The organism is Streptomyces sp. RK9 (genome assembly GCF_045070545.1).
GTDB classification, from domain to species: Bacteria; Actinomycetota; Actinomycetes; order Streptomycetales; family Streptomycetaceae; genus Streptomyces; species Streptomyces alboflavus.
The window spans coordinates 2,882,866-3,109,223 of the sequence record NZ_CP173703.1 but is presented as its reverse complement, the minus strand read 5'-3'; the positions used below and the strand labels follow the sequence as shown (position 1 = coordinate 3,109,223).

The window sequence follows — 226,358 nt, the reverse complement described above, 5'->3', positions numbered from 1 at the left end:
CCTCCTCGCCGAGGGCCTGCACCGGCCCACCGGCACCGGCGACGTCCGTGTCTGGCCGTCCCGCAGCCACGGTCAGGGCGTCGTCTGTATCGCCCTGAGCTCCCCCGAGGGTGAGGCTCTGCTCGAGGCCCCGGCGCGGGCCCTGGAATCGTTTCTGAAGCGTACCGACGCGGCCGTGCCGCCCGGCACCGAACATCGTCACTTCGATCTCGACACGGAGCTCTCGCACATTTTGGCCGAAAGCTAGTCCGGCCACGGTCCGGGAGCGCAGGGCGCCGTCCGACTCGGGGCGACGGCGCGGGTACGACAACGACATATCGGCAGGCAGCAGGCACCGGCGCCGGTGTCGCGGATTTCCGCGGCGCCGGCGCCGTGGCGTGCGCGGCGCGAGCCGCTAGCATCGGCCAGCATCGGGCGGGCCCCAGCCCGACCCCCAGGCCAGGGAGCGAATCGTGCTGATCACCCACGACACCCGGTGCGCGCTCGACGCCGTGGTCGATCTGGTGAATTCCGCGCCAGACGAGGAGGGCGCCGAGGGCGCCGGGAGCGGCGCCGCGGCCGACGGGCTCGCGGACGTCGCGGCGCTGAACGAGTTCGTGAAGCGCAACGCGATCAGCGACGTCGGTGTGCTCACGGAGCGGGACCTCGCGGGCGTGCACCGCATCCGCGGCCGCTTCGCCGAGGTCTTCGCGGCCACCGAGCCGCATGTGGCGGCGACCCTCATCAACGAGCTGATCGCGGCCGCGGGCACCACGCCGCGCCTGACCGACCACGACGGCTACGACTGGCACGTGCACTACTTCGCGCCGGGCGCCTCCGTCGCCGATCACCTGGCGGCCGACTGCGGGATGGCCCTCGCCTTCTTCGTCGTCGCGGGCGAGCAGGAGCGGCTTCGCCGGTGCGAGGCGCCGGACTGCCGCCGCGCCTTCATCGACCTCTCCCGCAACCGTTCGCGCCGCTACTGCGACAGCCGCACCTGCGGGAACCGGCTGCACGTGGCCGCGTACCGGGCCCGCCGCAGGGAGGCCGCGGGCCTCGAACAGGACGGGCAGGCGCCCCCAGCGTCCGCGGCGTCCGCGGCGTCGTCGCGGCTAGAGGAGCAGCAGGTCGTGCAGTGAGGCCATGAGCAGCAGGCCGCCGATCACCGCCAGGAAGATCATCAGCGGTGGCTGGGAGAGCGCGAAGAGGCAGCCTCGCGGTTCGTCGGCGGCCTCGCGCCGCTCGGCGGCGGTGTCCCGCTCGTCGGGCGGGGCGGGATCGCTCTGTGTGGTGGTGTCCAGCATCTCGCGGTGATGATGACGCAGCGCGGGGGGTGCCGCTGACCAACACGCGCGGATCGCTGGGGAGTTCGCCGCATTCCGTGACCTTCGCGGGCCCGGCGTGGCGCACCTGCGAACGGTGTCCGTCGATACGCTCGAACGAGGTCCCGGAATGTGGAACGCGGCGCGGAGAGCGCGCCGCGAGCCGTGCTGGTTCCGTGCTGGTTCCGTGCTCCCCCGCGCCTCTCCGGCGCCTCAGATGCCGTGCTTCTTCAAGATGGCCTCGATGTCGCTGAAGTCCTCGCCACCCGCGGCCTTCTTCTGCTTCTGCTTGGCGGCGGGGGCGACCTGCGGGCGTCCGGCCGCCCCGGACGGGCCCAGGGAGGGCGCGGACGCGGCGGGGGCGACGGCCTCGCGCTGGGCGGCCTTCGCCGCCGCCCGGCGCTCCTTGCGGGTGCCGCCGGAGCGGCGCTCCGCGGCGCGGGTCGCCAGGAACAGCAGCCAGGCCGCCCCGAGGACGCCGAAGCCCGTCCAGGCGACCGGGCTGAAGGCCGTCTCGGCGGCCCACTCCACGGCTCCGGTCATGACCAGGCCGAGGGGGACCAGGGAGTACGCGGCGAGGCGGGCGGCGGCGAGGAATCGCTTGCGGTAGGCCGTGACGGCCGCGATGCCGAGGCCGGCCGCGGCTACGGCGGAGCAGATGGTCTCGGCAATCATCGCGGTCCTCCAGGCGTGCGGGCGCGGTGCTGTGTCGCTGGTGTCCCCTCCATCCTGCACCTGGTGGGGCGCCGGAAGCCATGGTCACCGAGGACATCAGGGAGATATCCGGGTCACGGCTCCTCCCCAGGTGCCGGTGGGCGGCGCCCCGGGTCCCGGTTGGGGCCCGTTCCCCGGGGCTGGGACACTGGGCGCATGAGCGACTCCTCCCCCGCGGCCCCCGCGGGCCCCCTCGTCATCGACATCTGGTGCGAGCTCCAGTGCCCCGACTGCCGCACCGCCCTGGACGACGTGAGCACCCTGCGCGCCCGCTACGGCGACCGAGCCGAGCTGCGGCTTCGCCATTTCCCCCTGGAGAAGCACAAGCACTCCTTCGCCGCCGCGCAGGCCGCCGAGGAGGCCCTGGCGCAGGGCAAGGGCTGGGAGTACGTCAAGGCGGTCCTGGACCGCGTCGAGGACCTGGACCGCAAGGGTGAACCCCTCCTGGTCGAGGTGGCGCGGGAACTCGGTCTCGACGCCGAGGAGTTCGACACCGCGCTGGTCGACGGCCGGCACATCCTGATCGTCGACGCCGACCAGGCCGAGGGCAAGGCGATCGGGGTCACGGGGACGCCGACGTACGTCGTGGGCGGGGAGCGTCTGGACGGCGGCAAGAGCCAGGACGGCCTGCGCGAGCGCGTCGAGGAGATCGCCGACCGCCTCCTCGCCGGCTAGCGGCCGCCCGGCCTGGAGCAGCGGCCTGTACGGCCTAGAGCAGCGGCTTGTACAGGGAGTACGCCGTCGTCTCGTAGCCCAGCGACTCGTACAGGCGCAGGGCCGGGGTGTTCCCCGCGAAGACGTTCAAGGCGACGCGTTCCCTGCCCGCCTCCAGGCACTGCCGCTCGGCGAGGAGCATCAGGGCACGGCCGTACCCGCGGCCGCGGTGCTCGCCGCGGACCTCGACGTCGTGGACGGAGATCTCGCTGCCGCGCTCCACGACCCACAGGGTGCCGACGACCTCGTCCGCGTGGATCAGGACGCTGAGCCGGGCGCCGGGGGTCGCTAGGCCGTCGGCCAGGGAACTGTCCATGTCCGCATCGGCCTTGGCGCGCGCCTGCGCCTCGGGGACGCCCCGGTCGATCCAGTCCTGCGCGTAGGCGTCCTTGGAGTGCGCGATCCACGCTGCGTACTCCTCCTCCGTCATCGCGCGTGCCGTCGTGTCCCCCGGCAGCTCGGGCGGACTCAGGGGCAGCGGCTTGCTCATCTGGCGGTTGCGCTCCACATAACCCAGCGCCGTCGCCAGGGCGAGCGCGCCGGGGGCGCCCGCGGGCACGGACGCCTCGATCCGGGTGCAGCCCCAGCCCCGCACGACCTCCTCGGCGGCGAGCGCCGCCACCGTGGCGCGGCCCCGCCCGCGGTCGGGGGCGTCGATGCGCAGGTCCAGGATCTCGGCGACGTCCGCCCCGAAGGCGGCGCTCGTGGCCAGCTTGATCCGGCCGACGGGGCGGCTGTTCACGCAGACGTCGTAGTCGCGCGACTTGGCGCCCTCGGAGCTCTCGTGGAGCGGCCCGGACGGCCGCAGGGTCGTGGTCATCACGGGAGTTGTACCCACTGAGCGCCCCCGCGTCATCCGGATTTACGCCCCGCGCGCGCTCCGCGCCGTCCGCCCCCGCCCGGGACCGCTCGTCCCCTACGGGTCGAGGTCGTCGCCCGCGCGCTCGTCGAAGACCCGCATCGCCTTGGCCGTCACCGGGCCCGGCGCGCCCGGCAGTTGACGGTCGTCGACGCGGTGCACACCCTGCACGTCGCGCAGCGTCGAGGTCAGGAAGACCTCGTCGGCGCGGTCGAGGACGTCGAGCGGAAGGTCGGTCTCGTGGGCGCCGGTCCACTCCACGGTCAGCGCGCGCGTGATCCCGGCGAGGCACCCGGAGGACACCGGCGGCGTGTGGATCTCGCCGTCGAGCACGACGAAGACGTTCGACCCGGTGCCCTCGCACAGCTGCCCCACCGTGTTGGCGAACAGCGCCTCGGTGGCGCCCTGTTCGGTGGCGCGGGCGAGGGCGACGACGTTCTCCGCGTACGAGGTGGTCTTCAGGCCGGTCAGGGCACCGCGTTCGTTGCGGGTCCAGGGGACGGTGATCACGGCGGTGGAGTCGGGGCGGCGGGCGGCCTCGCCGAGGGCGACGACGAGCGTGGGGCCCTGGTCGCCGCGGTCGGAGCCGAGCGGCGAGAGGCCTCCGGTGTAGGTGATCCGCATCCGCCCGAGGGCCATCGGGTTGGCGTCGAGGACGGCGGCACAGGCGCGGCGCACCTCGTCCAGGTCCGGCTCGGGCAGACCGAGGCCGCGCGCGGAGCGGGCGAGCCGGTCCAGATGGCGGGTCAGCGCGAACGGCCGCCCGGCGACCGCCTTCACGGTCTCGAAGACGCCGTCGCCGACGGTCAGGCCGTGGTCGAGCACGGAGACCCGCGCGGAGTCGAGGTCCTGCAGGCCGCCGTTGAGCCAAATCTTCACTGTGTCTCACCTTGCGATGTCGTTCCGTGTGCCCCGTCCTGCCCGCTTGCTCGGCCGGGGGTCCGGGGGTTGTCCCCCGGAGAAGCACAGCACGAGGGGGATCCTTCGCTGGGTGCGTACGTGCCCGAGGCTACCTTCAGGAGCCGTTCGGCCTTCAGCTCCGTCTCGCGCCACTCGCCCTCGGGGTCCGAGCCCCAGGTGATCCCCGCCCCCGTGCCGAACCGCAGCACGCCTTCGCCCCGGTCGATCCAGAACGTCCGGATGCCGACGGCCAGCTCGCCGGTGCCCCGGTCCGCGTCGACCCAGCCGATGCCGCCGCAGTAGGGGCCGCGCGGCGCCGTCTCCAGGGCGTCGATGACGCGCAGGGCGCTGGACTTCGGGGCGCCGGTGACGGAGCCGGGCGGGAACGTGGCGGCGAGCAGCTCGGGCCAGCCCGCGCCGGGGCCGAGCTCGCCGCGGACGGTGGAGACGAGGTGGACCAGGCCCGGGTGCTTCTCGACGACGCACAGGTCGGGGACGGTCACCGTGCCGGTCCCGCAGACGCGGCCCAGGTCGTTGCGGACCAGGTCGACGATCATGACGTTCTCGGCGTAGTCCTTCTCCAGGAGGTCCGCCTCGGTGCGCCCGGTGCCCTTGATGGGCCCCGACTCGACGACGCGGCCCGCGCGGCGCAGGAACAGCTCCGGGGAGGCCGTGGCTGTCTCCACGCCGTGGCCGGGCAGGCGGATCGTTCCGGCGTACGGAGCGGGGTTCCCGCGGGCGAGGAGCGCCGTGAGGGCGTCCACGTCGGCGCCCTCGGCGACCGGCGCGGAAAGGACGCGGCAGAGGTTGGCCTGGTACACGTCCCCGGCCGCGATGTGCTCGCGGACTCGGCGCACGCCTTCCGTGTACGCGGCGCGGTCGAGCGACGACGTCCAGTCACCGGCGGCCGGGCCGCGCCAGGCGCCCGGCACCGGCGCGGGGACGGGTTCTTCGCGCACCCGCCCGAAGCGCGCGCACACCAGACGGCCCTCGAAGTCCGCGGACACCGCCCAGAAGCCCGCGGAGTCCAGGGCGGAAGGGTCGCTGGTCACGTCCCGGAGATCGGTCGCGACGAGGCCGCCGAAGCGCGCCAGAGGAGACAGGTCGTGCACGGCTGCGAGTCTATGGCCGGTGTCCCGAGCGCGCCCCGGGCCCCGGCGAGGAGGTGACCAGCGCAGCACGCTGCGCAAACGCGTTTTTGTACTGGCCCAGGAATCCGCTAGAGTTCAACACGTCGCCGGGACGCGGAAGCGGACCGGGAAAGACAAGCGGACGTAGCTCAGTTGGTAGAGCGCAACCTTGCCAAGGTTGAGGTCGCCAGTTCGAACCTGGTCGTCCGCTCGCAGGAACCGCGGGGGATCTTCCCGAACCCCCCGTAACTCCTGGTGGAGTGGCCGAGAGGCGAGGCAACGGCCTGCAAAGCCGTCTACACGGGTTCAAATCCCGTCTCCACCTCCAAGGACGATTAGCTCAGCGGGAGAGCGCTTCCCTGACACGGAAGAGGTCACTGGTTCAATCCCAGTATCGTCCACTGGAATCTCTGATCATGGACTTTTGATCATGCAGAGGTTTCCCCGCGCGATTAGCTCAGCGGGAGAGCGCTTCCCTGACACGGAAGAGGTCACTGGTTCAATCCCAGTATCGCGCACGCAGTACGCCCCACCAGCTTCTGCATCTGCAGGTTGACCTGCGCGATTAGCTCAGCGGGAGAGCGCTTCCCTGACACGGAAGAGGTCACTGGTTCAATCCCAGTATCGCGCACCAGCTCCACGAAGCCCCCGGCCGTCTCCACGGCCGGGGGCTTCGTCGTGTGCGCTCCCAAGGAGCAGTCCTCAGGAGGAGAAGAGCATGTGCCCGAAGCTCTTGTGCCGCTTGTGACCGTGGTGGCCGTGGCCGTGGTGGCTGCCGTGCGGGGCGCCCCACGCGGGCGCGGGCGCCGCCGGGTACGCCGGTGCCGCCGGTGGGGCCTGCGGGGGCTGGTGACCGCTCCACTGGCTCTCGAGCCGGGTCAGCGCCTCCAGCTCGCCGTAGTCGAGGAATATCCCGCGGCAACCACTGCACTGCTCGATCTGGACGCCATTGCGGTTGTACGTGTGCATCGGTGCGTGGCACTTGGGACACTGCATGGTCGGCTCAACTCCTCGCCGGTCGTTACTGCTTCGCCGGATGTCTGCCCGGCGGTGGTGCAGTGCACCCTACTTCGCGCAGGTCGGCGCCAAGTCGGGCGGGACGGCGGCCATCCGGCGGCAGGCGTCCACGAGGGTCTCCTCGACCTCGTCGAGGGCCCGCTCCCCCGCCACCGCCTTGGCGATCGCCAGCCCCGCCGTCTGCACGGTCAGCGCCCGCGCCGGTACGTCGAGGGCGGGCCAGGGGTCCGCGCCGTCGGCGGGCACGGCGGGGCCGCCCGCCGCGCGGTAGGCGTTCAGGAACGACGTCCACTCCTCGGGGAGCAGCAGCCCGCAGGCGTACCAGGCCGCGGGGCGGGCCAGGTCCCAGGCCGGGTTGCCGGTGCCCAGGTCGTCGATGTCGATGAGCAGCCACCGGCCCTCGGGCGCCCGGACGAGCTGGCCCAGGTGCAGATCGCCGTGGCACAGGTGCGGCGGGCCCGGGTAGGGGGCCTCGTCGCGGGCCCAGGGCGGCAGGACCGCCCACGCCCGCTCCACCGGGGACGCGGCCGGGTGCGGGGCGGCGGCGCGCATCCGGGCCACGGCACGGGCCGCCTTCTCGGGGCCGCGCATCGGCGGGAGCGCGGCCTGGAACCGGGTGGGCGGGGTGCGGTGCAGGCGGGCCAGGAGGGCGGCCACCGCCTCCCAGGGGGCCGCGTCCGGGTCGTCGCGGTCCACCGGGGTGCCGTGCGGCCAGAGGGTGACCAGGCGGTCGTGGAGGCGGTCGGGCCGGGGCGACAGCGGGGCGAGGAGGGTGTCGGCGAGGTCGGGGTGAGCGGCCGCGGCGAGGCGGGCCGTCAGGGTGGGTTCGGGGGTGCCGGGGGCGTGCGCCTTCGCCACGACCTGGGCGTGCCGGACGACGGTGGCGTCCGGGCGGTCGGCGAGGACGCCGTGCGGGTCGCTGCAGGCGCAGTCGTCGCTGTGGCGGGCCCTGAGTCTGGCCTGGGCGGTCAGGGCGGGCAGCAGGGCGGTCACGGGTCCCCCGGGGTGTGTCTGTACGTCTCGCGTGAGAGTACGGGACTCCGGCGGGGTGAACGGCCCGGCGAGGAGCAGGAAAAGAAACAGCCCGCGCAGCTCCCCAGCTGCGCGGGCTGTCGTGCCGTCCGCCGCACCCCCGTCCCCACGGGGTTTCATGGCCGGATGTCCCCGCCCGGACCGCTCTTCCGGGCCTGGGGCGCCGCTCAGCGCCCCAGCATCACGCCCACGGACGACGCTTGTGTGACCACTGCCTCCCAGCCGCCGAAGGCGACCGTGAGCAGGGCTGCCAGGGGGAGGACCATGAGCGTGGCCACCAGCGGGTGGCGCGTTCCTGAAGGCCGCACGCCCAAGCTGGAGAGCTTCCGCCCCTGGGTGCGGATCATCGTCCGCGGCGCGGTGTCAGCCATGGTTCTCTCCCTTCCTGACCTGTTGGTGAAGCTGGCAGCGGCGGGTGTCTGACCTCGGGGGACGAGTGCTGCACCCGCCGCTTGACCTCAAATCTAGGTCCAGCGGGAGCGTCGGGCGTCATGCCCTCGTACCGATTGGCTGGCCTCCCCGAGGATGACCGGTCGTCACACAAGTACTCCCGTGGGTGGAGACGAGGTCCTAGGACTCAGGGTCTTCCCCGAGGGGACGTCCGGGCCGCTCGGAGCTGTCCTCCCTCGGGACGGGCTGCTCCACCAGGGCCAGGACGCGGGTCGCCATGAACCGCGCCGTGCGGACCACGGAGCCTCCCCCACGGCCTAAACGGCGTGGGGGCACCCCCGCCGGGTGACTTCGCTCACTTCCACCACTCCCCTGCGGACGGCCGTCTCGACCCGGCGGCCCGCCCGGCTCGCCACCACTTCGTACGTACGCGTCGTGTCGCCGGCGTCCACCACTATCTCCACGCGGTCACCCTTCACGCGATCAATCCCCCTTCAGCGACGGCTGGTTGGGCGGTCGGGCGGCGGCGGGCGCCCGGTGCGCCGCGTCACCTGACCACTTTTCAAGTTTCCCACCCGGCACTGACAATCGGTCGGCCCGCGAGGGCGCGGCCTCTGCACGTGCCCGGCCGCGGAAACGTAAGCTGTGGCTCGTCAGACGGACCGGGCAGCGGGGATGAACATGGCGATGATGCGCCTGAGGCGCGAGGACCCGCGTGTCGTCGGCTCGTTCAGGCTGCACAGGCGGCTGGGTGCCGGCGGGATGGGCGTGGTCTACCTGGGCTCCGACCGCCGTGGCCAGCGCGTCGCCCTGAAGGTCATCCGGCCGGATCTGGCGGAGGATCAGGAGTTCCGGTCCCGCTTCGCCCGCGAGGTCTCGGCCGCCCGGCGCATCCGCGGCGGCTGCACCGCCCGGCTCGTCGCCGCCGATCTGGAGGCCGACCGCCCCTGGTTCGCGACGCAGTACGTCCCCGGGCCCTCGCTCCACGACAAGGTCGCCGCCGAGGGTCCGCTGGCCGCGGCCGAGGTCGCCGTCGTCGGCTCCGCGCTCTCCGAGGGGCTCGTCGCCGTGCACGAGGCCGGTGTCGTGCACCGGGACCTCAAGCCGTCCAACATCCTGCTGTCCCCGAAGGGGCCGCGGATCATCGACTTCGGGATCGCCTGGGCGACGGGTGCCTCGACCCTGACCCACGTCGGCACGGCCGTCGGCTCGCCCGGCTTCCTCGCCCCCGAGCAGGTGCGCGGCGCCGCCGTCACGCCCGCCACCGACGTGTTCGCGCTCGGCGCCACGCTGGCGTACGCCGCGATGGCCGACTCGCCCTTCGGGCACGGCAGTTCCGAAGTGATGCTGTACCGGGTCGTGCACGAGGAGGCGCAGCTCCAGGGGGTGCCGGACGCGCTCGCTCCGCTGCTGCGGGCCTGTCTCGCCAAGGACCCGGAGGAACGTCCCAGCACGCTCCAACTGTCGCTGCGACTCAAGGAGATCGCGGCGCGCGAGGCGCAGGGCCTCAGCGATGTGCGGCCGCCCGCGCCGCGTCAGGACCAGGACCGCCCGACGCTCACCGACACGTACGGCGGTGTCGACACGGAGCACGGGGAGTTCGGGACCGGCTCCTCACGCCCCGGCGCCCCGCGCACCGGGGGCTCACGGACCGGCGGGTCCCGCACGGGTGGGCCCCGCACGGGCGACCCGCGCACCGGCGACCCGCGCACCGGCGGCTCGCGGACCGGGGGCTCACGGACCGGCGGGTCCCGTACGGGCGGCTCCCGCACCGGCGGTCCGCAGTCCGGCTCGCGGCCCTCGGCCCCGCGTGACACCTCGCGTCCTGGTGGTCGGCCCGGGCCTCGCAGCGGCACCGGGCGGAAGGGGCCCAACGGCACGGGCACGCGGCTTCGGCCCGCCAATCCCCGACTGCTTCGGCAGCGGCTCTTCGTCTTCGTCGTCGTGACGCTGCTGGTCGCCCTGGGGATCGCCGCGGCGCAGGGGTGCCAGGGGCCCGCGCGTGGGCTCGGCGCCGAGCGTGACGGGCACGGCGGCGTGAGCGCCGTGGTCGTACCGGAGCGAGGGCAGCACCCCGAGCGGCTGGACGGAGCCGCGCGGGACCGGACCGCGGACGGGCCGCGGGGCTGACCCGGCCGGGAGGACCGCGAGGCGGCCTCCCTGACTCAAGCCTCTGACTCAAGCCTCTGGCTCAGGCCCCCGGGCGCCCCGTCGCCACCGCGTAGAAGGCGACCGCGGCCGCCGCGCCCACGTTGAGCGAGTCCACGCCGTGCGCCATCGGGATGCGGACCCATTCGTCGGCGGCGACCAGGGCCTGCCTGGACAGGCCGTCGCCCTCCGCGCCGAGCATCAGCGCGACCCGGTCCATGCGGTGGGGCGCCGCCTCGTCAAGGGTCTTCGCCTTCTCGTCCGGGGTGAGGGCGAGCAGGTTGAAGCCCGCCTCGCGGACGCCTTCGAGGCCCTTGGGCCAGGCGTCGAGGCGGGCGTACGGCACGGAGAAGACCGCGCCCATGGAGACCTTCACCGAGCGGCGGTAGAGCGGGTCGGCGCAGTCCGGTGAGAGCAGGACCGCGTCCATGCCGAGGGCGGCGGCGGAGCGGAAGATCGCGCCGATGTTCGTGTGGTCGTTGACCGCCTCCATCACGACCACGCGGCGGTGCGACCGGAGGAGTTCCTCGGCCGTGGGCAGCGGCTTGCGCTGCATGGACGCGAGGGCGCCGCGGTGCACGTGGTAGCCGGTGACCCGCTCGGCAAGGTCGGGGCTCACCGCGTACACGGGCGCCGGGACCTCGTCGATGACGTCCCGCATGACGTCGACCCACTTGGCGGAGAGCAGCATCGAGCGCATCTCGTAGCCCGCGAGCTTGGCGCGCCGGATCACCTTCTCGCCCTCGGCGATGAACAGGCCCTCGGCGGGCTCGCGCTTGCGGCGCAGCTCGACGTCGGTCAGGCCCGTGTAGTCGCTGAGGCGGGGGTCGTCGGGATCTTCGATGGTGAGGAGATCGGCCACAGGGTGATACTGCCTTGTCCTGGGTGAGGTGCCAACGGCTGGGAACCAGTTCCGTTACCGGTGGTTACGTTGGTGTGGGCGGGGTGGTCGGTGTGATCGGGGGGCCGGTCCTCGGCCTCGGTCAGGCGGGCGGGGCGGAGGTCAGCGCGGCCACCTCGCCGATCACGATGACCGCGGGCGGCCGTACCTCGTGGGTGCGCACGGCGTCGGCGACCGTCGCGAGGGTGGCGTCGACGCGGCGCTGGGCGGCCGTGGTGCCCTCCTGGATCAGGGCGACCGGGGTGTCCTGCGGCTTGCCGTGGGCGGTCAGGGTCTCGGCGATGCGGCCGATCTTGTCGACGCCCATGAGGATCACCAGGGTGCCGCGGAGCTTCGCGAGCGCCGCCCAGTCCACGAGGGACCGCTCGTCGTCGGGGGCCACATGGCCGCTGACCACGGTGAACTCGTGGGCCACGCCCCGGTGGGTCACGGGGATGCCCGCGGCGCCCGGCACCGAGATCGAGCTGGAGATGCCCGGTACGACCGTGCAGGGGATGCCTGCCTCGGCGAGCGCGTGGGCCTCCTCCATGCCGCGGCCGAAGACGAAGGGGTCGCCGCCCTTGAGGCGCACCACCGCCTTGCCCTGCTTGGCGTGCTCGATCAGGGCGTTGTTGATGGCCTCCTGCGCCATGAAGCGGCCGTACGGGATCTTCGCCGCGTCGATCACCTCGACGTGCGGAGGAAGTTCGTCGAGGAGGTCGCGCGGGCCGAGCCGGTCGGCGATGACGACGTCGGCCTCGGCGAGCAGGCGGCGGCCGCGGACCGTGATCAGGTCCGGGTCGCCGGGGCCGCCGCCGACGAGGGCCACGCCGGGGGTGCGGGTGCGGTGGTGCGGGGCGACGAGGGTGCCGTCGCGCAGGCCCTCCACCACGGCGTCGCGGATGGCGGCCGTGTGGCGCGGGTCGCGGCCCTTGGCCTCGGTGGTGAGGACGGCCACGGTGACGCCCTCGCTGTGGCCGGTCGCCGGGGTCCAGGCGGTCGCCGCGTCGGCGTCGTCGGAGCGGACGCACCAGACGCGGTGGCGTTCGGCCTCGGCGGAGGCGGCGGCGTTGGCCGCGGGGTCGCTGGTGGCGATCAGGGCGTACCAGGCGTCGGCGAGGTCGCCGTCCGCGTACGCCCTGCGCTCCCAGGTGATCTCGCCCATGTCGGCCATCGCCTCGACCGAGGGGGTTGCCTCCGGCGATACGAGGAGGAGGTCGGCGCCGGCCGCGATCAGGGCCGGGAGGCGGCGCTGGGCCACCTGGCCGCCGCCCAGGACGACTACGCGGCGGCCGGTGAGGCGGAGGCCTACGGGGTAGGCGGGGTGAGCGGTGGCCATGGGGTGCGCCTTTCCTTGGTGCGGGGTGGGTGGCTCGGGTGGTGGGGGGGGGTGGGCCCTGCCGGGGGCTCCCCAATCCCACCCCTTCCCGAAACCAAGGGGCTCCGCCCCCTGGCACCCCCGTTTGTCGCGCTTCGCGCTCGTCCTCAAACGCCGGACGGGCTGAATGGTTGGAGGAGCGGAGCCCGGAGGGCTACTTCTCCGTCACGCCCGCCGAGTCGAACGTCGCCACCTCGTGCATCGCCCTGGCCGCGCTCTGCACCACCGGCAGGGCGAGCAGGGCGCCGGTGCCTTCGCCGAGGCGGAGGTCCAGGTCGACCAGGGGGCGCAGGCCGAGCTTGTTGAGGGCGGCCACGTGGCCCGGTTCGGCGCTGCGGTGGCCCGCGATGCAGGCCGCGAGGACCTCGGGGGCGATGGCGCGGGCGACCAGGGCCGCCGCGCCCGCGCTGACGCCGTCGAGGATGACGGGGGTGCGCAGGGAGGCGCCGCCGAGGAGGAGGCCCACCATCGCCGCGTGTTCGAGGCCGCCGATGGCCGCGAGGACGCCGATGGGGTCGGCCGGGTCCGGCTGGTGCAGGTCGAGGGCGCGGCGGACGACCTCCACCTTGCGGGCGTGCATCTCGTCGTTGATGCCCGTGCCGCGGCCGGTGACCTCGGCGGGGTCGGTGTCGGTGTAGACGGAGATCAGGGCGGCGGACGCGGTGGTGTTCGCGATGCCCATCTCGCCGGTGAGCAGGGCCTTGTTGCCGGCCGCGACCAGGTCGCGGGCCGTCTCGATGCCCACCTCGATGGCGGCCTTGACCTCTTCGCGGGAGAGCGCGGGCCCGGTGGTCATGTCGGCCGTACCGGCGCGGATCTTGCGGGGCAGCAGCCCGGGCGTCGCGGGCAGTTCGCTGGCGACGCCCACGTCGATGACGCAGACCTCGGCGCCGACCTGGTTGGCGAAGGCGTTGCAGACGGCGCCGCCGCCGAGGAAGTTGGCGACCATCTGGGCGGTCACCTCCTGGGGCCAGGACGTGACGCCCTGGGCGTGCACGCCGTGGTCGCCGGCGAAGATCGCGACGGCCGCGGGCTCCGGGATCGGCGGCGGGCACATCCGGGACAGGCCGCTGAGCTGCGCGGAGATGATCTCCAGCATGCCCAGGGCGCCCGCGGGCTTCGTCATGCGTTTCTGGCGTTCCCACGCCTCGCCGAGCGCCTTGGCGTCCAGCGGGCGGATGTTGCCGACGGTCTCGGCGAGCAGGTCGTGCGGGTCCTCGCCGGGCAGCGCGCGGCGGCCGTACGTCTCCTCGTGCACGACCCAGGACAGCGGGCGCCGCTTGGACCAGCCCGCCTGCATCAGCTCCGGCTCCTCCGGGAACTCGTCGACGTACCCGACACACAGGTACGCGACGACCTCCAGGTGCTCGGGCAGGCCGAGGGCGCGCACCATCTCGCGCTCGTCGAAGAAGCTGACCCAGCCGACGCCGAGGCCTTCGGCGCGGGCGGCGAGCCACAGGTTCTCGACGGCGAGCGCCGAGGAGTACGGGGCCATCTGCGGCTGGGTGTGCCGGCCGAGGGTGTGGCGGCCGCCGCGGGTGGGGTCGGCGGTGACGACGATGTTCACCGGGGTGTCGAGGATGGCCTCGATCTTCAGTTCCTTGAACTGCTTGGCGCGGCCCTTGGGCAGGGACTTCGCGTACGCCTCGCGCTGGCGCTGGGCCAGTTCGTGCATGGTGCGCCGGGTCTCGGCGGACTTGATGACGACGAAGTCCCAGGGCTGGGAGTGGCCGACCGAGGGGGCCGTGTGCGCGGCCTCCAGGACGCGGAGCAGCACCTCGTGCGGGATGGGGTCGCCGCGGAAGCCGTTGCGGATGTCGCGGCGCTCGCGCATCACGCGCAGCACGGCCTCGCGTTCGGCGTCGGCGTAGCCCGGGGCGGGCGGCTCCACCGCGGTGTCGGCGGCGGGGGCGAGGGGTTCGGCGAGGCCGGAGTCGAGGTCGGCGGCGTCGGCGGCGTCGTCGTCCACGAGCAGCAGCGGCTGCGGGGTGCCGTCCTGGTCCGCCTGCTCGGCGGGCGTGGACAGGTCCTCGGGCGCGTCGGCGTCGACGGGGACGGCCGGGGCGGGCTGCTCGGGGTGGCTTGCGGGGTCGGTCGGTCCGGCCGGGTGAGGTGCGTGCATCGGCTCGTCGGGGTCGGTCGTCTCCGGGGCGGACGGGAAGGGGGTGCCGTCCTCCGCCGCGTCGACGGGTGCGGGTGCCGCCGTCCCGGCGGGCTCGGCGGTGGGCCGGGCTCCGTCGCGGGGTGCGGGCACGGTGGCTGCGGGCTGCTGCCCGGTTTCGGAGGGCGTGCCGGGTACGGGTTCCGCTTCCGGCTCGGTGCCCGGGGTGGTGTCGGCCTGCTCCGGGGTGACGTCCGCGGGGGCGGGCCCGGCCGCGGGGGCCTCGTGGCCGCCGGTCTCGTCCGGCTGCTGCGGCGCGAAGTACTCCGGCGGTACGGAGAGGGGGCGCGGCGGGGTCGGGGCGAGGTGCGGCGTGGTCGGCACCTGGCCGTCGACCGGGACGAACTGCCCGATCGGCGCGGCCTCCTGGACCTCGACGAACGGCTGCGCGGAGCCGTCGCCGTCCGGCATCCAGGTGGCCCCCGCGATGTGGGGTCCCTGCCCGGCGTGCGCGTCCGGCCACGGCTGGGCGGCGTCGGGCGCCTGCGGGGCGACGGCCGCGTGCGGGGCCGCGGCGTGCGGGGCGGCGAGCTGGTCCTGCGCGGGCGCGCCGGGCGAGCCGAGGGTGCCGACGGGGGTCGGGGTGCCCGGGTGGGCTCCGGGTGCGGCGGCTTCCCCGGCGGGCGCGGCCTGCGGGAGCGGGGTCGCGGCGGACGCGGACGCGGGGGCGGGCGCGGTCAGGAGTTCGGGGCCTTCGGGTGCGGTCGGGGACTCCGGGGCGGAGGGGGTCGCCACGGCGTCCTGAGCTGCGCTGCCGATACCAGACGCGTCCGCTCCGGTATGTGGCTCGGCCGGGGGTACGGACGGGGGTGTCGGCTCGGCCGACGGCAGCGGCTCGGTCGTGGTCGCCGCGACGGCGGGGGTGACCGGGGTGTCGACGGGGCCGTTGCCCGCGACCAGGGCGTCCGCGAGGGCGGGCACAGGCGCGGCGGGGGTGCCGGGACCGTCGGCCGGGGTGGTGGCGAGGGCTTCGGTGGCACCGGCTTCCACCGCGGCGGGGTCGGGCACCAGCGCCTGGGAGACGTGCGTGGCCGCGTCCGCGGTGGGCGCGACGGCCGACGGGTCCGGGGCTCCGGCCGCTCCCGGGGTGCCGGGTGCGGACGTGGCGCCCGGAGCGTGCGCCGGCTGCGGGGCGTGCGCCTCGGCGGCGACCTGCGCTTCCGGGGTCGCGTGCGGGGCACCGCCGGCGTCGAGTGCACCCGATGCCTCCGGCACGCCGGGGGCGTGCGGGGCGGGCGCGGGGGTCGAGGTGCCGGTGGGGCCTGCCGGGTCGGCCTGCGCCGGGCCGTCGGCCGTCGCATCGGGGCCCACGGGTGCCGCTGAACCGTCGGCCAGGGCAGGGCCGTCGGCCAGGGCAGAGCCGTCGGCCAGGGCAGAGCCGTCGGCCAGGGCGGGGCCGTCGGCCGGGGCAGAGCCCTCCCCCGGAACGGAGTTGTCGGCCGTTACAGGGCCGCCCGGCTGCGCGCCGCCGTCCACGGCGACCGCGCCGTCCACAGGAACGGCGCCGTCCAACGGAACCAAACCATCCGCCGGAACCACACCGTCCATCTGGGCGGCACCGTCCGCCGAAGCGTCGCCGCCCGCGGGAACACCAGCCACCGGAACGCCGCCGTCCGCCAGGACGGGCCCACTCCCAGGAACAGAGCCACTGCCGGGAACGGGAACACTGCCCGGTACAGAGCCACTTATCGACCCGGAGCCGTCCACCGGCACGGCGCTGTCCATGGGAACCAGGCCGTCCATCGGCCCGGCACCGTCGCCGGTCACCGGCACATCAGCCGGCACCTGCGCGTCACCATTCGCCGGTCCGCCGCCCGGAACCGGAGCGGCGCCCTGCCCTCCGGATACCCCGGATGCACCTGTGACGTCTGTGGCGCCAGAGTTCCCAGTGACGCCCGGGTTCCCAGCAACGCCGGAGCTCTCCGTGCCACCGGAGTCTCCCGTGACCACGGATGCCCCTGCGCCCACGGAGGCCCCCGCGACCCCCGCGCCCACGGGGACGACCGTTTCTGCTGCCACCCCCTGGGGGTTCTGCGGCTGCGGTGTCCACGGCGCGGCCGCCTGCGGCGGGATCTCGCCGAGCTGCGGTCCGGGCAGCGCGCCCGCGTCGTCGCGCGGGATGTCGAGGTATTCGGGTCCTGCGGTCGGGGGACCGGCGTGCCGGACGGGCATCGGGTGCGGCGTGCCGCCCGCGGGGCCGCGGTCGGCCAGCGAGCGCACGGGGCTCCCGGCGCCGTCGGGCACGGCGGGTGCGGCCGGGCCGCGGTGCAGCGGGCGCCGGGTGGGGCTGTGCTGCGCGGCGGGGGCGGCGCCGTGGGAGGCGTGCAGGGGAACGCCGGTGAGGTCGACGGAGCCGCTGTCCCGGCCCGACGTCTCGTGCGGTCCGGGCTGGTGAGCGACGGCCGGACGGCCGACGGCGGCCTGGGCCGCGTACGCCTGACCGGCGTTCGCGTCGGCGTACGACTGGGCGGCGGCCGACGGGTCCACGGGGCCCTGCGCGACGGCCGCCTGCGCGACCGGCTCCTGGGGGAGCTGCGCCGCCTCGGCCCCGGGCTGCGCGGTCTGCGCCTCGCTCCACGCGCCCTGGGCACCCGGCATCAGCAGCAGGTCGTCGTCCTCGGCGGGGTTCTCGGAGGGGTCGGCGAAGGTGTACGCCGCCGGGGCTGGCACGCCCGGCTGCTCCACCCTGCCTGCGCTCTCCGGCAGTCCCTCGCCCGGGACCTGGCCGGTGTCGGTCATGCGTACCCCTCGCCCATCGGTTAGTCCTTCTTTGACCGCCCGTCATCAACAACGAGCGCACGTGCCGCGCGGCACGCATCGCGTACGGTCCACAGGCATTGTCGCGGTAGCGCCGCCGCCGTGGCAGCTTGATCGGCCACGGTCCGCTGTGGACTGCGCCACGTCGCGCGCCCCGCGGTCCGCCGTACCACACGCGCCCCCCAAAACGGGCGAGCTTTCCGGACTTTGACGGACACAGACCAACGAATCGCCGGGCGCCCAGGTGCGGTACAACGATCGGCCAGCCTACCGCGCACGGCACCGCGAGGGGGTCGCCAGGGTCACGGGGTTCGGTCGAGCAGCAGTGCGGAGACCAGGAAGACGACGGTCCGCTTCCGCTCCGTCCAGGCGCGGGTGTCGAGTTCGACGGACTGCAGGAGCGCGCACTCGACCGCGTAGCCGTGCTCCGACAGGTCCCGGCCGAGGAGTTCGGCGTCGTCGCGGGTCGCGGCGTGCGTGACGATGCGCTCGGGACGGCGGTCGGCGACGGCGGAGACCACGGCCACTCCCCCGCCGCCGACGCGTACGACGTCGGGCTCGGGCAGGTCCTCCAGGATGTGGGGCGCGGTGCCGTGCACGATCTGGGCGTGCACTCCGTAGCGGCGTACGACGGCGGTGGTGCGGGCGCAGGAGTCCGCGTCGCGGTCGACGGCGATGACGGCGGCGCCGAAGCGGGCCGCCTCCGCGGCGAAGGCGCCGGTGCCGCAGCCGATGTCCCAGACCAGGTCGCCCACGCGCGGGCCGAGGCGGGCGAGTTGGGCGGCGCGGATGCGGTCGCTCTCGCCCTCGCCGAGTTCCTGCTCGCCGCCGTAGCTCGCCGCGGGCAGCGCCCAGCCGCGTGGCTCCGTGCCCGGTTCGCGGCCCGCGATCCAGCCGGTGTCGTGGACGACGGGGCCGCCGGTGCCACCAGGGCCGCCGATGACGATGACGACGTTCGGGTCGCGCCAGGAGTGGTCGGCGGCCTTGTCGGAGGTGACGACGGTGACCTGCTCGCGGTCGGTGCCGAGTTCCTCGCAGATCACGAAGGTGCGGTGGACGCCTTCGAGGAGCAGGCCGAGTTCGGCGGGGCCCGCGCCGGGCGAGGTGAGCACGGCGACCTTGCTGTGCGCGCGGCAGACGTTCACGGCGCGGCGCAGGGTGCGGCGGTGGGCGACCACGATGGCGGCGTCGTCCCAGGGCATCCCGGCGCGGGCGAAGGCCTGGGCGACGGACGAGACGGCGGGCACCACCTCGACCTCCAGGCCGAATTCGGGGGCGCGCAGGGTGCGTACGACGCCGAAGAAGCCGGGGTCGCCGTCGGCGAGGACGACGGCGGTGCCGCGGTGGGCTGCGATGCGGCGGGCCGCTAGGGCGACGCTGCCGAGGCGGACGCGTTCGGCGGTGGGCGGGACCTCGGGCAGGGCGAGGTGGTGGGCGGCGCCTGCCACGAGGGTCGCGGCGCTCAGGGCGGAGCGTGCCGCGGCGGTCAGCGGCGAGCCGTCCCAGCCGATCACCGTGACCCGGTCGGCCATGGTCGTCTGTCTCCTGGGGTCTCGGGTCCTGCGGTGCGGGGGCCGCCGCGTGCGGCCAGGAGGGAGCGTACCTGGTGCCCTGCCGGGAGGCCCCCAGCCCCACCCCTTCCCCGAAACCATGGGCTCCGCCCCTGGACCCCGGAGGGGGTGGGTGTCCCCTTCGGGTGGGACAGCCCGCCCCCGAATCGGCGCTCCGCGCCTCGTCCTCAATCGCCGGACGGGCTGGACAGTGGCGGAGCAAGCCGAAATGTGCGGGTGGGCTGAAGGCGCACCGGGCAGGCAGTGCGGACGACCCCAGCCGAAGCACTGGCGGGGGCGGGCGGGTGGGAGAAAGCCCGTCCGGCACTTGAGGACGAGGCGCGAAGCGCCGATACCGGGGGCGACCCCGGCAGGGCTGACGGTGCCGGGCTGTCGGGCAGGCCGGTGCAAGTCCGGGCGGGCGGGTGGGAGAAAGCCCGTCCGGCGCTTGAGGACGAGGCGCGGAGCGCCGATATCGGGGGTGCCCCCGGCAGGGCTGACGGTGCCGGGCTGTCGGGCAAGCCAGCGCAAGTCCGGGCGGGCGGGTGGGAGAAAGCCCGTCCGGCGCTTGAGGACGAGGCGCGAAGCGCCGATGGCGGGGGTGCCCCCGGCGGAGCTGAGGGTGCCGGGCTGTGGGAGAGAGCCCGTCGTCACCCCCGTCCAAGGCGCCCCGCCAGAATCAGTTCCAGTCCGAGAACGACGTGAAGCCGCTCTCCGCCAGCTGGTCCGACACTCCCTCCAGGTCCTCGGGGAGGAGGCTCCAGACGATGAGGTCGGTGCGCAGGTCGATCCAGCCGCCGAGGGGGTCGCCGCCGTTTCTGACACGTGCTATCCACGCCCCGCGCAGGACGCCCTCGCTGATGCAGCCGATCTTCTGGGCGACCTGCTGGGCGGCGGTGTTGTCGGCGGCCGTACGCAGTTCGATGCGCTCGAACTTCTGGTCGTGGAAGAGCCACTGGGCGGTGGCGAGCGCGGCCTCGGAGGCATAGCCCTCGCCGCGGGCCCAGGGGGCGGTCACATAGCTCAGCTCGCTGGAGCGCACCCGCCAGTCGGTGTGGCGCAGGCGCACGGACCCGACCAGGCGCTGGGTGAGGAACTCGGTCACGGCGAGGACGATCCCGCGGCCCTCGGCGCGCTCGGCGGGGGCGACCTCGGTGATGTAGGCGCGGGCGTCGGCCTCGGTGTAGGGCTGGGGCGCGGCGGTCCAGGCGGTGACGAGCTCGTCGTTCATCATCTCCGCGTACGCCGTGATGTCCGCTTCGTCGAACGGGCGCAGCACCAACCGCTCCGTGCTGATGGAGATGTCGGGGAACCCCGAGGCTGTAGTCATGCGCCGCTCCGTAAGCTTCATGGGCCTGTCGCTCTGTGAATTCTCGAACCGTCGAGCTGTCGAACCGTCGAATCGTCAAGGACCTCAAGGACCTTCAGGCCTGCCGAAGTGCCCAGCATGCAGCATGGCGGCGCGAGGACGCACCACGGGGTCCGCTCCGGCAGGTGGAGCGGACCCCGTGGGTGGGGACAGGGCACGGGTGTGCGTCAGCCTCCCGTGACCGGAAGGACCGACCCCTTGTACTTGTCCTCGATGAACTTCTTGACCTCGGGCGAAGTCAGCAGCTCGGCCAGCTTCTTGACCTTCGGGTCGTCCTCGTCGCCCTTCTTGACGGCGAGCACGTTGTTGTACGGGTTGTCCTTCGCGGACTCCAGGAGGACGGCGTCCTTCTTGGGGCTCAGGCCCGCGTCGAGCGCGTAGTTGTTGTTGATGACGGCCGCGTCGACGTCCTTGAGGGAGCGCGGCAGCTGCGCGGGCTCCAGGGCCTTGATGGTGAGCTTCTTGGGGTTGGCCGCGATGTCCTCGGGGGTGGCGTTCGCGCCCGCGCCCTTCTTGAGCTCGATCACGCCCTTGGAGGCGAGCAGTTGGAGCGCCCGGCCCTCGTTGGTGGTGTCGTTGGGCACGGCGACGGTCGCGCCGGAGCGCAACCCCGTCACGTCCGTCAGCTTCTTGCCGCCGTCCGCGTACACGCCCATGGGTGGCAGGTACACCTCGGTCACCGGCACCAGGTCCGTCTTCTTGGACTTGTTGAAGTCGTCGAGGTACGGGGTGTGCTGGTAGAGGTTGGCGTCGAGGGAGCCCTCCTGGAGCGCGGTGTTGGGGGTCACGTAGTCCGTGAACTCCTTCACCTCCAGGTCGAGGCCCGCCTTCTTCGCCAGGTTCTGCTGGATGTACGCGAGGACCTCACCGGCCGGGGTCGGGGTGGCCCCGACGACGAGCTTGTCGCCGTCGGAGCCGGAGCCCGCGCCGCAGGCGGTCAGGCCGAGGGACAGGGCCAGGGCCCCGGCCGCCGCGGCGATGACAGGCCGGCGCATGTCAGAAGGCCGCGACGATGGAGCCGTCGTACTTGTCGTCGATGAACTTCTTGACCTCGGGCGAGGTGAGGAGCTTGGCGAGCTTCTTCACGCGCGGGTCGTTCTCGTCGCCCTTCTTGACGGCGAGGAAGTTGCCGTAGGGGTTGCCCTTGGCCTTCTCGGCGACGATGGCGTCCTTCGCGGGGCTGAGGTCGGCCTCCAGCGCGTAGTTGCCGTTGATCACCGCGGCGTCGACGTCGTCGATGGAGCGCGGCAGCTGGGCCGCCTCCAGCTCCTTGAACTTGAGGTTCAGCGGGTTCGACACCACGTCCTTGGGGGTGGCCGCGAAGCCGACGCCCGCCTTGAGCTTGAGGACGCCGTTGTCGGCGAGGAGCTTGAGGGCGCGGGCCTCGTTCGTGGTGTCGTTCGGGACGGCGACCGTCGCGCCCTTCTTGAGGTCGTCGAGCTTCTTGATCTTCTTGGAGTAGACGCCCAGCGGCTCCAGGTGCACCGTCGCGCCCGGGACGGGGACGATGTCCGTCTTGTTCTTCTTGTTGAAGTCGTCCAGGTACGGCTTGTGCTGGAAGTAGTTCGCGAAGACCTCGCCCTGCTGCACGGCGGTGTTGGGCGTGACGTAGTCGGTGAACTCCTTCACCTCCAGGTCGAGGCCCGCCTTCTTCGCCAGGTTCTTCTTGACGTAGTCGAGGATCGCGCCCTGCGGGGTGGGGGTGGCGGCGACGACCAGCGGGCCGTCCTTGTCGCCCGCGGACCCCTTGTCGGAGCCGCAGGCGGTGAGGCCGAGGGTGAGGGCGCCGGTGGCGAGGACAGCAGCGGTGATCTTGGTGGTGTTACGCACGAAAAGTGCCTTTCTCCATGGGTGGTACACCCCCGCGTTGGTGGTGCGGGGTGGTGCTGGGTGAACTCGGAGGACCGAGAGGTCGGGCTCAGGCGGCCTTGACCGGCTCGGGGTCGGCCGCGGGCGCCTTGGCGCGCAGGAACTTCAGCCGCGGCGCGGCCCCCGCGCGGCCGCCGCGCCGGTGCAGGCTGCGCGCGGCGTAGTCGCCGACGAACTGGATGATCGAGATGACCACGGCGAGGACGCCGACGGTGATCCACATCAGCTCGGTCTCGAAGCGCTGGTAGCCGTAGCGGACCGCGAGGTCGCCCAGGCCGCCCGCGCCGACGGTGCCGGTGATCGCCGAGTAGCCGATGAGGGCGACGACGGTCGTGGTGGCGCTGGAGATCAGCGACGGCAGCGACTCGGGCACGAGGACCTTGCGGACCACGGTCCACGTGTTGCCGCCCATCGACTGCACGGCCTCGACCAGGCCGTGGTCGACCTCGCGGACGGCCGTCTCGACCAGGCGCGCGAAGAACGGGATGGCGCTGATCGCGAGCGGCACGATCGCCGCGTCACGGCCGATGGAGGTGCCGACGATGGAGCGCGTGAAGCCCATCAGGGCGACCATGAGGATGATGAACGGCATCGACCGGCCGATGTTGACGACCTGCCCGATCACCTTGTTCACGATCGTGTTCTGCAGCAGCCCGCCGCGGTCGGTGAGGACCAGCAGGATGCCGAGCGGCAGGCCGGCGGCGACGGCGATGAGCGCCGACCAGCCGACCATGTAGAGGGTGTCCCAACAGGCCTGCTCCAGCAGGGGCTGCATCTCCGACCAGGTCACTTGGCACCTTCCTTGACCAGCGTGGCGGCGGTCGCGGACGCGTCCGGCGCCGAGAGGGCGGCGGGTGCGTCGGCGACGTCGACCTGGAGGCCCTGCTCGCGCAGGAAGCCGATCGGGACGACGTTCTCCTCGAAGCGGCCCGGCAGCTCGATGCGCATCCGGCCGACCTGCTTGCCCGCGACGGTGTCCATCGCGGCGCCGAGGATCGAGATGTCGATGTTGTACGTGCGCGACAGCTGGGAGATGACCGGCTGGGTGGCGGCCTCGCCGTGGAAGGTCACGTCGACGACGGTGCGGTCGATGCCGGTGGCGTCGCCGCTGACCGGGAAGAGCGCGGCGGCGAGCTGGGAGCCCGGGGTGCCGAGGAGTTCGGTGACGGTGCCGGACTCGATGATCCGGCCCCGCTCCATCAGGGCGGCCGAGTCGCAGACCGTCTTCACGACCTCCATCTCGTGCGTGATCAGCAGGACGGTCAGGCCGAGCTGCTGGTTGAGGTCGCGCAGGAGCTGGAGGATGGAGCGGGTGGTCTCCGGGTCGAGGGCGCTGGTGGCCTCGTCGGAGAGCAGCACCTTCGGCTCGCCCGCAAGCGCGCGGGCGATGCCGACGCGCTGCTTCTGGCCGCCGGAGAGCTGCGCCGGGTAGGCCTTGGCCTTGTCGGCGAGGCCGACCAGGTCCAGGAGTTCGAGCGCCTTGCGGGAGCGCTCCTTGCCGGACAGGCCGAGGATCTCGAGCGGCAGCTCGATGTTCGCCTGGACCGTGCGCGAGGACAGCAGGTTGAAGTGCTGGAAGACCATGCCGATGCGGTTGCGGGCGGCGCGCAGTTCCTTGCCGGCGCGCGGGCCGCGGCCCGCGAGCGCGGTGAGGTCCTGGCCGTCCACGGTCACGGTGCCGGAGGTGGGGCGCTCCAGGAGGTTCACGCAGCGGATCAACGAGGATTTGCCGGCACCGGACTGGCCGATGACGCCGTACACCTCGCCTTCGCGCACATGGAGATCGACTCCGTCGATGGCGGTTACTTCACGACCGCGTGAGCGGTAGACCTTGGTCAGGCCGGAAGTGGTGATCACTGGGTTTCCGTCACTGTCGAGTGCGCGGCGCGGTGACGCCGGGCACGGGGCATTCGTTCGGAACGCGGCACGGTTCTCGCGGTGGCGATGGAACCGGAGGACGTGTGCGCGGGGCCGGCTCGCGCCCTGCCCGTGTACGTGACTCTTCGAGGTACGTACGGGGTGTGGTGGCGCGGCACAGCGGCTTCGCTTCGGGGCGCGAGGCTCTCAGTGGTGCGGGGGCCCTCAGAAGGCGCACATTCGACACATACAACGAGCACCGGGCGTCGTGATCGCCTCGGTCGCAAGGGTGCGGCTGCTCGTCGTGGTCATGCGGACCAGTAAAACACGCGTGCGGGCGCGTCCCGCCACCGCTGTCCGAATAGCGGACAAACATTGGTCGACAGGAGAGACGGTCCACCCCGTCCCGCACCGCGCTCAGACGCCGGTGACGATCTCCACTCCACCCGCCGTGGCCTGCACGGACACCGCCGACAGGTCCTCGACGACGACGTCCGCGGACAGCTCCGCCACCTGGTGCGTTGTGGTCAACGCCACGGTGGTCATCCCGGCGGCCCGGCCCGCGGTGAGACCCGCGGGGGCGTCCTCGAAGACCACGCAGCGGGCCGGGTCCACGCCGAGCACCCGGGCCGCGAGCAGGAAGGGCTCGGGGTCGGGCTTGCCGCGGGTGATGTCGTCGGCGGCTATCAGCGTCTTGGGGCTGATGCCGACCTCGGCGAGCCGGGCCTCGGCCAGGCGGCGGGTCGCGGAGGTGACCACGGCCCAGCGCTCGGGCGGCAGGGCGGCGAGCAGGTCGAGGGTGCCGGGCAGGGCGAGCACGCCGCCCGCGACGTCGGACACCTCCAGCTCCTCGATCCGGGCCACGGCCTCGGCCACCCGCTCGGCGGGCAGCAGGTCGGCGACGATCTCGACGGCCGGGCGGCCGTGCAGCTCGACCCTGGCGAAGTCCTCGGCGGTGATGCCGTACTCCCCCGCCCACCGCGTCCAGCAGCGGCGGACGGACTCCATCGAGGAGATGAGGGTGCCGTCGTTGTCGAACAGGAGGGCGTCAGCCTGGATCTTCATGTCTTCGACCCTACGCGGGGGCCACCCGCGGATCCCGGGCCCCCGGGGCCGAGGGCACCGGGTCTTTTGGCCCGTAATAGGGTCTCGGCATGCTTGTTGCCCTGACCGTCGCGACCTCCGTGGCCGCGCTCGCGCTCGCGGCCTGGTGCGGTTTCGCCGCCTACCGGGACCAGCCGACGAAGGACTGGCACTTCATCGGCATGGGTGTGGTCACCCTGCTGACGCTGGTCCAGCTGATCGTCGGCATCGTGCAGCTGGCGCGGGGCGAGGACCCCGAGCAGGGCACGACGATCTTCGTGGCCTATCTGATCGGCTCGTTCGCGTGCGTTCCCGCGGCGGGCTTCATGTCGCTCGCCGAGCGCACGCGCTGGGGCTCGGTGACCGTCGCCGCGGGCGGCGTGGTCCTCGCCGTGCTCGAGGTCCGGCTCTTTGACATCTGGGGAGGCTGAGGTGGCGGTGACGGACGACGAGCCCCGCGCGAAGCGGAACGAGCGGAACAAGCAGGAGAAGCAGCCGAAGCCGCAGCGGCAGAAGCTGATCACCGGCCCCGGCATCCTGCTGGTGTGGCTGTACGGCGTGATGGTCGTCGGCGCCGTGTCCCGCTCGGCGGTCCAGATCTCGACGGACTTCCACAAGGCCCCGCTCGCGTACACGCTGTCGGCGCTCGCCGGTGTCGTCTACGGCTTCATCACGTACTCGCTCGTACGCGGCGGGGAGACGGCCCGCAAGGCGGCGCTGGTGTGCTGCGCCGCCGAGCTGGCCGGTGTGCTCGCCGTCGGGGCCTGGACCCTCGCGGAGCCGTCCGCGTTCCCCGACGCCACGGTCTGGTCGGACTTCGGCATGGGCTATCTGTTCATTCCGGTGCTGCTGCCGGTGACCGCGGTGTTCTGGCTGCGCAAGTCCCGCGCGCACACCCGCCCCGCCGAGCCCTCCGGCGCCTAGGCGCTCGCCACGTACGCCTCGGCCTGCGCGTCCTTGGAGAGGGTCACCACCGTCAGGCGGTCGTCCACGCGCTGCGTGCTCACCGGCGCGTAGCCGTGCTTGCGGTAGAGCTGGAGGTTGCTCTCGCTGCGGTGGCCGCTGAACAGCTCGAAGCGCTTGGCCACGCCGCCCTCGGCGAGCCGGCGCTCGATGGCCTCCAGGAGGCGGCCGCCCAAGCCGTGCCGCTGCATCCGCGGGTGCACGATGAGCTTGCCGATGCGGGCCGTGGCCGCCGTGTCGACCGTGCCCCGCACGGACGCCACGACCTCGGTGCCGAGGCGCGCCACCAGGACGCTGCCCGCGGCCAGCTCGGCCTTGAGGGAGTCGAGGGTCTGCGTCAGCGGCTCGATGGAGTAGTCGCCGTACAGCTCGGCCTCGCTCTGGTAGCAGAGGTACTGCAGTTTGAGGATCTGCTCGGCGTCCGTGTCGGACGCCTCCGAGATGGTCACGCTCATGCCCATGTGTGCACGCCTCCCGCTCACCTGCTCCGCCGGTTGTCCTTCACTCCTTTCCCCACGGGTCCGGAGTCCCAACCTCCTGCGCGAGCATTCTGCGCAGGCATCCCAGGCATCGGGAACGTTCCGGCCCCAAAGATCCTTGTGACATTCCCAACTCCCCTGCGATTTCGCGGTAAGTCAGGTCCTTCGGCGACAGAAGTGCAGCCATGAGACGGGGGCAGCGTCCGGGCAGTTTCCGGACGGCGGCGTACAGGGTGCGGTGCCGGTCGGCCGCGAGGAGCCGCTGTTCGGGTCCGCCGCGCGGGTCGGCGGGCTCACCGGCGTAGGGCCGCTCCCGGCGGGCGGTGCTGCGGGTGCGGTGCGCCTCGTCGCGGACGGCGGCCCGCAGCCAGGCGGCGGGGTCGGCGGGCGGCCCCCCGGCGTCCAGATGTTCGAGCAGGCGCAGCCAGACGGCCTGCTCGATGTCGCCGGGGTCGGCGGCGCAGCCGTGCGCCTCGGCCGATGCCTCTGCGGCGAGGAGCGGGCGCAGGGTGGTGACCAGGTCGTACGAGAGCGACGGCCGTGCGGAGGGGGACGGGGCCGACGGGGGCGTAGGGGTCATGCCGACGGGGACGCGACCATTCCGGTTATCGGTTTCCGGAACGGCCGCGCCTCACCCCAACCGGGGCTTCACGCGCCGTCGTTGACGAGGCCGGCCAGCCGCCGCCCGCCGCCCGTCAGTCGTCGTTGAAGTCCGCCGCGGCGAGCAGCGCCGTGTCCGGGTTGTCGGAGAAGATCCCGTCGATGCCGGTGGCGAAGTACCTCTTGAACGCGCCGAAGGCGTCGCCGTAGGCGTTCGGGTCCGTGCCCTTCTTGAAGTCGGCGGGCAGGAAGGTGTTCTCGTTGCGCATCGTGTACGGGTGCAGGACCAGGTCCTCGGCGTGCGCGTCGCGGACCAGGGTGGTGGGCTCCAGGAGCCTGCCGTCGGGGCCCTTGGGGATGATCAGGTCCAGGGTCGGGCCGATGCCCTTGGCGTACGAGGAGATCCACTTCAGGCCCTCGGGCTTGATGAGGTCGGCGACGGTGCGCGGGTCGCCCGCCTCGACGAAGTCCCACGGGCGCGAGGCGGCCGTGGAGAGCAGGACCACGCCGGGCGCGTCGACGAGCTTGCGCAGGCGCTGGATGCTGCTCGGCTCGAAGGACTGCAGGAAGTTCGGGGAGTTCCTGCGGTGGCGGTTGTAGCGGCGCAGCAGCTTGGCGAGCGGCTCCTCGAGGCCGAGGCCGAGCTTGCGGAAGTACGTGGGGTGCTTGGTCTCGATGTGCAGCCAGACGCGCTCGCCGCGCTTGCGGCCCTCCTTCTCCGCCCAGCGGAAGACCTCTTCGAGGGTGGGGACGTCCCAGCGGCCGTCGTAGAGGGTGTTGCGCTGGCGGGTGCCAGGGATGCGCTCCTTGGCGCGCAGCGTCTTCAGCTCGGCGAGCGTGAAGTCCTCGGTGAACCAGCCGGTCAGGCTGACGCCGTCGACGCTCTTGGTCGTCTTGCGGCCCGCGAACTCGGGGTGCGCGGCGACGTCCGTCGTCCCGGTGATGTCGTTCTCGTGACGGCATACGAGATGGCCGTCCTTGGTGGGCACCACGTCCTGCTCGATGACGTGCGCGCCCATGTCCAGGGCGAGTTGGTACGAGCCGATCGTGTGCTCGGGCCGGTAGCCGCTGGTGCCGCGGTGCGCGACCACCGTCGGCACCGGCAGGTCGCGGTAGCCGCCGCCCCCGTGGCCGCCGTGGCCGTGGCGTGCGTCGGCTCTCGCCACGCCGGGCGCGCCGACGACGGCCGTGCCCGCCCCGAGCACCGCGGCCCCGAGCACCGCGCGCCGCCCCGGGCTCGTCCCCGTCTCCTGCCGCCCCGATTCCTGCGTCGCCATTGAGCGCTCCCTCCCTGTGTACCGCCGTGTAGCGCCTTGCACCTGACAAAGCGGCACCGATCGTAGGTGGCGTTGCGTGACGGGTGGGAGACCCGGGGCCGAACGGGTGGCCGACGCCGGGTGTCGAGTAGGGCTCGCGGGGTACTCGGCGGGGGCGACCGGCGCGTGCGCCCGGGCTCGCGGGCGCCGGTGCGGTTCCGGCCGTGAGATGCGTCGCGCGTGAGAAGCACCACTCGGACAAGCCTCGCAGTTCGCACAGCGCTACGGTCGTCACAGTGAGGTTGTCGCGGGGGCAACTGCAGGCAAAATCAGGTCAACTCTGCGTATCGGGCACATGAACCCGATGTGCAATCAACGGGGACCCGCGAGTATGGTCCTCACCTGCACAGACTCGTCGTCGACCCGTTGACACCGGAGGACCCGTTGTCCCGTCTAGCGCTCATCAAGGCAGTGCTCGGACCGTTCCTGCGCCTGATGTTCCGCCCACGGGTGGAAGGCGCGGAGAACATCCCCGGGACCGGTCCCGTCATTCTGGCCGGAAACCACCTGACGTTCATCGACTCGATGATCCTGCCTCTGGTGTGCGACCGGCCCGTCTTCTTCATCGGCAAGGACGAGTACGTCACCGGCAAGGGTTTCAAGGGCCGCCTGATGGCCTGGTTCTTCACCGGCGTCGGCATGATCCCGGTGGCGCGTGACGGCGGCCGGGGCGGGGTCGCCGCGCTCATGACCGGCAAGCGCGTCCTGGACGAGGGCAAGATCTTCGGCATCTACCCGGAGGGCACCCGCTCCCCCGACGGCCGCCTCTACCGCGGCCGCACCGGCATCGCGCGGCTGACCCTGATGACGGGCGCGCCGGTGGTGCCGTTCGCGATGATCGGCACGGACAAGCTGCAGCCCGGCGGCAAGGGCCTGCCCCACCCGGGCAAGGTGACCGTCCGCTTCGGCGAGGCGATGGAGTTCTCGCGGTACGACGGCATGGACCGCGACCGCTATGTGCTGCGCGCGGTGACGGACTCCGTGATGACGGAGGTCATGCTGCTGTCCGGGCAGGAGTACGTGGACATGTACGCCACGAAGGCGAAGGCGGCGTAGCCGCCCGGGTTCGGACGTCACGGTGCGCCCGCACCGGCGCCGGGGTGAATCCCCGGCACCGGGGCGGGCGTTGCCGTTGGCGGCACCCGGCACCCGGCACCCGGCACCCGGCACAGCGGTAGCGGCAGCCGTAGCGGCGGTTTCGGCTAGTGCTCCACGCCGTCTTCCAGCTTCTGGCCCTTCAAGAGGAACCACGCCGCCACCGCCGTGGCGAGGAGCACCGCGGCGCCGATGCCCGCGGCGAGGCGCAGGCCGTCCACGAAGGCCTCCTGGGCCGCCGAGATCAGCGGCTCGGCGGTGCGCGCGGGCAGTCCGGCGCCCGCCTCGACCGCGCCGCCCAGGGAGTCGTGCGCGGCCGCCGCGGCGTCGGCCGGGGTGCCCGCCGGGGCCGTGAAGTTCTGGTACACGCCGGTCACGATGGAGCCGAGCAGGGCGATGCCGAGGGCCGCGCCCAGTTCGTACGCCGTCTCCGAGACCGCGGACGCCGAGCCCGCCTGTTCCTTCGGCACGCTGGAGAGGATCACGTCGGCGGTCACGGTGAAGGAGAAGCCCGCGCCGACGCCGACGACCAGGAGTGCCGCGCCGAGCAGCGGATAGCCCGTCTCCTGGCTCAGCACGGTCAGTGAGGCGAGCGCGAGGCCCACCGCCGCGAGTCCGCCCGCGACCACCGCCCGCACCGAGTACCGGCGCGCCACCGTACCCGCGATCAGGCCCGCCGTGACCGCGCCCACCGCCGCGGGCAGTTCGGCGAGACCGGCCTCGAAGGGCTGCCTGCCCTGTACCAGTTGGAGGAACTGGGAGAGGAAGAAGACGAGCCCGGACAGGCCGAGGATGGTCAGCAGGTCGGCGAGGACAGCCGCCGAGAAGCCGCGGTTGCGGAAGAGGCGCATGTCGAGCAGCGGTGCGGGCAGCGTGAACTGCCGACGCACGAACCAGGTGAGCGCCGCCACACCGATCACGGCCGAGGCCGCGACACCCCAGCTCAGGCCGTGTGCCGCCGCCTCCTTGACGGCGTACACCACTGCGATCATGCCGATGAGCGACAGCGCGACGCTGATCAGGTCCCAGGGGCCCGGCGCCGGGTTCTTCGACTCGGGGATCATCTTGACGCCGACCACGACGAGGACCGCCATCACCGGCAGGTTGATCAGGAAGACCGAGCCCCACCAGAAGTGCTCGAGCAGGAAGCCGCCGACGACCGGGCCGACCGCCGCGCCCGCCGACGCCATGGCGCCCCACACGCCGACGGCGATGCTGCGCTCGCGCGGGTCGTGGAAGATGTTCCGGATCAGCGCGAGCGTGGACGGCATCAGGGTCGCGCCCGCGACACCGAGAAGCGCGCGGGCCAGGATCATCAACTCGGGCGTGGTGGCGTAGGAGTTGAGCACGGACACCGCGCCGAACGCGACGGCACCCGTGAGCAGCAGCTTCTTGCGGCCGATGCGGTCGCCGAGGCTGCCCATGGACACCAGCAGGCCCGCGATCACGAACGAATAGACGTCGCCGATCCACAGCAGCTGGTTGCCGGACGGCTTCAGGTCCTCGCTGATGTACGGCGTCGCGAGGCCGAGGACGGTCGCGTCCACGGCGACGAGCAGCACGGCCAGCGCGAGCACGGCGAGGGCGAGCCAGCGACCTGGGTGCCGCTCCACCTCCGCGGGCCGTACGCGCTGTTCGGTGCTTGTCATGATTCCACTCTCCGTTGTGCGCCGCCGATCAGCAGTTCGGCGATCATGTATGAGAAGTCCTTGGCCGCGACGCGGCCGTCGAGCACGGCCCAGGCGGCGGAGCCGATGAGGCCGTAGAGGGCGTCGGTGAGCCAGGCCGTGCTCAGGTCGATGCGGAATTCCCCGCTCTCCTGGCCGCGCCGGAACAGCTCCGCCATCCGGTCGTCGATCCGGGACCAGCCCTCGTGCCGGTCCTCGCCCTCGAACAGCTGGTTCTCCGTGACGAGGAACGCGAGCAGGCCGGCGGCGGGTTCGATCTCCTTGATCAGGCGCCGCAGCGCGTCCTGCGCGCTGTCCTCGCCGAGCCGCGCGGCGTCGAGCGCCGTCTCGCACTCCTGGAGGCCGAGGTCCTCCAGGGCGCGGATGAGCGCGTCCCGCCCGGCGAAGTGCCGGTGCAGGGTGGCACGGCTGATGCCGGAGGCCCTGGCCACTTCGTCCAGGGTCGAGGAGCCCTTGCGGGTGAGCTGGGCGGCGGCGCTGCGCAGCACCTGGTCACGGTCGACTGACATGAGACAACCATAGACCACGTGAGACAAATTTGTCTCATGAGAGGCGTGTGACGCTCACGGAACGGGGACGCGGGGGCTCAGTGACTCGGTGACTCGGACGGTCCGGTGGCTCGGCGGCGCCTCAGGGCCTCAGTGCCAGGGCAGTCCGGCCCGCGTGCGCCAGTACGCGGCGGGCTCCTCCACGAGGTCCGCGAGGCGGTCCAGGTGCTCCTCGCCCAGGTCGACGGCCGTCGCGTGCAGGTTCGACACGAGCTGTACGGAGGTGGCGGCGCCGGAGAGGACGACGCCCGCCCAGGGTTGGCGGAGCACGAGGGCGAGGGCCACCGCGTCGCAGCCGAGGCCGGTGGCTTCTGCGGCGGCGCGCAGGGCCGCCGGTGCCTGCGGTCCGGCCAGGCGGCCATTGGCCATGCCCTCCTTCACCAGGACGGTCAGGCCCGCGTCGTGGGCCTCGGCGAGCGCGGGCCCGGCCGAGGTCTCCAGGGCGTTGTACGTCGCCTGGACCGTCCGGAACAGCCGCTCGCCGCCGACGGTGACCTCGACGGCGGCGCGGATCGCCGCCGCCTGGTCGGGGCCGCTCACGGAGAGGCCGACGGTGACGCCGCTCGCGGCCAGGTCGGCGAGGCGGGCGTGCAGCTCCGTGTCGGTGAGGGCGGGGCTCTCCGGGGTCACCGAGTGGATCTGGTAGAGGTCGAGCCGGTCGCCGAGGACGTCGGCGGTCTCGGCGCGCTGGCGGTCGTACGCGGCGACGCTGTGGTCCTTGACCTCGTGCGCGTCGGCGTCGGTGCGCCAGTCGGCGGTGTACGTGTAGCCCCACTTGCTGCCGACGACGACGTCCCGGACGTCGGGGCGGGCGCGCAGCCAGTCGGCCAGGAACTCCTCGGAGCGGCCGTAGGAGCGGGCCACGTCGAGGTAGCGCACGCCGAGGGCGTAGGCGGCGTCGAGGAGTTCGAAGGCGCGCTCGCGCAGGGCCTCCACGCTGCGCGCGGGCAGGTCGTCCGCGCGGCCCAGCGTGATGTAGCCGGGCCTGCCGACGGCGGCGAGGCCCAGACCCAGGTGGGCGGTGGGGGTGGTCGCTGTGGCGAGGCGGGCGAATGGCATGTGGGGCTCCACGCTGCGAAGGGGTGCACGCGGGTAACGTGCACCCCTTCAACGTAGCTCGCGGGCGGTGGTGCAGGTGAGGTGGGGCCTCGCGGTGCGCCCCAGGCCCGCCCCTTCTCCGAAACCTGGGGCTGCCGCCCCCTGGACCCCCGCTATCGGCGCTCCGCGCCTCGTCCTCAATCGCCGGACGGGCTGAGAACTTCAGCCCCTCCGTGCCGTCGCCCACTCCCGCTGCCTCGCCACGTCCGCCTTGATCTCCGCCAGCTGTGCCGCCACCGCCGACGGTGCCGTGCCACCCCGGCCGTCGCGGGACGCGAGCGCGCCCTTGACGTTCAGGACGGTGCGGACCTCGGGGGTCAGATGGGGGCTGATCTTCGCGAACTGGTCGTCGGTGAGCTGGTCGAGTTCGATGCCCGTCGCCTCGCACTCCTTGACGCACTCGCCCGCGACCTCGTGCGCGACCCGGAACGGCACGCCCTGCTTGACCAGCCACTCGGCGATGTCCGTGGCGAGCGAGAAGCCGGCCGGGGCCAGCTCCTCCATCCGCTCGCGGTGGACCGTGAGCGTCGCCATCATGCCGGTGAAGGCGGGCAGCAGGACCTCCAGCTGATCGCAGGAGTCGAAGACGGGCTCCTTGTCCTCCTGGAGGTCGCGGTTGTACGCGAGCGGGAGCGCCTTCAGGGTCGCAAGGAGGCCGGTCAGGTTGCCGATGAGGCGGCCGGACTTGCCGCGCGCCAGCTCCGCGATGTCCGGGTTCTTCTTCTGCGGCATGATCGACGAGCCGGTCGAGAACGCGTCGTGGAGGGTGACGAAGGAGAACTCCTTCGTGTTCCAGATGATGACCTCCTCGGCGATCCGGGAGAGGTTCACGCCGATCATCGCCGTGATGAAGGCGAACTCGGCCACGAAGTCACGCGACGCGGTGCCGTCGATGGAGTTGGCGGCGGAGCCGTGCTCGAAGCCGAGGTCCGCGGCCACGGCCTGCGGGTCGAGGCCGAGCGAGGAACCCGCGAGCGCCCCGGAACCGTACGGCGAGACGGCCGTCCGCGTGTCCCACTGCCGCAGCCGCTCGGCGTCCCGCGCGAGGGACTGCACATGCGCGAGCACATGGTGGGCGAAGAGCACCGGCTGGGCGTGCTGGAGGTGGGTGCGGCCCGGCATGGCGACGTCCGGGTGCGCCTCCGCGAGGCCGATCAGGGCCTCCTGGAGCTCGGCGATCAGGCCGCCGATGATCCGGGCGTGGTCGCGCAGGTACATCTTGAAGAGCGTCGCCACCTGGTCGTTGCGGGACCGGCCCGCGCGCAGCTTGCCGCCGAGGTCGGCGCCGAGCCGCTCCAGGAGGCCGCGCTCCAGGGCGGTGTGCACGTCCTCGTCGGCGACGGTCCCGACGAACGAGCCGTCGGCGACATCCGCTTCGAGCTGGTCGAGGCCGGCCAGCATGCGGTCCAGTTCGTCGGCGGTGAGCAGGTCCGCCTGGCGGAGCACCCGGGCGTGGGCTCGGGAGCCCGCGATGTCGTACGGCGCGAGGCGCCAGTCGAAGTGGACCGAGGCCGAAAGCTGGGCCAGGGCCTCTGCCGGGCCGTCGGCGAACCGTCCGCCCCAGAGCCGGACGTCACCGCTGTTGCTGCTCACTGCACGCGCTCCTAGAAGAAAGGGGGATGTGCGCCCGCCTCCCCGGCGCCGCGCGCTTCGGGGAGGCGGACCTCACGCTACTGCTCGGGCCCTCAGGCCAGATCCCGCTTGGCGGCAATCTTCGACGAAAGCCCGAAGATGTCGATGAACCCCTGCGCCTTCGACTGGTCGAAGGTGTCGCCCGAGTCGTACGTCGCGAGGTTGAAGTCGTAGAGGGACTCCTCGGACTTCCGGCCCGTGACGACGGCGCGGCCGCCGTGCAGGGTCATCCGGATGTCACCGGTGACGTGCTGGTTGGCCTCGTTGATGAAGCCGTCCAGGGCCCGCTTGAGGGGGGAGAACCACAGGCCGTCGTAGACCAGCTCGCCCCAGCGCTGCTCGACCTGCCGCTTGTACCGGGCGAGCTCCCGCTCGACCGTGACGTTCTCCAGCTCCTGGTGGGCGGTGATCAGGGCGATGGCGCCCGGGGCCTCGTACACCTCACGGGACTTGATGCCCACGAGCCGGTCCTCGACCATGTCGATCCGGCCGATGCCCTGGGCACCCGCACGCTCGTTGAGCTGCTGGATGGCCTGGAGGACCGTGACGGGCCTGCCGTCGATGGCGACCGGCACGCCCTCCTTGAAGGAGATGACGACCTCGTCGGCCTCGCGGGGCACGGCCGGGTTCGAGGTGTACTCGTAGACGTCCTCGATCGGGGCGTTCCAGATGTCCTCCAGGAAGCCCGTCTCGACGGCCCGTCCGAAGACGTTCTGGTCGATGGAGTACGGCGACTTCTTGGTGGTCGCGATCGGCAGGCCCTTGTCCTCGCAGAAGGCGATGGCCTTGTCCCGCGTCATCGCGTAGTCCCGGACGGGCGCGATGCACTTCAGGTCGGGGCCGAGGGCCTGGATGCCGGCCTCGAAGCGGACCTGGTCGTTGCCCTTGCCGGTGCAGCCGTGGGCCACGATGCCGGCGCCGTGCTTGTTCGCGGCGGCGACGAGGTGCTTGACGATGGTGGGCCGGGACAGGGCCGAGACCAGCGGATACCGGTCCATGTACAGGGCGTTGGCCTTGATCGCCGGGAGGCAGTAGCCCTCGGCGAACTCGTCCTTGGCGTCGGCGACCTCCGCCTCCACGGCACCGCAGGCGAGCGCGCGCTTGCGGATGACGTCCAGGTCCTCGCCGCCCTGGCCGACGTCCACGGCAACGGCGATGACCTCGGCGCCCGTCTCCTCGGCGATCCAGCCGATGGCGACGGAGGTGTCCAGGCCGCCCGAGTAGGCGAGTACGACGCGCTCGGTCACGGGTTTCTCCTCACAGTGCATTCGCTCGCTCAGTGCAGTGCAGTCACTGACATGCATGAGTATGCATTGCTCTGCATGCTTCGTCAATCCAGCCCCGGAGCGAAGCGGAGGACGCCCTCCCGGCGGGCGGGGCGGCGCACGAAGTAGTTAGACAGGCGAACTAAAGGAGTCCATAATCCTTGGTCATGGGAAAGACCTATGAGCGCATCGACGGCAGACTCCGCACCTTCATCGAGTCCCAGCCGATCTTCTTCACCGCCACGTCCCCCCTCGCCGGGGACGGCACCATCAACCTCTCCCCCAAGGGCGTCACCGGCTCCTTCGCCGTCCTCGACGACCTCACCCTCGCCTACCTGGACTTCGCGGGCAGCAACGCGGAGACCGTCGCCCACCTGCGGGAGAACGGCCGCATCACGCTCATGTGGTGCGCCTTCCAGGGCCCGCCCAACATCGTCCGCGTGCACGGCCGCGGCGAGCCCGTCTTCCGGGACGACCCGCGCTTCCCCGGCCTCCTCGCCCGCTTCCCCGAGGTCGACACCTCGCTGCACGGCCTGCGCGCGATCATCGTCGTGAACGCCGAGCTGATCCGCGACACCTGTGGCTACGCGGTGCCCTTCATGACGTACGACGAGGACCGCGATCTGCACGCCAAGCGGTTCGCGCGCGAGGACGACGCCTCCCTCGACGCGTACTTCACGAAGAAGGAACACGTGGCGACGAGCATCGACGGACTGCCGGGGCTGCCGCTGCCGCTGCCCCCGACGCCCGCCTGAGGGGGCTCGCGCGGTGCCAGAATGGTGCTCCGGCCCGGAAGCACGGCCGGTGGGAGGGACCACATGGCACCGGCGCGCACGGCGCTGCTGATCGGAGTCGGGCACGTGCCCGCGGCGGACGGGCTCCTGGAGCCCCTGGACGACGCGGTGGACGCCGACCTGCGGCTGATGAACTCGGCGCTGCAGGCGGCGCGTTACGACGTCACCGTCCTGCACAACGCCGGGATCAGCCAGATCAGAGCACGGATACACGAGACCGCCCGCGCCGTCCCCGAGGGCGGGACGCTGCTGCTGTACTTCAGCGGGCACGGCGTCCGCGTGGGCGACATCGACTATCTGGTGCCGTTCGACGCCGTGACGCCGCCCGACGGCGACTGGCAGGAGCCGTACCTGGACTCCTTGTTGCCCACCGCCATCAGCCCCTGGCTGAAGTCGTCGAGGGCGGGCACCGTGCTGTGGGCCATCGACGCCTGCCGCACCGAACTGACCGGCGGCGACGTGCCGTTCGGCAACAGCGTCGACAACGGCCCGCCCGGCGGCGGCTTCGCCGTCCTCATGGGCTGCAAGGAGGGCGAGCGCAGCGGCTACACCGGCGAGGGCAGCTTCTTCACCCGCGGCCTCGCCGAGGCCCTCGGCCCGCTGACGCCCGACCGCTCCGTCGAGGACGTGTTCGCCAACGCCGCCGCCCGCGCCAAGGCGGTGGCGCACCGGCAGGGCCTCACGCAGAACGCGCGCATCCGCTACGGCACCAACTTCGAGGACCGGACCAAGACCACCGAGATCTGCGAGGGCCGGCCGCTCCTGGAGGCCTGGCAGGAAGCCGTGCGGACCACGCCCCTGTGGGAGCGCGTGGAGCCCCGCGACGGCGTCCAGCGCGTCGACGACGGCGTCCAGCGCTTCAAGGACTGCCTGAGCGCGTTCGTGGAGCGCAGCGCCCACACGCTGCACCTCGCCCAGAGCCGGCTGCCGTTCGAGGACCCGTGGGCCGACGACACCTACCCCGTGCGGCTGCTCTGCGACCGGCTGCCCGCCCTGCTGCCGGACGGGGCGAAGCTGTCCGCGGTCGAGGTGGCCGTGCTGGTGGCGGCGCCGTTCCTGCGGGAGGCGGCCTGGGCGGAGCGGCTGAGCCAGGCCGCCGAGTTCGGTCCCGGGTCGCTGGAGCGCGTGCCCGGCGCGGACGCCCACCGCAGGCACTACGAACAGGTCGGCGACCAGTACGCGCGCGTGGCGCGGAAGGTCGCGGAGTGCCACGCCCGCGAACGGCCCCAGGACGCCGTCGCCGTCACGATGTGGCTGGTGCACCGGTGGGTGGCCGACCGGTTCGAGACGGACGACGAGGCGGTGCCCGCTCCGTGCGCGGACGCCCTCGCCACCGCCCTGCTCGGCGGCGCCGCGCCCGCGCAGGACCGGGTCGCCGAGCTGTCGGGGCTGATGCGGGCGGCCGCCGAGGGCATCGGCCTCGACGAGCCGCTCGACGACTCCGGCGCCCCGCGCGACGTCGAGCGGGGCCCCGCGAAGGTCCTGCTGCCGGGCGGCTACCAGCCCTTGCGGATGCGCCCGCTGGCCGCGCTGCTCCGGCTCGCGGGCGTGCTGTCCCTGGACGTGCGGACCTTCCCGGAGGTCGTGGCCGAGCACCTGGCCGTGTCCGACCCGGTCCTGCCGCAGGAGATCGTCGGCCTCGTCTCGCACCCCGACCTGCTCAGCTGGCAGCCCGAGGGCACCACGCTGCACCTGGACGTGCCCTGCCCGCACCAGGCCGTGCACGCCGCGCTCGTCGAAGTGGCGCACCAGGCCGACCAGTTGGCCACGCAGGTCGCCGACCTGGCGGGCACGCTGCCGGAGGCGGAGGCCTGCCTCCTGTCGGCCGTGCCCACGCGGGTGACCGACCGCGACCTGAGGGCGAGCCAGCGCGGCGGCCAGGCCACGTACGAGGTGCCGCTGCTGCGCTTCCACCTGGCGCAGACCGAGGTCCGTGAACTGCTCATGGGCGAGCAGCTGTACGGCGGCGAGCCCCACCTGGCGCTGCGGGAGCTGTACCAGAACGCGATGGACGCCTGTCGGTACCGGCAGATGCGCTGGGACTACCTGGACAGCGCGGGCCCGCAGCCCGCGCCCTGGCGCGGCCGGATCTCGATCACCATGGGCGAGGACGCGCGCGGCCGGTACGTGGAGTGCCGCGACAACGGCGTCGGCATGAGCGCCGAGCAGCTGAAGTACACCTTCACGCGGGCCGGCAGCCGCTTCGAGCAGTCCAAGGCGTTCCGGCGCGAGCAGTCGCGCTGGCTGCGGCACGACCAGAAGCTACGCCTGTTCCCCAACAGCCGCTTCGGCATCGGCGTGTTCAGCTACTTCATGCTCGCCGACGAGATGACGATCGTGACGCGGCAGGTCAGCCCGGACGGCATCCCGGCCGCGCACGCGCTCAGCGTCGAGATCCCGAGCAGCGGCAGCCTGTTCCGCATCCAGCGGCACGAGGGCGCGGGCGACGGCCTCCCGGAGGGCGGCACCCGCGTCCGCCTCTACCTGCGGGCGGACGGCACGGCCGACGGCCTGTCCTGTGTGGGCACGCTGCGGCCGCTGGTGCGGGTGAGCGAGTTCGAGCTGGAGGTGCGGGACCTGGCGGGGCCTGGGCACGAGTGGGAGCCGGGGGTGCTGCAGTCGGGGGTCGGTCTCGACCGCCTGGAACCGCTGGAGGCCGTGCCGGGAGTGCTGTGGTGGGTGCGTGACAAGGGCGGTGTGCTGTGCGACGGCATCGCCACGGACAAGGCGCCCTACGGCTACGTACTGAATCTGACGGGGCTGCACGCGGGCCAGCTGAGCGTCAGCCGCAAGGAATTGCAGGCGTACGACCGGACGTGGGAGGAGCACAACTGGCGCGCGGGCGCGGTGCCGCTGGCCCAGTGGCCGGGGCTCTCGATGGAGTGGCTCTGGGAGCTGGAGCGGCAGAACCTGCCGGTGGCGCGGGTGCTGTGGGAGGAGTGGCGGGGCAAGGGGGTCACCGCGGCGCGGGATGGGGGCGGTCGGCACCGGCTCGACTCCGAGGGCTGGTTCCACCCGGACCGGGGAATCACGACCCGCGCCAGGCACGTCCACGACGCGGGGCACCTCGCCCCCTGGCGGACCGCCGCGATGCGCCTTGAGCACACCCATCACTCGGCGTCGTCCCCCAGGAGCCTGTTGGGATACCCCGTGCCCGAGCCGGGGGATTCGGCCCTGCGCGGCGCCAAGGGCTGGTGGCATGTCTGCGAACAGGCCGCCCGGCAAGGCGTGTCGGTGGCCGATGCCCTGCGGCGCAAACGGCGGTTCCGTGTCGCGCACCCCTCCGAGGCTCCCCCGGCCCTGAGCCCGGGGGGCTTCGACCGGGCGCCCGACGCGATGGACATCGAGTTGGCCAGAGTCCTCGCGGGCTCCGCCCAGATCAGCGCGGTGCAGGGCAATCGCCACGTCAGCCATGGTCGCGGCAGCCTGGTCCTGGCCTCCCACAGGTTCAATGAACCCCTCGGCGCCGTCGTCGACCACTACCGGAGCTGGGTGGCGCTGCACGGCGAGACCCTGCCTCGTGTGCCCCCACACCACGAGGACCACGTGTGCACGGACGACGAGGTCGAGGCTCTCTTCCTGCAGTCCACCCTCGAGTTCGAGGAGAAGATGGTGCCGGTGACGCGCCCGGACCAGGTGCTCCGGGTGCAGCGGGCCACCGGCAGAACACCGACGGAGATCTTGCGCGTGCTGTCCGACTTTGCCTGGCTCGGCTGGGTTCCGCCCGCCGCCGACACGGTCCGGTCCTGGGCGGATCTCGACGAGACACTCCAGCAGGTCCTGACCGAGTTCGCCCCTCCGGCCGAGGACGGAAGCCGGACGCTGCGCTGGGGCGCAACGGTGGTCATGGCCGTGCGGTGGGAGACCGATCTCTCGGCGGCCTCGGAGCGCCTGGCGCTCATCGCCGCCGCGACAGGCCTCACGCATGAGCGCAGGTACACGGACGAAGACGGCCGCTTCGTGCCCTCCAGCGACACGGCCGCGCTGGTGGACGGGCTGAACAGCGTCGGCGCCCGCCTTGAGGACGGCATCGGGTACGAAGCGCTGGCGAGGGGCGCCAAGGAGGCGCCGCACAGCTTCGACGTCGCGCGGGCCGTCGCCGAGCTGCGGGCCGCCGGGGCCCGTCTCCCCGACAACGTGGACATTGTCGCCGAGTGGTCCGCGCTGCCGCTGCGCAGTCGCTTCGCGCTCTCGGGCAAGGAGGTCGTGCACAGCCCGGAGGACGACCCGGCCGACGAACTGACCGCCTCCGGGCTCTTCTACACCGCGGAGCGCCTCCACGAAACACTGGCTGACATGTGGGCAGTCGCCCACCAGGGGGCCGACCGGTTCGGTCTGGTCGTGCCTCCCCTGCCCGAGGATCTCGCCTCCTATCGACCCAGTTCCCACGACGTCGCCGCCCTCACCGAGCAGCCATACAGCAGCTTTCTTGAACAGCCTCGCGTCGAGAACCAGCTTTCGGCCGCCGTGTGGAAACCTCTGACGCCCGCCGCGCTGGCCAGGTACACCTACGGACTGGAGATCTCTCCCGCCAAGGCCTACACCCTGCTCGCCCTCCTGCGCCCCCTCGGCGCCCTGGTCCCCGAACTCACTGCGGCCGCCCTGGCGGCCCTGCCCGCCTCCCCCCTCTCGGCCCGCGACATGGTGGCCCTCGACGAGAACCAATGGCTGTCCCCGACCAACAAGACCTTCGGCCCCCTGGACCTGGTGAGCATCGCCGGCCGCCTCGGCGAACCGGTCCCCCGCACCCTCGCCCGCGTCGCCCCCTTCCTGCCCCTGCTGCCCGAATCCCCGCCCCTGCCCGCCCCGCCGGACACCGTCCCCCTCTGGCAGGACCTGGCGATCCTCTCCGTGGGCCTCGACGGCCGGCTCCCCGCCCTCACCGGCAAGGTGGACGGGCGGCACATCGCGCGGGCCGCCGACGCCACCGGCGAGTCCGAGGCCTGGGCCACCGAGCGCCTGCGCCTGTACGCCACCCTGTTCGACCTCGATCTCGACCTGGACGACGCCTCATGACCCAGCCCCCGCCGCCCTCGCACCGGTTCGACACCACCTACGCGGACGCGGACCTCGGCGAGGTGAGCGACGAGTTCACCGTCGGCCCCTCGCCCGACGGGCACACCCTGGTGCGGGGCCACTGTCCCCGCTGTCTCGGCCGGACGGCCACCGAGTACCGGCACGGTGTGCCCGGGACCGGGACGGGTGCGGGGACCAAGGGGCCGGCCTCGGACGCCGCGCTGCTCGCCCAGGAGCGGCACTTCTGCGAGTGCGGGCACCCGCATCCGCAGCTCCCGGCGAACGCCGTGTTCGTCGGGTGCGGAGCCAGCTGGCGCGTGCGGGCGCTGGTGACGCCCGCGCCGAGCGGCACCCCGAACGGCACGCCGTGACCGCCCAGTCCGACCGCCGCTGGGCGGAGCTGGCGCGCGAGCTGGAGTTCACGCAGCTCGACGAGTTGCGGCGGCAGGCCGAGGGCTGGCGCACGGGTCTGACCGGTCTGACGGCACTCCTCGCCGTCCTTGTCGTCCTCAAGGGCCGCGACGACCTGAACGGCCTGCCGGACACGGCACGCCTGGTGGCGTCCGGCCTGGTCGGCCTCGCGTTCCTGCTGCTCGTCGCCGGGTCGGTGCTCGCCGTGCGGGCGGCGCACGGGCGGCTCGGCGACCGCACGCTGCTCGCGGGGCAGGCGTTGCGGCGCTGGACGGAGGAGGAGGTCCGGCGCGTCGTCACCTCGCTGCGGTGGGCGTCGGTGTGCTGCGTGGCCGGCGTCGTGTGCGCCGCCGGGGCCATCGGGGTCGCCTGGGTCGAGACGGAGTCCCCGAAGGACCATCTGGTGCGGGTGAGCACGACGTCCGGGGAGCGGTGCGGGGAGTTCCTGGGGTCGGGGCGGGACGGGGTGTCGCTGCGGGCGGAGGGCGGGGACGCCGGGGAGGGTGCGAAGGCGAAGCGGGTGACGCTGCCCGCTCGTACCGTCATCTCCGTGGCACCGGTGGGGAGTTGCGGCGCCACCAAGTGAGGACGGTGCCTCCGCCGCGTACACCCCAGGACACATGTAGCGACCACATATCGAGACGCGGTTGCGTGCCCGGCGCACCGGCACGTTGCATCGCCGGGTGCAGACCGAACCGACACGTCCCGGCCCGACGGCGGCCCCCGGGCCCGTGACAGCCGCCGACCGCGCGGCCCGCCGCGCCGTCACCGTCTTCCCCGTGCTCGTCCTCGCCGCGGGCGCCGTCGGCCTCGCGACGCCCGGCACCTTCGGGGGCTGGAAGGAGAGCGTGCCGTATCTGCTCGGCGTGGTCATGTTCTGCATGGGCCTGACGATGACGCCGCAGGACTTCCAGGGCGTCGCACGCCGCCCCTGGGCCGTGGCGCTCGGCCTGGTCGCGCACTATGTGATCATGCCGGGCCTGGGCTGGCTCATCGCCCACGCCCTGGACCTCTCGCCCCAGTTGGCCGCCGGAGTGATCCTCGTGGGGTGCGCGCCGAGCGGCACCGCGTCCAACGTCGTCACCTATCTCGCGCGCGGCGACGTGGCCCTTTCCGTGTCCGTCGCGACCGTGTCGACCGTGCTCGCGCCGCTCGTGACACCGCCGCTCACGCTGCTGCTCGCCGGTGAGTACCTGCCGGTGGACGCGGGCTCGATGGTGACGGACATCCTCAAGACCGTGCTCCTGCCCGTCGTCGGCGGCCTCGCCGTCCGGCTGCTCTTCGGGGGTTACGTCGATCGCGTGCTCGGCGCGCTGCCGTGGCTGTCGGCCGTGACCATCGCCGTCATCGTGGCCGTGGTCGTCGCGGGCAGCGCCGCGGCCATCAAGTCGGCGGCGGCGCTCGTGCTCGTCGCGGTCGTCCTGCACAACGGGCTCGGGCTCGCGCTCGGTTACGGCGCGGGGAAGCTGGCCCGGCTCGGTCCGCCCGCGTCCCGCGCGATGGCTTTCGAGGTCGGCATGCAGAACTCCGGGCTCGCCGCGTCCCTCGCGACCGCCCACTTCAGCCCGCTGGCCGCGCTGCCCGCCGCCGTGTTCTCCGTGTGGCACAACGTGTCGGGGGCGGTGGTGGCGGCGTGGATGGCGCACCGGGCGCGGCGGGCGGAGTGAGACGCTGACGGAGCGGCGCAGGGGCGGGATGAGGGCCGCGTCCACGGGGGTCACGCCAAGTCCGGTCCGGCGCCGCCCCGTTCACCCTGAGGGTTCCGGCCGTCGTCCTCGCCCGGAAATGCGACGATAAGGCCTCGCACAGGGGGAGAGGGCATGGCACAAGCACGGACGGCGCTGCTCATCGGCGTCGGCGACACTCCGGACGCCGCACACCGCTTCGGCTCGCTCGACGCACCGGTCACCGCCGACCTGCGGGCCCTCGGCGCCGCGCTCAGGGCAGCCGGTTACGAGGTGCGGACGGTGCCGGGGGCGACGCGCGCCCAGATCATCACGACCGTCGACGAGGTGTCGCGGGACGTCCCCGAGGACGGCACCCTCCTGATCCACTTCACCGGCCACGGCATCCGCGTCGGCGACACCGACCACCTGGTCCCTGCCGACGCGCGCGCCCCGCACGCCCCCGACGCCGAGTGGACCCAGCCGTACCTGGACACTCTGGTGCCCGCCGACATCAGCCCGTACCTCACCCACTGCCGGGCGGGCACCGTGCTGTGGCTGATCGACGCCTGCCGGGGCGAGTCGGCCGACGGGGTGTTCGGCAGCAGCGTCCTGAAGGGGCAGCCGTCGGGGCGGTTCGCGCTGATGACGGCCTGCGCGGCCGGGCAGCGCTCCGGGTACTCGGCGGAGGGCAGCTTCTTCACGCTCGGGCTCGCGGAGGCCTTCCGGCCGCTCACGCGGGCACGGACCGTGCAGGAGGTCTTCGACACGGCGCGGCAGCACACCCTGCGCGCCGCCCGCCTGCACGGCGCCGCCCCGCAGGAGCCGAGGCTGCACTGCGGCGCGGAGCTGGACGCCGAGGCCCGGGCGGCGGTCGTGTGCGAGGGCCGCCGGCTCCTGGAGGCCTGGCGGGAGGCCGTCGCCGACACCGCCCTGTGGGAGCGGGTCGCCGAGGACGACGCGAGGAGCGTGCCGCGGCTGCGGGACTGCCTGGGGGACCTGGTCGAGACGTGCGCGCAGGTCGTGCACCTGGCCCAGGAGCGGATGCCCGACCCGTGGGCCGACGACGACTTCCTGGTCCGTGTCGTACGCGACCAGTTGCCCCGCCTCGTCCCCAAGACGCAGACGCTGTCGGCCCTCGAGGCCGCCGCGCTGGTCGCCGCGCCGCTGCTGCACGAGGCCGCGTGGGCGCGGCGGCTGAGCCACGCCCGCGACATCGGGCCGTACACCGTCTGGCACCAGAAGGACGGCGACGCGTGGCGACGCCACTACGAACAGGTCGCCGAGCACCACCCGCACATCAAGAAGAAGCTCTCGGACTGCTGGCGGACGTCCCGCCCCGACGAGGCGCGCGGGGTCGCCCTGTGGCTCGTGCACCGGTGGATCGCGGAGCGGTTCGTGACGGACGAGCAGCCGGTGCCCGAGGCCGACTCGACGGCGCTCGCGGACGCGCTGTGCCCGGGCCCGCGCGCCCGCGAGCTGTCGGCCGCACTCGCCGCCCTCACCGCGGGCATCACGCTCGGCCCTCCGGCGCAGGACCGCGCCCCGCGCCCCGACCTGGCCTTCCCGCTGCCCGGCGGCGCCCGGCAGCCCCTGCGCGCCGACGAGCTGGCGGGCGTCCTGCACCTGGCCTGCGTGCTCGCCCTCGACGTCCGCACCCTCCCCGACGTCCTCGCCGAGCACCTGGCCGTCCGCGACGCCCTGCTCCCCCAGGACGCCGTCAACGCGGTGCGTGCCGCGGACTGGCACGCCGCCGACGGCGAGCTCCACCTGGACGCGGCCTGCCCGCACCCCGCGCTGCACGCCGCGTTCGCGGGCGTCGTCGAGCAGGCCGACGAACTGGCGGGCGCCCTGCGGGACACGGCCCGCAGGCTGCCCGCACCCCGGGCGGCCCTGCTCGCGGGCCTGCCCGCCCGCGTGACCGACCGCGGCCTGCGCCCGGTCGAGGACGGTGGCCGCAGGGCGTACGACGTGCCGCTGCTGCGCTTCCAGCTCGCCCAGACCGAGGTCCGCGACCTGCTCATGGGCGAGCGCATCTACGACGGCGAGCCGGACCTCGCCCTGCGCGAGCTGTACCAGAACGCGATGGACGCCTGCCGCCACCGCGCGATGCGCCACCGCTACCTGGAGAGCAGGGGCGCGCGTCCGGCGCCGTGGGCGGGCCGGATCACCTTCGTCGAGGGCGAGGACGACCGGGGCCGCTACGTGGAGTGCCGCGACAACGGCGTCGGCATGGGCCTCGACCAGCTCAAGAACACCTTCACCAAGGCGGGCCGCCGCTTCGAGCAGTCCCGCGCCTTCCGCCAGGAACAGGCGACCTGGCACCGCCACGACCCGGCCCTGCGCCTCTACCCCAACAGCCGTTTCGGCATCGGCGTGTTCAGCTACTTCATGCTGGCCGAGGAGATGACGGTGGTGACCCGCCCCGTCGGCACCGACGGCATCCCGGCGCGGTCGGCGCTGCGCGTGGACATCCCGGGCAGCGCGAACCTGTTCCGCGTCCAGGAGCACGACGACGCCTGCGCGGAGGACGGGGACGGGCTGCTCGAAGGCGGCACCCGGGTGCGGCTGTACCTGCGGGACTCGGCGGCCGTGTCCGCGGTCTCGGCGGTGGAGACGCTGGACCGTCTCGTCAAGGTGAGCGAGTTCGCGGTGCAGGTGCGGGACGCGGCGGGGCGAGGGCGGGAGTGGGAGCCGGGGGTGCTGCGCCGCGCTCCGGCGGACGACGGGCGGCCGAGGTGCGTCGAGGCCGTTCCCGGGGTGCTGTGGTGGGTGAACGGACCGGGCGCGATCCTGTGCGACGGCATCGGGACCGACAAGCAGCCCTTCGGCTACGTACTCAATCTGACGGGCCCGCAGGCGGGCACGCTCAGCCTCAACCGCAAGAAGCTCCAGTCGTACGACGCGAGCTGGGAGGCCGAGCAGTGGGCGCGGGGCGCGGAGGTGCTCGCCGGCTGGCCGGGGCTGACCATGGCGTGGCTGTGGCGTCTTGAGCACGAGAACCTGGCGGCGGCCCGCGCGGTGTGGGAGCGGTGGCGCGGCCGTGGCGTTGCGGTGCGCGACACCACGCCCTGGGGCACGGCCCTGGACCTCGACTCCACGGGCTGGTTCCGCTGGGACGAGTTCGTCGAGGAGCGCAGGGCCCGGGGCAGCTTCTCGCAGGACTGGCCGGAGGCCGTGCGTCCGTGGCGGGCCGCGGTGCTCGGAAGGACGCCGCCGCCCCGTGAGGCGCTGCCCGCGTCGACCGCCGGACACCCGGTGCCCGAGCCCGGCTGGGCGGCCGTCGCCCACGGGGTGCCCTCGGGCTGGGACAGCGGCGTCCTGGTCGACCGGAGTCCGCTCGACTGGCGGGCGGCCGTCGCGCTCGCGGGCGAGACGGACATGACGGTCCGTGAGGTGGTGCGCGCGGCGCGGGCGCTGCGGCTCGTCCACCCGGTCCTGAAGCCGCCCCCGGTCCTGCGGGGCGCCGCCGGCGACGACCTGGACTGGACGCCCGACTGGCGCGACATGAACATCGTCCGGGGCCTGCTGCCCCGACGCACGCGCCGGGGCTGGGGGAAGACGACGGAGGAGGAGAGCGACTACGAGCACGCGCCGGACGACCTCGGCGGCCTGGTCCGTGCCTCGCGCACCCTGGGAGAGCCGCTGGGCCGCCTGGCCGAGAGGTGTGCCCGGTTCGCGCCGTTCCTCACCTCCGCGCCGCCCGCCGCACCCGACCACCACGCCGACCACGTGTGCGACCGGTCGGACCTGTCGCTGCTCTACCGGAAGGGCCCGCGGGGCTGGCGCCGCGTCCAGTGGCCGTGGGACGTCGTCGCCGTCGCGGACACGCGAGGACTCCCGCCCGAGGAGGTGCGGCAGCGGCTCGCGCGGTTCGCGTGGCTCGGCTGGTCGGCCCCCGACGCGGAGTCCGTGCGGCGGTGGACCGACGTGCCCTGGGAGATCTCCGGGGTGCTGCAGAACTACTGCGCGCCGGGCCCGGACGGCCGCCTCGCGCTCCCCTGGGCGGCCACGTTCGAGCTCGCCGCGGAGTGGGAGATCCCGCTGCGCAAGGCGGAGAAGGAGATCGCGCGCTGGGCGGACCACCTCGGCATCGCCTGCACCCGGCACCACCGGGAGAAGTCGGCGGCGGGCCGGGTGGTCCCGGTCCCGGAGACCACGAGCGTGCTCGCCTCCGCCCACGCGGAAGGGCTCGTCCTCGAGGACGGCCTGACGCTGCGCGACCTCGCGTTCACCCGGCCGCGCGAGGTGTCCTGGGACGACCTCGCCGTCGTGGTGGAGGACCTGCGAGAAGCGGGGGCGGACGTGCCCGCGTCAAGCGAACTCCTGCGGGCGTGGGAGGAGCTGCCGGTGCCGAGCCAGTACGCGTTCTCCGGCACCGACCCTTCATTCGTGGGCGCCGACTACCCGGTCCTGCCGACCGCCGACATCCTCTTCGCGTCGTGCGTCAACCTGAAGTCACCCCTGTCGGCCATGTGGAAGACGGCTCGCCGGGAGGCGAAGCGCGTGGGCCTGACGGTGCCCGAACTCCCTGCGACGCTGGCCGGGTTCCGCCCGGAGCACGGGGAGGGCACCGCGCTGCTCGACTGGGGCGAGGAGTACGACGAGTGGTTCGAGTCCCCGCGCTGGACGGCGCTCACCGCCGAGCGCCTGGTCACGTACGCCCGAGACCGCCACATCAACGCCCGCTCGGCGTACGAACGCCTCGCGCCGCTCCGGGAGCTGGGAGCCCAGATCCCCCAGCTGACCACGGCCGAGATCGAGAACCTGCCCGCTGCCGAACCCGACCCCTGGGACGCCGTCGCCGTCGGCGCCGACCACCGCGTCTCCGCCCCGGGCGCCCCGCTCTGCCCCCTGGACCTGGTGAGCCTCGCCGGGCGCCTGGGCGAGCCGGTCACGCGCACCTGGGAGCGCGTCGTCCCGTACCTCCCCCTGGAGGCCGCTCCCCCGGACCTCGACCCGGCCGCGATCCCGGACGAGCTGCCCCGCTGGCAGGACCTGATCGTCCTGTCCGTCCACGCGGACGGCGCGCTCCCGGCGCTCGGCGGACGGGTCACCGAGGAGCAGGTCCGGTTCGCCGCCGACGCGGTGGGCGAGAGCGCGGAGTGGGTCGGGGACCGCCTCGGGCGCTACGCGGCGCTGTTCGGCCTCGGACTGCCCGAGGAGTCACACTCCCCGGGAGGTCACGGGGAACCGTCCGCCGGGGCCCGCGACACCACGCCCTAGTGCTCGTTCGAAGCCAGCCGCAGCAAGTGGTCCGCGAGGGCCTGTCCCCCGCTCGGCTCCCTGCTGATCAGCATCACCGTGTCGTCGCCCGCGATCGTCCCGAGGATGTCGTGGAGCTCGGCCTGGTCGATGGCGGAGGCGAGGAACTGGGCGGCGCCGGGCGGGGTGCGCAGGACGACGAGGTTGGCCGAGGCCTCCGCGGAGATGAGGAGTTCCACGGAGAGGCGCCGCATGCGCTGCTCCTTGGCCGACTCGCCGAGCGGCGCGCGGGGGGTGCGGAATCCGCCCTCGCTGGGCACGGCGTAGATCAGGTCGCCCTCGGTGTTGCGGATCTTGACGGCGTTCAGCTCGTCGAGGTCCCGGGAGAGGGTGGCCTGGGTGACGGTCAGGCCGTCGTCGGCCAGGAGCTTGGCCAGCTGGCTCTGCGAGCGCACCGGCTGCCGGTTGAGGATGTCCACGATCCGGCGGTGGCGTGCGGTGCGGGTCTGCGGAACGGCGGGTCCCGCGTGCTCGGCCGGCCCGTTGTCCTGCGCGTGGCTCATCGTCGTCTCATTCCCCGGATCGTCGGTCCCCGTTGGCCCCGTTGGCCGCGTTGGCCGTGTTGGCCGCGGCTGCCTGGTCGAGGACGCCGGGCAGGGCCCGGAGGAAGGCGTCCACCTCGTCGTCGCGCACGTTCAGCGGCGGCATCAGCCGTACGACATCGGGGGCGGGCGCGTTGACCAGGAAGCCGGCGTCCTGAGCCGCCTGCTGTACCTGGACTGCCAGCGGCTCGGTGAGCACGATACCCAGCAGCAGGCCCGCACCCCTGACATGGTCGACCGACGCGTGCCCCGCTGACTCGATTCCGTCGCGCAGCTTCTCGCCCGCGCGCTTGGTGTTCTCAAGGAGGCCCTCGGCCACGACGGTGTCGATGACGGCGAGTCCGGCGGCGCAGGCGACGGGGTTGCCGCCGAACGTCGTGCCGTGGTGGCCGGGCTTCAGGAGTTCGGCCGTCGGGCCGAACGCCACGGTGGCGCCGAGCGGCAGGCCGCCGCCGAGGCCCTTGGCGAGCGTGACGACGTCCGGGTCGACGCCCTCCTGCGCGAGATGCGCGAACCAGTGGCCGGTACGGCCGATTCCGGTCTGCACCTCGTCGAGGACGAGCAGCGTCCCGGTGGCGCGGGTGATCTCGCGGGCCGCCTTCAGATAGCCGGCGGGCGGGACGACGGCGCCGTTCTCGCCCTGGATCGGCTCGATGATCACGAAGGCGGTGTCCTCGGTGACGGCGGCGCGCAGGGCCTCCACGTCGCCGTACGGGACGTGGGTGACGTCGCCGGGCAGCGGCAGGAACGGCTCCTGCTTGCCGGGTTGGCCGGTGAGGGCGAGGGAGCCCATGGTCCGGCCGTGGAAACCGCCGTCGGTGGCGACCATGTGCGGGCGGCCCGTCAGGCGGCCGATCTTGAACGCGCCCTCGTTGGCCTCGGCGCCCGAGTTGCAGAAGAACACCCGGCCGTCGCGGCCGAAGAGGTCGAGCAGCCGCTCGGCGAGCGCGACGGGCGGCTCGGCGACGAACAGGTTGGAGACGTGGCCGAGCGCGGCGATCTGCCGGGACACGGCCTCCACGATCGCGGGGTGGCCGTGGCCGAGCGCGTTCACGGCGATGCCGCCGACGAAGTCGGTGTACTCCTTGCCGTCGGCGTCCCACAGCTTGCTGCCCGCACCGCGCACCAGCGGGATGCGGGGCGTGCCGTAGTTGTCCATCAGCGCGCCCTGCCAGCGCCGGGTCAGCTCCTGATTGGCGGTCATTCCGGTTCCCCCTCTTTACGGCTCGCTCAGTTCGTCCGGCACGACCATCGTGCCGATTCCCTCGTCGGTGAAGATCTCCAGCAGGATCGAGTGCTGGACGCGCCCGTCGATGACGCGCGCGGTGTGCACGCCGTTCCGCACGGCGTGCAGGCAGCCCTGCATCTTCGGCACCATGCCGCTGGACAGCTCGGGGATGAGCTTCTCCAGCTCGGTGGCGGTCAGCCGGCTGATGACGTCGTCGCTGTGGGGCCAGTCCTCGTACAGGCCCTCCACGTCGGTGAGCACCATCAGCGTCTCGGCACCAAGCGCCGCAGCGAGTGCCGCAGCCGCCGTATCAGCATTGACGTTGTAGACATGCCCCTTGCCGCCTTCGTCCTGGGAGCGGGCGATCGAGGAGACGACCGGGATGCGGCCGTCCGCGAGCAGCGCCTCGATGGCGCCGGTGTCGATCTCGGTGACCTCGCCGACCTGGCCGATGTCGACCAGCTCGCCCTCGATCAGCGGCCGGTGCCGGGTCGCGGTGATGGTGTGGGCGTCCTCGCCGGTGAGGCCGACGGCGAGGGGTCCGTGTTCGTTGAGCAGCCCCACCAGCTCGCGCTGCACCTGCCCGGCGAGGACCATCCGGACGACGTCCATGGCCTCGGGCGTCGTCACCCGAAGCCCCGCCTTGAACTCGCTGACCAGGCCCTGTTTGTCGAGCTGGGCGCTGATCTGCGGGCCGCCGCCGTGCACGACGACCGGGCGCAGTCCGGCGTGGTGCAGGAACACCACGTCCTGGGCGAACGCGGCCTTGAGGTCCTTGTCCACCATGGCGTTGCCGCCGAACTTGATGACGACGGTCTTGCCGCGGTGACGGGTCAGCCAGGGCAGCGCCTCGATGAGGATCTCGGCCTTGGGCAGTGCGGTGTGCTTGCGGGTGTTCATGGGGCTTTCCAGGTGGGGAGGGCGTACCGCGCGGAGGGGGACGGGCGGGCTGCGGGGTACGCGCTACGAGGAGTACGCGCTGTTCTCGTGGACGTAGTCGGCGGTGAGGTCGTTGGCCCAGATGACGGCGGACGCGGACCCGGCGGCGAGGTCGGCGGTGATCCGCACCTCGCGGTAGCGCATGTCGACCAGGTCGCGGTCCTCGCCCACGGAGCCGTTCTTGCAGACCCAGACGTCGTTGATGGCGACGTTCAGGCGGTCCGGTTCGAAGGCGGCCGACGTGGTGCCGATGGCGGAGAGCACGCGGCCCCAGTTGGGGTCCTCGCCGTGGATGGCGCACTTGAGGAGGTTGTTGCGGGCGATGGAGCGGCCCACCTCGACGGCGTCGTCCTCGTCGGCCGCGCCGATCACCTCGATGCGGATGTCCTTGCTCGCGCCTTCGGCGTCGCCGATGAGCTGGCGGGCGAGGTCGTCGCAGACCGTGCGGACGGCCTCGGCGAACTCCGCGTACCGCGGGGTCACTCCGGCGGCGCCGGAGGCCAGCAGCAGCACTGTGTCGTTGGTGGACATGCAGCCGTCGGAGTCGACCCGGTCGAAGGTGAGGCGGGTCGCCTCGCGCAGGGCCTTGTCCAGGTCGGCGGCCGGGACGTCGGCGTCGGTGGTGAGGACGACGAGCATCGTGGCGAGGCCGGGGGCGAGCATGCCCGCGCCCTTGGCCATGCCGCCGACCATCCAGCCCTTGCCCTCGGCCACGGCCGTCTTGTGCACGCTGTCGGTCGTCTTGATGGCGATGGCGGCCTTCTCGCCGCCGTGCGCGGACAGGGCCGCGGCCGCCGTCTCGACGCCCGGCAGGAGCTTGTCCATGGGGAGCGTCACGCCGATGAGTCCGGTGGACGCGACGGCGACCTCGCCCGCGTTCAGGCCGAGCGTGCCGGCGACCTTCTCGGCCGTGGCGTGCGTGTCCTGGAAACCTTGCGGGCCCGTGCAGGCGTTGGCGCCGCCGGAGTTGAGGACGACCGCGGAGACCTGGCCGCCCTTGATCACCTGCTCGGACCACAGGACGGGCGCGGCCTTCACGCGGTTGGACGTGAAGACGCCCGCGGCGGCCAGGCGGGGACCGTCGTTGACCACGAGGGCCAGGTCCGGGTTGCCGCTCTCCTTGATCCCGGCGGCGATGCCCGCCGCCCGGAATCCCTTGGCTGCCGTGACACTCACTGCGTCTCCTTGCTCGCGGTCGTCGGATGCGGCCCGGCGGCCGCGGGCGCGCCGCTCACGGCGCGACCCCGATGGTGGGAAGGCCCAGCTCCTCCGGGAGGCCCAGGGCGATGTTCATGCTCTGCACCGCGCCACCGGCGGTGCCCTTGGTGAGGTTGTCGATGGCGCTGATCACGATCACGCGGCCGGACGCCGGGTCGTGGGCGGCCTGGACGTGCACGGCGTTGGAGCCGTACACCGAGGCGGTGGCGGGCCACTGGCCCTCGGGGAGCAGGTGCACGAACGGTTCGTCGGCGAAGGCCTTCTCGTACGTCGCGCGGACGCTCTCCGCGGTCACGCCCGGCTTGGCCTTGGCGCTGCAGGTGGCGAGGATGCCGCGCGGCATCGGGGCCAGGGTCGGTGTGAAGGAGACCGTGACGCGGGTGTCCGCGGCGGCGCTCAGGTTCTGGATCATCTCCGGCGTGTGCCGGTGCGCCCCGCCCACGCCGTACGGCGACATGGAGCCCATGACCTCGGAGCCGAGCAGGTGCGCCTTGGGCGCCTTGCCCGCGCCGGAGGTCCCGGACGCCGCGACGATCACCGCCTCGTCCTCGACGAGCCCGGCGGCGTACGCGGGGAAGAGCGCGAGCGAGACGGCCGTCGGATAGCACCCCGGGACCGCGATGCGCTTGCTGCCCGCCAGGGCGGCGCGGGCGCCGGGCAGCTCGGGCAGTCCGTAGGGCCAGGTGCCCGCGTGGGCGCTGCCGTAGAACTTCTCCCAGTCGGCCGCGTCCTTGAGGCGGAAGTCCGCGCCCATGTCGACGACGAGCACGTCCGGGCCGAGCTGTTCGGCGACGGCGGCGGACTGGCCGTGCGGCAGGGCGAGGAAGACGACGTCGTGGCCGGCCAGGCTCTCGGCGGTGGTCGGCTCCAGGACGCGCTCGGCGAGCGGGGCCAGGTGCGGCTGGAGCGCGCCCAGGCGCTCGCCCGCGTTCGAGTGGGCGGTGAGGGTGCCGATCTCGACCTCGGGGTGCACGGCGAGGAGCCTCAGCAGCTCGCCACCCGCGTATCCGCTCGCTCCCGCGACCGCTGCGCGTACCGTCATGGATTCCTCCTGCGTGGATGGCATGAATATACATTGCGCCGCACGTTTATACAATGGGGATCCGCGCCGCCCGCTGACACCGGCTGTCGGTGAGGCGCCGCCCGGGCCCGCTCCGCGGGCCGCGTCCCGTCCCCCCGGGTGATCGGCGCCCGCCCATCATGGCACCGGGGCGGCGCGGACCGGCAGGAACGGCTGACAGTTCAGATGCCTGAAGGAACAGCGCGGTCCGTGCACAGCGAGCCCCCGGGGCCCGGGCGGACACCGACGGCTCCCGGGCCACCCCACACGCACGACCGCCCCGGTCGGCGGCTGCCGACCGGGGCGGTGCACACGCGGTGCGTCGGGCGCTCGGGGGCGCCGGACGCGTCAGGCGAGCGAGGCGATCGCCTGGTTGAACGTGGCCGAAGGACGCATGACCGCCGAGGCCTTGGCCGGGTCGGGCTGGTAGTAGCCGCCGATGTCGGCCGGCTTGCCCTGGGCGGCGATCAGCTCGCCGACGATCGTCTGCTCCTGCTCGGTCAGCGTCTTGGCGAGCGGGCCGAACGCCTCGGCGAGCTGGGCGTCGTCGGTCTGCTTGGCCAGCTCCTGGGCCCAGTACAGGGACAGGTAGAAGTGGCTGCCGCGGTTGTCGATGCCACCCAGCTTGCGGCTCGGCGACCTGTTCTCCTCCAGGAAGGAGGCCGTCGCGCGGTCCAGGGTGTCCGCGAGGACCTGGGCGCGGGCGTTGCCCGTGGTCTGCGCGAGGTGCTCGAAGGACACCGCGAGCGCGAGGAACTCACCGAGGCTGTCCCAGCGCAGGTAGTCCTCCTTGACGAGCTGCTGCACGTGCTTGGGCGCGGAGCCGCCGGCGCCGGTCTCGAACAGGCCGCCGCCGTTCATCAGCGGGACCACCGAGAGCATCTTGGCGCTGGTGCCGAGCTCCAGGATCGGGAACAGGTCGGTCAGGTAGTCACGCAGGACGTTGCCGGTGACGGAGATCGTGTTGAGGCCCTCGCGGATGCGCTCCACGGACAGCTTGGTGGCCTCGACCGGGGACAGGACCTTGATGTCCAGGCCCGCGGTGTCGAACTCCGGCAGGTACGCCTCGACCTTGGCGATCAGGTTGGCGTCGTGGGCGCGGGTCGCGTCCAGCCAGAAGACGGCCGGGTCGCCGGTGGCGCGGGCGCGGCTGACGGCCAGCTTCACCCAGTCCTTGATCGGGGCGTCCTTGGTCTGGCAGGCGCGGAAGATGTCGCCCTCGGAGACCTGCTGCTCGATGAGGACGTCGCCCTCGGCGTCGACCAGGCGGACCGTGCCGGTGGTGGCGATCTCGAAGGTCTTGTCGTGGGAGCCGTACTCCTCGGCCTTCTGCGCCATCAGGCCGACGTTCGGGACCGAGCCCATCGTGGACGGGTCGTAGGCGCCGTTGGCCCGGCAGTCGTCGATGACGACCTGGTAGACGCCCGCGTAGGACGAGTCCGGGATGACCGCGAGGGTGTCGGCCTCGCCGCCGTCCTTGTCCCACATGTGGCCGGAGGTGCGGATCATGGCCGGCATGGAGGCGTCGACGATGACGTCGGACGGCACGTGCAGGTTGGTGATGCCCTTGTCGGAGTCGACCATGGCGAGCTCGGGGCCCTCGGCCAGCTCGGCCTCGAAGGACGCCTTGATCTCGGCGCCGTTCGCCAGCGCCTCCAGGCCCTTGTAGATGCCGCCGAGGCCGTCGTTCGGGGTGAGACCGGCCGCGGCCAGGTCGGCGCCGAAGGCCGCGAACGTCTTCGGGAAGAAGGCGCGTACGACATGGCCGAAGACGATCGGGTCGGAGACCTTCATCATCGTCGCCTTGAGGTGCACCGAGAACAGCACGCCGTCGGCCTTGGCCTGGGCGACCTGCGCGGTCAGGAACTCGCGCAGGGCGGCGACGCGCATCACGGAGGCGTCGACGACCTCGCCGGCGAGGACCGGCACGGACTCGCGCAGGACCGTGGTGGAGCCGTTGTCGCCGACCAGCTCGATCTTGAGCGCACCGGCCTTCTCGATCACGACGGACTTCTCCGTCGAGCGGAAGTCGTTCTCACCCATGGTGGCGACGTTCGTCTTGGAGTCGCCGGTCCAGGCGCCCATGCGGTGCGGGTGCGCCTTGGCGTAGTTCTTGACCGACGCGGGGGCACGGCGGTCGGAGTTGCCCTCACGCAGGACCGGGTTGACCGCGGAGCCCTTGACCTTGTCGTAGCGGGCGCGGATGTCGCGCTCCTCGTCGGTCTTCGGGTCGTCCGGGTAGTCCGGGAGCGCGTAGCCCTGCTCCTGCAGCTCGGCGACGGCCGCCTTCAGCTGCGGGATGGACGCCGAGATGTTCGGCAGCTTGATGATGTTCGCCTGCGGCGTCTTGGCCAGCTCACCCAGCTCGGCGAGGGCGTCGTCGATGCGCTGGCCCGCCTCCAGGTGCTCGGGGAAGCTCGCGATGATCCGGCCCGCCAGGGAGATGTCACGGGTCTCGACGCTCACACCGGCGGTGGAGGCGTACGCCTGGATCACCGGCAGGAAGGAATGCGTCGCGAGGGCGGGGGCCTCGTCAGTGTGTGTGTAGATGATGGTCGAGTCAGTCACCGGGTGCTCCGCTCCACGTCTGCAACATTGCTCGACATCAAGATATCTCGTGCGGGCGGGGGCGCTGACAGGGCCCTCGTCCGAGTTCCGGACACGGTGCGCAGCCGCGCCCACGGCGTCCGGTCACCGGGACGGCGTCGGCGCCCACACCCCCGCCGCCGTGCCCTCGCGCACGTGCTTCTCGTACGCGACGACCTTGCCGTGGATGATCTCCAGGCTCGCGTCGAGCTCGGCGATCCGGGCGCGGACGGCCCGCTCGTGCGCCTGGAGCAGGGCGAGCCGTTCGGCCTCGTTCCCCGGGCCCGAGCGGACAAGTCCGGCAAACCGCTTCAGTTCGGCGATCGGCATGCCGGACTCCCGCAGCCGGTTGCAGAGGCCGAGCCACTCCACGTCGGCGGGCTCGTACACGCGCCGCCCGCCGCCGGTCCGGGGAACGGGCCGCAGGAACAGCTCCTCGCGCTCGAAGAAGCGCAGGGCGTGCACGCTGAGGCCGGTGGCGTCGGCGACCTCGCCGATGGAGAGTCCGGCGGGCGCACCGTCGCCTGCGTTCGCCACGCGCACATTCCTTCCAGGTCGAGCTTGATCTAGATCGCAGTCTAGGTTCTAGCGTCCTGCGCATGACGAAGAGCACCACCGCCCAGCGCCCCCTCGGCTCCGGCCACGACGCCCGCAGCACCGCCGACGACGTCCTGAGGGGCGTCGACCTGACCGGCAGGACCGCCGTGATCACCGGCGGCTACTCCGGGCTCGGCCTCGAAGCCACCCGCGCCCTCGCCCGCGCCGGGGCCCATGTGATCGTCCCGGCGCGCAGGCCGGAGACGGCGGCGGCCGCCCTGGCCGCCACCCCCGGCACGGAGGTCGCCCCGCTCGACCTCGCGGACCTCGACAGCGTCCGCGCCTTCGCCGACGGCGTCCTCGCGAGCGGCCGCCCCGTCGACCTCCTGATCGCGGGCGCGGGCATCATGGCCTGCCCCGAGACCCGGGTCGGCCCCGGCTGGGAGGCCCACTTCGCCGTGAACCACCTCGGCCACCACGCCCTGGTCAACCGCCTCGCCCCGGCCCTCACGCCCGGCCGCGCCCGCGTCGTGTCGGTGGCGTCGTCGGGCCACTTCCTCTCCGACATCCGCTGGGACGACCCGCACTTTTGTCGCTCCCCCTACGACCCGTGGCTCGCCTACGCCCAGTCCAAGACGGCGAACGCCCTGTTCGCCCGGCACCTGGACACCGTCGCAGGCGACCGCGGCCCGCGCGCCTTCGCCGTGCACCCGGGCAGCATCCTCACCCCGCTCCAGCGCCACGTCCCGCGCGAGGAGCAGATCGCGCAGGGCTGGATGGACCGCGACGGCAGGCCCGCCGACGGCTTCAAGTCCCCGGCGCAGGGCGCGGCGACGGCCGTGTGGGCGGCGACGTCCCCGCTCCTCGAGGGCCACGGCGGCGCCTACTGCCAGGACTGCGACATCGCGGGGCCCGCCACGACCGACGACATGCTGATCGGCGGCGTCAAGCCCTGGGCGGTGGACCCGGCCGCCGCGGCCAGGCTGTGGGAGCTGTCCGCGGAACTCACCGGGCTCGACGCCTTCGCGTGAACCCCGCGGGTCAGCCGACGCGCGGAGCCGGGCACTCCCGGTCGCGGTCCGGCAGCTTCCCGCCCCCGAGGTAGTCGTTGACGGCGCGGTCGGCGCACGGCACGGAGGTCAGTCCGTCGACCTCGCGGCCGTACACGCCGTGGCCGCGGATGTCGGTGGCCACCAGGCGGGAGCCGCGCAGCGCGCGGTGCATGGCGAGCGCGTCCGCGAAGCGCGTGTGGTCGCGCTTCGCCTGGAGCATCAGGACGGGCACGTCGTTGTCGACGGTCACGGCGGGCTCGCGCGGCGGCTGGGCGAAGAACGGGCACGGTGCCGTGATCCCGTTCACGAACGGGCCGAAGACGGGCTCGGTGGCACGGCTGCGCACGCTGTTGCGCCAGTACGTCTCCGTGGCCATCGGCCAGCCCCCGGCGGGCCAGCCGCCGTCACCGCACATGAAGAACATGCCGCCGAGCATGCTGTCCGCGGCCTCGGGCGAGTTCAGCATCTTCAGCATCGCGGCGAGTTCGGGGCCGGGGTCGGTCAGTTCGCCGCGGTCGGCGGCGACGAGGTCGCGTACCAGCGAGGCCACCGTCGCGTCGTTCTCCGCCTGCGTCAGCGGCTGCTTGAGGATCATCCGCAGCAGCGGCGCGGTCAGGCGCTGCCCGGCCACGGGGAGCGGCCGCCGCTCGGCGTGGGCGAGGACCTCTTCGACGTGGGCGCGCACGCGGTCGGCGGTGCGGCCGAGCCGGTACGTCGTGTGGTGTCGCGCCGTCCAGGCGGCCCACTCGTCCAGGGCCCGCTCGGCGGGCGCCCCCGACCGCTGGAACTGCTCGTACTGCGTGGCGGCCGGGTCGGTGACGGAGTCGACGACGAGGCGGTCGACGCGGCCCGGGAAGAGCTGTGCGTACGTGGCGCCCAGGTCGGCGCCGTAGGACACGCCGTAGTAGGAGAGGGTGCGCTGCCCGAGGGCCGCCCGGATCACGTCCATGTCGCGGGCCACGTTGCGCGACGAGGCGTGCGGCAGGAGGGCGGCGTTGTCGCCGCGCGCGTGGCAGCGGCGCGCGTCCCGGCGTGCGTCGCGCACCGCCGCGTCGAAGTCCGCACGCGGGCTCGTCGTCGCGGGCGGGGCGGGCTTGCGGGCGGGGTCGCAGGTGATCGGGGTGCTCTCGCCGAGGAAGCGCGGGTCGAAGCCGATCAGGTCGTAGCGGCCCGCGACGTCCTTGAGGACGGGGCGCAGCGCGAGGGTGTACGCGAGTCCGGTGCCGCCGGGTCCGCCCGGGTTGGAGAGGAGGACGCCGCGGCGCTCGGCCTTGGGGGCGGTCGCCTCGATCCGGGACACGGCGACGGTGAGGGTGCGGCCGCCGGGGTCGGCGTGGTCGAGCGGGACGGTGACGTCGGCGCAGCGGGCGCCGGCGGCGTTCAGCTCTTTCTGGGAGGCGGGGCAGCGGGTCCATGTGAGGTGCTGGTCGCGGTACTTGGGGAGTGCGGCGGCTCCTGCGGGGACTGCCCCGGACGGCGCCGACGGTCCGGCCGACGCGGCGCGACCGGCGGGGGCCGGTTCCGGGGGCCGCTCCGCCAGGGCCTGCGCGGGCAGGACACCCGTGAGGACGGCGGCGAGGCCGAGGCCGGCGGTGGTCGTGGTTCTGGCGCGCATCGTGCTCCTCGGGGCGGCGTGCGGGCGGTGCTCGCGGTCCGGTCGACCGGTCGGCGGCGGTCCGGCGGCGGTCCGCTCATGACGCTACGAACCCGCGCCGCGGACGACCATCCGGCGAGCCGCAGCCCGGCCCCTGGGGACAGCCCCCGTACGCCCGCCCCCACCCCCCGGAATCTGTTTGCGCTGAAGCGCACTCCAACTCCTAGGGTCACGCCCAAGAAAACCGCTCCACCAGGAGGTACGACATGACCGGCATGCCCACCCGCAGGCTCGGCGCCCTCACGGTCTCCGCCCAGGGACTCGGCTGCATGGGGATGAGCGACGCCTACGGCACCTCGGACGACGCCACGTCGATCGCCACCGTCCACCGCGCGCTCGACCTCGGCGTCACCCTGCTCGACACCTCCGACTACTACGGCAACGGGCACAACGAGGAGCTCCTCGGCCGCGCCCTCGCGGGCCACCGGCGCGAACAGGCCGTCCTCGCCACGAAGTTCGGCTTCGCCAACCGCCTCGGCGAGCCCACGCGGATCCGGGGCGACGCCGCGTACGTACGCGAGGCCTGCGACGCCTCCCTGCGCCGGCTCGGCGTCGACCACATCGACCTCTACTACGTGCACCGCGTCGACCCGGACGTGCCGATCGAGGAGACCGTCGGCGCGATGGCCGAGCTCGTCGCCGCCGGGAAAGTGCGCCACCTCGGTCTCTCGGAGGCGAGCGCGCGCACGATCCGGCGCGCCCACGCCGTGCACCCCATCGCGGCACTGCAGAGCGAGTGGTCGCTGTGGACGCGGGACCTCCAGGACGAGATCGCGCCGGTCTGCCGGGAGCTCGGCATCGGCGTCGTGCCGTTCTCGCCGCTCGGCCGGGGCTTCCTGACCGGCCGGCTGACCTCCGTCGACAGCCTGGAGGAGGGCGACATGCGGCGCACCCAGCCGCGGTTCGCCGACGACAACCTGAAGCGCAACCTCGCGATCGTCGACGCCCTGAACGACCTCGCGGCCCGGCGCGGCGTCACGGCCGGGCAGCTCGCGCTCGCCTGGGTGCAGCACCGCGGCGACGACGTGGTGCCGATCCCGGGCACGCGCCGCCAGAAGTACCTGGAGGAGAACGTGGCCGCCGCCGCCCTCGACCTGTCCGCCGACGAACTGGCCGCGATCGAGGCGGCGGCCCCGGCCGACCGCGTCGCCGGGACCCGCTACGACGAGAACAGCCTGTCGATCGTCGACAAGTAGACCGGAGTAACCTGCGGGCATGCCCCCTGCCCCCGGCCCCGCCTCCCGGCCCGACGCGCACACGGCGTCCATGGCATCCGCGGCGGACACCGCGCACACCGGCACCGCGCGGGCTCCCGTGCACGCGGTGCCGGACGCGCTGGCGTATCTGGCCGGGGCCTGGCGGGTCGAGCGGACGGTGCGGGACTTCGCGCAGGCCGCCGAGGCCGGGACGGCCGCGGCGGGCGGTGCGGGCGCGGACGGGGAGCCGGTGGCGGGCCGGTTCGAGGGCACCACCCTGTTCACACCGCTCACGGACGTGGAGCCCGAGGCCGGAACGCCCGGGCCCGCGGGCCTGCTGCACCACGAGTCCGGCACCTTCACCTGGCTCGGCGTCGCCCGCCCCGCCGAGCGCACGCTCCGCTTCCTGCCGGGCACCCCCGCGGGCACCGCCGTCGTCCACTTCGCCGACGGCCGCTTCTTCCACGACCTGGACCTGCGCTCCGGCCGGCACACCGCCGACCACCCGTGCGCGGCGGACCTGTACCGGGGCGAGTTCGAGGTGTACGACGCGACGCGCTGGCGCACCCGGTGGCGGGTGGCGGGCCCCGCCAAGGACCTGCTCCTGACGACGGACTACACCCGGCTGCGCTGAGCGCGGCCGCGCCGGCCCCGACTACACCGGTGCCCCGATCCGCAGGCTCCAGCGGCGCCCGTCCCCGGCGAGGCCGACCGTCGACAGCGGGCCGACGTCGATGTTCCAGTACGTCGACGGGGGCGCCTTCAGGGCGTACACGAGCGCAGCCCGCACCACCGCGGGTTCGGCCACCGCGACGACGCGGACGCCGTCCCCGGCGGGCCGGGTGTCGAGCCAGCCGCCGACCCGCGAGATGAACGCGAGCAGGGACTCGCCGCCGTGCGGCGCCGACCGCGGATCGCGCAGCCAGGCGTCGACCCCGCCGGGCTCCGCCGCGGTCACCTCGGCCGGCGTGTACCCGCGCCGACGCCCCATGTCGCAGTCGCTCAGGGCGGGTTGGGCCAGCGGCGCGAACCCCGGGGCGTGGCCGGTGGCACGGCTGCGCGGGGTCGGCGAGCAGTAGCGCAGCTCGGCCACGCCCAGCGGGAGCAGCGCGGACGCGGCGCGCCGCACCTCGCGCCAGCCCGCCTCGTCGAGGGGCCGGTCGTCGTCGAACCGCTCGGCCGGCAGTGCGGCGCCGCGCGCGGCCGCTATGAGCGTCACGCCAACGTGCATGCGGTGATCGTGGGGCGCGTGGTGCTCGCGGTCAAGAGGGGGCGGGCGGGGCCGCGACAGGACTCCGCCAAGGCATCCGGCGCCGTCACTGCTCGCCGAGCACCATCCACTGCCGGGGGTTGTCGATCGGGGTGAACCCGACCTTCTCGTACACCCCGTGCGCGTCGCCGGTCGCGAGCAGGATCCTGCGCATCCCGTACGGGGCGAGGTGGTCGCGGACCCCGGCGGCGAGCGCGACGCCGATGCCCTTGCCGCGCACCGACCGGTCCACGTACACGTCGCAGAGGTAGGCGAACGTCGCGTGGTCGGTCACCACGCGCGCGTAGGCGACCTGTCGGCCCGAGGCCTCCTCGTACACCCCGAAGTTGAGCGATCCGGCGATGGCGGCGTCCTGCTTGGCTCGGGGTCTGCCGAGGCACCAGTAGGCGTCCGTGGAGAGCCACGCGTGGATGCGGACGAGGTCGAGGCGGGCGGGGTCGGTGGACAGCTGGTACCCGTCGGGGAGGGCGTGCTCGCTTCCGTCAGGGGCAACGTACTCGTCGGTCATGACGTGAGACTCGCAGGGACGACGGCTCGCGTCGAGCGTCTTTCCCTGCTCGTTCGCCACTCCCCCACACATCGCCCGCTTCTCGCCCCTCCCGTTCGCCGCCCGCCCGTGGCCTTCTCAGCACCCCTCCCCCGTCACACCAGCACCTCGTCGCACGCCTGGCGCAGCCTGCGGACCCCCTCCGTGATCTCCCCGACGCCCGCGAGCGCCGCGAAGCTCAGCCGGATGTGGGCGGCGGGCGGCTCCGCCGCGAAGTAGGGCCGGCCGGGCGCGACCGCGACCCCGGCCCGCAACCCCGCCGCCGCGAAGGCCAGTTCGTCGGTGCCGTCGGGCAGCCGCAGCCACAGGTGGTAGCCGCCGACCGGGATGTGCGGCAGCGCGACTTCGGGCAGGCGCAGCCGCAGCGCCGCCGTCATCGCGTCCCTGCGGCCCTTCAACTCGACGGCCACCGTGCGCAGATGGCGCGGCCAGGCCGGTGACCCGACGAGTTCGAGGGCGGCCTCCTGGAGGGGGCGGGGCACGAAGAAGTGGTCGACGACCTGGATGGCGCGCAGCCGTTCCAGGACGGGCCCGCGCGCGGCGAGCGCGCTCACGCGGAAGCTCGGCGAGGTCGCCTTGGTGAGCGAGCAGACGTGCACGACCACGCCGTCCCGGTCGTCGGACGCGAGGGGCCGGGGCAGCGGTCCCGCGTCCTCGTGCACGAGACGGCGTGCGAAGTCGTCCTCGACGACGAACGCGCCCGCCTCCCGCGCGATCCGCAGCACCTCCGGGCGGCGCGCGGCGGACAGCACGGCGCCGGTGGGGTTCTGGAACAGCGGCTGACACACGAACACCCGCGCCCCGGTGGCCCGGAACGCGGCGGCGAGCAGCTCCGGGCGCACCCCGTCGGTGTCCACGGGCACCGGCACCGGGCGCAGTCCGGCGGCCCGCGCGATGGCCAGCAGGCCCGGGTAGGTGGGCGATTCGAGCAGGACGGGCGCGCCGGGCGGGGCGAGCGCGCGCAGGGCCGTCGTCAGGGCGCTCTGTCCGCCGGAGGTGATCAGGACCTCCGCGGCCGTGATCGCGCCGCCGATGCCGCGCGCGAACCACTCGCGCAGCTCGGGCAGCCCCTCGACCGGGGGCCGGTCCCAGGCGCCGGGGCGGCGGCCCGCCCGGGCGAGCGCGGCGGCCATGGCCCGCTCGGGCTGGAGCGTCGGGTGCAGATAGCCGCTGTTGAACTCGACGACGCCGGGCGGGGGCGCGGCGAGCGTGGCGAGGACGCCGGAGGCGTCGACGGATCGCGGCACGACGTCGGTCATGGCATCCGCGCTGAGCGTCACCTCCTGCCAGGAGGTGTCGCCGACGGCGGTCTCGCTCGCGCGGGGCGGCTGCGCCCGGAACGCCCCGGCACCGGGCCGGGTGACGACGAGCCCCTCCGCGGCGAGCTGCCCGAGGGCCCGCGACACGGTCACCGGACTCACACGGAACCGCTCGACCAGCGCCCGACTCGACGGCAGCTTCTCACCTGGAGAGTAGCGGTCCAGCTCTCCCCGCAGCTTCTGCGCCAACTCACCCACACTGCTACGCTCATGCATGAGAGCACAGGATAGCGCTACTGCCCCCGGACGGATAGCGGTCGAAACGCGGGACACCTCCGGCGCCGGACCCGAAGAGGCGGTCGCGCCCCGCACGCCGACCGACACCATCACGGCCACCACGGCCACCACGGCCACCACGGCTGCCGCGGCCGCGGGACCCGCACCCGACCGCCGCCGCGCGGGCACCATCCAGGCCGCCCTCGGTGTCATCGCCTTCTCCCTCACGTTCCCCGCCACCGCCTGGGGCCTGGAGGGCATCGGGCCCTGGAGCCTGGTGGCCCTGCGCTGCGCGCTCAGCGCCGTCGTGGCAGGCGGCTGCCTCCTCGCCCTGCGGGTGCCGCTGCCGGCCCGGGCGCACTGGGCCGGACTCGCGGTCGTCGGCGGCGGCGTCGTGGTCGGCTTCCCCCTCCTGACGTCCCTGGCGCTTCAGACGTCGAGCACCGCGCACGCGGCGGTCGTCGTCGGACTGCTCCCGCTCACCACCGCCGCCCTGTCCGCGCTGCGCACCGGAACGCGACCCTCGCGCACCTTCTGGGCGGCGGCGGTCGCCGGGGCGCTCGCGGTCGCCGCGTTCACGGTGCAGCAGAGCGGTGGCGCCCTGTCGACCGCCGACCTGTACCTGTTCGGCGCGCTCCTCGTGTGCGCGGCCGGGTACACCGAGGGCGGCCGCCTCGCCCGCCACATGCCGGGCTGGCAGGTCATCGGCTGGGCGCTCGTCCTGTGCCTGCCGCTGAACGTCGTCTGGGCGGTGATCGCGCTGCGCCACGAGCCGTTCCAGCTCACCTGGCACAGCACGGCGGGCCTGCTCTACCTCGCGATCGGCTCCCAGTTCCTCGGCCTGCTCGTCTGGTACCGGGGCATGGCCGCCATCGGCATCCCCAAGGCCAGTCAGCTCCAGCTGGCCCAGCCGCTGCTCACCCTCGTCTGGTCGCTGTTCCTGCTCGGCGAGCACCTGACGCCCGCGGCACCGCTGACCGCGGTGGCGGTGCTCGTCTGCATCGCCGTCACGCAACGGGCACGCGGGTAGGGCCAGGCGGCCACCACCGGTCGTACACTGACGGCCACGCACCGCCACCACTGTGATCCGGACGAGGAGGGCACTCCCCATGCATGCATCCGTGGGCGACCGGCTGCTGATCCACGGCAGGATCGTCGGACAGCAGGACCGGACGGCGGAGGTCATCGAGATCCTCGGCGAGAACGGCGGCCCGCCCTACCGCGTGCGGTTCGAGGACGGGCACGAGACCCTCATGTCGCCGGGCCCCGACACCGTCGTGCGCCCCTTCGCCGCGGACGACTGAGCCGAGGACCCGGGCCGGAAAGGCCCGGGTCCACCGCTCCGCCCGGGGCCGACGCGCCGCTCAGCCGCCGGCGCGGTACGTGTAGTGGTCGTCGACGACGCGCTGCATCGCGCCGATCCGGTCGGCGACGACGTGCTTGGCGGAGTAGAAGACGTGCCCGCGCACGCGCGGGAAGTCCTTCGCGTACGTGAGGTGCCGGGACAGCTCGGCCGGGTCCTGCCAGGGGGCGGGCTGCGCCGGGTCGCCCGCCTTGTACAGGGCCTCCCCCACATAGAGGCGCACGCCGGTGCCGCGCGCCACCTCGTCCCACCAGGGCACCAGCTTGGCGTAGTCGGCGGCGGCCAGGCCGATGTTCCAGTACAGCTGCGGGCAGATGTAGTCGATCCAGCCCTTGCGCACCCAGCCACGGGTGTCCGCGTACAGGTCGTCGTAGGTCTGCACGCCCGCCCGCGTGTCCGAGCCCGTCGGGTCGGTCGCGATGTTGCGCCACACCCCGAAGGGGCTGATCCCGAACTGGGTGCCGGGGCGGATCCGGTGGATCCGGCGGCCCATCTCCCGCACCAGGCGGTCGATGTTGTCGCGCCGCCACGAGGCCCGGTCGGGGAAGCCGCCGCCGTACCGCGCGAACGCGTCGTCGTCGTCGAAGGTCTGGCCCGCGACGGGATAGGGGTAGAAGTAGTCGTCCCAGTGCACCGCGTCCAGGCGGTAGCGGCGGACGGCGTCGAGCATCGCGTCCTGCATGAAGCGGCGCACCTCGGGCAGGCCGGGGTTGTAATAGAGCTTCCCGCCGTACGGCACGACCCACTCGGGGTGCAAGCGCGCGGGGTGGGTGGGGACGAGGCGGGTGGGGTCGGTGTGCATGGCGATCCGGAACGGGTTGAACCAGGCGTGCAGCTCCAGGCCCCTGCGGTGCGCCTCGCGCACGGCGGTGCCCAGCGGGTCCCAGCCCGGGTCCTTGCCCTGGGTGCCGGTGAGCCACTCCGACCACGGCTCGTACCGCGAGGGCCAGAAGGCGTCGGCCGTCGGGCGCACCTGGAGGACCACCGCGTTCAGCCGTCTGCGGACCGCCTCGTCGAGATAGGCGATCAGTTCGGCGCGCTGGTCCTTGGCGGAGAGGCCCGGCTTGGACGGCCAGTCGATGTTCACGACCGTCGCCACCCACATGCCCCGCATCTCACGCCCCCGGCGCCCCGCCGAGGGCAGCGCCGCCGCGTCCCCCGCCATCGCGAGCCCGGCGGCCACCGATGCCGCCGCCATCGTGAACGCCCGCCGCGACATCCGACGCGACCCCTCACGTGACCCCTGACGTGACAAATGCCTCATGAAGTCGCCCCTCGAGTCCGGATTCAACCGACAACCGCTGGTCGTTCGGGGACAGCATGCCCGACCCGGCCCTGATCGCACCGCAGGTTGCGGAGTAACGTTCACCGGCGAGGCAGGCACCGACTCGTACGGGGGACCCTGCCGGTCCGTTGATCAGCGAAAGGCACGAGGTGACCGACTCTATGGCCGACATTGCGCGCGTCGGAGTGGTGGGCTGTGGACAGATGGGCGCGGGTATCGCGGAGGTCTGCGCCCGCTCCGGCCTGGACGTGAAGGTCGCGGAGACCACCGGCGAGGCCCTGGAGATCGGCCGTACCCGGCTGCACAACTCCCTGTCCAAGGCGGCCGAGCGCGGCAAGATCTCCGAGGCGGAGCGGGACGAGGCCATCGCCCGCCTCAGCTTCACCACCGACCTGGGCGAGTTCGCCGACCGTGACCTCGTCATCGAGGCGGTCGTGGAGAACGAGCAGGTCAAGACCGAGATCTTCCAGGTGCTCGACCAGGTGGTGACGCGGCAGGACGCGATCCTCGCCTCCAACACCTCCTCCATCCCGCTGGTGAAGCTGGCCGTGGCGACCTCCCGCCCGGACCAGGTCATCGGCATCCACTTCTTCAACCCGGCCCCCGTGCAGCAGCTCGTCGAGCTGATCCCGGCGCTGACCACGTCGGAGGGCACGATCAGCCGGGCGCAGACCCTGGTGGAGAAGGTGCTCGGCAAGCACGCGATCCGCGCCCAGGACCGCTCGGGCTTCGTGGTGAACGCGCTGCTCATTCCGTATCTGCTCTCCGCGATCCGGATGTTCGAGTCGGGCATCGCATCGCGCGAGGACATCGACAACGGCATGGAGATGGGCTGCGCCCACCCGATGGGGCCGCTGAAGCTGTCCGACCTGATCGGCCTGGACACCGTGGCCTCGGTGGCGGACAGCATGTACGAGGAGTACAAGGAGCCGCTGTACGCCGCTCCCCCGCTGCTCCAGCGGATGGTCGACGCGGGCCGCCTGGGCCGCAAGACCGGCTCGGGCTTCTACACGTACGCCTGATTCACGCCACCTCCGCACGACCCGCGCGCAGGTACCCGTGATCGCCTTCCGCTTCGCCGCTGGCGAGCCGGGAGCGACTACTCTCCGTACCTGAACTCGAGTCAACTTTCGGCCAGTTCACGGGCCCGGTGCTCTTCGAGCGCCGGGCCCGCGCCGTTCACACACCGTGTGCGCCGGGGGCTCGCATATGCCCTTCGCACACTCTCCCGCCCCGACCACCAGGCGAGTTGACTTTCCGTGCGCACAGGGGGGATGTGACGACTACCGAAAGGAGCGGACTCGTGACCACCGACCCCGAGCGTCCCGTGGTCCCGGAAGAACTCGCAGAGTTACGTCGCAGCCTGGACGTGGGCCTCGCCCGCGTCGACGGACGGCTCGCGTTACTCACCCAGAGCGACACACAGCACACCAAGGACCAGGACGACCTGTCCCTCCGGATCACGGCCCTCGAGCACAACCGGTGGCCACTGCCTGCCCTCGCCGCCCTCACGTCCATCGGGGCACTCGTGGTGGCGGTGTGGCAGGCCCTCGGGCGCTAGCCCGGGGACACCGGAGGCCTGACAGGCCGGCTAGCGCGCGTCCTGGCCAAGACGCAGATGGTGCAGCATGAGGAGTGCCGCCGCCATGTTGGCGGCCGGGACCTCGCCCCGCGCCACCATGTCGGGGACGAGCTTCAGCGGGACCCACTCACGGCGGTCCGACTCGAAGTCGTCCACGGGGTGGCCGATGTAGGTCCCCTCGTCCGACCAGTAGATGTGGTGCCGGGCGTCGGTGAGACCGTTGGACGGCTCCACGCTCATCAGGTGCCGCAAGGGTCCCGGCCGCCAGCCGGTCTCCTCCTCCATCTCGCGGGCCGCCGCGTAGGCGATGTCCTCGCCGTCCTCGACGACGCCGGCGGCCAGCTCCCAGCCCCAGCTGTCGGTGATGAAGCGGTGCCGCCACAGGAGCAGCACCTCGTTGGCCTCGTTGACGACCGTGGCGATCGCGACGGGCCGCAGGCGTATCAGGAAGTGGTCGAGGTGTCGCCCGTCAGGTAGCTCGACATCTGCGAGATTGACGGTGAACCATCGGTTTCCATACACAGTTTGTTCGCTCTGTTTCGTCCACTGCACGGTTCTGCCACCTTCCGCTGAGTAGATGGCAATATCGCAGCAGGAGGGTGTTCAGAGCACTCCGCGCACGGCAGAGCGAAGTAGCACGTGTCAGGCCTGGCTTCGCCCCCGCTCGTCGCGGCAGCACAGAGGTCGCGCGTCGCCGCGCCGCACTCCTACAGCGGGACCCGCAGTGCACCGTCGATGAGTTCGGCGGCCTCGGCCGTGCCCGCGCAGTCGCTGCGCACCAGGTGCTCACGCACCGCCCGCAGCCGGTCGCGCAGTCGCTGTGACTCCATCCCGCGCACCTGTTCGGCCATTTCCACCGCCGTGGCCACCGCCTCGTCGGTGTTGCCCTGGCGCAGCTCGATCTGGCTCAGCATGGCGAGCCGGTGCACCCGGCCCCGGTCGTGCGCCGGGGTGTCCACCGCCGCCGCGGCGTGCTCGTGCGCTCCGGTGAGATCCCCGAGGCTGAGCAGCGCCTCCGCCACCTGTACGTTCACCAGGCCGGGCTGGACATAGCCCGTCTCGTCCGGCTCGCGCCCCCGCCGGATCCGGTCGGCCGCGGCCTCGGCACGCCGGATGCAGGACAGCGCGCTGCTGCCGTCACCCAGGTGTGCGTACGCCTTGGCCTGCATCGCGTACAGGTCGGACGCGAGCGCCGGGGTGATGTCGCGGCCCGCGGCGCGCAGCGCGGCCTCCGCGAAGGCGACCGCCTGGCGGTACTCCCGCATGAACAGCGACTGGTTGACGAGCAGCGCGATGACGTACGCGCCGAGTCCCCGGTCCCCGCTGGCCTTCGCCAGGCGCAGCGCCTGGTGGAAGTAGCGCTGGGCCAGGCCGTGCGCGTCCGAGTCGTACGCGCAGATGCCCGCGATGGCCACCAGGCCGCCGGTCGCGCGGTGCAGCTGACGGCCCATCGCGTCGGTGTAGCTGCCCCGGAGCAGCGGCGCCGCCTCGGCGTTGAGGAATCCGACTATGCGGGTGCGCATCGCCACGCCGCCCGTCTTGCGGTACATCTGCTCGTAGTGCGTGCGGGCCGCGCGCATCATCTCCACCTCCGCCATGCTGACCGGGTGGCGTCCGCCGCGGGAGACGTCCACGTCCTCGGGCGGGTTCTCCCACTCCCAGACGGGCATCACGGCGGGCGTGCCGGTGACGGCGGGGGCGCCGAGGAGGTGCGGGCGCTGCTGTTCGTCGGAGCGCCACAGCGCGGTGGCCCGCTCGACGAACCCGGAGAGCGTGGAGGCCATCGAGCCCTGCCGGGCGGCCGGGATGCCGGGCACGCCGAGGCCGATGTCGTCGAGCGCGACCGTGCGTTGCAGGCGGGCCGCGAGGACTTCGCAGATCAGGTCGGGCACCTGGCCGCGGGGGCGCTGGCCCTTCAACCAGCGGGCTACGGCGGTGTGTTCGTATCTCAGCGAGAGACCTCTGGCCTTTCCCGCCTGGTTCACATGGGCGGCGAGGCCCGCGTGCGAGATGCCCGCTTCGTCGAGGATCGCGTCGAGCAGGGTGTTGGGCTGCATGGATGCCCTCCGGAGGCTCGGTGCTGTCAAGCCTAGTGGAGCTGTCTTCACACGGGGTGTGAACGGAGTGCCCGCATCCGGGGAGCGCGCGCTCTGCCGCGCCGGGCGCGTGGTCGGTTGACTGAGAGCCCTCACCAGGAGGCGGCCGGGCCGCCGGCTCCCCCTCATACAGTGCGGCGGCCCCTCTGTGGCGCCGTCCGATCGGCCGTCGTCTGCCCGGCAGTTCCGCGACGGCCCGGACGGCGCAGGCCGCATCGGGCCGGGCGGTGTTCAGCTCATGGTGCGGGCGCGCCGTCCGGTCTCGGTCGCCTGGGACGGCACCCGCGAGCGGTCGTTGCGCAGGACCAGGAGCGCGGCGTCGTCGGACGTCAGCCGGCCGATGTGGCGCAGGAGTTCGCCGTACACGGTGTGGATGACGCGGTGCGGGGCGACGGGCGGGGTCCTTGCGGCCTCGCTGAGCACGGACCGCAGCGGGAAGAACCGGCCCGCGTTGTCACGGGCGTCCTCCATGCCGTCGGTGTACAGGACGAGGGCGTCGCCGGGCAGCAGCCGTCCCAGGTGCGCGGGCGGCAGTTCGGCCGGGAGCGGGAAGGGCCCGAGCGGCGGCAGCGGGTCGCCGCCCGGCATCGGCTCGGCGCGGCCGCGCAGCCGATAGGGCCACGGATGGCCGCAGTTGAGCGCCATGACGTCGCCGTCCGGGCTGATCTCCACCAGCAGCACGGTCACGAACTCCTCGGCGAGCGGGCTCTCCGGCGGGGCGGACCCGCTCGCGGGGTGCTCGGCGCGGGAGCGCTCCCGCAGGTGCCGGGCGAGCGCGCGCTCCAGGCGGCGCAGGACCAGCGGCAGTTCGGGCTCCTCGTGGGCGGCCTCGCGGAAGCTGCCGAGGACCGCGGCGGCGGTGCCGATCGCGGCGAGGCCGTGGCCCCGGACGTCCCCCATCACCAGGCGCACGCCGTGGTCGGTGGCCGCGACCTCGTACAGGTCCCCGCCGACGGAGGCGCCGTGCGTGGCCGAGAGTCGTCCGGCGGCGAGCGCGAATCCGTCGACGCGTGGCGGCAGCGGCCGGAGCAGGACGTTCTGCGCGGCGCCCGCGACCTCCCTGAGCTGGCGCAGCTCGCGCAGCAGCGCATGGCGGACCTGCAGGACCAGGCCGGTGCCGACGGCGAAGAAGACGGCGCTGGTGACGATCCGCGCGCTCAGGCTGTGCTGTTGGGCGAGCGGGCAGGTCAGTTTGTACGTGACGGCGACGGCGCCCCAGACCGTGGGCAGGCCGAGCGCGAGCGCGCGGCGCAGCCGACGGGTGCGGGGTCGCTCGAACGACGTGGTGGCTCCGGGGCAGTCTCCCTGGGGAGTTCGTGCCCGAAGTCTCGCCGTGCGGTGGGCCCCGGCGCTGCCACGGGGCGCGCGAGGCTTGATCCGGATCATGCCGACGGCCCCCTAAGGCCCAGTCCAGCGTGCGGGCCGTGTGCGGGACCGGCCCCTACGGCCGAACTGATTCTGTCGACCGCATGGGCGGATCGGGTCAGATCACCGGAAGTTGTCACCCTAACGAGTGAGGGGCGCATCCGTGTCCACGGATACGCCCCTCAACTGCGCCTTCGCGCACCGGCGATGCCTTCGCGCCGCCGTTCGACCCCGCCGCCGAGGCGCCGGGGCCCGCGGGGGTCACGCCCCGCGCAGCACCGCGCCGGTCACCTCGGCCGCGCGCGCCACGGCCGCGTCGCGCGCGGCGGTGGCCTCGTCGACGGTCAGCGTGCGGTCGGCGGCGCGGAAGCGCAGCGCGTACGCGAGCGACTTCTTGCCCGCGCCGACCTGCTCGCCGGTGAACACGTCGAACAGGCGGATGTCCTCGAGGAGTTCACCGGCGCCGTCGCGCAGGAAGGCCTCGACGACGGCCGCGGGCACGTCGGTGTCCACGACGAGCGCGACGTCCTGCGTGGCCACCGGGAACGCGGAGATGCCCGGCGCCTGGAGGGTGCCCTCGCCGGCCTTGGCGAGCACGTCCAGGTTCAGCTCCATCGCGCAGCTGCGGGCGGGCAGGCCGAGCGCCTTGATGACGCGCGGGTGCAGCTCACCGGCGTGGCCGACGCTGACGATCTCGCCCTCGGTGCCGTCCTCTGCGACGCCGTCGGCGTGCTCGACGAACACGTTCAGCTCGGCGCAGCGGCCCGGATGCCAGGGGCCGTACTGCCCTTGCTGGACGATGAGTTCGGCCCCGGCCGCACGGGCCACGGTGCGCGCCGCCTCGACGGCGTCCGCCCAGTCGGCAGGACGGCCCTTGCCCCACCAGCCGGCCTGCTCACGGGCGCCCGCGAGGACGACCGCGACGTGCCGGGGCTGGTCGGGCAGCGCCCGGTTCTGCGCCGCGATCTCCTCGTCCGTGGGACGGCGGTCGACGGGCAGCCGGGCCGGGAGCGCGGCCTCGTCGCCGTCGGAGGTCTCACGGGGGTGGAAGACCAGGCCGGTCTCGAACAGCGCCAGGTCGTGGCTGCCGCGCCCGTCGTTGCGGCGCAGCGTGGCCAGCAGGCCCGGGAGCAGCGTCGTACGGAGCGCGGGCTCCTCGTCGGACAGCGGGTTGACGAGCTTGACCACGCGGCGGTTCGGGTCGTCCTTGTCGAGGCCGAGCTGGTCGAAGACCTGCTCGCCGACGAACGGGTAGTTCGGCGCCTCGACGAAGCCGTCCCCGGCGAGCGCGCGGCCCACCCGGCGGTGCAGCCGCTGCCGCTCGGTCAGACCGCGCCCGGCGGGCGGGCGGGGCAGCGTCGAGGGCAGGTTCTCGTACCCCTCGAGGCGGATGACCTCCTCGGCGAGGTCGTTGATCTCGGCGAGGTCGGGCCGCCAGGACGGCACGGTGACGGTCAGGGAGTCCTGGCCGTACACGTCGCAGCCGACCTCCTGGAGGCGGCGCACGACGGTCTCGCGGCCGTAGACCACACCGGCGACGCGGTCCGGGTGGTCGGCGCGCATGGTGATCGTGTGCGGTGCGGAGGGCGCGATGACCTCCGTGACCCCGGCCTCGGCGGTGCCGCCCGCGAGCAGCACGAGGAGGTCGACGGTGCGCTGCGCGGCGGCGGACGCGGCCTGCGGGTCGACGCCGCGCTCGAAGCGCTTGGCCGCCTCGGAGGACAGCTTGTGGCGGCGCGCGGTGCGGGCCACGGAGACCGCGTCGAAGTGCGCGGCCTCGATGACGACGTCGGTCGTGCCCTCCCCCTCATCGTGGTCGGCGATCTCCGTGTTGGCGCCGCCCATGACGCCCGCGAGGCCGATCGCGCCGCGGTCGTCGGTGATCACCAGGTCCTCGGCGTCGAGCACGCGCTTGGTGCCGTCGAGGGTGGTGAACTTCTCGCCCTGCTCGGCCCGGCGCACGCCGATGGTGCCCTGGACGCGGGAGCGGTCGTAGGCGTGCAGGGGCTGGCCGAGCTCCAGCATCACGTAGTTGGTGATGTCGACGGCCAGCGAGATCGGGCGCATGCCCGCCTTCTGCAGACGGCGGCGCAGCCAGATCGGCGAGCGGGCGTCGGGGCGCAGGCCGGTGACGGTGCGCGCGGTGAAGCGGTCGCAGCCGGCCGGTTCGCTGACGCGCACCGGGTAGCCGAAGGAGTTCGGCGCGGGCACGTCGAGCAGCGCCGGGTCGCGCAGCGGCAGGCCGTAGGCGGTGGCGGTCTCGCGGGCGACGCCGCGCATCGACAGGCAGTAGCCGCGGTCGGGCGTGACGGCGATGTCCAGGACCTCGTCGACGAGTTCGAGCAGCTCGATGGCGTCGGTGCCGACCTCGTGCTCGGGCGGGAGCACGATGATGCCCCCGGTGCCGTCGTCGCCCATGCCCAGCTCGTCGCCGGAGCAGATCATGCCGTGCGAGGTCTTGCCGTACGTCTTGCGCGCGGAGATCGCGAAGTCGCCGGGCAGGACGGCGCCGGGCAGGACCACGACGACCTTGTCGCCGACGGCGAAGTTCCGGGCGCCACAGACGATCTCCTGCGGCTCACCGGTGCCGTTGGCCTGACCGACGTCCACGGTGCAGAAGCGGATGGGCTTCTTGAAGCCCTCCAGTTCCTCGATGGTGAGGACCTTGCCGACGACGAGGGGGCCCTTGAGGCCCGCGCCGAGCTGCTCGACGGACTCGACCTCGAGTCCGGCGGCGATCAGCTTGGCCTGCACGTCGCGGCCGGTCTCGGTGGCGGGGAGATCGACATACTCCCGCAGCCAGGAAAGCGGGACCCGCATCAGATCTCCATCCCGAACGGCCGGGTGAAGCGCACGTCACCCTCGACCATGTCTCGCATGTCTTCTACGTGGTGGCGGAACATCAGCATCCGCTCGATGCCGAAGCCGAAGGCGAACCCGCTGTACTTCTCGGGGTCCACGCCACAGGCGGCGAGCACCTTGGGGTTGACCATGCCGCAGCCGCCGAGCTCGATCCAGCCCTCGGAGGAGCAGGTGCGGCAGGGCTTGTCGGGGTTGCCCACGGACTCGCCCCGGCACACGTAGCAGACCATGTCCATCTCGGCGGACGGCTCGGTGAACGGGAAGAAGTTCGGCCGGAGCCGCGTCTTCATGCCCTCGCCGCCGAAGAGCGCCTGCACCATGTGGTCCAGGGTGCCCTTGAGGTCGGCCATGGTCAGGCCCTCGTCCACGGCGAGCAGCTCGACCTGGTGGAAGACGGGGGTGTGGGTGGCGTCCAGCTCGTCGGTGCGGTACACCCGGCCGGGGCAGATCACGTACACCGGGGGCTCGCGGTCGATGAGCGAGCGGATCTGCACGGGCGAGGTGTGGGTGCGCAGGACGACGCCGGACGCGTCGTCGGCGGCCTTGGCATCGCCCGGGGCCCCCAGGGACGCGGCGTCGACGAAGAAGGTGTCCTGCTCGCCGCGGGCCGGGTGGTCGGGGCCGATGTTCAGGGCGTCGAAGTTGAACCACTCGGACTCGACCTCGGGGCCCTCGGCGACCGCGTAGCCCATGGCCACGAAGATGTCCTCGATGCGCTCCGACAGCGTCGTCAGCGGGTGCCTGGCACCGGCGGGGACGCGGTCGTGGGGCAGCGAGACGTCCACGGCCTCCTCGACCAGGACGCGCGCGTCGCGCTCGGCCTCGAGCTCGGTCTGGCGGGCGGCGAGCGCCTTGTTCACGGCGCCGCGGGCCATGCCCACGCGCTTGCCCGCGTCGGCCTTGGCCTGCGGGGGCAGCGCGCCGATCTCGCGGTTGGCGAGCGCCAGCGGCGAGGTGCCGCCGGTGTGGGCGGTCTTCGCCTCCTGCAGCTGGTCGAGGTCGGCGGCGGCCGCGAAGGCGGCGAGCGCCTCGTCCCGCATGCGCTCGATCTCTTCAGGTTTCAGTGCCTCGACCTCGACAGGGTCGTACGACTTGTTCGGTGCCGACATCTCTTCCCGTGCTTCCGTTGGCTGGCGGATGGTCCCCGTCGACCGGGTCGAACTGGGTCGACTAGTCGGAGACGACTGGTCCTGAGATCGTCCCGAGAATGGGGACACAAAGGTGCCAACGACCGAGTCTAACGGGGGTGCGGTGAACGCATGCGCCCGCGGGCGGCCGCGGCGATGATCACTGGAGATACGCCGGGGCCCCCACGGGCAACGTAAATCGGAACCGGGCGCCGCCGCCGGCCGCGCGGCCCACGGTGATCGTGCCGCCGTGCGCTTCGACGATGCCCTTCACGATGTACAACCCCAGTCCCGTCCCGCCGCGTTTGCTGCCCCGCCAGAAGCGGGTGAAGACGCGGCCCATGGACTCCTCCGGAATACCGGAGCCCTCGTCGCTGACGGTGACCGCGGTGTCGGCTGCCCCCCGCACCCGCAGGGAGGGCGAGGGCGCCACGTCAATGGTGACCGTTCCCTCACCGTGGCGCACGGCATTTTCCAGCAGGTTGCTCAGCACCTGGTCGATCTTGTCCGGGTCGGCCCAGAGGTCGGGCAGCGGTTGCTGCACCCGCACCAGGAAGCGGTCCGCCTCCTGCCCGGCGGCGACGTGGGCCTGGATGTGCCGTCCGACGGCCGCGCCGATGTCGACGGGCTGGCGCCGCAGTTCGAGGCGCCCGGAGTCGATCCGGGAGATGTCGAGCAGTTCGGCGATCAGCCGTGTGACGCGGTTGGCGTCGGCGTCCACCGTCTCCAGCATCAGCTTCTTCTGGTCGTCGGTGAACCGCTCCCACTTGGCGAGCAGCGTCGCCGTGAAGCCCTTGACGGACGTCAGCGGGGAGCGCAGTTCATGGGCGACGGTGGCGATCAGCTCGGCGTGGCTGCGCTCGGTGCGGCGGCGGGCCTCGGTGTCGCGCAGGGAGACCACGAGGCGGCGCAGCGGTCCGGTCGGCCGGGTGCGGACGTACCGGGCGGACACGAGGACTTCACGGCCGCCGGGCAGGAGCAGGTTCCGCTCGGGCTGGGCGACCCGCGTGGCGAGGCCGCCGTAGGGGTCGGTGAGCTGCCACCAGCGGCGCCCTTCGAGGTCCTCGAGGGGCAGGGCGCGCTCGATGGAGGCGCCCATGGCGTCGCTGGCGCGGACGGCGGTGATCCTGGCCGCGGCGGCGTTGAAGCAGATCACGCGCCCCGTCTCGTCGGCGACGACAAGGCCGTCGGGCAGGTCGTCCGGGTCGATGCCGAGCTCGCCGGGGCCCGGGGTCGCCTGGCCCGGCTGGCCCGACTGGCCCGCGGGAGGGCACAGGATGTCCCGCACTCCCGGTGGTCTGCTCGTGCCGACAGTCATTCCCCGTATCCCCGCCTCTCGGAACCGGCGCAATGGGCCTGTGAGCCCGACACACTACTAGCCGGGGGTGACGGAGCGGCACCCTCCGGCGGCGCGCTGTGCACGGGCGGACGCATAGAGGCATACGGCTGCCGCCGTCGCGAGGTTCAAGCTCTCGGCGCTTCCGTGGATCGGAACGCGCACCACCGCGTCGGCGAGTGCGCGGGTCTCCTCCGGCAGGCCCCAGGCCTCGTTGCCGAAGATCCACGCGGTCTCGGTGCCCATGGTGCCCTGGTCCAGCTCGGCGTCCAGGTCGTCGGCCCCGGCCCCGTCGGCGGCGAGCACGCGTACGCCCGCGCCCTTCAGGCCGCGCACGGCCTCCTCGACGGGCACGCCCACGGCGACCGGCAGATGGAAGTGCGAGCCGACCGAGGCGCGCACGGCCTTGGGGTTGTAGAGGTCGACGGAGGCGTCGGTGAGGATCACGGCCTCGGCGCCCGCGGCGTCGGCGCAGCGCAGCACGGTCCCGGCGTTGCCGGGGTCGCGGACGTGGGCGAGCACGGCGACGAGCTTGGGCCGCCCGGCGAGGATCTCCGTCAGCGGCACGTCGAGGAACCGGCACACCCCGACCAGGCCCTGCGGGGTGACGGTGGTGGAGATGTCGGCGATGACGCTCTCGTCGGCGAGGTGCAGGGTCGCCCCGGCGTCCCGGGCCGCGCCGACGATGTCCGCGTACCGCTCGGCGGCCTCGACGGTCGCGAACAGCTCCACGAGCGTGGCCCGCCCGTTCCCGCGGTGCCCGGCGGCCTCCCGTACGGCCTGCGGCCCCTCGGCGAGGAACAGCTGTTCCTTGCCGCGGAAGTTCCGCTTGGCGAGCCGCCGCGCGGCGCTGACGCGCGGGGACCGCGGGGAGATCAGGTCCGGACTGATGGCCATCAAGTCGCCTTAGGGGGTACGGGGTCGGGACGTGGCGCCGCCAGGAGAGGCGGCCGGTCAACCCGCCGCGGAGCGGGCTGTCGGCACGCCGCCGCGAGGCGGGTGTTTCTTCCCCGCCGCGACGGCGCTGGGCCGAGACGGCGGATTCCGGCGGTGCCGAACCGCCCGGAGCGACGCGCGGCGAAGAGCCGGGCCGCAGGCAGAACGCGACGGGACCCGCAGGCCCGATGGCCTGCGGGTCCCCTCACAGCTCAAGCCGAGTGCGAACGTCAGGCGGCCTTGGGGGCGTTGACGTCCGACGGCAGGGCCTTCTGCGCGACCTCGACCAGCGCGGCGAACGCGTTGGCGTCGTTCACGGCCAGCTCGGCGAGGATCTTGCGGTCCACCTCGATGTTGGCGGCCTTCAGACCCTGGATGAAGCGGTTGTAGGTGATGCCGTTGGCGCGGGCAGCGGCGTTGATGCGCTGGATCCACAGCTGACGGAAGTCGCCCTTGCGCTTCTTGCGGTCGTTGTAGTTGTAGACGAGGGAGTGGGTGACCTGCTCCTTCGCCTTGCGGTACAGGCGCGACCGCTGGCCGCGGTAGCCGCTGGCCTGCTCGAGGATCGCCCGACGCTTCTTGTGGGCGTTGACTGCCCGCTTGACGCGTGCCACTTGTTAACTCCTTGTAGCGGGGCCGTGGTTGGACTCACACGACCCGGTATCGATTGGGTCCCGGTCAGAGTTCAGGCGCGCGCCGCGCGCCCGGACTCACTTGCCGAGAAGCTTCTTGATCTTCGCGGCGTCGCCCGGGGCCATCTCGGCGTTGCCACTGAGGCGACGCGTCAGACGGGACGACTTGTGCTCGAGCAGGTGGCGCTTGCCGGCGCGCTCGCGGAGCACCTTGCCGGAGCCGGTGACCTTGAAGCGCTTCTTGGCACCGCTGTGCGTCTTGTTCTTCGGCATAGCGCCGTTCTCTCCTCGTCAGTGGCACTCCGATGCCCGGTCGTGAGACCGGGCATCCCGGAGCGTCATGTGTTCGATTGGCGATCCCTGGACTCGCGTCCGGGGATCAGGCCTCGGCGGGAGCCTCGGCCGGGGCCTCGACGGGGGCTTCGGAAAGCTCCTCCTCGGCGGCGTTCTGCGACTTGCCCGGATTGGCCTTCGCTTCCGCCTTGCGAGCCGCCTGGGCCTCACGGGCCTCGGCCATCGCCTCGGTCTTCTTCTTGTGCGGACCGAGGACCATGATCATGTTTCGGCCGTCCTGCTTCGGGTTCGACTCGATGAACCCGAGCTCCTGGACGTCCTCCGCGAGCCGCTGCAGCAGCCGGAAGCCGAGCTCCGGACGGGACTGCTCGCGACCACGGAACATGATCGTGATCTTGACCTTGTCGCCCTGCTTGAGGAACCGGACGACGTGACCCTTCTTGGTGTCGTAGTCGTGCGGGTCGATCTTCGGCCGGAGCTTCATCTCCTTGATGACCGTGTGCGCCTGGTTCTTGCGCGCCTCACGGGCCTTCATGGCCGACTCGTACTTGAACTTCCCGTAGTCCATGAGCTTGCACACGGGCGGACGGGCGTTCGCCGCGACCTCGACCAAGTCCAGGTCGTACTCCTGCGCAAGCTCCAGGGCCTTGGCAAGCGGGACAATCCCGACCTGCTCGCCGCTGGGACCGACAAGTCGCACCTCGGGAACGCGAATCCGGTCGTTGATGCGGGGCTCGGCGCTGATGGATCCTCCTCGGTAGCACCACGCGACCGTCTGGCGGACAGCCGCGTTACGTCTGTTTTCTCGACCAACCGCGCCGGAACACAAAAAATGCCCCGACTGATCACAGAAGGGGCTCCAACGAATACCGGAGCACCTCCGTGGTGATCACGGGGCGCATCGGGCGGTGCATCACGCGCTGCGCGGTGTCCGCCTGACCGGTGACCCGCCGCTCCATGGAGCGGCCAGGTGGGAGATCGGAGCCTCCACTTGTGGGCCGGACGCTTGCGTTGGCACGCGGGTGTCCAGCCGGTCGTTACACAAGGTTAGCAGGTCCCGGGGGGTGGGGCTAACCGCCGGGACGCGGCTCTAGGGTGAGGGGCATGAGTGACACGAGTCCCGCGGCGACCCCCGCCCCCCACGACGCACCCCGGAGCCCCGGCTTCGACGCCATGACCCGCGACATCGCGGACGTTCCCGCGGTCGAGGTGATCACGACGGTCGCGGTGCACCTGATGAGCGCGGCCGCGGTGAACCTGGGCCTGGCCGAGGAGGGCGAGGCCCACAAGGACCTGGACGAGGCCCGCAAGCTGATCCAGGCGCTCGCCGGTCTGATGGACGCGAGCGCGACGGAGATCAGCTCCTTCCACGCGGCGCCGCTGCGGGACGGTCTGAAGTCGCTGCAGCTGGCCTTCCGCGAGGCGTCCCTGGTGCCGGACGAGCCCGGTCAGGGTCCCGGCGAGAAGTACACGGGCCCCGTCTTCGGCTGACGGCCCACGGGAGCACACGCACACACGCGTCAGCGTACGTAGAGGGGCTCGCCCGGTGGCGTCGCCTCGGCCGGCAGGAGTGCCAGGTCGAGGCCGCGCACCAGGCGGGCCCTCAGTGTTTCGTCGGCCGCGAGCGCTTCGGCGACGCGCTGGGCGGCGGCCTGCGGGGCGGTGGGGTCGAGGACCAGGGCGAGGGTGCCGTCGGCCGTGCCGGGGCCGAGGTGGGCGCGGAGCACGGCGGGCTCGGCGGCGACGACGGCGCGCACGGCGTCGACGACGGCCGGGTCCGTGAGCGGGTCGGCGCTGCGGCGGCCCTCGGCGAGGGCGATCAGGGCGGGCCGGTTCAGCTCGTACGGGACGGGGCCCGCGAGGTCGAGCACGATCGTGTCGGCCTTCTCGTGCGCGGCTGCCTGCAGCGCCTGGTGCAGCGGTACGGCGACGGGGCGGGCCTCGGGGTCCCACAGGGCGAGCGCCTCGGTGGAGGTGAAGGCGGGCAGGGCGGTGCGGTGCCCCGCCTTGAGGGTGGGCACGGCCATGTCACTGGTCTTCTCGCGCCGCAGTCCCTTCTCGTCCTCCTCGACCTCACCGAGCACGGCGACGACGGGTACGAGGAGCCGGGTCCCCGCCAGCGCTTCGAGCACCGGCCCGTGCGCGGTCCTGTCCTCCGCCCAGGCAGCGAGCGCGGCCCGCAGGGCGGGGTCGGCCGACCCGTCGTCGTCGGAGAAGGGAGAGTCGGGAATGTTCTTGTTCGCCACGGTCCGACCCTAGCCCGCCGTGGGACGGCGCTCGCGGGCCGCCCTCCCGCGCCACCGGTCTCCCGCACCGGCACACGAGGCCACCCGCGCCCGACAGCACCCGCCCTACCGCCGGGCCGAAGCCGCCCGCCCCCGCCACAGCCACACGCCCGCCGCCAGCAGGGCCACTCCCAGGCCGCCGGCCACGGGGCCGACCCAGCCGGCGGGGCCGTCGTCCTCGGGGGCGTCGTCCGGGCCGGGGCCGAAGTACTTCTCGGTGCGGGCCGTCGTCCGCAGGGACTGGGGCTTGATCTTGTCGGCGCGGGCGAGTGCCGCGACCGGGTCGACGAGGCCGAAGCCGCGGGAGTCGTCGCGGCCGCCGGCCGGGGTGTCGCGTGCGGTGTCCCGCAGGAGCTTCTTGATCTCGGCGGGGCCGAGGCCGGGGTGGGCGGCGCGGATGAGGGCGACGGCGCCGGAGACGAACGCGGCCGCGGCGCTGGTGCCCCAGCCCTCGTAGTACCTGCGGTTGGGGTCGGCGATCACGACGTCGTCGCCGGGCGCGGCGACGGTGGCGTACCAGCGGCGGGTGGAGAAGGGGGCGCGTACGCCGTTGCTGTCGACGGCGGTGGCGGCGATGACGCCGGGGTACGCCGCGGGGTACGAGATGTGGTCGCCGCGTTCGCCGCCGTTGCCCGCCGAGGCGACGACGACGGCGCCCTTGCGCAGGGCGTACTGCACGGCGGCGTCCTCCGTCGGCTCCGGGTGGGCGGACTTGGAGTCGTCGCCGAGGGAGAGGTTGATGACGTCGGCGCCGTGGTCGGCGGCCCAGCGGATGCCTTCGGCGAGGGCGTTGCCGCGGGTGGAGCGGGCCTTCCTGCGGGCGGGGTCGCCGTCTTCGAGGATCACGCGGACCGGCAGGATCCGGGCTTCGGGGGCGATGCCGAGCACGCCGTCGCTGCGGCCCGCGCCGTGCCCGTGACCGGCGACGATCCCGGCCATGGCGGTGCCGTGCCGGGCCCAGGACCTGTCGCCGCGGCGGGCCCCGAAGCCGACCATGTCCTTGCCGGTCAGGACGTTGCCGACGAGGTCGGGGTGGGAGGCGTCCACGCCGGTGTCGAGCACGGCGACGGTGACGCCCTCGCCCTTGGTGGTGCGCCAGGCCTGGTCGGTGCGCATCACGTCGAGGGCCCACTGCTGGGCGCGGATGCCGTCGTCTGCGTACGCGGGGCTGGTGGCGGGCAGCAGCACGCAGGTGGTGGCGAGGGCGGTGACGGCCGCTTTGCGCAGTCCGCGCAGGGTCATGAGGACTTCTCCGTGGCCGCGGTGACGGTCTTGCGCAGGCCGCGCTCGACGCGGTCGGCGATGCCCTTCGCGTCGTTGCCGAGCCCCGCCTGGCCGGGGGCGGAGGTGGCGTCCGCCTTCATGGCCTCGGCGGCGGGCTCCGGGTCGGTGACGGCGCGGCCGTCGGCGAAGCCGGAGACGGCGTAGGCGACGACGGGGGCGTCGGGCAGGACGGACAGGGTCCAGGTGGCGCGCTGGAGGTCGCCGAAGCCGGCGGCCAGGGTGCCCTTGGCCGCGTACGGACGGGGCATCAGGTCCGGCCGGGAGTCGAGGCCTTCCTCGGTGAACCGGGTGCGCAGGGCCCGCATCGCCTCGGCGTCCGCCTTCGTGAACAGCAGGCCGACGGTGGTGACGTGGCTGCGGGTCGCGTCCGCGTACGTGGCGCGCAGCAGGCGCAGGCAGCCCGCCGGGGCGAGGGCCTTGCGAAGCAGCGGGTCGAAGGCGTCCTTGCAGGTGCTGTCGGGGGCGACGGCGACGCGGTTCCAGGTGCGGTCGGCGCCGCCGGGGCCCGCGCCCTCGCCCCTGATCGAGGGCGGGAACAGTTCGTCGACGGGCACGCTGTGCCACAGCTCCCCCGCCTCGACGTACGCGTTCCGCGAGCCGCCCGCCGCGTCCGACTCCCCCGTCAGCCAACTCCCCGTCGCCGCACCACCGATGAGCCCGAGCCCGAGCACGACACAGGCCGCGGCGGCCGCCGCCCGGGGCCGCACCCAGGCGCCGACGGGGCGCAGCCGGGTGGTGGTGTCGTCGTACAGCGCGGGCCGCGCGAGAAACACGAAGGGCCGGCCCGTGTCGGGCCCCGGCGTCAGATCCACGGCCCCGACGGCCCGACGAGCGGCAGCGGTCCGCCGCGCGGCAAAGGCCCGCACGGCTCCCGTTCCGGCGGCGGTGACACCGGCGGCCCCACCGCTCCGGCCTTCCGCCTCCCCGCCGTTCGCCCCCTGCGGGCCACCACCGCGCGGCGCGGGGAACGACGGCGGGGCGCCCCCGGGGCGGGACGGCGGTGTAGCGGGGGCTTGCGGGGCGGCGGGGGTCGCGCCCGTACGCGCGGAGGGCACGGGGCTGCTGCCGCCCGTCTCGCGTCGGGTACGGCCCGCCGAGGTGGAGGGCGGGTCCAACGGCGGGGCGGGCGTGGCGAGTTGGCGGGTGGTGGCGGTGCGGGGGTCACCGGCCGGGGTGGGGGTCTCGGTACGACGGTCCTGCGCGCCGGGCGCGGAAGCCGGGGCGGGGGTTTCGGTGTGCGGGGTGGTCGCGTTCGGGGCAGGGGTTGCGGGGCGCCGGGCCGTCGTGTCCGAAGCAGGGGCGGTGGTGCGGGGGTCCCTCACGTCCGGGGCGGGAGCAGTGGTGCGCAGGTCCTTCGTGCCCGGCGCCGCGTGGGCAGCGGTACGTCGGCCCTGCGCGTTCGGTGCGGTACCGGCGGCGGCTTCGGCAGGTGGATTCCCTGCGCCCGGGGCAGGAGCGGTGGCCATGCCCGAGTCCCCCGCGCCCGGGGCAGGAGCGGTGGCCGTGCCCAAGTCCCCCGCACCCAGGTCCACGACGGCAGCGGCACCTCGATCCTGCCCGCCCGGCCCGGCCCCAGCCGCGGCCTCAGCGCGCGCATCGCCCGCGTTCGGGGCAGCCGCGGCGCCGGTACGCGGGCCCCTCGCACCCAGCGCCGGAGCCGCAGCGTCAGGTCGGTCCTGCGCGCCCGGCGACGCGGCGGCACCCCGTTCCCCGGCGCCCGGCACGGAGGCAGGAGGGCTCGACGGACGTGCGGGCACCCCCGGTGCCGTCGTCGGCATCGCGGGCGCGGCGGTGGCCCGGGCCGCCGCAGGGCGTGGACGTGAAGTCGGCACGGCGGGGAGCGGGTTGGGGATGCTCGGCGCGGGCGGCACCGGCGGGGTGCCGCTCGTACCCGCGGTGCCCTGGGCCGGGCCCTCTGCGGGCGGCGGCACGGACGGAGGCGCGTCCGGCAGGCGCGCCGAGGCGGGCGGCGGCGGAGGCGTGTCCGGCACCCGCTCGGCGACTGCGTCCTCCCGTGCGGGCTTCGGAAGCCGCACCCGGTCGAACGGCGCCATCAAGTCCGCGACGAGCGAGTCCTGGTCGGGCACCGGCAGCTCCTCGTCGAGGTCGCCCCCGTCGTCCGCCTCGGCCGCACCACCAGCGCCACCCGTGCCACCCGTGCCACCCGTGCCACCCGTGCCACCCGTGCCACCAGCACCATCACCACCACGACCGGCACCGGCACCAACCGTGCCCGAGGCACCGGACGCGCCCGCGCCGCCCCCCGTACCCCGCAGAGACGTATCACCATGGGACGGGCCACGGGCCGCGCCACCGGCCGAGCCCGCGCCCGCCCCCAGCGTCGCCTCACCACGAGCCATCGGCGGGCGGACGTCAGGAAAGCGCGCGGTCGCGACCGGAGGCGGTGGGTCCGCCGGGGCGGGTGGAACGGGCGGCGCAGGCGGAACGCCCGGAGCGAGCGTGCTGCCGAACGCACCCGAGTCGGAGCCGAACGTCGTGGACGCCGCCTCCGCAGGCTCAGTGGCCGTCCCGGCCGAACCAGAAGCCCTCCCCGTAGGGCCGAATGGAGCAGTCGTGGAAACCGGCTCGGCAGGCTCGGGCGGAGGGTCGGTCGCGTCGCGTGCGGGCGGCGGCACCCGTGGTGGGGTGCCGGGACGTGGGGGGACGGGGGGCCGTCGCGCCTCCGTGCTCATGCACCCCCCGTTCCGTCGCGTCGCGCGCTCCCTGCGTGCGCGTCACTCTACGGGCTGACCCGACGCCCACGGGCACAAGGCCGCGGCCCCGGGTGATCTGCCCGGATCATCCCCTACCCTGCGGTAGCCACGTCTGGCAGGCTGCGTTCATGAGAGGCCGAGCCGCAGACCGGGCCCGTTACGACCGGGCCACCGCGCACCTCGACGCGCCGCTCGCCGTCGTCGACCTGGAGGCGTTCGACGCCAACGCCGACGACTTGGTGCGGCGGGCCGGGGGCAAGCCGATCCGGGTGGCGAGCAAGTCCGTGCGGTGCCGGGCGCTCCTGGAGCGGGTGCTCGCCCGGGACGGGTTCGCGGGCATCATGTCGTACACCCTGGCGGAGTCCCTGTGGCTCGCCCGCTCCGGCTTCGGCGACGTCCTACTGGCCTATCCGTCAGCCGACCGCGCCGGCTTCGCCGAGCTGGCCACCGACCCCAAGCTCGCCGCCGCCGTCACCGTCATGGTCGACGACCCGGCGCAGCTGCGGCTCATCGACGACGCCCGCGACGGCGGCCGCGAAGAGGTCCGGGTCTGCCTGGAGTTGGACACCGCCCTGAAGCTGCTCGGCGGCCGGGTGCGGATCGGCGCGCGGCGCTCGCCGCTGCACGAGCCCGCGCAGGTAGCGGCCCTGGCCCGGGCGATCGCGCGGCGGCCCGGGTTCCGGCTCGTGGGCGTGATGGCGTACGAGGGTCATGTGGCCGGGGTCGGGGACGCCGTCGAGGGGCATCCGGCCAAGTCGCGGGCCGTGCGGCTGATGCAGGCCGCCGCCCGCAAGGAGCTGGCGGACCGCCGTGCCGCGACCATCCGCGCGGTCCGGGCCGCGGCGCCGGGCCTGGAGTTCGTGAACGGCGGTGGCACGGGCAGCGTCCAGCACACCGCCGCCGAGGCCGCGGTGACCGAGATCGCCGCGGGGTCGGGCCTCTATGTGCCGCGGCTCTTCGACAACTACACGTCGTTCAGCGGGCGTCCGGCCGCCCTGTTCGCCCAGCCGGTCGTGCGCAGGCCGGGGCCCGGCGTGGTCACCGTGCTCGGCGGCGGCTATCCGGCGTCGGGCGTCGCGGGGGCCGACCGCTCCCCGGTGCCGTATCTGCCGGACGGGCTGCGCTACGACCCGCAGGAGGGCGCGGGCGAGGTGCAGACCCCGCTCATCGGGCCGCCCGCGGACGACCTGCGCATCGGCGACAAGGTGTGGTTCCGGCACGCCAAGGCCGGTGAGCTGTGCGAGCGGTTCGAGAAGCTGTACCTGGTGGAGGGCGACCGGGTGACGGGCAGCGTCCCGACGTACCGCGGCGAGGGCCACACCTTCCTCTAGCCCTTCGGCGACCAGCCCTCCGGCGACCCGGCACCCCTGCCGTCAGCCCCGCCGACCCCGCCTCACGGCGTCGGCTCGACGCTGTTGCCCACTCCCCCGCCCGTCTCGCTGTCCCCCACCGGCCTGATGCCCTCGATGACCTTGTCGATGTCGGACAGCGGCGGCGCGCCCTTGGCCGCGTCGATGGTGAAGCGGACGATGACCATCGCCTCGGAACCGGTGCTGGACGGGAACGCGAGGGACTGGACGTACCCGCCGGGGCCCTTCTCGGTGTGGACGCGCCAGCGCACGAAGTAGCCGCTGCGGCCGCCGACCGCGACCGTGCCCGCCTTGACCTGCTGGTGCCGGGTCATGCCGCCGAAGGGTTCGCGGCCGATGGAGTCCTCGTCGTACGCGGCGTCGACCGCGTCCTTGATGTCCTTCTTGGCGAGCTTCTCCGGCGAGCGCTCGTCGGTGCCCGTGGCCGTGCTCGACGTGATCTTCCCCTGGCGGCAGAGGCCGGGGTCGCCGGGGCAGTCGTAGGTGTCGGGGGTCTGCAGGGTGAGTTCGTCGCCGACGGTGTTCTCGGCCTTCTCCCAGCCGGACGGCACCGGCAGCGTGATGCCGTTGAGCTGGTCGACGATGGTGTCGGGGTCCTCGTCGGGCGCGGACGTCCCCGGCGCCGGGGAGGACGTCGTCGGGCTCGGGGCTTCCACCGCCGACGTCGTGGGCGCGGTGCTGCCCTGTGGGTCGCCGTCGTCGCCCTGGAGCACGACGACGCCGGTGACGATGGAGGCGACGAGGACGGCGCCGGCCGCGCAGATGGCGACGGTCTTGGCGCGGTTGCCGCCGCTCCCGCCGCCCGCGGGCACCGGCTGCATCACCGTGGTGGCGAGGCCCGGCTGCGGCTCTGCCGGTTGGTACCCGACAGGCACCGTGGGAGCGGCGGGCGCCCGCCGGTGCTCGGTCCACGCGGAGCCGTCCCACCAGCGCTCGGTGCCGGGCGTCGACGGGTCCGGGTACCAGCCGGGAGGAGGCGTCATGCTCATCCCGGCACTCTAGGACGTGGCCAGGAGCCACCACCAACCAGAGCGGGCCGGGTTCCGCGAGGAACCCGGCCCGTCACCCGAAGTCCGGTCTCAGTACACCTCTCGGTGCACCGCGTCAGTACACCGAGTCGACCTGGTCGGGCACCACGGAGCCGTCGCCGCGCAGCACGGGCGTCCTGCCGCCGTCCGGCGCGTTGTAGGCGGACGTGGAGCACGGGTAGGTGCCGCTCTTCTGCGGCAGCGGCTCGATGAACATCGGGTTCACGACCCAGCGCCCGTCGGCGTTGTCGTACGCCCGGCACATGAACTCGCCCTTGTTGCGGTTGAGCACGAGGTGCGCGCCGGTGGCGTCGCCGACGAACGTCACGTCGGTGTCGGCGTCGCCGCCGCCGATCGCGATGCGCTTGCTCCAGCGCTGCTTGTCCCAGGCCTTCTTGCCCTTGATCTTGTAGATCTCCTGGTTGATGAAGCAGCGCTTGCCGTCGATGTACGGGATGACGTCGCCCTTGTTGACGCCGACGCCGCCGCAGCCCTGGTTCCAGGTGGTGATGCGGCCCTTGCCGTCGAGGACGGAGCGGATGGCGACGGTGTGCTTCCGGTCGATGCCGACGCCCCGCGACCACACCTCGGCGACGGGCTCGGAGCCCGCGGACACGATGTAGACGTCGAATCCGGCCTTCTTCAGGGTGCGGATCAGGTCGCGCTGCTGGTCGTAGTAGCGCACGTACCCGGGCACGGTGTGGCTGCCGATGGTGCGGGTGGTGCCGATCGGCGCGGCGAGGGCCTCCGTGCGGGCCTTCTTCGCGTACGACTCCAGCTGCTTGACGGTGCGTCCGGCGAACAGCTGGGGCACCCAGGCGTACTGCGGGACGGTGCGGCGGTGGTTCCAGGTGCCCTCGAAGGCGGCGGCGCCGCTCATCGTGGTGCCGTCCTCGCGGATCTGGAGGATCTCGTCGGCGCAGGCGCCGTTGGTGGAGGTGGGCAGCGGCTTGCCGACGGGCACCTTGGTGCCGCAGGCCTTGGTCAGGGCGCGGTGGCCCGCGGCCGTCATCCACTTGCTGGAGGACTTCCAGCTCTTGGGGCGCAGGATCTTGTCGTGCCGCAGCGCCCAGCTGATGGTCGCGTCGGTGACGTCGTTCTTGGTGATGGTGTTGTCCCAGTCGAAGGCGGCGACCGGGCGCTTGGTGCCATGACCGAGGTGCGGGTCGGAGCACGTGCCCCGCTCGTCGATGACCTGCTGGAGACGGGCGCGGTTGTCGCCGTACCAGGAGAGCTTCTTCGACAGCTGGGGACAGTGGGCGCCGGGGTGCGGCGCGGGCGCGGCCGTGGCGGCGGCAGCGGGAAGCGTGACGGGCCCGGCCACCAGGGCGGCGGCCGAGGCCAGCGTCAACGCCAGAACGTTTCTGTTACGCATGTGCGTGGACGGTACAGCAGTCCTACGGGGCGGTTGAACCCCCGTACACCGTGTCCTGTTGGTCCGCGATGACCGATCCATCCGTGCGGCGCACCGGAGCCTTCGTGCCGTCCCGTCCGGTGTAGCCGGTGGTGGCGCACGGGTAGGGCGCGGACTGCTTGCCCTTGGGCTCGATGAACATGGGGTTGATCAGCCAGCGCCGGTCGCGGTTGTCGTAGGCGCGGCACATCAGCTCGGCCTTGTTGCGGTTGAGGACGAGCCTGAGGCCCGTGGCGTCGCGCAGGAAGGACACGTCGGTGTCGGAGTCGCCCGCGGCGAACACCTGGCGCTTCGCGGCCGGTTGGACCCGCTCGGCGGCCTTGCCGCGCACGCCGAGGATCCGCTCGTTGATGGCGCAGCGCTTGCCGTCGATGTACGTGATCATCGAGTCGGCGCCGTCCTTGACGGAGCCGCAGCCCTTGAGGCGGGCGGTGAGGCGGCCCTCGCGGGTGACGTTGCGGATGCCGATGGTGTGCCGGGCGTCGAGGCCGACGCCCTTCGCCCAGACCTCGGCGACGGGCTCGGGCGAAGCGGAGACGACGTACACGTCGAACCCGGCCTTCTTCAGGGTGCGGATCAGATCGCGCTGCTGGTCGTAGTAGCGGGCCCAGCCGGTGACCTTGCCGGTGCCGACCCGCTGTTCGGCGCCGACGGGCGCGGCGAGGTTCTCGGCGCGGGCGGCGGCCGCGAAGTCCTTGACGCGGGCGGGGCTCCAGCCGCGCAGGAGCTGGGCGAGCCAGGCGTACTGCGGCTCCATGCGGCGGTGGTCGAAGCCGGCGAAGGCGGCCTTGCCGGTGGTGGTGGCGCCCTCGCCGTACACGGCGGCGATCTCGTCGGCGCAGGCCGCGTTCGTGCGGGTGGGCAGGGTGCGGCCGGTGGCCGGGCAGGCCTTCGCGAGGGCCTTGGCGGCGGGGGCGGTGAGGTAGCGGCTGGTGGTGCGCCAGTCGCCGCGCTCGGGGGTGCGTATCTTGCCGTGGCGCAGCATCCAGAACATGGTGGCGTCGCCCACGTCGTTCTTGATGACCGTGTTGTCCCAGTCGAAGACGGCGAGGGGCTTGTGGCGCCTGTCGTAGCTGTCGCCGCAGCGGCCGTAGGTGTCGAGGAGGCCCTGGAGGCGGGCCTTGTTGTCGGCGTACCAGCCCTGGGAGACGGTCAGGGCGGGGCACTTCGCGGGGGCGCGGTGCGGGGTCGGAGCGGCCTGGGCGGTGGTGGCGAGGCCGGTCCCCGCGACGGCGAGGGCGGCCGCCGCGGCGGCCAGGCGGCGCTTGATCTTCATGAACACGGTGCCTGTCTACGCAGGTCAGCCGGGCGCCTCGCGACGCCCGGCTGACAGGTCGGTGGCCTCTGGGTGAACTACAGGCGGGGTGGACTACAGGTGGCGCGGACTACAGAGGCGTGACGTACGCCCCGGAGATGCCGCCGTCGACCAGGAAGTCCGTGGCGTTCACGAACGACGAGTCGTCGCTGGCGAGGAACGCGACCGCGGCGGCGAGCTCCTCGGCCTCGGCGAAGCGGCCCACGGGGATGTGCACGAGGCGGCGGGCGGCGCGCTCGGGGTCCTTGGCGAACAGCTCCTGGAGCAGCGGGGTGTTCACCGGGCCGGGGCACAGCGCGTTCACGCGGATGCCCTCGCGGGCGAACTGCACGCCCAGCTCGCGGGACATGGCGAGGACGCCGCCCTTGGACGCGGTGTACGAGATCTGCGAGGTCGCCGCGCCCATCCGGGCCACGAACGAGGCCGTGTTGATGATGGAGCCCTTGCCCTGGCGCCGCATGTAGGGGATGGCGGCCTTGCAGCACAGGTAGACGGAGGTGAGGTTGACCTCCTGGACGCGCTTCCAGGCCTCCAGGCCGGTGTCCAGGATGGAGTCGTCGTCGGGCGGCGAGATGCCCGCGTTGTTGAAGGCGACGTCGACGGAGCCATAGGTGTCGTACGCCGTCTTGAACAGCGCCTCGACCTGCTCGGCGTCGGTCACGTCGACCTTCACGAAGGTGCCGCCGACCTCCTCGGCGGCCTTCTTGCCCGCGGTCTCGTCGATGTCGCCGCACACCACGTTCGCGCCCTCGGCGGCGAGGCGGCGGGCGGTGGCGAGGCCGATGCCGCTGCCGGCGCCGGTGATGACGGCGGTGCGGCCGACGAGACGACGGCAGATGTTTTCCTGAGCCTGGGTCACTGAGCGGGCCCTTCCGTGCTGATGAAGACGTTCTTGGTCTCGGTGAAGGCGGCGAGGGCGTCCGGGCCGAGCTCGCGCCCGAGGCCGGACTGGCCGTAGCCGCCGAAGGGGGTCCAATAGCGCACGCTGGAGTGCGAGTTGACGGACAGGTTCCCGGCCCGTACCGCCTGCGAGACGCGCAGCGCCCGGCCCACGTCCCGCGTCCAGACCGAGCCGGACAGGCCGTACTCGGTGGCGTTGGCGAGGCGGACCGCGTCGGCCTCGTCGTCGAACGGCAGGACCACGGCGACGGGCCCGAAGACCTCCTCGACGGCGACCGCGGAGGTCGGCCCGGCGTCGGTGAGGACGGTCGGCGGGAACCAGAAGCCCGGCCCCTCGGGCGCGTGGCCGCGGATGCCGGTGCCCGCGGGCACGTAGGACCGCACCCGCTCCAGCTGGGCCCGGGAGATCAGCGGTCCCATCTGCGTCTTCTCGTCGGCCGGGTCCCCGACGACGTACGACTCGACCGCGGGCGCGAGCACCTCGACGAAGCGGTCGTACGCGGAGCGCTCGACGAGGATGCGGGTGCGGGCGCAGCAGTCCTGGCCGGAGTTGTCGAGGAAGGAGCCGGGCGCGGCGAGGGCCGCGGCCTCCACGTCGGCGTCGGCGAAGACGATGTTGGGGCTCTTGCCGCCGAGTTCGAGCGTCAGGCGCTTCACGCGGTCGGCGCACTTGGCCATGATCTGCTTGCCGACGCGCGTGGAGCCGGTGAACACGATCTTGGCGACACCCGGGTGCTCGACGAGCGCGTTCCCGGCGACGGCGCCCTCTCCGGGCAGGACCTGGAACAGGCCCTCGGGCAGACCCGCCGCCAGGGCCAGCTCGGCCAGGCGCAGGGCGGTCAGGGGCGTGGTCTCCGCGGGCTTGAGGACGACCGCGTTGCCCGCCGCGAGGGCCGGGGCGGTGCCCCAGGCGGCGATGGGCATCGGGAAGTTCCAGGGCGCGATGACGCCGACGACGCCGAGGGGTTCGAGGATCGTGACGTTCAGGCCGCCGGACACCGGGATCTGGCGGCCGTTCAGCCGCTCGGCGCCGCCGGCCGCGTAGTCGAACAGGTCACGGGCGTTGCCCGCCTCCCAGCGCGCGTTGCCGATGACATGGCCGGCCTCGCGCACCTCCAACTGGGCCAGTTCCTCGATGTGTTCGTCGATGACGGCGGCGAAGCGGCGCAGGATCCTGGCACGGTCGGCGGGGGCCGCCGCGGCCCACTTCACCTGGGCCGCGGCGGCGCGCGCCACGGCCGCGTCGACGTCCTCCGCGGTGGCGGCGGGGACGGTCGCGACGACGTCCTCCGTCGCCGGGTTCAGTACCTGAAGGGACTCAAGCAAGGAAGTGCCTCACATGCGTTCGAAGGAGCGGCGGAGCTCCCAGTCGGTCACCGCGGCGTCGAAGGCGTCCAGCTCGACCCGGGCCATGTTGCGGTAGTGCGCGACGACTTCGTCGCCGAAGGCGGCCTTGGCGACGGGGCTGTTCTCCCACAGCTCGGCGGCCTCGCGGAGCGTCGTCGGGACGTGTTCGTAGTCGCCGGTGTAGGCGTTGCCGGTGCAGGCGTCGGGCAGTTCCAGCTTCTGCTCGATGCCGTAAAGGCCCGCGGCGACCAGTCCCGCGACGGCCAGGTAGGGGTTGACGTCGCCACCGGGCAGCCGGTTCTCGAAGCGCAGCGAGCGGCCGTGGCCGACGACGCGCAGCGCGCAGGTGCGGTTGTCGTAGCCCCAGGCGGCGGCCGTCGGCGCGAAGGAGCCCGGCTGGAAGCGCTTGAAGGAGTTGATGTTGGGCGCGTACAGGAGCGAGAAGTCGCGCAGCGCCGTGAGCTGTCCGGCGAGGAAGTGCCGCATCACGTCGGACATCCCGCCAGGGCCGTCCCCGGCCATGGCGTTGTTGCCGTCGGCGTCCTGGAGCGAGAGGTGGATGTGACAGGAGTTGCCCTCGCGCTCGTTGTACTTCGCCATGAAGGTGAGCGAGACGCCCTCCTGCGCGGCGATCTCCTTGGCGCCCGTCTTGTAGATGGAGTGCTGGTCGCAGGTGACGAGGGCCTCGTCGTAGCGGAACACGATCTCGTGCTGGCCGGGGTTGCACTCGCCCTTGGCGGACTCCACGGTCAGCCCCGCGGCGGCCATGTCGTTGCGGATGCGGCGCAGCAGCGGCTCGATGCGTCCGGTGCCGAGGACCGAGTAGTCGATGTTGTACTGGTTGGCGGGCGTCAGGCCCTGGTAGCCCGCGTCCCAGGCCTGTTCGTAGGTGTCCTTGAAGACGATGAACTCCAGCTCCGTGCCGACGTGGGCGCTGTAGCCGAGCTCGGCGAGGCGGTCCAGCTGGCGGCGCAGTATCTGGCGCGGGGCGGCCACGACGGGCTCGCCGTCGTTCCAGGCGAGGTCGGCCATCAGCAGGGCCGTGCCCTCGTTCCAGGGGACGCGGCGCAGGGTGGAGAGGTCGGCGTGCATGGCGAAGTCGCCGTAGCCGCGGTCCCAGGAGGACATCGCGTATCCGTCGACCGTGTTCATCTCCGTGTCGACGGCGAGAAGGTAGTTGCAGCCCTCCGTGCCGTGCTCGAGGACCTCGTCGAGGAAGAACCGGGCGGCGAACCGCTTGCCCTGGAGCCGCCCTTGCATATCGGGGAAGGCCAGGACGACAGTGTCGATCTCGCCGCTCGCCACGAGAGCACGCAGCTCCTCGATGCCGAGCGGGGGTGTGCGGTCTGCCACGGGAAAAGCCTCCTTGGGTCAGCCGAGTGGCCATAAGGTATTGCCGAGAACCATTGCTTGGGAAGGGGGTACGGGCAGATGTCGCACGCGGAGACGGACGACTCGCACCTGCGGGGTGACGACCGGCTGACGCAGGTCCTGCGTCCGGTCCGGGCGGGCAACGGCTTCGAGGAGGCCCTGGAGCAGATCCTCCAGGTGGTCCGCCTCGGCCTGGTGCCGGGCGGGGAGCGGCTTCCGGCCGAGCGGGAGCTCGCCGACCGGCTCGGGATCAGCCGGGTCACGCTGCGCGAGGTCCTGAAGGTGCTCCAGGACCAGGGGCTCGTGGAGTCGCGCCGGGGGCGCTACGGCGGCACGTTCGTGCGCCCGCGCCCGGAGGCGGCGGGCGAGGACGAGCTGCGCCGGCGCATCGCGGACGTGGACGTGGAGGACGCGCTGCGCTTCCGGGAGGTCCTGGAGGTGGGCGCGGCGGGCCTGTGCGCCGCGCACGGGCTCGACGACGGCCAGGCGGGGCGGCTGCGGGACGCGCTCGCCCGCACCCATGACGCGCCGCTCGCCGAATACCGCCGCCAGGACACCCTCCTTCACCTCACCCTGGCCGAGCTGTCCGGCTCCCCGTCGCTCACCGCGCAGTACGCCGCCGTCCGCGCCACGGTCAACGAGCTCCTGGACTGCATCCCCCTTTTGGTACGGAACCTGGAGCACTCCCAGCGCCAGCACACCGCGCTCGTGGAGGCCGTGCTCGACGGCGACGCGGACGGCGCGCGGGAGATGATGCGCGAGCACTGCGCGGGCACGGCGGCGCTGCTGCGGGGGTTCCTGACCTGAGGCTCAGGCGCGCGGCGGGCGTGCGCGCGGCGCCGCCCGGGGCCCGGGCCGGACCGCGCGGGCGTGCGCGCCCCCGCTCCCCCGCGGGCCGCTCGTTTAACCACGGTGTAACGCAAGGGTCTTGCTTTCTCACCCTCACCACCGCAAAGGTATGGCTCCATTCCATTGAGTGCCGTTGAACGCCGCCGCAGGGAGCCGTGCCCATGAGCCAGGAGTCCACCGAGCCGTCGAAGGTCCGCACCGCCGGGGAACCGGACGACTATCTGGAACGGCGGGCCCTGCGCCGCGGCAACGCGGGCTGGGTCCTGCTCACCGGCCTCGGCGTCGCCTACGTCGTCTCCGGCGACTTCTCCGGCTGGAACTCCGGCCTCAAGGAGGGCGGCTTCGGCGGCCTCGGCATCGCCATGGCGCTCATGGGCGTCATGTACGCGTGCATGGTGTTCTCGCTCGCCGAGCTGTCGTCCGTGCTGCCGACGGCGGGCGGCGGCTACGGCTTCGCGCGCCGGGCGCTCGGCCCCTGGGGCGGCTTCCTCACCGGCACGGCGATCCTCATCGAGTACATCCTCGCGCCCGCCGCCATCGCGATCTTCATCGGCGACTACGTCGAGTCCCTGAACCTCTTCGGCCTGGAGTCCGGCTGGCCCGTCTATCTGGCCTGCTTCGTGATCTTCATCGGGATCCACCTGTGGGGCGTGGGCGAGGCGCTGCGCTTCAGCTTCGTCGTCACCGGCATCGCGGTGGCCGCGCTCCTCGTCTTCGCCGTCGGCGCGTTCATGGACTTCGACGCCTCCCACCTGAACGACATCGCCGTCGACCACGACGCGTTCGGCTCCAACTCCTGGCTGCCGCTGGGGCTCCTCGGCATCTGGGCGGCGTTCCCGTTCGGCATGTGGTTCTTCCTCGGCGTGGAGGGCGTCCCGCTGGCCGCCGAGGAGACCAAGGACCCCGCGCGCACCCTGCCGCGCGCCATCCGCTGGTCCCTGTGCATCCTGGTCGCCCTCGCCCTGCTCACCTTCTTCGCCTCCGCGGGGGCCCGCGGCTCGGCGGCGATCCAGGACACCGGCAACCCGCTCGTGGACGCGCTCCAGCCGGACGGCGAGGCCACGGCCCTCAGCCGGGTCATCAACTACGCGGGCCTCGCGGGCCTGGTCGCCTCGTTCTTCTCGCTGATCTACGCGGGCTCGCGCCAGCTCTTCGCCCTGTCCCGCGCGGGCTACCTGCCCCGCTTCCTGTCCCTGACCAGCAGCCGCAAGGCGCCCTACCTCGGCCTCATCGTGCCCGGCGCCATCGGCTTCAGCCTGGCGGCGGCCACCGGAGACGGCGCCCGCATGCTGAACGTGGCGGTGTTCGGCGCCACCATCTCGTACGCCCTGATGTCCCTCTCCCACATCGTCCTGCGCCGCCGCGAGCCGCACCTCCCCCGCCCCTACCGCACCCCCGGCGGCATCCTCACCTCCTCCATCGCCCTCGCCCTCGCCTGCGCGGCCCTGGTCGCCACGTTCCTCGTGGACGTCACGGCGGCGTTCATCGCCCTCGGCGTGTACGTCGTGGCGATCGCCTACTTCGGCCTCTACAGCCGCAAGCATCTGGTGGCACGGGCCCCGGAGGAGGAGTTCGCGGCGCTGGCGGAGGCGGAGGCGGAGCTGGAACGGAAGTGAGTGGGGCGGCGCCCGCTCTCAGGACGACGACATGACGGCACGACGGCACCCAGTACAGCGATATGGCGACACGGAGACCATGTTGAGCACGTTGCACACCACGGACGCGGCAGCCCGCAGGCCGCTGATCGGCATCAGCACCTACCTGGAGACGAAGGCGAGCTGGGGCGTCTGGGAGCTCCCTGCCGCCCTCCTGCCGGCCGGATACCCGCGTCTGGTCCAGGCCGCGGGCGGCCTCGCGTCGATGGTGCCGCCCGACGAGCCGCGGTACGCCGCCGACGTCGTCGCCCGCCTCGACGGCGTCGTCATCGCGGGCGGCCCCGACGTGGACCCGTCCCACTACGGCGCACCGCGCGAGGACCGCACGGGACCGCCCGCGCGCGAACGGGACGCCTGGGAACTCGCCCTGATCCGGGCGGCGCTGGACTCCGGCACGCCCCTGCTCGGCATCTGCCGTGGCATGCAGCTCCTCAACGTCGCCCTGGGCGGCACCCTCGTCCAGCACCTCGACGGCCACGCGGCGGCACCCGGCGTCTTCAGTGCCCACACCGTGAAGCCCGTCCCCGGCACGCGCTACGCCGAGATCGTCCCCGACCCCGCGACCGACGTCCCCACCTACCACCACCAGGCCGTCGACCGCCTCGGCACCGGCCTGATCCCCTCCGCCCACGCGGAGGACGGCACCGTCGAGGCCATCGAACTGCCCGCTCCGGGGTGGGTGCTGGGGGTGCAGTGGCATCCGGAGGCGGGGGTGGATGTGCGGGTGATGAGCAGTCTTGTGGGAGCGGCGGGTTCCGGGGCCTGAGCGCGCTCTCGCTGCCGGACGAGCTTCGCGCCCTTCCACCCCTCGACCCTCCCCGGGCCGCAGGCCGAGGGCGCAGGCCGAGGGCGCAGGCCGAGGGCGCAGGCCGAAGGCGCAGGCCGAGGGCGCAGGCCCAGGGCGCAGGCCCAGGGCGCGACGCGGACGGCAGGGGCCGCAGGCGCGGGACAGGCGGGACGCCCGCCCCGCGTCCAAGGGCAAACGGGTGGGCGGGTGGGAGTAGCCCCGGGCGCGGCGCGGGGGTGCGACGCCGACGGCAGGGGCCGCAGGCTCGCGCCGGGCGAAGCGCCCACCCTGCGTCCAAGGGCAAACGGATGGGCGGGTGGGAGGAAACCCGGGCGCAGCCCGAGGGGAAGACGCGGCCGACCGGGGACGCAGGCCCGCGTAAGGCGGGGAGGGCGCCCCGCGCCAAGGGCTACCCGACCCCCCGGGTCAAGCTCAAGAGCTCCCGCACCGGCCCGGCCGGCACGTGCCCCACCGGCCACACGGCCCGAAGCTCCCGCCGCAACCGCACCCCGTCCACGGGAATCCCGACGAGCCGCCGAGCGGAAAGCTCCTCCCCCACGGCCAGCTCACTGAGCACCGCGGGCCCGGCCCCGCTGACGGCGGCGGACTTCACGGCGGTGGTCGAGGACAGTTCGAGCAGGGGCCGCGCGAGCCCCCCGAGCGCGGCCTCCAGGACGGCCCGCGTACCGGACCCCTCCTCCCGCAGGATCAACGGCGAAGCCGCGAGCTCCGCCGCCCCGATCGGCGCCCGCCGCCGCGCCCAGGCGTGCCCCGGCGCGACGACCACGACGAGCCGGTCCTGCGCGACGACGACCCCGTCGAGCCCGGCCGGCACCCCGATCCCCTCGACGAACCCGACGTCGGCCTCCCCGGCGAGCAGCCGCCCCGCCACCACCGCGGAGTTCCCGGCGAGCAGCGACACCGCCGTGTCGGGCCGCCGCGCGCGCAGCGCGATGAGCCAGCCGGGCAGCAGGTACTCGGCGATGGTCATGCTCGCGGCGACCCGAAGGCGCGAGTCCCGCCGGTCCCGCAGCGCCTGCGCCCCCACGTCGAAGGCCTCCGCCGCCTCCACGATCCGCCGCGCCCAGTCCGTGACGAGCGCGCCCGCCTCGGTGAGCCGCGACCCGCGGGGCGAGCGGTCCACGAGGGCGACGCCGAGCAGCCGCTCCATGGACCGGATCCGCCCGCTGGCCGCGGGCTGGGTGATGCCGAGTTCCCGCGCGGCCCTGCCGAGACTGCCGAGGCGCGCCACCGCCAGGAGCAGTTCGAGGGCGGCCAGGTCGGGCACTCGGTGGGACAGGGGCGCCCCACCCGTCGTACAAGAAGCATCGCCCGAAGTACTCATAAGTCCAGGTTATGCCCTCATAGCGAAGACATCCCTGGTGGGCCCGGCCGGACGGGCGCACCGTGGAGTCATGGTCACCGTCGCCCCCCTTCCCGCATCGGCCTCGCCCTCCCCGGCTCACCCCGCCCGAGGGCCCCGCGCGGCCGCCGTCCGCCACCTCGGACCGAACTGGTACGCCTCCGTGATGGGCACCGCCATCATCGCCAACGCCGGTGCCGCCCTGCCCGTGGACGTCCCGGGCCTGCGCTCGACCGTGACCGCGATATGGGCCCTGTCGCTCGTGATGCTGGTGACGCTGCTCGGCGCGCGCGCCGTCCATCACGTGCGCCACCGCGACCAGGCCCGCGCCCACCTCGCCGACCCGGCCATGGCCCCCTTCTACGGCTGCCTGGCGATGGCGCTGCTCGCCGTGGGCGCGGGCGCGGTGCTCGTCGGCTCCGACTGGATCGGCACCACGGCCGCGGTCGCCCTCGACACGGTCCTGTTCACCGCCGGTACGGCCATCGGCCTCGTCGCGGCCGTGACCATCCCGTACCTCATGGTGGTCCGCCACCGCGTGCAGCCCGGCAGCGCCTCGCCCGTGTGGCTGCTGCCCGTCGTCGCGCCCATGGTGTCGGCGGCCGTCGGCCCGCTGCTCGTGCCGCACCTGCCCGCGGGGCAGGCCCAGCAGACCCTGCTGTACGGCTGTTTCGCGATGTTCGGCCTGAGCCTGCTCGCCACCCTGGTGATGCTGCCCCTGATCTTCGCCCGCCTCGTGAACGGCGGTCCGCTGCCCCTGGCGCTCACCCCCACCCTGTTCCTGGTCCTCGGCCCCCTCGGCCAGTCGACCACCGCCGCCAACAAGTTCGCCGACGTCGCCCCCGGCGTCCTGCCCGCCCCCTACGACCAGGGCTTCGCCCTCTTCGCCGTGCTGTTCGGGGTGCCCGTGATGGGCTTCGCGCTGATGTGGCTCGCGCTCGCGACCGCGCTGGTGCTGCGCGCCCGGCGGCGCGGCATGGGCTTCGCGATGACCTGGTGGGCCTTCACCTTCCCGGTCGGTACGTGTGTGACGGGCGCCGAGGGCCTGGGCAGGCACACCGGTCTCGCGGTGTACGACTGGCTGGCCGTGGCGCTGTTCGTGGTGCTCGTCTCCGCGTGGCTGGTGGCGCTGGTGCAGACCCTGCGCGGGGTGGCCAGCGGCCAGCTGCTCGCGGCTCCGCGCTGAGCGGTCCCCGGGCGGGGTGCGGGCGGCTTGCGGGGCGTCAGCCCTTCGGGCCGTGTCCGCGGTACGCGGCCCGCAGCGCCTCCCCGAGCACCCCGGGCGCCTCCGCCAACGACGGCCCGTACCACGTGAGATGGCGCCCGCTGACGAGCGCCGCGGGCAGCGCCTCCGGGAACGCCTCCGGCCCGTCGTCCCGCGTGAACTTGTACGGCTCGTCCGGCAGGACCACCAAGTCAAGCCCCGCGTCCCGTAGTTCGTCGATGCCGACCCGGGGATAGCGCTCGGCGTGCCCCGCGTACACGTTGTCGACACCCAGGCGGGCCAGCAGGTCCCCCGCGAACGTGTCCCGCCCGAGGACCATCCAGGGCCTGCGCCAGATCGGCACCGCCGCCCGCAGACGCCCGCCCGGCCGGGCCACCCCGGCCGCCGCGCCGGCGTCCCCGAGGTCCGCTAGCCCTCCGAGGTCCGCGATGCCTCCGACGTCCCGCCACGCGGCCTCCGCGTCCACCAGCCACCCCGGCCGCCGCCCGGCGCCGCACGCGTCGAGGACCCGCTCCAGCTCACGGAACGCCTGGTCAAGGCCCCGCACCTCGGTGACGAGGACCTCCACGCCCGCCGCCCGCAGCGCCGCGATGTCCGGGGCGCGGTTCTCCTCCTCGTTGGCGATCACGAGGTCGGGGGCGAGCGCCACGATCGCCGGGACGTCGGGGTTCTTGGTGCCGCCGATCCGGACGGCGTCGAGGTCCGCCGGGTGGGTGCACCAGTCGGTCGCGCCGACCAGGGCGCCGGGCGCGGTCACGGCGACCGCCTCGGTCAGCGACGGCACCAGGGAGACCACCCGCACGGAGGGCATCGCTCAGCGCCGCTCGCCGTCCACGGCCTCGATGTGGTCGCCGACCGCGACGACGAGGACACGCGCGTCGGCGGCCGTGGCGCGCCAGCGGTGCCGCACCCCGCCCGTCAGATACAGGCTGTCGCCGGGTCCGAGGCGGTAGGCCCGCCCCTCGGCCTCGACCTCGACGGCGCCGCCGATGACGTACATCAGCTCGTCGTTGCGGTGCTGGAACTCGCGCCCCTCGTCGTGGTCGCCGACGTACTCGAAGGCGTGCAGCTGGTGGTGGCCGCGGACCAGGTCCCGCACGTGCGTCTCCGGGGTGCCGCCCGCGAGGCTCACGTCGTCGTCGGCGCGCACCACGTCGACCGTGCAGGCCGGGTCGGCGGCGGCGAGCAGTTCCACGGCGGTCGTGCCGAGGGCGTCGGCGACCCGCTCCAGGGAGCGCATGCTGGGCCGGGCCCGCTCGTTCTCGACCTGGCTGAGGAAGGGCACCGAAAGGCCGCTGCGTCCGGCGACGACGGCGAGCGTCAGCTCGAGGCGGCGCCGACGACGCCGCACGGCCGCGCCCACCCGGAGGGTCTCCTTGTGCTCGTCCATGGCCCCGGCTCCCTTCTTCCGCTCCCGGCCCCGCTGCCGCGCGCACCGGCCGTCCTGCCCTCGTCGTCACCCCGGCGGGCCGACGCTGTCACCCTGATGGGTTTTCTGCACCCTACGCATGTTCGCCAAACGGTTTTACCCAGTTGGGCGCTTCGGGCGCCGGTTACGGCCGCCGCGGGCCCCCGCGCGCCCCGTACGGACCGTGCGCGGACGGTGACCGCACGCGCCAGTAGATCACCTGTCCGGATTCCCCGGGAGCGGCGCCCCGGCGCGGTGTCCGGAAGCCGCCGGGCCCCGGAACGCCCCGAGGGGTGGGGGCCCCCCCGCGGGGGGGGCCCCCCCCCCCGGGGGGGGGGGGGCGGGGGGGGGGTGGGGGGGGGGGGGGGGGGGGGGGGGGGGGGGGGGGGGTGTGGACTACTGCACGGCCGTCATCTTCTCCTCGAAGCCCGGGTTCTTCTTCAGCCAGGCGTCGACGGCCTTGGGCTCGTTGTTCTTGCCCGCCTTGTTGATCTCGTTCTCCAGGCCCGCGAGCTGCTCCTCGCTCATCTTGAAGTTCTTGAGCCACTTCGTGAGCTGCGGGTACTGCTCGGGGAAGTCCTTGCTGGAGAGGGTGCGGATCGTGTTGCCCTTGCCGAATCCGCCCTTGGGGTCCTTCAGCTTGGTGAGGTCGTACTCGCTGTAGGCCCAGTGCGGCGACCAGAGCAGGACCGCGATCGGCTCCTTCTTGGCGTACGCGGACTTCAGCTCGGAGAGCATCGCGGGGGTCGAGCCCGCGGCGATCTCGTACTCGCCCTCCAGGCCGTACCCGGGCAGGACCTTGTCCTTGAGCGCCTGCATCACGCCGGTGCCCGGCTCAATGCCGATGATCTTTCCGTTGAACTTGCCGCCCTTGCCCTTGAGGTCCTCCAGGGACTTCACGTCCTTGACGTAGGACGGGACGGCGACCTCCAGGGACGTCGGGCTGTACCAGGAGCCGAGGTCCTTGAGGTTCGCCTTGTTCTTGTCCCAGTACTGCTTCTGGGCGGTCGGCAGCCAGGCGTCGAGGTTGAGGTCGAGGTCGCCCTGCGCGAGACCGGTGTAGGCGGGGCCGACGTCGGCCGGGGTCAGCTCCATCTTGTAGCCGCGCTTCTCCAGGACGCGCTTCCACAGCTGGGTGACGGCGATGTTCTCGTCCCAGGCGAAGTACGCGGCCTTCAGCGGGCGCTTGTTCTCGTCGCCGCCGGAGTTCTTCGGCAGCGGCGCCATCTTGTCGAGGACGCCCGGGTTCTTCTTCAGCCAGGTGCGCACGGCCTCCTGCTGCTTGCCCTTGCCCGCCTTGTTGATCTCGGCCTCGAGGCTGGTGAGCTGCTTCTCGCTCATCTTGAAGTTCTTCAGCCACTTGCCGACCTGCGGGTTCTCCTTCGAGAAGCCCTTGCGCGCCAGCGTGTGCACGCCGTCGCCCTTGCCCCAGGCGCCCTTCGGGTCCTTGAGCTTCTTCAGCTTGAAGTCGCTGTAGGCCCAGTGCGGCGACCACAGGGTGGTGACGATCGGCTCCTTCTTGGCGTACGCGGCCTTCAGCTCGGAGAGCATCGCGGGCGTCGAGCCGTCGACGACCTTGTACTCCTTCTTGAGGCCGTACGCGTCCAGGACCTTGTCCTTGAGCAGGCCCATCATTCCGGCGCTGGTCTCGATGCCGGTGATCTTGCCGCCGAAGGTGCCGCCCTTGCCCTTGAGGTCCTCCAGGGAGTTGACGTCCTTCATGTACGCGGGGACGGTCAGCTCCAGGGACGTGGGGCCGAACCAGGAGCCCAGGTCCTCCAGGTCCTTGCCGTACTTCTTCCAGTACGAGGCGTGCGTCGTCGGCAGCCAGGAGTCGGTCTGGAAGTCGATGTCGCCCTGCGCCAGGGAGGTGTACAGCGGTCCTGCCTCCAGCTGGCTGGTGGTCACCTTGAAGCCGCGCTGCTCCAGGGCCTCCTTCCAGAGGAAGGTGGAGGCGATGCCCTCGTCCCAGGGGATGTAGCCGATCTTGACTTCCTTGCCCTGGCCCACGTTCTTGGAGTCGGCCACGGGCTCGGAGTCGTCGTCACCGAAGATGCCCATGCCGCCCGCGACGAGCGCGAGGGCCACGACACCGGCCATCGCGACGACGGGCCGGGGGCGGTAGTTCCAGACGTTGAGGCCCTGCGCGGCCCGCAGCTTGGCGAGCGCGCGGCGGCCGAGCGGGGAGACCTGGCCGCCCAGGCCGCTGGTGACGCGGTCCAGGTAGATGGCGAGGATCACGATGGAGATGCCCGCCTCCGCGCCGAGGCCGACGTCGAGCTGGCCGATGGCCGCGTTCACGTCGGCGCCGAGACCCGGGGTGCCGACCATGCCGGTCAGGGCCGCCATGGAGAGGCCGAGCATGATGACCTGGTTGACACCGGCCATGATCGTCGGCAGGGCGAGCGGCAGCTGGACGCGGAAGAGGGTGTTGCGGGGCGTGGTGCCGAACGCGTCGGCCGCCTCGACCAGGTCCTTGTCGACCTGGCGGATGCCGAGCTCCGTCATGCGCACGCCGGGGGCGAGCGCGAAGACGATCGTGGCGACGATGCCCGCGGGGGCGCCCATCCGGAAGAACAGCAGCGCCGGGATGAGGTAGATCATCGCGGGCAGCGTCTGCATCAGGTCCAGGACCGGCCTGACGATGCCGCTGACCGTCTTGGAGCGGGCCGCCCAGATGCCCACGGGCACGGCTATGACCAGCGCCACGAAGGTCGAGACGAGCACCAGGGACAGCGTCATCATCGCGTTGTCCCACAACTCCAGGGACACGATGAAGGCGAAGCCGCCGAAGGCGAGCACACCGCCGAGCAGCCCGCGCAGCCAGAACGCGACGACGGCGAGGATGCCCGCCATCAGGAGCGGCTCGGGCCCGGAGAGGACGTCGTAGACGCCGTCCCACATGTTCTGGAAGAGGGTCTTGATGAAGTCGAACAGCCAGTCCATATGGGTTCTGGACCACTCGACCGCGTCATTGACCCAGTCGCCGAAGGGAATCCTAGGCACCGCTGCTCACCTTGCCCACGTTCTTGCCGCCGTTGTCCTGCGCCTGCTCCACGGGTACGACCGTGTCCTGCGGCTCCGACGGGGCGGGCTCTCCAAGCACGGCGAGCAGCCGCGCCCGCGGCACGACGCCGACGAGCTTGCCCTCGTCGTCGGTCACGGCCACGGCCACACCGCTGGTGGAGCAGGGCGTGAACAGCTCGATGATCGGGGTGCTCTCGGTGACCGTCGCGGGGGCGTCGGCCATCACGAAGTCCTTGTCCGGGTCGGCCATGATGGCGCCCGCGGTCAGCACCCGGGACCGGTCGACGTCCTGCGTGAACGCGGCGACGTAGTCGTTGGCCGGGGTGACGAGGATGTCCTCGGACGTGCCGATCTGGACGATGCGGCCGTCGCGCATGACGGCGATCTGGTCGCCCAGGCGCATGGCCTCGTTCAGGTCGTGGGTGATGAACACGATGGTCTTCTTCAGCCGCTTCTGCAGCTCCAGGAGCTGGTCCTGCATGTCGCGGCGGATCAGCGGGTCGAGCGCGCTGAACGACTCGTCCATGAGCAGCAGGTCGGCGTCCGTGGCGAGCGCGCGGGCCAGGCCCACGCGCTGCTGCATGCCGCCGGACAGCTCGTCGGGCCAGGACTTCTCCCAGCCCTTGAGCCCGGCGAGTTCGAGCGCCTCATGGGCCCGCTCCTCGCGCTCGGCGCGGGGCACGCCCTGCACTTCGAGGCCGTACGCGGCGTTCTCCAGGACGCTGCGGTGCGGGAACAGGGCGAAGTGCTGGAAGACCATGCTGATCTTCTTGGAACGCACCTCGCGCAGTTCGCGCGCGCTGAGCTTGGTCAGGTCCTGCCCGTCGAAGAGCACCTGCCCGGCCGTCGGTTCCGAGAGCCCGTTGAGCATGCGCAGCAACGTGGACTTGCCGGAGCCGGAGAGACCCATGACGACGAAGATCTGGCCCGGTTCGACGGTGAAGGACGCGTCGATCACCGCGGCGGTGGTTCCCTTCGCGCGCAGCTCTTCACGGTCGGCTCCGTGGCGGAGTTTCTCCACCGCGTCATCGGGTCGTCTGCCGAACACCTTGTACAGGTGCTCGGCTTGCAGCCTGGACACATACACCTCTCGGGTTGAACCAAGACGGCCCGCCTCCCCCGCCGGCGGGCCGTGGAGCGACGCGGGTCTGCCCGCTTGCCCGTCAAGAAGTTGAAAACTCGACCGGGTTCGCTCCGCGTGCGCGCCTGCCCACGCCTACACGAGCCAAACGCAAGAGTGCTCCAGGTCACATTCCCCACTGCTCTTCGACCGCTCTTGTCGGTGCCGTGCGGCATGATGCGCACGTGACTCAAGCAACGCGGCGGCTGATGCTGCTCGACACGGCGTCCTTGTACTTCCGGGCCTACTTCGGGGTCCCCGAGTCGGTGCGGGCCCCGGACGGCACCCCGGTGAACGCGGTGCGCGGCCTGCTCGAATTCATCACCCGCCTCGTCCAGGACCACGACCCCGACGACCTGGTCGCCTGCATGGACGCGGACTGGCGCCCGCACTGGCGCGTGGAGCTCATCCCCTCGTACAAGGCGCACCGCGTCGCCGAGGAGGCCCCCGCGGGCACCCCGGACCCGGACGCCGAGGAGATCCCCGACACCCTCTCCCCCCAGGTCCCCGTCATCGAGGACGTCCTGGACGCCCTCGGCATCGCCCGCGTGGGCGTGGCGGCGTACGAGGCCGACGACGTGATCGGGACGTACACGGCGCGGGCCGCGGGCCCGGTCGACATCATCACGGGCGACCGCGACCTGTACCAGCTCGTGGACGACGCCCGCGGCATCCGCGTCCTCTACCCCTTGAAGGGAGTGGGCACCCTTCAGGTGACCGACGAGGCGTGGCTGCGCGGGAAGTACGGCGTGGACGGCCCCGGCTATGTGGACCTCGCGCTGCTGCGCGGCGACCCGAGCGACGGTCTCCCCGGGGTGCCGGGCATCGGCGAGAAGACCGCGGCCAAGCTGCTCGACGCGTACGGCGACCTGGCCGGGATCATGGCGGCGGTCGACGACCCCCGGTCCAAGCTCACGCCGTCGCAGCGCAAGCGCCTGGACGAGTCCCGCGCCTATGTGGCCGTGGCCCCGAAGGTGGTCCGGGTCGCGAGCGACGTGCCGCTGCCGGACGTGGACCTCGCGGTGCCGCGTGAGCCGCGCGATCCGGCCGCCCTGGAGGAGCTGGCGACCCGGTGGGGGCTCGGCGGGGCCGTGCACCGGCTCCTGTCGGTCCTGGCCCGGTGAGCTCGCCGCCCTGCCGGTGAGCCCGTCGCCCTGCCGGTGAGCCCGTCACCCCGCCCGGCGAGCTCGCCGCACTGCCCGCACGCGCTCTCCGCACTGCCCCTAGGGCCTATCCGCTCCGCCAAGACGAGCTGCTAGGTTAGGCTTACCTAACCAATTTGTGTTTCAGGGGAAGGCCGACCGCCATGGCAGAGCGACCCGCACGCAGGACTCCCAAGCCCCACATCGCGCAGGTCGTGCGCACCGAGCAGCTGACACCACACATGCGGCGCGTGGTCGTCGGCGGCGAGGGCCTGGCGGAGTTCACGGCCGGGGACTGCACGGACCACTACGTGAAGCTGCTCTTCGCGCCCGCCGGCGTGACGTATCCGGAGCCCTTCGACATCCAGCGGATCCGCGAGGAGCTGCCGCGCGAGCAGTGGCCCGTGACGCGTACGTACACGGTGCGCTGGTGGGACCCCAAGACCCGCGAGCTCGCCCTCGACTTCGTCATCCACGGCGACGAGGGCCTCGCCGGGCCGTGGGCGCGCGACGTCCGCCCCGGCGAGACGGTCCGCATGCTCGGCCCCGGCGGCGCGTACGCCCCCGACCCCACCGCCGACTGGCACCTGATCGCCGGTGACGAGAGCGCGCTGCCCGCCATCGCCGCCGCCCTGGAGGCCCTGCCCGAGGGAGCCGACGTGCGCGCCTTCGTGGAGGTCGAGGGCCCCGACGAGGAGCAGCAGATCGACACCCACGCCGAGGTCGTCTGGCTGCACCGGGGCGAGCGCCCCGTCGGCCAGGCCCTGGTCGAGGCGGTCCGCGCGCTCGACTTCCCCGCCGGTGACGTGCAGGCCTTCGTGCACGGCGAGGCGGGCTTCGTGAAGGAGCTGCGCCGCGTCCTGCGCGTCGAGCACCAGGTCCCGCGCGAGCGCCTCTCCGTCTCCGGCTACTGGCGCCTCGGCCACAACGAGGACGGCTGGCAGGCCTCGAAGCCGGAGTGGAACGCGCAGGTGGAGGCGGAGCAGGAGCAGAAGGCGGCGTAGGGGCTGAGGGCGGCCACGCCGGTCGGGGGTGGCCGCCCTCAGGTGTGCGTGGCCCCGCACGCGCGGACTCAACGCGCCGTGCCCGCCCCGTCCCCCTTGATCCGCGCGTGCAGATGCATGTCGTGCCAGCCGTCCTCGTGCAGCACCGCGCTCCGCTTCGTGCCCTCCGGAGCGAAGCCGGTCTTCAGGGCCACGCGGCACGACGCCTCGTTGGCGGTGGCGTGGGTGAGTTCCAGACGGTGCAGGCCGACCACGTCCAGCGCCCAGCCGGCGAGGGCGGCCACCGCGCGCGGCGCGACACCGCGGCCGCGGGCGCGCGGCAGCGTCCAGTACGCCATCTCCGCCTGGCCGTCGGAGAAGATGATCTCGCGCAGGGCGACCCGGCCCGCCACCTCGTCGGTGGCCGCGTCCACCACCGCCCAGGTCGCGGTCCGCTCCTCGGTCCAGTCCGCGCGCCAGCCCTCGATCCACTCGCGGGCCTCGTCCTCGGAGTCGGCCACGCGCGCGTGCCACCGCTGCAGCACCGGGTCCTGGAACGCCTCGTACACGGCGGGCGCGTCCTTGGGTGCCCAGGGGCGCAGCAGCAGTCCGCCGACGGCGGGAAGGGTCGGTTGCGCCCGGCCCGCGAAGGTGCCGGACTCCACCACGTTCGGGATCTTGTAAGGCATGCCGTCATCGTGCAGCGCGGCCGCCGCACAGGACAGCGATTTTCCGGGCCGGGCACACGGCCGCCCCGCCGCCACCGCGCCCCGTACGCTTGCCCGGTGTGACCCGCAGACGCCGCACTCCGCCCGCTCCCCTGCCGCAGCGCGACGGCGTCGACCCCGTGCGGGTCCGGCTGCCGGACGACGTGGCGTGGCCGACCGTACGGGACCATCTCGTCGACCGGCTCTCGGCGCCGCCCGGCGTGGTCGACGCGATGCTGAGCGAGGGCCGGGTCGTCGGCGCCGACGGCGGTCCTGTGGCACCGGACGCGCCGTACGTCCCGGGCGTCTACCTGTGGTTCCACCGGGACCTGCCGGAGGAGCCCCGGGTGCCGGACAGCATCGACGTCGTGTACCGCGACGAGCACATCGTCGTCGCCGACAAGCCGCACTTCCTGGCCACCATGCCGCGCGGCAGCCACATCGCCGAGACCGCCCTCGCCCGGCTCCGCGCTCAGCTCGGCATCCCGGCGCTCGGCGCCGCCCACCGCCTGGACCGGCTCACCGCCGGGCTCCTCCTGTTCACGGTGCGCCCCGGGGAACGCGGCGCCTACCAGACCCTGTTCAGCGACCGCAGGGTGCACAAGGAGTACGAGGCCGTGGCCGCGTACGACCCCGCGGTGGACCTGCCCCGCACCGTGCGCAGCCACATCGTCAAGGAGCGGGGCGTCCTCGCGGCCTACGAGGTCCCCGGCGCCGAGCCGAACAGCGAGAGCCGCGTCGAACTCGTCGAGCACGACGGCCGCCTGGCGCGCTACCGGCTGCTCCCGCACACCGGCCGCACCCACCAGCTCCGCGTCCACATGAACGCCATCGGCCTGCCCCTCCTGGGCGATCCGCTCTACCCCGAGGTGCGCCCGCAGGGGGCGCCGGACGACTTCCGGCGCCCCCTGCAACTCCTCGCCCGGGTGCTGGAGTTCACCGACCCCGTGACGGGCGCCGCGCGCCGCTTCGAGAGCGGGCGTTCGCTGGGAGCCTGGTCCGCGTACGACACGTGGGCCGGGTCGGCGCAGGGCGAGTGAGCCGGTGAGCGCGCGGGCTCAGTAGCCCCGCCACCACTCCAGGAAGCGCCGCCAGGTGCCCTTGCGCCGGACCGGCGCGGCCGCCGGTTCCGCGGCCGGGGCGGCGGGAGCGACCGGCTGCGGCGCCTGGGCCGGCACCTCCGGCCGCGGCGCCGGGGACGTCACCTCCCAGTGCTTGCGCGGCGTCGGCACGTGCGACATCGGCCGGGCCGTGACGTCCTGCGGCGGCCGCTTGCCGAACTGCACCGGCAGCGCCACCAGGTGCCGCGACAGGATCGACGAGCGCCAGCTCAGCTCCCGCTCGTCCACGCGGAGTTCGACGTCGGGCAGCCGCATGAGCAGCGCGTCCACGCCGGTGTCGGCGATGGCGCGCCCGATGTCCTGGCCGGGGCACTCGTGCGGCCCGCCGCTGAACGCGAGGTGGGAGCGGTTGCCCTGCATGTTCGCGGACAGGTCGGGGCGCACGACGGGGTCGACGTTGCCCGGCTGGATGCCGAGCAGCAGTCCGTCGCCCGCCTTGATCTGCTGGCCGCCGAGCTGGGTGTCCTGCTTGGCGAAGTAGCCGACCATCGCGCTGAACGGCGGCTCGTCCCACAGCGACTGCTCCACCGCCTCGGGCACGGTCATCTGGCCGCCGCTGAGCTGGGCGCGGAAGCGCGGGTCGGTGAGGACCATCCGCAGCACGTTCGCGATGAGGTTCGCCGTGGCCTCGTACGCCGCGATGAGCACCAGGCGCAGATGGGCGGCGACCTCGTCGTCGGTGAGCTGCGCGGGCTGGGCGATGAGGGCGCTGGTGAAGTCCTCCTCGGGCTGGGCGCGGCGGCGCACGACGTGCCGGGTGAGGGCCTCCATCACGTACGCGTTGCTGGCGATGGCCGTCTCGGTACCCTTGATCATGTCGCGGGCCGCCTGCACCATGCGCTCGCTGTAGTCCTCGGGCATGCCGAGGACGTGCAGCATCACCATCATCGGCAGATGCTCGGCGAACTGGCTGACCAGGTCGGCCTCGCCGGTCTCGCAGATGTCGTTGAGGAGTTTGTTGCTGTAGCGGTTGATGTGGCGGCGGATGCCGCGGTGGTCGAGGCCCGCCATGGCGCCGGTGACCGCGCCGCGCAGCCGCTGGTGCTCGGCGCCCTCGACGAAGGACGCCATCGGCTGCCAGCTGAACACGGGTGCGAGCGGGTGGTCGGGACCCGCCGTGCCGTCCCGGACCGCGCTCCACACGCGGGAGTCACGGGTGTACTGGGACGGCGTGCGGACCATGTGCAGGTTCTCGCTGTGGCCGAGCACCGCCCAGACGCGGACGTCGTTGTGGATCAGCGCCGGGGCCACCGGGCCGTGTTCGGCGCGCAGTTTCTCGTAGACGCCCGCGAGGTCCTGGTCCGCCTCGGGGCCGTACAGGCGGCGCATTCCGTCGCGGCCGAAGCCGGAGGACTGGTGGGCGGGGCAGCCGGGGGGCGGGGCGGCGGCGGGGTCGGCGCCGGGGCTCGATGCGGAGTAGGGGGAGTGCCGGGAGGGAGTCGTCACGGTGGTGGCTCCGGGGTGAAGGTTCCGGGGTGGTGAGAGGTCCGGGTGGTGAGGGGTCCGGGCGTGCGGGTGGCGGGAGTGGGCTTGCGGATCGCGAGGGTGGGCTCAGGCCTTGGTCACGGCGAGGGAGTGCAGATAGCGCATGAGCGTCATCAGGGTGTCCCTGCTGGAGGCCCGGTGCCGGGCGTCGCAGTGCACGATCGGCACGCCCTGCTCCAGGTCGAGCGCCCTGCGCAGGGCGTCCATCGGGTGCCGTGGCGCGTCGGGGAAGTCGTTGACGGCGATGATGAACGGCACGCCCTTCTCCTCCAGGCGTCCGATCACGTCGAAGCTGACCTGGAGGCGGCGGGTGTCGATCAGGACGACGGCGCCGAGCGCTCCCTCGAAGAGGCCGTTCCACAGGAACCAGAACCGCTCCTGGCCCGGGGTGCCGAACAGATAGAGCACCAGCTCGTCGGAGATGCTGATCCGGCCGAAGTCCATCGCGACGGTCGTGGCGGTCTTGGTCTCGGAGCCGTAGTTGTCGTCGACGCCGATGCCGGCCTGCGTCATGGTCTCCTCGGTGGTCAGCGGACGGATCTCGCTGACCGAGCCCACCATCGTCGTCTTGCCGACCCCGAACCCGCCCACGATGACGACCTTCACGGCGGCCGTGGCCGTGGCGGGCAGGACGTCCTGCGCGCGGGGTCCTGTGATCGCGCCGGAGGTGAGCGTGTCAGAGCTTTTGAAGTCCATGCATCACCGCTTCGAGAAGGGAACGGTCGGGGAGTGCGGAGCGCACGATGGGGGCGCGCGCCAGCACTAAGTCCGCCGCGAGCATGTCCGTCAGGACCACGGTCACCACGCTGAACGGCAGGGCCATGTAGGCCGAAAGCTCCGCGACGGACAGCGGCGTCCGGCACAGCCGCACCACGGCGGACTGTTCGGGCTGTGCCGTCGGGGAGGGATCGCCTTTGGCGACGATCAGCGTGACCAGGTCGAGCGGTGCCCGTTCGGAGTCCTCGCCGGTGAGGATGTACAGCCGCTCGGGGTTCTCGGGGCTGCGGCGTTCACGTCGGACCGGCACGTCCGCCTGGAAGCGGGCATCGGGTTCATCGCCTTGCGGGGGGTGTAGCGGATGAGTCATACGGCCTGCCCGTCTCGCCGCGGCGGGCTCGTGAGGTGCGCGCCGATCCGGACGACCAGGTCCCGCATGCGGTTGCCGATGAGTCCGGCGTCGACGGTCTCCTCGGCGAGGACGGCGAGGTAGGCCCCGGCGCCCGCGGCCATCATGTAGAAGTAGCCGCAGTCGACCTCGATGATCACCATCCGCATGGTGCCGTCGCTCTCCGGGATCTCGGTGGCCACGGCGGCGGCGAGGCTCTGCAGCCCCGCGCAGGCGGCCGCGAGCCGGTCGGCGGCGTCCGGGTCGCCGCCGTGGCGCGCGATGCGCAGTCCGTCGGCGGAGAGCACCACGATCTGCCGGGTGCCGTGCACGCCGTCGGCGAGCTCCTTGAGCATCCAGTCGAAGTTGGCCCGCTGCTGGATCACTTCCAGCCCCCCTCATCGGCGTTGTCGGTGCTGCCGTGGTCGTTCTGGTTGCGGACCTGTCGCTGGGCCGCAGGGTCACCGGGGCGGTCGCCCGCGGTCGGGTCCTCGCCGTTGACGCCCTTCATGAAGGCCTCGATCCACAGACCGGGTTCCTTCTCCTCCTTCGGGGCGGGCGGCGGCGGTGGCGGCGGGGCAGCGGCCATGGCCGCCTCGGCGCGGCGCTGGGCCTCGGCCTCCTGCGCGTAGCGCTCGCTGAGCGACATCTTGACGCGACTCCTGCGCTGCGGAAGGCCGTTGGCCGTCCACTCGGTGACTTCGGGGATCTCGTCCTCCATGGACACCGAGAGCGGCATGGAGGGGCGGGGCACCGTGGTGACCTTGCGCGGCTTCTTGCGGCGGATGTCGCGGGCCTCTTCGATGATCGTGCCGTTGGCGTCGACGCGCGGCACGGCGGAGGCGCCGATACCGTGCGCGAGGCCCGGCGCGGCCCCGGTGGTGAGCATCTCGCGCGGCACGATGAGGACGGCGCGCACACCGCCGTACGCGGACTGCCGCAGCGACACCTGGAGGTTGTACATCTGCGAGAGCCGGCCGACGACGGCCATGCCGAGGCGTGGCGTCTCGCCCAGGTCGTTCAGGTCCATGCCCTGCTGGGCCTTCTCCAGCATCCGCTCGGCCCGCGCGCGGGCCTCCTCGCTGAGACTGACGCCGCCGTCCTCGATCTCCACGGCGATGCCCGTCTGCACCTCGACCGCGGTGACGTGCACCCGGGTCTGCGGCGGCGAGTAGCGGGTGGCGTTGTCGAGCAGTTCGGCGCAGGCGTGGATCAGCGGCTCCACCTTGGTGCCGTGGATGGCGACCTTGGCGATGGAGTGCAGGTCGACGCGCTGGTACTCCAGGATCCTGGACATGGCGCCGCGCAACACGCTGAACAGCGGTACGGGCTTGGGCCACTGGCGTCCCGGGCGGGCGCCGCCGAGCACGGTGATGGAGTCGGCGAGGCGGCCGATGAGGGCCGTGCCGTGGTCGATGCGCAGCAGGTCGTCGAAGACCTCGGGGTTGCGCCCGTGGAACTCCTCCATGTCGCGCAGTTCCGCGGCCTGCTGGTGGACGATGGACTGCACGCGGCGCGCGATGTTGACGAAGGCGCGCTGCGAGTTCTCCCGCATGGCCTCCTCGTGGTCGAGGACGTCCAGGATGGAGCGGAGCAGGATGCGCTGGGCCTGTGGCAGCCGGCAGTTGGTCTCGTCGCCGTCGATGACGTGCCGGATGACCTCCGAGGGCGCCTCGCCCTGCCGGACCCGGTAGAGGGTCTCCGGCAGCAGGTCGCGGCCGAGTCGGACGGTGTCCTCGTCGTGGGTCTCGATGCGGCGCTGGAGGTGGGCGGTCTGCTTCGCGTGGCTCCGGTGCAGGTCCCGGATGACGCGGCCGCGGCGCGCGGCCTCGGCGCCGACGGCGACGACCACGAGCGTGGCGATGGCACCGCACCAGCCGACCGCGATCCGGGCCGGTTCGGCCACCGCGGCGACGGCGGCTCCCGTCGCCGCCGCCATGACCATGGCGGGCAGCAACAGCACGCGTGCGTAAGGGACTTCTCGGCCACCGGGAGGCGATTGAACACTCACCATGTATGCCCTCTGAACACTCGTCTTGGGGGAGGAAGTTGGGGATGCGTACGGGGGTGACGCTGGTAACGCATGTGGTGCATGTGATCGATGTGGGGGTATGAAGGCGTGTGATGTATGGCGCGCCTTCCGCCGGGTTCGGACCCACGCGAGAAGACGAACTTTCGAATATCTGGGAACAAGCGCGCGAATCCGTCGCAACTCGTTCAACTCGCCGCGCTTCGGGCGAGCTTAGTCCGCTCGCATCACGCTGGAGTCATATTCGGCAACCCTCTGCGAGCGCCCGCCGAGGGGCATACACTCAGCCCCATTTGCACGCATGGCGACCGGAGCGCTGCACGCAGTGACGATCCGGGAGCGCACGGCGCCCCGGCACGGGCGCGGGCACGGAGAAGGCCCCCGCCGGTTTCACCCGGCAGGGGCCGCCCCTGAGCTGATGTGCGTCAGCCGATGTACGTCAGCCGACGGAGCTGTACGCCACCACACCGCGCAGCAGCTGCTCCACCGCCTTGCGCGCGTTCTTGCCGACCGTGCTGTCCTCGCGCGGCGCCGCCGCCGAGATCTGCCCGAGCACGTCGATGACCTGCTTGCACCAGCGCACGAAGTCGCCGGCCGGCATCTCCGCCTCGCGCAGCACCTCGTCGAGGCCCTTGCCGCTCGCCCACATGTACGCCGCCCAGGCGAAGCCGAGGTCGGGCTCGCGCTGCCCCACGCCCTCGGCCTGGCTGATCTTGAACTCCTCCTCGAGGGCGTCGAGCCGGCCCCAGATGCGGACCATCTCGCCGAGCGCCGCCTTGGCCCCGCCGGAGGGCAGCTTGGGCGCGAGCGCGTCGTCGCCGACCCGGGCCTCGTACACCAACGCCGAGACGCACGCCGCCAGTTCGGCGGGGCCGAGGCCCTCCCAGACCCGGGCGCGCAGGCATTCGCTGGCCAGCAGGTCCAGTTCGCCGTACAGCCGGGCGAGGCGCTTGCCGTGTTCGGTGACCTCGTCGCCGCGCAGGTAGTCCAGCTCGGTGAGCAGGGCGACGATGCGGTCGAAGGTGCGGGCGATGGTGTTCGTGCGGCCCTCGATGCGCCGCTCAAGCTGCTGGGTGTCGCGGCGCAGGCGGTGGTACCGCTCGGCCCAGCGGGCGTGGTCCTCGCGCTCGTCGCAGCCGTGGCACGGGTGCGCGCGCAGCTCGGCGCGCAGCCGGGAGATCTCGCGGTCGTCCGCGGCGGCCGCGCGGCCCTTGCGATGGCGCTCGGGCACCAGGTGCCCGGCCTTGGTGCGCAGCGCGGAGGCGAGGTCGCGGCGCGACTGCGGGGAGCGCGCGTTGAACGACTTCGGGATCCGCATCCGCTCCACCGCCTCGACGGGCACCGGGAAGTCCATCGACGCGAGCCGCTTGACCTGCCGCTCGGCGGTGAGCACCAGCGGGCGCGGCCCGTCCTGGTGCTCGAAGCCGCGGTGGCCGTTGGCGCGGCCCGCGGGCAGCCCCGGGTCGAGCACGAGCGCGAGGCCCGCGTACTTCCCGGTCGGCACGTGGATCACGTCGCCCGGCTTGAGCTTCTCCAGGGCGGCAGCGGCGGCGGCACGGCGCTGGTTGGCGCCCTGCTTGGCCAGTTCGTTCTCGCGGTCCTTCAGCTCGCGGCGCAGCCGCGCGTACTCCTCGAAGTCCCCGAGGTGGCAGGTCATCGAGGCGTGATAGCCCTCGAGTCCCTCCTCGTTCTTCTGCACCTGCCGGGAGATCCCGACGACCGACTTGTCGGCCTGGAACTGCGCGAAGGACGTCTCGAGCAGCTCGCGCGAGCGGTGCCGCCCGAACTGCTCGACCAGGTTCACCGCCATGTTGTACGACGGCTTGAAGCTGGAGCGCAGGGGGTAGGTGCGGGTGCCCGCGAGGCCCGCCAGGTGCTCGGGGCTCATGGCGCGCTGCCACAGGACGACCGCGTGGCCCTCGACGTCGATGCCGCGGCGGCCCGCGCGGCCGGTCAGCTGGGTGTACTCGCCCGGGGTGATGTCGGCGTGCTGTTCGCCGTTCCACTTCACGAGCTTTTCCAGGACCACGCTGCGCGCGGGCATGTTGATGCCGAGCGCGAGGGTCTCGGTGGCGAACACGGCCTTCACCAGGCCGCGGACGAACAGCTCCTCCACGACCTCCTTGAAGGTCGGCAGCATGCCCGCGTGGTGGGCGGCGATGCCGCGCTCCAGGCCCTCCAGCCATTCGTAGTAGCCGAGGACGTGGAGGTCCTCGTTCGGGATGGACTCCGTGCGCTCCTCGACCAGTTCGCGCACCCGCAGGCGCGCCTCGTCGTCGTTCAGGCGCAGTCCTGCGTACAGACACTGCTGCACGGCGGCCTCGCAGCCGGCGCGGCTGAAGATGAACGTGATGGCGGGAAGCAGGTCCTCCGCGTCCAGGCGCTCGATGACCTCGGGGCGGGCCGGGGTCCAGATCCGCGACCGCGACCGGCGCTCCCGCTCGCGGTCGGCCTCGCGGATCATCTTGCCCTTGCGGCGATCACGCGGGTTGTACGACCGGCTGGCCTCCTGGCGGGCCATCCGGGTCAGGTCCGGGTTGACCGCCTTGCGCTGGCCCTCGCCCTCCTCGAAGAGGTCGTACATCCGGCGGCCCGCGAGCACGTGCTGGAACAGCGGCACGGGGCGGTGCTCGGAAACGATCACTTCGGTGTCACCGCGGACCGTGTCGAGCCAGTCCCCGAACTCCTCCGCGTTCGACACCGTGGCCGAGAGCGACACCAGCGTGACCGACTCCGGGAGGTGAATGATCACTTCCTCCCAGACGGCGCCGCGGAAGCGGTCGGAGAGGTAGTGCACCTCGTCCATGACCACGTAGCCGAGGCCGCGCAGGGACTGGGAGCCCGCGTACAGCATGTTCCGCAGGACCTCGGTGGTCATGACGACCACCGGTGCCTCGGAGTTGACGCTGTTGTCGCCCGTGAGCAGGCCGACCTGGTCCGCGCCGTACCGCTTGGCGAGGTCCGCGTACTTCTGGTTGGAGAGCGCCTTGATCGGCGTGGTGTAGAAACACTTCTTGCCCTGCTGGAGGGCGAGGTGCACGGCGAACTCGCCGACGATCGTCTTGCCGGAGCCCGTGGGGGCGGCCACGAGCACGCCCTTGCCGGCTTCGAGCGCCTGGCACGCCTCGATCTGGAAGGGGTCGAGGCCGAATTCGTACATCTCGCGGAAGGACGCGAGCGCGGTGGCCTGCTCGGCGGCACGCTGACGCGCCGCCGCATACCGCTCGGCCGGTGAGAGGTCCTCTGTCATCGTGCTTTCGAGCCTACCGGCCACCACTGACAACGGACGATCATTATCGGGACTGAGGCGAATCCGCAGGTCGCGGGCGTGCGGCGGGTGGGGCACGGGCGCCAGGACCGGCTCACGGCACCAGGACGCGCACCGCCCCCCGCACACAGGCGGCGGTCAGCGGCAGCTCTCCGAGGCGTTCCCCGTCCGCGTACCCGGTGGTGCCCGCCGCCTCGATCCGCACCGTCGCGGCCCGGTGCACGGTGACCTTCGGGTGGTCCAGATGCGTGCCCTTGTAGACCCGCGGAAAGACCTTCAGGAGCGTGGTGCGGCTGCAGTCCCCGACGATCGTGACGTCGAAGAGCCCGTCGCTCATGTCGGCGTCGGCGCAGATCCGCATGCCGCCGCCGTACGAGGTGCCGTTGCCGATCGCCACGAGCGTCGCGTCGACCTCGTGGACGACGTCGTCGTCGAGTGTGACGCGGTACGGAACCGGCTTGAACGCGGCCAGTTCGGCGAGCATCGCGAGGTCGTACTTGAACCGTCCGGTGGGCCAGCGCATGCGGTTGCCGCGGTCGTTGACCCGCGAGTCGAACCCGGAGGCGAGCACCGTCCCGAACCAGGTCGCGCCGACCCGCCCGAGGTCGACGTCCCGGATCCGCTCCTCCTTCAGGGCCGCGGCGACGAGGGCGCCCGCGGCGGCGGGGTCCCGCACGGGCAGGCCGAGGGCGCGCGCGAAGTCGTTGCCGGTGCCGACCGCGATCACCCCGAGCGGCGTGCGGGTCCCGGCGACGGCCTGCAGGGCGAGGCTCGCCATGCCGTCGCCGCCGACGGCTATCAGGGCGCCGGTGCCCCCGTCGACGGCGGTCCTGGCCCGACGCAGCGCGTCCCCGGCGTCCTCGCCGATGACGGTCCGTACGGAGAATCCTGCGGCGCGCAGCGCGGCTGCGGCCGGCTGCGCGGCGTGCGCGCCCCGGCCGCGGCCCGCGGTGGGATTGACGAAGAGGGTGATCTCGCTGGTCACGGGCGGACCTTACAAGGCGGTCCGGCGCGGCAACCAGTCGTCCGTGCCCTCGGGGCCGTCAGGTGACGTCGTCGTAGCCGTTGTACCGGGACGTGCGGCCCTCGGAGCCGCTGCCGTCGGTCTGCTCGGGGAGCGCCTTGGCGGCGGGGACGGGCTCGTTCCCGTTGATGGGTTCGGGGGTGAGGTCGAGGTCGGACGCCTCGTCGTCGTCGAGCTCCGCGTCCGGGTCGGCGCGTCGGCGGCGTTTGTCGTTCAGGACGGAGAAGCCGACGGCGAGGAAGTACAGGACCACGATGGGACCGGCGAGCGCGAGCATGCCGACGGGGTCGGTCGTGGGGGTCGCCACCGCGCCGAAGACGAAGACGCCCATGACGACGCCGCGCCACCAGCCGAGCATGCGGCGCCCGGTGACCATGCCGGTCATGTTGAGCATGACGAGAAGCAGCGGCAGCTCGAAGGAGGCGCCGAAGACCAGGACCATCCTGACGCTGAAGTCGAGGATCTTGTCCATCGGCAGGATGTTCTCGGAGCCCTCGGGCGTGATGCCGAGGAGCACCCTGATGCTGACGGGCATGATCACGTACGCGAGCCAGGCGCCGCCGAAGAACAGCGGCACGGCCGCGGACACGAAGGCGTAGGTGTACTTGCGCTCGCTCTTGTGCAGCCCGGGCGCGACGAAGGCCCACAGCTGGTAGAGCCAGATCGGGCTGGCCCCGATGATGCCCGCCATGAGGGACACCTTCACCGTCGTGGTGAAGGGCGAGAGGAGATCCGTGTACGCGACGGTGGCGCACTCACCGCCGGTCGTCGACATGCCCTCCTTGCAGCGGGGCACGGGGTCGGCGAGGAACTCCATGAGTTGCTCGCTGTAGAACGCGGCGACGATCGCGACGATCGTGATCGCCAGCATCCCCTTCGCGAGCCGGTTGCGGAGCTCGCGCAGATGGTCCGCGAGGGGCATCCGCCCCTCGGGGTCCCTCTCCTTCTTGCGGGCAGACTTGAGCAACCCACGTCCTCATCTCGTGCGGCAGGCCGGCGGTGGCAGCCGGCCTTGGATCAGCGCTGCGTCGTGTGGTCGGTCGGCTCGGCGACCGGACGGGAGCTGGTCACGTCGCCGGGGGCCGCCTGGATGGTGCGGGGCTGCTGCTGCGGGGCGCTCTGGTCGGCGGGCGCGGGCGGGTCGGCCGGGGCCTTCTCGTCCTGCTTGCCGTCCGACTTCATGGCCTTGGCCTCGCTCTTGAGGATGCGCGCCGACTTGCCGAGGGACCGGGCCATGTCCGGGAGCTTCTTCGCACCGAAGAGCAGGACCAGGATGACGAGGATCAGGATGATCTCGGTGGGGCCGAGCCTACCCATAGCTGTCTACCTTCTTCACCGAGGCGTCAGATTTCGGGACCGGGTGTCGGACAGTCGTCCGACCACCGGGCTTGGCAGCGATCGTAACCCCCTGGAGTAAACGCAGGGCAATCCCCGTGCATACTCCCAGTTGCGGCCCGCGCCTCACATTTCGGACCACTTCAGCAGCGTACCTGCCGGGTATGGGGAGTTGACAGGCCGCACCCGGCCCCGTGCGGAGGACCGGCCCGTGCGAGCGGTCGGGCGAGCGGTCAGCGGAGGTCCCGGCCCGAGTGGGCGACGGCGGTCGCGGCCTTCTCCAGATCCTCGGCGGCGCGGTTGATCCGCCGGGTGGTCTCCGACACCTGACGGCCGAGCCGCTGCGCCTCGATGAAGACCTTGATCGCGAACACACTCAGGACGGCGAGGCCGCAGAACCCCGTGCCCACCGCCAGCATCGCCCAGAACATGTGCCGAGCCTAGACGGTCGAGTGCAGCCGCAGCGTCCGCACCCCGCCCCCGGTGAGCAGCTCGACGATCCGCTCCCCCGCGGGCTTGCGCACGGCCGTGCCGCACTCGGGGCAGGTGAAGGAGTAGAAGGTCGTACGGCGGCTGGCGCCGATGGCCAACCGGAGGGCCCCCGCGGACAGTTCGAAGCGGGCGCGGCAGTCCGGGCACGCGGCCTTGAAGAGAACCGCGGCCACCGACTGGGGCGAAAGGGGCATCAGTGACATACTGCGCATCTCTCCTCGGTTCCGTTCTCCACGCGCGGCACGGTCACGCTCCCGCGACACCGGCCCCGCCCGGGCCCTCCCCCACGTGCCCCTCGGCCTCCTCCTCATAGGCCGCGAGCGCCTCCTGGGCCGCACGCCGCGCGCTGTCCGTCAGGTCCTGCGGCGAGACGATGCGGCCGTCGCGGCCGAGGCGCAGGGCGAGACGGCGCAGGGAGGCCGGGTCGGGGGTGCGCAGGGTGATGCGCAGGCCGCCGTCGGGCAGCTCGTCCGCGCTGTCGTGCGGGTAGTACTCGGCGACCCAGCGGCCGCCGGGGCCGACCTCGACCACGACCTCGGGGTCCTCGGCGGCGGGTTGCACCAGGCCCGCGGAGAGGTCCCGCAGCTCGACCTCGGGCGGTGCGGACGGCTCGTCCAGGATCTTGATCTCGGCGACCCGGTCGAGCCGGAAGGTGCGGCGCGCCTCGGAGCGGCGGCACCACGCCTCCACATAGGTGTGGCCGACGCTGACGAGGCGGATCGGGTCGATCTCGCGCTCACTGAGCTGGTCGCGGGCCGGGGAGTAGTAGCGGATCCAGAGTCTGCGCCGCTCGGAGATGGCGCGGTCGACGTCGGCGAAGACGCCGCCCTCGGACTCGAAGGTGACCGAGAGCCGGGAGCTGGCCCCGGCCGCCTCGCCCGCGGCCTCCTCCAGCTTCGCCGTGGCCCGGAGCAGCGCGAGCCGGTCGCCCTCGCGAAGGCCGGGCAGCGTGGCGACCGCCCGCGCCGCCACGAGCAGCGCCGTGGCCTCGTCGGCGGCGAGCCGCAGCGGCTCGGCCGTGTCCGCGCCGAGGGCGCCCGGGTTGCGCCACCAGATGCGGTCGCCGTCGGTGTCGATGTCGAGCAGGTCCCCGCCGCGGAAGCTGGTCCCGCACAGCGGCAGCACGTCCAGGTCGGAGATCAGCTCGTCGGGGGTGATGCCGAAGGCACGGGCCACGTCGGCGACGCGGGCGCCGGGGCGCTCGCGCAGATAGGTCACCAGGGACAGCATCCGCCTGGTCTGGTCGATGGCGTTCGTGGCCATTGCTCGCTTTCGTTCCCCTCAGCCCTTGGCCACGGCGCGCAGCCGGTCCACGACGTCCGCCCGCAGCTCGGCGGGCTCAAGGACCACCACGTCGGGCCCGAACTCCACCAGCCAGGCGTCCAGGCCGTGCCCGTACGGAATCTCCAACTCGTCCCAGCCCTCACCGAGTTCCCTGGCGGCGACCGCCTTGGCGCGCAGCGGGTAGCCGGCGCCCTTGCGCAGCCGGATCAGCGCGGTGCCGTCGGCCCGCTCCCCCGCCCAGCTCGCCACGGTCTCGCGCACGGTCACCACGTCGGGCACCTCGGCGCGGAACTTCCCGGCGCGCGAGCGGACCTTGCCGGTGATGCGGGAGAGCCGGAACACGCGCTCGGCCTCCCGGTCCCGGTCCCAGCCCGCGAGATACCAGTGGCCGCGCCAGCACTCCAGGGCCCAGGGCTCGACCTGGCGCTGCTCGGGGCGCGCGGCGGTGGCCTTGCGGTAGTCGAACACGACGGGGCGCCGGTCGCGGCAGGCGAGCATCAACGGCTCGAAGGCCGCCTCGTGCACGGGGATGTGCGGTTCCAGGGCGCCGTGCGACTCGTACGGGTCCACGTCCTCGGGCAGGCCCGCGGCGCGCAGCTTCTGCAGGGCGCCGCTCGCCGCGCCCGCGAGCCGGGCCTGCTGCCAGACCTTCGCGGCGAGGCCGAGGGCGGCGGCCTCCTCGGCGTCGAGCGTGATGGGCGGGAGCCGGTTGCTGTCGCGGCGGGCGAGATAGCCGACCTCGCCGTCCAGGTTCTCCACCGTCTCGATGACCAGGCCGAGTTCGCGGAGGTCGTCCTTGTCGCGCTCGAACATGCGGTTGAAGGAGTCCTCGGACCCGGCGGACGACCCGGAGAGCGCGCTCCGGCCCGGTCCGAAGGCCGCGCCGGGCCCCGGCCCGAAGGCCTCGACGTAGGCCTCGATGGACTCCCGCAGCTCACGCTTGCTGAGCGGACGCCTCGTCCCGAGCAGACACAGCGCCAGATTCATCAGCCGCTCGGCCTTGGCAATGGCCATCGACGCCCTTTCTCTCTCCCGGTCGACGACCGTACCGCCCCGGGGTGTGGTGGCAAAAGCCGAGGGCCCTTGCCATGGTTGGCAGGGCCCTCGGCGGACACTTCCGGTCGGACGTGGATCGGACCTGGATCCGACCCGGATCGAACCCGGATCGAACCCGGATCGAACCCGGATCGAACGTGGACACGTCCGGGAGTGGCTCAGGGGTGGCTCAGACCGAGACCAGGTCGCAGACGAAGATCAGTGTCTCGCCCGGGGCGATGCGGCCGCCGCCGGCGCCGCGGTCGCCGTACGCCAGGTGCGCCGGGATGGTCAGCTCGCGCCGGCCGCCGACCTTCATGCCCTGCACGCCCTGGTCCCAGCCGGCGATGACCTGTCCGGCGCCGAGCTGGAACTCCAGCGGGGTGCCGCGGTTCCAGGAGGCGTCGAACTCCTCACCGGTGGAGAAGGCCACGCCCACGTAGTGGACCTTGACGCGGTCACCCGCCTTGGCGACGGCGCCGTCACCCTCCCAGAGGTCCTTGATCTGCAGATCGGCGGGGGGCTCACCGACGGGGAAGTCGACCTCGGGCTTGTCGATGCTCACGAAAAACTCCTGCTCATGTGCGTGATGGGCAACCGGGACAGTCTGCCATCCGTCCCGGGGGGGATCACATCTTGGCGAGGATGTCCACGGAGAAGACCAGCGTGGAGTCCTTCTTGATGGGGCTGCCCTGCGGCGGCTTGTCGCCGTAGCCCTCCTTCGGCGGCACGACGACCAGGACGCGGCTGCCGACCTTCTTGCCCTTCAGGCCCTCACGCCAGCCGGGGATGACCTGCGCCAGCGAGAACTGCGCGAGCTGACCGCTCTTGTACGAGGAGTCGAACTGCTTGCCGTCCGCCCACAGCACGCCCTTGTACTGGCAGAGGAGGGTGTCGCTCTCCTTGACCTCGTCGCCGTCGCCCTCGATGACATAGGCCGAGGCGACCTTCTTCGGGGCGTCCGTCTTCGGTACGTCGATGGAGGGGGCCTTGCCGTCGGTGTTCGTCCCGATCTTCGGCAGGTCCTTGTTGTCCTGGGCGACTTCCTTGCCCTTGGCGGAGCTCTTCGTGCTGAACGTGTTCACGATGTCGACGACGAAGACCAGGGTGTCGGTGCCCTTGATGCCCGCCTGCTTGTTGCCCTGCTTGCCGTACCCCAGCTCCGGGGGGATGGCGAGCTCGACGCGGCTGTCGATCTTCTTGCCGACCAGGGCCTGGTCCCAGCCCGGGATGACCTGGCCGACGCCGATCGGGAAGATCGTCGGGGCCTTGCGGTCGTAGGAGTTGTCGAAGACCTTGGCCGTGTCCCAGATCTGGCCCAGGTAGTGGGCCTGGAGGTAGTCGCCCTTGGCGACCGTGGCGCCCTTGCCCGCGATGAGGGTCTTCACCGCGAGGTCGGACGACGGCTTGCCGGAGCCCTTGGCGACCGTGGGCTTCTCGCCGAACTTGGTGCCCTTGGTCACGGCGGGCACGGGGCCGTCGACGATCTTCGCCTTCGGCGGCGTGGAATTCGACGGGGACGGGCTGTCCTTGGGCTTGGCCTTGTCGGACTTGTCGTCGTCGCCGCATCCGGCCAGGGTCAGCAGGCCGGCCGGAACGGCCAGGAGAAGTGAGCGTCGGCGCACGGTGGGGGCCTCGTATCGATCGATCTTGTGGGTTGGCGTGCGCGCAACTCTACGCAGTGAGAAGGGCGCCGTACGAGGAACGTACGGCGCCCCGCGTTGCGTTCCCACAACACCCTGGCGTCTCGTGGGCCACAATCCGGCCACCCACCGACCGTGGGCCCGTCACCCGGCGGTCATGCCCGGCTCACATTCCGGCGATGAGCTTCTCCACCCGGTCGTCGACGGAACGGAACGGGTCCTTGCACAACACGGTGCGCTGCGCCTGGTCGTTGAGCTTGAGGTGCACCCAGTCCACCGTGAAGTCCCTGCGCTGTTCCTGGGCGCGGCGGATGAAGTCGCCGCGCAGCCGTGCCCGGGTGGTCTGCGGCGGCACCGACTTGCCTTCGAAGATCTTCAAGTCGTTGCAGATGCGGGCGGCTTGTCCCTTCTTCTCCAGGAGGTAGTACAGGCCCCGGCGGCGGTGGATGTCGTGGTAGGCGAGGTCTATCTGGGCGACCCTCGGGTGCGACATCGTCATGTTGTTCTTGGCGCGGTACCGCTCGATGAGCTTGTACTTCATGACCCAGTCGATCTCGGTGGCGATGCGGTCCAGGTCCTCGCTCTCGATCGAGTCGAGCGTGCGGCCCCAGAGCTCGAGTACCTGCTCGACCGTGCCGGTGCGGATGCCGCGGCGCTCGACGAAGTCGACCGCCTTCTCGTAGTACTCGCGCTGCACCTCGAGGGCGGAGGCCTCGCGGCCGCTGGCCAGGCGGACCTTGCGGCGGCCCGTGATGTCGTGGCTGACCTCCCGGATGGCCCGGATCGGGTTCTCCAGCGTCAGATCCCGCATCACCGTGCCCGCTTCGATCATCCGAAGGACGAGATCGGTCGCGCCGACCTTCAGGAGCATGGTCGTCTCGGACATGTTCGAGTCGCCGACGATCACATGCAGTCGGCGGTAGCGCTCGGCGTCCGCGTGCGGTTCGTCACGCGTATTGATGATCGGCCGTGAGCGTGTCGTCGCCGACGACACACCCTCCCAGATGTGCTCCGCGCGCTGGCTCACGCAGTACACCGCGCCGCGCGGGGTCTGCAGCACCTTGCCCGCGCCGCACAGCAACTGCCGGGTGACGAGGAACGGAATCAGGATGTCCGCGAGACGCGAGAACTCCCCGTGCCGGGCCACGAGATAGTTCTCATGACAACCATAGGAGTTTCCCGCCGAGTCGGTGTTGTTCTTGAAGAGATAGACGTCGCCCGCGATTCCCTCCTCGTGCAGGCGGCGTTCGGCGTCGACGAGCAGGCCTTCCAGAATGCGCTCGCCTGCCTTGTCGTGCGTGACCAGCTCGGTCACGTTGTCACACTCGGGTGTGGCGTATTCCGGGTGTGAACCCACGTCGAGATACAGGCGGGCGCCGTTCCGCAGAAAGACGTTGCTGCTGCGGCCCCATGACACAACACGGCGGAAGAGGTAGCGCGCCACTTCGTCAGGCGACAGACGGCGCTGTCCCCTGAACGTGCACGTGACGCCGTACTCGTTCTCCAGCCCGAAAATGCGGCGGTCCATGACTGAACATTACGCCCGATGCCCCGCACTGAAACCGGGTTCGGCAGCACCGTTTCGATCATTTTCCGATGAACCCGCAACCACCGGGCCCACACCTGCGGATGCGAACGCCCGCCCCGTGCACACGAGCACCAGCAGTGCCGCCGCACCCGCGAGCCCCGGAACCGCGAACCCCCACCGCGTTCCGGCCCACTCCACCACGGGACCGCCCGCCGCCGTCCCGACCGACGTGCCCACCGTGAACGTCGTCACCAGCCACGAGAACGCCTCCGTGACCGTGCCCCGGGGCGCGTGCCGGTCCACGACGATGAACGCGCACGCGAGCGCCGGCGCGAGGAACACCCCGGCGAGCGCGGTCAGCGCCACCATCCCCACCGCGCCCGGCACCAGGACCAGCGGCAGGTAGCAGACCGCGAGCAGCGCGACGAGCAGCACCAGGCGCCGCTCCGGCGCGCCGCTCCACTGCCGCGCTCCGTAGACCGTGCCGCCCACCAGCGCCCCGAGGCCGAGGGCCGCCATCATCCAGCCGTACACCGCGTCACCGCCGTGCCCGTCCGCGTACGACACCCCCGCCACCGTGATCGCCCCGAGCGCCGTCCCCACGAACAGGAACGCGCCGAGGAGCGCGAGCAGTCCCGGGGAGCGCAGCGCGCCGAGCCAGTGCGCCTCACGCGGGGCGGACCGCCACGCGCGCGAAGGGCGCGACACCACCACCGAGAGCGCGCCGAGCACGCCGATCGCGTTCACCACGAGCAGCGCCGCGCTCGCCGACCACAGGGACACGAGCCCGGTCACCAGGAGCGGCCCGACGGTGAACATGACCTCCTGCGCCACGGCGTCCATCGCGTACGCCGTGTGCACCTGGCCCTCCTTGCGCAGCACGTCCGGCCACAGCGCCCGCAGGCCGCCCTCCAGCGGCGGCGTGAACAGACCGGCGACCACCATCGCGGCGTACGCGGCGACGAGCATGTCGGGGCCGGTGAACGCGAAGGCCGCCATGCCGAGGCCCGAGACGACGGCCGCCGGCAGCATCACGCGCGGCTGGCCGTGCAGGTCCACCAGGCGCCCGAGCAGCGGCTGTCCCACGGCCGTGGCCACTCCGTAGACCGCGGCCAGGGCACCGGCCAGGCTGTACGAGCCGCCCTCCGCGCGGACGAACAGCACGATGCCGATCGCCGCCGTCGCGTTCGGCAGGCGGCCCACGAGGGTGCCCGCAAGGAGTCGCGTCGCGTACCGCGCGCGCAGGATCTCGCCGTAACCGGAAGCCATCAGTGAGCCTCTCCTCGCCCGCCCGCGCGCCGAGGCGCCCCTAGTTGTACGTATAACGTCGCGGGGTCATACGTACCATGTGCGCTGTTCACCAGTCCACTGCCCGTGCGCGCCCGCCGTGCGCCGGGCGCCCCGCAGCGACCAGGAGACGTCCGTGGCCGGACCCCAGCACGACACCGCGGCCCCCCGCCCCACCAGCCGTGACGTCGCCCGCGCCGCCGGGGTCTCGCAGGCCACCGTCTCCCTCGTGCTGGGCGACAAGTGGCAGGGCCGCGTCGCCGAGCGCACCGCCGAGCGCGTCCGCGCCGCCGCCCGCGAGCTCGGCTACCGGCCCAACCTCGCCGCCCGCAACCTCCGCCTCGGCCGCACCCGCACCGCCCTCCTCGTGGTCCCCGCCCTCACCAACGAGTTCTTCGCGCGGGTGCACACCGGCGCCGCCCGCGTCGCCGCCCGGCACGGCTTCGGCGTCGTCCTCTACCCCACCCCGGACCTCACCGCCCCGGCCCGCGACCCCTTCGACTCCGCCCGCGCCTCACTCGACGGCGTGCTCGCCTCCTCCATGGCCTCCGAGGCCCTCGGCGCGATCCGCGGCGACGAGCTCCCCCTCGTCATGCTCGACAGCGACCCCGCCGGGAGCCTCGGCGCGAGCACCGTCAACCTCGACATCGCCGACGGCATGCGCCAGGCCACCGAGCACCTGCTCGCCCTCGGCCACCGCGACCTCCTGCACCTGGCCGCCGACGTCGACTCCTGGACCTTCCACGTCCGCCGTGACGCCCTCGTCGCCGCCGTCCGGGGCACCGGCGCGACGATCCGCACCGCCAAGGCGCTCCTCACCGTCGACGACGCCCGCATCGCCGCCGAGGCCGCGCTCGGCGGACCGGGCCCCCGCCCCACCGCGGTGGTCTGCGACGACGACATCCTCGCCGCGGGCGTCTGCAAGGCGGCCCGCCGCCTGGGCCTGCACGTCCCGGACGACCTCAGCGTCACCGGCTTCGACGATCTGACCCTCGCCACCGCCGTCGAGCCCGAACTCACCACCGTCGCCCTGCCCGCGGAGCGCTTCGGCGAGCAGGGCATGGCCACCCTCATCGCCGTCCTCGACGGCCGCACCCCCGAACCGGCGGCCCTGCCCGCGCACCTCGTCGTCCGCGGCTCGACAGCGCAAAGCCCCGCGTCCCGACGCTGAGCGCCGGGACGCGGGGCCACGCAGAACTGCTCCGCAGGGGGCGGAACCACCCCCTGGCTACTCCTCGGCGGAGTCCGAGCCGGCCTCGGCGTCCGGCTCCGCGCCGTCCTCCGAGTCGTCCGCCGCGCCGTCCTCGCCGAGCAGCCGCTCCAGCTGTCGGCCGACGATCCGCTTGAACTTCCGCTGCTGCGGCCGCGTACGGTCGAGGACCGCCACCTCCAGGCGCTCCGCGGGGATCTCCCGCTCACTGCCGTTGGTGTCGCGCGACAGCGACTGCACCGCGAGCTTCAGCGCCTCGGCGAGCGTCATCCCGTCCTGGTGGCGCTGGTCGAGATACGTGCTGATCTGCTCGGCGTTGCCGCCGACCGCGACCGAGCCGTGCTCGTCGACGATCGAGCCGTCGTGCGGCAGGCGGTAGATCTGGTCGCCGTCCGGCGTCGTGCCGACCTCGGCCACGACCAGCTCGACCTCATAGGGCTTCTCGGCGTTGCTGGAGAAAATCGTGCCCAGCGTCTGTGCGTACACATTCGCCAGGCCGCGGGCCGTCACATCGTCACGGTCATAGGTGTATCCCCGCAGATCCGCATAGCGGACGCCGCCGATGCGGAGGTTCTCGTACTCGTTGTACTTACCGGCCGCGGCGAAACCGATCCGGTCATAGATCTCGCTGAACTTGTGCAGCGCACGGGACGGGTTCTCACCGACGAACACAATGCCATCGGCGTACTGCAGCACGACCAGACTGCGACCGCGGGCGATGCCCTTGCGGGCGTATTCCGCCCGGTCGGCCATGGCCTGCTGGGGTGAGACATAGAACGGCGTCGACACCGGCTATCCGTCCCTTTCTGTCAAAAATTCACACAACAACAACGGGGGCACTCAGAGCAGCGCGGCGCGCGGACCGTCCGGCTGCTCCAGACGACGAGCCAGAATCGAGCGCGCGATCTCGGAGGTCTCGGCCTCCGCCAGCCGCCGGAAGCCCTCTTCGGAGATCACCGTCACAATCGGATAGATCCGCCGGGCGACATCCGGACCGCCCGTCGCCGAGTCGTCGTCCGCGGCGTCGTACAACGCCTGCACGACGAGCGTCGTCGCCTGCTCCTCCGTCAGGTCGTCGCGGTACAGCTTCTTCATGGCACCGCGCGCGAAGACCGAACCCGAGCCCGTCGCCGCGAATCCGTGCTCCTCGCTGCGGCCGCCCGTCACGTCGTACGAGAAGATGCGGCCCTTGGCACGGTCCACGTCGAACCCCGCGAAGAGCGGGACGACCGCGAGGCCCTGCATCGCCATGCCCAGGTTGGACCGGATCATCGTGGAGAGCCGATTGGCCTTGCCCTCCAGGGAGAGCGTCGCGCCCTCGACCTTCTCGAAGTGCTCCAGCTCCAGCTGGAACAGCTTCACCATCTCCACGGCGAGACCGGCCGTGCCCGCGATGCCGACCGCCGAGTACTCGTCGGCCGGGAAGACCTTCTCGATGTCGCGCTGCGCGATCACATTGCCCATCGTGGCGCGACGGTCACCGGCGAGCACCACGCCGCCGGGGAACGTCGTCGCCACGATGGTCGTGCCGTGCGGAGCCTCGAGCACCCCTTGCGTCGGCGGCAACTGCCGCTTGCCGGGGAGCATTTCCGGCTGGTGCTCGGAGAGAAAGTCCATGAAGGACGATGAACCAGGGGTCAGGAAGGCAGCCGGCAGACGCCCGGGCTTTCGAGTGTTGGCTTCCACGGGTTTCCTTCCAGGTAACTGATGGCCCGGCGCAAGGTGCCGGGAGCATCTCCCAACTTGCCGATCGCCGAATTGCAGTTGAAGCACAGTACGCCAGGGACCCTACCCGTCTCGCGGCAGTGATCCACATGGGCCGCCGCGCTTTCGCGGCGCACTCGACAGCCCTGGCCTGCCCTTGGAAACCAAGGGAGAAGCGGCCTACTGGCCACCCTTTTGAACGAAGGAGCGCACGAAGTCCTCTGCGTTCTCCTCAAGGACGTCGTCGATCTCGTCCAGGACGGAGTCCACGTCGTCGCTCAGCTTCTCCTGGCGCTCCTTGAGGTCCTCGGAAGCCTGCGCGTCCTGCGTCTGCTCCTCGACCTCCTCGGTGGAACGCGTCGCCTTCTGCTGTCCGCCGCCGGTGTCCTTGGTCGCCATCTACCTCACCCCGCTCGGTTAGACGTTTCTTGATCAGACCCTACAAGCCGGGTCTGACATCGGCCCCGCACTTCGTACAACGTGCGGGGCCCACCTCTGTGATTCCCCCGCCGCCGGCCTTTCAGCCGCCTTTCAGCCCCCGGAGAGCACCCGGACCAGATCCTCCGCCGTGCGGCAGCGGTCGAGGAGCTCCTTGACGTGATTACGCGTTCCGCGAAGCGGCTCCAGGGTGGGCACGCGCTGGAGCGAGTCCCGTCCGGGCAGGTCGAAGATGACCGAATCCCATGAGGCCGCGGCGACGTCGTCGGCGTACTGCTCGAGACACCGGCCCCGGAAGTAGGCGCGGGTGTCCTCGGGCGGCTTGGTGCGGGCCCGCTCCACGTCGCCCTCGTCCAGGAGGCGCTTCATCTTGCCGCGGGCCGCGAGACGGTTGTAGAGGCCCTTCTCCGGGCGCACGTCCGCGTACTGGAGGTCCACCAGGTGCAGGCGCGCGGCGTCCCAGTCGAGGCCGTCACGGCGGCGGTAGCCCTCCATGAGTTCCCGCTTGGCGACCCAGTCGAGCTCTCCGGAGAGGCTCATCGGGTTGTTCTCCAGGCGGTTCAGGACGTCTTCCCAGCGGGACAGGACGTCCTTGGTCTGGTCGTCCGCGTCGGCGCCGTACCGCTCCTCCACGTATTTGCGGGCCAGCTCGTAGTACTCCATCTGGAGCTGCACCGCGGTGAGCGTGCGGCCGCTACGGAGCGTGACCAGGTGCTGGAGCGTCGGGTCGTGGGAGATCTGGTGGAGGGTGCGCACGGGCTGGTCGACGGCCAGGTCCACCGCGATGAAGCCGTCCTCGATCATGGCGAGGACCAGCGAGGTGGTGCCGAGCTTGAGGTAGGTGGAGATCTCCGAGAGGTTCGCGTCGCCGATGATCACGTGCAGGCGGCGGTACTTCTCGGCGTCGGCGTGCGGCTCGTCCCGGGTGTTGATGATGGGCCGTTTGAGGGTGGTCTCCAGGCCGACCTCGACCTCGAAGTAGTCGGCGCGCTGGCTGAGCTGGAAGCCGTGCTCGTGGCCGTCCTGGCCGATGCCGACGCGGCCCGCCCCGGCGAAGACCTGGCGGGAGATGAAGAAGGGCGTGAGGTGGCGCACGATGTCCGAGAACGGGGTCTCCCGCTTCATCAGGTAGTTCTCGTGCGTGCCGTAGGAGGCGCCCTTGTTGTCGGTGTTGTTCTTGTAGAGGTGGATCGGCTGGGCGCCGGGGAGCGCGGCGGCCCGTTCGGCGGCCTCGGCCATGATGCGTTCGCCGGCCTTGTCCCAGAGGACGGCGTCGCGGGGGTTGGTGACCTCCGGGGCGCTGTACTCGGGGTGTGCGTGGTCGACGTAGAGGCGGGCCCCGTTGGTGAGGATCACGTTGGCGAGGCCGATGTCCTCGTCGGTGAGCTGGCTGGCGTCGGCGGATTCGCGGGCGAGGTCGAAGCCCCGCGCGTCCCGCAGCGGGTTCTCCTCCTCGAAGTCCCAGCGGGCGCGTCGCGCCCGGTGCATCGCCGCGGCGTAGGCGTTGACGATCTGGGACGAGGTGAGCATGGCATTGGCGTTGGGGTGGCCGGGGACGGAGATGCCGTACTCCGTCTCGATGCCCATTACTCGCCGTACGGTCATGCGGCCCTCCTTGCCCGGCGGCGCCCTCGGTCGGGGGCGCCGCTCAAGTACCGCTGGTTCTCCGGTGCGTGTGCGGTGCCCGTCCCCGCACTGCGCGACTCGGCGGTACGGAAGAGCCTAGAACGCCTCTGCGCTGGTGGGGAGATCATTTCCTGCTTTGCTCTCGCTGGGTTGGTGACGCGGCTGCGAGGCGCCCGCGACCGGCGGAAAACAGTCGGCTGCGGGTACCCGAGGAGGGCACCCGCAGCCGCCCTGCCATCTACAGGTACTGACCGGTGTTGGCCACCGTGTCGATGGAGCGTCCGGTGTCGGCGCCCTGCTTGCCGGTGACGAGCGTGCGGATGTACACGATCCGCTCGCCCTTCTTGCCGGAGATGCGGGCCCAGTCGTCCGGGTTGGTGGTGTTGGGCAGGTCCTCGTTCTCCTTGAACTCGTCGATGCAAGCCTGGAGGAGGTGAGAGACCCTGAGGCCCTTCTGGTTCTGCTCGAGGAAGGCCTTGATGGCCATCTTCTTGGCGCGGCCGACGATGTTCTCGATCATGGCGCCGGAGTTGAAGTCCTTGAAGTAGAGGACTTCCTTGTCGCCGTTGGCGTACGTGACTTCGAGGAAGCGGTTCTCCTCGGACTCGGCGTACATCTGCTCCACGACGGACTGGATCATGCCGTGCACGGTGGCGGCCTTGTCGCTGCTGTGCTCGGCGAGGTCGTCGGAGTGCAGCGGCAGGCGCTCGGTGAGGTACTTGGCGAAGATGTCCTTGGCCGCCTCGGCGTCCGGGCGCTCGATCTTGATCTTCACATCGAGGCGTCCGGGCCGCAGGATGGCCGGGTCGATCATGTCCTCGCGGTTGGAGGCGCCGATGACGATGACGTTCTCCAGGCCTTCCACACCGTCGATCTCGGCGAGCAGCTGGGGGACGATGGTGTTCTCCACGTCCGAGCTGACGCCGCTGCCGCGGGTGCGGAAGAGGGATTCCATCTCGTCGAAGAAGACGATGACGGGGGTGCCCTCGCTCGCCTTCTCGCGTGCGCGCTGGAAGACCAGGCGGATGTGCCGCTCGGTCTCGCCGACGTACTTGTTGAGGAGCTCGGGGCCCTTGATGTTGAGGAAGAAGCTCTTCCCCGCGGGCTGGCCGGTGACCTCGGCGACCTTCTTGGCAAGGGAGTTGGCGACGGCCTTGGCGATCAGTGTCTTGCCGCAGCCGGGCGGGCCGTAGAGCAGGACGCCCTTGGGCGGCCGCAGTTCGTGCTCCTTGAAGAGGTCGGGGTAGAGGTAGGGGAGCTCGACGGCGTCACGGATCATCTCGATCTGACCGCCGAGGCCGCCGATCTTCTCGTAGCTGATGTCCGGGACCTCTTCGAGGACCAGTTCCTCTACTTCGCTCTTCGGTACGACCTCGTAGACGTAGCCGGAGCGGGGCTCGAGCAGGAGGGCGTCCCCGGGGCGGATGGTGACGTCCAGGAGCGGCTCGGCGAGCCTCACCACCCGTTCCTCGTCGGTGTGCCCGACCACCAGGGCCCGGTCGCCGTCCTCAAGGATCTCCTTGAGGGTGACGATGTCCCCGACGCTCTCGTACTCCATGGCCTCGACCACGTTGAGCGCTTCGTTGAGCATGACTTCCTGGCCGCGCCTGAGATCGTCGAGTTCGACGCTCGGGCTGACGTTCACACGGAGCTTGCGGCCGCCGGTGAAGATGTCGGCGGTGCCGTCCTCGTTCGCCGTGAGGAAGACTCCGAAGCCGGCCGGCGGCTGTGCGAGCCGGTCGACCTCCTCCTTGAGGGCCACGATCTGGTCGCGGGCCTCGCGGAGCGTGTTGGCGAGCCGTTCGTTCTGCGCGGACACGCCTGCCAGGTTGGTCTGCAGCTCGACGATCCGCTCTTCGAGAATCCTCGTATGCCGCGGAGAGTCGGCGAGCTTGCGTCGCAGGACGGCGATTTCCTGCTCGAGATAGGCAACCTGACCGGCTGGGTCCTCAGACCCTCGCCCCGGCCGGATGCCGCGGTTGATGTCGTCGTCGTGGGCTGCCACGGTCCTCACCTCCTCCAAGGGGAGCTGGACGCTTCCTGACCCTACCTGGGTGGGTGCTGATTGAAACCCCTAGATCACAAAGACGGTGGGGGTGTGTCCGATCTTCACCCTTGCGCTCTCCCTCACGCCAGGGGAATACCCACCCAACAACATCGGAAAGCCGCCGGTTGTAGGGTCGAACTGTTCAACACCCGTCAGGGCTGGCCGGACTTGCAGCAAAGTCGGCCCTGCTCGACGCAGTTTCGGCAGGAGAGATGACCGTGCAGCACGAGGCGGAGACCGTCGGCGAGAGCCATGATCTGCTCGAGGTCTGGATCGATCAGGACCTGTGTACCGGCGACGGCATCTGTGCCCAGTACGCGCCGGAGGTCTTCGAGCTGGACATCGATGGCCTGGCCTATGTGAAGGGCGGCGACGACGAGCTGCTGCAGGCGCCGGGAGCGACAACGCCCGTGCCCCTGCCGCTGCTGCGGGACGTCACCGACTCCGCGAAGGAGTGCCCGGGCGACTGTATTCATGTACGTCGGGTTTCGGACAAGGTCGAGGTCTACGGCCCCGACGCAGAGTGACCGGATTGTTTCGCTGTGTGAGCGAAACGGGGTCCGTGGTTACCGTCTGAAGGTAACCACGGGCCCCTCCTCGTGTACGCCGGGTGTCTCCGGGGCCCACGTGCCGTCCACTGCGGCGGCGCGTGGGGCGCCGGGTGCGTCACACTCCGCGCGTCTCGCCGGGTGTCGAGCGGGTGAACGCGCCGTTCTTCCACTGCCACTTGACCTCGTCGCGGAGATCGGGGCGGTAGCGGGGCACGTCGATCGAGGAGTAGCCGAGGAGCGTCGCGGTCACGGCGCCCCCGCGCACCGCGAGCTTGCTGACGGTGCGGCGCTCCTTGGCGTCGAGGAGGGTGGCGACGACGCGCGGCTTACCCTCGCGGGGCCGCGTGATGACGTACAGGGCGTGCGGCGGGCTGCCGGAGCCGGCCTGGCAGCGCACGGCGGCGACGGTCTCGGGGCGGCCGTCGCCGTCGAGGTCGCCGGTCGCCTTCTCGGTGACGACGGACTCGGCGGGGCATTTCAGGGGGTAGGTGACGGTGGCCGGGTCGGGGGCGGACGCGGGCGCCGGGGCGCTCCTGGACTCGGGCTCGGGGTCGGTCGGGGCGGCGGTGGCCTGGTCGGTCTTGAGGAAGCCCGAGGCCGCGACGACGGCGGCGAGCGCGGCGGCGGTGGCCACCCAGTGGATGGGTCGCGTGGCCCACGGCCGGTCCACCGTGTGGGCCAGTTCCGGGACGGCGGGGTGCTGCACGAGGAGTGTCTCCTGTGAGGGCTGTGCCGGTGGAGGTGGGTGGCCAGCATGCTGTCACACCTCACGGCGCCGGGGAACACCGGGGTCCCGTGCGAGGGCACGCCTACAACGCGGCGGCGCCGCCGTCGAGTTCCCTGGATCCGGTGGGAACTCGGCGGCGGCGCCGGTGCGTTGTGCGGAGTACGCCGGGCGCGTGGGGTGCGCGTCCGGGCGGGCGGTCAGCGGGGGCTGCCGCCGTCGGCGTTCGGGCCGGTGTAGTCCTCGCCGTAGGCGCCCTTGGCGGGGCGGCGGCGCCGCATGGGCGGCTCGACGCCGTCCGCGAGGCGGCGGGCGGTGAGGAGGAAGCCGGTGTGGCCGATCATGCGGTGGTCCGGGCGGACGGCCAGGCCCTCGATGTGCCAGTTGCGGATCATCGACTCCCAGGCCGTCGGCTCGTTGAAGCCGCCGATCTCCCGGATCGACTCGACGGTGCGGGCCAGCTGCGTGGTCGTGGCGACGTACGCGCACAGGATGCCGCCGGGCACCAGGGCCTTGGAGACGGCCTCCAGGCACTCCCAGGGAGCCAGCATGTCGAGGATGACGCGGTCGACCTCGGTGTCGGACAGGTTGTCCTGGAGGTCGCCGACGGTGAGCTGCCAGGCGGGGTGCGGGCCGCCGAAGTAGCGCTCCACGTTCTGCTGGGCGATCTCGGCGAAGTCCTCGCGGCGCTCGTAGGAGTGCAGCATGCCGTGGTCGCCGATGGCGCGCAGCAGGAAGGCGCTGAGCGAGCCGGAGCCCACGCCCGCCTCCACGACGCGCGCGCCGGGGAAGATGTCGGCGAAGGCCAGGATCTGCCCCGCGTCCTTGGGGTAGACCACGGCGGCGCCGCGGGGCATGGACAGGACGTAGTCGGGGAGCAGGGGACGCAGCGCGAGGTAGGCGACGTTCCCCGTGGTGCGGACAACACTGCCCTCGGGAGCGCCGATCAGCTCGTCGTGCGGGAAGGAACCCTTGTGGGTGTGGAAGTTCTTCCCGGCCTCGAGCGTGAACGTGTAGTGGCGTCCCTTGGGGTCGGTGAGCTGGACCTGGTCCCCGACCTTGAAGGGCCCGCGTCGGCGGGCGGCACCGGTCGGTTCGGACATGTGACCAGCCTACCGGCCGTGGCGGGGGCCGCCGACCACCGCGGTCGCGCGGCCCGCCCCCGGCGCGGTCAGCTGGGCCGGGCCATGGCGTTGACGAAGGCGCGCTCGACGTCGGCGGCGGACAGGACGCCGTAGATCTCGCCGGAGGTCTCCACGACCAGGTACTCGGTCGCCGGGGTGGCCCGCAGCCGGTCCAGGAGCTCCTCCCCCGAGAGGTCGGCGGGGACGCGCATGCCTTCGGTGATGTCCTGGGCGAGGCCGCTGACGGTGACCCAGGGGCGGCGGTGTTCCGGTACGCCGACGATGGCGGCCTCCCGGACCACGGACAGCGGGTCGCCGTCGGCGTCCACCACGACCAGGGCGCGGGCGCCCGCGGCGTTGGCGCGGCGCAGGGCCTCCGACAGCGGGGTGTCGGTCTCCACGGGGACGGCGCGGCGGGTGAGCGCGCGGGCCCGCAGCTCGGGCAGGTGCTCGCGCAGCCGGGCCATGCGCAGGCTGTTGCCCGCCCCGGTCCAGATGATGGCGGCGAGGATCGCGGCGAGCAGGGCGTCGGTGACGGTGTCCATGCCGCCGATGTCCTGGGTCTCGCCGCCGAGGGCGCCGGACTGGTTGAGGAGCGGCAGGCCGATGAGGACGGAGATGGCGAGCGCGCGGCCGACCCAGGCGGCGGCGATGGTGCCGCTCATGGGCTTGCCGGTGATCTTCCAGACGACGGCGCGGAGCATGCGGCCGCCGTCGAGCGGGAGGCCGGGCAGGAGGTTGAACGCGGCGACGATGAGGTTGGAGATCATCAGTCCGGCGAGCAGGACGCCGGGCACGGTGCCGGGTTCCACGGCGCGCATGCCCACGTAGAACACGCCCGCGAGGACGAGGGAGAGCAGGGGTCCGACGAAGGCGAGGACGAACTCGCGGCCGGGGGTCTCGCTCTCCTTCTCGATCTCGCTGACGCCGCCGAAGAACTGGAGCTGGATGCGGCGCACGGGGAGCTTGAAGCGGAGCGCGGCGACGGTGTGGGCCAGCTCGTGCACGAGCACCGAGGCGTAGAACGCGACGGCGAAGAACAGCGACACGAGATAGCGGGCGTTGCCGAGTTCGGGCAGGACGCGGTCGAGCTGGCCGCCGAACACCCAGGTGATCAGCGCGGCGACGAGGAACCAGCTGGGCGCGACGTAGACGGGCACGCCGAAGGGGCGCCCCATGAGGAGGCCCCCGCCGGGGTTCTTCGGCTCGTCCTTGCCCCCCTTGTCCCCCTTATCCAGCTTGTCCAGCTTGTCCCGCTTGCCGTCCTCGGCGCTCTTGAGCGGCTCGCCGGTGTGGTGCGCGTGGGCCCGCTCCGGGGCCGGTGCGGGGACCCTGGGCGGGGTGGGCCGGTCGGCGGGGGCGGGCTTGTGGACGGAGACGGGGGTGACGGGTGTCGTGGGGGCCGAGGGCCGGGGCTCACCACTGGCGGGGGCGCCGGAGTCGGCGGCCGTGGGGCGCGCCGCGCTCGGCGCCGCTTCGGGCGCGGGGGGCTCGGGGGCGGGGTGGGCAGGCGCGTGGTCGGGGTGGGCGGTCGCGCCGTCGGGACGGTCCGGAGCCCTGTCGGGACGGTCCGGAGCCCTGTCGGCACGGTCCGGGGCCTCGTCGGCACGGTCCGGGGCCTCGTCGGGCCGGCCCGGGGTGCCGTCCGAACGGTCCGGAGCACCCTCGTCATCGGCCCGGACCCGGGCCCGCCCCTCCCCCGCGTCACCCGCGCGGGTGCCCCTCTCGGCGCCAGGGCGCTCGGCCGCGGGCCGGGACGCGTCGCCCGACGCGCTCTCGACCCGGACGGGCGCGCCCTCCGCCCGGCCGGGCACGCTCTGCGCCTCGCCGGACGCACCCCGCCCCTCGCCGGACGCACTCGCCGCCCGGCCGGGCGCGGTCTCCGCCTGGGCGGACGCGTGTTCCGCCTGGGCGGGCGCGTGCTCGTCGGACTGCGGCCTGCCGCTGCCGCCGCTTTCGTCCACGATGTCCCCTCGTTCGAAGCGTCCCCCGCTCCTGCTGTGGCGCGGTACACACACGATCATGCAGGGCGGGAGGGTCTGTCGTCGATGGTATGCGGCCGTTGTCAGTGGTGGGTCGTAGGGTCTGTCGTCATGGAAACCAGGACCGAAGACGTCGGGGTGGCCGCGCGCCCGGCGTCCCTGTCACCCTCGCGCGCGAGCGACTTCATGCAGTGTCCGCTGCTGTATCGCTTCCGGGTGATCGACAAGCTGCCGGAGAAGCCGAGCCCGGCGGCGACGCGGGGCACCCTGGTCCACGCGGTCCTGGAGAGACTCTTCGACGCGCCCTCGGCGGAGCGCACCGCGCCGCGTGCCAAGGAGCTGATCCCCGGCCAGTGGGACCGGCTGCGCGCGGCCAAGCCGGAGCTGGCCGAGCTGTTCGCCCAGGCCGACGACGGCTCGGACGCCTCGGACGACGGCGACGCCGCGGCCGAGCGCATGGCGCGGTGGCTGGCCGACGCGGAGAAGCTGGTCGAGCGGTGGTTCACGCTGGAGGACCCCACCCGCCTCGAGCCCGCCGAGCGGGAGCTGTTCGTGGAGGCCGAGCTGGACTCGGGCCTGAAGCTGCGCGGCATCATCGACCGCGTCGACGTCGCCCCCACCGGCGAGGTCCGCATCGTCGACTACAAGACCGGCAAGGCCCCCCGCCCCGAGTACGCGGAGGGCGCTCTGTTCCAGATGAAGTTCTACGCCCTCGTGGTGTGGCGCCTGAAGGGCCTGATCCCGCGCCGCCTCCAGCTCGTCTATCTGGGCAGCGGCGACGTCATCACGTACGACCCGGTGGCGGCGGACCTGGAGCGGGTCGAGCGCAAGCTGCTCGCGCTGTGGGACGCCATCGTGCTCGCGACGGAGACGGGCAACTGGCGGCCGCGGCCGACGAAGCTGTGCGGCTGGTGCGACCACCAGGCGGTCTGTCCGGAATTCGGCGGCACGCCGCCGCCGTATCCCCTTCCGGTGAGGGCGCCGGAGTCGCCGGACGCGGAGCAGGGCAGAATGGGCCCGGGCTAGGCGAAGGAGAGTTACGTGGCCATCCGCGTCCTACTGGTCGATGACCAGCCGCTGCTGCGCACGGGTTTCCGGATGATCCTGGAGGCCGAGCAGGACATCGCGGTCGTCGGCGAGGCCGGAGACGGTCTGCAGGCTCTGGACCAGGTCCGGGCGTTGCAGCCCGATGTCGTCCTGATGGACATCCGCATGCCGCGGATGGACGGGGTCGAGGCGACCCGCCAGATCACCGGACCCGGCCGGGACGGCCCGGCGAAGGTCCTCGTCCTGACCACCTTCGACCTCGACGAGTACGTGGTGGAGGCGCTGCGCGCCGGTGCCAGCGGCTTCCTCCTGAAGGACGCGCCGGCGAACGAGCTGGTGCAGGCGATCCGGGTGGTCGCCGCGGGTGAGGCGATGCTCGCGCCGAGCATCACGCGCCGCCTGCTCGACAAGTACGCCGGGCACCTCCCCTCGGGCGACGAGCCGGTCCCGGACACGCTGCACACCCTCACCGACCGCGAGGTCGAGGTCCTGAAGCTGGTGGCGCGCGGTCTTTCCAACGCGGAGATCGCCGCGGACCTGTTCGTCAGCGAGACCACGGTGAAGACCCATGTGGGGCACGTCCTGACGAAGCTCGGCCTGCGCGACCGCGTGCAGGCGGCCGTGTACGCCTACGAGAGCGGCCTCGTCCGGCCGGGAGCGCAGTAGCCCGGCGGCAAGGCGGCACACGAAGAGCACGAGTGAGGGGGCGCCCGGTGGGCGCCCCCCTCACTCGTGCTCGCCTCGCCTCAGGCCTCGGCCTGGGCCCGAGGCGTCAGTCCTTGCTGAGCTCCCAGAAGCGGAAGACGGTCGACGCGTCCAGGCAGGACTCCACGCCGTAGACGTTCTCCTGGACGACCGCGTACTGCTTGGCCTGCCAGACCGGGAGGACGGGCAGCTCGTCGGCGACGATGTCCTGGAGCTTGGCGTAGTCCGTGTCGGTCGAGTTGCGGTCGGACTGCGCGGCCGTCGACGGGATGATCTTCCCGGTGATGTCGCTGTTCTCGTAGTGGTTCGACAGGACGTTGCCCTTGCCGAAGAACGGCTGCGTGAAGTTGTCCGGGTCCGGGTAGTCCGGCACCCAGCCCTTGACGTAGACGCCGTACTTCCCGGCCTCGATGTCCTTCTCGTACTGCTCGAACTCGACGGACTTCACATCCGCCTCGAACAGGCCGCTGGCGTTGAGCTGCTTGGCTATCGCGCGCAGCTCCTCGTCGGTGGCCGGGCCGTAACGGGACGGCGTGGACCACAGCGTCAGCTTGGCCTTGCCGTCGATGCCGGCCCCGCGCAGGGCCGCGGCGGCCTTGTCGCGCTGCGGGCGGGCGCCGTAGGTGTCGAAGAAGGCGGTGTTGTGGCCGCCGATGCCGGCCGGGACGATCGAGTACAGCGGCGTCGCCGTGCCCTGGTACACCTGGTCGACCAGCGCTTCGCGGTCGAGGAGGTAGGCGATGGCCTTGCGCACGCCGAGCTTGCCGGCCACCGGGTCCTTCATGTTGAAGACCAGGTGCTGCACTTCGGCGCTGGTGCCCTCGACGACCTCCATCTTGCTGTCGGAGGTGCCCTTCTCCAGGTCGGCTATGTCCCCGGCGGCGAGGCCTCGGTAGGCGACGTCGATGTCGTGGTCGGTGATCGCCTGCTTCAGGCCCTTGCGGTCGCCGTGGAAGAAGCGCAGGGTGACGCCGTCGTTGCGGGTCTTGGCGGTGCCCTCGTAGCCGGAGTTGACGGAGAAGACCGCCTCGTCCTTGTCGAACGAGTCGAGCTTGTACGGCCCCGAGCCCACCGCCTCGCCGTCGGCGCGCAGCTTGTCCTTGGGGTACTCGCGGTGGTCGACGATCGAACCGGCACCCGAGGCGATCTTGCTCGGGAAGGTCGCGTCGGGGAACTTCAGCTTGAAGACGACCGTCTTGGCGTCCGGCGTCTCGACCTCGTCGAGCATCGGGAACATGATCGCCGGGCCGGTCTTGTCGTTGATCTCCCGGACGCGGTCGAAGGAGTACTTGACGTCCTTCGAGGTCAGGTCGTTGCCGTTGCTGAACTTCAGGCCGTCACGCAGCGTGCAGGTGAAGACCTTGGTCTGCCGGTCGGTGAAGCGGCACTTGCGCGCGGCTTCCGGCTCCGGCTGGGTGGCGCCGTTGGGGAAGCTCAGCAGTGACTGGAAGACGTTGTTGAACAGCAGCCACGAGCCGGGGTCGTAACCGGAGGCGGGGTCGGTGGCGAGGACGTCGTCGGACATCCCCACCACCACGGAGTCGCTGTCGGCGGCGGAACCGCCCGACTCCGATCCACAGCCGGTCAGCAGGGTGGCGGCCAGGCCGGAGGTGAGGGGCAGGGCCAGCCACTGGTTGCGCATTTTCACTTGCGTGCCTTGTCGTTGTTTCCGTACTCGGTGGGGCGCCGGTCAGTCGCCCACGCCGCGGGCGAGCTCCCACAGCTGCAGGTTCGAGGAGGAGTTGAGAGCCCATTCGACGCCCGTGATGTCGTCACGTGCGGCGATGTACTGCTTGCCCTGCCACAGGGGCAGCACCGGGACGTCATCGGCCACGATGTCCTGGATCTTCTCGATGCTCTTGCTGGCGCTGAGGCGGTCGGCCTCGCGCCGGGAGGTGGGGATCAGTTCGTCGTTGATGGTGCTGTTGCGGTACGGCGAACCGAGGAAGTTGTCCTTGTCGAGGAACGGCGCGAGGAAGTTGTCGGCGTCCGGGAAGTCGGGGAACCAGCCCATGCCGTAGACGTCGTACTTGCCCTCGCGCTCCGCCGGGCGGAAGGTGTTCCAGATCTCGCCCTTGATCTTCACGTCGAAGAGGCCGGTGGAGTTGAGCTGCTGCTGCAGCGTCTCGAACTCCTTCTTCGTGGCCGGGCCGTAGTGGTCCGTGGTGTAGTGCATGGTCAGCTTCACGGGCGTGTCGATGCCCGCGTCGCTGAGCAGCGCCTTGGCCTTCTTCGGGTCCGGCTGCTCGTACTTGTTGAAGAACGAGTTGGAGTGGCCGGTGATGGTGGTCGGCACCAGTGAGTACAGCGGGTCGGCCATGGAGCCGTACACGCTGCTCGCGAGCGCGCCGCGGTCGACGATCTGGGCCATGGCCTGGCGGACGGCCTTGTTCTTGACGGTCGAGGCGTTGGTGTTGAAGGCGAGGTAGCGGATCTCCAGGCCGGGCATCTCGACGAGGTCGATGTCCTTGCCGGGGTCTTCGTCCAGCTTCTTCACCTGCTGCGGCGACATGGTGCGGGTCATCAGGTCGATGTCGCCGCTGTCGAGGGCCTTGCCCATCCCGGCCGCGTTCACGAAGGTGCGCAGCTCGACCTTCTCGTTCTGCTGGCCGAAGGAACCCTTGTAGTGGGGGTTCTTGGTGAAGACGGCCTTGACGAGCTGGTCGCCCTTGACTTCCTGCTTGACGGTGTACGGGCCGGAGCCGTCCACCTCGAAGCCGTCGCGCAGCTTCGTCTTGCTGTAGCGATCGGGGCTGACGATGCCCGCGATCGGCGTGGCGAGCTTGTACGGGAACGTCGCGTCCGGGCTCTTGAGGTGGAAGACGACGCCGCGGTCGCCCTGGACCTCGATGGTCTCGACGTTCGACACGAGGCCGTCGACACCGCTGGAGTTGGCGACCTTCATGTCCCGCACCCGCTCGATGGAGAACTTCACATCGGAGGCGGTCAGCGGCTTGCCGTCGGCGAACTTGAGGTCCTTGCGCAGCGTGCACGCGTACCGCTCGTTGCCGGTGTCGGTGAAGCCGCACTTCTGCGCCGCCTCGGGCTCCGGCTCGCCGCCCCCGCGCGGCATGGCCATGAGCGTCTGCAGGGTCTGCCGCAGGATGTTCCAGGTTCCGGCGTCGTAGGAGTACGCAGGGTCGAAGGGAGCCGGGACTTCCTTCGAGACGGCGAACCGGTCCGTGGTGCCCACCGCGATGGGGTCGTCGCTGTCCCCGCTGCCCGAACCGCCACACGCGGCGAGCGTGGGGGCGAGCAGACCTATCAGGGCCGGCAGCACCAAAGTCTTGCGGTTCATGCTGGACGTTCTCCAGAACTCTTGAATACCCGTGTTTTCCGGCAACGGCGGGGTGGGGTTGATGGGTCACGGGGAGGGTGGGGCGATGTTCTCGCGACGAGATTAGTCCGCACCACCAGAGGCATTGGAGGGGACCGGAGTTGAGCTGCCATCACGCAGTGATACGGGGCGTGGACACACCGATAACCCGACACCGGAAGGTTTCGTGCACGGGCGGCCCAATCAGGACACAAGGTCACGCCCCGCCCGGGGGGTAAGGGCTCTCCGGCACAGGTTCGGGGACCTGTCGACCCTCTTCGACGTGGGAAACGTCACACTTTCAACTGGCCGTGTGCCCCGGGTATTTCAGCCACCCGAGGCTGGTTCACCGGCCGTCATGCCCGTTCGGGCACGCTTCTCAGAGGCTCATCAGGCCGTGCAGGAACCGCAGGTCGACCTGTTCCAGGGACGGCACCACGGTGCGGCCCGCGGCCGGGGCGATCGGCGCGACGGACGGTACGGCCACGACGCGGCAGCCCGCGGCCTCGGCGGCGGCCACGCCGGTCGCGGTGTCCTCGATGACGGCGCAGCGGCCGGGCTCGGCGCCGAGGCCCGCGGCGGCGATCAGATAGGGGTCGGGGTGCGGCTTGGTGCGCTCCACCTCGTCGCCCGCCACGGTCAGGCGGAAGTGGTGGGTGCCGATGGAGCCGAGGATGCGGTCGATGATGCGCCGGTGCGAGGCCGAGACGAGCGCCGTCGGCACGTCGTGGGCGGCGAGTTCGGCGAGGAGTCTGGCGGCGCCCGGCATCAGCGGCAGGGCGCGGCTGATGCGGTCCTCGAAGCCGTCGTTGAGCAGCACGGTCAGCTCGGCGAGGGTGATGTCGGCGCCGGTGGCCTCGATGAGGAAGCCGGCGCTGCGGGTCATGGGGCCGCCGACGACGATGTCCCGCCAGGACTCGTCGAGGGTGTGCCCGAGTGCCGCGAAGACCTCCACCTCCGCGTCCCACCAGAAGCCCTCGGTGTCGACGAGGGTTCCGTCCATGTCGAGGAGAACGGCCTGCAGAGCGGAGCCTTCGGCCGTTCGGGTACCGAGAGCGGGAACCGTACTGGTCATCGGGCACACCTCCATGAGGGACGAGAAGGCCGGTCCCCCTTGGGGGACCGGCCTGCCAGCTGGACAGACCAGTGTACGTTCCCGGCGCCTGGACCGCGCTGCGATATTTGCCTTGGACGGGCGTCTTTCATGGGGGCTGCGCCCCCTTGCCCCCGCTTGTCGGCGCTTCGCGCCTCGTCCTCAATCGCCGGACGGGCTCCATCGCTACCGCGCGTTGAAGTACTTTGCTTCCGGGTGGTGGATCACGATCGCGTCCGTCGACTGTTCGGGGTGGAGTTGGAACTCCTCCGAGAGTTCGACTCCGATGCGCTCCGGCTGGAGGAGTTCGGCGATCTTGGCGCGGTCCTCCAGGTCGGGGCAGGCGCCGTAGCCGAGGGAGAAGCGGGCGCCGCGGTACTTGAGGGCGAACATGTCCTCGACGTCCGCCGGGTCCTCGCCGCCGAAGCCCAGCTCGGAGCGGACGCGGGCGTGCCAGTACTCGGCCAGGGCCTCGGCCAACTGCACGGAGAGGCCGTGCAGTTCCAGGTAGTCGCGGTAGGCGTCGGCGGCGAACAGCTCGGCGGTGGCCTCGCCGATCCTGGAGCCGACGGTGACGACCTGGAGGCCGACCACGTCGGTCTCGCCGGACTCCTCGGGGCGGAAGAAGTCGGCGAGGCACAGGCGGCGGCCCCGGCGCTGGCGCGGGAAGGAGAAGCGGGTGCGTTCGTTGCCCTGCTCGTCCAGGATGATCAGGTCGTCACCCTTGGAGACACAGGGGAAATAGCCGTAGACGACGGCGGCTTCGAGCAGGTTCTTGGTCTGGAGCTCGTCGAGGAGGCCGCGCAGGCGCGGGCGGCCCTCGGTCTCGACCAGCTCCTCGTACGTCGGTCCGTCGCCCGCGCGGGCCTGCTTCAGGCCCCACTGACCCTTGAACAGCGCGCCCTCGTCCAGCCAGGACGCGTACTCCTTGAGCTGGATGCCCTTGATGACGCGGGTGCCGCGGAACGGGGGCGTGGGCACGGGGTTGTCGGTCGCGACGTCGGAGCGGGCGGGGCCCTCGGGCTCCTTGACCTCGACGGCGGGTGTGTCCCGCTTGGGGACGCGGCGCTGCTTGAGCTCGGGCAGGGTGGCGCCGGGCACGCCGCGCTTGACGGCGATGAGGGCGTCCATCAGGCGCAGGCCCTCGAACGCGTCGCGGGCGTAGCGGACTTCGCCCTCGTAGATCTCGTGCAGGTCCTGTTCGACGTAGGCCCGGGTGAGCGCGGCGCCGCCGAGGATGACCGGGTAGTCGGCGGCCATCTGGCGCTGGTTCAGCTCCTCCAGGTTCTCCTTCATGATCACGGTCGACTTGACCAGGAGGCCCGACATGCCGATGACGTCGGCGCGGTGCTCCTGGGCGGCGTCGAGGATCGCGGCGACGGGCTGCTTGATGCCCAGGTTGACCACGTTGTAGCCGTTGTTGGACAGGATGATGTCGACGAGGTTCTTGCCGATGTCGTGGACGTCGCCGCGCACGGTGGCGAGCACGATGGTGCCCTTGCCCTCGGCGTCGGACTTCTCCATGTGCGGCTCCAGGTGGGCCACCGCCGTCTTCATGACCTCGGCGGACTGGAGCACGAACGGCAGCTGCATCTGGCCGGAGCCGAACAGCTCGCCGACGACCTTCATGCCCTCGAGGAGCGTGTCGTTGACGATGTCCAGGGCGGGGCGCTCCAGGAGCGCCTCGTCCAGGTCGGCCTCCAGGCCGTTCTTCTCGCCGTCGATGATGCGGCGCTGGAGGCGCTCGTCCAGCGGCAGGGCGAGGAGTTCCTCGGCCTTGCCCGCCTTCATGGACTTCATGTTGACGCCCTCGAACAGCTCCATGAGCCGCTGCAGGGGGTCGTAGGCGGGCTCGTCGCCCTGCTGGGGGCGGCGGCGGTCGTAGATCAGGTCGAGCGCGACCTCGACCTGCTCCTCCTCCAGGCGGGCGATCGGCAGGATCTTCGAGGCGTGCACGATCGCGGAGTCCAGGCCGGCCTTGACGCACTCGTCGAGGAACACCGAGTTGAGGACCACGCGGGCGGCCGGGTTCAGGCCGAAGGAGATGTTGGACAGGCCCAGGGTGGTCTGGACGTCGGGGTGGCGGCGCTTCAGCTCGCGGATGGCCTCGATGGTGGCGATGCCGTCGCCCCGGGACTCCTCCTGACCGGTGCAGATGGTGAAGGTCAGGGTGTCGATGAGGATGTCCGACTCGTGGATGCCCCAGTTGGTCGTCAGGTCCTCGATGAGGCGCTCGGCGATGGCGACCTTGTGCTCGACGGTGCGGGCCTGGCCCTCCTCGTCGATGGTGAGGGCGATCAGCGCGGCGCCGTGCTCCTGGGCGAGCGCGGTGACCTTCGCGAACCGGGACTCGGGGCCGTCGCCGTCCTCGTAGTTGACGGAGTTGATGACGGCGCGCCCGCCCAGCTTCTCCAGGCCCGCCTGGATGACGGGCACCTCGGTGGAGTCGAGGACGATGGGCAGCGTGGAGGCGGTGGCGAAGCGTCCGGCCAGCTCCTGCATGTCGGCGACGCCGTCCCGGCCGACGTAGTCGACGCACAGGTCGAGCATGTGCGCGCCCTCGCGGATCTGGTCGCGGGCCATCTCCACGCAGTCGTCCCAGCGGGCGTCCAGCATGGCCTCGCGGAACTTCTTCGAGCCGTTGGCGTTGGTGCGCTCGCCGATCGCCATGTACGAGGTGTCCTGGCGGAACGGCACGGTCTGGTAGAGCGAGGCGGCGCCCGGCTCGGGGCGCGGGTCGCGCACGGTCGGGGTCAGGCCGCGGACGCGCTCGACGACCTGGCGCAGGTGCTCGGGGGTGGTGCCGCAGCAGCCGCCGACGAGGGACAGGCCGTACTCGCGGACGAAGGTCTCCTGGGCGTCGGCCAGCTCGGAGGCCGTCAGCGGGTAGTGCGCGCCGTCCTTGCCGAGGACGGGCAGGCCGGCGTTGGGCATGCAGAGGATCGGGACCCGGGAGTGCCGGGCGAGGTAGCGCAGGTGCTCGCTCATCTCGGCCGGGCCCGTCGCGCAGTTCAGGCCGATCATGTCGATGCCCAGCGGCTCCAGGGCGGTCAGCGCGGCGCCGATCTCGGAGCCGAGCAGCATGGTGCCGGTGGTCTCGACGGTGACGGAGCAGATCAGCGGCACGGTGGCGCCGGTGGCGTCCAGGGCGCGGCGGGCGCCGAGGAGGGCGGCCTTGGTCTGCAGCAGGTCCTGGGTGGTCTCCACCAGGAGCGCGTCGGCGCCGCCCGCGATCATGCCTTCGGCGTTCTGCTGGTAGGCGTCGCGCAGCACGGTGTACGGGGCGTGGCCGAGGGTGGGCAGCTTGGTGCCGGGGCCCATGGAGCCGAGGACCCAGCGCTGCGAGCCGGTGGAGACGGTGAACTCGTCGGCGACCTCGCGGGCGATGCGGGCGCCGGACTCGGAGAGCTCGAAGACGCGCTCGGGGATGTCGTACTCGCCGAGCGCCGCGTGGTTCGCGCCGAAGGTGTTGGTCTCGACGCAGTCGACGCCCGCGGCGAAGTACTCGCGGTGGACGGAGGCGACGATGTCGGGGCGCGTGATGTTCAGGATCTCGTTGCAGCCCTCGAGGTTCTGGAAGTCCTCGAGGCTCGGGTCCTGTGCCTGCAGCATGGTGCCCATCGCTCCGTCGGCGACCACCACGCGGGTCGCCAGTGCTTCGCGGAGGGCGTCGGCCCGGTTCCCGGCGGAGGTGTCCACCGAGGAAGCGGATGAGGGGGTCGGCAACGAGGCCATGAATGAGCTCCCTGGAGTGCGACGGCTGTCGGCTTTGCGGGTTCCTTGGGGACCCGCACCCGGCCAGGGTAGCGGGGACCCCGGTCCCACCGTGAGACCGTCCCAGCGGGCGGACCCCTGCGCCACGTGGCCGGAACTGTTCGGCCGACCCCGTGTGGCGCAAACGCTGCGCACGCACCCTTAGCCAGAGGTCGGCAACGACCGATAGTGTTCAGCATTGTCGAACGTCAACCGGGGTTGGAGGACAGGGCTGCGATGGCACGGAACATCCAGTCGCTCGAGCGGGCCGCCGCGATGCTGCGCCTGCTCGCGGGCGGCGAGCGCCGGCTGGGCCTCTCGGACATCGCCTCCGCCCTCGGACTCGCCAAGGGCACGGCCCACGGCATCCTGCGCACCCTCCAGCAGGAGGGCTTCGTCGAGCAGGACGCGGCATCGGGCCGCTATCAGCTGGGCGCGGAGCTGCTGCGCCTCGGCAACAGCTATCTGGACGTGCACGAGCTGCGCGCCCGCGCCCTGGTGTGGACCGACGACCTGGCCCGCTCCAGCGGCGAGAGCGTGTACCTGGGCGTCCTGCACCAGCAGGGCGTGCTGATCGTGCACCACGTCTTCCGCCCCGACGACAGCCGCCAGGTCCTGGAGGTCGGCGCCATGCAGCCGCTGCACTCCACGGCGCTCGGCAAGGTGCTCGCGGCGTACGACCCGGTGGCGCACAGCGAGGCCCTGGAGGCCGAGCGGGAGTCGTTCACGGCGCACACGGTGAGCGCGCCGGAGGCGTTCGAGGGCGTCCTCGACCTCACGCGCGCGCGGGGCTACGCGGCCGACGTCGAGGAGACCTGGGAGGGCATCGCGTCCGTGGCCGCGCCCATCCACGACCGGCGGCGGATGCCGGTGGGCGCGGTGGGGATCACGGGGGCCGTGGAACGGGTGTGCCCCTCGGGCGAGCTGCGGCCCGAGCTGATCGCCGCCGTCCGGGACTGCGCGCGGGCCGTCTCCCGCGATCTGGGCGCGAGCCGGTTCTGACGGGGCGCGGACCGGTTCCGACCTGGGGCCCGGCGCGCGCCCGCATGTTTCTGGTTGCGACTCCGGCGATAACCCAGAACGATCAATAACGATCGTGTTTTCAATTACAGAACTCTTGACGCGCTGGTAACCCCACGGCCAGACTCGCGTCCACCGGTCGGCATTGTCGAACACCTAACGGCATTACGCGTTACAGTGGGGCAAGCCAGGGCCGGCAACGCCCTCACCTGAGGGCGCGGACCACCGGAGGGACCCGGGGTTCGCCTTTCCCTGGACGAAGGACAAAGGAGTCGCGGGTGTCCAGCTCCGACATCTTCATCGGCGAGACCATCGGTACCGCCGTGCTCATCCTGCTCGGTGGTGGCGTGTGCGCCGCCGTCACGCTCAAGCGCTCGAAGGCCAAGGACGCGGGCTGGCTCGCGATCACGTTCGGCTGGGGCTTCGCCGTACTGACCGGCGCCTACCTCGCGGGCGGCGTCTCCGGCGCGCACCTCAACCCGGCGGTCACCATCGGCCTCGCCGTGGACGGCGGCACCAAGTGGAGCGACGTGCCGATCTACCTCGGCTCGCAGTTCCTCGGCGCCATGATCGGTGCGGTGCTCGTGTGGGCCACGTACTACGGCCAGTTCCAGGCCCACCTCACGGACCCCGAGATCGTGAACGCCAAGTCCGGTGACGAGGGCATGGTCGACCTGAAGGCCGCGCCCAAGGCAGGACCCGTGCTCGGCATCTTCTCGACCGGTCCGGAGATCCGGAACGTCGCCCAGAACCTGGTCACCGAGATCATCGCCACGACCGTGCTCGTCCTGGCGATCCTCACCCAGGGCCTCAACGACGGCGGCAACGGCCTCGGCGTCCTCGGCGCCCTGATCACCGCGCTCGTCGTGGTCGGCATCGGCCTCTCGCTCGGCGGCCCCACGGGCTACGCCATCAACCCGGTCCGTGACCTCGGCCCGCGCGTCGTGCACGCGCTGCTCCCGCTCCCCAACAAGGGTGGCTCCGACTGGTCGTACGCGTGGATTCCCGTCGTCGGACCGCTGATCGGCGGCGCTCTCGCCGCGTACATCTTCAAGCTGTTCTGAGCGACCACGCCGACCACGCCGAGAACCCGACGGACTTTCAGGAGCACACCGTGACCGACGCACACACCGCAGGCCCCTTCATCGCCGCGATCGACCAGGGCACCACTTCCAGCCGCTGCATCGTCTTCGACCGCGACGGACGCATCGTCTCCGTCGACCAGAAGGAGCACGAGCAGATCTTCCCGAAGCCGGGCTGGGTCGAGCACAACGCCACCGAGATCTGGACCAACGTCGAGGAAGTCGTCGCCGGAGCCATCTCCAAGGCCGGCATCACCAGCGCCGACATCAAGGCCATCGGCATCACCAACCAGCGCGAGACCACGCTGCTGTGGGACAAGAACACCGGCGAGCCGGTGTACAACGCCATCGTCTGGCAGGACACCCGCACCGACGCCCTCTGCAAGGAGCTCGGCCGCAACGTCGGCCAGGACCGCTTCCGCCGCGAGACGGGCCTGCCGCTGGCCTCCTACTTCGCCGGGCCCAAGGCCCGCTGGCTGCTCGACAACGTCGACGGCCTGCGCGAGCGCGCCGAGGCGGGCGACATCCTCTTCGGCACGATGGACTCCTGGGTCATCTGGAACCTGACGGGCGGGGTGAACGGCGGCAAGCACGTCACCGACGTCACCAACGCCTCGCGCACCATGCTGATGAACCTGCACACCATGGAGTGGGACGAGCGCATCGCCGAGTCCATCGGCGTGCCGACCCAGATCCTCCCCGAGATCCGCTCCTCCGCCGAGGTCTACGGCGAGGTCACCGGCGGCAAGCTCGGCGACATCCTGGGCGGCATCCCGGTCGCCTCCGCCCTCGGCGACCAGCAGGCGGCCCTGTTCGGCCAGACCTGTTTCGAGGAGGGCGAGGCCAAGTCCACGTACGGCACCGGCACCTTCATGCTGATGAACACCGGCGAGAAGGCCATCAACTCGTACTCCGGACTGCTCACCACCGTGGGCTACCAGATCGGCGACAAGAAGCCGGTCTACGCCCTCGAGGGCTCCATCGCCGTCACCGGCTCGCTCGTGCAGTGGATGCGCGACCAGATGGGCCTGATCAACTCCGCCGCCGAGATCGAGACGCTCGCGTCCTCGGTCGACGACAACGGCGGCGCGTACTTCGTACCGGCCTTCTCGGGCCTGTTCGCCCCGTACTGGCGTTCCGACGCCCGCGGTGTGATCGCCGGTCTGACCCGGTACGTCACCAAGGCGCACATCGCGCGCGCCGTTCTGGAGGCCACCGCCTGGCAGACCCGTGAGATCACCGACGCCATGACGAAGGACTCCGGCGTCGAGCTCGCGGCCCTCAAGGTCGACGGCGGCATGACCTCCAACAACCTGCTGATGCAGACCCTCTCGGACTTCCTGGACGCGCCGGTGGTGCGCCCCATGGTCGCCGAGACGACCTGCCTCGGCGCCGCCTATGCCGCCGGTCTCGCCGTCGGCTTCTGGTCCTCCACCGACGACCTGCGCGCCAACTGGCGCCGGGCCGCGGAGTGGACCCCCCGCATGGACGCGGACATCCGCGACCGTGAGTACAAGAACTGGCTCAAGGCCGTCGAGCGGACCATGGGCTGGCTCGAGGACGACGAGAGCTGAACCGCACTCAGCTCAGCTGACGAGGAGTTAAGCAACCATGACCACCCTGCAGAGCGGCCCCGCCTTTCCGGCTCTCGGCACGCCCCCGGCCGCGGGCAGCGCGCCGAGCCGCGCCGAGACCCGGGAACGTCTGTCCAAGGCGTCCTACGACCTCCTGGTGATCGGCGGCGGAATCCTGGGCATCTCCACCGCCTGGCATGCCGCGCAGTCGGGTCTCAGGGTGGCCCTGGTGGACGCCGGCGACTTCGCCGGCGCCACCTCCTCCGCCTCCTCCAAGCTGCTCCACGGCGGTCTGCGCTACCTGCAGACCGGCGCGGTGAAGCTGGTCGCGGAGAACCACTTCGAGCGGCGTGCGGTGTCACGCCAGGTGGCACCGCACCTCGCCAACCCGCTCACCTTCTACCTGCCGGTCTACAAGGGCGGCCCGCACGGCGCCGCCAAGCTCGGCGCGGGCGTCTTCGCCTACTCGGCGCTCTCCGCGTTCGGCGACGGCGTCGGCCACCTGCTCTCCCCCGCCAAGGCGGCGCAGGACGTGCCGGAGCTGCGCACGGACAACCTGAAGGCCGTGGCCGTGTACGGCGACGACCAGATGAACGACGCGCGCATGGCCCTGATGACGGTCCGCGCCGCCGCCGAGGCCGGCGCCGCCGTCCTCAACCACGCCGAGGTCACCGGACTGCGCTTCACCGGCGGCCGGGTCACCGGCGCCGACCTCAAGGACCGGATAGACGGCACCGAGTTCGGTGTGAACGCCCGCCTGGTCCTGAACGCGACCGGCCCCTGGGTCGACCACCTGCGCAAGATGGAGAACCCGGACGCGGCCCCCTCCATCCGCCTGTCCAAGGGCGCGCACCTGGTCCTCAAGCGCACCGCCCCCTGGAAGGCCGCGCTGGCCACGCCGATCGACAAGTACCGCATCACGTTCGCCCTGCCCTGGGAGGACATGCTCCTTCTCGGCACCACCGACGAGGAGTTCGAGGGCGACCCGGCGGACGTGCGCGTCACCGAGTCCGACACCGCGCAGATCCTGGACGAGGCCGCGTTCTCCATCCGCGACCAGCAGCTGTCCCGTGACCTGATCACGTACTCCTTCGCGGGTCTGCGGGTGCTGCCGGGCGGTCCCGGCGACACCTCCAAGGCCAAGCGCGAGACGGTCGTCACCGAGGGCCGCGGCGGCATGCTGTCGGTCGCGGGCGGCAAGTGGACGACGTTCCGCCACATCGGCCGTACGGTCATGAAGAAGCTGGAGGCCCTGCCGGGTCACCCGCTCGGTGGTGCCGACGAAGACTTCGTGCCGATCTCCGAGCTGCCGAAGAAGCTGCCGCTGCCCGGTATCGCCAACCCGCGCGCGGTCGCCCACCGCCTCCTGGTCGACGGCCCGGCGCCGGGCCCGCGCATGGCGCCCGACACCGCGCGCCACCTGGCCACGCACTACGGCTCCCTGTCCTTCGACATCGCCCGCCTGGCGAACGAGAACCCGGAGCTGGCCGAGCGCGTGCACCCCGACGCCCCGGAGATCTGGGCGCAGGTCGTGTACGCCCGCGACAACGAGTGGGCCGAGACGGCCGACGACGTGCTGCGTCGCCGTACGACCCTGACGATCCGGGGCCTGGCGACGGACGAGATCCGTGGCAAGGTCGAGGACCTGCTGGGCGAGAAGAGCTGACGCACACTCGGCGCGGGTAAGGGGCGGCCTCCATGGAGGCCGCCCCTTACGCATGGCCAGGTGTGCCATACCGCCGCCACACCCCCGCAACGTTCGCCCCGCACATTTGAAGCATGAAGTTTCAGGTCCTTTCCCTCATCTCCCACTCGCCCCACCCCCTGACCGGTGAACTCCCCTCCGCCGCCGAGCGGTTCGAGGACGTCGTCGAGGTCGGTGTCGAGGCGGAACGGCTCGGGTACGACGCGTACGCGGTGGGCGAGCGGCACGCGGGCGCGTTCCTGTCGTCGAGCCCGACGGTGGTGCTCGGCGCGCTCGCGGCGCGCACGTCCCGCATCCGGCTCCTGACCGGCGTGACGGTGGTCGCGATCCTCGACCCGGTGCGGGTCGCCGAGGACTACGCGACGCTCGACCAGCTCTCGCGCGGGCGCGTGGAGCTGGTGATCGGCAAGGGCGCGGAGGCCGGCCACTTCGACCTGTTCGGGCTCGACGAGGCCCGGCAGTGGGACCTCCAGAAGGAGAAGTACGAACTCCTGCGGCGGCTGTGGCGCGAGGAGAACGTCGACTGGGCGGGCGAGTTCCGGCCCGCCCTGAAGGACGTGACGACCGTGCCGCGCCCGTACGCGGGCCCGCCGCGCGTCTGGCACGGCTCGGCGACCTCCCGCAACTCACCCGAACTCGCCGCCCTGCACGGCGATCCGCTGTTCACCGCCAACGCCATCCAGCCGCGCGCCGCGTACGCGGAGCTCATCGCGCACTACCGGGAGCGGTTCGAGGCGCACGGCCACGACCCGGCGCGCGCCCATGTGGCGGCGGGCTCGGGCGGGTTGCTCATCGCCGACAGCGCGGAGCGGGCGGTGAGCCGCTACCGGGACCTGTACGAGGCGAAGGTGCGCCAGACGTTCAAGCCGCACCTCGAAGGAAAGGCGGGCTACAACACCCCCTTCCGCACCATCGAGGACGCCGTCGCCGACGGACCGCAGCTCATCGGCTCCCCGCAGCAGATCATCGACAAGATCCTCGGCTACCACGAGGTGTACCGGCACGATCTGCAGTCGATCTCCGTGGACGGGTTCGGCCTGTCGCGCGGCGAACAGGTGGAGACCCTCCAGCGGTTCGCGGAGGAGATCGCGCCGGTGGTGCGGCGCGAGGCACCGTCGACGCTCTGGTCCGAGGCCTGACCGCGCCCCCTTCCTCCTTCCCCACGGGCCGACGGCGCGGACCGCCGTCCACGCTGTGGAACCCCTCGTGGCCCCGGAGCGCTCCGGGCTACGATCCGCACAGGCGTCCGGCCCCGCCCCCGTACCACTCACTGCCTTCTGGAGTGACCCATGACTCTCCTCACCACCTGGCCGGAGTCCGGCCCCGCGACCGTAGTGCGCCGCACCGCCGACCCCGCCGAGATCGCCGCCGCGCTCGCCCCCGTCGGCGTGCGCTACGAACAGTGGCCGGTCCGCGCGGACGTGCCCGCCGACGCGGACAGCGACACCGTGTTCGCCGCGTACCGCGCGGAGATCGACCGGCTCAACGCCGAAGAGGGCTTCCGGACCGTCGACGTGGTCGCCCTGCACCCGAGTGACGACCCGGGGTGGCCCGACAAGGCCAAGGCGGCCCGGCAGAAGTTCCTCGCCGAGCACACCCACGACGACGATGACGAGGTGCGCTTCTTCGTCGCGGGCGCCGGGATCTTCTATCTGCACGTGGCGGGCGAAGTGCACGCCGTCTACTGCGAGAAGGGCGATCTGCTCGGGGTGCCGCGCGGCACGACGCACTGGTTCGACATGGGTACGTCGCCGTCGTTCACCGCCATCCGCTTCTTCCACGAGGAGGACGGCTGGATCGGCAACTTCACCGGCAGCCCCATCGCGGAGCGCTTCCCGGACTTCGACACCATCCACGCCGGATACGCGGAGACCGCCGCGTGAGCGTGCGCTTCCCGTCCGGCTCGGTCGACGCCGTGGTGCTCGACATCGAGGGCACCACGAGCGCCACCGGCTTCGTCGTGGACGTCATGTACCCCTACGCCCGCGAGCGGTTCGGCGAGCTCCTGACCCGGCGGGCCGACGAGCCCGTCGTGGCGCGGGCCGTGGCGCAGGTCCGCGCGGAGATCGGCGAACCGGACGCGGACGCGGCGCGCGTCGAGAAGGTCCTGGGCGAGTGGGTCGACGCGGACCGCAAGGCGACCCCGTTGAAGGCCCTCCAAGGCGTCCTCTGGGCCGAGGGGTTCGCCCTCGGGGACCTCGTCTCGCACTTCTACGAAGACGTCGTTCCGGTCCTTCGGCGGTGGCACGCCGCCGGGCTGCGCCTGTACGTGTACTCCTCCGGGTCGGTGGCCGCGCAGCGCGCGTGGTTCACGCACTCCGCCGAGGGTGACCTCACCCGGCTCGTCAGCGGTCTGTACGACACCGAGAACGCCGGGCCGAAGCAGGAGGCACGCTCCTACCGCGCCATCACCGCCGCCGTCGGCGTGCCCGCGGGGCGCACCCTCTTCCTCTCCGACCGGCTCGGGGAGCTGGACGCCGCGCGGGACGCCGGGTGGCTGACCGTGGGGGTACGGCGGGTCGGGGAGCCGTACTTCGCCGCCGGGGTCGGCGGGCATCCGGAGGCGGCCGCCTTCGGGGAGATCGAGTTGCTCTCTGAGCGGAGGACGGGCGTATGAGCGGGACCACCGGCCGCGGGGCCGACGTCGGCCTGGACCTTGACCTCGACCTCGAGGAGGCCGGGGCCGTGCTCGCCGCCGAGGCGGCGCGGTTCGCCTCCTTCGGCTGGATGCGCGGGACCTCCGGGAACCTCTCCGTCGTCGTCTCCCGCGATCCCGTGCGGCTCGCCGTCACCGCCAGCGGGCGCGACAAGGGGGAACTGACCCCCTCCGACGTGGTGTTGACCGACGACCAGGGCGCCGCGATCGGCGCCGGGCGGCCGTCCGCCGAGGCCGCGCTCCACGCGCGGGTCGTGCGACTCACCGGGGCGGGAGCCGTGGCGCACGTCCACACCGTCGCCTCCGTCGCGCTCGGGCGGCGGCGGCCGGAGGGGATCGCGTTCCGGGACCTGGAGATGCTCAAGGGGCTCGGGCATCCCACCCATGAGGTGGCCGTCACCCTGCCGGTGATCGGCAACAGTCAGGACATGGGGGTGCTCGGGGATCGGCTGGAGGCCGCGTTGTCGCCGGGGATGCCTGCGGTGGTGGTGGCCGGGCACGGGTTGTACGTCTGGGGGGCGGATCCTCGCGAGGCGCGGCATCGGGTCGAGGTGGTGGAGTGGTTGCTGGAGTTGGAGCTGGCGGGGGGTTGAGCCCTCGCGGGGCGCCCCAGTCCCGCCCCTTCTCCGAAACCGGGGCTGCGCCCCTGGACCCCCTCGTCGACGCTTCGCGCCTCGTCCTCAATCGCCGGACGGGCTAGATAGTTGCCGGGGCGGGCTGGGAATGTGCCGGTAATTTTCAGCCCCTCCGGCGTTTGAGGAGCGGGGTCTGGGGCGGAGCCCCAGGTTCGGTGAAGGGGCGGGACTGGGGCGCACCCGCGAGGCCCCTACCCCACCACCGGCATCTCGCCCGCCGAAACCTCCCGGACCCCCCGCTCCGTCACCAGCGCCGACACCAGCTCCCCCGGCGTCACGTCGAACGCCGGATTGTGGCCGCGCGACGCGGCGGGCGCGGTGCGGACCCCGGCCCAGGAGAGGACCTCGTCCTCGCCCCGCAGCTCGATGCGGATGCCGTCGCCGGAGGCGGTGGCGAGGTCGACGGTGGTGGTGGGGGCGGCGACGACGAAGGGGATGCGGGCGTAGGCGCAGGCGAGGGCGATGCCGACGGTGCCCACCTTGTTGGCGGTGTCGCCGTTGGCGGCGATGCGGTCGGCCCCGACGACGGCCGCGTCGACCTCGCCGCGCAGGATGGTCCCGGCGGCGGCGGAGTCGGCCTGGACGAAGTGCGGGATGCCTTCCTGGGCGAGTTCCCAGGCGGTGAGCCGGGCGCCTTGGAGGAGGGGCCGGGTCTCGTCGGCGTACACGGTCTCCAGGCGCCCGCGCCGGTGGAGTTCACGGATGACGCCGAGCGCGGTGCCCCAGCCCGCGGTGGCGAGGGCGCCGGTGTTGCAGTGGGTGAGGACGCGCAGGGGCCGGTCGACGCCGACGCGGGCGAGAAGCCAGTCGGCGCCGTACGCACCCATGGCGTGGTTGGCCTTGAGGTCCTCGTCGACGACGGCGTGCGCCTCGGCGAGCACCGCGTCGAGGCCTTCGTCGACGCGCGGCGCGACCCGGTCGACGCTCGCCATGAGGTTCACGGCGGTGGGCCGCGCCGCCCGGATCCGGGCGACCTCGGCGTCGAGCCGGGCCCGGTTCCAGCCCTCGCGCTCGCCCTGGACGAGGGCGAGCGCCACGCCGTACGCACCGGCCGCGCCGATCGCGGGCGCGCCCCGGACCACCAACCGCACGATGGCGTCGACGAGTTCGTCGACGGTGCGCACCTCGACGCGCGCCAAGGCGTGCGGCAGGGCGGTCTGGTCGATCAGAGACAGGGCGGGACCGTCCGCCGAAGCCGTCCAGAGGACGGCGCGCAGGTCCTGGCTGCTGCTGTTGCTCATGCTGCTCAACTCCGGGGAATCCCCGAGGAGATCGGGGGGATCAGAGGGGGCGAGGGGTGCCGCCACCGTACCTGACCTGCTCGAACCACATTTCGAGACGTTCGTGCGGCCGTCCGAATTCCGGTGTTACTCTCTCGCCCACCCCGGTCGGACCCACGGTGTGAGGAGGACAGCCATGACCGCCAAGAGCGACGTGCGCTGCCCCGCCGTGTCCCTCGTTCACCTCGGTCACCTCGGTCACCTCGACCTCAGCGGCCACCTCATGTGTCGCTGTCGCCGCTGTATGCCCGGTACGGGCTGTATGCGCTGAGCGACGCCGTTCCGTCGCTCGCCGGCCGCTCCCGTACCGCACCGGCTCTCCCTGCTCCTCGGCCCTCTTGGCCTCCTCGGCTCTCCCGGCCTTCCCGGCACCCCGCCGCGTCAACTCCCTGCCTGCCGTTGCCTGATCCCCAGGCACCTTCCAGAAGGCGCTCCCTGATGACTGTTCTGTCCGGTCCGGCTGTTCGGCTGTCCCCGCCGTCCCCGGCCTCCCCGCCGCCGTCGCCGTCGCCGTCACGGAGGGGCCGCGCCCTTCGCCTCGCGAGCGCCGTCGTCGGCGCCGCACTCCTCGCCACCGGCTGCAACGCCGCCGCCAAGGACGAGGGCGCGGACGGCAAGGAAGGCGGCGGCAAGGAGTTCACGCTCGTCACGCCCGACCCCGTGGCCCAGAACGAGTTCCTGAAGCTCGCCGTCAGCGGCGTCAAGGCGGCGGCGAAGAAGCAGGGCGGCAGCCAGAAGGTGTTCCAGAGCAGCGACACCAACTCGCGGCAGCAGAACGTGCAGTCGGCGGTGGACTCCGCGCCGGACGTCGTCGTGCTGGTCGGCTTCGAGTTCGCCGACCTCGTGGCGCAGCAGGCCGAGGCGCACCCGAAGCAGCAGTTCCTGCTGGTCGACGCGTGCACCAAGAAGGCGTACAAGAACGTGACCTGCGCGGTGTTCCGGGAGCACGAGGCGGTGTTCCTCGCGGGCGCCGAGGCCGGGCTGCTGAGCGAGAGCCGCGAGGTCGGTGCCGTGGACGTGCTCGACACGCCCCAGTTCCGGCGCTACAGCGAGCCGTTCGCGGCGGGCGCGAAGAAGGTCCGCGCGGGCACCTCGGCGCGGACGCTGTTCGTGGGCGGGCAGTCGCCGTTCAACGACGCGGCGCGCGCCAAGGACCAGGCGGCGACGCTCGCGTCGGGCGGCGCCGACCAGGTGATGGCGGCCGCCGCGGGCGGCAACACCGGGGTCTTCCAGGCGGCGAAGGCCAAGGGCTTCCAGGCGTACGGCGTGGACGCCAACCAGTGCCTGACGGCTCCGGGCGTCGTCGTCGACAACGTCCTGAAGAAGACCGACGTCGCCGTCGAGAAGGGCGTCGCGCAGATCCTCGCGGGCAAGGGCGGCTCGACCGTCTCGTACGGCCTGAAGGAGGGCGGGATGTCGCTGACCGGCCTGGAGCCGGGGCTCGGCGGCTCCAAGTGCCTCATCGCCGACCACGGCGACGTCCTGAAGCGGGTGAAGGAGCTGCGGGACGACATCGTCGCCGGGAAGCTGAAGGTCGATGACCCGGCCGCCTGAGCCCGTCCCGGCGACGGAGGCGCCGCCCGCCGTAGAACTGCGCGGCATCACCAAGGCGTTCCCCGGCACCCTCGCCAACGACCGCGTCGACCTCACCGTCGCGCGCGGCGAGATCCACGCCCTGATGGGTGAGAACGGCGCGGGCAAGTCCACGCTGATGTCCGTCCTGTACGGGCTGCTGCGGCCGGACGCCGGGCGGATCCTGCTGGACGGGCGCGAGGTGGCCTTCGCCGACCCGAGCCAGGCGATCGCCGCGGGGCTCGGCATGGTGCACCAGAGCTTCCGGCTCTTCCCGTCGTTCACCGTCGCCGAGAACGTGGTGTTCGCCGCCGAGCCGCGCCGCTTCGGGCTCGTGGACCGGGCGGCGGCCGTGCGGGAGGTGGGCGCGCTCGCCGAGCGGCACGGGCTCGCCGTCGATCCGGCGGCGCGCGTCGGTGACCTGCCGGTGGGGGTGCGCCAGCGCGTGGAGATCCTCAAGCTGCTGCACCGGGGCGCCCGCACGCTCATCCTCGACGAGCCCACCGCCGTGCTGACGCCCGCCGAGGCCGACGCGCTGTTCGCGGTCCTGCGGTCGCTGGCCGCCGAAGGCCGCACCGTTCTCCTGGTCACGCACAAGCTGCGCGAGGTCATGGAGGGCAGCGACACCGTGACGGTGCTGCGGGACGGGCGGGTGGCCGCGCAACTTCGTACGGCCGACACCAGCGCGGACGCCCTCGCCGAGGCGATGACGGGGCGCGCGGTCGTGCTCGACCGGGTGCACCCGGCCGGTGCGCCGGGCGGTGCGGTCCTCGCGGTGAGCGGGCTGCGGACCGACGCCGTGCGGGACGTGTCGCTGACCGTGCGCGCCGGGGAGATCGTCGGCATCGCCGGGGTCGCGGGCAACGGCCAGAGCGAACTCGTCGAGGCGCTCGCCGGGTTGCGGCCCGTCACCGGCGGCCGGGTGACCCTGGCCGGGCTCGACGTCACGCACGCCTCGGCCGCGCGGCGGCGGGCGGCCGGGCTCGCGTACGTCCCCGAGGACCGGGCCGCCGTGGGCACCGCGCCCGCCGCCTCCGTCGCCGAGAACCTCGCCATGGGGCACCACCGGGGGCACCGGCTGCTGCGTCCTTCCTGGCTGCGGGCGCACGCGCGCGAGCTGGTCGAGCGGTTCTCGATCAAGGTCGCGTCCGCGCGGCACCCGGCGGGCTCCCTGTCCGGCGGGAACCTCCAGAAGCTGGTCATCGGCCGGGAACTCGCCCACGAGGCACCCCTGTTGATCGCCGAGCAGCCCACGCGCGGCGTCGACATCGGCGCGATCCAGACCATCCACCAGGAGCTGATCGCCCACCGGGACGCGGGCCACGCCGTCCTGCTCGTCTCGGCCGAGCTGAGCGAGATCCGGGGGCTCTCGGACCGGGTGCTCGTGATGTACGAGGGGCGCGTGGCGGCCGAGTTCACGCGCGCGGAGGCGGACGAGCGGGTCCTTGGCCTTGCGATGGCGGGCGGGGAGTGGGGGCAGGACCTGCCCGCACCCCCACCCGACGGCGCAGTCGCGCTCACCGCCCCAGCGGCCCCCGAGAAAGGCCTGCCCCATGGCAGTTGACCCATCCCCCGCTCCCACCGTCGTGCGCCGCCTCCTCGGCTCCCCCGCCCTGCACTCCGTCCTCGCCGCCGTCGCCGTCGGCGCGCTGTTCCTGCTCGGGACGGGCGCCGAGCCCGTCGGCGCGTACGGATCCGTCGTCACCGGCGCGCTCGGCCCGGACGGGATCGGACCGACCCTGACCACGGGCACCTCCGTCCTCGGCCTCGCCGTCGCGCTCGCCGTGCCGCTGCGGGCGGGCCTGCTGAACCTCGGCGGGGACGGCCAGCTCGTGCTCGGCGGGATCGCGGCCGCGGCGACCGGCCTGTACGTACCGCTGCCCGCGCCCCTCGCGGTGGCCGCCGCGCTGCTCGCGGGCACGGTCGCCGGGGCCGCGTACGCCGCGCTCGCCGCGGTGTGCCAGAACCGGTTCGGGGTGCCGCTGCTCGTCAGCAGCCTGCTCCTCGGCTATCCGGCGCTGTCCTTCGCCTCGTACCTGGCACGCTTCCCCCTGAAGGAGGACGGGTCGAGCCTGCCGCAGACGCGGCGGCTGCCCGACGGCGTCGCGCTGCCCGCCTTCGGGGACTCGACGGTCACCGTCGGCCTGCTGCTCGTCCTGCTCGCCGCCGGTCTGTTCGTGTTCGCGGACGCCCGCACCGGCGGCGGCTACGAGATCCGGATGACCGGTCTCAACCCGCGCTTCGCCGCGTACGCGGGCGTGGACCGGCCGCGTCTGACGCTGCGCCTGATGGCGCTGTCCGGCGGCCTGGCGGGCCTGGTGGGCGCGATCGGCGTGCTCAGCTTCCCCTACCGCTTCATCGACGGGGCGCTGACCGGCGCGGGCCACACGTGGACGGCGCTCACGGCGGCGCTGCTCGCGTCCGCCGCGCCCCTCGGGACGGCGCTCGCCGCGCTGTTCTTCGCGGCGCTCGACGTCGGCGGGCTCGCGATGGAGCGGGCCACGGAAGTGCCGCGCGAGCTGACGCAGGTGCTCCAGGCCGTCGTGATCGTGTTCCTCGCGGCGCGGCTGCGCTTCACCTGGCGGCGCGCGCGCAGGTCCGGGGGCGCGGCGGAATCCCACGACAAGACCGAGGTGCCGTCCCGATGAGCGTCGACTCCGCCCTCTTCCACTCCGCGCTGCTCGCGCTCACCCCGATCCTGCTCGCCGCGCTCGGCGGCGCGATCTGCGAGCGCGCGGGCGTGTTCAACATCGGGCTCGAAGGCATGATGCTGATCGGCTGCTTCGCGGCCGTCGCCGGGAGCTGGTACACCGGCAGCGCCTGGCTCGGCGTGGCCCTCGCCGCGCTCGCCGCGGCCGCGTACGCGCTGATCCTCGCCGTCGGCGCCATCACCCTGCGCGGCGACGCGGTCGTCCTCGGCGTCGCCCTGAACCTGCTGGCCGTCGGCCTGACCGGCTACCTGCTCCGGACCGTCTTCGGCGTCCAGGGCACGTTCTCCGACCCGGACCTGCGGGGCCTCGGCGAGATCGACGTGCCGCTGCTCGGACCCGTCGTCTCGGGCCACTCGCTGCTCGTGTACGCGGCGTGGGGCGCCGTCGCCGTCAGCGCGCTGTTCCTCGCCAGGCACCCGTGGGGGCTGCGGCTCCGCGGTGTCGGGGAGGCGCCGGACGCGGCGGCGACGCTCGGGGTGAGCCCGGCGAAGTACCGTTACGCGGCGGTGCTCGCGTCGGGTGTGCTCTGCGGGCTCGCGGGGGCCCAACTGGCGCTCGGCAACGTGACGTTGTTCTCGGAGAACATGACGGCGGGGCGCGGCTGGATCGCCGTGGTGGCGGTCATGCTGGGCCGGGCGGCGCCGCTCGGCGTGCTGCTCGCGGCGCTGCTCTTCGGCGTCGCGGAGGCCGTGGGCTTCCGGTTGCAGGGGGCGGGGCTCCCGCAGCAGGCCACGGACGCCGCGCCGTACGTCGTGACCCTCGCCGCCCTGTTCCTGTCCACCGCACGCCGACGCCGCCGCGCCGCACCCGCGCGCCCGCCCGCACCACCGCAGCAGCCGAAGTCACCGAGATCACCGAAGCCGTCCGACCCCCTGGTAGGAGCACCCTGATGACGACATCCGCCGACACCCTGCCCATCTCCGGAGTGCCGCGTTCCGGCCTGCCCCCGTACGCCGTCGTCGTCGGCGACCCCGCGCGCGCCGCGACCGTGGCCGAGCTGCTCGACGACGCCAAGGAGGTGTCGTACCACCGCGAGTACCGCACCTTCACCGGCAGCCGGCAGGGCCTGCCCGTCGTCGTGGCCTCGCACGGGGTGGGCGCGCCCGGTGCCCTGCTCCTGTTCCAGGAGCTGGCCGAGGCGGGTGTGACGCACTTCATCCGCCTGGGGACGGCGGGCGCGATCCGGCCGGGCATCGGGGACGGGGACCTGGTCGTCGCGGACGCGGCGGTGCGCGACGACGGCGTGACGCGGCAGCTGATACCGGCCGAGTACCCGGCGTTCGCCGCGCCGGAGGCGGTGCTCGCGCTCCAGCGGGCGGCCCGCGCGGCTCAGGCCCCCCACCACCGGGGCGTGGTGTGGACCCGGGCCGCCTTCCAGCCGGGCTTCCTGCCGCTGCCCGCCGAGGAGTACGAGCGGGCCGGGATCGCCGCGATCGAGATGGAGCTGTCGGCGCTGTACGTGTTCGCGTCGACGCGCGGCCTGACGGCGGGCGGCGCGCTCGTGGTTGACGGCGCCAACGCCGACGAGCTGGTCGACGAGGAGGCCACCGGCGGCTACGACCCGCACCGCTCGGTGGTCGCCGACGGTGTCACCCGCGCCGCCCGGATAACCTTGGACGCACTGCGCCTGCTGGCCGCCGAGGACGCCGGGCTGCCCGCGCAGACATCGCCCACAACGCGGTAGGCCACGCCCGGGCCGGCACGGCCCCGCCCGCGCCACGACCTCCCGGTCCCCCGACACAGCAGCCCCTTCGCACGGAACGGAACTCATGATTCCCATCGATCTCCTCGTCCACGGCGGCGACGTCCTCACCGTCGACGCCTCCGGCACGGTCGTGCCCGACGGCGCGGTCGCCGTGCGCGACGGCGAGATCGTCGAGGTCGGCCCGGCCGCGCGGCTGCGCTCCGCGTACACGGCGGCCGAGGAGATCGACGCGCGCGGCTGTCTGGTGCTGCCCGGGCTCATCAACACCCATACGCACCTGGCGATGACGCTGCTGCGCGGCACCGCCGACGACGTGACCCTCCAGGGCTTCCTGGAGCGCGTCATCCCGCGCGAGGCGGCGCTGCTCTCTCCGCGGACGGTCGCGGCGGGCATCGGGGCGGCCGTCGCGGAGTCGGTACGGGGCGGGGTGACGGCCGCGCTCGACATGTACTGGTTCCACGAGGCGGCCGAGGAGGTGGCGCGCGCGGCCGGGTGGCGGCTGCTCAGCGGGCCGACGTTCATGGACGTGCCGGAGCCGCCGGACGGCCGCCCGTACGCGGAGCGGCTCGGCTGGGCCGAGGCCCACCTGGCCGCCCGCACCCCGGCGCCGGGCACCCGGCCCGTGGTGTTCGCGCACTCCGCGTACACGCTGGTGCCCGACCAGCTCGTCGAGATAGCCGAGCTGGCCCGTGCCCACGGCGCGCTCCTGCACCTGCACGCCGCCGAGAACGCCACCGAGGTCGCGACGGTCACCGCGCAGCACGGCATGCGGCCCGTGGAGCTGCTCGACTCGCTCGGCGTGCTCGGCCCCGACACGCTCCTCGCGCACGCCGTCGACCTCACCGACGCCGAGATCGCGGCCCTCGCCCGCACCGGCACGGCCGTCGCGCACTGCCCGGTGTCCAACCTGAAGCTGGGCTGCGGCATCGCGCGGGTGCCCGACCTGACGGCGGCGGGCGTGACCGTGGGCCTGGGCACGGACGGCGCGGTGAGCTCCAACACCCTCGACGTCCTCGGCGCGGTGCGGGCCGCCGCGCTCGTGCACAAGGCGGGCGGCGACCCGACGGCGGTGGGCGCGGAGCAGGCCGTGCGGATGGCGACCGTGGAGTCCGCGCGGGCACTCGGCCTCGACGGGGAGCTGGGGTCCCTGGAGCCCGGCAAGCGCGCCGACCTGATCGTCGTCGACCTGGACCGCCCGCACCTCGCGCCCCGGCACGACCCGTACTCGACCCTCGCGTACGCCGCCGGACCCGCCGACGTGCGCGACACCGTCGTCGACGGCCGCGTCCTGATGCGCGACCGGACCCTCCTGACCGTCGACGAGCGCCGGGCCGTCGACGCCCTGCGCGAGGCCGCCGCCTCCGTCCCGCTGCCCCACCCCCGCGCGACCGCGGAACACCTCACCTCCGAGGTGCCCACATGACCGCCGCAGGGCCGACCCGCGGCTTCACCGGCCGCGCCCGCGCCGCCGACCGTGACCCGCGCCTGCCCCCGGGGCAGTACGACGCCCGCGACGGCTGGCCCGTCCTGTCCGCCGAGGTGACCCCGCGCCTGGCGGCGGCCGACTGGACGTTCCGCGTCGACGGCCTGGTCGCGCGGCCGCGCACCTGGACCTGGGACGAGGCGCACGCGCTGCCCGCGTCCGAGTACCGGGGCGACATCCACTGCGTGACGAGCTGGTCCAAGTTCGGCGTGCGCTTCGGCGGCGTGAGCCTGGACGCGTTCCTCGCCGACGCGGGGCCCGCCGCGGCGGCCACGCACGTCGTCGCGTACTCCCACACCGGCTACACCGCCAACCTGCCGCTCGCCGACGTGACCGGCGGGCGGGCGTGGATCGCCTGGGAGTACGACGGGGCGCCGCTGGCGCCGGAGCACGGCGGGCCCGCCCGCCTGATCGTCCCGCACCTGTACTTCTGGAAGAGCGCCAAGTGGATCGCGGGCCTCACCCTCCTCGACCACGACGAGCCCGGCTTCTGGGAGCAGAACGGCTATCACCACCGGGGCGACCCGTGGCGCGAGCAGAGGTACGCCGGTGACTGAGCCCAGGAACGCCCCGTTCGTCCCGCCGACGGCGTTCGCCGTCCCCGGCCGCATCGCCGTGAGCAACCGCTCGGCCGCCGTCTGGCAGCAGGCGCTGATCACGGACATCCGCCGGGAGACGCCCGCCGCGTCGACGTTCCGGCTGAAGGTGCCCGACTGGCAGGGCCATCTGCCGGGCCAGCACCTGATGCTGCGGCTCACCGCGCCGGACGGCTATGTGGCCCAGCGCCACTACTCGCTGGCGTCCGCGCCCGACGGCAGCGGCGAGATCGAGCTGACCCTGGACCACGCGCCGGGCGGCGAGGTGTCCGGGCATCTGCACACCGTGGCCCGGGTGGGCGACAGCGTGGAGGTGCGCGGCCCGCTGTCCGGCTTCTTCGCCTGGCCCGGCGACCGGCCCGCGCTGCTGCTCGGCGCGGGCTCCGGCGTCGTACCGCTGATGTCGATGATCCGCCACCACCGGCGCGCCGGCCTGGCCGTGCCGCTGCGTCTGATCGTCTCCGCGCGCACCCGCGATGACCTGATCTACGCGGACGAGTACGGCGACGAGACCACGGCCGTCCTCACCCGCTCCGAAGGCCGCCTGAACGCCGGGCACTTGGCGCCGCACCTCGGCGCCGGGCAGCCCGAGGGCGGCTGGGAGGCGTACGTCTGCGGGTCCAACGGCTTCGCCGAGCACGCCTCGCGGCTCCTGGTGGACGGCGGCCAGCCGGTGGACCGGATCAGGATCGAACGCTTCGGCTGAACCCCCTGCTCAGTGGCGGCCGCAGGGGACATAATGAGCCGATACATCGGATGTCTATTCGTGTCCGTACGCACCTGTCTCCATCTGTCCCCACCGGTCCGCACACTGAGGCGAGGTCCCCATGGCTGTCACGGACGAGGCCATCGAAAAGATCAAGGGCATGATCGTCTCCGGCGCGCTGCGCCCCGGCGACCGGCTGCCCAAGGAGAGCGAACTGGCCGCGGAGCTCGGGCTCTCCCGCAACTCGCTGCGCGAGGCGGTGCGGGCGCTCTCCCTGATCCGCATCCTGGACGTGCGCCAGGGCGACGGGACCTACGTCACCAGCCTGGACCCGCAGCTGCTCCTGGAGGCGCTGAGCTTCGTCGTGGACTTCCACCGCGACGACACCGTCCTGGAGTTCCTCGCGGTGCGCCGGATCCTGGAGCCCGCCGCCACGGCCATGGCGGCCGCCCGCATCAGCGAGGCCGAACTGGACACGCTCACCGCCCAGTTGGACGCGCTCGGGGCCGCGCCGAGCGTGGAGGAGCTGGTGGCCTGCGACCTGGAGTTCCACCGCGGCATCGTGCAGTCGTCCGGGAACTCGGTGCTGTGCTCCCTCCTCGACGGCCTTTCCGGACCGACCACACGGGCCCGCGTCTGGCGCGGCCTGACCCAGGAGGACGCGGTCAGCCGCACCCTGCACGAGCACCGGGCGATCCTCGCGGCGCTGCGCGACCGGGACGCGGAGGCGGCCCGGTCCTGGGCGACGGTGCACGTCGCCAGCGTGGAGCAGTGGCTCCGCTCCACCCTGTGAGTCATGCGTGAGGGGCGACTGACCTGGGCAGTGATCCGGCACTCGGCGCCGTCGGGGGGCTGCGGAGGGCCCCGCGGGACGCCGTAAGGTTGGGGCGTACTTAGAGGAGAACGTCGGAAGGAGGCCTGGGTGATCGAGCTCGAGGGGGTACCCGAGCTGATCGACCCGGTCATGGTGGCCGCGTTCGAGGGCTGGAACGACGCCGGCGACGCCGCCTCCACCGCGGTCGCGCATCTCGACAAGGAGTGGAAGGGCGAGGTGTTCGCGGCGCTGGACGCCGAGGACTACTACGACTTCCAGGTCAACCGGCCCACGGTGTGGCTGGACGGCGGCGTGCGCAAGATCACGTGGCCGACCACGCGGCTCTCGGTGGTCCGCGTCGGCGGCGACAAGCCGCGCGACCTCGTCCTGGTGCGGGGCATCGAGCCGTCCATGCGCTGGCGTTCGTTCTGCAACGAACTGCTCGGCTTCGCCCACGAGCTGGGCGTGGAGCTGGTCGTGATCATGGGTGCGCTGCTCGGCGACACCCCGCACACCCGCCCGGTCCCGGTCAGCGGCGTCACGTCCGACCCGGACCTGGCGCGCACCATGGACCTGGAGGAGACCAAGTACGAGGGCCCGACGGGCATCGTCGGCATCCTCCAGGAGGCGTGCACGCACGCGGGCGTCCCGGCGGTCAGCCTGTGGGCGGCCGTGCCGCACTACGTCTCGCAGCCGCCGAACCCGAAGGCGACGCTCGCGCTCCTCAACCGCCTGGAGGACCTGATCGACCTCAGGATCCCCCTCGGCGAGCTGACGGAGGACGCGCGCGCCTGGCAGCTGGGCGTGGACCAGCTCGCCGCCGAGGACAGCGAGGTCGCCGAGTACGTCCAGTCCCTGGAGGAGGCGCGGGACACCGCGGAGCTGCCCGAGGCGTCCGGCGAGGCCATCGCGCGGGAGTTCGAGCGGTATCTGCGGCGGCGCGACGGCGGCGGGCCGGGTCCCGTCGCCGGGACCGGGCAGGTCGGCGGGCACGCCACGGACGGCGGGGACGGGGCGGCGTACCTGCGGGACACGCCGAGCGAGCGCACGCGCCCGCCGAAGCCGCAGCCGCGTCCGGGGCCGGAGGCTGCGTCCACGGGGTCCACGGGGTCCACGGGGTCCACGGGGTCCGCGGGGTCCACGGCCGGTGACACGCCCACGGCGGACGCCAAGGACGACGACCCGGCCGAGTCAAGCCAGGAATCGGGCACCGCCGAAACCGCGAAGTCCCCGGATTCCGGCGGCGGTACGGCCGACGGCGAGGAGAACGACGGCCGTGGCGACAGGCCGGACGGCGCGAAGGAAGACGATTCCCCGTCAGAGGATTCCTCCGAGGACTGAGACGGCCGACAGCGCGTTCCAGGGGCGGCACCCGCGCGGGTGCCGCCCCTTCTCGTTGCCCACGGCCCAGGACGCCACAGCCGTCACGCACGCATATGGCCGGTATCGGGCGTGACACGAGTTTGTTGATGAAATGCACACGGTTCCCCACTCAACTTCCGTTCAAACGCTGTTGGGTGAAAGAGGTCTGGACGGCCGGGCCCGGCGGTAGCAGGGTGTGCAGCGACCGGAAGGCAGGCGGGGCGCGGTAACCGAAGGGAGCGGTGAAGCGATGACCGACCAGGTGCAGCGGGGCAGCGACCCCGGGGGCAGTGGCCCCGGACCCGATGGAGCGGGGTTCACGTATCGGGCCGCCGAACAGGAACTGATCGTCGTCGCCCGGCCCGAGGCCCGGCTGCGCGCCCAGGAGCAGGGGGTCCGCTCGGCTTCGGGCTCCGACGTGTCGGCCCTGAACATGTTCCTCAGTGATGAACAGCTCACCCTGGAGCCGCTGTTCGGCAGCGAGGACCGGCTCCGGGCGGCGGCGCCCGACACCCAGGGCGAGGTGCCCGACCTGGCGCTGTTCTACCGGGTCCGCGGGGGCGGGGACCGCGCCCAGGAGCTGCGCGCGCGGATGGCGGCGCTGCCCGGCGTCGACACGGCGTACGTGAAGCCGGGCGCCGTACCGGCCGCGCTCGGGCCCGTCGGGCAGCAGGGCGGCGCGGGCGAGCCGGACGAGGCGCGGCGCCGCAAGGAAGGGATGCCGGCGACGGCGGACTTCAGCGGCCGCCAGGGCTATCTGCGGCCGGCGCCCGAGGGCGTCGACGCGTACTGGGCCTGGCAGCGCCTGGGCGGCGGCGGTGACGGGGTGACCGTCATCGACATCGAAGGCGCCTGGCAGCTGAGCCACGAGGACCTGGCGGCGAAGCTCGCGGGCGTGGTGATCGGCACCCCCATCCAGGACCTGGCGTGGCGCAACCACGGCACCGCCGTGATCGGTGTCATCGGCGCCGACCGCAACGCCATCGGCGTCACCGGCATCGTGCCGGACGCCGTGACCGCGGTCGCGTCCTTCACCCCGGCGGGCACGGCGGCGACGATCCACGCCGCGGCGGACCGGCTCTCGCCGGGCGACGTCATCCTCATCGAACTGCACCGCCCGGGGCCGAAGTTCGAGTTCGAGGCGCGCGACGACCAGAAGGGCTACATCGCCATCGAGTGGTGGCCCGACGACTTCGCCGCGGTCCGGTACGCGACGGCCAAGGGCATCGTCGTCGTCGGCGCGGCGGGCAACGGCGCGGAGTCCCTGGACGACGCGGTCTACGAGCGGCGTCCCGACGAGTTCCCGTCCTGGTGGCGCAACCCCTTCAACCCGTCCAACCCGTCCTCCGACGCCGTCCTGGTGGGCGCGGGCGCGCCCCCGCCCGGCACGCACGGCCGCGACCACGGCCCGGACCGCTCGCGCCTGGCGTTCTCCAACTACGGCGCGCGCCTCGACGCGCAGGGCTGGGGCCGCGAGACCACGACCACCGGCGGCTTCTGGAACCAGCCGGGCGACCTGCAGGGCGGCGTGGACGAGATCGCCTGGTACACGGACACGTTCTCCGGCACCTCATCGGCGTCCCCGATCGTCGTCGGCGCCGTCGCCGCGCTCCAGGGCGTCCTCAAGGCGGCGGGCCAGCAGCCGATGACCTCCTCCCGCGCCCGTGCCGTGCTGCGGGCCACGGGATCGCCGCAGCAGGACGGCCCCGGCCGCCCGGCGTCCCAGCGGATCGGCAACCGCCCCGACATCAGGGCGGCGGTCACCAAGCTGCTTCCGGCGGCGGTGGGGTCCGGCCTCGCCGAGCGCTACTGGGACGAGCTGATCCCGTATCCGCCCGAACTCCCGCCTCGCCTCAGGCTCTTCGTGGCCGGGCAGTGGCGCAACCTGAACAACCCCTCCCCCGAGACCCGCCAGGCGGTGCACTCCGCCTTCGCCGGGGGATCACCGGACGTGCGTGTCTGGTTCTCGGACGACGAGGTCGTCGGCCTGGTCGTCACCGGCTGAACCGCGGCACGCGACGAGAAGCACCATCGCACCACATCAACGGACCGACCATTGACGGAAGGTGGCACCCGCATGAGCACCACCCCGCAAATGAGTCAACTGGGCCAGCAGCAGGGCCAGCAGTACAGCCCGCAGCAGAGTTACGGCCCCGAACAGTTCGGCCAGCAGCAGCCGTTCGGCCAGCAGGGCCAGGGCTACGGCCAGCAGTTCGGCCAGCAGCAGTCCGGCCAGCAGGGCCCGAGCACCGCGCCGCCGCAGCCCGGCCAGATCGGCCAGCAGGGCCAGGGCCAGGGCCAGCAGGGTCAGCCCGGCCAGATCGGTCAGATAGGCCAGATCGGCCAGCAGCGCCAGTACGGCCAGCAGATGCCCGGCCAGCAACAGATCCCCCAGCAGATGCAGCAGCAGATCCCGCAGCACCTGCGCCAGCAGATGCAGCAGCTCGGCCAGCAGCAGCCGTTCCAGCAACTGCTGCAGCAGCTCGGCCAGGAGCGGGTCCCGCAGGCGCAGGCGCCCGCGATCTCGACGCAGGCCCTCGCGGGTGCCGTCGCCCAGAGCTTCTGGGACGTCGTCCAGCCGCTCCCGGGTCAGGCGTCCCTGCTGTACCTGCACGTGGACAACGAGTGGCGCGTCTACGTGAACCCCGACGACCGCACCCGCGACCAGGTCCAGGAAGCCTTCGCGTACGGGCAGCCGGTGATCGGCTACTACGACACGAACAACCCCGGGCTGCTGCTCGCGATCGTGATCACCAGGTGACCCGCACGTGGTGACCGGCACCAGGTGATCCGCACCCGGTGACCGCGGCGCCGGACGGAGGCTTCCCGTTCGGCGCCGCTTCCGTGCGTCCTACAGGGCGACGCCCAGCAGCGCGTCCACCGCGCGGGACACGACGCCGGGGGCGCCCTCGTCCGTGCCGCCCTCGGCGTCCTGGCGGGCGGCCCAGCGGTCGACGGCGGCGAGCGCCCTGGGGGCGTCCAGGTCGTCGGCCAGGGCCTCGCGCAGTTCCTCGACCAGGGCGTCGGCGGACGGTCCGTCGGGGCGGGACACCGCGGCGCGCCAGCGGGCGAGCCGTTCGACGGCGTCCTGGAGGACCTGGTCGGTCCACTCCCAGTCGGCGCGGTAGTGGTGGGCGAGCAGGGCGAGGCGGATCGCGGCGGGGTCGACGCCGTCGCGCCGCAGCTTCGAGACGAACACCAGGTTGCCCTTGGACTTGGACATCTTGGCGCCGTCGAGGGCGACCATGCCCGCGTGCACGTACGCCTTGGCGAAGGGGTGCTCGCCGGTCAGCGCCTGGGCGTGCGAGGCGCCCATCTCGTGGTGCGGGAAGGTCAGGTCGGAGCCGCCGCCCTGGATGTCGAAGCCCATGCCGAGGTGGTCCAGGGCGATGGCGACGCACTCGATGTGCCAGCCGGGGCGGCCGGGGCCGAGGGAGCCGCCGTCCCAGCTCGGCTCGCCCTCGCGGGCGGCCATCCAGAGCATCGGGTCGAGCGGGTTCTTCTTGCCCGCGCGGTCCGGGTCGCCGCCGCGCTCGGCGGAGAGCAGGCGCATGGCGGCGGCGTCGAGGCCCGACACCTCGCCGAAGTGCGGGTCGGACTCGACGGAGAAGTAGATGTCGCCCTCGAGGTCGTAGGCGGCGCCCAGGTCCCGCAGCCGCTCGACGAGCGGCACGATGCCCGGTATCGACTCGACGGCGCCGATGTAGTGCCGCGGCGGCAGCAGCCGCAGCGCGGTCATGTCCTCGCGGAACAGCGCGGTCTCGCCCTGCGCCAGCTCGACCCAGTCCTTGCCGTCGCGCTTGGCGCGCTCGAGGAGCGGGTCGTCCACGTCGGTCACGTTCTGCACGTAGTGGACCTGCCGCTTGGTGTCGAGCCACACGCGCTGCACGAGGTCGAACGCGTTGTAGGTCGCCGCGTGACCCATGTGGGTCGCGTCGTACGGAGTGATGCCGCAGACGTAGATACGGGCGACGGGACCGGGGTCGAGGGTGACGAGGCCACCGGTCGCGGTGTCGTGGATCCGGAGATCACGGCCCTTGCCGGGCAGGGCGGGAACCTCAGAAGCGGGCCAGGCATACATGTCTTGAGCCTAACCGGACGCCCCTTCCGCATACGACCCAGGGCAACGAGATCTTCGACAGGTTTCACCTGCCCACGGGGCGGGCAGCCCTCGTGGATCTCACACCGGCGGCCACGGAATGGCCGGCCACTCCCCGGACGGCCCCGGATGCCTCCCCGCGGCAAGCAGCCCGGCGACCCGCTCCCGTACGGCGTCCACCTCCGCGGCGGTCAGCAGCTCCCCCAGCCGCTCGGCGAGGGCCTCCCCCACCGCCAGGCCGTCCCGCAGGGAGCCCAGCGCGTCCACCGCCTCCTCGGGCAGCTTCTCCCCGGCCCACCCCCACAGCAGCGTCCGCAGCTTGTCCTCGACGTTGAACGTGACCCCGTGGTCGATGCCGAAGAGGCGTCCGCCGTCCCCGAGCACCAGGTGCCCACCCTTGCGGTCGGCGTTGTTGATCACGGCGTCGAGCACGGCGAGCCGCCGCAGCCGGGCGTCGTCGGCGTGCACGAGCAGCGCCGTGCGCCCCTCGCCCACCTGGGCGTACCCGACGGCCTTCCAGCCGTCCCCGGGCTCGTCCCCCTCGACGAGGGCGAGCAGCCCGGCCCCATCGGCACCCTCGGCGTCGGCGTCGGCGTCGGCAGCCTCACTGGACTCACCGGAGGCCTCCGCCCCGACCCAGAGCTGGACCATGCCCTCTCCGTAGGGCCCGTCCCGCAGCACGGTGGGCGGCACGAGCCCCCACCCGAGCGCTTCGGAGACCTCGTACGCGGCGACCTCCCGCTGGGCGAGGGTCCCGTCGGGGAAGTCCCACAGGGGCCGCTCCCCGGCGACCGGCTTGTAGACGCAGGCGGCGGTGTGCTCCTCGTACCCGACCGTGCAGTAGAGCACCGCGTTGGAGGCCTCCCGGATCTGCCCGCGCACGGTCAGCTCACCGCGGGTGAGCAGTTCGGTGGGGGTCACGCGTCCCGCCGGTATCCGTTCTGGCGCGGGCATACGTGTCCTTCCGGATCGAGCGGCAGGCTGCACAGCGGGCACGGCGGACGGCCCGCGTTCACGACGTCGAGGGCGCGCTTGGTGAAAGCACGGGCCTGGGCGCCGGTGAGGCGCACCCGGAGCATCGGGGGGCCGTTCTCCTCGTCCTGCAGGAGCCTTTCCTCGGCTTCCGCGAGGTCCTCCTCGGAGTCCGCGTCCAGCTCGACGAGGGCCTGCGCCTCCACGATCATGCGCTCCTCCTCGCCGTCCCAGGCGAGCGCCATCGTGCCGACCCGGAACTCCTCCTCGACGGGCGAGTCGAGCGGCGCGCTGTCGGTGACCTCGGCGGGCGCCACGGCGGGCACCGCCGCGCTGCCGCCGCTGCGCCGCACGACCTCGTCGAGCAGCTCCTCCATGCGCTCGGCGAGCGCGGCCACCTGGGTCTTCTCCAGGGCGACGCTGGTCACACGGACCCCGGCGGAGGCCTGGAGGAAGAAGGTACGCCGACCGGGGAGCCCGACGGTTCCGGCGACGAAGCGTTCCGGCGGGTCATAGAGGAACACCTGACGGGACACGTCCTGTCTCCATTGAAATCGACTGCATGTACTTGGCGCGACCACTGCACCCTACTGCGGGCGACGATCACGGTGCGCCCGCGTCGCCGCCCACCTGTGCGTCGTCGCTCGCGGGTGCCTCGCGCGGCGCGAGCGACCCGAAGTCGCCGGTGTCGCCGAGCCGTACGAGATAGGGCCGCAGCCGGGTGAAGCGGATCGCCGTGACGGAACAGGGCTCCACGGAGATGCGCTGGAACAGGTCCAGGTGCAGCCCGATGGCGTCGGCGACAAGGGACTTGATGATGTCGCCGTGGGAGCACATCAGATAGACGGCGTCGGCACCGTGGTCGCGCTCCACGCGCGCGTTCCACTCCCGCACGGCCTCAGCCGCCCGCGTCTGCATGGCCCGCAGGGACTCGCCGCCGGGGAAGGCCGCCGCGGACGGGTGCTGCTGGACGACCTCCATCAGGGGCTCGTCCGCGAGCTCGGCGAGCTTGCGGCCCGACCAGTCGCCGTAGTGGCACTCGCCGATGCGTTCGTCCGTGTGGACGGGCACCCCGGGGCGGGCGGCGAGCAGCGGCGCGAGGGTCTCCTGGCAGCGCTGCAGCGGGCTGGTGACGATCTCGGCGAGGGGCAGCGCGGCCAGCCGCCCGGGCAGCGCGGCGGCCTGTTCGGCACCGCGCTCGTCGAGGCCGACGCCGGGCGTCCAGCCGGCGAGCAGGCCCGCGGTGTTGGCAGTCGAGCGTCCGTGGCGGACGAGGATCAGCGTGGGCATGCGGGTCAGCCTAAGCGGCCGAGGGGGTGCGGCAGGAGCCGAGCCCCGGAAGAATGCGCAGGGTGATCGTGGACTGCGCCACCTATCGGCACGGGCGCCGCGTCCAGGGCCCGGCGGACTTCTCCGACGCCCTGGACGACGCCCGGGCGGCCGGGGACGCGTTCGTCTGGATCGGCCTGTACGAGCCGACGGAGGACGAGTTCGACCTGGTCGCCAAGGAGTTCTCGCTGCACCCGCTGGCGGTCGAGGACGCCTTGAAGGCCCATCAGCGGCCGAAGCTGGAGGTGTACGACGACTCGGCGTTCGTGGTCCTGAAGCCGGTGGTGTACGAGCCGGAGAGCGACGCCGTGTCGTCCGGCGAGCTCATGATCTTCATGGGCGACTGCTTCGTGGTGACCGTCCGGCACGGCGAGGGCGCACCGCTCGGCGCCGTGCGCCACCAGCTGGAGGCGGAGCACGACGTCCTCGAACACGGTCCGACGGCGGTGCTCTACTCCATCGCGGACGCCGTGGTCGACCACTATCTGGAGGTCGCGAGCGAGCTGCAGACGGACCTGGAGGTCCTGGAGGCGGAGGTCTTCTCGCCGGACGGGGGCGGTTCGCGGAACACCGCGTCCCGCATCTACCGCTTCAAGCGGCAGATCCTGGAGTTCCGGCGCGCCACGGGCCCGCTGGCGATGCCGCTCGCGCGCCTCGCGGGCGTGGGCCCCTTCGGCCGCGCGGTGCCGTTCGTGGACGAATCCGCGCAGCCGTACCTGCGGGACGTCAACGACCACCTGCTGCGCGTGAACGAGTCCGTGGAGGGCCTGGACCGCCTGGTGACGGACATCCTGTCGGCGCATCTGGCGCAGATGAGCGTGCGGCAGAACGACGACATGCGGAAGATCTCCGCGTGGGCGGCGATGGCGGCGGTGCCCACGATGATCGCGGGCATCTACGGCATGAACTTCGACCACATGCCGGAGCTGCGCTGGTGGTGGGCGTACCCGGCGGTGATCCTTCTGATGGTCGCGCTCGAGGTGGGCCTGTTCCGGCTGTTCAAGCGCCGCGGGTGGCTCTAGCGCCCCGTCCGGGAGCCGGGCGTGGTCAGGCGAACTCCGCCGCGGAGGTGGCGGGTCCGCCCAGCGCGTCGCGCCGCTCCGGCATCTTCAGGGACACCATCCGCCGCCAGCCGCCCGCGCGTTCGTACGCGTGCATGGCGTGGATGCCCGCCGCGAGCGTTCTGGACTTGACCGGGGACCAGCGCAGGATGCGGCCCATGTGCTCCATGACGGCGAGGCTGACGTCGCGGTAGACGGCGATCTCGGCGAGGGCGCACTCGCGCAGGGTGCTCTGGATGGTGCGCCCGTGCCCGGCGCGGGCGAAGCGGAGCAGTTCCTCGTGGCAGTACGCCAGGTGGTTGTCCTCGTCGTTCGAGATCATCTTCACGGCCTTGCCGACCTCGGGGTCGTCCCCGAAGTACTTGCGGAGCATGACCATCTGGTCGGCGGCGCGCTGCTCGGTGACGCGGCTGTGCGAGAGGTACGTGACGATGTCCTGCTCGGTGAGCGGCTGGTCGGCGCGGAGCTTCTCGTGCGCGAGGCCGATGCCGCGGCGCTCCAGGAGCATCGTGTAGTCGGTGGCGGCGGGGACGTCGACGGGTTCGAGGCCGCGCTTGCGCAGCAGGGCGTTGAAGATCCGTCCGTGCTTGTCCTCGTCGGCGCCGTGCCGGGTGATCTTGGGTGCGAGATCGCGCCGGCTGTCGGGGACGAGCGCGGCGATGCGCCCGTTCTCCCAGCCGCCCTGGGACTCCCCGCTCGCCGCGATGGAGCAGAACAGCCGGAACGACTCGTCGTTGTCGAGGATCTCCTGGAAGAGACTCCGGGCCGAAAGCATCGCAGGCACCTCCATGCCGTCACTGACCACACAGACTTCCGCAAAGAACGAGTCAAATGCGCAGCGCGCCATCAGGCAACAGGTGTATGCGACAGCTCAGCCAAACGAAGGACACAGGGGGCCGAAAGGGGCGGAGGGACACCTCGGACGAGGCGGTCGGGCAGGCGGTCACACCTCAGCCGGGCAGGCAGCGGACGGACAGCCGGGCAGGCAGCCGGGTACGCGCCCTGATCGCAGGCGACGGAAGGTCTCCGCGGCCGTAACCGGAGGGCTCTTCGCGGCGTTGTGCTCCGTGACGGCCGTGGCGGGGAAGACCCCCGAGCCCCCACCACGGCCGCAGAAATCTCCCGCTACGCGACCCCGGCCCGCTCCAGGGCCTCGGTGCCCGCGCGCAGCGAGGCAAGCCGCTCCTCCACCGTGAAGCCCGCGGGCGCCAGCGTGAGCGTGGTGACACCGGCCTCCGCGTAGGCCCGCATCCGGTCCGCGATCCGGTCCACGGAGCCGAGCAGGGTGGTGGAGTCGATCAGGGAGCGCGGTACGGCGGCGGCCGCGCCCTCCTTGTCGCCGGACAGGTACTTGTCCTGGATCTCGGCGGCCTCCTTCTCGTACCCCATGCGCTGCGCGAGCTGGTTGTAGAAGTTCTGCTTCCGGCTGCCCATGCCACCGACGTACAGCGCCGTGTAGGGCCGGAACATGTCGGCGAGAGCGTCGACGTCCGCGTCCTTGCCGAGTGCGAGCGGCACCGTCGGGACCACGTCGAAGCCCTCCAGAGTCTTGCCCGCCTTCTCGCGCCCGGCCCGCAGATGACGCAGCGCGGTCTCCTCCAGGTGCTCGGCGGCCGGGAAGATCAGCAGCGCGCCGTCGGCGATCTCACCGGTCTGCTCCAGGTTCTTCGGCCCGATCGCGGCGATGTACAGCGGGATGTGCTCGCGCTGCGGGTGCACGGTCAGCTTGATGGGCTTGCCCGGGCCGCCCGGCAGGGGCAGCGTCCAGTGCTCGCCCTCGTAGCTGAGGCGCTCGCGGGTCATGGCCTTGCGTACGATCTCGACGTACTCGCGGGTGCGGGCCAGCGGCTTGTCGAACTTGACGCCGTACCAGCCCTCGGAGACCTGCGGCCCGGAGACGCCGAGCCCGAGCCGGAACCGGCCGCCGGACAGCGAGTCGAGGGTGGCCGCCGTCATCGCGGTCATCGCGGGCTGGCGCGCCGGGATCTGGAAGATCGCCGAGCCGACGTCGATCCGCTCGGTCTGCGCCGCCACCCACGAGAGCACGGTGGCCGCGTCCGAACCGTAGGCCTCGGCCGCCCAGCAGACCGCGTAGCCCAGCTTGTCGGCCTCCTTCGCGACGACGAGGTTGTCCGCGTCCATCCCCGCGCCCCAGTAGCCGAGGTTGATCCCGAGCTGCATGGCCGAATCCCCTTACCCATGAGTAACGTGCCTGTTCGGGGACTGTAGCGCGCGGGCGGGCGATCCGGCAGGGGCGGGCGGCGGTCCCGCCGGGGCCCGGTGCGGGGCGCCGGGCCGGGGCGGGAGCTGGTGCCCGAAGGGGTTCATGAGTTGTCCACAGGCACGGCTTTGTCCACACGCACACCCAGCGCTGAGGCATGGCCAGTAATCTCGCCGCCATGGAGCAGAGGCATCTCGGCCGAACAGGTCTGCGCGTGTCCAGGATCGGGCTCGGCACCCTCACATGGGGGCACTCCGACGAGATCGGGGAGAACGACGCCGCGGACCTGCTGAAGGCCTTCTGGGAGGCGGGCGGCACCCTCGTGGACACGGCCGATGTGTACGGCGACGGGGAGGCCGAGTACCTCCTCGGACGACTCGTCGAACGCCTGGTGCCGCGGCGCGATCTGGTCATCGCGACGAAGGCGGGCAGCGTGCCCGACCCCGACCGCCGCTTCGACGGCTCGCGCGGCCATCTGCTGTCCGCGCTCGACGCCTCCCTGGCGCGCCTCGGCACGGATCATGTGGACCTGTGGCAGATCCACGCCTTCGACAGCGACACGCCCCTGGAAGAGACGCTCCAGGCCCTCGACATCGCGGTCAGCAGCGGCCGCGCGCGCTATGCGGGCATCTCCAACTTCAGCGGCTGGCAGCTCGCCAAGGCCGCCACCTGGCAGCTCGCGGCGGCCGGCACCCGCACCCGCATCGCCAGCACGCAGATGGAGTACTCCCTCCTCCAGCGCGGCGTCGAGCGCGAAGTGCTGCCCGCCGCCCTCGACCTCGGCGTCGGCCTGCTGCCCTCGTCACCGCTCGGCCGGGGCGTCCTCACCGGCAAGTACCGCAACGCGACCCCGGCCGACTCGCGCGGCGCCTCCGAGCAGTTCGCCCCGTTCGTCGCGCCGTATCTGGACGACGCGGCCGGGCGGGTCGTGGACGCCGTCGCGATAGCGGCCGACGGCCTCGCCGTCACGCCCCTGCAGGTGGCGCTCGCCTGGGTGCGCGACCGCCCCGGGGTGACCGCCCCGATCGTCGGCGCGCGCAACGCGCAGCAGCTCACGGCCGCATTGTCAGTGGAGACCCTTAGTCTTCCTGACGAGATCTGCCAGGCGCTCGACGATGTGTCAGCGCCCGTGCACCGCTACCCAGACCAGGACTGGAGCACGCTGTGAGTACGGAGTCCGCTGCCGCGGAGGTCGCCGAACCCGAGGCCGACGCCGAGGAAGCGCCGGAGGCCGGGGGCACGTCGTCCGGCGTGGCCGCGCCGGAGCCGGAGGGGGACGCCGGGGAGGACTCGGCCGCCCCTGACGGCTCGGAGGGATCCGCTTCCGAGGGTGCCGGGGACGGCGCCGGGGCCGGTGGCGGCGAGCCCCGGGACGGCAGCGGGGACGGCGCGGACGCGGGTGTGTCCGAGGCCCAGGCCGAGCTCGCGGCACAGCGGGAGCTGCGGGAGCGGATCGAGCAGCGCAAGGCCGACAAGAAGGGGCCGGTGGCGGCGGGCGCGAAGCTTCAGGGCACGGCGGCCGACCTGCTGGCGGCGGTGCGGGCCGTGGAGAGCGGCGAGAAGCCCGTCGCGCCCGCGTTCCGTGAGCCCGCGCCGGTCGCGCCGCAGCGGCCCGCCCCCGAACCCGTGCGGCGGCCGGTCGCCGAGGCCCCGGCCGGGGCGGGTGACCCGGCGCCGGAGACGGTCGACGCGGTGGCGGCGGTGCTGGCCGAGGGCGGCGCGCCCGCGGCGCTCGCGGCCCGGGCGGCGGCCGTGCTCGGCGAGGGCGCGGACGACGTGCTGCGTGCCGACCCGTGGCAGTTGCTGCGGGTCGCCGGGGTGCGGCCCGAGCAGGCCGACGGGTTCGCGCGGGCGCTGCTCGGCCCGGACTGCGGTCCCGGGGACGAGCGCAGGGGCTGTGCGCTGACGGTGTGGCTCCTCGAACAGGCCGCGCTCGCCGGGCACACGGCTCTCGATTCCTCGGCGCTCACCGCCGCGCTCGGACAGCGCGGAGTCCCCGATCCGGACGAGGCGGTGCAGTCCGCGCTCGCGGAGGGCGACGTCCTGCTCTTCCAGGACCCGCTGGACGAGACCCCCGGGGCCGCCCCGGCGCGGCCCGCCCCGACCGGCGACGCCCCCGACGACCCCGACGACGCCGAAGCCGAGGTCCCGGTGCGCGTGCTGCTCGGCCTCGAGCGGTACGCCCTCGCGGAGGAGAGCCTGGCCGACGGCCTCGCCCGGGTCATGAACTCGCTGCCGAAGGAGGAGGGTTCGGGCCCGGTGGGCGGCGGTTCGCGTCCGGACGGCGCCGACTCGGCTCCGGAGGACGACGGCTCCGCTCCCGACAGCTCCGCTCCCGACGGCTCGGGGCACGGCCGTGGCGGCTCGGGTCCCTCGGCCGCCGATTGGGAGTCCGCGGCGGCCGCCGCCACGGGTTCCGCCGCCGACCTGATCCGCGCCGTGGCCGCGCACGGCCTCGTGCTCCACACGGGCGGCGAGGCGGCCCGTGCCGAGCCCGCCGCGCTGGTGGCGGCGGCCCGCGCGCTGGGCCTGCGGGTGTACGCGGCGACGCACAGCGCGGAGGGACAGCGGAGGCTGGCCGAGGGCCTGGGCTCGGGTGCCGCCGGAGCTGGGGCCCGCGGCGGTGCCGACGGATCCGGGCCGCGCACGGCCGCTGTGGGCGCCTCGGGGGCCGGTCCCGCCGGCTCCTCGGGGGGTCAGGTGGACGGGCCCGCCGGTGGAGAGGCCGACGGCGTGCCTCCGGCGAGGCGCACGGGCGAAGGGTCGACCGGTGCGGTGACCGGGCCCGAGGGTGCGGGTGCCGTCCGGGACGGTGACGCGCGTGCGGAGGCTTCCGGGGGCGGCGGGGCGGCCGGCTCTGCGGAAGGGGCGGGTGCGGCGGACGCGGGCGGTGCCGTCGGCGCGGGCGGTACGGCCGGTGGCGCTGGCACGGCTGACGCGGGCGGTACGACGGACGCGGGCGGTACGACTGGCGGAGTCGGTTCGGCCGGTGGCGCCAGTGCTGCCGATGCTGCCATCGCGTCAGGCGCCTCCCACACCCCCGGTGCCGCCGGTTCCTCCCCCGCACCCAGTGCGACCGGTGCTCCCGACGAGGCCTCCCCCGCCGTGACCGTGGCGGGCCTCCTCTCCGGGCGGCAGGGGCCGGGTCGTGACGCGGACGGCGCGCTGGCCCTGGATCTGCTCGTGGTCCTGGACGCACCGCAGCTGGACGTGGAGACGGCCGCGATGCTCGTGGAGTCGCTTCCGGACGGCGCCCGGCTCGTGCTCAGCGGCGACCCGGGTGTGCTGTGGTCCGCGGGCCCCGGCCGGGTGTTCGCGGACCTGTTGGCGGCCCGCTGCTGCCCGCAGGTCGTCTCGCGCACGCCGGACCCGGGCCCCATCGGCGAGCTGGTCTCCGGCATCGGCGTCGGCGAGCTGGCCCAGGTCGAGGCGCCCGGCAAGGAGGTCGTGATCGTCCCGGTGCGGGACGCGTCCGACGCGATCCACCGCACGGTGCAGCTGGTCGCGGACTCGGTGCCGCGCGCCATCGGCGTACCGGCCGGACAGACGCAGGTGATCACCCCGGGCCACGGCGGCGCGGCGGGGACGCGCGCGCTGAACGCGGCGCTGAAGGAGCGGCTGAACCCGGGCCCCGGCAGGTTCGGCGGCTTCGACCCCGGCGACCGGGTCGCCTACGCCCCGGTGCCGGGCCGCACGGCGCTCGGCCGGGTGGTCGGCGCCGACGCGCAGGGCCTGCGCCTGGAGTGCGAGGGCACCCCCGTCGCCGTACCGAAGGAGCGGGTGGAGCAGTCCGTGCGGCACGCCTGGGCGCTCACCGCGCACCAGGCCACGGGCCGCCGCTGGCCCGCGGCCGTGGTGGTCCTGCCGGGCGACGCGGCGGGCGCCCTGACCCGGCCGTGGGTCTACACGGCCTTCAGCCGCGCCGAGCGCCATCTCTCGGTCGTCCAGGGCGTCGCCCAGGCCCTGCCCCAGGCAGTGGCCGAGCGCCCCGCCAAGGAACGCGCGACCCGCCTGCGCACGCTGCTGCGCCCGCAGGCCCCGGCGGCGGGCTAGCCCCTGCGTGGAGTGCGGCCCCGCCCCCCCCGTTGGACAGGGGGCCGGGGCCGCACTCACCCGGCCAAGGGCCCCGGAGCCAGGCGAACCCACCCCCGGACAGCCCTCCCGACACCCTGCCGACGCCCCCTCCTAGGCGCCGCCCACGCCCTTCCCCCGCTCGACGACCTCCACGTCGTCCACGTCATCCGCCACATCGACCTCGTCCACCTCATCGCCCTCGTCCGGATCAAAGTCAAGATCCGTATCGAGGTCCGTGTCGAGGTCGGCGTCCAGGTCGCCGTCGATGCCGGTGTGCGCGTCCCTGCCCCGGCGGGCGCCGCCCACACGGCTCGCCGCGGCGTCCAAGTCGTCGTCGAGGTCGTCGTCCGTCTCGTCGTCGAAGACCGCGCTGACGTCGAAGCGGCAGACCACCCGCGGGGAGTCGGGCTGGTCGAACGGGGACTCCAGCCACTCGCCGGGCTCCGCGGGCTCGTCCGCCGCGGTGACCCACAGCGTCGAGTCGCCCTCCTCCAGGCCGAACTCCTTGTGCCGGGAGGCGATCTCGTCCGGCTCGAACTCGCCGAAGAGCAGGCCGAGCGCGCCCGGCACGGTGCCCGCGAGCCGGTCGGACTCCGAGGTGGCGTCGTCGTCCGCGGCCTCGACCCGCGCGGCCTGGGCGAGGAGTCGCTGCGGCTCCGCGACGGCGTAGTCGCGCCGGATCAGCACGCTCAGGGCGTTCGGCTCCGCGGGTCCCTGGTACGGCGGCAGGGTGTCCTCCGCGCCGGGGATCTCGAAGGGGGTGACCTCGTCGTAACGGTCGTAGAGCAGCTCGTCGTACGCCTCGGCCGCGGCGGCCAGCTCGTTGAACGCTTCATAGACGTCGGGATCGTCCTCGCCCGACCTGCGTTCGACCGCCGCAAGGTGGCGGTCGAGCGCGGTCTTGACCGCCTCGGCGGCGGCGCGTACCTCGGCAGCGGTGGGCTGCGCAGCATCAGACATAGTGCAGACGCTATCCGTACCGGGCCTGTGCCCGCACAATAGATGCGATGCCGGAATACGAATTTGTCGACGTGTACGTTCCGCGCGGGGTCTCCCGCAAAGAAGCCACGCGTCTGCTGACCGACCACGCAGAGTACGGACACTGGGAGTTGGACCGCCTCAGCCTGCACGCCGACGGCAGTCGGCGGGTGCGGCTCAGACGGCGCATCATCCGCCAGCTGAGGGCCACTTGGTGAGCCGGGTACGGCCACCCGGTGCCCGGCGGACGGTGCGAAAACGGAGCGGGCCCCGCGATCGCGGGGCCCGCTCCGTTTTCACCTGATGTCACCTGCCGTCGTTCAGGCGCGCGTCCTGCGGTACAGGACGGTGCCCGCGAGCAGCATGCCCGCGCCGACCGGCAGGGCGACGCCGACCGGCAGCGAGCTGCCCGTCTGCGCGAGCTGGTCCTTGCCCTTGGGCGGCGTGATCATGTGCGCCTCGGGGACGTTCGGACCGGTCGCCGGGCCCTTCGGCTCGGTGTGCTGCGCGGGCGAGACGGGCTGGCCCGGCTTGCCGGGCTGCTGGGGCTTGCCCGACTGCTCGGGCTTGCCGGGGTTGCCGGGCTCCTGCGGCTTGCCCGGCTGTTCCGGCTTGCCGGGCTGCTCGGGCTGGCCCGGGTGCTGGGGCTTGCCCGGGTGCTGGGGCTTGCCCGGGTGCTGGGGCTTGCCCGGGTGCTGGGGCTTGCCCGGGTGCTGGGGCTTCGTGGGCGGCTTCCCGCCGGTGTGGCTGTCGGACTCGTTGCCGCACTCGTTGCCCACGGCCGCGTTGCCCGCGCCGCCGACGTTGACGCTGTTCCCGCAGACGTTGACCGGGACGTCGACCGGCAGCTGCACGCTGTTGCCCGAGCCCACCCCCGGCGAGTCGTGGGCACCGCCGTCGGCCGTGGCGCCGCCGCCCGAGGGCTTGCCGCCGTGGTCGTCGTCGCCGTAGCCGCCACCGCCGCCGCGCGGGGCGTCGGAGGTGTTGGCGCACTTGTTGCCCGCCGCCGGGTTCAGGCCCCCGATGACGTTCACGGTGTTGCCGCAGACATTGACCGGTACGTCCACGGGAAGCTGAACGGAATTGCCCGACAGCACGCCGGGAGAATTCGAACTGCCGCCCTGGGCGTGGGAGTCGGCCTGTGCATGACCACCAGAGACAGCGAGTACGCCAGTGGCGGCCGCCACGGTGATCAGGCCTTTGCGCGTGACCTGTCGCATAGCTTGTTCCTGCCTTGCCTTCCGGAAATGCGCACGGGCCCAGTGCACCGTGCGCCCAATGCCCGTCGGCCCCGGAGTGCGTGTCACGCACTCCGGGGCCGACGGACGTCAGACCCTCATGGGGTGAGACCCCTCACGGGGTGAGGCACAGCGGCGTCACTTGTTGACGCAGTAGTTCCCGAAGGCGGGGTTCAGCACGCCGATCACGGAGATCGTGTTGCCGCACGCGTTCACCGGCACGTGCACGGGAACCTGGATGACGTTGCCCGACACGACGCCCGGGGACTTCACGGCGGCACCCTGCGCGCCGGAGTCGGCAGCGGCGACGCCCGCACCCGCGAGCACCAGACCACCGGTGGCCACCGCAGCGGCAACGACCTTCTTGATCATTATTCCTCCTAGTTGGCAAATGCGATCCCAGCCGCGGACCGCACCACCTGTAACGAAGGAGGAAGTTGAGGGCTACGAGGGCAAGGCTGCTTTCACTCTTTTCGGTCAATTGCGCACGCGCTGCCGATTATTGGAGTTTCGTTTCGGCACGCGCCCGCGCAGAGAGAAGGACCTACATGTACCTAAATACGCACCGGCACGCGCGCCGACACGCACACCGGTCGCGCCCGGAACTCAAGAACTTCGGAACTCAGGAGGCGTCGATGAACCGGTCGAGCACCCGCACCCCGAACTTCAGGCCGTCCACCGGCACCCGCTCGTCCACGCCGTGGAACATGCCCGCGAAGTCCAGCTCCGGCGGCAGCTTGAGCGGCGCGAAGCCGAAGCCGCGGATGCCGAGGTCGTCGAAGGACTTGGCGTCCGTGCCGGCCGAGAGCATGTAGGGCACGGCCCGCGCGATCGGGTCCTCGGCCTGCAGCGCCATCTGCATGGCGTCGACGAGCGCGCCGTCGAAGGTGGTCTCCAGGGCCTTGTCCGCGTGCACGTCCTCACGCTTGACGTTCGGGCCGAGGATGCGGTCGAGGTCGGCCAGGAACTCCTCCTCGTACCCCGGCAGGAAACGGCCGTCGACGTGCGCGGTGGCCTGTCCGGGGATCACGTTCACCTTGTACCCGGCGCCGAGCTGGGTCGGGTTGGCGGTGTTCTGGAGCGAGGCGCCGATCAGCTTGGCGATGCCGCCGAGCTTGGCCAGCGTGTCGTCCATGTTCTCCGGGTCGAGCTCGGTGCCGAGGGCGTCGCCCAGCTCGTCGAGGAAGTGCCGCAGGGTCTTGGTGACCCGCACCGGGAACTTGTGCCGCCCGAGCCGGCCCACGGCCTCGGACAGCTCGGTGATGGCGTTGTCCTTGTGGATCATGGACCCGTGTCCGGCGCTGCCGTCGACGGTCAGCTTCATCCAGTGCATGCCCTTCTGCGCCGTCTCGACGAGATACAGCCGGAGCTTCTCGTTGACGGTGAAGGAGAACCCGCCGACCTCGCTGATCGCCTCGGTCACGCCCTCGAAGAGGTCCGGGTGGTGGTCGACGAGGTACCGCGCCCCGTACGTGCCGCCGGCCTCCTCGTCCGCGAGGAAGGCGAGCACGATGTCCCGCGGCGGCTTGCGGCCGCTGCGCAGCCGGTCGCGTACGACCGCGAGGGTCATCGCGTCCATGTCCTTCATGTCGACGGCGCCCCGGCCCCACAGGCAGCCGTCGGCGATCTCGCCGGAGAAGGGGTGGTGGGTCCAGTCCTGGGCATTGGCGGGTACGACGTCCGTGTGACCGTGGATGAGCAGCGCGGGCCGCGACGGGTCCTCGCCCTCGATCCGCGCCACGGTGGAGGCGCGTCCCGGGTGCGACTCGAAGATCCGCGGTTCGAGCCCCACCTCCGCGAGCTTCTCCGCGACGTACTCGGCCGCCTTGCGCTCCCCCGGGCCGGAGTGATCGCCGTAGTTGCTGGTGTCCATCCGGATCAGGTCCCGGCACAGGTCGACGACCTCGTCCTCGCCGGAAACGGCCCGTGCCCCGTCCGCCCTGCCGTCCGTGGTCGGCTCGCTCACGCTGTTCCTCCCGCTGTCGCACTCTGGGTCCCTCCCATCCTCCCGCGCCGACCGCCCAGGCCCAAGGGCGGGCGCCCCTCGTCATACGCCGTTCACCCCCGGGACCTGCGTGATCAGGAGCCCCTGAATGTTTGCTATGGTTTTCCACGTCGCCGCGGGAAACCGCGACAGACCACCGGTCCGGGTGGCGGAATGGCAGACGCGCTAGCTTGAGGTGCTAGTGCCCTTTATCGGGCGTGGGGGTTCAAGTCCCCCCTCGGACACCAGCAAGAACAGCCCCTCCTCAGGGGCTTTCTTCATGTCCGGCCCCGTCCCGGACCGTGGCACTCCGACCACGTGACCAACCGGCGTCACGGCCGCCTGCACTGTCCTCACCGCCGCGCCCGTGGCCGCGGACCCGCACGGGACCAAGGAGGCGGACTCAGGCTTCGCCGCCCAGGCGCTCCGGGCGGGCCTCGGCCCGCAGGAGGCCGAGGCGCTTCAGCGCAAGGTCGACGGCTATCTCGCCAAGGTGCCCGACAGCCGCCAGACGGGTCCCAACACCGTCGCGTTCCCCGGAGGCCACGTCACCGTGGGCGTCCCGGGTGAGAAGCACCCCCGGGACCTGCGCGACCCGCTCCGGTCCTTCGCCGACTGCGGGACCGCGCTCTGCGGCTGGGAGAACTCGGATCGCACCTCGGTCTACGTCTGGGAGGGCTGCTGGAAGCACGACGTCCGCCACCTGAGCGGTCCGGGAGTCTGGTGGAACGCCCAGCGCGGGCAGATGCGGGCCCATATGTACGGAGCCCAGGGGAACCGCATCTACACCACGCCCAACGCCTACTCCGAGGACCTGACCGCGAACTGGTCCCCCGTGTACTGGCTCAAGCCGTGTGTGCCGCCCAGGTGAGGGGCGGGGCCCAGGAGCGAGGGGTGGCTACGATCCTCCGTTGTTGGTCGGCGGGACCTGGCGCCAGGGGGCGAACGCGCTTGCGCTGCGCGGGAGGAGGGCGGCCAGGTCGGGGCAGTGGCGGAGGATCACGGAGTTCATGCCGCCCTTCTGGACCCAGTCGATGCCCAGGGGGGTGTAGATCTCGGGGCGGAAGTCGACGGTGAGGAAGCGGTCGCTCTGGATGCGGCGGGTGGCCATCAGGATGAAGACGCGGAACGCGGTGTCGCTGAAGCCGAAGCCCGTGGGCGGGTTCTCGGCGAACAGGCCGACCATGGTGTCGATCTCGTCGACGGAGCTGTAGACGTCCTGGAGGCGGGCGAGGGTCTCCGGGTTCTCGGTGAGGTCCTCGAAGCTGCGGATGCGCTGTTTGTGCAGGCCCGCGCGGAAGTCGTTGTAGCGGGGCACACCGCGGCGGCGGGTGCGGGCGAGGTCGACGACGGCCAGGTCGATGAGTTCGCCCTCGCGCTCGAACTTCTGGAGGGCGCGCGGGAAGTTGTGGAGGGTGATCGCGCCGGGGTGGGCGATGCCGAAGGAGTACAGGGTGTTGGCGAGGCCGGTCTTGCGGATGGCGCCCTCGGCCGCGGCGCCGTTGATGTCGGTGAAGCCGACCGTCTCCAGGCGGCGGCCGAAGTGGTGCTCGCGCAGCTCGTAGTCGTCGGGGATGAGCGGGTGCATGCGGTAGACGGTGACGAAGTCCTCGGTGAGGGAGTAGGGGGCGGCGTGGTGGTCGGGGAGGGTCTTGGGGATGCCGGTGAGGGAGTGGGCCTCCAGGAGCCACAGGCCCAGCTTGTTCAGCCAGTTGTCGGGCGGGCCCTCCCAGTTGGTGTGCAGGCCGAGGTCGATGGCCTCGGTGGCGAGGATCGCCGGGGTCCACTCCACCGTGTGGATCTTCGCGATGAGGGCGGAGACCACGAGCCGGGCCGTGTGGTAGACGGAGTCCTCGCTCATGGAGGGGTACGTCTGCCGCAGCGCCGCGCAGACCGCGTTGTGCTCGCGGGCGAACAGGGTGTGCATCACGCTGAGGCCGAGCCACCAGTTGTCGGTGAAGCCGGACAGCGGGACGCCGTTCTGGCCGATGGGGAGGTGCCCTTCTTCCAGGCGGAGGTCGGCGCCGCCGTCGGGGGCGCGCAGCAACCGCGCGGTCGCCTCGTCGGCGCCGTACACCTCGGAGCCGTCCCACCAGTGGGACGCGGTGTTGGCGAAGAGGACGGGCGGGCGGCCGTCGGACACGTGGATGCCCTCGTTCTCGGCGAAGCGCATGACGTTCTCGACGGGCCCGCCCGGGGTGTTCTGCCAGGACGAGCCGGGCGGCAGCGGCACCTCGACGGTCTTGGTGCCCGCGGGGTGGCGGCGGTGGTTGACCCAGTCGTGGACCTGGAACTGGATCCAGGCGGCGGCCAGGACGTTGAGGGTCGTCGCGGGCAGGAAGTTCTCGCGGTACAGGAGCTGGCGGCTGACGGTGACCGGGTTCGGGGTGTCGAAGAGGTCGGGGCGGTAGTCGGGGGCCATGTTGCGCCCGAAGGCCGCGCCGACGGCTCCCATGGCGGGGGCGGACAGGTCGTTGTACGTGCCGTCGTAGGAGCGGGCCGTGCGCAGCCGCTCGTCGGGGGGCAGCGGCACCGGCACGGCCCTCGGGGGCGCCTCCCGCACTTCGGTGTCGATGAGGTTGAAGCGGCGCAGGACCTTCCGGAGGAAGACGAGGTTCAGCAGGCTCAGCTGGAGCGGCAGGCGGTGCCAGGGCACGGCCCGGTTCAGGAGCCGGAAGGCGGCGCCCACGGGGACGCCGAGGACCCGGTTGCGCAGGGGCTCCTCGGTCGCGAAGCGCAGGCCTTGGCGGTGCGCGGCGCTCGCTTCGTAGGCGGCCTTGCGGGCGCGGTTGAGGTTGCCGAGGGGGCGGAACTCGTCCGTGGTGTACCAGGGGTTGAACGCCAGTTCCTCCACGCGGCGCGCGGCCGAGCGGGCCTGGGCGGTGTCCAGGTCCTGGCTGGGGATGGTGAGGCGGGCCACGGGCACGGCGGGGCTGACGGCCTCGCGCCACTCCACGGCGCCGTCCTCGACGGGCGTGCGGGTCTCGTCGACGTACCGCTGGAGGCACAGCTCGAAGGCCACGTCGGCGGTGGCGAGGCGGTGGGCCAGCTCGCGGTGCAGGTAGTTGGGGTCGCGGTGGTCGGGGCGCGGGGCGGGGGCGGCGCCGCCGGCCGGGCGCAGCAGGTAGCGGACGGGTCCCGCGGGGCCCCAGAGGGTGGCGCCGCGGCTCCAGTACGTCTCGCCCGCGAGGCTGTTGACGGTGTGGCGGGTGGCGGCCTGGATGTTGCGGCGCATGCGGGTCGCGGTCGCGAGGCCGACGGCGAGAGGCAGTTTCACGAAGAGCCCGAAGGCCTTCTGGAGCGGACTGCGGGCACCGGCGAGGGCCTTGGCGAAGGCGACGAACTCGCGGGCGTCCTTGGCGTGCGACACCGGCCAGTTGGTGGCGAGCAGGTCGTGGCTCTCCGCCGCGGACACCTCCACGCGCACGGCGGCGCCCCGCAGGTCCGGCGCCCCGTCGGCCTGCCCGATGCCGCTGGCCCCGGAGAGCCTGACCGTCGCGGGGTACTCGGCGCCGGGCTGGGCGTAGCCGCAGCGCAGTTCCTCCGGCAGGTCGTCGCGGAAGCGCAGGCGGGCGTTCTCCACGCCGAGGGAGGACTTGGCGTGCTGGACGCGGGCCGGTGACCCGGCGTTCGCGGCCCGCATGTTGGCCCGCTGCACCGTCATCAGCTCGCGGGCGAGCCGCTCGAAGAGGACGCGCTCCGCTTGCGGGCTGCCGCCCTGGTAGCGCTCGTAACTCTGCTCGTACTGCCCTGAGGGCTGTCCTGAAGACATCATCGGGCGCTTCCTTCGTACGGACGAGGCAACGACAGGAACGGGACGGAGATCGGGTCGGGAACAGGGGCGGGCGACCGGGCGGGGAACGGAACACCGCGTGAACGCGCGGTGCGGGCGTACACCGCAGGGGCGTAGACGCTACTGGCGGGGCGGGACGGACCGCAGCGGGCGATCCCGCCTATGTGCGCGGGCCCGCCCCGGCCTCGAACTGGCACGCGGGCGGCGGCGTTTGGGCCCGTCAGGGCCGCGGCCGGGGGTCGGCGCCCGGCCGCGGCACGTCCCGTGCGCGTCTCCTTCTCCAGCAACCCCACACGCGGGGCGCCGGGGTGGCCGGGTCCCGACGGGTCTCGGACGCGTGCGCGCGCTCGCGTTGACGGTGCGCGCGCACCGGTGGTGTGCTCTCAACTCCGGTGCCGCCACCGCCTGTCACGGGGACGCCATGCGGGACGAGTACGTCGTGGGTCCGGACTTCGCCGAGCTGCGGCCGTTCAAGCGGTCCGTGAACGAGGGGGACAAGCGGGACACGGACGGGGCGACGGCCGCGCTGATGGGCGTGGTCCTCGCCCACGAGCCGCGCCGTCGCGGAGAAGCTGCGCGCCGTCTACACCTGCGGGCGGCGGAACGGGGGCTCGCGCCGCTGCGCCACGTCCCGGCGTCCGGCTGGAGCGAGGTCCACGGACCGGGTCGGCACCATCCGCAGATGGACGCCCTCGCCGGGCTCGCCGTCGTCGCGCCCCTCGCCTTCTTCGCCGCGCGCCTCGCGCTGACGCGCACCGTCCCGTTCGCGTACTCCTTCGACGACCACGGGCCGGGGCACTACGTCGACGCGCAGGCTCCGCCGGGGGTCCTGAGCGAGTACGGGGACGTGCGCTGAGGCGGCGCCCCGGTCGTTGCGGCGCCGGTCAGTCGATGAAGTCCCCGTCCACGTACACCCACGCCCCGTCCACCCGCTCGAAGCGGCTGCGCTCGTGCAGGGAGTCCGGGCGGCCGCCGTCGGAGTAGCGGGCGCGGAAGGTGACGGTGCCCGTGGAGTGGAACGCCGTGCCGTCGGCCGTGTCCTCGATGGTGAGCCCGGTCCAGCGCATCGCCGGGTCGAACTCGACGCGCGGCGGCCGGGTCCGGGGGTGCCAGGTGCGCAGCAGGTACGCCTCGTCGCGCCGGGCGAAGGCGCTGTAGCGGGACCGCATCAGCTCCTCGGGGCTTGCGGCGGCCTCGCCTCGGTGCAGTCGGCCGCAGCACTTGTCGTACGGCAGGGGGTGCCCGCAGGGGCAGGGCTCGGGGCGCGTGGGGGTGCGTCGGGACATGGCGCCCATTGTCCCCTCGGGCCCGGCGGCGGCGCTCACCCGGTGTCGGCGCGCGCCACCGGTGCCTTCGGGCGGGCGAGCCACAGTCCTGCGGCCACCGAGCAGGCCGTCGCCAGGGCGGCGAGGGGGACGGCCCCGTGTCCGGCGAAGCTCGCGGCGAGGACGAGCAGGGCGGTGGCGGGCAGGACCAGTTGCTGGGCGATGCCCGTCTTGAAGTGCCGGGAGTGCACGGCCCAGGTGCTGATCAGGAACAGCGCGGTGGGCACGGTGACGGCGCTGGAGGCCGCGAGTGTGGAGATGTGCGCGTGGTGGGTCGCCTGCTCCACGGCCAGTTCGATGCCCGCGCCGATCGCGGCGGCGGAGCCGAGGATCACATAGTGGCCGAGCCCCCAGACGAACGCCTGCCGGGACGAGACGAGGTACTCGTGGATGGGGACCGCGAAGTAGATCCAGAACGCCGCGAAGACGATGACGAGGCCGCCGGCGGCGATCGGCAGGAGCTCGTCGAGGGCCGCCGAGTCATCGAGGGCGGAGCGCACGGCGACCGTGGCGGCGGCGACGGACTCGCCGAGCATGATGATCGTGAACAGGCCGTAGCGCTCGGCGATGTGGTGCGGGTGCCAGGGGCTGCGACGGCTGTGCTCGGCGAAGGCGGGCACAGCGATCTCGGCGACGATCAGCGGTCCGACACCCCAGGCCCAGGCCCCGTCCGGGAGCAGCAGGAGCACCACCCAGCAGGCCTGCACGAGGACGAGCCCGACGGCGTAGCGCAGCGCGGCCGTGCGCCCCGCCCCGCTCTGGCCGCGGGCCGCCCGCAGCCACTGCGCGGCGAGCGCCACCCGCATGATCACGTAGCCGGTGACGGCGACCCCGTAGTCCCCGCCGTCGAAGGCGCGCGGGATCCCGGCCGCGAGGACGAGCACGCCCGCCATCTGTACGAGGGTGGCGAGCCGGTAGGGCACGTCGTCGGTGTCGTACGCGGAGGCGAACCAGGTGAAGTTCACCCACGCCCACCAGATCGCGAAGAACACGAGCAGATAGCCGGTGATGCCGTGCCCGGTGTCGCCCTCGGCGAGCGCGTGCACGAGGCGGGCCCCGGCCTGGCCGGCGGCCACCACGAAGCACAGGTCGAAGAGCAGCTCCAGCGGGGTGGCGGCGCGGTGCTTCTCGTCGGGGCGGCGCGCCCGCATCCGCACGAGCGGCTTGACGGTCCGGCCGTGGCCTGTGCCCGCGGGGGTGTCCTCGGTCATCTGGGCGTGCCCTTCTCCGGCCCCCCTGCGGTACTCAGGATGGCGCAGGGGGCGGTGGGGCGCAGGTCGGCCGGGGTACGGCGGGGGTCGGCCGGGGCGGGGCGGTGTCCCGGCGTGCCGGGGGGTCAGCGTGTGGCGGGCGGCGGCGCCAGGATGTCCAGCTCCTTGAGGGCGCCCTCGGCGATCTCGCGGGTCAGGGCCTCGGCGCGGTCCGCGTCGCCCTCCCGTACCGCCTCGGCCACGCGCACGTGCAGGGTGACGGCCGCCGGGTCGGGGTCCTCGAACATCACGTCGTGGTGGGTGCGGCCCGCGAGGATCTCGGCGACCACGTCACCGAGCCGGGCGAACATCTCGTTGCCGGAGGCGTCGAGGACGACGCGGTGGAAGGCGATGTCGTGCACGAGGTACTCCTCGAGGCGGCGGCCGCGGGAGGTGGCGACCATGCCGAGGGCGCACTCGGTGAGGGCCGCGCACTGCTCGGCGGTGGCGTTCCGCGCGGCCAGGCCCGCGGCGACCGGCTCGATGGCCGAGCGCAGGACGGTCAGGGAGCGCAGCTGGCGCGGCCGGTCGGCGCCCGCGAGGCGCCAGCGGATGACCTGCGGGTCGTAGACGTTCCACTCCTCGGTGGGCCGCACGGTCACGCCGACGCGGCGCCGCGATGCGACCAGGTGCATGGACTCCAGGACGCGCACCACCTCGCGCATCACCGAGCGTGACACCTCGAAGCGCTGTGCGAGTTCGTCCGTGCGCAGGACGCTGCCGGGTGGGTACTCGCCCGCGGTGATGGCGGGCCCGAGGCTGTCCAGTACGCGAGCGTGCAGCCCCCGGGCCTGTGCGGTCATGACGTCAGCGTACGAGGGGACTCGCGTACTCAAAAAGTCAGACTTTTGCATCACAGCCTCTTGAATTCGTCTGACCTAATGGGTTTCAGTGGCGTGAACCGATCGATGTCGACGAGGACAGCGAGGCAGCACCAGCGATGAGCACCACCCACGTCGTCGTGGTCATGGGCGTAGCGGGCACCGGCAAGACCACCGTCGGGCCCCTGCTCGCGGCCCGGCTCGGCGTCCCCTACGCCGAGGGCGACGACTTCCACCCCGAGGCGAACATCGCCAAGATGTCGGCCGGCACCCCGCTGACCGACGACGACCGCTGGCCGTGGCTGGATGCCATCGGCGCGTGGGCGCACGGCCGCGCCGGACTCGGCGGCGTGGTCAGCAGCTCGGCGCTGAAGCGGTCCTACCGCGACCGGCTCCGGGCCGCCGCGCCCGGCCTCGTGTTCGTCCACCTCACCGGTGACCGCGCCCTCATCGAGGAGCGGATGCGGCAGCGCAAGGGCCACTTCATGCCGACCGCGCTGCTCGACTCGCAGTTCGCCACGCTCCAGCCCCTCGGGGCGGACGAGGCGGGCGTCGACGTCGATGTCGCGGGCACGCCCGCGGAGATCGCCGACCGGGCCGCGGACGCTCTGGCCGCGCTGGACGGCTGAGCGCCTGCCCCCTCACCGGCCCCTTCCCTGACACCCCCCACGCGTCCACGCACCACCCCCTCACGTCCACGTACAAGGAACCCACCGTGACCAGTCTCAGCGTCGAGATGCTGGCAGCGGACCCCGTCGAACCGATCACCTCGGCGGGCCACGCCCAGCTCGGGATCGCCGTTCTCGCGGGCATCGCCGTCATCGTTCTGCTCATCACGAAGTTCAAGGTCCACGCCTTCCTGGCGCTGACCATCGGCTCGCTGGCGCTCGGCGCCTTCGCGGGCGCGCCGCTCGACAAGGCGATCGCCAGCTTCACCACCGGGCTCGGGTCCACCGTCGCGGGCGTCGGCGTCCTCATCGCGCTCGGCGCGATCCTCGGCAAGCTGCTCGCCGACTCCGGCGGCGCGGACCAGATCGTCGACACGATCCTCGCGAAGGCCGGGAAGTCCGGCGGGCGTGCCATGCCGTGGGCGATGGTGCTCATCGCCTCCGTCATCGGGCTTCCGCTGTTCTTCGAGGTCGGCATCGTGCTGCTGATCCCCGTCGTCCTGATGGTCGCCAAGCGCGGCAACTACTCCCTGATGCGCATCGGCATCCCCGCGCTCGCCGGGCTCTCCGTGATGCACGGGCTCATCCCGCCGCATCCCGGGCCGCTCGTCGCCATCGACGCGGTGAAGGCCAACCTGGGCGTGACGCTCGCGCTCGGCGTGCTCGTCGCCATTCCGACCGTCGTCATCGCGGGGCCGCTGTTCTCGAAGGTCGCCGCTCGGTGGGTGGACGTCGCCCCGCCCGAGAAGATGATTCCGCAGCGGCCCTCCGAGGACCTGGAGAAGCGGCCCGGGTTCGGCGTCACCGTCGCCACCGTGCTGCTGCCGGTCGTCATGATGCTGGCCAAGGCGCTCGTCGACATCGTCGTGGATGATCCGGACGCCACCGTCCAACGTGTCTTCGACGTCGTCGGGTCGCCCCTGATCGCGCTGCTCGCCGCCGTGCTCGTCGGGATGTTCACCCTCGGGCGGGCCGCGGGCTTCACCAAGGAACGGCTGTCCACGACCGTCGAGAAGTCGCTCGCGCCCATCGCGGGTGTGCTGATGATCGTCGGGGCCGGTGGTGGGTTCAAGCAGACCCTCATCGACGTGGGGGTCGGGCAGATGATCCTCGACTTCTCCGAGGACTGGTCCATTCCGGCGCTCCTGCTCGCCTGGCTCATCGCTGTCGCGATTCGGCTCGCCACGGGGTCGGCGACCGTCGCCACGATCTCGGCCGCCGGGCTCGTGGCTCCGCTCGCCGCGGACATGTCCACCTCGCATGCCGCGTTGCTCGTGCTTGCCATCGGGGCCGGGTCGTTGTTCTTCAGCCATGTCAACGATGCGGGGTTCTGGCTGGTGAAGGAGTACTTCGGGCTTGATGTGGGGCAGACCATCAAGACGTGGTCGGTGATGGAGACGATCATTTCTGTGGTGGCGTTGGGGTTTGTGTTGTTGCTGTCGTTGGTGTTGTAGCGGGGGGTGCGGTGGGGTGCCCTCGCGGGGGCGCCCCAGTCCCGCCCCTTCCCGAACCTGGGGCTCCGCCCCAGACCCCGCTCCTCAAACGCCGGAGGGGCTGATTTCAGCCCGTCCGGCGTTTGAGGACGAGCCGCGCAGCGGCGACAAGCGGGTTCCAGGGGCGGCAGCCCCTGGTTACGGGAAGGGGTGGGATTGGGGAGCCCCCGGCCAGGCCCCCTACCTCCGCCAGAGCGGATGCTCCCGCTGTGCCCACCCCGGGTCCACCGACCCGGTTCGCATGCCTCGGCGGGACTCCGGGTCCCGCAGGGCCAGGGCGATGTGGCCGAGGAGGACGACGCCGAGCGTGAGGGCGAGCCAGTCGTGGACGAACGTGGAGCTCGTGCGCCAGAGGAGCGGGAAGAGGTCCGTGCGCCACATGACGAGCCCCGTGCCGAGCATGACGAGGACCGCCCCGCCGACCCACGCGGCGAACACCTTCTGCCCGGCGTTGAACTTCCCCGCCCAGCGCGCCGTACGGCGCGGATCGCGGTGCCGGAGGGCGGCGAGCCAGCGCCGGTCGTGCGCGCCGTAGCGGTTGAGGAGTCGCAGGTCCGCGCGGAAGGCACGGGAGGCGAGCCCGGCCAGGAAGGGGACGGGAAGGAGCAGCCCGGACCACTTGTGGACGTCCACCACGAGCGCCCGCCGGCCGACGAGTTCGGCGAGTTGGGGGACGTAGAGGCACGCGGCACTCACCACGCACACGATCATCAGCCAGGCCGTGCCCCGGTGCACCCACCGCTCGCCGCGGCTGAAGCGCCGCACCCGCCCGGGCTCAGGCGGTCGGGTCATCGCTGCGCCCGTTCGACCGGCCGACCCACGCGTCCACGTCATATCCCCTGCGCTCCCAGTAGCCGGGCTCGACCTTGTCGGTGAGTTCGATGCCGGACAGCCATTTCGCGGATTTGTAGAAGTACATGGGCGCGACGTAGAGGCGGACGGGGCCGCCGTGGGCGTGGTTCAGGTCCTTGTCCTGCATGCGCAGGGCCACCAACACGTCGCTCCTGCAGGCCTGTTCGAGGGTGAGGCTCTCGCTGTACGTCCCGTCGAAGCAGGTGAAGCGGACGGCGCGGGCGGTCGGGCGGACCCCGGCGGCGTCGAGGAGACGGGACAGCCGGACCCCTTCGAAGGGCGTGTCGGGCACGCGCCAGCCCGTCACGCACTGGACGTCCCGGACGATCCGGGTCTGCGGGCGCGCGCGGAGTTGGGCGAGGGTGTACGTGGCGGGGCGGTCGACGAGTCCGGTGACCGCCAGGCGGTAGGACGAGGCGTTCTTGCGGGGTACGGAGGAGGCGACCGAGTAGTAGCGGAAGCCGCCGCCGTTGGGCAGGAGCTGGGTGAGGCCGGTGGGGTCCTTGTCGGACGCGGCGCCCAGGAAGCGTTCGAGGCCGCGCTGGAGCGGGGGCGCGGCGGCCACGCCGAGGGCGCCGAGCGCGAGCGTGCCGAGGACCAGGCGGCGGCCCACGGGGGTGCCGTCGGCCTCGGGTTGGGCGGGTCCGTGGCGGTCGGCCGGGTCCCGCTCGTGCGCCGGGTCCCGCCCGGCGGCGTCCCGGTGTTCGGTGGTCACCCCTCGATTCGAGCACCCGCGGGCACGGGAGGCCAGGGCCCGCGGGTGTCCGTCAGCGCTTCGTCACATCCGCCCGGCAGGGGTCTCAGCCCTCGCGCCCCGCGTCCCCCGCCGCCTTCTCCAGCTGGAACGCCTCGTTGCCGAGCCCGATGCGCGCGTGCGCCGCCGGGCGGGCCCGCTTCAGGTACGCCCCGTACGCGAGGCCCACGACCGCCGCGACGCCGATGATGCCCGGCAGGACCCAGCTCAGCGAGGAGTCGGGGCCCGCGCCGACGAGGACGTCGAAGTCCTTGACGGTGTAGCCCGCGATGACGAGCAGCGCGGCCGCGGCGAGGCCGGAGGCCGCGATCCGCCAGGCCTGGGCGGCCGCGGCGCCGCGCCGGACGAAGAAGACGATGACGGCCACGGACGCGGTGGCCATCAGGAGCAGGACGCCGAGGGCGCCCACGTTGCCGCCCCAGGTGAACAGGCGCAGGACGGGCGCGGTCGGGTCGCCCGCGGGTCCGTCGTCGGTGACGGCGAAGGCGATCACGACGACGACGGAGATCACGGTCTGGAGCAGCGAGCCCGTGCCCGGCGCGCCGCTCGCGCTGTTGGTGCGGGCGAAGGCCGAGGGCAGCAAGCCCTCGCGGCCCATGGCGAAGGCGTAGCGGGCGACGACGTTGTGGAAGCTCAGTATGGCCGCGAAGATGCCGGTCACGAACAGGATGTGCAGGACGTCGGTGAAGGTGCCGCCGAGCCGTGGCTCGGTGAGTCCGAACAGCAGCCCCGCGCTCTGCTGCTGTGCGGCGGGCACGATGCCGGAGGGTCCGGCGGCGACGGTGAGGGCCCAGGAGCTGAGGGCGAAGAAGACGGCGACGAAGCCGACGGCGAAGAACATCACGCGCGCGACCACGACTTGCGGGCGACTGGTCTCCTCGGCGTACACGGGTGCCTGCTCGAAGCCGGTGAACGCCGCTATGCAGAAGCACAGCGAGGTGGCGACGCCCGCGCCGGTGAGGGTGTCGGGGTTGAACGCGTGCAGCGACAGGCCCTCCTTCGCCGGGTCGGCGACGGCGGCGATGTCGAAGATGACGACGAGCGCGACCTCGATGAGCAGCAGCACGCCGAGCACGCGCGCGTTGAGGTCGATCTTCAGCCAGCCGAGGGCGCCGACCAGCAGGACGGTGACGAGCGCGGGGACCCACCAGCCGACGGTGACGTCGAGGTACTTGTCGAGCAGCCCGGACACCTCGAAGCCGAGGATGCCGAACAGGCCCACCTGGAGCACGCTGTAGGCGACGAGCGCGACGACGGAGGCCGCCGCGCCCGCGGTGCCGCCGAGGCCGCGCGAGATGTAGGCGTAGAAGGCGCCGGCGTTGTGGACGTGCCGGCTCATCTCCGCGTAGCCGAAGCTGAACAGGGCGAGGACGACGCCGAGTATCAGGAACAGCAGGGGCTGGCCCACCACGCCCATCACGCCGTACGTCGTCGGCATGACGCCCGCGACGACCATGAGCGGCCCGGTGGCGGCGAGCACGGACAGGAGCAGGCCCGCGGTGCCGAGGCGGCCCGCGCGCAGGGCCCGCTCCTGGCCCATGTACGTGACGATGCCGCCGCCCTGCCGCGGGACGGACCTGCCGCGGGATCCCGTGCCGCCGCCGGTGCTGCTTGCGCTGGTGCTCGAACTGCCCGTCGCCATGGCGCGGTCGTCCTCTCCGCCCGCAGGGGGCCGTTGGTCGTGCGTCTCGTGTGCCGGGTGTTGCGTGCCACGCGCGGGTGGCGCCTCGCGCGTGCCGGGTGGTGCGGAGTCGCGGTGGTGCGGTGGTGCGGGTCAGGCCGTGCCGAGTGCCGTGCCGCGGGCGGCGAAGTAGGCCTGGTGCGGATCGCGGTCGGGATACGACCAGGGGACCTCGGTCGCGTGCCGGCCGATGCGGTGGAACAGGGCCGCGGACTCGGCCGCCCGGCCCTCGCAGAACCGGGCGTGGGCGAGGAAGTTGAGGTCGACGAAGGCGCGCGGGTGCACCGACTCGTGCGGCATCTCCCACTCCAGCCACCAGTCGAAGGACGCCTTCATCACCTGCCGGGCGCGGCGGCTCGTCCAGTGTCCGGAGGCGACCGGGTCCTTGTTCTCGCTGCCCGCGGTGGCGAGCACGCGGTAGCGCTCGGCGTGCGCGATCACCGGGAGCACCGAGAGCGGCGAGTGGTCGGGGGCCTGTTCGGCGGCCCAGGAGGCGAAGTCGTACACCTCGTGCAGCGGGTCCTGGCCCGCCCCTGGCCGCCGCTCGGCGAGCCGCGCGACCATCAGGTGGTGGGCGTGGTGGTGCTCGGGGTGCCGGTGGCGGACCTCGTCGAAGAGGCGTACGACGTCCTCCTCGTGGCCGAGGCTGCGCTCCAGGAGCAGCAGCGCGAGCCAGGGGGTGGGGTCGGCGGGGACGAGGGCCGCGGCCTCGCGGCAGGCGGCGCGGGCCTTCTCGGAGCGCTCCTTGCCGCGCAGCGCCCGGTGCACGCAGGCGAAGGCGAGCAGGGCGACGGCGTCGACGCTCTCCGGTTCGGCGAGCCGCCAGTCACGGGCCCAGGCCGCGGTGGCGGACTCGCGCCCGAGGACATCGAAACGGTGGCCCCTCAGGTCCCAGTCGTCGCCGGTGGCCGCGAGCAGCGCGCGCACCTCGGTCCAGCGCCCCTGGGCCAACGCGGCGCGCGCGGTGACGAGTTCGGTGTCGTCGAGGGCGGCGTCGAAGGTGTGCGCGGCCTTTTTGCGGGAGCGGCCGAGCGGCGGGGGCGGAGGTGGAGACACCGCGGGACGTCCTCCCCGACGCGTTGGGCGAGCGTGTGATCACGCACAGCAAAGCGGTATGCGACGCTCCGCGTCAAGGCCCCGTTACCGTCTGGCCCGTACGTGACTCCTTGCCCAACCCCGGCCCCGGACGCCCGACTTGACGCCTCCCTGTCGAATTGCCCCCGCATGCCCAACTTGTGCACCGCCTTGGGCAGTCCTCGGCGGACCGCCTTCCCCGCCGCCCCGGGCGGACCTCAGCCGACCGCCTTCCCCGCCGCCCGCCCCGCCGCGCGCCCCGAGAACAGGCAGCCGCCGAGGAACGTCCCCTCCAGGGAGCGGTAGCCGTGCACTCCCCCGCCGCCGAATCCGGCGGCCTCCCCGGCGGCGTACACGCCCGGCAGCGGGTCCCCGCCCTCCTGCAGCACGCGCGAGGCGAGGTCGGTCTCCAGGCCGCCCAGGGTCTTGCGGGTGAGGATGTTCAGGCGCACGGCGACGAGCGGGCCCGCCTTCGGGTCGAGGATCGGGTGCGGCGCGACCGTCCTGATGAGCCGGTCGCCGACGAACTTGCGGGCGCCGCGAATGGCGTTGACCTGCAAGTCCTTCGTGAACGGGTTGACGATCTCGCGGTCGCGCGCGGCGATCGTGCGGTGCAGCGTCGCCTCGTCGATGAGGGGTTCCTTCGTCAGGGCGTTCATGCCCCGCACCAGCGCGCCCAGGTCGCGCTCCACGACGAAGTCCACGCCGTTGTCCATGAACGCCTTCACCGGGCCCGGCACGTCGGCCCGCGCCCGGTCGATGACGCCGCGCACGGACTTGCCCGTCAGGTCGGGGTTCTGCTCGGACCCGGAGAGCGTGAACTCCTTGCCGATGATGCGCTGGTTGAGCACGAACCACGTGTAGTCGTACCCGGTGTGCATGATGTGGTCCAAGGTGCCGAGCGTGTCGAAGCCCGGGAACAGCGGTACGGGCAGGCGGTTGCCGCGGGCGTCCAGCCACAGCGAGGACGGGCCCGGCAGGATGCGGATGCCGTGCCGGTCCCAGATCGGGGCCCAGTTCTCGATGCCCTCCGTGTAGTGCCACATCCGGTCGCGGTTGATCAGGTGCGCGCCCGCGCCCTCGGCGATGCCGAGCATCAGGCCGTCCACATGCGCGGGCACGCCCGAGATCATCTTCTCCGGCGGGTTGCCGAGGCGCTTCGGCCAGTTGGCGCGTACGAGGTCGTGGTTGCCGCCGATGCCGCCGGACGTGACGATCACCGCCTGGGCGCGGAACTCGAACGAGCCGGACACCTCGCGGCTGCTGGCCTTGCCGCGTTCGACGCCGGAGGGCGCGAGGATCTCGCCGCTCACGGTGTCGACGACGCCGCCCGTGCGCGCGAGGCCCGTCACGCGGTGGCGGAACTTGAACTGCACCAGGCCGCGGGCCGCGCCCTCGTGGACGCGGCGCACGAAGGGGGCGAGGAGGCCGGGGCCCGTGCCCCAGGTGATGTGGAAGCGGGGGACGGAGTTGCCGTGGCCCTGGGCGTCGTAGCCGCCGCGCTCCGCCCAGCCGACCACCGGGAAGAAGCGGACTCCCTGGGCGTGCAGCCACGGGCGCTTCTCGCCTGCGGCGAAGTCGACGTACGCCTCCGCCCACTTGCGGGGCCAGTGGTCCTCCTCGCGGTCGAACGCCGCTGTGCCCAGCCAGTCCTGCAGGGCCAGTTCCCTGTGGTCCTTGATGCGCATGCGGCGCTGTTCCGGTGAGTCCACGAAGAACAGGCCGCCGAAGGACCAGTGGGCCTGGCCGCCGAGGCTCTGTTCCGGTTCCTGGTCGACGAGGATCACCCTGCGGCCCGCGTCGACGAGTTCGGCGGTCGCCGTGAGGCCGGCGAGGCCCGCGCCGATCACGATGACGTCTGCGTCGTAGGCCATGGGGGCTCCTTCGAGGATCTCGGCCGGCGGGGGGTGGGGAGGGGAGGGGCGGTTACCGGTGAGTCAGATCCTGGGTTCGGTGGGGGGTGGAGTCAACTGGTCGGGGTGGGTGAGTGTGGGTGCCCTGCGGGGCTTTCCCCAATCCCGCCCCTTCCCGGCTGTGACAATTTGCGGCTCCGCCGCGTGGGGGCTGCGCCCCTGGACCCGGGGGTGGGCGTCCCGTTGCCGTGGACCGGGGGCACCGTCGAATCGGCGCTCCGCGCCTCGTCCTCAATCGCCGGACGGGCTGGAATACAGCCGGGGCGGGCCGGAAAGGTGCTGCGGGGTGGGATGGAGAGGCGCTGTGGCGTGAGCCGTTTCGGGGTTGAAGGTGCCGGGCTGTTGCTCGCCCGAAGCACTGGCGGGGGTGGGTGGGTGGGAAAGAGCCCGTCCGGCGTTTGAGGACGAGGCGCGGAGCGCCGATCAGGGGTGACCAATGAGGGGCTGACGGTGCCGGGCTTTCGGGCAAGCCGGTGCGAGGTGGGTGGGTGGCAGGTTGTGGCGGGTGCACGGTGGCAGGCCTGGGCGGAGGTCCCCCGAGGGGGTGCGGTTGGATGGGGGGATGGAGATGCGTGGGGTTGCCGATCCGGCGGACGAGGTGCTGGTCGTCGTCGACGAGAACGACAACGTGACGGGTTCGGCCCGCCGCGGCGAGGTGTACGCCCGCGGCCTACGGCACCGCTGCGTGTTCATCGAGGCCCGCGACGCCGAGGGCCGCGTCTTCGTCCACCGCCGCACCCCGGACAAGCTCGTCTTCCCCTCCCGCTACGACATGTTCGTCGGCGGCGTCGTCGCGGCCGGCGAGTCGTACGACGACGCGGCGCTGCGCGAGGCCCAGGAGGAGCTGGGCGTCAGCGGACTCCCCCGCCCCGTACCCCTGTTCAAGTTCCTGTTCGACGACGGCGCGGGCCGCACCTGGTGGTCGGCCGTGTACGAGGTGCGCTGCACGACCCCGGTCGACCCGCAGCGCGAGGAGGTGGCCTGGCACGACTTCCTGACCGACGAGGAGCTGGAGCGGCGGACCACCGAGTGGGAGTGGGTGCCGGACGGCCTCGACGCGTACGCCCGGCTGCGGGCGTTCCGGGCCGCCGGATAGCCCGGCGCGGCCCACGGCGCCCGGCGGGCGGGGCCCGCACCGCGCGACCTATCGTGCAACGGTGAGCACCTTCGTACAGAGCCTGAGGCTGTGGTTCGCCCCCGAGCGCGCCCGCCAGGAGGGCGACACCCCCGACTACCGCTTCTCCCTCGCCAACGAACGCACCTTCCTCGCCTGGCTGCGCACCGCCCTCGCGCTGATCGGCGGCGGCTTCGCCGTGGACCAGTTCCTGCCCGACCTGCGTTGGGGCGTACGCGTCGGCCTCGCCCTCGCGCTGCTCGCCGCCGGGGTGCTGTGCGCGCTGCGCGCCGTGAACCACTGGGTGCGCTGCGAGCAGGCCATGCGGCGCGGCGAGGACCTGCCCGCGTCCCGTTTCCCGGCGCTCCTCGGCGTGGTCGTGGCGGTGGTCGCGGTGGCCATGGTGGTGGTCGTGGTGTTCGGGTGGGAGGGGTGAGCGAGGCCGCGGGCCCCGGTGGCGCCGGGGGCACCGGCGGGGCCGGGGGTGCCGCCCTCCGGGACGCCGCGCCGCGCGACCCCGGCCTCCAGCCCGAGCGGACCCGCCTCGCGTGGCGGCGTACGACACTGACCTGCACGGTCGCCGCGGTGCTCGGCGCACGGGCGGCCCTGCACGACGGGGCGTCCGTGGTGGCCGCCGTCGCGTGCGCGCTGTGTCTGCTGCTGTGGCTGGGTTTCCTGGCGGTCGCGCACCGCAGGATGACGGCGCTGACGACGGCCCGCCCGCACCCCCTCGGCCGCCGCGCGGCCACGGCGGCAGCCGTGTGCACGGGTGCGCTCGCGGTGTGCGCGGCGGCGCTGATCCTCTAGCGGGGCTGCGGCCGAGCGGAGCCGCCCCCTACTGCCCGCCCTCCTCCGCCCAGTCCACCCGCACCACGATCTTCCCCCGCGTCCGCCCCTCCTCCAGGAGCCGGAACGCGTCCGCCGCCCGTTCCAGGGGGAACGTCTCCTGGACGTGGGCGCTGAGGACGTCCTGTTCGACGAGTTCGGTGAGGCGGGTCAGGTCGGCGGCGTCGGGGCGGACGAAGCAGTACTGGCCGCCGAGGGCGAGGACGGAGCCGTCGGCGATGGAGGCGAGGCGGCCGCCGGGGGCGAGGAGGTCCGCGGAGAGCTTCAGGGTGTCGCCGCCGATGGTGTCGAAGGCCGCGTCGACGCCCTCGGGGGCGAGGGCGCGTACCCGCTCGGCCAGGCCGTCGCCGTACACGACCGGTTCCGCGCCGAGGTCGCGCAGGTAGGCGTGGTTGCGTTCGCTCGCGGTGCCGATGACGCGGGCGCCCGCGTGCCGGGCGAGCTGCACGGCGAAGGTGCCGACGCCGCCCGCGGCCGCGTGCACGAGCACGACGTCGCCGTCGGTGACGGACAGGGCCTTGGTGATCACCTGGTAGGCGGTGAGCCCGGCCAGGGGCAGCCCCGCGGCCTCCTCGAAGGTGAGGTTGCGCGGCTTGCGCGCGAGGGTGCGCACGGGCGCCGCCACGTACTCGGCGAGGGTGCCGCGCGAGAGGAAGTCCTCGCGTACGTATCCGATGACCTCGTCGCCGACGGCGAACTCCGGGGCGGCGGCGCCCGGCTGGACCACCACGCCCGCCACGTCCCAGGCGGGGATCACCGGGAAGACGGCGTCCAGGGCGGCGTCCAGGTACCCCTCGCGGCATTTGTAGTCGACCGGGTTCAGGGCGGCGGCCCGCACCTTGACCAGGACGGAGTCGGGCCCGACCTTCGGGTCGCGCACATCGCCGTACTCGAGGACGTCGGGCCCGCCGTACGCGCGGTAGCTGATCGCTTTCATCGGGTCGCCTCACGGAGTCATGGAAGTAGTGAAAAGGTTTCACAACGGGATCAAACAGGCATCGAGGACTAGCCTGAGAGAGTCACCCGGCACCGCCGACAGGGACACCTCCCGCACGGAAGGCGTACGTCATGACCACGCTCCACCAGGAACACGCGGCCCACGACCACACCCACAGCCCGGACTGCGGACACCAGGCGGTACCGCACGGCGACCATGTCGACTACGCCCACAACGGCCATCTGCACACCGCGCACGACGGCCACTACGACGAGTGCGAGCCGAGCGCGCACGTCACCCACGAGGGCCACGAGCACCAGCACGGCGAGGGCTGCGGGCACGACGGCGTGCTGCACGGGGACCACGTCGACTACGTCCACGACGGACACCGGCACGCCGCGCACGACGGCCACTGGGACGACCACTGAGCCCCGGCTCCCCCTGAGCCCTCCTCCCAGGGCGCCCGGTCACCCCTTCCCCGACCGGGCGCCCGCCCCTTGACACCCGCCCCCCGGCCGGGCTCCGGCCCCTCGGCACCCGCGATCCTGATCACGTTCGGGCCGGACCCTCTGGACGACATACCGACTGGTCGGCATCATGAACGGCAGCGTTGGCACGACCGACCACTGTCCGCCGCCCATCGTTCATGATCAGGAGCGATTCACCCATGAGCCAAGACCGTCCCCTCGGCCCGCCCGGCCTCGACCTCGACCGGCTGCGCGGCCACCTCGACCGCGAACGGCCGGGCCTGCTCGCCGCGGGCCCGCTCACGGCCCGGCTGATCGAGGGCGGCCGGTCGAACCTCACGTACGCCGTGACGGACGGGGCGGCGCGCTGGGTGGTGCGGCGCCCGCCGCTCGGCCACGTCCTCGCCACCGCGCACGACATGCGGCGCGAGCACCGGGTGATCAGCGCCCTGCACACGACGGACGTGCCGGTGCCGCGGCCGGTGCTTCTGTGCGAGGACGAGGAGGTGCTCGGGGCGCCGTTCTACGTCATGGAGTTCGTGGCGGGCACGCCCTACCGCACCGCTGAGCAGCTCGCGCCGCTCGGCCCGGAGCGCACCCGCGCCGCCGTGCTCGGCCTCGTCGACACCCTGGTGGACCTGCACGCCGTGGACCCGGAGGCGGTCGGGCTCGGCGACTTCGGGCGGCCGGAGGGCTTCCTCGACCGGCAGCTGCGACGCTGGGGCAAGCAGCTGGACGCGTCGCGCGGCCGCGACCTGCCCGGCATCGAGGAGCTGCACGCGGCCCTCGGCCGGTCCCTGCCCACCTCCCCCGCGCCCACCGTGGTGCACGGCGACTACCGCCTGGACAACGTCCTCCTCGACACCTCGGGCGAGGCCGACCGCATCGCCGCCGTCCTCGACTGGGAGATGTCCACCCTCGGCGACCCGCTCACCGACCTCGGCCTGCTCGTGATGTACAGCGTGCGCCTGGAGGTCCCCGAGTCCCCCGTCAGCACCACGGCGGGCGCCCCCGGCCACCCGGACCCGGCCGAGCTGATCGAGCGCTATGCCGCCCGGTCCGGCCGGGACGTCTCCGCCGTCGCCTGGTACACGGCGTTCGCCTGGTTCAAGCTCGCCGTGATCCTGGAGGGCATCCACTACCGCTACACCCTCGGCCAGACGGTCGGCGCGGGCTTCGACCGCATCGGCGACCTCGTGCCCGTCTTCATCGAGCACGGCCTGAGCACCTTGTCGAGGGCCTGACCGGTCGGACGCGCGACCCGCCGTAGACCTGACATGTCGTCAAGCCCGAGAGGACCCGGACACCACCATGCACTTCGCATACGACGCCCGCACCGAGGAGCTCCGCGGCCGCCTGCTCGCCTTCATGGACGAGCACGTCCTGCCCGCCGAGCCGGTGGCCGAGGAGCAGCGCGCCGCGCTCGCCTCGCCGTGGGACACGCCCGCCGTCGTCGGCGAGCTGAAGGCCGAGGCCCGCCGCCGGGGCCTGTGGAACCTCTTCCTGCCCGACGCCGAGTACGGGGCGGGCCTGACGAACCTCCAGTACGCGCCGCTCGCCGAGATCACCGGCCGCAGCCCGCACCTGGCGCCGACCGCCCTCAACTGCGCGGCGCCGGACACCGGCAACATGGAGGTGCTCGCCCAGTTCGGCACCGACGAGCAGAAGAAGCAGTGGCTGGAGCCGCTGCTCGCGGGCGAGATCCGCTCGGCGTTCGCCATGACGGAGCCCGAGGTGGCCTCGTCGGACGCCACGAACATCACCACGCACATCGAGCGGGACGGCGACTCCTACGTCATCACCGGCCGCAAGTGGTACATCTCCGGGGCGATGAACCCCGACTGCAAGGTCTTCATCGTCATGGGCAAGACCGACCCGGACGGCCCCGACATCCGCCGCCAGCAGTCGATGGTGCTCGTGCCCCGTGACACCCCGGGCGTCGAAGTGCGCCGCGCCATGCGGGTGTACGGGTACGAGGACCACTCCCACGGCGGTCACGCGGAGGTGGTCTTCGACGGGGCCCGGGTCCCTGCGGCGAACCTCGTCGGAGAGGAGGGCGGCGGCTTCGCCATCGCCCAGGCGCGGCTCGGACCCGGCCGCATCCACCACTGCATGCGCCTCATCGGCATGGCCGAGCGTGCCATCGAGCTGATGTGCCGCCGGGCCGTGGACCGGACGGCGTTCGGCAAGCCGCTGGCCCGGCAGGGTGTGGTCCAGGAGTGGATCGCGGACGCGCGGGTCGCCGTCGAGCAGGTGCGCCTGCTCGTCCTGAAGACGGCCTGGCTGATGGACACGGTGGGCAACAAGGGCGCGCACACCGAGATCCAGGCCATCAAGATCGCCACGCCCCGGACGGTCGTGGACATCCTCGACCGGGCCGTCCAGCTGCACGGCGCGGGCGGTGTGAGCCAGGACTTCCCGCTGGCGGAGCTGTGGGCGGCGGCGCGCACGCTGCGCCTCGCCGACGGTCCCGACGAGGTGCACCAGCGGTCGCTGGCGCGGCGGGAGTTGAAGCGGTACCTCTGACTCGGGCGCGAGCGGAGCCTGTGGTTCCGGCGCGAACGGCACTCGTGGTCACGGTGCGAGCGGCACCTGTGGTTCCGGTGCGGGGTGACGGGCGGTCGGCCCGCCACCCGTACCCGGTGCGCCCCGCGCCCTACGGCCTGAGTGCCCGCAGCAGCAGGTCCGCCAGGTGGTCCGCGACCTGCTGCGGGGTCAGGGGTCCGTCGGGGCGGTACCACGTCGACAGGTGGTGGACGGAGCCGAAGTGGTAGTCCACGACGAGGTCGGCGGGGGTCGCCGTGGAGAACACCCCGGCCTCCTGGCCCTCCTCGATCAGGGCCCGGAACCGCTCGTGGTAGCGGCGCCGCTCCGCCCGTACCTGCTTGTGCTTCTCGGGGCTGAGGTGGTGCATCGACCGGAAGAAGATCGAGGCGTCGTCGAGGTGCGCGATGGTGGTGACGACGACGTCGGCCGCCGCGTCCCGCAGCCGCCGCTCCACCGGCTCGTCCGCGTCGGCGAACGCGTCGAGCCGCTCCTGCTGCACCCGCAGCATCCGCGCGTACACCTCGTGCAGCAGATCGTCCTTGGACCCGAAGTAGTGGTAGAGCGCGCCCTTGGTGACGCCCGCCGCCTCGACGATCTCCTGCACGGACGTACGGTCGTAGCCGCGGTCGGCGAAGAGCCGGGTGGCGGCGGCGAGCAGCCTCTGCGGGACGGGCGTACCGTCACCGTCCGTCGTTCTGGCCACTGCCGCCACCTGCCTTCCGTTGCATGCTGTCCTGGTCTTCCAGCCGGGCCCGCCGCGTTCCGCCGCGGGTCTTCATGGACGGGAACGCGGTTCCCGCCGGAGGATCTTCCCATTCGCGGCCCTCGGCGGCTCCTTCAGGACCTCCGCCGCACGGGTCGGCGGTGCGCGGGGCCGGCTCAGCGCTCGGACGCCTCCCACTTCTGCTGGATGTGGTTCATGCTCGTGAGCCACTTGTCGGGCGTCGCGGCCCGCGCCTGGTAGTAACCGGCGACCTCGGGGTGCGGCAGGATCAGGAAGCGGTCCTCGGCCATGCCGGTGAACAGCGCGTCGGCGACGTCCTCGGGCTCGATCGCGGTGGGCGCGAGGACGAGTTCCCCGGCGGAGCCCGCGGCGGTGAGCATGTCCGTGCGCACGCCCTGCGGGCAGATCGCGTGCACCTTCACACCGCGGTGACGGTAGGTCAGGGACAGCCATTCGGCGAAGGCGTACGCGCCGTGCTTGGTGACGCTGTACGGCGCCGCGCCGACCATCGTGAGCAGCCCGGCCGCCGACACCGTGGACACGAACCGGCCCTCGCCCCGCTCCAGCCAGCCGGGGACCAGCGCCTCCGCGGCCCGGACGTGCGCCATCACGTTCACGTCCCAGGCGTCGGCCCACACCTGCTCGGCCGCGGCCTCGGTGCCGCCGGACGCGAGCCCGGCGTTGGCGCAGTACACGTCGACGGTGCCGTCGAGCGCGGCGAGGGCGTCGGCCACGACCGCGGAGGCGTCACCGGGCAGGGCGACGCCGCCCACCTCGGCGGCCACCTCCGCCGCCCTGGCCGCGTCCAGGTCGTTGACGACGACGCGGGCTCCGGCGGCGGCGAAGCGGCGGGCCAGCGCGGCCCCGATCCCGCCGCCTGCGCCGGTGACGACGACTCCCTTGCCCTGCAGGCTCTCCACGGGTGGTCTCCTTCGGCCTCGGTCATCCTCGGGCCGGCCGGCTGCCGGTCGGCGCGAGGCGCTGGTCGGTCACGCTCTCCGCGACAGACTAACCAGTCGGTATGTAGCCCCGAAAGGGGGTCTCGGGTACCGGTGCCCCCCGCGCCCCACTGGTGCGGACCCCACCATCGGACCGGGTGCCTCCGGGATGGTCGCGCCGGTCGCCGCACGGAATCGTGATCTTCGTACAGAACGCGATTCCCTGGAGGCAGAACATGGCACGGACCGCCCCGTCACGGGCCTCTCTGGTGCTGGTCACAGCGGTCGGGACGGGGGCGCTGCTCGCCCCCGTCGCCGCCACGGCCGCCCCGCGCCCCGACAGCCCGGTGCGCGCCATCGAGAGCGCCGCGCACCCCCTGCGCGCCACGGGCCCCACCGGCTCGACGAAGGACCTGCGGCCGCTCGGCCGGATGGTGGGCGACGCCAAGGTGGTGGGGCTCGGCGAAGCCACCCATGGCACCCACGAGTTCTTCACCATGAAGGACCGGCTCTTCCGCTACCTGGTCGAGGAGAAGGGCTTTCGGACCTTCTCCCTGGAGGCCAGCTGGACCACGGGGCTGCGCTTCGACGCCTATGTGCGCGGCGGCCCCGGCGACGTGCGCGAGCTGGTCCGCCAGGAGCTGTCGAAGGGCCCCTGGTACAACGAGGAGTACATCGAACTGCTCACCTGGATGCGGAAGTACAACAAGCAGCACCCGGACCGCCAGCTGCGCTTCATGGGCAACGACCTCAACAACCCGCACATGGGCGTCGAGCTGTACGACGCCGTGACCGACTATGTGCGCCGCCACGCCCCCGACCGGCTCGACCGGGTCGAGGCCCTGTACGCGCCGCTGCGGAAGGTCACGGACGGGGACGCCCATCTGGCGCTGCCCCTGGCCGAGCGCGCCCGGCTCGCGAAGCAGGCGCGGGCGGCGTACGAGCTGGTCAAGGACATCCGGCCGGAGCACGGCGGCACGAAGTTCACCTGGGCCCTCCAGCACGCCCGCTCCGTCATGCAGACCGCGGACATCTACGCCTTCGACACCGACAAGCCCTCCGGGGTCAGCGGGGCGATGCGCTACCGCGACCGGATCATGGCGCAGAACACGGTGTGGTGGCAGCGGCAGACCGGCGGCAAGGTACTCGTGTCGGCGCACAACGCCCACATCGGGTACGAGTCGCGCGACGCGAAGTACCCGAAGATGCAGGGCGCCTTCCTGCGGGACGCGCTCGGGGCGAAGTACCGGAGCATCGGGTTCTCCTTCGACCGGGGCTCGTTCCTCGCGACGGGCACCCAGGACACGAAGTGGAAGCAGCGGACCGTGGGCCCCGCGGGGCCCGGCACGAACGAGCACACCCTCGACAAGGTGTCGTACAAGGACTACTACGTGGACATGCGGAACGCGCCCGCCGCCGCGCGCGCGTGGCTGGACAAGGCCCGCCCGACCCGCAGCATCGGCACCGCCTACCCGGACGGTCCGTATGACATCCGGCTCGGCGCGAACCACGACGTCCTCATCCACCTGCACCGCACCACGGCCGCCCACCGGCCGCAGTAGCGCCGCCGGTGGCCCGGCCGGTCAACGGCTGAGCCACCAGCGTCCGTTGTCCTTCGCCAGGGCGTCCCACAGCAGGTTCAGCGGGTGGTTCGCGTCGTACGACGCGCGGTCGCCGCGCCGGGTGAAGACGCCGACGAGGACCTCGGTGCGCGGCCCGACGTCGCCGACGACGTCGAGGCGGCGCAGACCCCCGGCCTCGGGGAGGCTGCCGGACTCGGCGGCCTCCGCGATGCCGCGGGTGACCAGCATCGCCCCGCTGACCACGCCGGACCGCAGCAGTTCGAAACCGTAGTGGGCGGCCTCGATCTCGGCCGCGATGGACATCTCCTTGCGGAAGTCGGCGCCGTACCAGGCGGTGAGGAAGCGGGCGATGAGGCCGCCCGCGGAGACCACCAGGGGCAGGCCCGGCAGCTCGCTCGCGTCGACCGAGTCGCCGGGCAGCTTCTGCGGCGGCAGGTTCGTGAGGATCGACAGGCCGCTGCGCCGCCACTCCACGATCTCGTACGGCTCCAGCTCGGCCTCCTGGCCCTCCGTGACGACGATGCTGCCGCAGACCAGGTCGAGCTCCTTGGACCGCAGCCGGGCGAAGAGGTCGCCGGTGCGGACGTGGGTGACCTTCAGGTCCACGCCACGGCGTTCGTAGGCGTCGCTGACGCGCTCCACGGCGTCAAGGAGGAAGCCGAGGGTGTAGCGGGTCGAGCCGACCGAGAGGGTGCGGCCGAGGCGGCGGCGCGCGTCGTGGATGCCGTCCGACCACGCGGACAGCGTGCTGCGCGCGAGCGCGACCAGATGCTCGCCGGTGGCGGTGAACAGGACGTCCTTGCCGCGGCCCCGCTTGAGCACGAGCGCCTCACCGCACAGCGCGCCGAACGTGCGGTTCATCGTGTCCAGTTGCTTCTGCACGCTGGACTGTTCCCGGCCGAGCTGGCGCGCGGCGGCGAGCGCCGTGCCGGTCTCGTGCACGGCGAGCAGCGTACGGAGCTGATCCATCGTGGTGTCCAGCAGTTCCGCGGGGTACTGCGTGGGACCGTTTAAGGCCATGCGAACTTACTCTCTCCAACTCCCTTTGAGTTTTACGGCATTGCAGCATAGCCGTCGCGGAAACTGATCCCCCGATCACCCCAGATTATCTGGGGATTTCTTCCAGAAAATGCTGGCTGTGTTCGTGGTGCCCATGGAATGGTCGAGCCAATCCCACTCGAACCTTCATCTCCCCGAGGAGAGACCCACCCGTGAGTCAATACCAGGTCGCGCCCGCGCCGGTCGGTCCCCGCCGCGCGGCCCGCGCAAACCGCGCGGTCCGGCGGCCCGGCACCCTGACCACTCTGGTCTGGACCTCTGTCATATCCGCGGTGTCCGCAATCGGCGGCGCGGTGCTCGTCCTCGCCGGCGGCAATGACATGGCCGACGAGAACATCAGGGACGTCATCGACGACCATCCGGACGTCGTCGGACTGCCGTCGAATACGACAGCGGCCGACATCAAGTCGCTCTCAGGACCCATCTGGGACGAGCTCGTCAGTGACCGCGCAGGCGCACTCGCGGCCCGTGCCGGATTCGCCATTTTCACCGCGGTGTGCCTGCTTGTATTCACACTCTGCGTCCGCAAGAAGGCGGCGACTTGGGCGCGCGTATTCATTACCATTTCGGGCGTCGTGGCCTTGTTCCCCCATGTCCTCATCTTGGGTGACTACGAACCCGAATCCGTCATGGCGTTCAGCTTCGTGGCGCTGCTCACGGCGCTCGTGGCCGTCGTGTGCGCCTGGCTCCCCGCCACCAACCGCTACGCCCGCGACCAGCGGACGCCGCCCCCGCCCCCCGCCGTGCCCTACGGCGCCCCCGCGCACCCCGGCGACCGGATGCCGTACTGACCGAGGCGCCCCGCAGACCCACGCGGGAGCCGGTGCCGCCGCCCGGGGGACGGCACCGGCTCCCGCGTGTCGCCGTGTTTCCCCGTGTGCTCCCACGTGTTCTCGCGTGTTCCCGCGCGACATCTGGCCATGAGCGCCGACCGGCAGGACCATGCGGTCGTGGAGCCCTACTGGGAATTGACCTTCGACGCCGACGGAGACGTCGACGCCGCGCAGCGCGACCGGCTCCTGTCGGGCGCGGAACGCGAACGCGTCACCGACCTGCTGGTGTTCGCGCACGGCTGGAACAACGACCAGCGGATGGCCCGGAAGCTGTACCGGCGCTTCTTCGCCCCGTTCGAGCAGCTCGCCGGAGCCGGGGTGCGCCTCGGCTACGCCGGGGTGTTCTGGCCCTCGATCCGCTTCCCCGACGAACCGATCCCGGACTTCGAGCCGTCCGCGGCCGCACCCGGGCCACCGCCCGCGGCCCCGGCCACGCCCGGCGACCCGGCTCTGGACCGGGCCACCCGCGACCTCCTGGCGCAGACCTTCCCCGGACCCGAGCAGGCGACCCGGCTCGACCGCATCGCGGGGCTGCTCCAGGAGCGCGCCGAAGTCCGCTCCCGCCTGGACGAGTTCGGGCGGCTCGTCCGCGATCTGGTGGCGGTGCGCGACACCAGCCCGGCGCACGAGTTCGCCGACGACCTCGGCGCGGGCGAGCCCGCGATGCTCACCGACGACGCCGTCGAGGTCTGCGAGATCTTCCTGGCCATGCTGGAGGACGCCCGCGGCGCGCAGTTCCTCGACGGGGTCCGCAAACGGCTGTGGCGCGGCGCGAAGGAGCTCCTTCGGCAGGGCACGTACTACGCGATGAAGCGCCGGGCCGGTGCCATCGGGCAGTTGGGGCTCGGCCCCGCCCTCGGTCTGCTCGCGGGGGACGTGCCGGGCCTGCGCGTGCATCTGATCGGGCACAGCTTCGGGGCCCGGCTGATCTCGTACGGGCTGCGCGGCATGCCCGCGGGGGCGCGCTGCGTGAAGTCCGCCACCCTGCTCCAAGGTGCCTTCTCGCACTACGCGTTCAGCCCTCGGCTGCCCCACGACCGCTCGCGCGGCGGGGCGCTGCGCGGGGTGGAGCGGCGTGTCGACGGGCCGCTCGTGTGCTGCTTCTCGCGCCACGACGACGCGCTCGGCAAGCTCTATCCGCTCGCGTCCAAGCTCGCCGGCGACTCCGCGGGCTTCCTCAACCTGTGGGAGCGCTGGGGCGCCCTCGGGTTCGACGGGTTCAAGGCCGTCGACGACGCCCGGCGGGTGGCGCTCGGCGGGGCGCTTCCGGCCCGGGGGTGCGTGAGTGTGGACGCGGCGGCCGTGGTGCGGCGGGGCGGCCCGCCCAACGGCGCGCACAGCGACATCTGCCATGCCGAACTGGCTCACGCCGTGTGCGCCGCCGGACGGATCGCCCTCGCCTGACCGGGCGTGCGCCCCGTCGGCCGGACCGGGCGGGCCCTGTCCGGCCGGAGCGGTCCCGGACCCGTGCCGGTCACCGGTGCCGGGGGAACTCCACCACCTGCTGGTAGGTCGGCCGGTTCTGCCACTGCACGGCGCGGTGCGTGATGCCGCCGACGGCCCGGTGGATCACGGCGTCCGCGCACCACTGCTCGCCCGCCTTGCAGCTCGCGTCACCGGGGTAGACCTCTGACGCCGGTTTCGCGACGGCCCGCTCCAGGCTCTTCAGGAGCGCGTCGCGGCACGCGTCGAGTTGGCCGTTCCCGCAGTACGCCTCCTTCGTCCAGCCCTGGACCGGCTGCCCGAGTACGGTCCGCAGGTCCTTGTCGGCGTAGCCCCACCAGCCGTACTGGAAGGCGGATCCGGCGTGCGCCCCGGTCGGGCCGTGCCCGGCCGACGGCGCCTCGTCCACGCCGAGCTGCGAGGTCAGCGCTGCGTAGAGACCGTCGCCGAGGCCGGGCTTGAACGCGGCCTCGACGAGCTGCGGCCACCAGGCGTCCATGATGCGTACGGCGTCGGAGTGGGCGTAGACGTGCGAGCCCTGCGCGGTCTCCTTGCGCTGCGAGCCCGCCTTGCGCCAGGCCTCCAGCTGCTGCACGGCCTGGGCGAGCTTCGGGTCGTCCACGGCCTTGCTGCGGACGACCTTCAGGAGCTCGGGAAGGACCTGTTCGCCGCGCAGGTCGGTGACGGCGGCCTCCGCCATGGCCTGGGTGAGGGAGGCCCGGGTGACGCCGCCCTCCTCGGTGAGCTTCTTGACGCGGTCGTCGAGCAGGTCGCCGCGGTGCACGGCGCTGTGGCCGAAGCCGGCCGCGCTGAAGTCCTTGGCCTGTTTGTTGTTCCAGGAGATGTAGTAGTCCTGGTTGACCGAGTTCGGGTGCTCGGCGGCCGGTGTCTGCGCCGAGGTGTTGTTCGTCGGGTCGAAGTCCCGCCATTCGTAGGTCTGTTGGGCCTTCACCGGAAAGGACGGGTCGATGCCGTCGGCGCGCCGGGGGTTGGCGCCGCTGTTGTAGTAGGCGATGTCGCGCGCGTCGGCGTAGAACCAGTTGAAGGCGTAGGAGATGTGCTGGGCCGCCTTCTGGAAGGTCGCGGCGTCCTTCACGTACGACGGGTCGTTGAGCATCTGGAAGCCGATGATCGAGTCGGCCTCGTGGCGGTAGGTGGAGCGCAGCGAGACGTACGCCACGGGCTTGCCGTCGACCGTCGCGCGGTGTGTGACGACGCCGTAGTTCGTGCGGAAGACCTGCATGCGGTAGGAGCCCGCCGCGGTGGAGTCGGCGACGGTCGGCTTCCAGGCGTTCTTGCGCTCCAGCTTGTCCATCGGGGTGCAGGTGCCGCGGTAGAGGTAGTGGGTCGCGTCCTTGCCGGGAGTGCCGCCGCCGGGCGCGCACAGTTCGACGGCGTACGTGTCCGTGATGTCCTGGCCGGCGGACGTCGCCGACCACGCGTAGTCCTGGCCGCGGCCGAGCTGGACGTACATGCCGACGCCCGCGAAGGAGACGCCGCGCGCGCTGATGCCGGGGCCCTGGAGTTCCTGCTGCATCAGGAGCTGGGGCGCGAAGTAGCCGGTCTGGGGGCCGAAGACGGCGACGGGGTTGCCGCTCGCGGTGTGCTTGCCCGAGACCAGGAGGGCGTTCGACATGCCCTTGCCGTGCGCGGGGTTGCCCGCGGATCCGAACAGGTCGGCGGGCAGGACGCCCTTGTCGTACATGCCCTGGAGCGGCTTCAGCTTCTTCGGGGCCCGCACCGGGTCCTTCGGGGCCTTCGCCGGGTTCTTGGCGGTGGCCTTGGCGCCGCCCTCGCGGTCGTGGACGAGCTGTTCGCGCTCCACCGAGCCCGGGTCGGGCATGGCGGCGCCGCGCGCCTTCTCGGGCTTGCCCGCGTACGGGAAGCTGCTGCCGTCGTGGAGGGTCTGGACGGTCTCGGGGTCGTTGCGGGCGCGGAACTTCTCCCAGACCTCGGTGCCCTTCTCGACGCCGTACTTCTGCTGTGCCGCGAGCAGCGAGAGCGCCGACTCGACCTCTCCCCCGCCGCCGTTGCCGAACAGGCCGCCCACCACGGAGGCGAGCGCGATCATGTCGGTGATCTTGAAGGGCTGGATCTCGCCGACGTTCGTGATCGCGTCGATCTTGCCGGTGAGGACGTACTCGCCGGGGAAGTAGCGGCCGTTCTTGGCCTTCTCGCGGTAGGCGTTGAGGCCGTCGATGTAGGCCTGCGCGTCCTCCATCGCGCGCTGGCCGCGCTCGCCCTGCGTCTGCCGGATGTAGTCGACCTGCCGCTGGAGGTCCGCCTCCGTGTACGGGGCCTGCGGCCAGAACTGCTGCTCCAGGCCCTGGTTGGCGGGGGCGCCGCCCGCGAACGGGGTCAGCTCGCCGCGGCCGATGTGCCGGAACAGGTCGATGAGCCACAGCCGGTCCTGCCCGGCGGCGAAGCCCGCGCCGAACTCGGTGCCGTAGCGGGTGGTGCCCTGGATGTGCGGAATGCCGTACTTCTTGTCGCGGGTGATCGTCACGTCGTCCCGCGGCTTGGTGACGGACGCCACCTGGTCGGGCTCGACGCCGAAGGAGGCGTCGTTGAAGAACTCGGTGAGCTTGCCGTCGGTCAGCGAGGGATAGCCCGCCGCCAGCGCGTCGTAGGGGCCGAGCTGGTCGTCGGCGTGGGCGGGCCGGGTGCCGAAGACACGGTGGCTGAGGATCTCGGCGAGGGTCGCGTTGCCGTTCGCGCCGGGCGGCAGGATGTCCGCGCAGCGGTCGCCGCAGTAGTCGGTGACGGGCGGGGGTTCGGCCGCGGCGGCGCCGGGTCCGGGCGCGAGCAGGAGACCGGCCCCGAGGGCGAGGGCCGCTGACATGGTGAGGGTTCTGAGCCGTGCGATGCGTCGTCGCATAGGTGCTCCTCCGGAAGGCCGTCGCGGCGGAGGTTACTGTCGGGTTGCCGAACCCGAAAGATGAACAACCGTCGCCTTTTCACAACCGCCACACGGCGCGGAGCGACGACGCGTGCCCGACTTGGCCGGATCTTCACAGGCATCTCCGCTGACCTGCGGGGAACGCGCTGATGGGAAGCCATCGAAAATCGGATGGCACCAAAACGGGAGTCGATACGTCTACTCGATGCCCCTCGGGTCCGGGGCGACATCCTCGACCCGGGGCGACGTCCGAGAACGTGTGACGGAGGTGCAGGGCGATGGCCGGATTCCGGAGTCTCGCGAGACAGGTGCGTGATCCGCAGAGCGATCTGGCACTGCGGCGGTACTCACTGCGCAAGTGCCTGGAGAGATTCGCCCCTTACGGTCACCGGGCGACCTGGGACCACCTGTGTTCCCGCGCCGGGTTCGGCCCCGAGGACCGCTCACCCGACCCGGCGCGGCTCGTGGCCGCGCTCGACGAACTGGAGGCGGCCCGCGCGGTGTGGCTCGCCTACGAAGAGGGCTTCGCGCGCCGCAGGCGCCGGGAGAAGCACGACGGCCTGCGCCGCCCCGGCAGCGTCGACGACTGGCACCGCTGCACCTGGGGCGGCCGTGGGGTCGCCTGGTGCGACGACCCCGGCGTGCACCCGTCCGCGCCGCTCGCCGACGTGCTGCGCAAACTCATCGACGCCCTGGAGCGAGAGCCCGGCGCCGCCTGCCCCGTGTGCGGCGACGCGGCCCTCGAATGGCGCTACGGCCTGGCGCACGAACCGTCGTCGGGCCCCGTCTGCACGAGCTGCGGCATCGTGGTCCCCGCCCCCGTCCTCTCGCCCGAGGCGGAGCGGCACGCCCGGATGCGGCACTCGCGCCCACTGGTCTCGGCCTGACCCTCAGGGCCTGGCGACGTCCGTGTGGATGGCCAGCTTGAACTCGGCCAGCATCAGCGGCGCGGCGAGCTTCACGTCGCCGGGGCCGCGCGCGGATATCTTCAGGCCCACCGGGGTCCCGGGGTGCACGAACATCTGCCAGGTGTACGAGCGGTACTGCCCGCCGCGGGTGGGGACGGTGTCCGTGGTCGCCGTGGAGTCGTAGCCCGTCGACAGGTTCAGCGGATCGCGCACGAACCGCGCGCGGTACTCCGTCGGCCGGTTGTCCGGCTCCCAGAAGACCATCGCCGACAGCGTGCCCCACCCGTCGTGACTCGGCCATATCAGGCCCGAGCGGGCGTCGGGGAACCGGGACGGAGGGGTGAGCCCGTGCCCCGGGTCGTGCATGCGCCAGGGGTCGTACTGCTCCTCGCCGGTCTCGTACGGGAAGCGCACGAGGTGGTACCCGTCGCTGTCGTAGACGACCTTCTGGCGTCCGCTGCGCGCGGCTTCCCACTTCAACGAACAGATGACGACGCTCATCCTGCTCCCCCGTGCGGTGTTGGTGTGCGGTGCCGACGCGTGCTGTCCGCCGGTCCTGACGGCGTGCTGTGATGGCTCGATGCAGGTATGTCTGAACGGTGCTCGTGGCGCGGACGACGGCGCGGCCGTGCCGCTGTCGCCCGGAGCCCTGGCGCGCTCGGCGGCCGATGCGGTCGCCGCCGGCGCACTCGATGTCCATGTACACCCCAAGTCCCCGTGCGGGGAAGACACTTTGTCGCCACGCGCGGTCGCGGCGACCCTGGACGCGCTGCGCGCCGCCGTCCCGGTGCCCGTCGGCGTCACCACGGGCGCCTGGGCCGAACCCGATCCGGCGGCGCGCGTGGCGCGGGTGCGGGCGTGGACCGTGCTGCCCGACCACGCGTCCGTGAACTGGCACGAGCCGGGCGCGGAGGACGTGGCGCGGGCGCTCGTCGAACGGGGCGTGGGCGTCGAGGCGGGCATCTGGTCCGGCACCGACGGCGCCGAGCGGTTCGCGGCGTCGCCGCTCGGGCCCCGGGTGCTCCGGGTCCTCGCGGAGGTCACCGACCGGGACGCGGCGACGGCCGAGGCGTCGGCGCGGGCGCTGCTCGCGGCGATCGGCGACGCGCACGGCCGCCCGGTGCTGCTGCACGGCGAGGAGGGCGGCGCCTGGCCGGTGCTCGCGCTCGCGGGCCGGCTCGGGCTCGGGCGGCGGATCGGCCTGGAGGACACGCTGGTGCTGCCGGGCGGGGAACGGGCGGGGTCGAACGCGGAGTTGGTGGCGGCGGCCCTGGGGTGGTGACGGGGGCGCTCGGGCGGTGATCGGGGCGCCGGGCGGCGCGGCGGCGGGGCGGCGCTCGGTGGGCGGCGGCCGGGAGGGGCCCGGCCGCCGCCCGGTGGGGTCAGGAGCGGCGTTCGCCCATCAGGCGGGAGCCGACGATGCGGTTGCCGAACTCGTCGTCGGGGTTGGACAGGACGCAGTTCTCCAGGGAAAGACAGCCGCAGCCGATGCAGTCGGTGAGGTGGTCCCGCAGCCGCCCCAGCTGCTTGATGCGCTCGTCCAGCTCGGAGCGCCAGGTCTGGGACAGCGCCGCCCAGTCCTCGCGGTTGGGCGTGCGGCCCTCGGGCAGCTCGGCGAGGGCCTCGCCGATCGTGGCCAGCGGGATCCCCACGCGCTGCGCGGCCCGGATGAAGGCGACGCGGCGCAGCGTGTCGCGGTGGTAGCGGCGTTGGTTGCCCGAGGTGCGCCGGCTGCTGATGAGCCCCTTGGACTCGTAGAAGTGCAGGGCGGACACGGCGGCGCCACTGCGCGCGGCGAGCTGTCCGACCGTGAGCTCGTGGACCTTCTCTGGGATCTGGGGCACTCCTCGAAGCCTACTTGCCGGTGCGTTGACAGCGGTCGGGGGCACCCCGCATGCTGAGCAAGCGCTTAGTTCACCTACGTCCGGGAGGCCGGGGACATGGCAGAGCCGAGGATCTTCACGTCAGCCGAAGAGCTGCGCGCCGCGGTCGGCGAGCAGCTCGGGCACAGCGACTGGCTGGCGGTCGACCAGAAGCGGATCGACCTGTTCGCGGACGCCACCGGTGACCACCAGTGGATCCACGTGGACCCGGAGCGGGCCGCGTCGGGGCCGTTCGGGACGACGATCGCGCACGGCTATCTGACCCTGTCGCTGCTGCCGGTGCTCGTCCCGCAGGTGCTGCGGGTCGAGGGCATGAAGATGGGCCTCAACTACGGCACGAACAAGGTCCGCTTCCCCTCCCCCGTGCCGGTGGGCTCGCGGGTGCGCGGGACGGCGGTGCTCACCTCGGTGGAGGAGACCAAGGACGGCGGGGTGCAGGTGACGGCCGCTGTCACCGTGGAGCGCGAGGACGGCGACAAGCCCGCCTGTGTGGCGGAGTCGGTGTCGCGCTACTACTTCTGAGCCGCCCCTACTTCGGAGCCGCCCCGCCGCTTCCGGGTCCGCCGCTTCCGGGTCCGCTACTTCTGGGTCGCCCCCACCATCCGCAGCACGAGGTCGGCGTACAGCGCGCCGACCTCGTCCGGCGTCCTGCGCCCCCCGACGTCGAACCAGCGGGCCACGTCGATGCACAGGGACAGCACGGCGAGCGTGGTGCCCGGCACGTCGGGGACGTCGAACTCGCCCGCCCGCACGCCGTCGTTGATGATCTCCCGGACGGCGGCGTCGGAGAGGCGGCGCAGGACCACGATCTCGGCGCGGTGCTCGGCGCTGAGCGCGTCGAGTTCGTACTGCACGACCCGGGCGGTGGTGTGGTGCCCGGCGTGCCAGCGCACGAAGGAGCGGACCGCGACGGAGAGCCGGTCGGCCGCGGTGCCCTCGCCGTCGGCGGCGGCGCGCAGAATGGCGAGCGCCTTGTCGTGGCCGAGCCTGCTGATGCGGTGGAGCAGTTCTTCCTTGGTCTTGTAGTGGATGTAGAGCGCGGCGGGGCTCATGCCGGCGCGGCCTGCGATGTCCCGCGTCGTCGTCGCGTGGTACCCGCGCTCGGCGAAGGCGTCGACGGCGGCGATCAGCAGCCGCCTCGCCGCGTCGGGACTGACCTCGGCCCACGGCTGTTCCTCGCCGAGGGTCTCCTTCGCCGCACCCATGCGCGCTCCTTCCACCGTTCAGGACAGTCACCCTACCCTGAAGGTGAGCAAGCGCTTAGGCAAGTGCGCGCCGTGATGAACGGGCCCTCAGAACGCGGACACCCCGGTCAGCGCCCGCCCGATGACCAGCTTCTGGATCTGGCTCGTGCCTTCGTAGAGGGTCATGACGCGGGCGTCGCGGAGCAGCTTGCCGACCGGGTACTCGTCGATGTAGCCGTAGCCGCCGAAGACCTGGAGCGCGTTGTTCGCGGCGCGCACCGCGGCCTCCGACGCGAACAGCTTGGCCTTGGAGGACTCGGTGGCGAACGGCCGCCCCCGGTCGACGAGGTCGGCGACCCGCCAGGTGAGGAGCCGGGCCGCGTCGACGTCCACGGCGATGTCGCTGATCAGCTCCTGCACCAGCTGGTGCCGGGCGATGCTCTTGCCGAACTGCTCGCGCTCGCCCGCGTACGCCACGGCCGCGTCGAGCGCCGCCTGGGCGATCCCCACGCACCCCGCGGCCACCGACATCCGCCCCTTGGCCAGCGCCGACATCGCCACCGCGAACCCCTTGCCCTCGGGCGCGAGCATCGCGTCGGCGGGCACCCGCACGTCCTCCAGGACCAGCTCGGCGGTGGCCTGGCCGCGCAGGCCGAGCTTGCCGTGCACGGCGCGGCGGGTCAGGCCGGGGCTGTCGGCGGGCACGAGGAAGGCGGAGACGCCCTGGTGCCCGGGGGTGTCGTTGGTGCGCGCGAAGAGCAGCACGACATCGGCCCAGGTGCCGTTGGTGATGAACATCTTGGAGCCGTTCACGACGTACGCGTCCCCGTCGCGGACCGCCCGCGTGGCCAGATTTCCCGCGTCGGAACCGGTGCCGGGCTCGGTCAGGCCGAAGCACCCGACGTATGCGCCGGACGTGAGCCCCGGCAGCCAGCGCCGCTTCTGCTCCTCGCTGCCCCAGGCCGCGACGGACTTCGCCACCAGGCCGAGCGACACCGAGACGATCCCGCGCACCGAGGAGTCGCCGCGCCCCAGCTCCTCCGTCACCAGGCAGTACGCCAGGTGGTCGCCGCCCGAGCCGCCGTACTCCTCGTCGATGGTCAGGCCGAGGAAGCCGACCTCGCCGAGCCGCCGCACGATCGACTTGTCGACGCTCTCGGCGCGGTCCCACGCGGTCACGTGCGGGGCGATCTCACGCTCGACGAAGTCGCGGGCGAGCTGCCTCGCGGCGGCCTGCTCGGCACTGAGCTCCAGGTTCATCGCGGCCACCTCATGCTCGGCTCCACCCTTCTCGGCGCTCGCCCACAGCCCTAAATTAGCAGTGCTAGTTTCTGCGGGCAGCCCTACTATGTGCCGCATGGCCCGACCGCGCAAGCCCCTCCTCAGCCGAGATCGCATCGTCGACGCGGCCCGCGGCCTCGTCGACGCCGAGGGCCTCGCGGCGCTCTCCACCCGCCGCCTCGCGGCCGAGCTGGGCGTCAGCGGCCCCTCGCTCTACAACCACTTCCGCACCAAGGACCAGATCCTGGAGGCGGTCGCGGACTCGGTGAGCGCGCAGGTCGACCTGTCGATGTTCGAGGACGGCAGGGACTGGCGCGCCGCGCTGCACGACTGGGCCGTCTCCTACCGCGCGGCCCTGACCCTGCACCCGAACATCGTCCCCGTCCTGGCCCGCGGCCCCGGGCGGCGCCCGGCGGGACTGCGCCTCGCCGACGCGATGTTCGGCGCGATGGTCGACGCGGGCTGGCCACCGGCTCAGGCCACCTCGATCGGCGCGCTGATGCGGTACTTCATCATGGGCTCCGCGCTCGGCTCCTTCGCGGGCGGCTTCGTCGACGACGAGACGGCGTACGACCCCGCCGACTATCCCCACCTCGGGCAGGCCCATCTGCTCGCCGAGCACCAGGAGCTGGTCGACGAGCGGGCGTTCGAGGCGGGGCTGCGGGCGCTGCTCGACGGACTTGAGGTGCAGTACGCGCACATGGCGGCGGCGCGTCCTGCCTGACACCGGCCGCCGCCCGCCCGACCGGGGCTAGAACACCACCAGGGCCCGGCCGCCCTTGCCCGCCACCATGTTCTCGAACGCCGCCGGGATGCCGTCGAGGCCGATGCGGTCGGTCACCAGGGCACCGAGGTCGAGGCGGCCCGCGCGGACGTGCTCGGCGAGGACGGGCAGGTCGACGGCCGGGTCGGAGTTGCCGTAGACACAGCCCGACAGGGTGCGGCCCCAGTGGAACAGCTCCAGGGCGTTGAAGGTGACCTGCTGGTCCTTGCCGCCGATGCCGACGACCGTGGTGCGCCCGCCGCGCCGCGTCGACTCCCAGGCGGTGCGGATGGTGACGGCGCGGCCCACGCACTCCACGGCCACGTCGACGCCGTTGCCGCCGGTCAGCTTGCGGATGGCGCGGGCGGTGGTGTCGGAGGCGACCACGTAGTCGGTGGCGCCCGCGGCCCGCGCGAGCTCCTCCTTCGCCGGGGAGACGTCGACCGCCACGATCCGCCCGGCCCCGGCGATCCGGGCCGCCTGGAGCGCGGCGAGGCCCACGCCGCCCGCCCCGAAGACGGCGACCGTCTCGCCCTCGCGGACGCGGGCCGCGTGGTGCACGGCGCCGTACCCGGTCAGGACGGCGCAGCCGAGCAGGGCCGCGTCGGTCAGCGGGACGCCGTCGGGCACGGGAAGCACGCAGGCGGCGGCGACCACGGTCTCCTCCGCGAACGCGGCGACGTTCAGGCCGGGATGCAGGTCGGTGCCGTCGGACCGGCGGGCGTACACCTCGCCCGCGCCGGTGAGCGCGTTGCCGCAGAGCCACACCTCACCCAGGCCGCAGGCGTGGCAACTGCCGCACGCGGGCGCCCAGTTCAGGACGACGCCGTCGCCCGGGGCGACATGCGTGACGCCCTCGCCCACGGACACGACGGTGCCCGCGCCCTCGTGCCCGAGCACGGCGGGCACGGGCACCCGCATCGTGCCGTCGGACAGGGACAGGTCGGAGTGGCACACCCCGGCGGCGGCGAGACGCACCCGCACCTGGCCGGGCCCCGGTTCGGGCAGGTCGATCGCGGCGATCTCCAGGGGGGAGCCGACGGCGGGCAGGACGGCGGCGCGGACGCGGATCACGATGGCGTACTCCTGGCGGGCGAGGGGACGAGGACGGCCGGGGTCAGAACTGGAGCGACTTGGTCTGGAGGTACTCGGCGAGGCCGTGGGCGCCGAGTTCGCGGCCGACGCCCGACTCCTTGTAACCGCCGAACGGGGCCAGCGGGTTGAAGCTGCCGCCGTTGATGTCGACCTGCCCGGTGTGCAGGCGGCGGGCGAACGCCACGGCCTCGGCGTCGTCACCGGCCCACACCGCGCCCGCGAGCCCGTACACGGTGCCGTTGGCGATGGCCTCGGCGTCCGCCTCGTCCTCGTACCGCAGGATCGAGACGACGGGTCCGAAGATCTCCTCCTGGGCGATCGTCATCTGTGGTGTGACGTCGGCGAAGACCGTCGGGCGTACGTAGTAGCCCTGCTCGCGCGGGGCGTCGGCGCCGCCCGCGACCAGGCGGGCGCCCTCCTTGACGCCCTGCTCGATGTAGCCGCGCACGCGGGCGCGCTGCTCCTCGCTGACGACCGGGCCGATGCGGTCGCCGTACTTCGCGGCGGCGGCCCCGGCGAGCTCCACCGCCTCGTCGTACCGGGAGGCGTGCACCAGCATGCGGGTCCAGGCGCTGCACGTCTGGCCGGAGTTGGCCATGACGTTGGCGACGCCGACGTTCACGGCCTTCGCGAGGTCGGCGCTCGGCAGGATGACGTTGGCGGACTTGCCGCCGAGTTCGAGGGCGACGCGCTTGACGGCGGCGCCCGCGAGGGCGCCGATGCGCTTGCCGACGGCCGTGGATCCGGTGAACGACACCAGGTCGACGCCGTCGTGCTCGGCGAGCGCCTGGCCCGCGACCGGGCCGAGGCCGGTGACCAGGTTGAACACGCCCGCGGGCAGGCCCGCTCCGTGCACGATCTCGGCGAAGAGGCGGGCCGTCAGCGGGGTGTCCTCGGCGGGCTTGAGCACCACCGTGCAGCCCGCGGCGAGGGCGGGG

Annotated in this window: 199 protein-coding genes, 6 tRNA genes and 1 pseudogene (2 of these 206 only partly in view); 80 read left to right on the top strand and 126 right to left on the bottom strand. The window is 72.6% G+C overall.

What is annotated here, in order from left to right; translation table 11 throughout:
- Positions 1-247, top strand: partial view of an SsgA family sporulation/cell division regulator gene (locus tag AB6L24_RS12690; protein ID WP_003959770.1) — the 3' portion only. 167 nt of this gene lie to the left of the window's left edge; only the last 247 of its 414 coding nucleotides appear in the window; its start codon lies beyond the left edge, outside the window; it ends in the stop codon at positions 245-247.
- Positions 248-452: 205 nt separating this feature from the next.
- A complete protein-coding gene (locus tag AB6L24_RS12685) occupies positions 453-1,118 on the top strand; it encodes a CGNR zinc finger domain-containing protein (RefSeq protein WP_405655157.1) in 666 nt (221 codons plus the stop codon).
- Here the strand turns inward: AB6L24_RS12685 and AB6L24_RS12680 are convergent.
- Together AB6L24_RS12680 and AB6L24_RS12675 are read right to left on the bottom strand one after the other, a co-directional pair.
- Positions 1,092-1,283 carry a hypothetical protein gene (locus AB6L24_RS12680; RefSeq protein ID WP_405655156.1) on the bottom strand — a complete coding sequence of 64 codons (192 nt, stop codon included), beginning with the start codon at positions 1,281-1,283 and terminating at the stop codon, positions 1,092-1,094. The genes AB6L24_RS12685 and AB6L24_RS12680 overlap by 27 nt on opposite strands.
- Positions 1,284-1,514: 231 nt before the next feature.
- Positions 1,515-1,976 (bottom strand): hypothetical protein, encoded by a 462-nt coding sequence (locus AB6L24_RS12675; protein WP_380893737.1) that lies wholly within the window; start codon positions 1,974-1,976, stop codon positions 1,515-1,517.
- 195 nt (positions 1,977-2,171) lie between these two features.
- Between AB6L24_RS12675 and AB6L24_RS12670 the strand changes: the two genes are divergently transcribed.
- Positions 2,172-2,690 (top strand): DsbA family protein, encoded by a 519-nt coding sequence (locus AB6L24_RS12670; protein WP_405655154.1) that lies wholly within the window; start codon positions 2,172-2,174, stop codon positions 2,688-2,690.
- Between the two features lie 34 nt (positions 2,691-2,724).
- Here AB6L24_RS12670 and AB6L24_RS12665 read toward each other — a convergent pair whose 3' ends face one another.
- The 3 genes from AB6L24_RS12665 to AB6L24_RS12655 form a co-directional block, all read right to left on the bottom strand.
- Positions 2,725-3,549: a GNAT family N-acetyltransferase gene (locus tag AB6L24_RS12665; protein WP_405655153.1), complete on the bottom strand. Its 825-nt coding sequence runs from the start codon at positions 3,547-3,549 to the stop codon at positions 2,725-2,727.
- Between the two features lie 96 nt (positions 3,550-3,645).
- Positions 3,646-4,467, bottom strand: coding sequence for an aminotransferase class IV (locus AB6L24_RS12660; protein ID WP_405655152.1), 822 nt, complete (start codon positions 4,465-4,467; stop codon positions 3,646-3,648).
- Positions 4,464-5,600 carry a chorismate-binding protein gene (locus AB6L24_RS12655; RefSeq protein ID WP_405655151.1) on the bottom strand — a complete coding sequence of 379 codons (1,137 nt, stop codon included), beginning with the start codon at positions 5,598-5,600 and terminating at the stop codon, positions 4,464-4,466. Before AB6L24_RS12655 ends, AB6L24_RS12660 begins: the two co-directional genes overlap by 4 nt.
- 156 nt (positions 5,601-5,756) lie before the next feature.
- On the opposite strand from AB6L24_RS12655, the gene AB6L24_RS12650 reads away from it, so the two are divergent.
- The 5 genes from AB6L24_RS12650 (at position 5,757) to AB6L24_RS12630 (ending at position 6,252) form a co-directional block, all read left to right on the top strand.
- A tRNA-Gly gene (locus AB6L24_RS12650) sits at positions 5,757-5,829 on the top strand.
- Positions 5,830-5,872: 43 nt separating this feature from the next.
- Positions 5,873-5,946 (top strand) — tRNA-Cys (locus tag AB6L24_RS12645).
- A 1-nt stretch (position 5,947) separates the two neighbouring features.
- Positions 5,948-6,019: transfer RNA gene (locus tag AB6L24_RS12640), tRNA-Val, on the top strand.
- A gap of 45 nt (positions 6,020-6,064) precedes the next feature.
- Positions 6,065-6,136 (top strand) — tRNA-Val (locus AB6L24_RS12635).
- 41 nt (positions 6,137-6,177) lie between these two features.
- Positions 6,178-6,252: transfer RNA gene (locus AB6L24_RS12630), tRNA-Val, on the top strand.
- Between the two features lie 68 nt (positions 6,253-6,320).
- Here AB6L24_RS12630 and AB6L24_RS12625 read toward each other — a convergent pair.
- The 4 genes and pseudogenes from AB6L24_RS12625 to AB6L24_RS12610 all read right to left on the bottom strand — a co-directional run bounded on the left by AB6L24_RS12625 (position 6,321) and on the right by AB6L24_RS12610 (position 8,536).
- Positions 6,321-6,614 (bottom strand): zf-TFIIB domain-containing protein, encoded by a 294-nt coding sequence (locus tag AB6L24_RS12625; protein WP_380852941.1) that lies wholly within the window; start codon positions 6,612-6,614, stop codon positions 6,321-6,323.
- A 69-nt stretch (positions 6,615-6,683) separates the two neighbouring features.
- Positions 6,684-7,628: an aminoglycoside phosphotransferase family protein gene (locus tag AB6L24_RS12620; RefSeq protein WP_405655150.1), complete on the bottom strand. Its 945-nt coding sequence runs from the start codon at positions 7,626-7,628 to the stop codon at positions 6,684-6,686.
- A gap of 206 nt (positions 7,629-7,834) precedes the next feature.
- Positions 7,835-8,038, bottom strand: a complete 204-nt coding sequence (locus AB6L24_RS12615) for a hypothetical protein (RefSeq protein WP_030360535.1) — start codon at positions 8,036-8,038, stop codon at positions 7,835-7,837.
- A gap of 199 nt (positions 8,039-8,237) precedes the next feature.
- A pseudogene (locus AB6L24_RS12610) lies at positions 8,238-8,536 on the bottom strand (hypothetical protein).
- A gap of 196 nt (positions 8,537-8,732) precedes the next feature.
- Between AB6L24_RS12610 and AB6L24_RS12605 the strand changes: the two are divergent.
- Complete coding sequence (locus AB6L24_RS12605; RefSeq protein ID WP_405657141.1) at positions 8,733-10,187, top strand: protein kinase domain-containing protein; 1,455 nt, start codon at positions 8,733-8,735, stop codon at positions 10,185-10,187.
- Between the two features lie 61 nt (positions 10,188-10,248).
- Here AB6L24_RS12605 and AB6L24_RS12600 read toward each other — a convergent pair whose 3' ends face one another.
- From AB6L24_RS12600 to AB6L24_RS12555, 10 genes are all read right to left on the bottom strand, one after another.
- Positions 10,249-11,067 (bottom strand): TrmH family RNA methyltransferase, encoded by an 819-nt coding sequence (locus tag AB6L24_RS12600; protein WP_405655148.1) that lies wholly within the window; start codon positions 11,065-11,067, stop codon positions 10,249-10,251.
- A gap of 121 nt (positions 11,068-11,188) precedes the next feature.
- On the bottom strand, positions 11,189-12,424 hold the full coding sequence (cobA, locus tag AB6L24_RS12595; protein ID WP_405655147.1) for a uroporphyrinogen-III C-methyltransferase: 1,236 nt from the start codon (positions 12,422-12,424) through the stop codon (positions 11,189-11,191).
- A gap of 193 nt (positions 12,425-12,617) precedes the next feature.
- A complete protein-coding gene (gene cobT / locus AB6L24_RS12590; RefSeq protein WP_405655146.1) occupies positions 12,618-17,363 on the bottom strand; it encodes a nicotinate-nucleotide--dimethylbenzimidazole phosphoribosyltransferase in 4,746 nt (1,581 codons plus the stop codon).
- A 320-nt stretch (positions 17,364-17,683) separates the two neighbouring features.
- Positions 17,684-18,913 (bottom strand): precorrin-6y C5,15-methyltransferase (decarboxylating) subunit CbiE, encoded by a 1,230-nt coding sequence (gene cbiE, locus AB6L24_RS12585; protein ID WP_405655145.1) that lies wholly within the window; start codon positions 18,911-18,913, stop codon positions 17,684-17,686.
- Between the two features lie 697 nt (positions 18,914-19,610).
- The gene (locus AB6L24_RS12580; protein WP_030356338.1) at positions 19,611-20,261 is read right to left on the bottom strand and encodes a GNAT family N-acetyltransferase; all 651 of its coding nucleotides are present in this window, start codon (positions 20,259-20,261) and stop codon (positions 19,611-19,613) included.
- A gap of 206 nt (positions 20,262-20,467) precedes the next feature.
- A complete protein-coding gene (locus AB6L24_RS12575; RefSeq protein ID WP_405655144.1) occupies positions 20,468-21,295 on the bottom strand; it encodes a MetQ/NlpA family ABC transporter substrate-binding protein in 828 nt (275 codons plus the stop codon).
- A gap of 1 nt (position 21,296) precedes the next feature.
- Positions 21,297-22,130, bottom strand: a complete 834-nt coding sequence (locus AB6L24_RS12570; RefSeq protein ID WP_405655143.1) for a MetQ/NlpA family ABC transporter substrate-binding protein — start codon at positions 22,128-22,130, stop codon at positions 21,297-21,299.
- An 88-nt stretch (positions 22,131-22,218) separates the two neighbouring features.
- A complete protein-coding gene (locus AB6L24_RS12565; RefSeq protein WP_405655142.1) occupies positions 22,219-22,959 on the bottom strand; it encodes a methionine ABC transporter permease in 741 nt (246 codons plus the stop codon).
- Positions 22,956-24,026 (bottom strand): methionine ABC transporter ATP-binding protein, encoded by a 1,071-nt coding sequence (locus tag AB6L24_RS12560; protein WP_405655140.1) that lies wholly within the window; start codon positions 24,024-24,026, stop codon positions 22,956-22,958. Before AB6L24_RS12560 ends, AB6L24_RS12565 begins: the two co-directional genes overlap by 4 nt.
- A 417-nt stretch (positions 24,027-24,443) precedes the next feature.
- Positions 24,444-25,091: an HAD family hydrolase gene (locus AB6L24_RS12555; protein ID WP_405655139.1), complete on the bottom strand. Its 648-nt coding sequence runs from the start codon at positions 25,089-25,091 to the stop codon at positions 24,444-24,446.
- A gap of 89 nt (positions 25,092-25,180) precedes the next feature.
- Here AB6L24_RS12555 and AB6L24_RS12550 point away from each other — a divergent pair, with 89 nt between their 5' ends.
- On the top strand, positions 25,181-25,540 hold the full coding sequence (locus AB6L24_RS12550; protein ID WP_030356332.1) for a hypothetical protein: 360 nt from the start codon (positions 25,181-25,183) through the stop codon (positions 25,538-25,540).
- A 1-nt stretch (position 25,541) separates the two neighbouring features.
- A complete protein-coding gene (locus AB6L24_RS12545) occupies positions 25,542-26,033 on the top strand; it encodes a hypothetical protein (RefSeq protein ID WP_405655136.1) in 492 nt (163 codons plus the stop codon).
- Here AB6L24_RS12545 and AB6L24_RS12540 read toward each other — a convergent pair.
- From AB6L24_RS12540 to AB6L24_RS12530, 3 genes are all read right to left on the bottom strand, one after another.
- Positions 26,030-26,533 (bottom strand): GNAT family N-acetyltransferase, encoded by a 504-nt coding sequence (locus AB6L24_RS12540; RefSeq protein ID WP_405655133.1) that lies wholly within the window; start codon positions 26,531-26,533, stop codon positions 26,030-26,032. The two genes, AB6L24_RS12545 and AB6L24_RS12540, sit on opposite strands and share 4 nt — an antisense overlap.
- Positions 26,534-26,573: 40 nt before the next feature.
- The gene (locus AB6L24_RS12535) at positions 26,574-27,131 is read right to left on the bottom strand and encodes an RNA polymerase sigma factor (protein WP_405655130.1); all 558 of its coding nucleotides are present in this window, start codon (positions 27,129-27,131) and stop codon (positions 26,574-26,576) included.
- A gap of 115 nt (positions 27,132-27,246) precedes the next feature.
- Entirely contained in the window at positions 27,247-28,428 is a 1,182-nt protein-coding gene (locus tag AB6L24_RS12530) for a glycerophosphodiester phosphodiesterase (RefSeq protein WP_405655128.1), read from the bottom strand.
- 450 nt (positions 28,429-28,878) lie between these two features.
- Here AB6L24_RS12530 and AB6L24_RS12525 point away from each other — a divergent pair, with 450 nt between their 5' ends.
- The gene (locus AB6L24_RS12525; protein WP_030356327.1) at positions 28,879-29,523 is read left to right on the top strand and encodes a lysophospholipid acyltransferase family protein; all 645 of its coding nucleotides are present in this window, start codon (positions 28,879-28,881) and stop codon (positions 29,521-29,523) included.
- A gap of 146 nt (positions 29,524-29,669) precedes the next feature.
- Here AB6L24_RS12525 and AB6L24_RS12520 read toward each other — a convergent pair whose 3' ends face one another.
- The 5 genes from AB6L24_RS12520 to AB6L24_RS12500 form a co-directional block, all read right to left on the bottom strand.
- Complete coding sequence (locus tag AB6L24_RS12520; protein ID WP_405655124.1) at positions 29,670-31,211, bottom strand: MFS transporter; 1,542 nt, start codon at positions 31,209-31,211, stop codon at positions 29,670-29,672.
- On the bottom strand, positions 31,208-31,759 hold the full coding sequence (locus tag AB6L24_RS12515) for a TetR/AcrR family transcriptional regulator (RefSeq protein ID WP_380852901.1): 552 nt from the start codon (positions 31,757-31,759) through the stop codon (positions 31,208-31,210). The genes AB6L24_RS12520 and AB6L24_RS12515 overlap by 4 nt, the downstream gene beginning before the upstream one ends.
- 129 nt (positions 31,760-31,888) lie before the next feature.
- Complete coding sequence (locus AB6L24_RS12510) at positions 31,889-32,857, bottom strand: aldo/keto reductase (RefSeq protein ID WP_405655122.1); 969 nt, start codon at positions 32,855-32,857, stop codon at positions 31,889-31,891.
- 201 nt (positions 32,858-33,058) lie between these two features.
- On the bottom strand, positions 33,059-34,489 hold the full coding sequence (gene argH, locus AB6L24_RS12505) for an argininosuccinate lyase (protein ID WP_405655120.1): 1,431 nt from the start codon (positions 34,487-34,489) through the stop codon (positions 33,059-33,061).
- A gap of 92 nt (positions 34,490-34,581) precedes the next feature.
- Entirely contained in the window at positions 34,582-35,775 is a 1,194-nt protein-coding gene (locus AB6L24_RS12500; RefSeq protein ID WP_380852892.1) for an argininosuccinate synthase, read from the bottom strand.
- 185 nt (positions 35,776-35,960) lie between these two features.
- Between AB6L24_RS12500 and AB6L24_RS12495 the strand changes: the two genes are divergently transcribed.
- From AB6L24_RS12495 to AB6L24_RS12470, 6 genes are all read left to right on the top strand, one after another.
- A complete protein-coding gene (locus AB6L24_RS12495; RefSeq protein WP_380833719.1) occupies positions 35,961-36,548 on the top strand; it encodes a pyridoxamine 5'-phosphate oxidase family protein in 588 nt (195 codons plus the stop codon).
- 63 nt (positions 36,549-36,611) lie between these two features.
- Positions 36,612-41,603: a caspase family protein gene (locus tag AB6L24_RS12490; protein WP_405655117.1), complete on the top strand. Its 4,992-nt coding sequence runs from the start codon at positions 36,612-36,614 to the stop codon at positions 41,601-41,603.
- Positions 41,600-41,974 carry a hypothetical protein gene (locus AB6L24_RS12485; RefSeq protein ID WP_405655115.1) on the top strand — a complete coding sequence of 125 codons (375 nt, stop codon included), beginning with the start codon at positions 41,600-41,602 and terminating at the stop codon, positions 41,972-41,974. Before AB6L24_RS12490 ends, AB6L24_RS12485 begins: the two co-directional genes overlap by 4 nt.
- Positions 41,971-42,600 carry a hypothetical protein gene (locus tag AB6L24_RS12480; RefSeq protein ID WP_405655113.1) on the top strand — a complete coding sequence of 210 codons (630 nt, stop codon included), beginning with the start codon at positions 41,971-41,973 and terminating at the stop codon, positions 42,598-42,600. Before AB6L24_RS12485 ends, AB6L24_RS12480 begins: the two co-directional genes overlap by 4 nt.
- A 97-nt stretch (positions 42,601-42,697) precedes the next feature.
- Entirely contained in the window at positions 42,698-43,681 is a 984-nt protein-coding gene (locus AB6L24_RS12475) for a bile acid:sodium symporter family protein (RefSeq protein ID WP_405655111.1), read from the top strand.
- 153 nt (positions 43,682-43,834) lie between these two features.
- A complete protein-coding gene (locus AB6L24_RS12470; RefSeq protein WP_405655109.1) occupies positions 43,835-48,904 on the top strand; it encodes a caspase family protein in 5,070 nt (1,689 codons plus the stop codon).
- Here the strand turns inward: AB6L24_RS12470 and AB6L24_RS12465 are convergent.
- The 7 genes from AB6L24_RS12465 to AB6L24_RS12435 all read right to left on the bottom strand — a co-directional run bounded on the left by AB6L24_RS12465 (position 48,901) and on the right by AB6L24_RS12435 (position 57,053).
- On the bottom strand, positions 48,901-49,446 hold the full coding sequence (locus tag AB6L24_RS12465; RefSeq protein ID WP_030356315.1) for an arginine repressor: 546 nt from the start codon (positions 49,444-49,446) through the stop codon (positions 48,901-48,903). The genes AB6L24_RS12470 and AB6L24_RS12465 overlap by 4 nt on opposite strands.
- Positions 49,447-49,453: 7 nt before the next feature.
- Positions 49,454-50,689, bottom strand: a complete 1,236-nt coding sequence (locus tag AB6L24_RS12460; RefSeq protein ID WP_405655107.1) for an acetylornithine transaminase — start codon at positions 50,687-50,689, stop codon at positions 49,454-49,456.
- A 15-nt stretch (positions 50,690-50,704) separates the two neighbouring features.
- A complete protein-coding gene (argB, locus tag AB6L24_RS12455) occupies positions 50,705-51,613 on the bottom strand; it encodes an acetylglutamate kinase (protein ID WP_030356313.1) in 909 nt (302 codons plus the stop codon).
- A 63-nt stretch (positions 51,614-51,676) separates the two neighbouring features.
- Positions 51,677-52,828, bottom strand: coding sequence for a bifunctional glutamate N-acetyltransferase/amino-acid acetyltransferase ArgJ (argJ, locus tag AB6L24_RS12450; protein ID WP_405655104.1), 1,152 nt, complete (start codon positions 52,826-52,828; stop codon positions 51,677-51,679).
- A gap of 55 nt (positions 52,829-52,883) precedes the next feature.
- Positions 52,884-53,912, bottom strand: a complete 1,029-nt coding sequence (gene argC, locus AB6L24_RS12445; RefSeq protein ID WP_405655102.1) for an N-acetyl-gamma-glutamyl-phosphate reductase — start codon at positions 53,910-53,912, stop codon at positions 52,884-52,886.
- Between the two features lie 366 nt (positions 53,913-54,278).
- The gene (locus tag AB6L24_RS12440; RefSeq protein ID WP_405655100.1) at positions 54,279-56,498 is read right to left on the bottom strand and encodes an NADP-dependent isocitrate dehydrogenase; all 2,220 of its coding nucleotides are present in this window, start codon (positions 56,496-56,498) and stop codon (positions 54,279-54,281) included.
- A gap of 123 nt (positions 56,499-56,621) precedes the next feature.
- Positions 56,622-57,053 (bottom strand): MerR family transcriptional regulator, encoded by a 432-nt coding sequence (locus AB6L24_RS12435; protein WP_405655098.1) that lies wholly within the window; start codon positions 57,051-57,053, stop codon positions 56,622-56,624.
- A gap of 62 nt (positions 57,054-57,115) precedes the next feature.
- Between AB6L24_RS12435 and AB6L24_RS12430 the strand changes: the two genes are divergently transcribed.
- Positions 57,116-58,084: an SDR family NAD(P)-dependent oxidoreductase gene (locus AB6L24_RS12430; RefSeq protein ID WP_405655094.1), complete on the top strand. Its 969-nt coding sequence runs from the start codon at positions 57,116-57,118 to the stop codon at positions 58,082-58,084.
- Between the two features lie 10 nt (positions 58,085-58,094).
- Here the strand turns inward: AB6L24_RS12430 and AB6L24_RS12425 are convergent, their stop codons facing one another.
- Complete coding sequence (locus AB6L24_RS12425; RefSeq protein ID WP_405655092.1) at positions 58,095-59,720, bottom strand: alpha/beta fold hydrolase; 1,626 nt, start codon at positions 59,718-59,720, stop codon at positions 58,095-58,097.
- A gap of 245 nt (positions 59,721-59,965) precedes the next feature.
- Between AB6L24_RS12425 and AB6L24_RS12420 the strand changes: the two genes are divergently transcribed.
- Together AB6L24_RS12420 and AB6L24_RS12415 are read left to right on the top strand one after the other, a co-directional pair.
- Positions 59,966-60,955: an aldo/keto reductase gene (locus AB6L24_RS12420; RefSeq protein ID WP_405655090.1), complete on the top strand. Its 990-nt coding sequence runs from the start codon at positions 59,966-59,968 to the stop codon at positions 60,953-60,955.
- A gap of 70 nt (positions 60,956-61,025) precedes the next feature.
- Positions 61,026-61,589, top strand: a complete 564-nt coding sequence (locus AB6L24_RS12415) for a DUF6314 family protein (protein WP_405657139.1) — start codon at positions 61,026-61,028, stop codon at positions 61,587-61,589.
- A gap of 21 nt (positions 61,590-61,610) precedes the next feature.
- On the opposite strand, the gene AB6L24_RS12410 is transcribed toward AB6L24_RS12415, so the two are convergent.
- From AB6L24_RS12410 to AB6L24_RS12400, 3 genes are all read right to left on the bottom strand, one after another.
- Positions 61,611-62,186, bottom strand: a complete 576-nt coding sequence (locus tag AB6L24_RS12410; RefSeq protein ID WP_405655088.1) for a histidine phosphatase family protein — start codon at positions 62,184-62,186, stop codon at positions 61,611-61,613.
- Between the two features lie 85 nt (positions 62,187-62,271).
- Entirely contained in the window at positions 62,272-62,733 is a 462-nt protein-coding gene (locus AB6L24_RS12405) for a GNAT family N-acetyltransferase (RefSeq protein ID WP_405655086.1), read from the bottom strand.
- Between the two features lie 134 nt (positions 62,734-62,867).
- Positions 62,868-64,307, bottom strand: a complete 1,440-nt coding sequence (locus tag AB6L24_RS12400) for a PLP-dependent aminotransferase family protein (protein WP_405655084.1) — start codon at positions 64,305-64,307, stop codon at positions 62,868-62,870.
- On the opposite strand from AB6L24_RS12400, the gene AB6L24_RS12395 reads away from it, so the two are divergent.
- Together AB6L24_RS12395 and AB6L24_RS12390 are read left to right on the top strand one after the other, a co-directional pair.
- Positions 64,306-65,337: a DMT family transporter gene (locus tag AB6L24_RS12395; protein ID WP_405655082.1), complete on the top strand. Its 1,032-nt coding sequence runs from the start codon at positions 64,306-64,308 to the stop codon at positions 65,335-65,337. The genes AB6L24_RS12400 and AB6L24_RS12395 overlap by 2 nt on opposite strands.
- 79 nt (positions 65,338-65,416) lie before the next feature.
- Positions 65,417-65,611, top strand: a complete 195-nt coding sequence (locus AB6L24_RS12390) for a DUF1918 domain-containing protein (protein WP_405655081.1) — start codon at positions 65,417-65,419, stop codon at positions 65,609-65,611.
- A gap of 60 nt (positions 65,612-65,671) precedes the next feature.
- Here AB6L24_RS12390 and AB6L24_RS12385 read toward each other — a convergent pair whose 3' ends face one another.
- A complete protein-coding gene (locus AB6L24_RS12385; RefSeq protein WP_030356299.1) occupies positions 65,672-66,889 on the bottom strand; it encodes a glycoside hydrolase family 10 protein in 1,218 nt (405 codons plus the stop codon).
- 227 nt (positions 66,890-67,116) lie between these two features.
- On the opposite strand from AB6L24_RS12385, the gene AB6L24_RS12380 reads away from it, so the two are divergent.
- Together AB6L24_RS12380 and AB6L24_RS12375 are read left to right on the top strand one after the other, a co-directional pair.
- Positions 67,117-67,977 carry a 3-hydroxybutyryl-CoA dehydrogenase gene (locus AB6L24_RS12380; RefSeq protein WP_030356298.1) on the top strand — a complete coding sequence of 287 codons (861 nt, stop codon included), beginning with the start codon at positions 67,117-67,119 and terminating at the stop codon, positions 67,975-67,977.
- Positions 67,978-68,258: 281 nt separating this feature from the next.
- Complete coding sequence (locus AB6L24_RS12375; RefSeq protein ID WP_030356297.1) at positions 68,259-68,516, top strand: hypothetical protein; 258 nt, start codon at positions 68,259-68,261, stop codon at positions 68,514-68,516.
- Between the two features lie 30 nt (positions 68,517-68,546).
- Here the strand turns inward: AB6L24_RS12375 and AB6L24_RS12370 are convergent, their stop codons facing one another.
- The 10 genes from AB6L24_RS12370 to infC all read right to left on the bottom strand — a co-directional run bounded on the left by AB6L24_RS12370 (position 68,547) and on the right by infC (position 79,930).
- Positions 68,547-69,089 carry an NUDIX hydrolase gene (locus AB6L24_RS12370; RefSeq protein ID WP_030356296.1) on the bottom strand — a complete coding sequence of 181 codons (543 nt, stop codon included), beginning with the start codon at positions 69,087-69,089 and terminating at the stop codon, positions 68,547-68,549.
- A 155-nt stretch (positions 69,090-69,244) separates the two neighbouring features.
- A complete protein-coding gene (locus tag AB6L24_RS12365; RefSeq protein WP_405655077.1) occupies positions 69,245-70,594 on the bottom strand; it encodes a transcriptional regulator in 1,350 nt (449 codons plus the stop codon).
- Between the two features lie 270 nt (positions 70,595-70,864).
- Positions 70,865-72,019, bottom strand: coding sequence for a PP2C family protein-serine/threonine phosphatase (locus tag AB6L24_RS12360; RefSeq protein WP_405655075.1), 1,155 nt, complete (start codon positions 72,017-72,019; stop codon positions 70,865-70,867).
- Between the two features lie 240 nt (positions 72,020-72,259).
- The gene (gene pheT, locus AB6L24_RS12355) at positions 72,260-74,818 is read right to left on the bottom strand and encodes a phenylalanine--tRNA ligase subunit beta (RefSeq protein WP_405655072.1); all 2,559 of its coding nucleotides are present in this window, start codon (positions 74,816-74,818) and stop codon (positions 72,260-72,262) included.
- A complete protein-coding gene (gene pheS, locus AB6L24_RS12350; protein WP_405655070.1) occupies positions 74,818-75,969 on the bottom strand; it encodes a phenylalanine--tRNA ligase subunit alpha in 1,152 nt (383 codons plus the stop codon). Before pheS ends, pheT begins: the two co-directional genes overlap by 1 nt.
- Positions 75,970-76,147: 178 nt before the next feature.
- Positions 76,148-77,305: an ATP-binding protein gene (locus AB6L24_RS12345; RefSeq protein ID WP_380852822.1), complete on the bottom strand. Its 1,158-nt coding sequence runs from the start codon at positions 77,303-77,305 to the stop codon at positions 76,148-76,150.
- A 57-nt stretch (positions 77,306-77,362) separates the two neighbouring features.
- Positions 77,363-78,220, bottom strand: coding sequence for a TrmH family RNA methyltransferase (locus AB6L24_RS12340; RefSeq protein WP_405655068.1), 858 nt, complete (start codon positions 78,218-78,220; stop codon positions 77,363-77,365).
- Positions 78,221-78,489: 269 nt separating this feature from the next.
- On the bottom strand, positions 78,490-78,873 hold the full coding sequence (rplT, locus tag AB6L24_RS12335; RefSeq protein WP_016642495.1) for a 50S ribosomal protein L20: 384 nt from the start codon (positions 78,871-78,873) through the stop codon (positions 78,490-78,492).
- A 96-nt stretch (positions 78,874-78,969) separates the two neighbouring features.
- The gene (gene rpmI / locus AB6L24_RS12330; protein WP_380852815.1) at positions 78,970-79,164 is read right to left on the bottom strand and encodes a 50S ribosomal protein L35; all 195 of its coding nucleotides are present in this window, start codon (positions 79,162-79,164) and stop codon (positions 78,970-78,972) included.
- Between the two features lie 106 nt (positions 79,165-79,270).
- On the bottom strand, positions 79,271-79,930 hold the full coding sequence (infC, locus tag AB6L24_RS12325) for a translation initiation factor IF-3 (RefSeq protein ID WP_380853125.1): 660 nt from the start codon (positions 79,928-79,930) through the stop codon (positions 79,271-79,273).
- 359 nt (positions 79,931-80,289) lie between these two features.
- Between infC and AB6L24_RS12320 the strand changes: the two genes are divergently transcribed.
- Positions 80,290-80,676 carry a DUF1844 domain-containing protein gene (locus AB6L24_RS12320; RefSeq protein ID WP_405655065.1) on the top strand — a complete coding sequence of 129 codons (387 nt, stop codon included), beginning with the start codon at positions 80,290-80,292 and terminating at the stop codon, positions 80,674-80,676.
- 29 nt (positions 80,677-80,705) lie between these two features.
- On the opposite strand, the gene AB6L24_RS12315 is transcribed toward AB6L24_RS12320, so the two are convergent.
- The 3 genes from AB6L24_RS12315 to AB6L24_RS12305 form a co-directional block, all read right to left on the bottom strand.
- Positions 80,706-81,431, bottom strand: a complete 726-nt coding sequence (locus tag AB6L24_RS12315) for an SseB family protein (protein WP_405655063.1) — start codon at positions 81,429-81,431, stop codon at positions 80,706-80,708.
- Positions 81,432-81,536: 105 nt separating this feature from the next.
- Complete coding sequence (gene mycP, locus AB6L24_RS12310; protein ID WP_405655061.1) at positions 81,537-82,712, bottom strand: type VII secretion-associated serine protease mycosin; 1,176 nt, start codon at positions 82,710-82,712, stop codon at positions 81,537-81,539.
- A complete protein-coding gene (locus AB6L24_RS12305) occupies positions 82,709-83,566 on the bottom strand; it encodes a hypothetical protein (protein ID WP_405655049.1) in 858 nt (285 codons plus the stop codon). The genes mycP and AB6L24_RS12305 overlap by 4 nt, the downstream gene beginning before the upstream one ends.
- 2,030 nt (positions 83,567-85,596) lie before the next feature.
- Here AB6L24_RS12305 and AB6L24_RS12300 point away from each other — a divergent pair.
- The gene (locus AB6L24_RS12300; RefSeq protein ID WP_405655044.1) at positions 85,597-86,799 is read left to right on the top strand and encodes an amino acid deaminase/aldolase; all 1,203 of its coding nucleotides are present in this window, start codon (positions 85,597-85,599) and stop codon (positions 86,797-86,799) included.
- A 62-nt stretch (positions 86,800-86,861) separates the two neighbouring features.
- On the opposite strand, the gene AB6L24_RS12295 is transcribed toward AB6L24_RS12300, so the two are convergent.
- The 6 genes from AB6L24_RS12295 to AB6L24_RS12270 all read right to left on the bottom strand — a co-directional run bounded on the left by AB6L24_RS12295 (position 86,862) and on the right by AB6L24_RS12270 (position 94,195).
- Positions 86,862-87,827 carry a DUF2510 domain-containing protein gene (locus AB6L24_RS12295; protein ID WP_405655042.1) on the bottom strand — a complete coding sequence of 322 codons (966 nt, stop codon included), beginning with the start codon at positions 87,825-87,827 and terminating at the stop codon, positions 86,862-86,864.
- Positions 87,828-87,942: 115 nt separating this feature from the next.
- Positions 87,943-89,241, bottom strand: coding sequence for a haloacid dehalogenase-like hydrolase (locus tag AB6L24_RS12290; RefSeq protein ID WP_405655040.1), 1,299 nt, complete (start codon positions 89,239-89,241; stop codon positions 87,943-87,945).
- Between the two features lie 22 nt (positions 89,242-89,263).
- Entirely contained in the window at positions 89,264-90,556 is a 1,293-nt protein-coding gene (locus tag AB6L24_RS12285) for an HAD family hydrolase (RefSeq protein WP_405657138.1), read from the bottom strand.
- A 109-nt stretch (positions 90,557-90,665) separates the two neighbouring features.
- Positions 90,666-91,454: a 3-oxoacyl-ACP reductase gene (locus tag AB6L24_RS12280; RefSeq protein ID WP_289953074.1), complete on the bottom strand. Its 789-nt coding sequence runs from the start codon at positions 91,452-91,454 to the stop codon at positions 90,666-90,668.
- Positions 91,451-92,821, bottom strand: a complete 1,371-nt coding sequence (locus AB6L24_RS12275; protein ID WP_405655038.1) for an aldehyde dehydrogenase family protein — start codon at positions 92,819-92,821, stop codon at positions 91,451-91,453. The genes AB6L24_RS12280 and AB6L24_RS12275 overlap by 4 nt, the downstream gene beginning before the upstream one ends.
- Positions 92,822-92,830: 9 nt before the next feature.
- On the bottom strand, positions 92,831-94,195 hold the full coding sequence (locus AB6L24_RS12270) for a glutamine synthetase family protein (protein ID WP_405655036.1): 1,365 nt from the start codon (positions 94,193-94,195) through the stop codon (positions 92,831-92,833).
- Positions 94,196-94,273: 78 nt separating this feature from the next.
- Between AB6L24_RS12270 and AB6L24_RS12265 the strand changes: the two genes are divergently transcribed.
- From AB6L24_RS12265 to AB6L24_RS12255, 3 genes are all read left to right on the top strand, one after another.
- On the top strand, positions 94,274-95,020 hold the full coding sequence (locus tag AB6L24_RS12265) for a FadR/GntR family transcriptional regulator (protein ID WP_405655033.1): 747 nt from the start codon (positions 94,274-94,276) through the stop codon (positions 95,018-95,020).
- Between the two features lie 203 nt (positions 95,021-95,223).
- Positions 95,224-96,678 carry an ethanolamine permease gene (gene eat, locus AB6L24_RS12260; RefSeq protein ID WP_405655030.1) on the top strand — a complete coding sequence of 485 codons (1,455 nt, stop codon included), beginning with the start codon at positions 95,224-95,226 and terminating at the stop codon, positions 96,676-96,678.
- Between the two features lie 79 nt (positions 96,679-96,757).
- Positions 96,758-97,483, top strand: coding sequence for a gamma-glutamyl-gamma-aminobutyrate hydrolase family protein (locus AB6L24_RS12255; protein WP_405655028.1), 726 nt, complete (start codon positions 96,758-96,760; stop codon positions 97,481-97,483).
- Between the two features lie 430 nt (positions 97,484-97,913).
- Here the strand turns inward: AB6L24_RS12255 and AB6L24_RS12250 are convergent, their stop codons facing one another.
- Positions 97,914-98,849 carry a LysR family transcriptional regulator gene (locus tag AB6L24_RS12250; RefSeq protein WP_405655026.1) on the bottom strand — a complete coding sequence of 312 codons (936 nt, stop codon included), beginning with the start codon at positions 98,847-98,849 and terminating at the stop codon, positions 97,914-97,916.
- A 70-nt stretch (positions 98,850-98,919) separates the two neighbouring features.
- Here AB6L24_RS12250 and AB6L24_RS12245 point away from each other — a divergent pair, with 70 nt between their 5' ends.
- Positions 98,920-100,053: a TDT family transporter gene (locus tag AB6L24_RS12245; RefSeq protein WP_405655024.1), complete on the top strand. Its 1,134-nt coding sequence runs from the start codon at positions 98,920-98,922 to the stop codon at positions 100,051-100,053.
- Between the two features lie 37 nt (positions 100,054-100,090).
- Here AB6L24_RS12245 and AB6L24_RS12240 read toward each other — a convergent pair whose 3' ends face one another.
- The 4 genes from AB6L24_RS12240 to AB6L24_RS12225 all read right to left on the bottom strand — a co-directional run bounded on the left by AB6L24_RS12240 (position 100,091) and on the right by AB6L24_RS12225 (position 105,608).
- On the bottom strand, positions 100,091-100,903 hold the full coding sequence (locus tag AB6L24_RS12240; protein ID WP_405655022.1) for a helical backbone metal receptor: 813 nt from the start codon (positions 100,901-100,903) through the stop codon (positions 100,091-100,093).
- Positions 100,904-100,906: 3 nt separating this feature from the next.
- A complete protein-coding gene (locus AB6L24_RS12235; protein ID WP_030356269.1) occupies positions 100,907-101,482 on the bottom strand; it encodes a helix-turn-helix domain-containing protein in 576 nt (191 codons plus the stop codon).
- 414 nt (positions 101,483-101,896) lie between these two features.
- Positions 101,897-104,506, bottom strand: a complete 2,610-nt coding sequence (locus AB6L24_RS12230) for an ABC transporter permease/substrate binding protein (RefSeq protein ID WP_405655020.1) — start codon at positions 104,504-104,506, stop codon at positions 101,897-101,899.
- A complete protein-coding gene (locus tag AB6L24_RS12225; RefSeq protein ID WP_405655018.1) occupies positions 104,499-105,608 on the bottom strand; it encodes a glycine betaine/L-proline ABC transporter ATP-binding protein in 1,110 nt (369 codons plus the stop codon). Before AB6L24_RS12225 ends, AB6L24_RS12230 begins: the two co-directional genes overlap by 8 nt.
- 248 nt (positions 105,609-105,856) lie before the next feature.
- Here AB6L24_RS12225 and AB6L24_RS12220 point away from each other — a divergent pair, with 248 nt between their 5' ends.
- Positions 105,857-106,771: a 5'-3' exonuclease H3TH domain-containing protein gene (locus AB6L24_RS12220; RefSeq protein WP_405657137.1), complete on the top strand. Its 915-nt coding sequence runs from the start codon at positions 105,857-105,859 to the stop codon at positions 106,769-106,771.
- Between the two features lie 182 nt (positions 106,772-106,953).
- Positions 106,954-107,793 (top strand): siderophore-interacting protein, encoded by an 840-nt coding sequence (locus tag AB6L24_RS12215; RefSeq protein WP_405655015.1) that lies wholly within the window; start codon positions 106,954-106,956, stop codon positions 107,791-107,793.
- 68 nt (positions 107,794-107,861) lie between these two features.
- Here AB6L24_RS12215 and AB6L24_RS12210 read toward each other — a convergent pair whose 3' ends face one another.
- Positions 107,862-108,461: a GNAT family N-acetyltransferase gene (locus tag AB6L24_RS12210; RefSeq protein ID WP_405655013.1), complete on the bottom strand. Its 600-nt coding sequence runs from the start codon at positions 108,459-108,461 to the stop codon at positions 107,862-107,864.
- A 98-nt stretch (positions 108,462-108,559) separates the two neighbouring features.
- On the opposite strand from AB6L24_RS12210, the gene AB6L24_RS12205 reads away from it, so the two are divergent.
- Positions 108,560-109,519 (top strand): RluA family pseudouridine synthase, encoded by a 960-nt coding sequence (locus AB6L24_RS12205; protein WP_405655011.1) that lies wholly within the window; start codon positions 108,560-108,562, stop codon positions 109,517-109,519.
- Positions 109,520-109,537: 18 nt separating this feature from the next.
- Here AB6L24_RS12205 and AB6L24_RS12200 read toward each other — a convergent pair whose 3' ends face one another.
- From AB6L24_RS12200 to AB6L24_RS12120, 17 genes are all read right to left on the bottom strand, one after another.
- On the bottom strand, positions 109,538-111,046 hold the full coding sequence (locus AB6L24_RS12200; RefSeq protein ID WP_405655009.1) for a cytochrome P450: 1,509 nt from the start codon (positions 111,044-111,046) through the stop codon (positions 109,538-109,540).
- 105 nt (positions 111,047-111,151) lie between these two features.
- Positions 111,152-111,781, bottom strand: a complete 630-nt coding sequence (locus AB6L24_RS12195) for an ATP/GTP-binding protein (RefSeq protein ID WP_380852752.1) — start codon at positions 111,779-111,781, stop codon at positions 111,152-111,154.
- Positions 111,762-112,172, bottom strand: coding sequence for a DUF742 domain-containing protein (locus AB6L24_RS12190; RefSeq protein WP_078618736.1), 411 nt, complete (start codon positions 112,170-112,172; stop codon positions 111,762-111,764). The genes AB6L24_RS12195 and AB6L24_RS12190 overlap by 20 nt, the downstream gene beginning before the upstream one ends.
- The gene (locus AB6L24_RS12185; RefSeq protein ID WP_030356259.1) at positions 112,169-112,576 is read right to left on the bottom strand and encodes a roadblock/LC7 domain-containing protein; all 408 of its coding nucleotides are present in this window, start codon (positions 112,574-112,576) and stop codon (positions 112,169-112,171) included. Before AB6L24_RS12185 ends, AB6L24_RS12190 begins: the two co-directional genes overlap by 4 nt.
- Entirely contained in the window at positions 112,573-114,204 is a 1,632-nt protein-coding gene (locus AB6L24_RS12180) for an ATP-binding protein (protein ID WP_405655006.1), read from the bottom strand. Before AB6L24_RS12180 ends, AB6L24_RS12185 begins: the two co-directional genes overlap by 4 nt.
- 454 nt (positions 114,205-114,658) lie before the next feature.
- Positions 114,659-117,469 carry a DEAD/DEAH box helicase gene (locus tag AB6L24_RS12175; protein ID WP_405655004.1) on the bottom strand — a complete coding sequence of 937 codons (2,811 nt, stop codon included), beginning with the start codon at positions 117,467-117,469 and terminating at the stop codon, positions 114,659-114,661.
- 112 nt (positions 117,470-117,581) lie between these two features.
- Positions 117,582-118,472 carry a diacylglycerol kinase gene (locus tag AB6L24_RS12170; RefSeq protein WP_405655002.1) on the bottom strand — a complete coding sequence of 297 codons (891 nt, stop codon included), beginning with the start codon at positions 118,470-118,472 and terminating at the stop codon, positions 117,582-117,584.
- A 58-nt stretch (positions 118,473-118,530) separates the two neighbouring features.
- Positions 118,531-119,433, bottom strand: coding sequence for a twin-arginine translocase subunit TatC (tatC, locus tag AB6L24_RS12165; RefSeq protein ID WP_380853118.1), 903 nt, complete (start codon positions 119,431-119,433; stop codon positions 118,531-118,533).
- A gap of 95 nt (positions 119,434-119,528) precedes the next feature.
- On the bottom strand, positions 119,529-119,828 hold the full coding sequence (gene tatA, locus AB6L24_RS12160; protein WP_030356254.1) for a Sec-independent protein translocase subunit TatA: 300 nt from the start codon (positions 119,826-119,828) through the stop codon (positions 119,529-119,531).
- Positions 119,829-120,079: 251 nt separating this feature from the next.
- Entirely contained in the window at positions 120,080-120,277 is a 198-nt protein-coding gene (locus tag AB6L24_RS12155; RefSeq protein ID WP_030356253.1) for a hypothetical protein, read from the bottom strand.
- Between the two features lie 9 nt (positions 120,278-120,286).
- Complete coding sequence (locus AB6L24_RS12150) at positions 120,287-120,550, bottom strand: hypothetical protein (RefSeq protein ID WP_030356252.1); 264 nt, start codon at positions 120,548-120,550, stop codon at positions 120,287-120,289.
- A 34-nt stretch (positions 120,551-120,584) separates the two neighbouring features.
- The gene (locus AB6L24_RS12145) at positions 120,585-121,601 is read right to left on the bottom strand and encodes a helix-turn-helix transcriptional regulator (protein ID WP_405654999.1); all 1,017 of its coding nucleotides are present in this window, start codon (positions 121,599-121,601) and stop codon (positions 120,585-120,587) included.
- An 18-nt stretch (positions 121,602-121,619) separates the two neighbouring features.
- The gene (locus AB6L24_RS12140; protein ID WP_030356250.1) at positions 121,620-122,636 is read right to left on the bottom strand and encodes a YafY family protein; all 1,017 of its coding nucleotides are present in this window, start codon (positions 122,634-122,636) and stop codon (positions 121,620-121,622) included.
- 211 nt (positions 122,637-122,847) lie between these two features.
- The gene (locus AB6L24_RS12135; protein ID WP_405654997.1) at positions 122,848-123,222 is read right to left on the bottom strand and encodes an FKBP-type peptidyl-prolyl cis-trans isomerase; all 375 of its coding nucleotides are present in this window, start codon (positions 123,220-123,222) and stop codon (positions 122,848-122,850) included.
- A 64-nt stretch (positions 123,223-123,286) separates the two neighbouring features.
- Positions 123,287-124,282, bottom strand: a complete 996-nt coding sequence (locus tag AB6L24_RS12130; RefSeq protein WP_405654995.1) for an FKBP-type peptidyl-prolyl cis-trans isomerase — start codon at positions 124,280-124,282, stop codon at positions 123,287-123,289.
- 184 nt (positions 124,283-124,466) lie between these two features.
- Positions 124,467-125,828 carry a Pup--protein ligase gene (pafA, locus tag AB6L24_RS12125; protein ID WP_030356247.1) on the bottom strand — a complete coding sequence of 454 codons (1,362 nt, stop codon included), beginning with the start codon at positions 125,826-125,828 and terminating at the stop codon, positions 124,467-124,469.
- 9 nt (positions 125,829-125,837) lie between these two features.
- On the bottom strand, positions 125,838-127,097 hold the full coding sequence (locus AB6L24_RS12120) for an MFS transporter (RefSeq protein WP_380853116.1): 1,260 nt from the start codon (positions 127,095-127,097) through the stop codon (positions 125,838-125,840).
- Between the two features lie 154 nt (positions 127,098-127,251).
- Here AB6L24_RS12120 and AB6L24_RS12115 point away from each other — a divergent pair, with 154 nt between their 5' ends.
- Positions 127,252-128,286: a LacI family DNA-binding transcriptional regulator gene (locus tag AB6L24_RS12115; protein ID WP_405654991.1), complete on the top strand. Its 1,035-nt coding sequence runs from the start codon at positions 127,252-127,254 to the stop codon at positions 128,284-128,286.
- Positions 128,287-128,343: 57 nt separating this feature from the next.
- On the opposite strand, the gene prcA is transcribed toward AB6L24_RS12115, so the two are convergent.
- The 6 genes from prcA to arc form a co-directional block, all read right to left on the bottom strand.
- A complete protein-coding gene (gene prcA, locus AB6L24_RS12110) occupies positions 128,344-129,114 on the bottom strand; it encodes a proteasome subunit alpha (RefSeq protein ID WP_405654989.1) in 771 nt (256 codons plus the stop codon).
- 51 nt (positions 129,115-129,165) lie between these two features.
- Positions 129,166-130,011: a proteasome subunit beta gene (gene prcB, locus AB6L24_RS12105; RefSeq protein WP_380852719.1), complete on the bottom strand. Its 846-nt coding sequence runs from the start codon at positions 130,009-130,011 to the stop codon at positions 129,166-129,168.
- Positions 129,963-130,166: an endonuclease domain-containing protein gene (locus AB6L24_RS12100; RefSeq protein ID WP_405654985.1), complete on the bottom strand. Its 204-nt coding sequence runs from the start codon at positions 130,164-130,166 to the stop codon at positions 129,963-129,965. Before AB6L24_RS12100 ends, prcB begins: the two co-directional genes overlap by 49 nt.
- A 43-nt stretch (positions 130,167-130,209) precedes the next feature.
- Positions 130,210-130,428: a ubiquitin-like protein Pup gene (locus tag AB6L24_RS12095; RefSeq protein WP_030356241.1), complete on the bottom strand. Its 219-nt coding sequence runs from the start codon at positions 130,426-130,428 to the stop codon at positions 130,210-130,212.
- A gap of 132 nt (positions 130,429-130,560) precedes the next feature.
- Positions 130,561-132,072, bottom strand: coding sequence for a depupylase/deamidase Dop (gene dop, locus AB6L24_RS12090; RefSeq protein WP_405654982.1), 1,512 nt, complete (start codon positions 132,070-132,072; stop codon positions 130,561-130,563).
- A 259-nt stretch (positions 132,073-132,331) separates the two neighbouring features.
- Complete coding sequence (gene arc, locus AB6L24_RS12085; protein WP_030356239.1) at positions 132,332-134,098, bottom strand: proteasome ATPase; 1,767 nt, start codon at positions 134,096-134,098, stop codon at positions 132,332-132,334.
- A 254-nt stretch (positions 134,099-134,352) separates the two neighbouring features.
- Here arc and AB6L24_RS12080 point away from each other — a divergent pair, with 254 nt between their 5' ends.
- Complete coding sequence (locus AB6L24_RS12080) at positions 134,353-134,667, top strand: ferredoxin (RefSeq protein ID WP_030356238.1); 315 nt, start codon at positions 134,353-134,355, stop codon at positions 134,665-134,667.
- Between the two features lie 139 nt (positions 134,668-134,806).
- Here AB6L24_RS12080 and AB6L24_RS12075 read toward each other — a convergent pair whose 3' ends face one another.
- The 3 genes from AB6L24_RS12075 to AB6L24_RS12065 form a co-directional block, all read right to left on the bottom strand.
- Positions 134,807-135,397: a hypothetical protein gene (locus tag AB6L24_RS12075; RefSeq protein WP_405654978.1), complete on the bottom strand. Its 591-nt coding sequence runs from the start codon at positions 135,395-135,397 to the stop codon at positions 134,807-134,809.
- A gap of 218 nt (positions 135,398-135,615) precedes the next feature.
- On the bottom strand, positions 135,616-136,518 hold the full coding sequence (locus AB6L24_RS12070; protein ID WP_016639459.1) for a tRNA (adenine-N1)-methyltransferase: 903 nt from the start codon (positions 136,516-136,518) through the stop codon (positions 135,616-135,618).
- Between the two features lie 68 nt (positions 136,519-136,586).
- A complete protein-coding gene (locus AB6L24_RS12065) occupies positions 136,587-138,503 on the bottom strand; it encodes a site-2 protease family protein (RefSeq protein ID WP_405654976.1) in 1,917 nt (638 codons plus the stop codon).
- A gap of 129 nt (positions 138,504-138,632) precedes the next feature.
- Between AB6L24_RS12065 and AB6L24_RS12060 the strand changes: the two genes are divergently transcribed.
- Together AB6L24_RS12060 and AB6L24_RS12055 are read left to right on the top strand one after the other, a co-directional pair.
- Complete coding sequence (locus AB6L24_RS12060) at positions 138,633-139,547, top strand: RecB family exonuclease (protein ID WP_405654974.1); 915 nt, start codon at positions 138,633-138,635, stop codon at positions 139,545-139,547.
- A 15-nt stretch (positions 139,548-139,562) separates the two neighbouring features.
- A complete protein-coding gene (locus tag AB6L24_RS12055) occupies positions 139,563-140,234 on the top strand; it encodes a response regulator transcription factor (protein WP_030356234.1) in 672 nt (223 codons plus the stop codon).
- 106 nt (positions 140,235-140,340) lie between these two features.
- Here AB6L24_RS12055 and AB6L24_RS12050 read toward each other — a convergent pair whose 3' ends face one another.
- The 4 genes from AB6L24_RS12050 to metH all read right to left on the bottom strand — a co-directional run bounded on the left by AB6L24_RS12050 (position 140,341) and on the right by metH (position 148,417).
- The gene (locus tag AB6L24_RS12050; RefSeq protein WP_405654971.1) at positions 140,341-141,921 is read right to left on the bottom strand and encodes an ABC transporter substrate-binding protein; all 1,581 of its coding nucleotides are present in this window, start codon (positions 141,919-141,921) and stop codon (positions 140,341-140,343) included.
- 42 nt (positions 141,922-141,963) lie between these two features.
- Positions 141,964-143,571 (bottom strand): ABC transporter substrate-binding protein, encoded by a 1,608-nt coding sequence (locus tag AB6L24_RS12045; protein ID WP_405654969.1) that lies wholly within the window; start codon positions 143,569-143,571, stop codon positions 141,964-141,966.
- A gap of 397 nt (positions 143,572-143,968) precedes the next feature.
- Complete coding sequence (locus AB6L24_RS12040) at positions 143,969-144,664, bottom strand: HAD family phosphatase (protein WP_030356231.1); 696 nt, start codon at positions 144,662-144,664, stop codon at positions 143,969-143,971.
- 204 nt (positions 144,665-144,868) lie between these two features.
- Positions 144,869-148,417: a methionine synthase gene (gene metH / locus AB6L24_RS12035; RefSeq protein WP_405654966.1), complete on the bottom strand. Its 3,549-nt coding sequence runs from the start codon at positions 148,415-148,417 to the stop codon at positions 144,869-144,871.
- Between the two features lie 255 nt (positions 148,418-148,672).
- Here metH and AB6L24_RS12030 point away from each other — a divergent pair, with 255 nt between their 5' ends.
- The 8 genes from AB6L24_RS12030 (at position 148,673) to mtnB (ending at position 157,065) form a co-directional block, all read left to right on the top strand.
- Complete coding sequence (locus AB6L24_RS12030) at positions 148,673-149,437, top strand: IclR family transcriptional regulator (RefSeq protein WP_030356229.1); 765 nt, start codon at positions 148,673-148,675, stop codon at positions 149,435-149,437.
- A gap of 296 nt (positions 149,438-149,733) precedes the next feature.
- Positions 149,734-150,519, top strand: a complete 786-nt coding sequence (locus tag AB6L24_RS12025) for an MIP/aquaporin family protein (protein ID WP_087883389.1) — start codon at positions 149,734-149,736, stop codon at positions 150,517-150,519.
- A 50-nt stretch (positions 150,520-150,569) separates the two neighbouring features.
- Positions 150,570-152,111: a glycerol kinase GlpK gene (gene glpK, locus AB6L24_RS12020; RefSeq protein WP_380852693.1), complete on the top strand. Its 1,542-nt coding sequence runs from the start codon at positions 150,570-150,572 to the stop codon at positions 152,109-152,111.
- 37 nt (positions 152,112-152,148) lie between these two features.
- Positions 152,149-153,777: an FAD-dependent oxidoreductase gene (locus AB6L24_RS12015; RefSeq protein ID WP_405654963.1), complete on the top strand. Its 1,629-nt coding sequence runs from the start codon at positions 152,149-152,151 to the stop codon at positions 153,775-153,777.
- A gap of 113 nt (positions 153,778-153,890) precedes the next feature.
- A complete protein-coding gene (locus AB6L24_RS12010; protein WP_405654961.1) occupies positions 153,891-154,955 on the top strand; it encodes an LLM class flavin-dependent oxidoreductase in 1,065 nt (354 codons plus the stop codon).
- Positions 154,956-155,105: 150 nt separating this feature from the next.
- The gene (locus AB6L24_RS12005; RefSeq protein ID WP_405654959.1) at positions 155,106-155,699 is read left to right on the top strand and encodes a 1,2-dihydroxy-3-keto-5-methylthiopentene dioxygenase; all 594 of its coding nucleotides are present in this window, start codon (positions 155,106-155,108) and stop codon (positions 155,697-155,699) included.
- A complete protein-coding gene (gene mtnC, locus AB6L24_RS12000; RefSeq protein ID WP_405654957.1) occupies positions 155,696-156,433 on the top strand; it encodes an acireductone synthase in 738 nt (245 codons plus the stop codon). Before AB6L24_RS12005 ends, mtnC begins: the two co-directional genes overlap by 4 nt.
- Positions 156,430-157,065, top strand: coding sequence for a methylthioribulose 1-phosphate dehydratase (gene mtnB / locus AB6L24_RS11995; RefSeq protein WP_405654955.1), 636 nt, complete (start codon positions 156,430-156,432; stop codon positions 157,063-157,065). Before mtnC ends, mtnB begins: the two co-directional genes overlap by 4 nt.
- 233 nt (positions 157,066-157,298) lie before the next feature.
- Here the strand turns inward: mtnB and mtnA are convergent, their stop codons facing one another.
- Complete coding sequence (mtnA, locus tag AB6L24_RS11990) at positions 157,299-158,348, bottom strand: S-methyl-5-thioribose-1-phosphate isomerase (RefSeq protein ID WP_405654952.1); 1,050 nt, start codon at positions 158,346-158,348, stop codon at positions 157,299-157,301.
- Between the two features lie 477 nt (positions 158,349-158,825).
- Here mtnA and AB6L24_RS11985 point away from each other — a divergent pair, with 477 nt between their 5' ends.
- The 11 genes from AB6L24_RS11985 (at position 158,826) to AB6L24_RS11935 (ending at position 171,341) form a co-directional block, all read left to right on the top strand.
- Positions 158,826-159,941 carry a BMP family ABC transporter substrate-binding protein gene (locus AB6L24_RS11985; protein ID WP_405654950.1) on the top strand — a complete coding sequence of 372 codons (1,116 nt, stop codon included), beginning with the start codon at positions 158,826-158,828 and terminating at the stop codon, positions 159,939-159,941.
- Positions 159,925-161,523, top strand: a complete 1,599-nt coding sequence (locus tag AB6L24_RS11980) for an ABC transporter ATP-binding protein (protein WP_405654948.1) — start codon at positions 159,925-159,927, stop codon at positions 161,521-161,523. Before AB6L24_RS11985 ends, AB6L24_RS11980 begins: the two co-directional genes overlap by 17 nt.
- Entirely contained in the window at positions 161,513-162,607 is a 1,095-nt protein-coding gene (locus tag AB6L24_RS11975; protein ID WP_405654946.1) for an ABC transporter permease, read from the top strand. Before AB6L24_RS11980 ends, AB6L24_RS11975 begins: the two co-directional genes overlap by 11 nt.
- On the top strand, positions 162,604-163,560 hold the full coding sequence (locus AB6L24_RS11970; RefSeq protein ID WP_405654944.1) for an ABC transporter permease: 957 nt from the start codon (positions 162,604-162,606) through the stop codon (positions 163,558-163,560). Before AB6L24_RS11975 ends, AB6L24_RS11970 begins: the two co-directional genes overlap by 4 nt.
- Entirely contained in the window at positions 163,560-164,354 is a 795-nt protein-coding gene (locus AB6L24_RS11965; protein WP_405654942.1) for a nucleoside phosphorylase, read from the top strand. Before AB6L24_RS11970 ends, AB6L24_RS11965 begins: the two co-directional genes overlap by 1 nt.
- 85 nt (positions 164,355-164,439) lie before the next feature.
- Positions 164,440-165,798, top strand: a complete 1,359-nt coding sequence (locus AB6L24_RS11960; protein WP_405654940.1) for an amidohydrolase — start codon at positions 164,440-164,442, stop codon at positions 165,796-165,798.
- The gene (locus tag AB6L24_RS11955) at positions 165,795-166,415 is read left to right on the top strand and encodes a sulfite oxidase-like oxidoreductase (RefSeq protein ID WP_405654938.1); all 621 of its coding nucleotides are present in this window, start codon (positions 165,795-165,797) and stop codon (positions 166,413-166,415) included. The genes AB6L24_RS11960 and AB6L24_RS11955 overlap by 4 nt, the downstream gene beginning before the upstream one ends.
- The gene (locus AB6L24_RS11950) at positions 166,408-167,160 is read left to right on the top strand and encodes a ferredoxin reductase (protein WP_405654936.1); all 753 of its coding nucleotides are present in this window, start codon (positions 166,408-166,410) and stop codon (positions 167,158-167,160) included. Before AB6L24_RS11955 ends, AB6L24_RS11950 begins: the two co-directional genes overlap by 8 nt.
- A gap of 121 nt (positions 167,161-167,281) precedes the next feature.
- On the top strand, positions 167,282-167,953 hold the full coding sequence (locus AB6L24_RS11945; protein ID WP_405654933.1) for a FadR/GntR family transcriptional regulator: 672 nt from the start codon (positions 167,282-167,284) through the stop codon (positions 167,951-167,953).
- A 129-nt stretch (positions 167,954-168,082) separates the two neighbouring features.
- Positions 168,083-169,315 (top strand): PAC2 family protein, encoded by a 1,233-nt coding sequence (locus AB6L24_RS11940; protein WP_405654931.1) that lies wholly within the window; start codon positions 168,083-168,085, stop codon positions 169,313-169,315.
- Between the two features lie 271 nt (positions 169,316-169,586).
- Positions 169,587-171,341, top strand: a complete 1,755-nt coding sequence (locus AB6L24_RS11935) for a S8 family peptidase (protein ID WP_405654929.1) — start codon at positions 169,587-169,589, stop codon at positions 171,339-171,341.
- Between the two features lie 36 nt (positions 171,342-171,377).
- On the opposite strand, the gene AB6L24_RS11930 is transcribed toward AB6L24_RS11935, so the two are convergent.
- On the bottom strand, positions 171,378-171,758 hold the full coding sequence (locus tag AB6L24_RS11930; RefSeq protein WP_405654927.1) for a hypothetical protein: 381 nt from the start codon (positions 171,756-171,758) through the stop codon (positions 171,378-171,380).
- On the opposite strand from AB6L24_RS11930, the gene AB6L24_RS11925 reads away from it, so the two are divergent.
- On the top strand, positions 171,735-172,097 hold the full coding sequence (locus tag AB6L24_RS11925; RefSeq protein WP_405654925.1) for a hypothetical protein: 363 nt from the start codon (positions 171,735-171,737) through the stop codon (positions 172,095-172,097). The genes AB6L24_RS11930 and AB6L24_RS11925 overlap by 24 nt on opposite strands.
- 90 nt (positions 172,098-172,187) lie before the next feature.
- Here AB6L24_RS11925 and mshC read toward each other — a convergent pair whose 3' ends face one another.
- From mshC to AB6L24_RS11905, 4 genes are all read right to left on the bottom strand, one after another.
- Complete coding sequence (mshC, locus tag AB6L24_RS11920; protein ID WP_087883398.1) at positions 172,188-173,417, bottom strand: cysteine--1-D-myo-inosityl 2-amino-2-deoxy-alpha-D-glucopyranoside ligase; 1,230 nt, start codon at positions 173,415-173,417, stop codon at positions 172,188-172,190.
- 99 nt (positions 173,418-173,516) lie between these two features.
- Positions 173,517-174,389, bottom strand: a complete 873-nt coding sequence (locus AB6L24_RS11915; protein ID WP_405654922.1) for an SCO1664 family protein — start codon at positions 174,387-174,389, stop codon at positions 173,517-173,519.
- Entirely contained in the window at positions 174,353-174,943 is a 591-nt protein-coding gene (locus AB6L24_RS11910; protein ID WP_405654919.1) for a DUF3090 domain-containing protein, read from the bottom strand. Before AB6L24_RS11910 ends, AB6L24_RS11915 begins: the two co-directional genes overlap by 37 nt.
- Positions 174,944-175,010: 67 nt before the next feature.
- On the bottom strand, positions 175,011-175,697 hold the full coding sequence (locus AB6L24_RS11905) for a histidine phosphatase family protein (RefSeq protein ID WP_087883400.1): 687 nt from the start codon (positions 175,695-175,697) through the stop codon (positions 175,011-175,013).
- 62 nt (positions 175,698-175,759) lie between these two features.
- Here AB6L24_RS11905 and corA point away from each other — a divergent pair, with 62 nt between their 5' ends.
- A complete protein-coding gene (corA, locus tag AB6L24_RS11900; protein WP_405657136.1) occupies positions 175,760-176,758 on the top strand; it encodes a magnesium/cobalt transporter CorA in 999 nt (332 codons plus the stop codon).
- Between the two features lie 25 nt (positions 176,759-176,783).
- On the opposite strand, the gene AB6L24_RS11895 is transcribed toward corA, so the two are convergent.
- Positions 176,784-177,572 (bottom strand): ferritin-like domain-containing protein, encoded by a 789-nt coding sequence (locus AB6L24_RS11895; protein ID WP_405654917.1) that lies wholly within the window; start codon positions 177,570-177,572, stop codon positions 176,784-176,786.
- A gap of 350 nt (positions 177,573-177,922) precedes the next feature.
- A complete protein-coding gene (locus tag AB6L24_RS11890) occupies positions 177,923-178,978 on the bottom strand; it encodes an LLM class F420-dependent oxidoreductase (RefSeq protein ID WP_385725241.1) in 1,056 nt (351 codons plus the stop codon).
- A gap of 218 nt (positions 178,979-179,196) precedes the next feature.
- Between AB6L24_RS11890 and AB6L24_RS11885 the strand changes: the two genes are divergently transcribed.
- Positions 179,197-180,186, top strand: coding sequence for an aldo/keto reductase (locus AB6L24_RS11885; protein ID WP_380852624.1), 990 nt, complete (start codon positions 179,197-179,199; stop codon positions 180,184-180,186).
- Positions 180,183-183,071, top strand: a complete 2,889-nt coding sequence (locus AB6L24_RS11880) for a helix-hairpin-helix domain-containing protein (RefSeq protein WP_405654915.1) — start codon at positions 180,183-180,185, stop codon at positions 183,069-183,071. Before AB6L24_RS11885 ends, AB6L24_RS11880 begins: the two co-directional genes overlap by 4 nt.
- A 132-nt stretch (positions 183,072-183,203) precedes the next feature.
- On the opposite strand, the gene AB6L24_RS11875 is transcribed toward AB6L24_RS11880, so the two are convergent.
- On the bottom strand, positions 183,204-184,052 hold the full coding sequence (locus AB6L24_RS11875; protein WP_405654912.1) for a hypothetical protein: 849 nt from the start codon (positions 184,050-184,052) through the stop codon (positions 183,204-183,206).
- A gap of 47 nt (positions 184,053-184,099) precedes the next feature.
- Between AB6L24_RS11875 and AB6L24_RS11870 the strand changes: the two genes are divergently transcribed.
- On the top strand, positions 184,100-184,288 hold the full coding sequence (locus AB6L24_RS11870) for a DUF5703 family protein (RefSeq protein WP_030356204.1): 189 nt from the start codon (positions 184,100-184,102) through the stop codon (positions 184,286-184,288).
- A 102-nt stretch (positions 184,289-184,390) separates the two neighbouring features.
- Here the strand turns inward: AB6L24_RS11870 and AB6L24_RS11865 are convergent, their stop codons facing one another.
- From AB6L24_RS11865 to AB6L24_RS11855, 3 genes are all read right to left on the bottom strand, one after another.
- On the bottom strand, positions 184,391-185,290 hold the full coding sequence (locus AB6L24_RS11865; RefSeq protein WP_405654910.1) for a chaplin family protein: 900 nt from the start codon (positions 185,288-185,290) through the stop codon (positions 184,391-184,393).
- A 156-nt stretch (positions 185,291-185,446) separates the two neighbouring features.
- Entirely contained in the window at positions 185,447-185,680 is a 234-nt protein-coding gene (gene chpH / locus AB6L24_RS11860; protein WP_030356202.1) for a chaplin ChpH, read from the bottom strand.
- Between the two features lie 250 nt (positions 185,681-185,930).
- Positions 185,931-187,274, bottom strand: a complete 1,344-nt coding sequence (locus AB6L24_RS11855; RefSeq protein ID WP_405654908.1) for a M20/M25/M40 family metallo-hydrolase — start codon at positions 187,272-187,274, stop codon at positions 185,931-185,933.
- A gap of 178 nt (positions 187,275-187,452) precedes the next feature.
- Between AB6L24_RS11855 and AB6L24_RS11850 the strand changes: the two genes are divergently transcribed.
- Both AB6L24_RS11850 and AB6L24_RS11845 read left to right on the top strand, forming a co-directional pair.
- Positions 187,453-187,540 (top strand) — tRNA-Leu (locus AB6L24_RS11850).
- A gap of 119 nt (positions 187,541-187,659) precedes the next feature.
- Positions 187,660-188,163 carry a hypothetical protein gene (locus AB6L24_RS11845; protein WP_405654905.1) on the top strand — a complete coding sequence of 168 codons (504 nt, stop codon included), beginning with the start codon at positions 187,660-187,662 and terminating at the stop codon, positions 188,161-188,163.
- Between the two features lie 27 nt (positions 188,164-188,190).
- Here the strand turns inward: AB6L24_RS11845 and AB6L24_RS11840 are convergent, their stop codons facing one another.
- A complete protein-coding gene (locus tag AB6L24_RS11840) occupies positions 188,191-191,067 on the bottom strand; it encodes a peroxidase family protein (RefSeq protein ID WP_405654903.1) in 2,877 nt (958 codons plus the stop codon).
- Between the two features lie 439 nt (positions 191,068-191,506).
- On the opposite strand from AB6L24_RS11840, the gene AB6L24_RS11835 reads away from it, so the two are divergent.
- The gene (locus AB6L24_RS11835; RefSeq protein WP_405654901.1) at positions 191,507-191,941 is read left to right on the top strand and encodes a hypothetical protein; all 435 of its coding nucleotides are present in this window, start codon (positions 191,507-191,509) and stop codon (positions 191,939-191,941) included.
- A 28-nt stretch (positions 191,942-191,969) separates the two neighbouring features.
- Here AB6L24_RS11835 and AB6L24_RS11830 read toward each other — a convergent pair whose 3' ends face one another.
- From AB6L24_RS11830 to AB6L24_RS11820, 3 genes are all read right to left on the bottom strand, one after another.
- Positions 191,970-192,371, bottom strand: coding sequence for a YchJ family protein (locus AB6L24_RS11830; RefSeq protein WP_405654899.1), 402 nt, complete (start codon positions 192,369-192,371; stop codon positions 191,970-191,972).
- A gap of 35 nt (positions 192,372-192,406) precedes the next feature.
- Positions 192,407-193,621 carry a low temperature requirement protein A gene (locus tag AB6L24_RS11825; protein WP_405654897.1) on the bottom strand — a complete coding sequence of 405 codons (1,215 nt, stop codon included), beginning with the start codon at positions 193,619-193,621 and terminating at the stop codon, positions 192,407-192,409.
- Between the two features lie 125 nt (positions 193,622-193,746).
- The gene (locus AB6L24_RS11820; protein WP_087883415.1) at positions 193,747-194,463 is read right to left on the bottom strand and encodes a FadR/GntR family transcriptional regulator; all 717 of its coding nucleotides are present in this window, start codon (positions 194,461-194,463) and stop codon (positions 193,747-193,749) included.
- Between the two features lie 137 nt (positions 194,464-194,600).
- Between AB6L24_RS11820 and AB6L24_RS11815 the strand changes: the two genes are divergently transcribed.
- Together AB6L24_RS11815 and AB6L24_RS11810 are read left to right on the top strand one after the other, a co-directional pair.
- Positions 194,601-195,110 (top strand): gluconokinase, encoded by a 510-nt coding sequence (locus tag AB6L24_RS11815; protein ID WP_405654893.1) that lies wholly within the window; start codon positions 194,601-194,603, stop codon positions 195,108-195,110.
- A gap of 86 nt (positions 195,111-195,196) precedes the next feature.
- Complete coding sequence (locus AB6L24_RS11810; RefSeq protein WP_380852594.1) at positions 195,197-196,603, top strand: gluconate:H+ symporter; 1,407 nt, start codon at positions 195,197-195,199, stop codon at positions 196,601-196,603.
- Positions 196,604-196,822: 219 nt separating this feature from the next.
- Here AB6L24_RS11810 and AB6L24_RS11805 read toward each other — a convergent pair whose 3' ends face one another.
- The 5 genes from AB6L24_RS11805 to AB6L24_RS11785 all read right to left on the bottom strand — a co-directional run bounded on the left by AB6L24_RS11805 (position 196,823) and on the right by AB6L24_RS11785 (position 202,877).
- Positions 196,823-197,434 (bottom strand): cytochrome b/b6 domain-containing protein, encoded by a 612-nt coding sequence (locus tag AB6L24_RS11805; protein WP_405654890.1) that lies wholly within the window; start codon positions 197,432-197,434, stop codon positions 196,823-196,825.
- Complete coding sequence (locus AB6L24_RS11800; RefSeq protein ID WP_405657135.1) at positions 197,418-198,107, bottom strand: molybdopterin-dependent oxidoreductase; 690 nt, start codon at positions 198,105-198,107, stop codon at positions 197,418-197,420. Before AB6L24_RS11800 ends, AB6L24_RS11805 begins: the two co-directional genes overlap by 17 nt.
- A 187-nt stretch (positions 198,108-198,294) precedes the next feature.
- A complete protein-coding gene (locus AB6L24_RS11795; protein ID WP_405654888.1) occupies positions 198,295-199,890 on the bottom strand; it encodes an APC family permease in 1,596 nt (531 codons plus the stop codon).
- Positions 199,891-200,022: 132 nt separating this feature from the next.
- Positions 200,023-200,985: a hypothetical protein gene (locus AB6L24_RS11790; protein ID WP_405654886.1), complete on the bottom strand. Its 963-nt coding sequence runs from the start codon at positions 200,983-200,985 to the stop codon at positions 200,023-200,025.
- 236 nt (positions 200,986-201,221) lie between these two features.
- Positions 201,222-202,877, bottom strand: a complete 1,656-nt coding sequence (locus tag AB6L24_RS11785; protein ID WP_405654884.1) for an FAD-binding dehydrogenase — start codon at positions 202,875-202,877, stop codon at positions 201,222-201,224.
- Positions 202,878-203,478: 601 nt separating this feature from the next.
- Between AB6L24_RS11785 and AB6L24_RS11780 the strand changes: the two genes are divergently transcribed.
- The 3 genes from AB6L24_RS11780 to AB6L24_RS11770 all read left to right on the top strand — a co-directional run bounded on the left by AB6L24_RS11780 (position 203,479) and on the right by AB6L24_RS11770 (position 204,837).
- On the top strand, positions 203,479-204,012 hold the full coding sequence (locus AB6L24_RS11780; RefSeq protein WP_405654882.1) for an NUDIX hydrolase: 534 nt from the start codon (positions 203,479-203,481) through the stop codon (positions 204,010-204,012).
- Between the two features lie 61 nt (positions 204,013-204,073).
- Positions 204,074-204,466 (top strand): YidH family protein, encoded by a 393-nt coding sequence (locus AB6L24_RS11775; RefSeq protein WP_380852577.1) that lies wholly within the window; start codon positions 204,074-204,076, stop codon positions 204,464-204,466.
- A complete protein-coding gene (locus AB6L24_RS11770) occupies positions 204,463-204,837 on the top strand; it encodes a DUF202 domain-containing protein (RefSeq protein WP_405654880.1) in 375 nt (124 codons plus the stop codon). Before AB6L24_RS11775 ends, AB6L24_RS11770 begins: the two co-directional genes overlap by 4 nt.
- Positions 204,838-204,865: 28 nt before the next feature.
- On the opposite strand, the gene AB6L24_RS11765 is transcribed toward AB6L24_RS11770, so the two are convergent.
- Complete coding sequence (locus AB6L24_RS11765; protein ID WP_405654878.1) at positions 204,866-205,813, bottom strand: NADP-dependent oxidoreductase; 948 nt, start codon at positions 205,811-205,813, stop codon at positions 204,866-204,868.
- A gap of 131 nt (positions 205,814-205,944) precedes the next feature.
- Here AB6L24_RS11765 and AB6L24_RS11760 point away from each other — a divergent pair, with 131 nt between their 5' ends.
- The 3 genes from AB6L24_RS11760 to AB6L24_RS11750 all read left to right on the top strand — a co-directional run bounded on the left by AB6L24_RS11760 (position 205,945) and on the right by AB6L24_RS11750 (position 208,806).
- Positions 205,945-206,241, top strand: a complete 297-nt coding sequence (locus AB6L24_RS11760) for a hypothetical protein (RefSeq protein WP_405654875.1) — start codon at positions 205,945-205,947, stop codon at positions 206,239-206,241.
- 239 nt (positions 206,242-206,480) lie between these two features.
- Positions 206,481-207,524: a phosphotransferase family protein gene (locus AB6L24_RS11755; RefSeq protein WP_405654872.1), complete on the top strand. Its 1,044-nt coding sequence runs from the start codon at positions 206,481-206,483 to the stop codon at positions 207,522-207,524.
- Positions 207,525-207,591: 67 nt separating this feature from the next.
- Complete coding sequence (locus AB6L24_RS11750; RefSeq protein ID WP_380852562.1) at positions 207,592-208,806, top strand: acyl-CoA dehydrogenase family protein; 1,215 nt, start codon at positions 207,592-207,594, stop codon at positions 208,804-208,806.
- Between the two features lie 130 nt (positions 208,807-208,936).
- On the opposite strand, the gene AB6L24_RS11745 is transcribed toward AB6L24_RS11750, so the two are convergent.
- Entirely contained in the window at positions 208,937-209,530 is a 594-nt protein-coding gene (locus AB6L24_RS11745) for a TetR/AcrR family transcriptional regulator (protein ID WP_405654870.1), read from the bottom strand.
- A gap of 176 nt (positions 209,531-209,706) precedes the next feature.
- Positions 209,707-210,471: an SDR family oxidoreductase gene (locus AB6L24_RS11740; protein ID WP_380852559.1), complete on the bottom strand. Its 765-nt coding sequence runs from the start codon at positions 210,469-210,471 to the stop codon at positions 209,707-209,709.
- A gap of 254 nt (positions 210,472-210,725) precedes the next feature.
- Here AB6L24_RS11740 and AB6L24_RS11735 point away from each other — a divergent pair, with 254 nt between their 5' ends.
- Positions 210,726-212,051 carry an erythromycin esterase family protein gene (locus tag AB6L24_RS11735; protein WP_405654868.1) on the top strand — a complete coding sequence of 442 codons (1,326 nt, stop codon included), beginning with the start codon at positions 210,726-210,728 and terminating at the stop codon, positions 212,049-212,051.
- Between the two features lie 21 nt (positions 212,052-212,072).
- Here the strand turns inward: AB6L24_RS11735 and AB6L24_RS11730 are convergent, their stop codons facing one another.
- Positions 212,073-213,092 carry a LysR family transcriptional regulator gene (locus AB6L24_RS11730; RefSeq protein ID WP_380852553.1) on the bottom strand — a complete coding sequence of 340 codons (1,020 nt, stop codon included), beginning with the start codon at positions 213,090-213,092 and terminating at the stop codon, positions 212,073-212,075.
- 191 nt (positions 213,093-213,283) lie between these two features.
- Here AB6L24_RS11730 and AB6L24_RS11725 point away from each other — a divergent pair, with 191 nt between their 5' ends.
- On the top strand, positions 213,284-213,922 hold the full coding sequence (locus tag AB6L24_RS11725) for a hypothetical protein (RefSeq protein WP_405654865.1): 639 nt from the start codon (positions 213,284-213,286) through the stop codon (positions 213,920-213,922).
- 129 nt (positions 213,923-214,051) lie between these two features.
- On the top strand, positions 214,052-215,368 hold the full coding sequence (locus AB6L24_RS11720) for a serine-threonine protein kinase (protein WP_405654863.1): 1,317 nt from the start codon (positions 214,052-214,054) through the stop codon (positions 215,366-215,368).
- Between the two features lie 70 nt (positions 215,369-215,438).
- On the opposite strand, the gene AB6L24_RS11715 is transcribed toward AB6L24_RS11720, so the two are convergent.
- Positions 215,439-218,285 (bottom strand): penicillin acylase family protein, encoded by a 2,847-nt coding sequence (locus AB6L24_RS11715; protein WP_405654862.1) that lies wholly within the window; start codon positions 218,283-218,285, stop codon positions 215,439-215,441.
- Between the two features lie 299 nt (positions 218,286-218,584).
- On the opposite strand from AB6L24_RS11715, the gene AB6L24_RS11710 reads away from it, so the two are divergent.
- On the top strand, positions 218,585-219,193 hold the full coding sequence (locus AB6L24_RS11710) for a hypothetical protein (RefSeq protein WP_087883430.1): 609 nt from the start codon (positions 218,585-218,587) through the stop codon (positions 219,191-219,193).
- Between the two features lie 3 nt (positions 219,194-219,196).
- On the opposite strand, the gene AB6L24_RS11705 is transcribed toward AB6L24_RS11710, so the two are convergent.
- Positions 219,197-219,715, bottom strand: a complete 519-nt coding sequence (locus AB6L24_RS11705; RefSeq protein ID WP_405654860.1) for a hypothetical protein — start codon at positions 219,713-219,715, stop codon at positions 219,197-219,199.
- A 79-nt stretch (positions 219,716-219,794) separates the two neighbouring features.
- Between AB6L24_RS11705 and AB6L24_RS11700 the strand changes: the two genes are divergently transcribed.
- The gene (locus tag AB6L24_RS11700) at positions 219,795-220,496 is read left to right on the top strand and encodes a 3-keto-5-aminohexanoate cleavage protein (protein WP_405654858.1); all 702 of its coding nucleotides are present in this window, start codon (positions 219,795-219,797) and stop codon (positions 220,494-220,496) included.
- Positions 220,497-220,596: 100 nt separating this feature from the next.
- Here the strand turns inward: AB6L24_RS11700 and soxR are convergent, their stop codons facing one another.
- On the bottom strand, positions 220,597-221,058 hold the full coding sequence (soxR, locus tag AB6L24_RS11695; RefSeq protein WP_030356167.1) for a redox-sensitive transcriptional activator SoxR: 462 nt from the start codon (positions 221,056-221,058) through the stop codon (positions 220,597-220,599).
- Between the two features lie 96 nt (positions 221,059-221,154).
- Here soxR and AB6L24_RS11690 point away from each other — a divergent pair, with 96 nt between their 5' ends.
- Positions 221,155-221,619: a MaoC family dehydratase gene (locus AB6L24_RS11690; RefSeq protein ID WP_405654856.1), complete on the top strand. Its 465-nt coding sequence runs from the start codon at positions 221,155-221,157 to the stop codon at positions 221,617-221,619.
- Between the two features lie 56 nt (positions 221,620-221,675).
- On the opposite strand, the gene AB6L24_RS11685 is transcribed toward AB6L24_RS11690, so the two are convergent.
- Both AB6L24_RS11685 and AB6L24_RS11680 read right to left on the bottom strand, forming a co-directional pair.
- Complete coding sequence (locus AB6L24_RS11685) at positions 221,676-222,302, bottom strand: TetR/AcrR family transcriptional regulator (protein ID WP_405654854.1); 627 nt, start codon at positions 222,300-222,302, stop codon at positions 221,676-221,678.
- A gap of 87 nt (positions 222,303-222,389) precedes the next feature.
- The gene (locus AB6L24_RS11680) at positions 222,390-223,541 is read right to left on the bottom strand and encodes an acyl-CoA dehydrogenase family protein (protein ID WP_405654852.1); all 1,152 of its coding nucleotides are present in this window, start codon (positions 223,539-223,541) and stop codon (positions 222,390-222,392) included.
- A 97-nt stretch (positions 223,542-223,638) separates the two neighbouring features.
- Between AB6L24_RS11680 and AB6L24_RS11675 the strand changes: the two genes are divergently transcribed.
- Positions 223,639-224,286: a TetR/AcrR family transcriptional regulator C-terminal domain-containing protein gene (locus AB6L24_RS11675; RefSeq protein WP_380852526.1), complete on the top strand. Its 648-nt coding sequence runs from the start codon at positions 223,639-223,641 to the stop codon at positions 224,284-224,286.
- A gap of 27 nt (positions 224,287-224,313) precedes the next feature.
- Here AB6L24_RS11675 and AB6L24_RS11670 read toward each other — a convergent pair whose 3' ends face one another.
- Both AB6L24_RS11670 and AB6L24_RS11665 read right to left on the bottom strand, forming a co-directional pair.
- Positions 224,314-225,396 (bottom strand): Zn-dependent alcohol dehydrogenase, encoded by a 1,083-nt coding sequence (locus AB6L24_RS11670; protein ID WP_405657134.1) that lies wholly within the window; start codon positions 225,394-225,396, stop codon positions 224,314-224,316.
- Positions 225,397-225,442: 46 nt separating this feature from the next.
- Positions 225,443-226,358 carry the 3' portion of an aldehyde dehydrogenase family protein gene (locus AB6L24_RS11665; RefSeq protein ID WP_405654850.1) on the bottom strand. The gene runs 473 nt beyond the window's last position, so only the last 916 of its 1,389 coding nucleotides appear in the window; its start codon lies beyond the right edge, outside the window; it ends in the stop codon at positions 225,443-225,445.

What these genes read in the sequence shown, in the direction of transcription:
- pafA (WP_030356247.1), bottom strand. Translation starts at nt 125,828, where the DNA reads ATGGACCGCCGCATTTTCGGGCTGGAGAACGAGTACGGCGTCACGTGC.
- AB6L24_RS11830 (WP_405654899.1), bottom strand. Translation starts at nt 192,371, where the DNA reads ATGTCCCGACGCACCCCCACGCGCCCCGAGCCCTGCCCCTGCGGGCAC.
- AB6L24_RS12615 (WP_030360535.1), bottom strand. Translation starts at nt 8,038, where the DNA reads ATGGCTGACACCGCGCCGCGGACGATGATCCGCACCCAGGGGCGGAAG.
- AB6L24_RS12145 (WP_405654999.1), bottom strand. Translation starts at nt 121,601, where the DNA reads ATGGCCACGAACGCCATCGACCAGACCAGGCGGATGCTGTCCCTGGTG.
- AB6L24_RS12210 (WP_405655013.1), bottom strand. Translation starts at nt 108,461, where the DNA reads ATGCCTTACAAGATCCCGAACGTGGTGGAGTCCGGCACCTTCGCGGGC.
- AB6L24_RS12510 (WP_405655122.1), bottom strand. Translation starts at nt 32,857, where the DNA reads ATGCCATTCGCCCGCCTCGCCACAGCGACCACCCCCACCGCCCACCTG.
- tatC (WP_380853118.1), bottom strand. Translation starts at nt 119,433, where the DNA reads ATGCCCCTCGCGGACCATCTGCGCGAGCTCCGCAACCGGCTCGCGAAG.
- AB6L24_RS11710 (WP_087883430.1), top strand. Translation starts at nt 218,585, where the DNA reads ATGGCCGGATTCCGGAGTCTCGCGAGACAGGTGCGTGATCCGCAGAGC.
- AB6L24_RS12080 (WP_030356238.1), top strand. Translation starts at nt 134,353, where the DNA reads ATGACCGTGCAGCACGAGGCGGAGACCGTCGGCGAGAGCCATGATCTG.
- AB6L24_RS11795 (WP_405654888.1), bottom strand. Translation starts at nt 199,890, where the DNA reads ATGGCGACGGGCAGTTCGAGCACCAGCGCAAGCAGCACCGGCGGCGGC.
- metH (WP_405654966.1), bottom strand. Translation starts at nt 148,417, where the DNA reads ATGGCCTCGTTGCCGACCCCCTCATCCGCTTCCTCGGTGGACACCTCC.
- AB6L24_RS11675 (WP_380852526.1), top strand. Translation starts at nt 223,639, where the DNA reads ATGGCCCGACCGCGCAAGCCCCTCCTCAGCCGAGATCGCATCGTCGAC.
- AB6L24_RS11965 (WP_405654942.1), top strand. Translation starts at nt 163,560, where the DNA reads ATGACGACATCCGCCGACACCCTGCCCATCTCCGGAGTGCCGCGTTCC.
- mtnB (WP_405654955.1), top strand. Translation starts at nt 156,430, where the DNA reads ATGAGCGGGACCACCGGCCGCGGGGCCGACGTCGGCCTGGACCTTGAC.
- mycP (WP_405655061.1), bottom strand. Translation starts at nt 82,712, where the DNA reads ATGACCCTGCGCGGACTGCGCAAAGCGGCCGTCACCGCCCTCGCCACC.
- AB6L24_RS12490 (WP_405655117.1), top strand. Translation starts at nt 36,612, where the DNA reads ATGGCACCGGCGCGCACGGCGCTGCTGATCGGAGTCGGGCACGTGCCC.
- cobT (WP_405655146.1), bottom strand. Translation starts at nt 17,363, where the DNA reads ATGACCGACACCGGCCAGGTCCCGGGCGAGGGACTGCCGGAGAGCGCA.
- AB6L24_RS12460 (WP_405655107.1), bottom strand. Translation starts at nt 50,689, where the DNA reads ATGACCGCCAATCAGGAGCTGACCCGGCGCTGGCAGGGCGCGCTGATG.
- AB6L24_RS12235 (WP_030356269.1), bottom strand. Translation starts at nt 101,482, where the DNA reads ATGGACGAGCACAAGGAGACCCTCCGGGTGGGCGCGGCCGTGCGGCGT.
- AB6L24_RS11820 (WP_087883415.1), bottom strand. Translation starts at nt 194,463, where the DNA reads ATGACCGCACAGGCCCGGGGGCTGCACGCTCGCGTACTGGACAGCCTC.
- AB6L24_RS11835 (WP_405654901.1), top strand. Translation starts at nt 191,507, where the DNA reads ATGCGGGACGAGTACGTCGTGGGTCCGGACTTCGCCGAGCTGCGGCCG.
- mtnA (WP_405654952.1), bottom strand. Translation starts at nt 158,348, where the DNA reads ATGAGCAACAGCAGCAGCCAGGACCTGCGCGCCGTCCTCTGGACGGCT.
- AB6L24_RS11945 (WP_405654933.1), top strand. Translation starts at nt 167,282, where the DNA reads ATGGCTGTCACGGACGAGGCCATCGAAAAGATCAAGGGCATGATCGTC.
- cbiE (WP_405655145.1), bottom strand. Translation starts at nt 18,913, where the DNA reads ATGGCCGACCGGGTCACGGTGATCGGCTGGGACGGCTCGCCGCTGACC.
- AB6L24_RS12605 (WP_405657141.1), top strand. Translation starts at nt 8,733, where the DNA reads ATGAACATGGCGATGATGCGCCTGAGGCGCGAGGACCCGCGTGTCGTC.
- AB6L24_RS11975 (WP_405654946.1), top strand. Translation starts at nt 161,513, where the DNA reads ATGGCAGTTGACCCATCCCCCGCTCCCACCGTCGTGCGCCGCCTCCTC.
- chpH (WP_030356202.1), bottom strand. Translation starts at nt 185,680, where the DNA reads ATGATCAAGAAGGTCGTTGCCGCTGCGGTGGCCACCGGTGGTCTGGTG.
- AB6L24_RS12550 (WP_030356332.1), top strand. Translation starts at nt 25,181, where the DNA reads ATGCTTGTTGCCCTGACCGTCGCGACCTCCGTGGCCGCGCTCGCGCTC.
- AB6L24_RS12045 (WP_405654969.1), bottom strand. Translation starts at nt 143,571, where the DNA reads ATGAACCGCAAGACTTTGGTGCTGCCGGCCCTGATAGGTCTGCTCGCC.
- AB6L24_RS12265 (WP_405655033.1), top strand. Translation starts at nt 94,274, where the DNA reads ATGTCGCACGCGGAGACGGACGACTCGCACCTGCGGGGTGACGACCGG.
- AB6L24_RS11805 (WP_405654890.1), bottom strand. Translation starts at nt 197,434, where the DNA reads ATGACCCGACCGCCTGAGCCCGGGCGGGTGCGGCGCTTCAGCCGCGGC.
- AB6L24_RS12295 (WP_405655042.1), bottom strand. Translation starts at nt 87,827, where the DNA reads ATGAGCATGACGCCTCCTCCCGGCTGGTACCCGGACCCGTCGACGCCC.
- AB6L24_RS11870 (WP_030356204.1), top strand. Translation starts at nt 184,100, where the DNA reads ATGCCGGAATACGAATTTGTCGACGTGTACGTTCCGCGCGGGGTCTCC.
- cobA (WP_405655147.1), bottom strand. Translation starts at nt 12,424, where the DNA reads ATGGCCACCGCTCACCCCGCCTACCCCGTAGGCCTCCGCCTCACCGGC.
- AB6L24_RS12365 (WP_405655077.1), bottom strand. Translation starts at nt 70,594, where the DNA reads ATGCAGCCCAACACCCTGCTCGACGCGATCCTCGACGAAGCGGGCATC.
- AB6L24_RS12625 (WP_380852941.1), bottom strand. Translation starts at nt 6,614, where the DNA reads ATGCAGTGTCCCAAGTGCCACGCACCGATGCACACGTACAACCGCAAT.
- AB6L24_RS12465 (WP_030356315.1), bottom strand. Translation starts at nt 49,446, where the DNA reads ATGAGCCACGCGCAGGACAACGGGCCGGCCGAGCACGCGGGACCCGCC.
- AB6L24_RS11760 (WP_405654875.1), top strand. Translation starts at nt 205,945, where the DNA reads ATGACCACGCTCCACCAGGAACACGCGGCCCACGACCACACCCACAGC.
- AB6L24_RS12430 (WP_405655094.1), top strand. Translation starts at nt 57,116, where the DNA reads ATGACGAAGAGCACCACCGCCCAGCGCCCCCTCGGCTCCGGCCACGAC.
- AB6L24_RS11815 (WP_405654893.1), top strand. Translation starts at nt 194,601, where the DNA reads ATGAGCACCACCCACGTCGTCGTGGTCATGGGCGTAGCGGGCACCGGC.
- AB6L24_RS11935 (WP_405654929.1), top strand. Translation starts at nt 169,587, where the DNA reads ATGACCGACCAGGTGCAGCGGGGCAGCGACCCCGGGGGCAGTGGCCCC.
- AB6L24_RS12320 (WP_405655065.1), top strand. Translation starts at nt 80,290, where the DNA reads ATGAGTGACACGAGTCCCGCGGCGACCCCCGCCCCCCACGACGCACCC.
- AB6L24_RS12405 (WP_405655086.1), bottom strand. Translation starts at nt 62,733, where the DNA reads ATGACCGACGAGTACGTTGCCCCTGACGGAAGCGAGCACGCCCTCCCC.
- AB6L24_RS11955 (WP_405654938.1), top strand. Translation starts at nt 165,795, where the DNA reads ATGACCGCCGCAGGGCCGACCCGCGGCTTCACCGGCCGCGCCCGCGCC.
- AB6L24_RS12340 (WP_405655068.1), bottom strand. Translation starts at nt 78,220, where the DNA reads ATGGCCATCAGTCCGGACCTGATCTCCCCGCGGTCCCCGCGCGTCAGC.
- AB6L24_RS12215 (WP_405655015.1), top strand. Translation starts at nt 106,954, where the DNA reads ATGGCAGAGCGACCCGCACGCAGGACTCCCAAGCCCCACATCGCGCAG.
- AB6L24_RS12470 (WP_405655109.1), top strand. Translation starts at nt 43,835, where the DNA reads ATGGCACAAGCACGGACGGCGCTGCTCATCGGCGTCGGCGACACTCCG.
- AB6L24_RS12380 (WP_030356298.1), top strand. Translation starts at nt 67,117, where the DNA reads ATGGCCGACATTGCGCGCGTCGGAGTGGTGGGCTGTGGACAGATGGGC.
- AB6L24_RS12515 (WP_380852901.1), bottom strand. Translation starts at nt 31,759, where the DNA reads ATGTCAGTCGACCGTGACCAGGTGCTGCGCAGCGCCGCCGCCCAGCTC.
- AB6L24_RS12670 (WP_405655154.1), top strand. Translation starts at nt 2,172, where the DNA reads ATGAGCGACTCCTCCCCCGCGGCCCCCGCGGGCCCCCTCGTCATCGAC.
- AB6L24_RS11925 (WP_405654925.1), top strand. Translation starts at nt 171,735, where the DNA reads ATGCAGCAGCAGATCCCGCAGCACCTGCGCCAGCAGATGCAGCAGCTC.
- AB6L24_RS12675 (WP_380893737.1), bottom strand. Translation starts at nt 1,976, where the DNA reads ATGATTGCCGAGACCATCTGCTCCGCCGTAGCCGCGGCCGGCCTCGGC.
- AB6L24_RS11705 (WP_405654860.1), bottom strand. Translation starts at nt 219,715, where the DNA reads ATGAGCGTCGTCATCTGTTCGTTGAAGTGGGAAGCCGCGCGCAGCGGA.
- AB6L24_RS12040 (WP_030356231.1), bottom strand. Translation starts at nt 144,664, where the DNA reads ATGACCAGTACGGTTCCCGCTCTCGGTACCCGAACGGCCGAAGGCTCC.
- AB6L24_RS12250 (WP_405655026.1), bottom strand. Translation starts at nt 98,849, where the DNA reads ATGAGTACTTCGGGCGATGCTTCTTGTACGACGGGTGGGGCGCCCCTG.
- AB6L24_RS12140 (WP_030356250.1), bottom strand. Translation starts at nt 122,636, where the DNA reads ATGGCCATTGCCAAGGCCGAGCGGCTGATGAATCTGGCGCTGTGTCTG.
- AB6L24_RS11915 (WP_405654922.1), bottom strand. Translation starts at nt 174,389, where the DNA reads ATGCCCGCGCCAGAACGGATACCGGCGGGACGCGTGACCCCCACCGAA.
- AB6L24_RS12540 (WP_405655133.1), bottom strand. Translation starts at nt 26,533, where the DNA reads ATGGGCATGAGCGTGACCATCTCGGAGGCGTCCGACACGGACGCCGAG.
- AB6L24_RS12190 (WP_078618736.1), bottom strand. Translation starts at nt 112,172, where the DNA reads ATGACTCATCCGCTACACCCCCCGCAAGGCGATGAACCCGATGCCCGC.
- AB6L24_RS11685 (WP_405654854.1), bottom strand. Translation starts at nt 222,302, where the DNA reads ATGGGTGCGGCGAAGGAGACCCTCGGCGAGGAACAGCCGTGGGCCGAG.
- AB6L24_RS12195 (WP_380852752.1), bottom strand. Translation starts at nt 111,781, where the DNA reads ATGGACTTCAAAAGCTCTGACACGCTCACCTCCGGCGCGATCACAGGA.
- AB6L24_RS11960 (WP_405654940.1), top strand. Translation starts at nt 164,440, where the DNA reads ATGATTCCCATCGATCTCCTCGTCCACGGCGGCGACGTCCTCACCGTC.
- AB6L24_RS11680 (WP_405654852.1), bottom strand. Translation starts at nt 223,541, where the DNA reads ATGAACCTGGAGCTCAGTGCCGAGCAGGCCGCCGCGAGGCAGCTCGCC.
- AB6L24_RS11720 (WP_405654863.1), top strand. Translation starts at nt 214,052, where the DNA reads ATGAGCGCCGACCGGCAGGACCATGCGGTCGTGGAGCCCTACTGGGAA.
- mshC (WP_087883398.1), bottom strand. Translation starts at nt 173,417, where the DNA reads ATGTATGCCTGGCCCGCTTCTGAGGTTCCCGCCCTGCCCGGCAAGGGC.
- AB6L24_RS12120 (WP_380853116.1), bottom strand. Translation starts at nt 127,097, where the DNA reads ATGGCTTCCGGTTACGGCGAGATCCTGCGCGCGCGGTACGCGACGCGA.
- AB6L24_RS12005 (WP_405654959.1), top strand. Translation starts at nt 155,106, where the DNA reads ATGACTCTCCTCACCACCTGGCCGGAGTCCGGCCCCGCGACCGTAGTG.
- argB (WP_030356313.1), bottom strand. Translation starts at nt 51,613, where the DNA reads ATGAACACCCGCAAGCACACCGCACTGCCCAAGGCCGAGATCCTCATC.
- AB6L24_RS12535 (WP_405655130.1), bottom strand. Translation starts at nt 27,131, where the DNA reads ATGACCCCTACGCCCCCGTCGGCCCCGTCCCCCTCCGCACGGCCGTCG.
- AB6L24_RS11730 (WP_380852553.1), bottom strand. Translation starts at nt 213,092, where the DNA reads ATGGCCTTAAACGGTCCCACGCAGTACCCCGCGGAACTGCTGGACACC.
- AB6L24_RS11970 (WP_405654944.1), top strand. Translation starts at nt 162,604, where the DNA reads ATGAGCGTCGACTCCGCCCTCTTCCACTCCGCGCTGCTCGCGCTCACC.
- AB6L24_RS11780 (WP_405654882.1), top strand. Translation starts at nt 203,479, where the DNA reads ATGGAGATGCGTGGGGTTGCCGATCCGGCGGACGAGGTGCTGGTCGTC.
- AB6L24_RS11700 (WP_405654858.1), top strand. Translation starts at nt 219,795, where the DNA reads ATGCAGGTATGTCTGAACGGTGCTCGTGGCGCGGACGACGGCGCGGCC.
- AB6L24_RS12285 (WP_405657138.1), bottom strand. Translation starts at nt 90,556, where the DNA reads ATGAAGATCAAGCGCCGCCTGGCCGCCGCGGCGGCCGCCCTCGCCGTC.
- AB6L24_RS11690 (WP_405654856.1), top strand. Translation starts at nt 221,155, where the DNA reads ATGGCAGAGCCGAGGATCTTCACGTCAGCCGAAGAGCTGCGCGCCGCG.
- eat (WP_405655030.1), top strand. Translation starts at nt 95,224, where the DNA reads ATGAGCCAGGAGTCCACCGAGCCGTCGAAGGTCCGCACCGCCGGGGAA.
- AB6L24_RS11865 (WP_405654910.1), bottom strand. Translation starts at nt 185,290, where the DNA reads ATGCGACAGGTCACGCGCAAAGGCCTGATCACCGTGGCGGCCGCCACT.
- AB6L24_RS11735 (WP_405654868.1), top strand. Translation starts at nt 210,726, where the DNA reads ATGGCACGGACCGCCCCGTCACGGGCCTCTCTGGTGCTGGTCACAGCG.
- AB6L24_RS12155 (WP_030356253.1), bottom strand. Translation starts at nt 120,277, where the DNA reads ATGTTCTGGGCGATGCTGGCGGTGGGCACGGGGTTCTGCGGCCTCGCC.
- AB6L24_RS12360 (WP_405655075.1), bottom strand. Translation starts at nt 72,019, where the DNA reads ATGATCCGGATCAAGCCTCGCGCGCCCCGTGGCAGCGCCGGGGCCCAC.
- AB6L24_RS12520 (WP_405655124.1), bottom strand. Translation starts at nt 31,211, where the DNA reads ATGACAAGCACCGAACAGCGCGTACGGCCCGCGGAGGTGGAGCGGCAC.
- AB6L24_RS12410 (WP_405655088.1), bottom strand. Translation starts at nt 62,186, where the DNA reads ATGCACGTTGGCGTGACGCTCATAGCGGCCGCGCGCGGCGCCGCACTG.
- AB6L24_RS12420 (WP_405655090.1), top strand. Translation starts at nt 59,966, where the DNA reads ATGACCGGCATGCCCACCCGCAGGCTCGGCGCCCTCACGGTCTCCGCC.
- AB6L24_RS12015 (WP_405654963.1), top strand. Translation starts at nt 152,149, where the DNA reads ATGACCACCCTGCAGAGCGGCCCCGCCTTTCCGGCTCTCGGCACGCCC.
- AB6L24_RS12060 (WP_405654974.1), top strand. Translation starts at nt 138,633, where the DNA reads ATGGAAACCAGGACCGAAGACGTCGGGGTGGCCGCGCGCCCGGCGTCC.
- AB6L24_RS12400 (WP_405655084.1), bottom strand. Translation starts at nt 64,307, where the DNA reads ATGCATGAGCGTAGCAGTGTGGGTGAGTTGGCGCAGAAGCTGCGGGGA.
- tatA (WP_030356254.1), bottom strand. Translation starts at nt 119,828, where the DNA reads ATGGGTAGGCTCGGCCCCACCGAGATCATCCTGATCCTCGTCATCCTG.
- AB6L24_RS11895 (WP_405654917.1), bottom strand. Translation starts at nt 177,572, where the DNA reads ATGCTTTCGGCCCGGAGTCTCTTCCAGGAGATCCTCGACAACGACGAG.
- AB6L24_RS12245 (WP_405655024.1), top strand. Translation starts at nt 98,920, where the DNA reads ATGGTCACCGTCGCCCCCCTTCCCGCATCGGCCTCGCCCTCCCCGGCT.
- AB6L24_RS12495 (WP_380833719.1), top strand. Translation starts at nt 35,961, where the DNA reads ATGGGAAAGACCTATGAGCGCATCGACGGCAGACTCCGCACCTTCATC.
- AB6L24_RS12680 (WP_405655156.1), bottom strand. Translation starts at nt 1,283, where the DNA reads ATGCTGGACACCACCACACAGAGCGATCCCGCCCCGCCCGACGAGCGG.
- AB6L24_RS12345 (WP_380852822.1), bottom strand. Translation starts at nt 77,305, where the DNA reads ATGACTGTCGGCACGAGCAGACCACCGGGAGTGCGGGACATCCTGTGC.
- AB6L24_RS12290 (WP_405655040.1), bottom strand. Translation starts at nt 89,241, where the DNA reads ATGCGTAACAGAAACGTTCTGGCGTTGACGCTGGCCTCGGCCGCCGCC.
- AB6L24_RS12415 (WP_405657139.1), top strand. Translation starts at nt 61,026, where the DNA reads ATGGCATCCGCGGCGGACACCGCGCACACCGGCACCGCGCGGGCTCCC.
- pheS (WP_405655070.1), bottom strand. Translation starts at nt 75,969, where the DNA reads ATGTCGGCACCGAACAAGTCGTACGACCCTGTCGAGGTCGAGGCACTG.
- AB6L24_RS11785 (WP_405654884.1), bottom strand. Translation starts at nt 202,877, where the DNA reads ATGGCCTACGACGCAGACGTCATCGTGATCGGCGCGGGCCTCGCCGGC.
- AB6L24_RS12030 (WP_030356229.1), top strand. Translation starts at nt 148,673, where the DNA reads ATGGCACGGAACATCCAGTCGCTCGAGCGGGCCGCCGCGATGCTGCGC.
- AB6L24_RS12300 (WP_405655044.1), top strand. Translation starts at nt 85,597, where the DNA reads ATGAGAGGCCGAGCCGCAGACCGGGCCCGTTACGACCGGGCCACCGCG.
- AB6L24_RS12395 (WP_405655082.1), top strand. Translation starts at nt 64,306, where the DNA reads ATGAGAGCACAGGATAGCGCTACTGCCCCCGGACGGATAGCGGTCGAA.
- AB6L24_RS11885 (WP_380852624.1), top strand. Translation starts at nt 179,197, where the DNA reads ATGGAGCAGAGGCATCTCGGCCGAACAGGTCTGCGCGTGTCCAGGATC.
- AB6L24_RS12485 (WP_405655115.1), top strand. Translation starts at nt 41,600, where the DNA reads ATGACCCAGCCCCCGCCGCCCTCGCACCGGTTCGACACCACCTACGCG.
- AB6L24_RS12240 (WP_405655022.1), bottom strand. Translation starts at nt 100,903, where the DNA reads ATGCCCTCCGTGCGGGTGGTCTCCCTGGTGCCGTCGCTGACCGAGGCG.
- AB6L24_RS12010 (WP_405654961.1), top strand. Translation starts at nt 153,891, where the DNA reads ATGAAGTTTCAGGTCCTTTCCCTCATCTCCCACTCGCCCCACCCCCTG.
- AB6L24_RS12220 (WP_405657137.1), top strand. Translation starts at nt 105,857, where the DNA reads ATGCTGCTCGACACGGCGTCCTTGTACTTCCGGGCCTACTTCGGGGTC.
- AB6L24_RS12575 (WP_405655144.1), bottom strand. Translation starts at nt 21,295, where the DNA reads ATGCGCCGGCCTGTCATCGCCGCGGCGGCCGGGGCCCTGGCCCTGTCC.
- AB6L24_RS12150 (WP_030356252.1), bottom strand. Translation starts at nt 120,550, where the DNA reads ATGCGCAGTATGTCACTGATGCCCCTTTCGCCCCAGTCGGTGGCCGCG.
- AB6L24_RS12425 (WP_405655092.1), bottom strand. Translation starts at nt 59,720, where the DNA reads ATGCGCGCCAGAACCACGACCACCGCCGGCCTCGGCCTCGCCGCCGTC.
- AB6L24_RS11985 (WP_405654950.1), top strand. Translation starts at nt 158,826, where the DNA reads ATGACTGTTCTGTCCGGTCCGGCTGTTCGGCTGTCCCCGCCGTCCCCG.
- argC (WP_405655102.1), bottom strand. Translation starts at nt 53,912, where the DNA reads ATGACGGTACGCGCAGCGGTCGCGGGAGCGAGCGGATACGCGGGTGGC.
- AB6L24_RS11875 (WP_405654912.1), bottom strand. Translation starts at nt 184,052, where the DNA reads ATGTCTGATGCTGCGCAGCCCACCGCTGCCGAGGTACGCGCCGCCGCC.
- AB6L24_RS11715 (WP_405654862.1), bottom strand. Translation starts at nt 218,285, where the DNA reads ATGCGACGACGCATCGCACGGCTCAGAACCCTCACCATGTCAGCGGCC.
- AB6L24_RS11750 (WP_380852562.1), top strand. Translation starts at nt 207,592, where the DNA reads ATGCACTTCGCATACGACGCCCGCACCGAGGAGCTCCGCGGCCGCCTG.
- AB6L24_RS11890 (WP_385725241.1), bottom strand. Translation starts at nt 178,978, where the DNA reads ATGCAGCTCGGGATCAACCTCGGCTACTGGGGCGCGGGGATGGACGCG.
- AB6L24_RS12255 (WP_405655028.1), top strand. Translation starts at nt 96,758, where the DNA reads ATGTTGAGCACGTTGCACACCACGGACGCGGCAGCCCGCAGGCCGCTG.
- AB6L24_RS12175 (WP_405655004.1), bottom strand. Translation starts at nt 117,469, where the DNA reads ATGACAGAGGACCTCTCACCGGCCGAGCGGTATGCGGCGGCGCGTCAG.
- AB6L24_RS12390 (WP_405655081.1), top strand. Translation starts at nt 65,417, where the DNA reads ATGCATGCATCCGTGGGCGACCGGCTGCTGATCCACGGCAGGATCGTC.
- AB6L24_RS12580 (WP_030356338.1), bottom strand. Translation starts at nt 20,261, where the DNA reads ATGACTACAGCCTCGGGGTTCCCCGACATCTCCATCAGCACGGAGCGG.
- AB6L24_RS12095 (WP_030356241.1), bottom strand. Translation starts at nt 130,428, where the DNA reads ATGGCGACCAAGGACACCGGCGGCGGACAGCAGAAGGCGACGCGTTCC.
- AB6L24_RS11825 (WP_405654897.1), bottom strand. Translation starts at nt 193,621, where the DNA reads ATGACCGAGGACACCCCCGCGGGCACAGGCCACGGCCGGACCGTCAAG.
- AB6L24_RS12555 (WP_405655139.1), bottom strand. Translation starts at nt 25,091, where the DNA reads ATGAAGATCCAGGCTGACGCCCTCCTGTTCGACAACGACGGCACCCTC.
- AB6L24_RS11755 (WP_405654872.1), top strand. Translation starts at nt 206,481, where the DNA reads ATGAGCCAAGACCGTCCCCTCGGCCCGCCCGGCCTCGACCTCGACCGG.
- AB6L24_RS12070 (WP_016639459.1), bottom strand. Translation starts at nt 136,518, where the DNA reads ATGTCCGAACCGACCGGTGCCGCCCGCCGACGCGGGCCCTTCAAGGTC.
- AB6L24_RS12665 (WP_405655153.1), bottom strand. Translation starts at nt 3,549, where the DNA reads ATGACCACGACCCTGCGGCCGTCCGGGCCGCTCCACGAGAGCTCCGAG.
- AB6L24_RS11765 (WP_405654878.1), bottom strand. Translation starts at nt 205,813, where the DNA reads ATGAAAGCGATCAGCTACCGCGCGTACGGCGGGCCCGACGTCCTCGAG.
- dop (WP_405654982.1), bottom strand. Translation starts at nt 132,072, where the DNA reads ATGACCGTACGGCGAGTAATGGGCATCGAGACGGAGTACGGCATCTCC.
- AB6L24_RS11905 (WP_087883400.1), bottom strand. Translation starts at nt 175,697, where the DNA reads ATGCCCACGCTGATCCTCGTCCGCCACGGACGCTCGACTGCCAACACC.
- AB6L24_RS11980 (WP_405654948.1), top strand. Translation starts at nt 159,925, where the DNA reads ATGACCCGGCCGCCTGAGCCCGTCCCGGCGACGGAGGCGCCGCCCGCC.
- rpmI (WP_380852815.1), bottom strand. Translation starts at nt 79,164, where the DNA reads ATGCCGAAGAACAAGACGCACAGCGGTGCCAAGAAGCGCTTCAAGGTC.
- AB6L24_RS11840 (WP_405654903.1), bottom strand. Translation starts at nt 191,067, where the DNA reads ATGATGTCTTCAGGACAGCCCTCAGGGCAGTACGAGCAGAGTTACGAG.
- AB6L24_RS12530 (WP_405655128.1), bottom strand. Translation starts at nt 28,428, where the DNA reads ATGGCGACGCAGGAATCGGGGCGGCAGGAGACGGGGACGAGCCCGGGG.
- pheT (WP_405655072.1), bottom strand. Translation starts at nt 74,818, where the DNA reads ATGCGGGTCCCGCTTTCCTGGCTGCGGGAGTATGTCGATCTCCCCGCC.
- AB6L24_RS12180 (WP_405655006.1), bottom strand. Translation starts at nt 114,204, where the DNA reads ATGGTGAGTGTTCAATCGCCTCCCGGTGGCCGAGAAGTCCCTTACGCA.
- AB6L24_RS12385 (WP_030356299.1), bottom strand. Translation starts at nt 66,889, where the DNA reads ATGTCGCGGCGGGCGTTCACGATGGCGGCGGCATCGGTGGCCGCCGGG.